The organism is Mangrovibacterium diazotrophicum (genome assembly GCF_003610535.1).
In the GTDB taxonomy this organism is placed as follows: domain Bacteria; phylum Bacteroidota; class Bacteroidia; order Bacteroidales; family Prolixibacteraceae; genus Mangrovibacterium; species Mangrovibacterium diazotrophicum.
Genome location: NZ_RAPN01000001.1, coordinates 634,387 through 865,072 on the forward strand (window position 1 = coordinate 634,387; position 230,686 = coordinate 865,072).

Here is a 230,686-nt window from a genome sequence, read left to right on the forward strand (position 1 = left end):
TTGACGCCGGTGTTACCGATTTCACAAACCAATCGGGAAACTGTTCTTCCAACTGGCGGCACTTCAAAGCTGCTCCCCATTCCAAGTAGGCCTGCCAGGCTTTTTGCACATACATTTTCTGTTGACCAACGAGACTTGCTGTCGCGCACATATTTGCTGCACATTCATAAGTCAATGCGACTACATGTTTCAAATTCTGCTTTTTAGCCGTTGCAACAGCCTTCTCATATTCTTTCAGTGCAGTACCAACATCACCTTTCAAAGCATACCATTCGGCTTGCAAGAGCTGCTGCTGCGCAATAAAATTCTCCCGGCATCCTTCCACCCAATATTTGAAGTTATTGAGATGCGAATTAAACTCCTTCCGATAGTGTTTTTTGTCGCTTTCACTCAGTTCAGCATAACAGGCCGAAATAATTAGCGCGATATAAAGACTGTTCTCCGCAATAAGAATATCGCCAATATTATTTTCAGCATATTCAAGCACGACGCGACTTTGGGCTAAAGCCTCCTGATTTTGTCCCTGATAAAAGAGCAAAAAGCATTTTGCAGACTGATAAAATCCCAACTTCGTGCGATTTCCCTCGTCTAACAGGCCCTGTTCGAATGCCTTCCCATTGAAATTTTCATCATCCCAGGTACCTTCTTTGGTTTGTCCGGCCAGGGCCTTTGCCAACTGGTAAAGCGGATAGAAGAAGTCTCCTCCTCCCCGTTCATTCCGAATCAGTCCCAAATGATCCTGGCTCTCCTCCAACAAGGTTTTCAACTCGTCTCCCAGTGCAAACCGGTAACGAAAAATAAGCGCAACCGTGTAACCTGTAAAAATGTTGTCGCCATTCATCACACAGCCCTTCAGGGTCTCCGGAATGTGCTGCAACATCTCTCGGCGGGGATATCGCCAATGCGCGTAAAAGCAATAAATGGTGTAGGATAAGCGCCACTTTACCACCGGATGCTTCGTGCGTTTGTTCAGTTTCTGCGTAATTTCCCAAATTGAAAAGCCAAGTTTCTGGAGTTTCAAACCTTCCAGTACCACCACTGCAAAACCAGAGAATCCCCAGCCGCAAGCATTGGAGAATCCGTACTTCAGGTAAAGTGTAATTACTTTGAAAACCGACAACATCATCAGGTATCGGTTCTCCTGGTAAGCGCTGGTCGACAGGTCAATCATGAAGGTATTCAATGCGATCATCTCCTCATCGGTCGCTTCGGGCCGTTTGGCTAGTTGATCGCGATCCCGGTATTTCGTATGAATCAGGAAAATGTACTTCAGCAGTGTATACATCGCAGCCAGTTGTCGGCCCAGCTCGCTTTGCGGAAAACGAATCCCGTACAAACGGGCAGCCTCCAGCCCGAGGCGTAGCGACTCGCGCGTATTTCCCATTTTCAGGTAAAGTGACGAATGCATGTAGTACACATTCAGCTTTTCAAAATTCGTTCGGGCATAACCCAAAATCTCTTTAAATAGTTCTTCAGCTTCATCCGGATTTTCATTCAGGTATTCGCACGTTCCCAATTCAAACAGAAGTTGAAAAGTCAGTTCATAATCATTCGCCCAGCTATATTTCCCCAACATACCTCGACCGGCCCGCAAAAAGTTTACCGCCAAACCATAGGACGTTGAATCTTTCGCTTTTCGACCGGCAATCAAACACAACTCCGTTATTCGCTTTTTCTCCTCATCATCCTCCAGCAAGTGCTTGCTGATCACAAAATGGTTGAGTAGCTCGAAAATGTTTTCTTCAATATCGCTATCCGATTTATTTTGCAAGAGCAGACGGCCGATCCGCAAATGAACGCCCGCCATTTCGTCAGCTGCAATCAGGTTATAGGCCGCTTGTTGTACTTTATCGTGACTAAACGAAAAGCTCAGATTTTGGCTAGTCAGTTCCTTTTCCAATTCCGGCGTGTAATGTCGCGCACTGAGAGCCATTAGCCGAAACCGTTTATTGCCTGTCGTTAGAAATCCCTCTTTCACTGCAGGAGTTAAAACCCCGTACACCAGAGATATTGATTTTTCGGTACTGCGAGCTAATTCCGAAAGCGGAAACGTACTTCCCAAAACGGCAGCATATTTCAACACTTCACGTGTTTCATCGGGTAAAGTAGAAAAACCCTCCGTCATCAAATCAACCACATTTTCAGTGTAGCCCAGCTTATCAATTTTCTTCTGACTCCAAACCCAATTATTCGATTCATCCCTGTGAACCAGCTTTTTATCGTAGAGTGTTTTCAAAAAGCTGTGAATAAAGAAAGGATTTCCTTTCGTTTTTTGGTAGACATGGTTTCCAAGCTCCAGAGCCTGATCTTTCTTCATCCCAAACGAATCGGCTATAATCAAACATGTTGTTTCCAGCTTGAGAGGCTGTAAACTGATCTTTTTTATTCGCAAAGCAGAATCCTGCATCTGCCGGAGCGTAATCATCAGCGGGTGTCCTTTGTCGACTTCGTTGTCCCGGTACGCGCCGAGGATTAAAATCTGGTCTTGTCGGGGATTCTGCACAATGCGCCGCATCAGGTTCAGCGAAGGTAAATCAGCCCACTGGAGGTCGTCTAAAAATATCACCAGCGGATGCTCCGTTGTACTGAACGCATAAATAAAGTCGAGCAAAACCATGTTGAACCGATTCTCCTGCTCGGCCGGTTGAAGTTTCTCGACCGGCGGTTGGTAGTCAATAATTTTTGAAAGCAGTGGAACAACTTCGGTTATCAATGCCGCATTTTCACCCAGAACCTGGCTAATTCGTTCTTTCCAAAATTCAATTTTACTCTCCGGCTCCGACAACAGATTCCGAATAAAGTCGCGGATCGCCTCAATAAAGGCAAAATAGGGAATGTCTTTTTTGAACTGATCAAACTTACCACTGACAAATGTCCCCTGACGCTGAATAATCGGAAATTTTATATGACGAATCAAAGCCGATTTCCCCACACCGGAGTAGCCGCCAACCAGCACTAAAATCGATTTCAGCTCATTTAAACTTTCGTAATACTCCACCAGCTCAGCCAATTCAACCTCGCGCCCGTAAAGTTTCTGACTGGGCTTATACTGATCGACAAAATCGTTTTGTCCCGCTGTAAATTCAACTAAAGGTTTTCCATTTAGGTAATGCTTTTTTATCGTTTGCAAATCAGCTTTCAGCGAGGCTGCGTTGTGGTAACGTTCATCCGGATTTTTATCGAGCAATTTGAAAATAACCTGCTCCAAGCCGGTTGGCAAATTCGGCACAACTGAACTGATGGGAAGTGGATTGCGAGACAAATGAAAATGAATGACCTCCAGGGGATCAATTGAATCGAAAGGAGGTTTGCCGGTAAGCAATTCGTACAATAAAATACCACAGGAATAAAAATCGCAACTCTGTGTGATGGCAAATGAAGTCCGGCCGGTTTGTTCGGGAGCAATATAAGCCAATGTTCCCTCAATTTGCTCCAGGCTCAGCAAATCATTGGTCTCAGACTGCAGATTCGAGGAAATCCCAAAATCCAGCAGTTTCAACTGACCGGAATTGTCCAGCATCACATTGCTTGGATTGATATCCTTGTGGATGACTTGATTTTGATGCAGGTAAAGCAGCACCTCGGCCAATTGAATTCCAATATCCAAAACTTCCGCAATAGACATTCTGCGCTCAAAAACCCGTTTGCGCAAATCAATGCCATCGACGTATTCCTGAACGAGGGTCACCGTGTTTCCGCTTGTCAACAGTTCGTGTACTTTGGGAACGGCAGGATGATCCAGACGACGAAGGATTTCGTACTCGTGAGCCAATTTCGACGCTAACAGAATATTTCCATCAAGCAGTTGCGACTGTTTCAAAACAACTTGCACACCGTCAGCTTCCCTGGTCGCCAAAATGATCTGATTTCGATCATTGGCAAACAAGGTGCGAAGTTTCCGGTAATCGTGATCGATAATTCGTGTTTCGGCCACACTCATATTATAATTTTTGGATGGATAATAAACCGTAGAACCAAAGGTTTTTTTCCAATGCTTCGTACTGTCGGATGGACGCGAAATGGTTCCCGTGGTTGACACGATTTCGTAAACCAACAACTTTCAAAAATTGTCCAAAGGTCCACAACTTGCTGGCCATGGAATGCAAATGTCGCAGCGAAGGCCTTGTGTACCGGGTAATATCCTCCATCTGAAACCCGGTAAAACCGCAAGCTTCAACATTCTGTTGATGTTCGGCTTGTGTATCGATATCTTTGATCGACCATCCGTTTAACCAGGCATGCAACAAATCTTCGCCCGCAGGTTCGAGTGGACGGGCTATTCGAAAATAGTCGGCGCAGATCAAGCGACCACCGGGTTTCAGCAGCCGGAATGCTTCCTTGTAAAAGTCTGCTTTGTTAGCCGAGTGGCACATGCTCTCGCACGCCCAAATCACCGAAAAAGACTCATCTTCAAAATTGGTATGGTGATAGTCTTGCTCTGAGAATTTAACCCGGGAAGAAAGCTTTCTTTTTCGAGCTTCTTTTTGTGCAATCTCGACCTGGTGAGGAACCAACGTTATTCCATTCACCTCTACATTGAATCGTTCGGCTAACCAAATCGAGCTGGCTCCCTGACCGCAACCTGCATCCAAAATTCGGTCGCCATCAGCAATATTAACGGCCTGTGCCATTACCTCGTTTAAACGGGTCAGTGCTGTACCGTGGCTCTCTGCTTGCTCATCGTGAAAGCCAAAATGAACAGATCGGGTTTTTTGACGAAACCAAAGAATGCGGTAGTCCAGGCGGGTGTTGTCGTAATAACTGACAATTGATTTTCTGTATTCAAAATCCATTTTTGTGCTCTTTTAGGTTAACCTTTCAATGCCCAATCGTCCAACAAATTCTTTGGAATCCGGAAGCCCGATTCTTTATCTTTCCGAAAGTGTTTATTCAGTATCGCGATCATGATTCCTCCAACAGATTTCATGGCATCATCAATCGCATCCTCCTCCAGTTCCTCGATCGGAAGTTCTGTTCCCGGCACATGAATGGCAAGGTGTAAACCCTTAATATGCAAATCAATCATCTGATCCTGTTTGATATCGCGTCCTAAAAACGAAGCAATCAGCAAAACAATTCGCTCAAACCAACTGGTTTTTGGTTTCGCTGTCTCGTATTGAGATTTCTTCTTTTTGATAACTTCATGATAGTTGTGCAGTTCGTCGTGCAGGTGGTCGTCCAGTTGATCCTCGTGCTCTTCCTTTTTTTCTTCATCGGTGTGCACTTCAAACAGCTCGGGGTATTTTGTTTCGAAAGACGGGCCCAACATGCGATGAAAGCAATCCGGGAACTGCTCATCGGCAAGCATTTTGCGCATCATCAGCAAGGTTAATTTATGGGAGAGGTGAAAATGTACCAGTGTTTCGACCAAAGCTTCTGCTAACGGAATCCCAGCCTCAGTTTTGTCCTTAAACAGATGTGCGTAAACCGCATGCTGAAGGCTCCAGGCCTCTTCCACATTTCCGGCGATCAGTTCTTCTTTGACCCCCATGATTCGACCAATGGTTTTCCAGGTGTGGAACCAGGCACGCTGTTCATCAGCAGTCAGCGGCTCGCCGAGCATTTCCATTCCTTTAAAGAACTCCAGCGAGAAAACCTGGTTTGTCGCAATCAAATCTTCCTGGCTGATCGGCATTCCCCATTTTGCGTCCCATTCCTCACCCATCATATCCGATTTCAGAATAATATGCCGCATCGCTGCGTGCATGATGCGAATTTTCAGAGCGGTGAGAAGTCCTCGTTTTTGGGGCATCCACCACTCTTCGTCCATCACATCGAAAACAAACTGGGCTGTCTCGAATACCCGGCGTTCGGTATGATCTCTCAGCAATTTGGTAATGCGTAAAACATTGGCAGGCTTTTCAGCCATGTAAGTGTAAGGCAGGGCTCTAAAAAACAGGATGAAAACGAAATACATCCCCTTTTTCTTCCAAATCTCGTGCGTTTGTTGAAATAAAGAAATGTCACCTTCCGTGAAGGGATAATCGATTTCCTTTGCCAGGAAATGTTGCATCTCATCCGGCAGTTTCGACGATGAAAAACCATCATTGGTGGCCATTTTCTTTAAAATGTCCCCCAGCACCGTAAAATCAGAGGAATCTTTGTAAACTGCTAAAACTGCCGCATCGGCGGGGTCGTCCATCTCATGGCGTAGTTGTTCCAGGTCTATTCCCTTCCACTCGTACCTCGAATCGTTCTTTTTCATTATTTCGGAGTTTAGTTTTATGCAAAAAAGAGACGACCTGTCAATCTTGAACTTTCACCAATTCGGTCACCGAATCCCACGCTTCATGCGGGTTTCACCAATCTTTTCACCACACAGGACGACTCATAAAATAATACCTGATTAATTACCGAATGCATTAAAAGTGTTACACAGTAATATCTATAGAGATTAAGATACGAAATTCCTCAATTGAGTTCAATAGGCTAGCAAATAAAATTTGAATTATCTCTATGAAAATTAACAGACTAGCCCTCATCCAATAGTATCGAGACAACATGTATTGCAGAGAACCCGGTGTCGAAATTGCGACCAAAAATCCGAAAGAACTACTTTGATCTGGTGTAAACAGCTCTCAGCCTGTTCACTTTTTCAGCATAAAATGAAGGAAACTCGGGAACCGGATCAGTGCAGAAGTAGAGTTTTAAGCCGTTTTCACGGAAATAGGGATTTTGCACTTCACCCAACAATTGAATATTTTGATAAAGAAAGCCGATGTCTCCCCGATCCTGGTCGATGTACAACAGCGATTTTGATCCGACACTATCGGGCGCCCAAAGCAAAAACTCATCATTAAAACAGATGGGGCGCGGGCAACCATACTTCGCCCCATAAAAGTTAACAGCCCCCGCTTGCCCGTAGTTTTGGGCAAAAATGAATGTGTTCGTTTTCACTGAATCAGGTAGCGCCGCCCAACTTTTGCCAACCAATTCACCCAACTCCTTCCAACCGGTCATATCGGCATAATCCTGAGGCAAGGCATAAACGTTCCCATCCTCCCAGCGGTTTGTAAATTCAGCCGTCGGTTTTGAATAAGCCGCCATTCGCTCCATTCCTAGCATCGGCAAACTAAAAGGTAAGAGCGGTAATAAAATCACGAGTGCAAAAGCGAGACAGAAAAGCTGCCAACCCGGTTTGAAGTATCTTTCGAGAGCCACACCACCGAGCGCGAACAAAATAGAATAAAAGCCAAGCGTGTAATAGGCCTTCCCGTGGAGCAGTAAGAGCATTATGACGATCAGCAGAAAGGTGAAAGCCAAAAAACGATATTTCTTTTCCTTCCTGATCAACAGGAAAACACCGAACCCGATCACCCAAATAAAAACGCCAGGCAGGTTCATCAGCAACTGATCAATCAGAAATCCTGTAACCGAAACATTCACGAACTGGGTTCGTTGCAGTTCGCTCATATGGTGAACAAGCGGCCAATTGTGCTGGTATTGCCAATACAGGTTTGGTGAGATTAAGAGAATTGCCAGAAAGCCACCGATGAAAAAATAACCCGAAAACAGAAGGCGTCGGTTCTCACTAAGCACCAGTGCCAACAAGCTGGCAACGATGAAAAAAGCGATGGAATATTTAACCAGAAATGCCAGTGCCCACGCAAAGAAGATCAGCAACCAGTAGCGCGGATTTTCGCTTCGAACCAAACGGATGATCAACAGCCCCGACAACAACCAGAAAAACTGGTTAAACGATACGGGTTGAAACAAGGCGTTTGAACGCAAAAAAGCAGGTGACAGCACAAATGCCAGGCAGGCAATCAAAATAGCACGCGTCCCGCCTTTCAATTCAAGCACAATCTTACCAATCAGGATAACTGAGAAGGATCCAATAAGCGCGGGGACCACTCGTAACGCGAAGGTTGTACTTCCGAAAACAGTCGTAGTTAAAGCGGCAATCAACCCGATACCGGGAGGAACCGAAGCATAGCCCCACTCCAGATCTTGTCCCAATGAAAAATAGAGCAGCGCATCCCGATGCAGTTCATAGTTTGCAAAGGTGAGGAGATGCAGGGCAAGCTTGAAAAAAGCAATCAGTCCGATCAATACCCATTCTTTGGAAACCGATTTAATCATTGGCAATCTAACTTTGAGGTTAACAGGTAAACCAAAATTAAGGATTCTTTTGATTAATCAGAATCACCAAGTTCAGGCTCGAAAGAGCACAGTGAAAGTTCGCTTCGTATCTGTCTGCTTATTTTTTCAGCGGAATCTTAATTTGCTTGGCCGATTCGCGGCGAGTTAGCAACATCGGAGCCGACACCCCCAGCGAAAGCCCCATCAATACAAACAAAGCTTTCAAACCGTTGTCAACTGTGCTATCCATCAAATCCATAAACGTTTTGGGATCAACATCTCCGGTAAGGCGGATAATTCCGAGCATCATCCGGTAGGCAAAAGCCCCGGGAACCATCGGGATTACGGAAGGAATGGCAAAAACGAACGGTGGCGCATGTCGGAAGTGAGCGGCGTAAATACTCAGAAATCCGACGAGCATGGCTCCGAAAAACGATCCTAAAATGATGCCGCCACCAAGCTTTATAGTCAGAAATTTTAAGCTTCCACCAAGTGCTCCGAGCGTAAAGATCACCCACAGCGTGCGAACAGGAACGTTGAACAACACGGCAAATCCCACTGCTGCAAGACCCAGCCAAATCCATTTCTCAAAAAACAGTAACCATTCCATTCGCTTACAGATTATAGATTAGAATTGTGCACAACATACCTAAGGCAATCGAAAATGCGATCATCAGCCCGTTCATTCCCCTCACCAATCCATTCATGATGTTCCCATCGAGCAAATCGGAAAGTGAGTTGATAAGCGGAATACCCGGAATGAGGTACAAGACAGAAGTTGCAAAAGCATGTTCGGGATTCACGCCAATGTGAAATTTAACCGAAGCGCCGGCAATCAGGCATGAAGTAAAGGCTGCAAAAAAGATACACAAATAAGCGTTGAATCCTTTTTTTACGGCCTCCTGCCGCACAAACAAACCGGCAAATGTGGCGATAAAACACGCCAGCATTTCGACAGGGCCACCACCGAACAAACGGCAAAAAGAAGCACCGGCCAAGGCAACTGTTGCTAAAATCACCAGGCGTGGATAGTGTGGCAACGAGCGCAGCCTGTTGAGTTCTGTCCATACTTGTTCGTATGTCCATTTCTCCTCAACGATCCTCCAGCTCATTCGGCTGATTCCACTAACCACCTTAAAATTGGCACCATGCGGTGAAGTCCGTTTTAGGCTACTGTGGAAATAATCAATCTCCTCATCAAATACGGTAAGCATTAAGGCCCGGTGGGTAATCAACAATTCGGCATTGTAACCGTAAGCCTCGGCAATCCGCAGAATCGTCGTCCTGATCCGGGCGGAGTTTGCGCCCGACGCCATCAACATGGCCCCTACTTCGAGTAATATCTTGCTTAATTCCTGAATTCGTTTTATCGCGGCAGTTTCCATAATTAGTTTAATCGATCTGCGAAATAAAGGAAATTTGAACTCTCAGCCCCTAAAAACAAAGCGTCCATTCAGTGGATTTAAACTTATCTTATCGCAAAAAGATTCGTTGCTGATCAATTTTAAAAGTCAACTCACTCTGCGAAAAGCCAATCTGAAATTTAGGAGAGGTTTTCTGAAAAAAACACAGCAATAGCCGAACAATATTGCCATTTCATGTGTAAAATTGTAATCAATACTAGTGTTTTGTTCAGCTAAGAATCATGGTAATCGTAACAATCACTTAATAACAAGTATTCTTTTTGAACATTTGCATCAATCCAAGGTCTCCGAGGTACAAATTCATTATATTTAGCCTTAGACACAAACAAAATGAAGAACTAAAAACCCAATTGCCTAATAATTTGTTATTAGGCAAACACATCTCAAACACAATATGGCAAAAATCAACATTCAGAGTTATGAGACGGAAGGATTCTTTGACGAAACTTTCAATGCGGACAAGACAGTAAAGCCACACTACCACATGTTTGCTGACCGGTTGCAAAAAATGGGCATTAAAAAGCTCAATTTATTGCAACATTCCACCGACCGGGTTCAGCTATCACTGGGAATGACATTCAATGTTTACAGTGACAACCAGGGAATTGAACGAATTTTGCACCTGGACATTATCCCCCGAATTGTATCGGGGACCGAGTGGGACTACCTGGAAAAGGGGCTGAAACAACGAATTTATGCCTTAAATCTTTTTGTTGACGATATTTACAACGATCAAAAGATATTGAAGGACGGGATTATCCCGAAAGAATTAATCCTATCTAGTTCAACTTACCTGAAGCAATGTATTGGGTTGAAGCCGCCGAAAGGTGTTTGGGTTCACATTACCGGGACAGATATTATCCGCGGAGGCGACGGTAATTACTATGTTTTGGAAGATAATCTTCGCTGCCCGTCGGGCGTTTCGTACATGCTGGAAAACCGGGAAATTCTGAAACGCACCTTCCCCGAAGTATTTGAAAAACTGAATGTGCGGCCGGTTGCCAATTACACCCACAGTTTAAGAGACATGCTGGAATCGCTCTCCCCTGTTTCACCCGCTTCAATTGCGGTGTTAACGCCCGGAATTTACAATTCCGCTTATTTCGAGCACGCTTACCTGGCGCAGCAAATGGGTGCCGAATTAGTAGAAGGGCGTGATTTGGTGGTGCAGGACGACTTTGTTTACAAAATTACCACCAAAGGGCTTAAACGTGTGGATGTGATCTACCGCCGCGTGGACGACGATTTTATCGATCCCGAAGTATTCCGCCCCGACTCGATGCTGGGAACACCCGGTTTGTTCAGAGCCTATTTGAAGGGAAATGTTGTTTTAGTGAATGCCCCCGGAACCGGTGTTGCCGACGACAAGGCTGTTTACGCCTATGTACCGGACATTATTAAATATTATATGGGCGAAGAGATGATTCTTCCTAACGTGAAAACGTACATCTGCGATCGCCCGGACGAGCAAAAATATGTGATTGAAAACATTGCCGACCTGGTAGTAAAACAAACGGATGCCTCGGGTGGCTACGGAATGCTGATTGGTCCAAAGTCGACCAAAGAGGAACAGGAAGAATTTGTGAAGAAAATCAAAAAAAATCCCCGAAATTATATCGCTCAACCGACAATCAATTTATCGCGGGTTCCGACCCTAACCGATGAAGGAATTGAAGGTCGCCATGTTGATTTACGTCCCTACATTCTTTACGGGAATGAAATTAAAGTGACTCCGGGAGCCTTAACCCGGGTTGCCCTTAAAAAAGGATCCCTGGTGGTGAACTCATCACAAGGCGGTGGAAGTAAAGATACGTGGGTTGTAGATAATATTTAAAAAGAGGTAAAAATGCTGAGTAGAGTTGCAGATGCCATGTACTGGATGAACCGGTACATCGAAAGGGCTGAAAATTATGCCCGTTTTATGGATGTGAGTTTTAATCTTTCGCTGGAGTTGCCTCCGCATGTTTCCGAGCAATGGCAGCCTCTGATTGTAACCACCGGCGACTGGGAATTGTATCAATTGATGTACAAAACGGTGAACAAGCAAAAGGTCATTTATTTTCTGGCGTTCGATCCCAAGAACCCAAATTCAATTTATAACTGCATTATCAATGCCCGGGAGAATGCCCGTTCAATTCGCCCGGAAATCACCAAGGAACTTTGGGAGCAGATCAACCACCTGTATTATTTTGTGAAAGAAGGTCTTTCAAAGAAAATATGGATGAAAAAGGATCCGCGTATATTCTTTGATGAAATCAAAAAGGGCTGTCAGCTTTTATGGGGAATCGTCGACGCGACGATCTCGAGAACCGAAGGATGGCACTTCGGCCGTATCGGGAAAATGCTGGAACGAGCCGACAAAACATCACGAATTTTGGATGTAAAATACCATCTGTTGCTGCCTTCGCCCGAATACGTTGGTAGTCCTATAGATATCATCCAATGGGCTGCTTTGTTGAAATCAGTGAGCGCCTACGACATGTACCGCAAACTAAACGGGAAACTGACACCATCAGGAATTGCAAACTTCCTGATTCTGGACAAAGAATTCCCGCGGTCGATTTTGTTGTGTTTGGAACATGCTATTATATCGTTGAAGATGATTTCAGGAAATACAAACGGCTTCATCAACCAGGCTGAAAAAGAGGCCGGTTTGTTGACGGCGCAACTGGAATACGCGGATATCAACGACATTATTAAAACCGGCATGCACGAATACCTCGACAATATTCAAATCAAATTGAACAAACTGTCCCAGTCGATTGCTGATATCTTTTTCTCAACAGACGTGAATATTTCAAAAACCTAATCATCAACTCACAAATCGGTTATGGCTTTAAAAGTTGTCATCTCACATAAAACAACGTACAAATATGACAGGATGATCAACCTGTCTCCGCATGTCATTCGGTTACGTCCGGCACCACACAGCCGCACGCCTATCGAGGCTTATTCCATCAAAATCAAGCCTGAAGATAATTTCTTCAACTGGCAACAGGATCCGTTTGGAAACTACCAGGCTCGGTTGGTTTTTCCGGAAAAGACAAAAGAACTGTCGATCGAGGTCGAAATCATTGCTGATTTAAAGACCATCAATCCCTTCGACTTTTTCGTGGAAGAGTACGCTGTCGACTTTCCGTTTCAATATGACGAAACGCTTCAAAAAGAATTAGCGCCTTATCTCGAGATTAACGAAAGTGGCCCCCTTTTGAACGAATGGCTGGGCACGGTTGACCGGGCTGAACGCAAAACAATCGACTTTTTGATCGATCTGAATCAGAAGCTTTACAAGCATCTGAATTACACCATCCGCATGGAGCCCGGTGTTCAAAGCTGCGAAGAAACACTCACGAGAAAATCCGGTTCGTGCCGCGATTTTGCCTGGGTGATGGTTCAGGCCATGCGCCATTTGGGTATCGGAGCCCGATTTGTTTCCGGCTACTTGGTGCAGCTCAAATCCGACGAAAAATCGCTGGACGGGCCATCGGGTCCTGAAGAAGATTTCACCGACCTGCATGCCTGGGCCGAAGCTTACGTTCCCGGTGCCGGATGGATTGGCTTCGACGCCACTTCCGGGCTGCTCGCGGGCGAAGGGCACATCCCGCTGGCTTGTACGCCAAACTACCAAAGTGCAGCCCCTGTTACCGGCTACACCGATGTTTGCGAAACCGAATTCTTTCACTCCAATACCGTAACCCGGATATTCGAATCGCCGCGTGTTACGAAGCCTTATACGGAAGAACAATGGCAGGCAATTTATAACCTTGGTTTCGAAGTTGAGCAAGAACTGCAGGACCAGGATGTGCGGCTGACCATGGGTGGCGAACCAACTTTCGTTTCCATCGACGACATGGAGTCAGAACAATGGAACACCGCTGCCGACGGACCGCACAAGCGTGATCTGGCCTCCGATCTTTCCAAGCGCCTGATCGAGCGATTTGGTAAAGGCGGTGTGCTTCATCATGCGCAAGGCAAATGGTACCCCGGCGAGCCACTGCCCCGCTGGCAAATTGGGTTATTCTGGCGGAAAGACGGGCTACCTGTTTGGAAGAATCCTGAGCTGCTGGCATCCTTTACCCGCGATTACCGGGTTGATACAGGTACACCGGAGCTTTTCCTGAAAACCCTCACCCAATATTTGGGAATGACTGATGAAACTATCATTCCGGCCTACGAAGACGTTTTCTATTTCTTATGGGAAGAAGGCCGTCTGCCGGTTGATGTTGACCCGTTGAAAAGTGATTTAAAAGATCCGCTGGAACGCCAGCGGTTGTCCGAAATATTGAAAACCGGCATGAATACGCCGGTTGGCTTTGTACTTCCGCTGAACCGCTACCGCACACGTTGGGTCAGCAGCCAGTGGGAATTCCGCAAAAAATATTTGTTCCTGACCCCCGGTACATCACCCGTCGGGTTGAGACTTCCGCTAAGTTCACTTTTGGCAAGTCCGAGTTGGGACAGTGAACCGATTTTCGAACCCGATTTGTACTCGCCGGTGGGCCCACTTGGCGAATATCACGAACTGACTCAGAATCGGAAGAAAGCCGGCCCTCCGGTTGAAAATCTGCCACAACCTTTTATCCGCACCGCTATTTGTGCTGAGGTTCGGGAAAACAAGTTGTACATTTTCCTTCCTCCGCTGGACAGTGCTGAAGTATTTTTGGACTTAGCCGCTGCATTGGAAGCAGCAGCGACAGAACTCAAAGTTCCCATTATTTTAGAAGGCTACGAGCCGCCACGCGATAACCGCATGGAACAGATGAAAGTGACTCCCGACCCGGGCGTTATTGAAGTCAACATTCACCCGGCAAACAATTGGAAAGAACTATCGGATAATACCCTGGCCTTGTACGAAGAAGCCCGTCAAGCACGGCTTGGAACTGAGAAGTTTATGCTTGATGGCAAACATACCGGAACCGGTGGTGGTAACCACGTAACGCTTGGCGGAAGCACGCCATCCGACAGTCCGCTGCTGCGAAACCCGAATTTGCTGCGCAGCCTGTTGACTTTCTGGCAACATCACCCGGGTTTGTCATACCTTTTCTCCGGTGCCTTTATCGGGCCAACCAGCCAGGCTCCGCGTGTCGACGAAGGTCGTTACGAAAACCTCTACGAACTGGAAATTGCGTTTGAGCAAATTCCGGAGGGAAAGGAAGTTCCGTACTGGCTGACTGACCGCTTGTTCCGCCACATGCTGACCGATATTACCGGAAACACACACCGTGCAGAATTTTGTATCGATAAATTATATTCACCTGATTCATCTTCCGGCCGCCTTGGAATCCTTGAACTTCGGGCTTTCGACATGCCGCCGCATGCTCAAATGAGCCTAATGCAAATGTTGCTTGTTCGGACACTTGTAGCCTGGTTCTGGCGCGAACCCTACAAACACAAATTGGTGCGCTGGGGTACCGATCTGCACGATCGCTTCCTGATGGAGCACTACGTGAAAGAAGATATTAAAGATGTGGTTGAACAGCTGAATAATGCCGGATATCCGTTCAAACTCGATTGGTTCGACCCCTTCTTCGAATTCCGCTTCCCGCTTTACGGTATGCTGAATATTGAAGGCATTGATATCGATTTGCGCATGGCCATTGAACCCTGGCACGTACTGGGCGAAGAAATGACCGGCCGCGGAACTTCCCGCTACGTGGACTCATCGGTCGAACGCGTTCAGATTAAACTGAACAATTTTGTGGATGAGCGCTATGTACTCACCTGTAACGGATTGAAGGTTCCGTTGAACTACACCGGTAAAAAAGGTGAATACGTTTGCGGCATTCGTTACAAGGCTTGGCAGCCGTGGTCGTCACTTCACCCGACGATCGGTGTGGATACGCCCCTGGTTTTCGATATTGTCGATACCTGGAACAAACGCTCCATTGGCGGATGTACCTATTTTGTTTCGCACCCGGGGGGCCGATCGTACGACACCTACCCGGTAAACAGCTACGAAGCAGAATCGCGCCGTATCAACCGCTTCTGGGATTTTGGCCATACCCAGGGTGAAATTATCGATCCGGAAACGCAGGCGCTGAACCTGGCGCCGGGACGAAAAATACGGCCACATAAAGTGATTAAAACGTTCAATTACAAAGAAATTCCTGTAAGTTTGGAATTCCCGCACACATTGGACCTTCGACACAACTGGAAAATTAACTAAGGCATGCCCGAGACTCAAGACATACCATTCAACGAATACCTGATGCAGTCTTCGAACGACGAAATCGTCGATCGCAACTCGAAGTTGAAACCGCATTGGGATGTTCTTTTCAATAACATTGAGAAAATCGGTTACCAGGAAATGGCTTCCCGGCAATCCGACCTGAACTGGTATCTCTCGGAGAACGGTGTAACCTACAATGTTTATAACGATCCGCAAGGGTTGAACCGCCCGTGGAATTTGAATACGGTCCCTACCCTCATGAATTACAAAGAGTGGCAGGTGATTGAAAAAGGAATTCAGCAGCGGGCCGAGCTCTTCAATCTTATCTTAAAAGACCTCTACGGGAAACGCGAATTGATCAGCAATGGAATCGTTCCCCAGGAGGTTATTTACAGCCACCGCGGGTTCATCAGGCAATGTGATCAGATCGATTACCTGACGAAAAAACAGCTTTTGGTTTATGCGGCCGACATCGCGCGCGGCCCCGACGGCCAAATGTGGATTTGGGGCGACCGCACCCAGGCACCATCCGGTATGGGGTACGCCCTCGAAAACCGGCTAACCATTGGCCGTGTTCTTCCCGAACTTTCAAAGGGGTTAAACGTGAAAAAGCTTTCGGGTTTCTTTCAGCACTTTAACAATTTGCTGGTTGAATCGTCGCCCCGCAAAACGGACGCACCCAATATCGTGGTGCTCACGCCGGGGCCTTTAAATGAAACCTACTTTGAGCACGCATACCTGGCGTCGTACCTTGGCTATCCACTGGTTCAGGGGAACGATTTGGTAGCCCGCGACGGTTACTTGTGGATGAAATCACTAAAGGGACTGAAGCAAATCGATGTGGTTCTTCGCCGTGTGGACGATTTATACGCCGACCCGCTTGAATTGCGCGAAGACTCGCAATTGGGTGTTCCCGGTTTGCTGGAAGTGGTGCGCCAAAAGAATGTGAGCATCATCAACCCAATTGGCTCGAGGGTGCTGGAAAACCCGGGACTGATCCCTTTTATTCCCGGAATTGCCAAATACTTTTTAAACGAAGATCTGATTCTGCCACAGGTTGCATCCTGGTGGTGCGGCCAACCGCGCGAACGTCAATATGTGCTGGATCATTTGTCGGAATTGGTTGTCCGGCGAATTGACCGCCCACACAGCGATAGTGTTTTCATTGGCTACCAAATGAATACTGAAGATTTGGAGATGCTTCGGCATCAAATTTCTGACCGTCCTTATCGGTTTGTAGCGCAGGAACGCATCGGGTTTTCGAGCACTCCTACCTTCATTAACCAAACGCTGGAACCGCGCAACATGGCAATTCGTGCTTTTGGCGTTTATGCCAACAATGGGTACGAAATCATGCCTGGTGGACTGGTTCGAGTAGCTCCGATTGTTGGAAACACAACTATTACCAACCAAACCGGTGGCCTGAGTAAAGACTTTTGGGTAGTTGATGAGAAAGAAGAAAAAAGAAAGCCTCGCGTAACAACGCACAAGACGGTTCAGCCATATGAAAGCGGTCTGAAAGATTTGCCCAGTTTGACAGCTGAAAACCTGTTCTGGGCGGGCCGATACGTTGGGCGGGCTTTGTCAACCGCCCGCTTCCTCAGGATGGTCGTCAAACAAATGAATTTCACCAACTTTAACGAGCGGAAGCCAAATTATCAAAGTCTGGATGCGCTTTTTAAAGCTGTTTCGAACCTCACATGTACCTTCCCCGGTTTTTTCGAAGAAGAAACGATGGAAGATCCGGTTGCCGAGATTTATGCCGTCATTCTGGATCCGAACCGCTCGGGTAGTTTGGCTCACACAATGTCGATGTTTTTCAACGCCTACTACTCCATTCGGAATTTATGGTCATCGGATATGTGGCGGGTGTTCGAACGCATCAATACCATTTGGCGAACTATTCAAAACGATAGTAATGTAAACAACCGCAAAATCGTTCAGGTACTGGATCAGCTGATTACACGGCTGATTGCCTTTATGGGGCTGGTTGAAGAAAGCATTCTGATTGAACAGGGCTTGTTACTTTATTTTATCGGTCTGCAGCTGGAGTTGAGCATGCTGAACATCTCCAAATGCCGGAGCTTACTGGTTGTTAAGCTGGATGAACATATCGAATACGAAGTGCTGGAATCGTTGCTGAACAGCCACGAGAGTTTAAATATTTACAGGCACAGTTTCCGGTCGTACATTAAAATTGAAAATGTGATCGACCTGATTATCCTGGATCAGAAATATCCACGATCTGTTGCTTACCGATTTAACCGGCTCAACAAGGACCTGGCATTATTGCCCCAATCTCAAATTTCGCGCGAGCTGTCTGATTACGAGAAATTTGTTTTCGAAGGCTTTGCAAAACTCCGGCTGGCCAACAGTTCGGACCTTTGCAAAACCGAAGAAGACAACAGCGTCCGCGAAAATCTGGATCATTTATTATCTGAGTTGAGTGACTTGCTGTTTAAAGCCTCTCAAGCAATTACGACGACCTACTTCAGCCACAGCTACCAGCAAAATCAATTAATTCAACAGAGTTTTTCGGAATAAATATGATATTTCAGGTTATCCATAAAACAAGCTACCGTTATGACAATTTCGTCAGCTATTGTCACAACCTGGCGACTTTAAGACCGCGGGATCTGACCGGGCAGAAACTGCTCGACTTCGATCTTCAGATTAAGCCAACACCATCTGAACTAACCGAGCGAACAGACTTTTTCGGGAATAATCTGACCCGCTTTTCAATCCAGGAACCGCACAATGAACTGAAAGTCATTGCGAAGAGCTACATTGATCGCGATTTTCAAGCAATAACAGAAAGGTATGAATCTGACGCTTGCCGCGGTGTAACCATGCAGCAAACCATTAATTGCCTGCAAAAAGTAACGCCCGAGTGTCTGGATGCCAAACAATACATTTTGGAATCGCCCTTAATCCGAAAAATAGCATCTGAAATACGCGCATACGGAGCTGAGTCGTTCCAGCTCAATCGCTCGGTTTTTGAAGCAACCAAAGAACTGATGACACGCATTTACACCGATTTCCAGTTTGTTCCCGGATTCTCGGATGTGGCCACGCCGCTGCATACGGTATTTGCTGAAAAGAAAGGTGTCTGCCAGGATTTCGCTCAAATAGCCATTGCCTGCATGCGGGCTGTTGGCCTACCTGCCAAATACATGAGCGGTTACATTGAAACACTGCCTCCGGAAGGCAAGGAAAAGCTGGTTGGCGCCGATGCGTCGCATGCCTGGTTTTCAACCTTCATCCCCGGATTTGGTTGGGTTGACTTCGATCCGACCAACAACCTGATCCCCGAAAACCAACACCTAGTGGTTGCCTGGGGACGCGACTATTACGATGTGCCACCGCTCAAAGGAGTGATTTACAGCAATGGCAACAACGAGATGAGCGTATCGGTAGATATTCGGGAAGCAGAATTTGAAGTGTCAGAATAATAAATTACAAGCATAAAAATAGGCTGTCTCTGATGAGACAGCCTATTTTTATGCAGCTATAAATTCCGGATTAATATCCCGGATTTTGATCTTCTGAAGTCAAACCTTCGTTGATCTCGATCGCTGACTGGGGAATCGGACGATACAATTTCTCACCAATCGGATCAGATCCTAAGTTACCAGTCAGATAGTCGTAGTTGTAACCATAGAACATGGTTTTCAACATGCCTGTGCGACGCAGTTCGGGCCAGCGGCCACAATATTGACCAGCCAGCTCTTTACCTGATTCTTTCAGATAAGCTTCCAATGCAGCTTCTTGGGTTGTAGGCAGGCTAATTGAAAGTACACCGCCATCTTTTGCGTTACCCGGACGGGCCAGTACTTTGTTGATGTAAGTTTCAGCTTCCGTATAGTTACCTTGTCCAATGCAAGCTTCAGCGTACAATAGCATCGTTTCAGACAAACTTGCCAATACGATATCGCGGTAACTCTGAGTTGTGCTGAAAGTCACCAGTTGTCCCAAATCGAACTTTTTAATACCAGGCTGTGCAAAGTCGTTGTTATATGCCGTTCTCCAATATTTCTCGTTCACCATCGGATCCGATGAGTGTTCAATAAATGGATAGATTCTTAAAATGTTGTTTCCGTTGTCATCAGTTGCATTTACCGGTACAACATCGGCGTAATCAGGGCACCATTTTTCAATGAATTCCAACGCACCGTCAACCAGCTGTTTATTCTCATCATTCATCGTGATGTCCACAAATTCGCCGTCAGATTCACCATCTGTCAACAGCAAATAATCTTCGAACATCTCCTGTGCATTATCCCAGGCACGAGGATAAATTGCCGTAATCGAATTTGTTCCCGGAACATTGTTTCCCTGATAGTAATCGTAGTAATATTCCCAGATTGTCAACATAAAAGTTGCATCGTAACGGGCATCATTCTCACCATACCAAGAGTGCAGGGACCAGGAAGGATACAATGAACCGACCATGTATTTGTGTCCCAACTCGGAACCACCTAAATAAGGTCCGAAGATGGCTTCCTGGTTGTTACCACTTGTCGTTGTTGCGATTGATTTACTGCTATACTGAATGGCGAACAACACTTCGCTGTTATTCTCATTATCCGGGCTCCACAAATCTTCCATTGTGTATTGCAAATCACCTCTGGAATCCAAAACAGCTTTTGCGTAAGTTTTAGCTGTTGCAAAATCTTCGGTATTACCCAAATCCCAGGCACGGGTCAGGTACACTTTTGCCAGGTAGTGATTAACAATGTCCTTACAAATTTCTCCGTCGTTTTCAGTTTGTGGCAGAGAGCTATTCAAAGCTGATTCCAGTTTGCCGATGATATATTCATAGGATTCTGCCAAGGTAGCTCTCGGCATATTCATTCTCGGAGCCTGGGTGTATTCATCGTTAATAACAATGCCTCCAAATTCTTCCAGCAAAATAAAATGCAAGAAACCTTTAAAAAAGTCATATTCACCTTGATACAAGTCTTTGTCATCATCCGAAATATCGGCTGTCGACAAATAATATTCTGCTGTATTTACTGCCTGCAATACCGTGTAGCAGTTGTCGTAAAAATCTGAAACATCATCGTTTGTATCATACAAAGTGGTATAATCGTAAACTCCGTCGTTCGTCATACCACGAGGCATTTGGTACAAATCGGTACCTGCCAGCATCACAAGGGGAGCATCTTCGTAAATTGTGCGCAAACTACTGTAAGCGTTTACCCGCAGTGTCTGATAGCCTTCTTCGGTGGCGTATAATTCATCGTTTGTAATACCAGCCTTATTTTCCTCATCAAGAAAACCACTACAGCTGGAAAGAAGAATAGCGGTGACTAATATGCTAAATATCTTTTTCATCGTTTCAATCATTAAAATTTAAGGTTTAGACCTACTTGATAAGTAACTGTTGAAGGACCGTTACCGTTTTGCAAGGTTGTTGTTGCGTATTCCGGATCCCATCCGACATAATCAGTGAACGTGAATGGGTTCAGGATATTCAAATAGATACGAGCATAAGACAAATGTGCTTTGCTAATCAACGTTTTGTCGAAAGTATAACCGAGAGTAATATTCCGCACTTTCACAAAAGAAGCGTCCTGATAACTACCATTACTTCCGTAGAAATTCCCCGTGTACCCGTACAACGGCATTTTCGCATCCGCATTTTCTTCTGAGGTTGTCCAAGTCATCCAAGGTTGACCAGAATCATCAATATCGAAGGTACTCCAGTCAGCACGAGGAACTCCTCCGGGTACATAGTAATCCATATTTACTTTTGGACGTCCGCGTTGGCTGTTCGCTGATGGTCCGAATTCCTGCAGGAACCGGTCGTTTACAAATACACCCTGCCGAGTGTAAATATTGAATGATAAGTCGAGTTTCTTATAGCTTAAAGTTGAAGTAACACTTCCTGTCCATGACGGGTCAATCGAACCTAAAATTACTTTGTCGTCCGTAGTCATTTCACCATCCTTGTCAGTATCAATAGCTCTGGCATAACCAGGTCTGTCGGCACCCATTGCACTACGTTCGTCGGATGACATCGCAGACCAGTCGGCGTAGTTATATACGCCATTAACTTTATAATCGTAGATAACATTGATTGGCTCATCGATAAAACGAGCTTCATTCACGACGTCTTCTTTTTTACCGTACAAACTGCGAATCGCGTTTCGGTTACTTGCAAAAGTGAAAGACGTTGTCCAGCGCCAGTCAGTATTTTCAATATTGACGGTATTGACCGTGATTTCAATACCTCGGTTATTCACTGACCCGATGTTATCTGTCATGTCGTCAACACCAGACTCGATCGTCAGCGTGCGGCTCATCAACAACCCATCCGATAGTTTGTCGTAAAGATCAACAGCACCGTTCACCTTGTTATTGAACAAACCAAAGTCGAAACCAAAGTTCCATTCGCGGGTTCTCTCCCATGTTAACGCAGTATTCACAGGCGAACCCACTCCAAATCCGCTAACAACAGTTCCATCAAAGTCATAATAAACTGTTGAATCGGTATTCGGAGTCTGCATAGTGCTGTATGCACTAATGTTGTTGTTACCGGAATAACCAAAACTCAAACGCGCTTTTAAGTTTGACAACCATCTAACGTCTTGCATAAATGGCTCTTCAGATACACGCCAGCCCAAGGCTGCAGATGGGAAAGCTGCCCATTTGTCGGCCAACTTTGAACTACCGTCATAACGTACGGTACCGGTAACCATGTATTTACCGGCATAGTCGTAATTAGCACGAGCTGCAAAAGAAAGCATTGATGTTTGGCTATAGCCACTCTCTGAATTTCCTGTTCCGATCGTACCTCCCAGCATGTTATACCAGCCTGAATCGTATGCAAAATCTTCCGCATAAATTGACAGGTATTCGTATCTCGTTTTATATGCCGATTGAATGAACGTGAAATTAAGGTTGTGATCAACATTGAATCGACGATTGTAGTTAACCACATTATCCCACGTCCAGTCAAAAGACTCTTGATTATCGTTTTCCGCCTGGCTTACAGAACGGTTTGAGTTGGCCTCATAGTAATAGCCAATTCGGGTTCTGTTAAAACGGGGCGAGAATGTTGACTTAATGCTCAAACCTTCGATTGGGCGAACTTCAACGAACGCACTACCCAGAATGTCAAAGCGACGAGTTTCATGTGAACCGGATTGAATTTCGATCAATGGGTTTGCTGATGATGTGAAGTTACCGTCACCATTAATAGAAGCTTTAATACCCGGTTGTTCAATCAGATTACCTTCTTCATCATATGCCGGAAGAACAACTGGCATACGCATCAAATCCCGGTATCCATATTGAGAACCAGTATTCACAATTTGGTGAGACATGGTAAAGTTTGCTCCGGTAGAAAAATACTTGCTGGCTTTGTGATTAATCGAGCCTTTGAACACATATTTATCCATCTTCTCTTCCAGAAAGTTACCCTCTTCTTTTTGGTAACCTGCACCAATGTTATAAGAAATATCTTGAGCCATGCCCGAGATGTTCACGTAGTGGTTTTGCTGTGAACCATTTTTAGTTCCCAGGCCCAACCAATCGGTATATTTTTGGTCGTAAAGGGCTTGGTTAACAATCGTTGAATTCTGCGTTACAGCAGTCTTGTTTGAACTGGTTAAGGTATAAGTTTGGTTCGTTTCGTCCCATGTGTAATAGCGAGATGTACGGAAATCAGTCCACTCGCGACCATCCATAAAATCCGGAATACGGGTGATTTCGCGTACGCCATAGTAACCATCATAAGAGATCGATAATTTTGATTTTGCAGCCGAAGCGCCTTTTGTTTGGACAATTACAACCCCGTTTGAACCACGTGAACCGTAGATGGCAGTAGAAGAAGCATCTTTCAGCACATCAATTTTTTCAATATCCGATGGGTTCAGGAAGTCGATGTCGTCGACAATAATACCATCGACCACGTATAGCGGATCGCCGCTGTTGAGCGAGTTTTGACCACGTACCTGGATCGAAAAGCCAGCTCCCGGACGAGTTGAGTTTGTGGTGATATCGACCCCGGCAGATGCTCCCTGCAACGCTCCCATTACTGAGGAGGTACCTACAGAAGCGATACGTTCAGCAGAAACTGAGCTGATTGAACCGGTCAAATCACTTTTTTTCATTGAGCCGTAACCAACAGCAACAACTTCTTCAATGCCGATGGTTTCTTCTTCCAAAACAACTGAAATAGACGATTTTCCGGCAACCGGAACTTCTTGGGTTTGCATCCCCACAAATGAGAATACAAGAATCGCATCTCCGGCAACGTTCGAAAGGGTATAGTTACCATCAAAATCAGTCACCATACCATTAGTCGTTCCTTTTACAACGACAGTTACCCCCGGTAAACCAAGTCCGTTTACATCGGTAACCGTACCTGTAACGGTTAGCACTTGTTGAGAACCTGTTTCGTTATCCTTTGTCAGTACAATTTGGCGGCCCTCGATTTTATAGTTAATATCGGTGCCGTTAAAAAGTTGCTCCAGAACTTGCTGAATATTTGCGTTGTCAACCTTCAGATCAGCTTTTCTGGTAACATCGATAACACTTCTGCTGTACAGAAAGTAGTAGCTTGATTCTTCTTCGATAGTCTGAAAAATATTCTCCATCGTCGTGTTTTTCATGTCGACAGAGATCTGCGTGCCTTGCGCAGCCGTTTTTACGGCGAATGACTGGAATACAGTCAGCAAGACCAAAAGACATGTGAATTTCATAAGTAACAGTGTTTTCCGAATCCAAAGAGGTATCCCTCCCTGGGAAATGGGTTTACATTTTTTTTTCATAAATTTGATCTGTATTATTTTATTTAATAAACACTTGTAGCCTGTTGTGAATGTGCAAGATTCACTGCAGGCTTCTTCTTTATTTCTTCAATAAATGAATTCGTTTTTTGTTGTCGATTTTCTCAACCCGATAACGTATTTGCAAGGCATTCGAAATAAGATTCATACACTGGTCTACTTTCTCGTTTTCCAATGTACAGGTTAACTCATAGTCGCTGATACTTTTGTCATCCATCACAATATCAATGTTGTACCAACGGCTTATCTTTTTCAGAGCCAATTCCAATCGTTCATTCTGAATAATCAAGCGGCCATCAATCCAACCAATTGCACTGCTGCTTTTCACTTCACGTTGGACCATCTTTTTAGCATCAACATTAAATTGCAGTTGTTCACCCGGTAACAACTCTGCGTTTCCTGACTTACTTTCGAGCTGTATTTTTCCCTCCAAAAGTGTAGCTTCAAAAAACTGGTCTTTACTGTAGCCATTCACATTGAAATGGGTACCGGTGACAAGAGTCTTCATCATCGGATTATTCACAACAAACGGGTGTTGCTTATCCGCTTCAACTTCAAAATAGGCTTCACCGTCAACATAAACTTCTCGTTTGGCACCTGTAAATTGTTCAGGATAACGAAACGTCGTCCCATCATTTAACCAAACTCTCGTCCCATCGGCTAATTGAAGACTTGTTCGCGTACCGGGCTTGGTGTAAATTTCCCGAATTCCGAAACCGGCATTTTCGGCAGAAGGAGAGACCGGAACAACCGGCTTTTGGAAATACAAATAAGCTGTAAACAGCATCAATGGTAAGATTAAGACGGCCGCCACCCGATAAAACAGCTGGATAAATCTGTTTACATTCGACCGAGAATGCTTATTAATCTGGTTGATTGAATCGGTTGGAATCCTGAATTTGGTTTTCAGGAGCATCGTGTCGAAGTCTGGCTTCTGCCCTTTTAAATGGATTTCATTATTTGTCCACAGATCACCCAAAATCATTCGGGCGACAGCTTCATTCTGAGGAACCGATAGCCACTGTTTTATTTTATTCGACTCTTCAGGCGTAGTTTTACCTTCTAAAAAGCGTCTTATATCGTTAGGTTCTATATTCATTTGGTCTTTTTACATACCTACTACGAAATGAATAAGCCCCTACCCCTATCCGAACCAAAAAAAAATTACTGACTAATTAAAAAATAGTACAAAATCGAAATAATTTTGTCCTCGCCAAGCTTTTCCCGAATTGTCCTCAACGCAGCAGAAACCTGATTTTCAACTGTTTTAACAGACAACCCTAGTTTTTGCGCAATTTCTTTGTACGAATAGCCTTGTTCCCTGCTCAGTTTAAAAATTTCTTTGCGCTTTTCCGGCAATTCGTCTATGATTCCGTTTGCCAACGACTCGATGTTATTAAATTCAACGGTATGCGTTGTTTCCTCTGACTCAAAGGAACTGTTCTCCCCCCAACGGCTCATTTTACGCTTCTCCGCTGTATCTTTTCGAAGCCAGGAAATGGTCTCGGAATATGTAATCGAAAATAAAAAGGATTTAAAAGAAAGATACTCATTAATTTCCGGGCGTTTTTCCCATACCTTCAGGAATACCTGCTGGGTAATCTCTTCAGCGATATAAGGCTCTTTAGCGATACTAAGAGCAAACGCATAAAGTCGTTCTGAATATTTCTTGAATAATGTGGAAAATGCTGAAATGTCACCTGACTTTAGTAATTCAACATTTTCACGATCTTCATTCCTATCCATCAATCGTCAATTGTTTTCGGCTATTACAAAACTATAAAATTATCGAACTTTTAACGGATAGAGTTTCAAAAATGCATCACAATGTTAAGGGCAAAAAAAACAGGCCCAACACAAATGTTGAACCTGTAACGAAAATTAGATTTGAGATTTTCGCGGATTGGTCTCAATTTAAACTAATTCTCCCAAAAATCTTTAGCCCTATTAAACTTAATGCATATCGTTCTCAATTCTGGACTCTTACTTTTCCAATTTGAAGATTCCGTACGAAACAGCGTCCGCATCCACTTTTAAATCAGTTTTCCCGGCACTGACCACAATGTTTTTAACCAAAACAGGATTAGCGGACGCGAAACCTTCCAGTTGAATATTGCATGATGCAGCCTTGCCCAGCGGGTTCAGAACAACCAGGTAAGTGTCGGTTTCGTTGCTGCGGGTATAAGCCAGCGGATAAGCACATTTTTCAGCATACACAAAGTTGATGTCTCCATCCATGCCCAGCGCATCGGTTGCTTTGCGCAGTCGAATCAGCTCACGGGTAAAGTTCAGCAAGGATGAAGGATCTCCTTCTTCAGAAGCCACATTTGGTCTGAAAGTTGCCGAATCAAGTGGCAGGTAGAAGTCTTTTTCATCGGCTGTTGAAAAACCGGCTCCGGCACTGGTATCCCACTGCATTGGTGTGCGTGTTCCGGCGCGGTTGTATTTATCCTTGAGCAGGCTTCCTTCTTTATTCGGAAGATGATCGATGAACTTCAAACCGATTTCGTCACCATAATACACCAACGGTATACTTTTCAGCGTCATAAAGAAGGTCATGGCCACTTTCAGCTGGTCGACTGTGTTGCGCGAACCGGCTGCCGGGCGCTGAAAATCGTGGTTGGCCGTTGGTACACTTACAAAGCCCTGGTCACCGACCTCCTGCAAATTCTGCATATAAACTTTTACAAAATCGGTTGGTGTGCCTTTTCCATCGAGGCGGAAGTAACAGCTATCGCGTGGATAAGTGCCTTCTTCGTTGAAGAACATAGCACTGTAAGCGTCCGGGCCCAAATGTATCATAAAGTCCATCATGAATCCCGCTTTAATGGCTCGACCAGGATTACCCCATTCCGCAATCAACACACTCTCCGGGTACTTGCTCTGCATGTGATTCCGGATTTCATGCCACAGTTTATTGGTTTCAACCTTATCCGGGTCGTTCTTAATCAAGGACGGAGCCATGTCAACCCGGAAACCATCGGCACCTTTTTCCAACCAAAAATCCATAATCTTCATCAGCTCGGCGCGGGTTTTCATCGGTCCTTCGGCGGTTACCGGCTGTTCCCAAGGGTGACTTGGATCCGGATTGGCGAAACCATAGTTCAAAGCCGGTTGGCATTCGAAGAAGTTGCGGCGGTAATTGCCGTTGCGTCCGAATTTGCCCGAAACATAGCGGTCGGGTTTAATGGTCGAGTCGTTGGTCCAGATGTAGCGGTCGGTATAAGCATTGCGCTTTTTCTTCTGCGACTCAATAAACCAAGGGTGTTTATCCGAAGTGTGGCCGGCTACCAGGTCAAGGCAAACGTGCATGCCGCGTTTATGTGCTTCGGCAAATAAACGATACAGATCTTCGTTTGTGCCATAGCGCGGCGCCACTTTGTAAAAATCCGTCACGTCGTAACCGGCATCCATAAACTCCGATTCAAAGCAGGGATTCAGCCACAGGGCATTCACGCCAAGAGATTGTATGTAGTCGAGTTTTTCAATAATCCCGTTGATATCACCAATTCCATCTCCATCGGTATCCTTAAAACTTTGCGGATAAATCTGGTAGAAATAGGCTTCTTTCATCCAGGCCGGCACAGGCTTAAACCCATTATCCTGCGCCGCCAGAGATGAAACAAACAAAATGAACAGTAAAGTTATAATTTGAAATTTTCGCATGTTTTTCGTTTTGTATTGCCACTTCGGGCAACGATTGTTTCCTATTTTCTGAGCAATAAAAGGTGATGCTGCCCCGACCGTTTAATGGGCCAGGACAGCAATAAAAATGTCAAAAAAAATAAATCAGTTAACTCCTGTAACTCAATAAAAGACTAATTAAAAGCGTCGTATCCCGGGTTCTGGGTAATATTTTTGTCGGCATCATAAGCCGTCAACGGAACCGGGAATAAGATTTTATAGGTGTCAGTAACCTCTTCTTTTTCGTAGCGGGCTTCGCAATATTTGTTGAAGCGAATCATGTCGTTACGACGGGAGTTTTCCCAGTACAGTTCGTAACCACGTTCGTTGTAAATAGCTTCAAGCGACAAATCGCCGGCATTCAAGGTAGTTGCGCCGCGGGTCGAACGCAGGGTATTGATGTCCGTCAACGCACCGCCGGTATCTCCTTTGCGGAACTTGGCTTCGGCACGCATCAGGTAAACATCAGCCAAACGGTAGTAACTCCAGTCGTTTTGGCTTGCACCCGGATAGGAAGTTGCTGCATCCGGAGCATATTTCACTACGCGGACCCCTTCTTCTTCCAACGAGTTTTCAACGCTGAACTCCGGTGTGAAAATCAGCGGACGGCCACCATCTTTAGTCACCAGTGCTTCGCCCGAAGTGCTGTATTGCTGACCAACCAGCAAACCAAGATTGAAACCGGTTACCGACTTCAAACGATCATCGGAGAAACGCGGGTCTGTTTGATCCCAGGTTTCATAGAAGGTTGGCGTTGTACAGCAGCCATTCCACAGGTTCGACGTTGAATAGGTACCAAAAGCCTGGTTATAGTCCAAAGTCATGTTTACCCAAGGAATACCGCCAATACCCAATGAAGAGTCGTAGACAATCGGCAAAATTGTTTCGGTGGAATTCATGTAATCGGCGTTATCGGCCAGGAAAAGCTTCCAGTAGTCGTCAGCGAGCGAATACAAACCAGAGTTGATGATGTCGTCGCAAGTCGAAATTGTTTCGTCCCATTTTGTATCACCATCTGTGAACTCAGGTGCTGTTCCGGTATAAACCTGGTAGTTCAGGTAAATTTTTGCCAACAGTGTTTGCGCTGCACCGCGGGTTACACGACCGTAAGGAACTCCTCCTTTTTCAGCTAACTCGGGAATAATTTCCTCCAACTCGCTGATCATCTTTGCGACGATCTGTGCGCGGGTGTAATATTCCGGATCAGCCGCATAGTCGTACTCCGTATATTCGCGGTAAGGCATTTTGCCAAAACAGTCGTTCATTAAATACATCGACAACACACGCACAAAGCGAACTTCAGCAATATACTCGTTGATCTCGTCGGTTTTTTCCAGCTGATCCATGTAATACAAGGCCACATTACAACGGGCAAAACCAATCAGGTAGCTGTTCCAGGTATTTTTGATGTAGCTGTTCGAGGCATCGTAATCGTGTGTGAACAGGTTGCGGTAAGCTGAGCTGTTCCAGTTGGCACCACGCGTCGGGAAAGCCACTTCATCGGTACAGGTTTCCAGCGCTAACCAGCCCGCACCGCGGCTTTGCAAGTCGCGCAGGAAAGTATAGGCCGGGGCAACCAGCATACCTACATTCTCGGAATCCGCAATAATAGCCGAACCGTTTTGTTCGTCGAGGACTTCTTCTTCCAGATCAGTACAGCTGTAGATTCCGACACTCAAAATCAGGAGGGTTATATAGAATATTTTTTTCATACTGCTATCTTCTTTACGGGTTAAAATTCAACGTTTACACCAACTGTAAAAGTTCTGGCTTTCGGGTAGTTTGTCCACCCGATACCCAAAGCAGGTACTCCGTTTGAAACACGGGTTGTATTCACCTCCGGATCGTATCCGCTGTATTTGGTAATTACAAACAGGTTGTTTCCGGAAGCATAAGCGCGCAAACGGCTGAAATATTTTTGGTTAGGTAATTTGAAGGTATAACCAAGAGTTGCGTTTGACAGGCGCAGGTAAGAACCATCTTCGATGAAACGGCTTGAGTAGTTCAGTACGTTGCTGGTTGATTCACCACGGGTCAGGGCGTCAGGAGTCACATTCCAACCGCTTGAAAACAAGCTCATTTGATCCATGATGTTTGCCAGGTTGTTGTAGATATCGTTGCCATGTACACCGTTGAAATTCAATGTAAAATCAAGTTGTTTCCAAACAACCGAAGTGCTGAAGTTGTAAGTGAAGTCGGGCAAAGCATTACCGATGACTCCTTCAACCTCGTCGCCGTTTTCATCGGTTTCGAAAATGCTTTCGCCATTTTCATCAAATCCAAGGAAAGTCATCCCCCAGAAAGTTCCGAGCGGTTCGTTGTTGATGATGTATTGCGAAGGAGTTCCGGTGATACCGGGGCCGCTTGGGTAACCAGTCGGGATTTTCGACACATCCATGTTTTTCACCATGTTATTGATGGTCGAGAAGTTCACATTAGCCGACCATTTGAAGTCTTTCTTCGAAATGATCACACCATCCAGCGAGATTTCCAAACCTTTGTTGATGATGTTCATGTCCATGTTCGTCCAGTAAGTCGAAGTTGGAGCAGGCATCTTGGTTGAAACCTCCATCTGAACATCGGTTGTGTTTTTATAGTACAAATCAATTGTTCCGCTCAAACGGCCTTTCCACAAACCAAAGTCAAGTCCCCAGTTGTATTGGGTTGTTTTTTCCCATTTCAAGTCGGGGTTCGGTGTACGTGTCAGGGTGTAACCGGGAGTCAAAGTTGAACCGCCGTCCAAAACAGCACCGGTTACCGATCCTAAAGTAGCTTGTGAAATTTTCGAGGTAATTTCCTGGTTACCGGTGATACCCCAGCCCATGCGCATTTTCAAATTTGAAATTGCTTCAATGTTTTTCACAAAACCTTCCTCGCTCATCTGCCATGCAAACGCAGCCGATGGGAAGTAACCGTATTTGTTGTTTTCACCGAACTTGGTCGAACCGTCAGCACGAAAGTTGGCAGTCAGCAAATACTTGTTTTTCAAATTGTAGTTTACACGTCCGAAGAACGATTGTAACTCGTTCACCGTGATATCAGAACCGGTGGTTGCCTGGGTGTATTTTCCCAAAGTCAGGTCGTACAGGTTATCGATATCACTTGTTTCAAAACCCGACTCGCTCATGTAATAGCTGTAGATTCGGAACTTTTGATACGAGAAACCGCCCAGGAAATCAAATTTGTGAATTTCATTCAGATCCATTTTGTACATCAGGTAGTTTTCAATCATGTTCGATGAAAGCTCCACGTTACCGATGGTAGCCGTACCTTCGTCCGACATGTATGAAAGCTGTGCATCCTGTGTTACTTTACGGGTCGCTTTTGTCTGGTCTGTCGACAGATTCACTTTGTATTGCAATCCTTTCAAAATGTCGAGTGTTGCTGAAAGACTTCCCAAAACACGGTCAGTTTGCGTGTTGTCATCAGTCAGGTCAATCATGGCAACCGGGTTGCGAACCTGGTCTGAAAGCTGGTAGTAAGTTCCGTCTTCGTTGAAAACCGGGTAAGTCGGATTCAGTTTGAGGGCCGACAAAAGTAAGTCACCTTCAACCCCTCCGGTTTCGCCAAGCGGCGCACGTTGGTCGTTTACACGAGAAGCAGTCAGGCCGATTTCAATATTCAAACGGTCATTAAAAGTTTTGGCACCAAAAGCCAAACGGCCTGAATATTTTTCCATTCCGGTCTTCTTGATGATACCTTCCTGGTTCAAATAGCCCAAAGAAGCGCGGTAGTTCGAGTTTTCAGAGCCACCGGTCAACGACAGGCTGTGGCTTGATGTAACGGCTGTGCGGAAAATTTCATCCTGCCAGTTGGTGCTCGCACCTTTGTCGTCCGAAGCTAAATCCAGGTCAGCACGGGCAGCATTGTATTCGTCAGCCGAAAGCACATCGTACTGGTGAGGCAAAACCGAAACACCGGTATAACCTGAATAGGTCGCTTTCGCCTGTCCTTTTTTACCTTTTTTCGTTGTTACCAAAACAACACCGTTTGCACCGCGCGAACCATAGATTGCTGTTGCTGAGGCATCTTTCAAAATATCGATGGATTCGATATCGTCCGGGTTCAGGAAGTTCAACGGGTTTTTGGATGCAGCATCACCAACACCGGTTGTTGAAGCGCCTTCGGGCTGTGCATCGGTAATATCCAATGGAATTCCGTCAATTACATACAGCGGTTCCTGGCCTGAACGGATTGAGTTTGCACCGCGAACCTGCACACTTACTCCAGCTCCCGGTTCACCACCATTCGATGTAATGTTCACCCCGGCTACTCGTCCCTGAATCAGGTCGGTCGGAGACACACTCACGCCACGGTTAAAGTCTTCTGCCTTCAGCGAAGACACCGCTCCGGTCACATCTTTCTTTTTAACTGAACCGTAACCAATGGCTACCACCTCGTTAATTCCGAAGGTTTCATCCTGCATCACCACATTCAGCGACTTTTGGCCGGCAACTGCAACTTCCTGTACACGCATACCAATGAAGGAGAACACCAGCGTCACGTCGTCCGGAAGAGCGTCGAAGCTGAACTTTCCTTCAATATCGGTGATGGTACCTGTCGTTGTTCCCTTAATTAAAACAGAAACTCCGGGTAGTCCCTCCCCGCTCGAATCCACGACCGTTCCGCTCACTTTCTGCTGAGCAGGCTGTGATGTTTTCGACTCAACGCGGCTGACAACAATATTCCGGTCAATGATCTGGTAATTGTATTCATTCGGGTCGAGCACTTTCTTCATCAGTTGCTCAATGTTGGCATCCTTCAAATCCAGGTTATAACGTTTGTCCAGGTCTAGCTGGTCCGTTTTAAACAAGAATCCGAACTCGGTAATGCGTTCAATTTCATCGAAAACGTCGATGATCGTGGCATTCTTCATACTCAGGTCAAACGAAGTTTCCTGTGAATAACTCCGCCCGGCAATAGCCATAACCGAGAAAAATAAAAATATCGATGTTAGTTTCATAACAAGAAAAACCTTCCTCATGCCAGACAGAGAGCTGTCTGGTAAATGTTGTTTTTTATTCATAGTTTTGCTTTGTGTTGATGTAACAATGGGTCTTGGTTGCGGCAAACTCCCTTGACCTGTTTAACTCAAAAAAACGCGAACCGGGTTAGTGTCCAGCTTGCCCGGTTTTTTATTTTCATTTCGGAATATTCACATAGGCAATTTCTTTTTTGGGGGATTGAACTTTCATGATTTTGAATTATCAGTAAATAATTACAATGTCTTTCCCACTGGCTGTTTCCTGCACCCGATAGTCAATGTGTGTGCTCTGTTTCAGCATTTTCAGAACCTGGTTGACGGTTGTCGATTTTCGAATAATTCCGGTGTAGCGGAAATCGCGCAATTCCTGATTTTCGAAAACAAAAGTCACATCGTACCAATGACTGAGCTCGTTGAAAATATCTTCCATCCGCTGATCGCGAATAACAAATTTGCCATCCTTCCAAGCCGAAACAATATTTGGGGAAAATCTGCTGACATCCATTTTCCGGCTGTCTCTGTCGAAACGGGCAATCTCCCCAGGCACCAGCGCCACAATCTCTTTCCGCTTGTCCGAGAGAATATCTACTTTTCCTTCCATCAGTGAAGTTTCCACCACATTCGATTCCGGATAAGCCTTAATATTGAAGCTGGTTCCAAGATCCCGAATTACGAGCGAACCGGCAGTCACTTCCATCGGACAATCATCCCGGTGGGTAACTTCAAAAAAGGCCTCCCCTTTCAGGCTGACCAAGCGGCGGTTTGTTTGCTTGTCTTCACTGTAAGTGAGCTCCGAATCCGAGTTCAACCAAATTTTGGTGCTGTCCGGCAACTCAATCACGCTAATGCTTCCCTTGGTTGATCGATAACGCTGCACTTGCGCAATAGCAGTCTCCGAAGTTTGTTTTGAAAGGAAATATCCGGCCACCCCACCCACCAGCAACGTGAGAGCCAACACCGCAGCAACCTGAACAGAACGTAGCCAGAGTGCACGCATATTCTTGCCTTTTTTCCGCTTTTGTTGAAGATCGGACCATTGGGTTGATTGCTTTAACTGATCGTAGCGTTTGAGTTTTTCGTTCCAATCGCTGCCGTTAACAATGCGATCGAACAACTGCTTGTTGGCCTCCGATTCAGCCAGCCACTTTTGTAAGTCGGGCTGCATCTCGCGAGTCGAACTTTGCATGTAGTCCTCAATCAAACGAGCAATTCGAAACGATATCTGGATATTTTCTTTCATTTAGTATTCCTTTTACTTCTGTAAGGAACACTCATCTAAAAAAAGTGGGTGATAGAAAACAAGAAAATTTTAGCCTACACTTATAATTTGAAGGATAAACTGAAGATCCCTTAGCTGATTCCGAAGAACGGAATAGGCTTTTAACTTATGGGTTTTCACTGTATTAACTGAAATTTCGAGCAACTCGGCAATTTCTTTATTATTTTTTCCGGTGAGTGATAATTTCAAAATTTTTTGTGCCTGCTCGGGTAATCCGGCGATTTTTTGGTGAATGGAAGCAGCTATTTCTTCCTCAATAATTGCCTCCAGCAGATAATCTTCAGAGGCCAGTTTTTGAATTTCCTGCTCTGCCTCGGTATCGGTGTTTTTAATCTTTCGCAATTCATTCAGGCACTTGTTGCGAATCGACCGGTAAAAGTAAACTTTCAGCGAAATGGAGTCCGAAAAATCAGCGTGCTTCTCCCAATAGGCAATAAACACATCCTGAACAAGATCGCGGCACACCTCATCAGACTTGATAAAGCCCAAAGCAAACGACTGAAAATAGGCAAAATTAGCTTCATAAAACCGACGAAACTCAGCCTCACTTCCAGTCTGCAATTTATCGATATTGCCAACAAGATTCATTCAACAAACAGATGAGATTAGATAACACACGACTCTCCGACACAGTTGCAAAGATTGCGTGAATATAAAAAAGAAATTACGGAAACGTACCCGCGAGATTAAATTTCTGTAACAGCCATTTCTTAACTTCTGAAACCTACAAAACCCAATAGAACAGCAAACATTTGCCCAACTTTGGGGTTGAATAAGCAAGCTAAAAAAGAATAAATCTTACCATGAAATTCGGACAAGTAGACAATCCCGCTGAAGTTGATTTTAGCCTCCCTGAAGATCACCCGGCAACAACCATCATTTTAGAAAACAACGATCGATCGAAACCATTAAATGTTTATGTAGGTTGTGCCAAGTGGAACAAGACAGACCTGAAAGGATTCTATCCGCGAGGAACAAAAGACGAACTGACATACTATTCCACCCAGTTTAACTCCATTGAGCTAAACGCTACTTTTTATGGCATGCCACCAGCAGAACGGGTAATTAACTGGCGCGATAAAACGCCGGAGGATTTCCGCTTTTTCCCGAAGATTACGCAAAGCATCAGCCACATGCGCCGATTAAACAATGTGGAGCAGCTAACCGATGAATATTGCGATAACATTGCCCATTTCGAGCATAAACTTGGCATGGCTTTTCTGCAACTGCACGATAACTTCGGCTATAAGAATTATGAGCGATTGGTCTCGTTTATCGAGAACTTTCCCAAAGTTATTCCGCTGGCTGTAGAACTGCGCAACACCAGCTGGTTCAACGAACAGCGTATTTCTGAAGAAGTGTATCACCTGTTGGAATCAAACAACATCACCAATATTCTGGTCGATACTGCAGGACGACGAGACCTGCTGCACATGCGCCTGACAACGCCGGTCGCCTTTGTCCGCTATGTTGGCGCCAATGATCCGCAAAGCGACCGAGACCGTTTGGATGAATGGGTCGGCCGCATCAAAAACTGGGTCGATCAGGGGTTGCGTGATGTGTATTTCTTTGTTCACCAAAACATGGAAAAGGAATCGCCATTACTCACAGCACACTTCATCGAGCACCTGAACAAGGCGATTGGAACCAATCTGCACATACCGCAGATGGCGTAAGTCGTAAATTTTATTCAAACAAACAGAATTATAGCCTGTTACTATTTTTTAGATGATTTTCTAAGCAAATAATGTTAGGTTTGCAGCGAATTTAAAATCGGACTCGTTTCCGGGAAAGCAAAAGTGAAGAAGGATGATTTGGACCATTAAAAAGACGTTCGAAATTTCGGCAAGCCACCAGTTGGATTTGCCCTACGAGAGCAAATGCAACAACCTGCACGGCCACAACTGGATTGTGGATATTTACGTGGCCAGCCGCGAACTGGAGAACGGGATGGTTGTGGATTTCAACTACCTGAAAGAGGAAGTCTTCCAGAAACTCGACCACAAACATTTGAATGATATTATCCCGGTTCCGACTGTGGAAAATATGGCGCATTGGATTGCCAACACCATTGGTACCAAAGAAGCCGGAAAACGTTTTTGGTGTACAAAAGTGGTCATTCAGGAAAGCCAGGGAAATGTCTGTGAACTTAACTGTTAACGAAATCTTTTACTCGCTTCAGGGAGAAGGCTCCCGGGCAGGTATTCCAAATATCTTCATTCGCCTGTCGAAGTGTAATTTGAATTGCTGGTTTTGTGATACCGAATTTGAATCGGGCGAAAGCTACTCGCTGGAACAACTGCTGGACGAAATCAGCCAATTTCCGTGTAAAAACATCATCTGGACCGGAGGCGAACCGGCACTGCAATTAACCGAAGAAATTGTTGGTTTCTTCAAGGAGCGTGGCTATTATCAGGCGATCGAGACAAACGGCACCAAGCCACTTCCGTCCAACCTTGATTTTGTTACATGCTCTCCAAAACAAGTTACCGCTGAGCAGTTGAAACGCAATTTTCCCAACGGCGTTTCGGAGATGAAATGCATCTTCAATGAAAACCCGGAATACGCGATCGAGGAACTGCCCGAGGCGCAACACTATTTCCTAAGCCCTGTTTTCCTGGGTAAAGAGAAAGAACGCATGGATATGGACAAAAACATTCTGCAGCGTTGCATCGATTACATACTGGCTAATCCAGGCTGGCAACTTTCCATTCAGCAACACAAGGTTTGGAATATCCGCTAAAGAAAGCTTACCGTGTAAGCTGGTATGCGATTCCCACTTTCAGGAAAAAGCCTTCATCTGCATATTCGAAAAACGGATCTACTTTCGATGGCGTCAGATTGGCTCCTACTTCCCATGTTGCCTGTTCCGGTTTCTGATAAAGCTTCAATTCGCGCTTAAAACTATAGCCGGCTTGGCACGATAGCCACCATTTGCGAATCATCCGGAGATCAGTAAACCAGCTCAAATTTTGCTCGCGAAACCACAGGTAGTCAAAATCGGCATAACCAGACACATGCGAGATCTGCCGGTTGCTAGACGCAACTAGCCCCATTTTCAACCCCCCGGCAACTAACCATTGCACACGAAGCCGCATTGGCAAATCAGCATTCAGCTCAAAATGATCATTAGGGATCCAGTGAAATCCCAGCATCGGAACAATTAAGTTACTCTTAAACCGATTGGCATAAATCACTCCCAACCGATAGCTGAAATGACGATTTTGCAAACGGGTAAAACTCAAACCGGAGGTCCAGACAAAAGAATTCATCGAGAGTTCGTCAGTCGACGAGGAAAAGGCCGGCATAATCAGCGCAACCCAACTCCAACTCTCGTTGATTGTATGCCTCCAAACAGTATTCAGCGACAACTCATAAAACCGCTGCTCCGAAAACGGAAACCCGTCGTCCAGATTTAGGAATTGATATCGTGGAGCAAGCACAAGCTGGTCTGTCTGACGACGGAGCACGGGAAAAGCCAGCTGAATATCGCCACTTGCGCCAATTTCTGACTTTCCCCTGGTCGGAACAAAATCGGCCGAAAAAACCGAAAGAGATTGCGAATAGCCTGCTAACGGGAAAAGCAACAGCAGGCAAACTATTTGAAATAATTGCTTCATGGCTCGAGAATAGAAATTGAATTCAATACAAAATATTACCGTCCGCCATTTCGATCGTCCGATCTGTGTTTCGGGCGAAATCGTTGTCGTGGGTGACACAAATGATGGTTTGCCCAAACTCGCGGGCCAGGTTGCGGAAGATATCCTGCACAACCAGTGAATTTTTGCTATCGAGGTTACCGGTTGGCTCATCCCCCATAATAATCGACGGCTGATTGATCAGTGCACGTGCAATTGCGACACGTTGCTGCTGACCGCCCGAAAGCTTATTGGCTTTCTTCAATGCCTCTTGTTCCAGGTCAAGCAGTTTCAGATTTTCATAAGCCCGATGCTCAATTTCTTCAACCGAGTCCTTCCCCAGTTTCAAAGCAGGAAGCATCACATTCTGCAAAGCCGAGAATTCAGGAAGCAGGTAGTGAAACTGAAAAACGAATCCAATGTGTTCGTTTCGGAATGCTGCCAGCTGATTCTGACTTCGACCGGTCAGTAGTTCACCATTAAACTCAAGCCGCCCTTCGTAGTCCGTATCCATAGTGGAGAGCACGTAGAGCAAGGTGGATTTGCCCGAGCCCGACTTCCCGATAATCGAGAGAAACTCTCCTTTCTGCACGTCGAACGAAACGCCTTTGATCACCTGGAAGGTCTTGGGATCGTGAAAATATTTAATGAGATTTTGCACTCGCAGTGCGCTGGTTGTCTTAGTTGTTTCCATGTTTTATCCTCTGATAATGACCACCGGGTCGATTTTTGAAGCTTTCCGTGCAGGCAAGTAACCGGCAAGCAAGGTTGTTGCAATGCCAAATGCCAGGGCAGCAACAAAATCCTGTAGCTGGTAACTGATTGGCAGTGTTGATAGTCCTGCAATTTTGAATGGGATCCTATGAACTAGCGACGAGATCCCGTATCCCAACCCCACTCCTGTTATTCCACCGACAAAGCCAATAACTGTAGCCTGAGTCAGGAAAATGCGCAGGATATCCTTGCCCGAAAACCCCATCGCTTTCAGAATGGCGATTTCCCGGATCTTCTCATTAATCGTCATGTTCATGATGTTGTAAATACCAAAACCTGCTACAATCAAGATGGTCAGCGACACTGCAATGGCTATGATATTACGCAACTGTGATCCGGCCACCATTTGCTGATTGGCCGTTTGCCACGACTCAACCTGATAAGGAACCAGAGGTTCCAACCTTCGAACAATTTCGGCCGTTCTGTCTTTATCATTCAGGTTTAGCTGAATATCGCTGGAATAATCGAAATTTTCGCCCTGCAACTGCCGGGCTGTGGTGATATTGAGGTAGGCCCGCGATTTGTCGATATCTTTCACCGAGGTTTCGATCAAACCAAGTACCTCGTAGTTCTTCGAGACTCCTTCCGGAGTCATAACATTGACATTATCGCCAACATTCACATTAAGTTTTTGGGCCAGTACTTTACCCAAAATGATTCCGGACTTTCGGGTTTCGAGCTCATTCCAATCGCCTTCGACTACTTTGTCGGCAATTCCAAATAACTCGTTCTCGCCCAACACGTCGACCCCGGAAATACTGCCATTGATTTTCTTCGACCCATTGCGGAAAAACACACTGAAATTTAATTGCGGTGTTACACCGGCCACCTCCGGCTGCTTCTCCACAATTGAAATGATCCGGGATGTATTTTTAATGCCTTCTGTATACTGAATGCTTTTGCGGTTGCGCAAATTAACGAGAGTATTCGCCTCCTGAAAGACATCATTTACCGGATCGTAAGTCCGAACTTCATCGTCGTTGTAAATACGAACGTGTGCCAGAGTACTAAAAGCCAAATCATCCTGGGTCGCATTCACCCCATTCATAAAACTATTCATGAAAATGTACATGGACACGCCAAAAGTGACCCCGAGCACAGCGACAAAAGTCTGCCAGATTTTGGATGTCAGGTGTACGCCTGCAATTTGCCGGTTCACCTTCGAACCTTGTTTTTTTTGTTTGCTCATGATTTCTGTTTTTCGATGACGTCACCTTCATTCAGTCCACCAATAATCTCAACCCACTCGGAGGTTTCAATTCCTGTCATCACTTTAATAGAGCTGTTGTGTTTTTCACTGAAGACTTGTTCTCCGGGCTCCAGGTAGTCGGCAGGTATAACCAGCGCCCCTTTCTTTTCCGCCACCACAATATTCGATTGCAGCTGGGTCCCCGATTTCAGGGAAGGTACTTTCTCGGTGAAAACCGCTTCGGCAATGAAGGATTGCTCATTGGTATCGAAAGCCGGGTAAACCTTCGAGATTCGGGCTGAATAGGCATGATTGCGATTTGTATTCAGTTCGATATAAACCGACTGCCCCACTTCAACGCGATTGATGTCCTCCTCCGCCACCTGCAAACGGGCAATATATTGGCCTGCTCCAATTTCGGCGACCGTTTCACCGCGTTTTACCAGTTCGCCATCTTCTTTGAAACGCTGCAGTAGCAGCCCGTTAACCTGGCTCGTCATCAGAAAATGCTCACTGTTTTCCTGCTGTGCGACCAGATTGGCTTTCGCATTTGCCAAATCAAGTCGAAGAGTCCGTTTGGTATCCTCAATCGTATTCTGAATGGCTTTGTATTCCGATTCGGAGTTCTCACAAGCTAACTTCGACCGGTCGAACTCTGCTTTCGACACGGCATTTGCCTGAATCAAATTCGAATATCGCACAAAGTTCACCGAGTCGTTTTGCCATTGATTCTTCAACTGCATTTCCTGCTGATACAATTTCTGCAAAACCGGCGAACCACTCCGCAAATTGTCCTGCGCTTTCTGATAAGCAATTTCAGCACTTTCCAACTGCGCTTTGGGTGTTTTATCCTGCAACTGGAAAAGCAATTCCCCGTTTTTCACCGAGTCGCCTTCCTCTGCAAACGAATGTTGCAAATATCCCTCCGATAGCGACGTCACCAGGTAACGGTCTTTCGTGACGATATTTCCGCTGGCAAAGACAGCATCAACCAGATCTTTCCGTTGTACGGTCGTCTTTTCCTTCATTTGGCATCCGGTGGCGCCCCACGCCAGAACGGCCACCAGGTATAAAATTGATTTTGAGTTCATTGTTTCTTCTTATTGTTTTCTGGATTCGAAAATGACTTTGTAACTTAAAAATTCAGATAAGGCGTTCAGGTAATTGCTTTCGGCAGCCAGGTAATCGTCAAACACCTTGAGGTAGGCATCCATGCTAATCAATCCCTCGTCGTACTTTAAAGCCGCCAGTTTTAAATTATCGGCTGTTAAACTGAAGGTTGACTCTCCCGACTGTGCAATTTGTCGGTTGCGCTGCATCTGACGGTAGGTCAGCTGATCGTTGATCGCTGATTTCCGGCTTTCGTTGGCATAGTTCTGCCCTGCAATTTCCTGTTTCAACTTCGCCGACCGGTAATTGGATCGATTGGCCATTCCGTTGAAAATCGGAATTGAAACCGATAGGCCGATGTAACTATTGGCATTCCAATCGCCAGACTTGAACGAAAAAGCAAGCTCGTCCTGAAACTGGTTGGCTCCCCAAAAACCATTCAGTTTTAAGTCGGGTAAAAATGCAGCACCAGCTTTCTTCTTCTCCGCAAAAGCATAATCGGTCTGTAACTTGAAGACATTGGTATAAGTGCTGTTGGCTATTAAATCAGGCAAACCATCAGAAGCCATTTGCACGGAAACTGTTTCGTCCAGATGCAGCTCATCAGAACTTTGTAAGCCCAACAAAATTTTCAAGTTGCTCAGGCACTCATCCTGGTATTGCATTGTTGCCTCCAACTGCTGCGCGATTGTATTCCGACTAATTTTCGCCTGGTTCAGTTCCAGCGCATCGATTGTTCCCTGCGCGAAACGATCTTCAGACAGCGACAACAAAGTATCAGCCACCGCCAGATCATGTTCGCCGATTTCGGTCGCTTTTATCGCCGTCAGCGCCGCATAATACAATTGACCCAGTTGCTGCTTCAAATCCTGTTCAAAATAGTCGCGATTGGCCTCCTGCAACTCCAGATTGGTCGTCGCCATTTTCGACTGGTAAATTTTTTGCCAGTTCAATACATTGTAATTGACTGTTACACCGGCTGCATAGTTGTACTTCTTGCCAAATTTCATATTGATGGTTTCGCCCGGCTGCCCCAGCAGTTCGCCAGGTACAGGCGTAACCGAAAGATCAATATTGTCCTGCCCGCTCGCCGCTGCCGATACCGTTGGGAAAAGAAAACTCCGGGCAGCATTCCTATCCTGTCGGGCCTGTTCAACCTGCAACAACCGAACGTTGTAGTCAGCATTCTGCTTCAATGCAAATCGCCAAACCGAGTCGAGTGAGCTGAAGACATATTGAGCATTGGCAACTACAGCTCCCTGAAGCAGAAAAAGCACGATGAGTAAAGATTCCTTTTTCATGATGCTTTACTCCAGATTTTAGTGGAAGTAAACGGTCCTTTCGAAATCTCCAGGTGAAGTTTGCCCTCGCTGATGTAGACACAGCAATTTGCGTAAATACCACGGCCGGGCGCGTAAATTTTACCTTCCGTCCAGGTCTCACCATCAAAATGCAGCCCGGTGATGATCGTCATTCCCAAAACCGGCTGATCCCGCTTTGTTTGGTCCGGATTGTGACGATCCAGTTTGGGGTTTCCCTGGGAATCTGAGGGCTCGGCCATCCAAACAATCCTGGCCGAATAAGCATCTTCTGTTTTCTGAAATTCAATCGTCGATGTTTTTTCCTCATTTGTCCATTTACCCAGCAAATCTTCAGGTCCCGCTTGCGCCGTCAGGCCGAAACTTTCGGCAATACAAATGACGAATAGAATAAATTGTTTCATGTCTCTGTGCATTTAGTTTTCGTGCACAAAGGTGTTGCTCAACGTCTGATTCGGGAAGTAGTTTTGCGATGAACTGAACAAATGCGGCGGTGAATTGAACAGCTACTAAGCCTGTTCAACCCAACTGAGGAATGGCGTCACTTTCAGGCGGCTAACGACGAGCTTTTCCGACAATTTAAGCGGTACCTTTACAACCATCTTTCGGTTGAAATAAGGCTGAATTTCAACAATCGCGTTGCGGTTTAGAAGCACCTGCCGGTTGATTCGATAAAACATGGCCGGGTCGAGCGAGCTTTCCATTTCATCCAAGGTTTTGAAAACGGCGTGCTTTTGGTCATCGAAGCGATAAGCGTAAAGCACTTCATCTTCCAATGCAAACAATGCAATTTGATTGACTGGGACCGGGATGTAACTCTCCCGGTAACGAATCAGCACCGTACTTTTGTAGGATTTCTTCTCGGTAAATAACTGCTGAATGGATTGCATCACCTGCTGATCGTTTTTGAACGCTGACGCCAGTTTATCAAGTTTGTCAAAAGCAGCTTGCACATCTTCTTCGCGCACAGGTTTCAACAGGTATTCAATCCCATTCGATTTAAAAGCCTGCAACGTATATCGATCGTAGGCCGTGCAAAAAATGACCGGACATGCCACTTCAGTCCTCGAAAAAATCTCGAAACTCAAACCATCAGCCAACTGGATGTCCATAAAAATGACATCCGGCTTATTCGTTTGTAAAAAACGAACAGTCTGCTCAATGCTTTCGGTAGTCCCGACGAACTCAGCGCTGGGTTTTATTTCTGTAATTAACTCGGCCAGTAAATCGGCTGTCTGCGGCTCATCTTCAACAATTAAAATCTTCATGGTTCCAGCAAATTTAAGCGTACCCGAAATATTTCCTCATCCTGGTAAATAAACACCGCATCGGGCATGACCAACAACTTGTAGCGCTCAACCAAATTCGCCAGCCCATAGCCTGAATTTTCTTCCTTGGTTATCTTGGGTTGAATTCGGTTTTCCACGGTAACAAAATGGTCGGAAGCAAATATTTTGATTTCAAGCGGCTTTTCCGAAGAAATCATGTTGTGCTTAATGCCGTTTTCCAACAAAAGCTGCAGACTAAAGGTCGGCAGCCGGTGCGCCAAGAATTCCTCAGGAACATCAATTTGTATTTTGAGGTTCTCGCGAAAGCGACTCGACAGCATAAAGCAGTAATCGTGAACAAAATCCAGTTCTTCTTTCAGCGTCACCGTGTCTTTCTCTCGCTTTAAAAGTAGCTGGCGGTAAATTTCAGAAAGCTTCAGAACGAATTCTTCCGAGTTCGCTTCTTTTGAGCGAATCATCGATCGCAATGTCGATAACGAATTAAACAGGAAATGCGGATTAACCTGCTGTCGAAGAATCTCGAACTGCGAACGCAAATTCTCTGTTTTAAGTTGTTCATTCTGCAAAACCATCTGTTGTGTCCGTTGATTGGACCGGATGGCATATTGGATCAAATAAATGAGGCCGATGCTGACGGCTGCTTTCAAACTAACCAACCACAAACTGTAATGATCTCTCGGGTCTTCGAAGGGCGTTACAATTTCGCGCATCAGGTATACCGCCAGAAAAACAAAAACAGCCAATAATATGGCGTTGACAAACAAAACGAAAAGCAGTCTTGCCAATTTTGAAGTCAACTGCTTCCGACGTTCATGGAGCCGTACCAACCAAGCATTCACATACCAACTAATCATCAGGAAACAGAACGTCAGCAAACCGTTAAAAAGAATCTTACCGAAACTCATGTCGAGCCGGTGCTGGCTAACGATGATGATGTTGAACACCGGAAGGAACGCCGAAAATAAGACGGCGATTTTCCAGTCACCTTTGAATATGGCTGATAGTTTTAGCATGCTGACTTTAATCGTGAAGCTAAAGTAAGAATCTTTCGACGAAACAGGAACAAGGTACGCAATTCAAACTGCCTTTCGGAATCAGGTGAATCTAAAACAAAAAAGCCACCAGCTGGCTGAAAGCTGGTGGCTACGGATTCTTAAAAATGTAACTGATGCTATTTGATATTAAAGTATTTCTGTTCGAAGTTGTATCCTTCGACAGCTAACTTCCAGTTGGATGTTGTCGCTTGCGGGCAATCCAGAATAATTGTTTTTTCAGCTCCCGGAACGACAGAGACGTAGTTGTCATCAGCGAAAATTGGCAACACACGTTCGTTGGTTTTCGCATCAACAATCGCCAGGTGGTTGAAGAATGCAACCGGAGCACCGGCTGGGTTTTTCAACACAACTTTCACTTTGTTGTCACCTATTTTTGTGGCTTCTACTTGCAATTTTGAAGCGCCGATTTCCTGCAATCCGCTGTAGTTTCCTTCAGCATTTGGATACCAGTAGAAATTATCTGAGATCAGATTTTGATTGTGATCCAACAATTGTAATTGAAGGAATGCACCGTCTTTCTCCATACCCGCTTTATTCAGGAATGGTTCAACCGACATGATTTTCTTCACCGATGTAGGACCGCTATAAACGAATACTTGTGTAATCGGATACTCTTTACCGGCCATATCGTAAGCTTTCGCTACCAACATCAGGTCGTTTTGAGTATCGAAGCTGTTGTTTACGATCGTCACCATTTTGTCAACCGGGTTGCACATGGCGTGAATCAACTGGCTTCCAACACGTGTACCAAACAAACAAGCGTTTGGATCGAGGTAATAATCGTACATCTGTCCACGTAACGCGGTCCATGGGTTTTGGGTTTTCCAGATGATTGTTCCGGTGTACCAATCCCACATATGCGAGCTGAAACCTTCCATCAAGGCACGGTATTGGTTGTAATTAACCAGCTGAGCAGTTTTGGCAAATTCCTCCATATTGCTGGCACCGCCATAAGGCTCCATTGAGTTTCCATAGCTGATGTACTTGTGGTAAGTCCAAACTTCGTCAGAAACAGCTTCTGTTCCTTTTTTGTCAGTAGGTACAACCAGATTTTCTTCCGGCAGGAAGCGTTTCAAGGAAACCACGTCGCCAACACCAACCGAACCAACTTCTGAGTTAAACGGCCAGGTGCGATATTGCCAGAAAATTGAATCTGGCTGAATTCCATAAGGACCATCTCCGTTTCCACCAATAAAGTTGTAAGACATGCTGTCGGAGTTTGAATACTCAATAAACCAGCGTGTTCCGTCCAATGCGTCCAACGAGTCCTTCAAGGCAGCCAAAATATCCTGCGGAGGAGTGATCTCGTTACCGCCACACCAGATAGCTAAAGATGGATTGTTGCGAATCAGTTTGATCACATCGGCAGCTGATTCAACAAACAAGTTGTGATCATCCGGATACTGACGACGAGTCCATTGATCGTCTTTTTTCATTGGATCGACCCAACGACCGTTACAGTCGCCCGACATCCAGAAATCCTGGATCACCAGCATACCGTACTTGTTACAAGCGTCGTAAAACTCAGGACGCTCAGGTAATGCACCTCCCCAGATCCGAATCAGGTTCAGGTTCATATCACGGTGGTAGCGAATCTCGGCGTCGTAACGTTCAGGGGTCAAACGCAACATCGCATCCGAGATAATCCAGTTACCACCTTTAATAAATATTTTTTGTCCGTTCACCGAAATCTGCATACTACGCGTGTGGTCGTTCCACTTGTGCTGAATTTCGCGGATACCTACAGGAACAGTTTCTTCATCCGAAAGCTGGCCATCCAGATACACTTTTACGCTCATGGTGTACATGTCCTGCGCACCGTAACCGCTAGGCCACCACAGTTTCGGATTAGCCAATTCAATCGTTGGCAACTCAACTTCAACTTTTGCTTTTCCGGCCAACGAAACTTCTTTTTCAACTTTTTGTCCGCCAATCTCAACAACAACTTTACCGGCAACAGTAGCTTCAGTCGCATTTACCAGTTCAGTTGACGTTTCGATAAATGCAGGAGCTTGTTCAGCGCCCGGCTTGCGAACACCTGGCACACGAGTTACGACGTGCGGGTTTTGCAGGTCAACCGCTTTGGTTGTTTCAACGGTTACCTTGTCCCAAATACCGGTGTTACGGTCGCGGATAGGTTGAATCCAGTCCCAACCGGCAACATATTGCAGTGCTACGTTACGGGCAATGGTACCATCGCCACCCTGTCCGCCATTCGGGTTACCCACCACATCAACCGGGTAAACGATCACCGCCAAACGGTTGTTGCCATCGGCAGCCAACAAGTCGGTGATGTTATACTTTGAACGCAGGTACATTCCATGGTGACGTTCTGTATTTACTTTTTTTCCGTTCAGGAACACATCGAAACTGTAATTTACCCCACGGAAGTTCAACCAAACCTGCTCTCCTTTTTTGGCTTTTTGCTGAAAATCGTTGACAAACCAGTAAGTGTAATAATCGCGACCGGTTTCGTAGATGTCTTTGATTTTGTTGTTATTCATTCCGTAGAATGGATCCGGCACTTCGCCCCACTCCAGCATATTGGTTAACACTGTGCCCGGCACAATTGCCGGTTGCCACTTTTTCAGGTTGAAGCCGGTAGCAGAAATCTCTTCTCCCGAAGCTTTCACTTTAGTCATCGGTGCACTCTTCCAGTTTTTGGATAACTCCACCACACCAGCCGAAGCCAGCGACGGAGCCAACACAACTGCCAGAAGCATCAGCACCCCATAAAATTTAAGGGTAAAACGAGTCATTATTTGTCCTTTCTTTAAAATCAATTACAGTCTTGCAAACTCAACATCTACAAGTCTTGGTTTTAATAAAAGCCTTCCGGCTCATTTTATTCAGTTCTAAACCTGCTTTAATACTTCAGGTCTTTCGTGATAAATCTTCACAATCAGCTCGCCGAACAACGTGTTAGCCCAGGCAAACCAGCTACGGGTAAAGTTTGTCGCATCGTCCATGTGGAAGGTTTCGTGCATGAAACCGGTTCCGGCGTGCGTTTTAATCAGCGTTTCCAGGCAATGTTTAATCTCTTCACTGTCTTCTGAAGTCATGGCACGCATTACAATACTCATTGGCCATATCATTTCAGAACCAACGTGCGGCCCACCGATTCCCTCGCCTGCAGTTCCTTTGAAGTACCAGGGATTAGCATCGCTCAAAACAAGCTTACGGGTATTTTGGTACAAAGGATCTTCAATTTTCAAAGCTCCCAGGTAAGGCAGTGCCAACAAGCTCGGGATGTTCGCATCGTCCATGAATAGTTGGTTACCAAAACCATCTACTTCAAACGCCAACACTTTACCCAAACCTTCACGCGTTGCTACTGCGTACTTTTCGATTGCTGCGGCGACTTCTTTCCGTAATGATTCAGCTTCGGCAGCTAAAGCAGCGTCGTTGTAAATTGTGCGCGAAATTTCGGCCATGTAGCCTAAAACCGTCACTGCAAAATAGTTCGACGGGATCAGGAACGGTAAAACTGTCGCATCATCGGAAGGGCGGAATGAGGACACGATGAGGCCCACCGGCTTAACCGGGTTCCCATAGCCGCCACAACACAATGAATCGGTTGGTTTAGGTGTGTTCCGGGTGAAATAATAATCACCTTTATCGTTTTTCCGTTGCTGATCTTTAAAGGTGTCTAAAACAGAACGGAAGACTTTATGCCATTCTTTAGTGAAGCAAGCCGTATTGCCGGTGGTTTTCCAGTAGTGATACAACAAACGAACCGGGTAACACAGGGAATCGATTTCCCATTTGCGTTCGTGCAATTCCGGTTTCATTTCGGTATTATCCGTATCCCACTCGCTTCCGGTAGCTTCTTTATTAAATGCGTTTGCGTAAGGATCAATTAAAATACATTCGGCCTGGCGATTCAGTACTCCCTGGAACAGCTCGTCAAGGTCCTTGTCTTTCGTTACCAAAGGTAGATAAGGCCAAACCTGGGCTGTTGAGTCGCGTAACCACATGGCGTGAATATCACCAGTAATTACGAATGTATCCGGCTTTCCGTCAACAACTGAAAAGTCAACAGTTGTATCCAGTGTATTCGGGAAACAGTTTTCGAACATCCAGGCCAATTCGGGGTTGGCAATTTCCTTTTTCACCTCGGCGATTGTTTTCTCAACTGCTTTGCTGGTAAAATGGCGTTTGCCTACAGGTGGACGCTGGCTCACAAATTCGGCTTTCGCCGCATGTGCCGCGTTCCAAACTGAACCGGTCAAAATGCCGGCCACCGCTAACGAATTGTATCTTAAAAAGTCTCTTCTTTCCATATTCAGTCTGTTTGATTTTAAGTCTTATTGCAATTATATCGGTTGTTTTCAAATTTTCAATTGAATACAGGGGCCGAAGCCCCTGTATAACCCATTCTCACTGATCTAACCCAAACAAAATATATGTAGAACGGATTGTATAAAACATGCTCAGTCAAACCCAAAAAGACGACATGTTTTATGGTTGGCAGCAGCTTTCAGAACCCGCCATCGTCATGGCAGGAATGACTTTCAATAGCTGCTCACCGATTCCGATTTTATAACCGGAGGAGAACAAAAACACTTGGCCGCTGGCGTCAGTTAAAATCACCAACGGCAATTTACTTTTCACATCTTCACCAAAATTCTTCATCAGCGCCTGCAACACATTGTTGTCTTTGTCGAAACCACTGATGTAATTTTTCGGCAGTTGATAGCTGTTCAGCACAGCTCCCAGCTGCGGACGATCTTCGGCGGTTAAAAACACGAACTCACCTGTCCAGGCATTGAAATGTTCGAGATAGTCGCCCAAGTCGTTCAAAATATGTTTTGATGTTTCTTTGTTAGGATCAAGAAGGGCCAGCACCATATTCTTGCCGCCGGCCACTTGATCCAACGAAACAACCATCTTATCGTCTAACTTTGAAATATTCAATTGGCTGAACTCCAATTTCGCAATTGCTTTCGGAGCATCGATTGACTGGCGCAATGTTACTGTCAACGTCTTTGTTTTACCCGCTTCAATCGTAAAGAAGTCGCAGCTGTTCAGCACCGAACCATCTTCCAAACGGTTACCGGTAACCAGGTAGTAATCTCCTGCCTCCAAATCCAATTCACCAAACTCAGTTACCTTCTTGGTGAACGGATATTGAAGGGTGTGGTAATTGCCATCAATCAATTTGCCAATTGTAAAATGTATCATGTACTGCGGCTCAATCGGGTTGTCGCCGTTTACCAGAATCAATTTTCCGGTTTCTGGCACCGCAGGCATATTTTCAGAAAACTCAGCACGGATCCACTCCCCGTCTTTCCAGAACTCAGGCAACTCGGTTGCAGGGTTCAGGCGGGCAGGAATACCCAGTGCACGACATGTGGCAACAAAGAAGAAATTGCGGGACTCGGTATCCGAAACGCGCAGATTGTAAACCGCTGTCGGGCTCAAATCGGTGCGCGAGTGCATGTTTGCCATGTCGTCAATCGTAATATTTTGCTTGATCCATTCAGTCAGTTTTTGCGGATCTTTTACAAATTCATCTTTTTCTGCAGCGAAAGATTCCTGCAGCGACTTGCGCCAGGTGCGCAACATCTCGTTCAACACCCGCGGAGCCAAAACGTAGTCGACAAAAATCTCTTCAGGTAACTTCGTATCGTGAATCGTGTTCTGTAAATGGGCGCTCAGGATTGATGCTTTGGTGTCGCTGAAATCTTTGTCCGAAATTCCTCTCAACAAATCAAGCACATGCGTATCTTTTGTATTCTCACGCAAATAAGCTTCAATTTCCGGCCAGTTTCCGTAGCTCAGGTGAATAGCTTTCACAACCGGATCTTCGTCCAGTCCCAATTCTTTAGCCAAAGCTTTGCTCCAGTCATCAGTTTTAAATGTCTCGATGTAGCAAGCCCGGATTGAATCTTCCAGCGCCAAACGTTTCTCATTCACAGTTTTTTCAGTCGCTGTCAACTGAGTGGTGTCAGTCACAACGTGTGGCGGAACAAAGTCAAAATCGAAATGCTTTCCATTCAATTCTTCATTTGCTAAAACCAGGTTCACGGTGTCAACTTGTGAAATTGAAACGCGTTTGAAATCGATTTTTTTACCTTGGCTGGCCCAAACAATGATATCCCCTAAGCCCATTGAAAGAGAAGTCTCTCCTTCTGCGTTTGTGTATTGTGTGGCGATCGGAAAATATTCAGCGTAATTATACAATTGGTACTCAACTTTTGCATTCTCAGCAGGCGTTCCGTCAGCGTTTTTCACGTCAACATACAATTTTTTAACGCGTGCATAGTTTGAAGTGACATTCAGTTCGGTAAAACGATCTTCGTGGTTGATCACTTCCTCAGGACCAAAATATTTACCGTAGGCACGGGTGTGCATCAAAATAGCTCGGGTTGAAGGCTCGGTAAACCAGCCCATATTCAGGCGAGCATCCGGTTCACAAGCACCAAGGTATTTCCAAACGCCGTCAACCCAAACTTCAACCCAGGCGTGGTTGTCGTCCGAGTGCGCCCAGCGCGGTGTGTAAACCTGGCGGGCAGGAATACCCGCTGTTCGTAAGGCAGCAACCGTAAAGGTTGACATTTCGCCGCAACGGCCAAAAGCTTTGCGAATAGTGCTCAGCGGAGCGCTGGTGCGGATATCCGTCCCACGGTACACCACTTTCTCGTGGCACCAGTGATTGACCTCCAGTGCGGCCTGCTCCATGCTTGTTATATTTTGAACACGTGCTTTGATCTCGTCATACATCGCAATGCGGAACGAATCCAGGTTTTCATTGTTGATACGAACCGGCAATACAAAGTGAAGGAATAAATCTTCAGGAACAGTTTTTCCCCAAGCCATGTCCTCACGAGTTTGCAAGCTTTTACGTGCATTTGTCAGAAAGAAATCGGCTGGTAGATCGCCTAAGTCACTCAAAGGCATATAGGCGTACAAATACTCCATCGCCTGACGTTCATCATCCGTCAACGGCTGATCGAAAACGTCCCACACGTGGATGTTGCTGTTGGCTGTCAGTTTTTTCTGAGCCTCCAACATGTGACTAATATCTTTTAATTGCTCCGGGTTACTGATCAGTTGTTCCTTGTGACTGCAAGAAAATCCAATCAGGGCAACGAGAGCTAATATGATCGAGTTTCGAATATTCATCTTTGGTTTGATTAATGTTTTACGAGTTCCGCAGGTAATTTACTCATTTCACCATCGCCTTGTTTTACTTCAAGGTCGAGGGAGTACCCGCCACCGCCGTCAAAGTAGCCCACATAAATTGGGTAATAGCCTTTTTTCAGTGCAATTTGACCAAACTTGACGGTTGGTCCGTGGTAGCCGTCGTGATCAACAACCAGGCTGTCGGCGATAAATAGCTGGCTTCCGTCATCGGATGACAGCGAGAATGTGTAAACAGTCGTTTCGGAAGCGTAAAAATAGCCAGACAACGACAGTGCGAAAAGACCTTCACGCGCTTCTTTCGGGAATTCAACACCACTCACAACACCTGTGCTCTCTGGTTTCAGTTCTTTCATTTGCCCCACGCGGCTAATCGCTTTTTCGTAATATGCATATTTCAATCCGGGTTCCAATTTCGTTGTATCCACGTCGAACGCATCAATCGGAGCGGCTTTTTCAAACAAAGCTGTTTTAATCGGCCCGTGGCGACCGTCCTTCATGAAAATGGCAGCTTTCAATGTTGTTGTTGTTGAAACGCTGAGCGGTTCGGTATAAATTGGTGATTCAGGAGTTGGCTCGCTGCCATCCAGTGTATAATGCATGGTTGCGAACGGCCATGAATTTGTCAAATCAACTTTGGCCGAATCCATGAAAATCATCTTATTGAAAATACCTTGGGGAGTCGGAATATGGAAATTATACCCGGTATCAGTCAACCAGTCAAGGAACGGTTCCAAACGGTTGATAAAATCAGCCTCATTGCGCGATTCTTTTGGTGACCAGAGCACCTCGCTCAGTGCTGTCATACGTGGCAATGCGCGGTACTCAACCATCTCTCCGGTTGGCATCCACTCCGACCACATGTTACCCTGAGCACCCAGTACATACTTGCTTTCTTCTGCAGTCAATTCTGCCGGAACAGGCTCGTAGTTGTACACTTTGCTCAGCGTAATAAGGCCGTTAAATGCCAATGGTTCTAAATCTTTATCAGGGCTTTGGTAATAATCGAAATAGCAATAATCAACGGGGGTCATAATTACATCGTGTCCCATTTGGGCCGACTTGATCCCTCCGGACTCGCCTCTCCACGACATTACTGTCGCATTTTTGGCCAAGCCACCTTCGAGAATTTCATCCCAGCCAATCATTGCCCGGCCTTTTGAAACCAGGAAATCGTCGAGTTGCTGGATGAAATAACTTTGCAGTCCGTGCTCGTCCTTTAAATCTTTTTCTTTGATACGCTTCTGACACAGCGGGCACTTCTCCCACTCTGCTTTCCACGCTTCATCACCACCAATGTGGATATATTTGGATGGAAACAAGTCCATCACTTCTGTCAATACATTTTTATAAAATTCGATAACCGAATCTTTACCGCCGCAAACAATGCTGATCTCGGCTTTTCCGCCTGAAGCAACGCCGATTTGGGCATCGCGGCACGAAAGTTCCGGGTAAGCCGCAATAGCTGCAGCCGAATGTCCCGGAATATCAATCTCGGGAATTACGGTAATGCCACGCTCTGCGGCGTAGGCAACCACATCTTTAATTTGTTCTTGAGTATAAAAACCACCGTAAGTCGCTTTTTCACCCGGTTTCTGAGCTGGACGCTCATTCCAGGGCAAATCTTCGTGATCTACGCGCCACGCTCCTACTTCGGTTAGTTTGGGGTATTTCTTGATCTCGATCCGCCACCCCTGGTCATCAGACAAGTGCCAGTGGAAGGTGTTCATTTTGTGCATGGCAATCAGGTCGATGTACTTTTTCACAAAATCAACTCCAAAGAAATGACGGCTTACGTCCAGGTGCATTCCCCGGTAGGCAAACCGGGGATAATCATCAATCGATACCGTCGGAATTACCAGACCATTATCGGTCTGGCTACCTTCTTCAAGTATCTGTAATAAACTCTGAATTCCGTGAATAACTCCATTTTTCGTTTTCCCCGCTAAAACAATCTTATCACCAATTGTGAGTTTATAACCTTCTTCCTCAGTGATGGTCTCATCTAATTTTAGTTCTACCTTCACACCCGACTCACTTGGAGCAAGCCAGATTGCAGGTGTTAACTTTTGCATTTGCGCCATCAGGTAGTCTGAAGCGAATGCCAAATCTGAATCAGAAGTTTCAATCCGGACACCTTTGTCGATGACCAAACTCTTTCCGGTCGCTGTTAACGAAACCGGCTTGGGGATAATCTTTATTTCAGTTGGTTTTACTGATGGCTGGCATGCTGCAAAAAGCAGCATGACCACCAGCAAAAAAATGGGGTATATTTTCATTGTTTATTGTTTTGATTGAAAGAACACGTTGGCTTTGAGGGACGACTACTTCAGAAAAGATTCTTCGTCGTCGAACGGATAGCGTACAAACGCTTCAATCGCCTCGTATTCTGTCAGACCCAATTGGTCATAGATCTCCGCCGTTGTACGGTTACGTTCTTCAGCACGTTGCCAGAATTCACGCTTGTCTTCACCCGGGAAAACAGGCTCGTCTTTTTGTGACTGGTGTTTGAAGATCGCTTTGCGTTTGCGGTGTAATTCTCCCGGGCTAATTGGCACAGCCATTTCGATGTCTTCAACATCCCATTCCTGCCATGCACCTCGGTACAACCACATGTAGCAATCGTCCAACCATTTGTCGCCTTCAGCGCGCATTTTACGAATTGCTTTGAAGATAATCTGCAAACAAACCTCGTGAGTTCCGTGCGGGTCCTGCAAGTCACCGGCAGCAAAAATCTGGTGAGGTTGAATTTTACGCAGCAAGTCTACTACAATTTGCACATCAGCATCCGAAGCCGGGCTCTTCTCAACTTGTCCGGTTTCGTAGAAAGGCAAGTTCAGGAAGTGTACATTTTCTTCTTTCACACCACTATAGCGACATCCGGCAGCAGCTTCACCTACGCGAATCAAACCTTTTACAGCCTTCACATACGGCGTATCAATTTGTCCGGGTTGTTTATTTTTCAGGAATTCTCTCAGTTCAGCGTTTGCTTTTGCAATCTCCGGAGAATCTACTTTTTGATTGTCCAACAGGTCAACAACGAATTGAGAAAAACGCAGCGCGTCATCGTCGAAAACGGCAATGTTACCTGAAGTTTGGTAAGCAACGTGCACATCGTGTCCCTGATCAGCCAAACGGATCAGTGTTCCACCCATCGAGATCACGTCGTCGTCCGGGTGCGGGCTGAATACAATTGAGCGTTTGATAGAAGGCTCCGGGCGTTCAGGGCGAGTTTTTTCGTAAGCACCTGGCTTACCACCCGGCCATCCGGTAATTGTATCGCGCAGCTGGCTGAAAATTTTAATATTTAGGTCGTAAGCACCACCGTACTCAACAAGCAAGTCACGCAAACCTGATTTTTTATAATCGTCGTCGGTCAATTTCAAAATTGGTTTGTCCAATTTTTGGCTCAACCAAATCACAGCTCTTTTCACCATTTTCGGTGTCCATTCAACCACACCAACCAACCAAGGAGCTTTTGTGCGGGTGAATTCTGTTGTTGCAGGCGCATCCAAATAAACAGATACGTCTTTGTGCAATTGCAGGAACGATGCAGGAACATCCGGGCTAACCGGGCCTTCGATCATTTCTTTCAGAATTGCTGATTTACCTTTACCCCAACCTGCCAAAACAATTTTCTTAGCTTTCAGGATTGTGCCAACACCCATTGTGATTGCGCGGTGAGGAACCAACTTCTCATCACCAAAATCTTTGATGGCGTCAGAAATTGTGATTGAATCCAGTTTCACCAAACGAGTGGTTGAATTCACAGTAGATCCAGGTTCGTTAAAACCTATGTGGCCCGAACGACCGATACCCAATACCTGGATATCAATACCACCTACTTCGTCAATCTTGTCTTCGTAAGCGTTACAGAATGCAGACACATCCTCAATCTTCAACGAACCGTCAGGAATGTTTACATTCTCCGGCAAAATATCGATGTGATTGAATAAATGTTTGTGCATAAAATACACATAACTTTGTGCATCCTCAGGGCTCATCGGATAATATTCGTCCAAATTGAAAGTGATCACGTTTTTAAAACTTAACCCTTCTTCTTTGTGCAGACGAACGAGCTCCTGGTAAATTTTTATCGGAGAAGAACCGGTAGCCAGACCCAACACAGCCATTTTTCCTTCAGCTTGTTTCTTTTTAATTATATCGGCTATAATTCCGGCCATAATTTTGGCCCCAACCAACTGATTCTCCACCACATTTATCGGGAGCTTTTCAATTGTTTTCTCAATGTAACTTAGGCTGTAATTCATAACTGTCAATATTTTATTCTACTATATCGCGAAGCAATTGTTATTTAGACTTTTTCAAAACTATAGATATTTTTTCCAATAAACCTGCTTTTTTTGAAAAAATGTGTCCGCACACACAAAAATTAACATACGAATAGTGTCCGCACACATCGTGACTTTACTTCTAAAAAACAATCAGGTATTTTATCGGTTCATTTTTAAAAATAAATTGAATACGAGCACCTGAATTAAAAGCCCAAAACGAAATCTGAAATCAACCAGGCAACCGTGCTTTTATTTAAAAGCCACTGCCTAATATATTTACTCGAGGATACAACATGTCTATGACAGCTGCTTCCATCAACTATTAATTATATAACTGAAAATAATGCTATCTGGTTTCATATTAACGCGGTAGCAGAACTGCAATTCACGGTCAAATTTTCAATAACACAACTCAAAAACTTCCATTAAAACAAGGATGCAAGCTGGGTTTTAATTTCTACCTAAGTCTTCCCCACTACAAATACAGGAAAACTCGGGTAACTTATCTTGAAACTGAAGTTTGCCAAAGAAGCGGCCTCATAAAAACCATTCATAAAGATTTAGGCTTATTAACAGTCACTACCCTAATAATGTTAAATAAAACCAGATTATAAAAACGTAAAAACAAACAACTATTTAACATTTAAATATTTTAAAAATGTTATGTTAAAACAATTTTCTACTAAGAAGTTACACTAAAAATCAGCCGCGATTATCCAAAATTTCAATTATCATAACTTTGCACACAATCAAAAGACGATTCCGTATAAATTATTGTTTTTGTGCCAATTAACAGACTTTTATAATGTGAAATTTTTTAATGTTTTCGCACACATTTTTTAAGGATTTTATTGGTGAATTAATATTTGTGTCTACTTTTACCCCACTCCTTAATCAAAAACACACAAAAAATATGGTTCTACCGAATAAATGTCGGTAGTGTTAAAAAGTATTTAATAATCTTAATTTTTATTATCTGTATTTGAAATTTTAGAATAAAATAAAACCTGTCTGAATTATTCAGACTTTAATTCAATCACTTTTTAATTGATAAAAAATGAAGAAGTTACCCATTTTATTTTTAATCTTCTCTCTAATGGCAGCTGCTCCGGCAATTGCTCAGAAAATTACAGGGACTGTTATATCGGGCGGCGACAAAGAGCCGCTACCGGGTGTAACCGTACTTGAAAAAGGGACAACCAATGGGATTACAACCGACTTTGACGGAAACTTTGAGTTTAACCTCAAAGATGCTTCCGATCAGGTGCTGGTTTTTTCTTTTGTTGGTTATCAGACTCAGGAAGTCCCGGTAAACGGACAAACTAAAATTGATGTCGTACTACAAGAAAGCGACATTGCGGTGGATGAAGTAGTTGTCACCGCTCTCGGTATCAAGCGAGACAAAAAAGCGCTGAGCTATTCTTCTCAGACCATTTCTGACGAAGATATCGCTAATACACAAGGCGTTAATTTTGCATCGAGTTTGAGTGGAAAAACAGCCGGTGTTGAACTCAGAGAAAGTAGCGCGGGCGCGGGAGGTTCTACGAAAATTACGCTTCGGGGAACACGAAATATTACCTCCAGCAACCAACCCCTTTTTGTAATTGACGGTATCCCGATGGCTAACTATCAAACGTCGGATGCCAGCGGATTCTATGGTGGACGCGACAGTGGTGATGGTTTGTCAAACATCAACCAGGATGACATCGAGAGCATGACTATTTTGAGAGGCGCCAACGCCGCTGCCCTTTACGGTAGCCAAGGCTCGAACGGTGTGATTTTAATCACCACTAAAAAAGGGAAAAACGGTACAACAAAAGCAACTTTCAGCTCAAATACCAGCATAACACAAGCGTTTGACCTGCCTGATCTTCAATACAAATACGGCCAAACTTCTGAGGGCTCAGAATCAAGTTGGGGCGAAGAAGGCGACTACGACGATTCGTTTGTGAAAGATTTTTTCCAAACAGGTGTAACAACCAAAAACGGTATAACGCTTAGTGGTGGTAACGACAAAACAACGACCTACTTCTCTTACTCAAATGCTTACTCCGAAGGTGTTGTACCAACCAACACATTCAAGAAAAACAACCTGACATTCAAACAGTCTTCGAAATTCTTCGATGATAAATTGACGGTGACTTCGGATGTAATGTTGACACAACAGAAAGTACACAACAAGATTCTGAACGGTTACTACTGGAACCCGTTGCTTGGTTTATACAACTTCCCCCGCAGTTTGGACTTCGACGACTACAAAAACAATTATAAAGTGTGGGATTCGGATCGTAACATGTGGACTCAAAACTGGGCGATATCCGGAAACAGCGAAGGAGAGATGAACCCCTACTGGATTTTGTATAAAGACCAAAATGATGAAAAGACAAACCGTATCATCGGTAACGTTTCTCTTGACTATCAATTGGCCGAAGGGTTAAACCTATCTGCCCGCGGAAGCTACGACTACACCCGTCAAATCTACGAATTGAAAGCGAATGCCGGTTCCAGTTCTGTATTGGTATCCGACAACGGACGCTATATTTACTCTAACCTGGAAAGCTATCAGGCATATGGAGACTTGATGTTGACATACGACCACAGCCTTTCAGATGACCTTGATTTACACGCAGTAATCGGAACAAGTTACCAAAACAAAACAATTGGCGATGGAGTCGCTATTGACAGTGACACATACGGTCTTACCCTGGCCAATGTCTTTACAATTCAAAACATCTCTTCAATTAAAGCTTTCTCTTCAGGAAATGTGATGGATTCCCGCCTGATCAAAGAATCGGCTTTTGCCAATATTTCATTGGGCTACAATAACATGCTTTACCTGGATCTTTCAGGTCGTAATGACTGGTCATCTTCTTTGGCTTACACCGGCAACTTGTCTTATTTCTACCCATCGGTAGGTTTAAGTGCGATTTTGAGCCAAATGATTCAATTGCCCGAAGCAATCAGCTTCGCAAAGGTGCGCGGATCATATGCCCGTGTAAGTAACGAAATCCCTGCTTTCAAAACCAACCCGGTTAATGGTGTAGATGTGGACAACCTGATTTCCCGCAACTCAGTGACGCCGTTTACCGATTTGAAACCAGAGATGCAGGACAGCTACGAATTCGGTTTGGAAATGAGATTCCTGAATAACCGCGTGGGACTTGATGCTTCTGTTTACCAAATTGATACGAAAGACCAATACCTGGAACTGGACGCACCCAGTGGTTCATACTACGACACATACTATGTAAACGCAGGCCACATCCGCAGTAAAGGTTTGGAAATTACATTATCGACAACTCCGGTGAAAGGCAAGAAATTCTCTTGGGATTCAAACGTCAACTTCACGACCAACACCAATAAAATCATGAAATTGAGTGATGACCTGGATGGTTACTACACCATGGGTGGTGGCGGCGAAGGCTACGACATGTACGTTGTTGAAGGCGGAAAAATGGGCGACATCTACGTTTACCAATACGCCCGCGACGATGATGGTAACATTATTTTGGATGACGACACCTATGTTCCAACGAAGAACACAACAAAACGCAAAGTTGGAAACGCTTCTCCAAAATGGATGATGGGCTGGACAAACAGCTTTAGCTACAAAAAATTCAACATGAGTTTTCAGGTTGATGGAAAATTCGGTGGAAATTTTGTTTCAATGACCAATGCTTATTTGGATGCCAATGGTGTATCGCAAGCTACTGCCGACGCTCGCGAAGCAGGAGGTGTAAAAGTAAAAGGTGTTTTATCTGACGGTTCGGCTTACGAAGGTACCGTTGACGCACAAACCTATTACACAAGTACTGCCGGACGTGCAGGTATTATGGAGCAATATGTTTACGGTTCTACAAACGTACGTCTGCGCCAAGTATCACTGGGTTACAACTTCGATCTTCAAAAATACACCAACCTGATAAACAACATTAATTTATCTCTGGTGGGCTCTAATCTTTTCTTCTTCTACAACGAAGCACCAACTGACCCGGATATTACCATCAGTACAGGTAACGGTTCTCAAGGTGTAGAAAACTTTGGCGCACCGACTTCAAGATCTTTAGGGTTCAACCTTCAAGTTAACTTTTAAACTGTCTTAACAATGAGAAATACTTTATATATAAGTGCAATTTTTGCTTTGCTTCTGAACATGGTTGGTTGTACCAGCAATTTCGATTCTGAAAATACCGATCCATATGGTGTAACCGAAGAGCAAGCGGCAATCGATTTCGTAAACATTGGCGGGTACTTAACGACTATGCAAAAGTATATTTACAATGTGACTACCGGCTTGCAAACTGAGCAAAACTTAACGGGAGATGCATTTGCTCAATACATGGTTCCGCCTACCCCATTCCAGTCGAACCGGAATAACGTAACCTATAACTTTGTGTGGTACAGCCAGCAATGGGATATTACCTACAGTAATGAAATGTCGAATCTCTCCTTGATCGTAAACAAGTACAATGTCGACACCGAATACCCGAACTTCTACGCATGGGGACAGGTTTTGAAAATTTTCGCCATGCAACGTGTGACCGACAACTATGGTCCGATTATCTACAGCGATTATGGTGCGGAATCGGCTCCATATAGCTACGACTCACAAAAAGACGTATACTACGCCTTCTTCGACGAATTGGATGCTGCAATTGATACCTTGACAACATATGCCGACGCTGGAAGTACTGCATTCGAAAAATTCGACGCAGCTTACGGCGGTGATGTTGCCGAATGGGTAAAAGCAGCAAACTCACTGCGTCTTCGTTTAGCCATGCGCTTAGCGAATGTTGATCCTACAAAAGCCCAGGAAGAAGCAGAAGCTGCTATAAGTCAGGAATATGGTGTAATGGAAACAAACGACGACAACTTCATGGTTGATTTGGGTAGTTCGGTTCACCCTCTGTGGTATTTCAGTGATAGCTGGAGCGACTGCCGGATGTGTGCTACTGTAGAATCAATCATGGGAGGTTACAGCGATCCACGTTTGCCAATGTACTTTGAAACTGCAACAGACGGTGATTTGGCGGATGGTACCTATAAAGGTATTCGTCAGGGTATCGCTATCGATTCCAAATCAACCTATGTAGACTTCTCAGGTATTAGCTCAACGATAACCGGGTCTACAACCGCTCAAATTATGACAGCAGCTGAAGTGAGTTTCTTGCGCGCTGAAGGCTCATTGCGCGGCTGGAGCATGGGCGACCTGAGTGCAGAAGAATACTACAATCAAGGTATCCAACAGTCCTTCGAACAATATGGACTGAGCAGCTATTCAACCTACGAGGACGACGAAACCAGCACATTTGCAGACTATGTTGATCCAAAAAACTCGGATAACAGCTTCTCTGCGTCAAGCGACATCACCATTAAATGGGATGCTTCTGAAAGCAACGAACGCAACCTGGAGCGTATTATAACTCAAAAATGGATTGCCTTGTTCCCCGACGGACAAGAAGCCTGGTCTGAATTCAGACGCACAGGTTATCCTAAATTATTACCGGTTGTCGTTAACTACAGTAGCGGAAAAATCAGCACCGATGAATTCGTAAGAAGAACTCCGTATCCGGATGCAGAATACACTTCTGATGCAGAAGGTGTGGCAGGTGGTGTAACACTGCTTGGCGGTGTAGACACCGGCGGTACCCGCGTTTGGTGGGATACAGGCACGGGCACAAACTTTTGATTCTGAAAAATCAGAATACCTGAAATGACCCAAGTTCCGGACGATTGTCCGGAACTTTTTTTTTGCCTTCTCCCGGACATAAAATTCCAAATTAGCCAAACCAGAGACAGCCGAAATCGCTACAAAGCAGATTTCGAGGCACTCGTGTTCGCGGCAACAATCTACGCCTTTTTCTATCCCTGTCGCTTTCATCAAATCCATTCCGGCCTACCATCTTGTATCACCCAAAACACCTGTTCGCTTTGCATCGACTAGTCAAACCATCTACGAAAACGCGAAAAACAAAACGGCTCAAAATCCCTTAAACACCTCTCAATAAGCTTCATTGACCAACCTCGCAAATAGAATGTTTTAAGACTCATAAAAGCCATGAGGGTACTTTGGCCATCGGTTATCTTTTCCAATTTAAAATTCGAGTTATAAAGCTTTGTGCAGGGACACAACCGGAAAACGCGACAAAACCGGGACGATATGGCCGCTTAATAATATTATTTTGACAGAAAAACACATTGAAATTTAACAAACTGACAAGTAGCTGTTTTTCAATCCTTTAAAACTATTCAGAAATCAGTATTTTGTTACACAATTTAAATAAATTTCAAATTTCAATCAAAATGTGTGCGCAAACACTATATTTGTAAAAGTATGATTTCGCGTTGAAGGCGATAATCCAAAAAATTAGTTCTCATTTAACGATTAAATCCTATGAAACAATTCATTGTTCTGGCTTCAATTTTACTCGTCTTAGTTTCCGGCCTTAAAGCTCAGGAACTAGGCATCCACCCACAGTCGCACGAATATGAGTGGCCCAAAGATCAAAAAGTATTGGAAAAGCTGGATCAATGGCAAGACCTCAAATTTGGAATGATCATCCACTGGGGCTTGTACGCAGTTCCGGGAATTATCGAATCGTGGGAACTTTGTTCTGAAGACTGGATCAATCGCCCCGACAGCATGACCTACAACGAATTCAAACAGTGGTACTGGGGATTGAAAGATCAGTTCAACCCGGTTAACTTCGACCCGGACCAATGGGCACAAGCTGCTTCCGATGCCGGTATGAAATACCTGGTTTTCACAACGAAGCACCACGACGGATTCAACATGTTCGACACTCAACAAACAGATTATAAAATCACAAATGGTCTGTTTGCCAGCAATCCAAAAGCAAATGTTGCCAAATATGTTTTCGATGCCTTTCGTGCTAAAGGGTTCTGGATTGGTGCTTACTATTCAAAACCAGACTGGCACAACCAGGATTTCTGGTGGGACAAATACGCCACTCCCAACCGTAACGTGAACTATGATATCCGTAAGTTTCCGGAGAAATGGGAAAACTTCAAAACATTTGCCTACAACCAAATTGGCGAGTTGATGCACGATTACGGCAAAGTGGATATTTTGTGGTTAGATGGCGGTTGGGTACGTCCAAAAGAAACCGTTAACGAGGAAGTTCTTTCATGGGGAGCGCCAATCCCTGATTGGGATCAGCAGATTGACATGCCGAAAATCGCAACCATGGCTCGCGAAGCACAACCCGGTTTGCTAATTGTCGACCGTACGGTGCATGGCCCTTACGAGAACTACCAAACTCCGGAGCGCGCCATTCCGGAAAAACAACTTCCCTACCCTTGGGAAAGCTGTATCACACTCGGCAACAACTGGGGCTTTGTTCCAAACGAACATTATAAAACTCCGGCAACCGTGGTTCACGACTTAGCAGAGATTGTTGCAAAAGGCGGTGCCCTGCTTCTTGGCGTTGGCCCAAAACCTGATGGTACCCTCGATCCGGAAGCCGTGAAGCTGATGGAAGAAATCGGGGCCTGGATGGACGCCAACGGTAAAGCAATCTACAACACCCGCATCACTCCGGTTTACGAAGATGGCAACGTCTATTTCACCGCCAGCAAAGACGCGAAAACAACTTACGCGATCGCCTGCCTGGACGAAAAATCAGACGTACCTGCTACCGTGAAATGGAAAGGTAACATTCCGGCGAAAGGAAGCAAAATGACTCTGCTTTCAGCTAATAAAACCGTAAAATGGAAAGTTGTCAACGATGAAGTAGTTGTTTCAATTCCTTCTTCATTCCGTTCAAAAAATTCAAGTTATCCGGCTTTGAGCTTCGAATTCAAATCGGGTAAATAATCAAATTGAAAAACAACAAAAAAGCATGAAACGAGCCATTGACAAAAATCTAAAAAATGCGAAAATGGTTGATGGCGAGTTCCATCCGTTGCGAATCAACATCTGGCATCAGGCTTGATACGCAAGTTGTAAAACGTTCACTAGAAAAAATAAGCAGATGAAAAAAGTAATTCTAAATAGTTTAAGCATTCTATTCCTGGCTTTGAGCATTAGCTCGTGCCAAACAAAAGTTCCTGCACCGGCCGCTGTTGGACCGGTTCCGGATGCGCGTCAACTGGCTTGGCACGACATGGAAATGAATGCCTTCATTCACTTTACAATCAATACATTTACTGATAAAGAGTGGGGTTATGGCGATGAATCTCCTGAGCTTTTCAACCCAACCAACTTCGATGCAGAACAATGGGTTTCTGTCCTGAAAGAGGCCGGTTTCAAAGGGGTGATCCTCACGTGTAAACACCATGACGGGTTCTGTCTTTGGCCATCGGAATACACTGATCACGACATTGCTGAAAGCCCCTTCGAAGAGGGAAAAGGCGATATCGTAAAAGCTGTGTCGGATGCTTGTCACAAATTTGGTTTGGAATTCGGTATTTACATGTCTCCTTGGGACAGAAACCGTGCTGACTACGGCCAACCATCCTACGTGGAATACTACCGCAACCAATTGAAAGAACTGTTCACCAACTACGGACCTGTTTTCGAAATGTGGTTCGACGGTGCAAACGGCGGAGACGGGTATTACGGTGGTGCCAACGAAATGCGCAAAATCGAACGCAGAACATATTACGACTGGCCAACGACATTGTCCATGGTACACGAAATTCAACCTCAAGTTTTGTTTTTCAGCGATGGCGGACCGGATTTGCGTTGGGTTGGTAACGAACAAGGCTACGTAAACGAAACCAACTGGAGCACGATCACGACAGATACCTTGTATGCCGGAAAATCGGGCATTGAAGACTTGCTGGGAACCGGTTCTATTGATGGTAAAGAATGGTGTCCTGCCGAAGTAAACACGTCTATTCGTCCGGGATGGTTCTATCATGCTTCGGAAGACGACAAAGTGAAATCTCCGGAAGTACTGTTCAAATTATACATGGAATCTGTTGGTCGCGGATCAACGATGCTGTTGAATATCCCTCCGGATCGCAGAGGTTTATTCCACGAAAATGATGTTGCTTCCCTACAAGGATTCCACAAATTGCTGGAAGAACGCTTCGGAAACGACCTGGCGAAAAATGCTAAAGTAATTGCTTCGGAAACACGCGGCGATGCCAGCGAATACGGTGCAGCCAATGTAGTCGATGGCAACAAAGAAAGCTATTGGGCAACCAATGACGGTACAACCAGCGGAAGCCTGGAAATCGATCTGGGTTCAGCACAGGAAATTCACTACGTACAATTAGACGAGTACATCCAACTGGGACAACGCGTGAAAAAATTCAAAGTTGAAGCTGAAGTTGACGGTGCCTGGAAAGAAATTGCGAACGGAACAACTGTTGGCTACAAACGTATTTTGGCAGTAGACCCTGTTACTGCTTCTAAAATCAAGATTACGATCGAAGATGCGAAAGCATGCCCTGTAATTTCTACTGTTAGCCTCTACTAATGCCAGACAATTTGAAAACACAGAAAACAAAGACATGAGATTACTTCCAATTATAGTTTTACTGATTAGCATGCTGCCTTCGGGCAGCTTTGCTCAATCAAAAGGATTCTCGATTGAGGACGGAGAATTTCGCCAGAATGGCCAAGTGATCCAGATTCACTCGGGTGAAATACACTATCCCCGCATCCCGAAAGAATACTGGAGACACCGCTTCCAGATGATGAAAGCCATGGGATTGAACACAGTGGCAACTTACGTTTTTTGGAACTACCACGAAACAGCTCCGGGAGTATGGGACTTCAAAACAGGAAACAAAGATTTAGCAGAATACATTAAAACAGCTGGAGAGGAAGGCATGTACGTCATTCTTCGTCCGGGCCCTTACGTTTGTGCCGAATGGGAATTTGGCGGTTATCCCTGGTGGTTGCAAAACAATCCCGAGTTGGAAATCAGGACCAATAACGAAGCATTTCTGGATTCGTGCAAAACTTACCTGCAACACTTGCACACAGCTGTTGACGGGCTTTTCGCCTCTCAAGGCGGGCCAATCATCATGGTTCAGGCTGAAAACGAATTCGGATCTTACGTGGCTCAACGCACCGACATTCCCGCTGAAGAACACCAGGCCTATAAAATGGCCATTTACAACATGCTGAAAGAAACCGGCTTCCCGGAACCATTCTTTACCTCTGATGGTAGCTGGTTGTTCGACGGTGGTGCTATCGATGGTGTGCTGCCAACGGCCAATGGCGAAGGCAATGTAAATAACTTGAAAACTGCGGTTGACAAAGCTCACAATAACCAAGGACCATACATGGTTGCCGAATTTTATCCCGGCTGGTTGGATCACTGGGCTGAGCCATTTGTGACTATCGGCGCTGAAGATATCGCCAAGCAAACAAAAACATACCTGGAGAATGGCGTGAGTTTCAACTTCTACATGGTTCACGGGGGTACAAACTTCGCGTTTACCTCAGGCGCCAACTACAACGAAGAGCACGACATTCAACCCGATATTACCAGTTACGACTACGATGCACCAATCTCAGAAGCAGGATGGGCTACCCCAAAATACATGGCTATTCGCGAGTTGATGCAGGAATACTCGAAAACCAAATTGCCGGAAATCCCGAAACAGATCCCGGTAATGGCCTACCCTGCACAAAAAGTTACCGCAAAAATGGATGTGTTAACCTGGCTGAAAAAAGAAAAGCCGGTTGTAGCCGACAATCCTCAGACTTTCGAGGAACTCGGTCAGGGATATGGTTATGTGCTTTACCGCAAACGTTTCACACAACCGGTTTCAGGAACGTTGAAAATTGATGGTTTACGCGACTACGCCGTGGTTTATGTGAACGGCAAAAAGGTTGGCGAACTTAACCGTGTTTTCAACAACTACGAACTGAACGTGAATATTCCATTCAACAGCATGCTCGAAATTTTAGTTGAGAACATGGGCCGTATCAACTACGGAGCCGAGATTGTCCACAACAAAAAAGGCATCATCTCCCCTGTCCTGCTGAATGACTTCGAAATTACCGGAGGTTGGGAAATGTACAAGATGCCGATGGATGAGTCTCCGGAGGTAAAAGCGGCTTCAGTAAAAGAAGGTCGTCCTGTAATTTACGAATCAACATTCACCCTAAATAAAACCGCCGACACCTTTCTCGACATGAGTAAATGGGGCAAGGGAATCGTATTTGTTAACGGACACAACATTGGCCGGTATTGGAAAGTTGGTCCGCAACAAACCTTGTATGTACCCGGATGCTGGCTGAACAAGGGTGAAAACAAAATTGTGATTTTCGAGCAACTGAACGATCAGGCGCAGACCGAAATTACATTCACTGATAAACCCGTATTGGAAAGCCTGGTGCTGGACTAAAATATTGCCGCTATGAGAAAATTACTTCAATATAGTTTATTTGCCACTGTAGCGTTCCTTTCCGGAAGCTGCAACGCGCAATCGCCATGGACAGCATATGAACACTTGTTTTTGCCGGGAGAGCACTACATTGCCTACCAAGCCGGTGAAAAAATAGATATCGACGGGAGAGCTGATGAAAGCTCATGGAGTAAAGCGGAATGGTCTGATGACTTTGCAGACATTGAAGGAGACACAAAGCCTGCACCGCTTTACCGCACCCGCATGAAAATGTTATGGGATGAAACCAATCTGTACATTTTGACAGAAATGGAAGAACCAGACATTTGGAGTTACTACGACAAACGCGACATGGTAGTCTTCCATGAAAATGATATTGAAGTATTTATTGACCCGGACGGCGACGGTCTGAATTATTTCGAATACGAGGTGAATGCTTTGAACAACCTTTTCGATTTGTTCCTGCCTAAATCATACCGTTCCAGCGGTCAGGCACTCATTAGCTATAACTCGTTGGATTTTCAAAGTGCCGTATCAATCGACGGCACTTTGAATACTCCCGGTGACACCGATAAAAAGTGGACTGTGGAAATGAAAATCCCGTTCAGCGACCTCGTTATGTGGGGCAGCCCAATAACTCCAAACGATGGCGATCAGTGGCGGATCAATTTCTCGCGCGTCAATTGGCAAACAGACGTTAAAGACGGCAAGTACGTCAAAAAAACAAACCCCGAAACCGGCAAACCGCTACCCGAATACAACTGGGTTTGGAGCGCACCGGGAATCATCAGCATGCATGCTCCCGAGCGTTACGGGCTGGTTCAGTTCTCGAACCACAAAGCAGGCGAAGAACCAGTTGCTTTCAACTATCCTGCAGATCAACACCTTCGCGATTGCTGCTGGTTGGTTTTCTACAAACAACAGGCTTATCACTCCAAAAATAAAACATACGCCACCACACTTGATCAGCTTGGCCTAACCGACACGCTCGAGCGCAACGGGCAGACTTTTCAGGTAAAACTAACCGCAACACCATACCAGTATAAGGTATTTGTTACATCACCCGATAACAAAACTTTTTCGGTTAACAACGATGGCTTTATTCAAGCCGTCCTCAAATAGAAACGTATGAATAAAAGAGATTTTTTAAAGACAAGTTTACTGGCCGGCGCAGGTCTGGTTGCAGCGACTAGATGTACGCCTGCACAAAGTGGTAAACCGGAAACCAAATCTGGTTACAAACACTGGGTATGGGAAAATCCCAATCTGGAGGATGACGAAAAATCTCTTCAAGATAAATACGAAAAATTTTACAAAGCCGGCATCCGTGGTATGTTTTTCGAGAACGACAGCGAAAAACACTTCCGAATTGCCAAGAAAGCAGGCTTGGAAACACACCGTTGGATGTGGACGATGAACCGGGGAGAAAAAGAATTGCGCGAAAATCACCCGGATTGGTTTGCGGTTAGCCGCAAAGGCGAATCTTGTGCAACCAACCCACCTTATGTGGGCTATTACCGCTGGTTGTGCCCCTCCAAAACAGAAACTCAAAACTACCTGAAAGAACGGGTAACTGAGATTTTGGAAAAAGATTACGTTGATGGCATTCACCTGGACTATGTACGTTATTGCGACGTGATATTACCACTGGACTTGTGGAAAAACTACAACATCGTTCAGCAACAGGAATTGCCGGAATACGACTTCTGCTACTGCGAAACCTGTCGTCAGAATTTTCAGGCCGAGCATGGCGTTGACCCATTGGAACTGCAATACCCGGACGCAAGTCTGTCATGGCGGAATTACCGCTACGATCGTATCACCAACGTGGTAAACCAACTGGCTGAAATTGCCCACCAGCACAAAAAACAAATCACGGCTGCCGTGTTCCCTACCCCGGAAGTTGCGCGCCGCAATGTGCGCCAGGACTGGACCAACTGGAACCTCGACGGCGTTTGCCCGATGATTTACCATGGCTTTTACCAGGAGCAAGTGAGTTGGATTGGCGATGCCGTAAAAGAAGGTGTTCACTTCTTGTGCGATCGTTTCCCACTGTATTCCGGTCTGTTTCTTCCAAACTTTAAAAATATGGATGAATTGAAATCCGGAATTGAATACGCTCTGAACAATGGCGCCGGCGGCGTTTCATTCTTTGGCGAAGTTAACGATGATGTGCTGTCTGTTATCAGTCAGTTTTAAGAACGAAATACAAACGAAATTCGAGATATAACTATGCAAAACACATTAAAGAACCTCTTTTTAGCTGCTTGTTCCGCTGCCGTTTTGGCGTCGTGCGGCTCGCAACCTCAAAAAGAATCACAGGAGCAAATCTCCCTGACTCAATATGTTGATCCGTACATCGGAACCGGTTTTCACGGACACGTATTTTTGGGTGCTGACGTTCCTTTTGGTGCCGTTCAGTTAGGCCCTTCAAACATTACCCAAGGTTGGGACTGGTGTTCCGGATATCACTATTCTGATTCAACCCTGATTGGCTTTGCCCACACGCACCTCAGCGGAACCGGGATCGGCGATTTGGGCGATATCGTTTTTATGCCGGTAACCGGTGACTACAAAATGGCTTTGGGAACCCCGGAAAAACCGGAAGATGGTTACCTGGCTTTGTACAAACACGAAGACGAGACCGTAAAGCCTGGTTATTATGCAGTTGATATCGACCGTTACAAAGTCAAAGCAGAGCTGACAACAACTGAACGTGTTGGCTACCACCGTTATGCTTTTCAGCCAAACGCTGACGCACACATCATCGTGAACCTGGAACGTGGTATTGGCTGGGATGCTCCGGTTGAAGGTCACCTGGAACAAATAAACGACACCTTGGTTGTTGGTTACCGTTTGTCAAAAGGATGGGCCGTTGATCAACGCATCTATTTTGCAGCCGTGTTCTCGCAACCGCTGAAAGGCTTGAAACTTTACAGCGACTACAAAGAACAAGCTGAAGGAACAGCTGAAAAATTGACTGCTGACCTGGATTTCGGTACCTTGACCGACGGACAGATTCTGGCTAAAGTAGCCATCTCTCCCGTCAGCACAGATAACGCTATTGAAAACATGAAAGCGGAAGCTCAAAGCTGGGATTTTGACCAGGTTGTAGCCGAAGCAGATACAAAATGGAACAACGAGCTGGCAAAAGTAACAGCCAAATCAGCCGATCCTGAAGTACTGACAAAATTCTACACGGCACTTTATCACACCATGATCGCACCTTCTGTATTCCAGGATGTAAATGGCGACTACCGTGGTGCCGATGGTAAAACACATAACGACAAATCGTTCACCAACTACACAACCTTCTCGTTGTGGGATACCTACCGGGCTAATCACCCATTGTCAACCATCATTCACCCCGATCGTGTAAACGACTTTGTGAACACCATGTTGCACATTTACGAGCAACAAGGCGAATTACCTGTTTGGCATTTGATGGGTAACGAAACATACTGTATGGTAGGCTATCCGGCTATCCCGGTAATTGTTGACGCTTACCGCAAAGGTTTCACCGGTTTCGACGCTAACCTGGCCTGGGAAGCCGTGAAGAACACCGCAATGGGCGACGGACGTGGATTGGACCTGTTGAAAAAATACGGTTACATGCCGGCAAACAGCGACGTTGAAACAGTTGCCAAAGGTTTGGAATACGCCGTTGCCGACGGTTCAATCGCCTTGATGGCGGAGGACATGGGCAAAAGCGACGATGCCGAATATTTCAAAAAACGTGGTGAAAACTACAAAAACTACTTCGATACCTCCGTAGGTCACATGCGCGGCCGCGTGTCCGACACCGAATGGCGTACTCCGTTTGACCCGTTCCGTGCCACTCACCGTGCCGATGATTTCTGCGAAGGTAACTCATGGCAATACACCTGGCTGGTACCGCAAGATGTGCCCGGCTTAGTTGAATTGATGGGTGGTAAAGAAAAATTCCTTGAAAAACTGGATGAATTCTTCGTTGCTGAAGGCGATATGGGAGAACACGCTTCAAACGACATCACCGGTTTGATTGGTCAATATGCACACGGCAACGAACCAAGTCATCATATTACTTATCTTTACGCCCTCGAAGGCCAGCCGGAAAAAACGGCAAAGCTGGTGCGCAAAATCATGTCTGAATTCTATACTACTAAACCAGACGGTTTGATCGGCAACGAAGATGTTGGTCAAATGTCAGCTTGGTATGTCTTGTCAGCAATGGGCTTCTACCAGGTTAATCCGGCCGACGGAAAGTATGTATTTGGAAGTCCTGATTTGGATGAAGCAGTGATCAATCTTCCGGAAGGAAAGACATTCACGATTAAAGCCGAGAACAACAGCAAGGACAATATCTACATCAAGTCAAAAACCTTGAATGGTCAAGCCTACGACAAACCGTATATCACTTATGAAGACATCATGGCAGGTGGAGAGCTGGTTCTCGAAATGGCCGCTGAGAATTGAAAATATTATTATACAGAACTAAAGTATTGACGAATGTTGTCAGAGAAAATTGTAGGAATTGATATTGGAGGAACTAAAATCAGCATTGGAATTTTAGTGAACGGAAAGATTGAGCAATTTGTGAAGCTTGAAACCCCTGCCGACGGTACGAAAGAGGAAGTCATGCAACAAATTGTGAAGGGAATCGAAAGCCTCGAAGGATATGAGGATGCAGCCGGAATTGGTATCGGTGCCCCGGGTTTGATCGATGAAAAAGAAGGTGTTATTTTTTCGGTAACGAACATTCCATCGTGGCGTGAGGTTCACCTGAAAAGTTACCTGGAAGATCATTTCAAAAAACCGGTGTACATTACAAACGATGCCAACTGTTTTGCAATTGGCGTGAAAATTTACGGCGAAGGTCAACCCTTTAAAAACGTGATTTGCCTGGCACTGGGAACCGGTGTTGGCGCCGGCGTTGTCATCGACGGATACTTGTATTCAGGTGAAGTTGCCGGAGCCGGCGAAGTAGGCGGACTCCCCTACCTCGACGCTGATTTCGAAACTTACTGTAGTGGTAAGTTCTTCAAGCAAATCAACAAGGTTGACGGTCAAACCGTATTTGAAAAAGCGCAGCAAAACGATCCAGAAGCATTGAAAATGTTCGCCGAATTCGGAAGACACGTAGGAAACCTGATCAAGACAACCATCTTCATGATGGCTCCCGAAGCTGTTATTGTGGGTGGTTCGGTAAGCAACTCTTACGAATTCTGGAAAGACGCCATGATGGAGTCGGTACAGGAATTTCCTTACAAAAAGGTGATCGAAAACTTCCAGGTTTTGAAAACAGAGATGAACGACATCGCTGTGATCGGTGCTGCTGCACTCTTCAAAAACCGTTATGAGCAAGATATGGCGAAAGCTCAGGCGAGCAAAGCCATCTAGATATTTGAAGGCAATAACCTAAGCCATTTTATTCCTAAAATGTGTCTGCCGGCTACTACCGGCGACACATTTTTAATTTCAAGCCAATCTTGTTTTACCCCAAAACGATTCAACGCTCATGAAAAAGCTTCTCCTTTTTTTGATGATTGTATCGGGAGCGTGTTTCTGCACGTCAGAATCATCCGCACAAAAAGCCGATTTCCGGGATACTAAATTGAATATTGACGAACGTGTTGCAGCACTTATTAGCCAACTCTCGCTCGAAGAAAAAATTGAATTGCTGGGCTTCAACAACGACGGAGTTGAACGTCTTGGCATCCACAAATACAACTGGTGGAATGAAGGTTTGCACGGTGTTGCCCGTGCAGGCGAAGCGACAGTTTTCCCGCAAGCCATTGCCATGGCTGCCTCGTTCGATGACGAACTGGTTCACCATGTTGCCGATGTAATTTCGACCGAAGCACGCGCCAAGTACAACCTGGCCGTAGCACGTAACAACCGCGAGCAATACATGGGAATCACCCTTTGGTCGCCCAACATCAACATTTTTCGCGATCCTCGCTGGGGTCGTGGCCAGGAAACCTATGGCGAAGACCCGTACCTGACCTCTCGCATGGGTGTCGCCTTCATTCATGGTATTCAGGGCGATGATCCACATTATTTGAAAGCTTCTGCCTGTGCCAAGCACTTTGTGGCACACAGCGGCCCCGAATACAGCCGTCACACCTTCAACTCGCTGGTCGATGAAAAAGATTTACACGAAACGTACCTGGTTGCTTTTAAAGCAGCTTCCGACGCCGGTGTCGAGTCCATCATGACCGGCTATAACCGACTAAACGGCGAACCGGCTTGTATCAGTCCTTATCTGTTGCAAAAAACATTGAAAGACGATTGGGGTTTTAAAGGCCATGTCGTAACCGACTGCTGGGCTTTGGAAGATATTTGGCTGAGACACAAAGTACGCCCCAACTCGGTTGTGGTAACAGCCGAAGCGATTAAAGAAGGCATCAACCTCGACTGCTCGAACATGCTGCAGGATGACGCCATGAAAGCCATTGAACAGGGATTGATTACTGAAGCGGACATTGACAAAGCGCTCGCTCCTAACCTGAAGACTCAGTTCAAACTGGGGTTTTACGATCCGCAGGAACAGGTTCCTTTTCACACGCTGGGAGTAGCCGATGTGCACTCAAAATCACACGTTGAACTGGCTCGAAAAGCTGCCGAAGAAAGTATGGTGCTGATCCGCAACGACAAGAAATTGCTTCCACTGGACATCAATCAATACAACAGCATTTTGGTTACGGGAGCGAATTCAGGAAGCGTTGATGCACTGGTAGGCAACTACCACGGAATCTCTTCCGAGCTTGTGACCTTTGCTGAAGGGATTACCAAAGCTGCCGGACCAGCGGTGGCGGTGCAGTATGATCTTGGCTGCAACGATACCGACACTGTTCATTTTGGCGGAGTTTGGGCTTCGGGCCTGAGCGACCTGACCATTGTGGTGATCGGCCTGACACCGGTTCGCGAGGGCGAAGAAGGCGATGCTTTTCTGGCCGAGCACGGTGGAGACAAAGCAAATCTCCGAATTCCTGCTGCACACATTGCTTTCCTCAAAAAGCTGCGTGCGTCAAATAATAAGCCGATTATCGCTGTTGTCACTGGTGGTAGTGCCGTCGATTTGTCCGAAATTGAAGACAACTCTGATGCCGTTGTTTTCTCCTGGTACCCCGGCGAACAAGGCGGAGCAGCATTGGCCGATATTCTGTTCGGCAAAGTAGCTCCATCGGGCCGTTTACCGATCACCTTTTATAAGTCGTTCGACCAATTGCCCGACTATGAAAGCTATGCCATGGAAGGCCGCACCTACCGCTATTTCGATGGTGAGGTACAGTATCCCTTTGGTTACGGATTAAGCTATGTCGACTTCGACTACAGCTGGAAACAGGCGCCGAACAAAAAATACAAAACCAGTGATAAAATTGTGTTCTCTGTCGACGTAAAAAACACAGGCGACATGGATGCCAAAGAAGTTGTTCCCGTATTCGTTAGCTACCCGAACGTAGAACGCATGCCAGTGGAAGAATTGAAGCAATTCACCAAAAAAGAAATTACCGCTGGAGGTACGCAAACCATCCAATTCGAAATTCCCATTTGGGATCTGGCCAAGTGGGACGAGCACTGCCAGGATTGGACGGTTTACCCAGGTGAATACGAGATTAAAGTTGGCGGTGATGCCAAAACCGCTCGCCTGAGCGCGAAGTTCACCATCAAATAAAACAGTTGGGATTACGTTTCATTTTATACTTAGATTTCGGCCAGTCAGGAGCACGCTTCAGGCTGGCCTTTTTTTATCGCCTATCTCAGTTCTAATTCAGCCTGATGGAAATAAAAATCATTTTTTCTACTTCAAAATAAAATTTCAAACCTTCAATTTCGTAACTTTTCATAACCAAAAATCTTGACAACTACCTTTCTATTTTTCAACGCTTAGATTGTTCTCAATTCCATTCGGAATCTGCTGTAAACAGGTTGCTAGCTGACTAGTGATTTCAACGAGATAATCGATATACCAATTGACTCCAAAAAACTCAATCATGACACAATTGCGAGGAACAATGCTTCAATCGTTCAACTGGTACACTTCTGACCAGGGAACATTCTGGAACGATTTGGCCGAAAAAGGCAAACAACTTAGCGAAGCCGGCTTTACCGCTCTGTGGCTTCCTCCGGCATCCAAAGGAATGTCAGGCACGACCGACGTCGGCTATGGCGCTTACGACCTATTCGATTTTGGCGAATTCAACCAAATGGGAGCAACACGCACAAAATATGGCACACGACAAGAATATGAAGACTGCATCCATGCACTGCACGTTCATAAACTGCACGTTTACGGTGATGTGGTTTTAAATCACAAAATGGGTGCCGATTCCAAAGAAAACGTCACCGTCATCCAGGTTGACCCGTTCAACCGCAACAATACCTATGGTGACTGGCACAATCGCGACTTATGGACTTGCTTCACCTTTCCCGGACGGGCAAAGAAATATTCGTCGATGGAGTGGCACTGGTGGCACTTCGATGCTGCCAAAGAAGACGGCACCATCTACAAAATGAAAGACAAAACCTTCGAAACCCACGTAGATTCGGAGAATAAAAACTACGACTTTTTGATGGGCTGCGATATCGACTTCAGTGTTGACCAGGTTCGGGGTGAAGTGTACTACTGGGGTAAATGGTACCTGGACAATTTCCCGATCGATGGTTTCCGAATCGACGCCGTCAAACACATCCGTTCCTATTTTTTCAAATTCTGGCTCGACGAGATGCGCGCTCATGTAGCGTCCAGCTCAGGTAAAAGTCTCTTTGCCGTTGGCGAATATTGGTCCTACGACCTATCCCGTCTCCTCCGCTACATCAGCGACAGCGAAGGAAGCATGAGCCTGTTCGACGCACCGCTCCACTATAATTTCTACCAGGCATCAAAAATGGGCGCCGCATACGATATGGGTTCCATTTTAAACGGCACTTTGGTAAAAGAAAATCCGATATTGGCAGTAACTATCGTGGAAAACCACGACACACAGCCTCTGCAAAGTCTCGAGTCCTTAGTCGAGGCCTGGTTTAAACCGCTGGCGTATGCGATCATTCTGCTGCGAGATGAAGGCTATCCGTGCGTGTTCGAGGCTGATTATTTCGGAACACATTACATTGGTAAAAAAAATGATCATGAATATGAAATATGGATGGATTCGCACCGTTGGATAATTGATCTATTTTTGAAATACAGGCAGTCCCACACATTCGGCACCCGCAATGATTATCTGGATCATCACCATACTATCGGGTGGACGTTCGAAGGCGATGCCGAACACGACAGCATGGCAGTTTTAATGACCAATTACGTTAATGATTTTAAGTGGATGAAAACGGGTCGACCAAATACGAGTTACACCGACCAAACAGGACACGTTCCCTACTCTGTAACAACAAATTCTGATGGCTGGGGCCGTTTTGAAACCTTGGGTGGAAAAGTATCGGTGTGGATTGAACAAGCATCTTAAAACATCAAAAAGGAAGGCCATTACCGGGATTTCAAAGAAAGGATCGATTTTTGTTAATGAATTATTCGTTAAATAACGTTTGAGACGCAACCATTCGTAAACCGTCAACGTCATATCAACATTACTAACAATAAAGGTTATGTACCAACTTAGCTATTTCCGACAATTAATGCTTTCTGCACTCCTGGTCTCGGTCGTTGCTTCTGTTTCGTTGTTTGCCTGCGAGAGCAAACCCGCAGCCGATCGTTGCGAAGGAGCAGAAGATGCAATTCTTCGAAATATGGGCGGGCTCGATGGCTGTGGATGGGTTATTCAACTTCCGGACTCGACAAAACTGGAGCCCACAAATTTGAATGTTTTCAATATTGAATTGAAAGACAACAAGCAGGTTTGTGTGCGATACCATGAGTTGGAAGGCGTCGTCAGTACTTGCATGGTTGGCAAGGTTGTCGAAATCGACTACATCGAGTAAACTAGCCTGAGTTCCGATTACTGCACTCTTCGGTGCATACAATGTTCGAGTTTGCACAGTTTACACTGATACCCGTGGAACTCGACATGCGACCCTAAACCAACAATTCCACTAACTGAGTTTACCGGATCCAACGAGGCTGATTTGGTTACATTCACTCCACAATTTTCGTCGCCGAACAGGGCAAACAGTTGATGCTGGTCGGCAATATGCCAATGGCAATATCCCGGGCTGTAGCGATTTGTCACTTTGAAATCCCGTTTGGCAGCGATCTGCTTGACTTTTTCGTGAACCCGATCTGCGACGGCTTCGGCAATAGCAATTCCCACTAAACCCAACACCTTCCCGTAATCGGCATCACCCGATTGACTTTGCCGTTTTGCTTCAGTATCGATTACCGCACCGGCAGTACAAATAAAAAGTGCAGCTTGTTGTGAATTGTGAAGCTCCCGGGCAATCGTTTTTCCAACAGTAAACAGCGCTTCCTCCAGCTGAATCATTCTTTGATTGGGAACTTCCGGATCAACCCGGAGCACCTGCCACGAAGCAGAAATGTCGGTTAAGTTTTCTGCAAATTCCAGGGCACGATCCAGCTTTTTCTGCCAGTTTTCCGGCACCTTAGTACTTGAAAAGCCCAGTTCTCGGGTAATCCAACCAGTGTCTACCGCTAGTTCCCGGAATCGAAAAGTTTGTACTCGAATCATTAAAGGCAATATTGAACAAATAGCAGCCGAAAGTTAGCCTCTTTTTTGAAGTTGCCCAACCCAAAATTTTTCGCCGCCCATTAAATTTGATGATTTTATGAATAAAAAGCCAGCCGAAATTTCAGCTGGCCTTCCTTAACAAAAACTATTTGTAGCAACTTATACTTGTTTCAACATTTATTTTTCTCGCACGAAAAAGACAATTTCTCGTAGCTTGCTGTCACCATCGGCATCGATAACTTTCACCTTAAAGGAAGCCAATCCGCCTGTTTTACAGGTAACGATCGCCTGATCATCTTTCAGTTTCACGCTCAAATTGCTTTGATCGCTAACCGAATAAGCCGGAGAATTCGTGTAACCACGGAAAAAAGAAGCAAGATCCAGTGTGGTTTTTGAGCCCTTCTCTACGAAATAATGGGGCTTGGATAACCACTGCAAATAATCTTCGAGGTTTGTATATCCGTCGCCGTCTTCATCCAGGTTCGCGTCCGAGAAATCACCTTTGGGCGATTCCGGGTTCAAACCTTTTGCTGTCTCCCACCAGTTGGGCAATCCATCTCCATCAGAATCCCACGAAGCATCGCGGTGCACTTCCGGGTAATCTTCCCAGCCGCCGACATCCTGCTCATTGTCAGGCAACCCAGGTTTCCCTGATTTACTTCCTTTGATGGAATAGGTTCCGGTCAACGTTTCATGAATGATGCGCAAATCGTGATCGTCCATTACCGGCGAAGTGCAGCCAACATCAGAAAGCACATCTTTATATGCCGCGGTTGCTGTTTGCGTGTTCACGTAGGGTTTAAAAAAGGGCGCATCAACAAAAGTTTTCCAATCAACAACCGCCTTGTTCGATATGGTAAATTTGCGTCCATCTTCCTCGTTCGATTCATTAAAATATCCAGACATCACATTGCCATCAAAATAGGCACGCTGGCTTCCCAGCCCAACACCTTCGTGCTGCATATTCAGCGCCCACAAGAAATTGGTAGCTGCACCCGGCTTGTAATAATTTCCGACAAAATTGACTTGCATCGCGCCACCATCAGTTGCCCGGTGTCCCCAGTTGTAAACCACATTGTTCCGGATATCCATCCGGCCCGAATAGTAGGCATTTCCGTCGAGACCGCCTGCCAAACTCCAGTTTCTGCCTTCGCAGTGGGCTAACAGGTTATGGTGAAAACTGCCAACATCGCCGCCAATACTTCCGGCATAACCATGTGCCGTACCTTCCGGATAGTTAGGGTGCCCGGCAACGTTTAAAGCTTCCGAGATCATGGTTCGCTGCAAGCTAATATCTTTTGCAGAACGGGAGCTAAATGCTTCATCAATTGTCCAGCTGATGGAACAATGGTCGATGATGCAGTTGTTACTTCCCTGCGCGCCCATACCGTCCAAACCATGGTTGTAATCACCTATAGATCCGCGACGAACGCGAATATTCTGGATAATCACGTCGTTTGCACCACTTAAACCGAAAGGTGCATCGCGCAGGCAAATACCTTTTCCCGGTGCTGTTTGACCAGCAATTGTCACGTAGCTATCCGACAAAACCAAGCGCGATTTCAGGCGAATGATTCCGGAAACATCGAATACCACAGTTCGCGGTCCTTTTTCGTTTTCGACGGCGTAGCGCAAACTACCCTCGCCCTCGTCGTCCAGGTTGGTCACATGGACCACCCGGCCATCGCGTCCCCCACGAGCCAAGCGACCGTAGCCTTCGGCACCCGGGAATGCCAGCTGTGCAATTCGGAACATCCAAACATCGCCTTTGGTCACTGTGCCATCGGCTTTTATTTCGTCAACTCGCCAAAAGTACGAGGCGTGAGTGTTCAAATTTTCGACATAAAAAACTGTATTGGTTTGAATTCCCCTATCCGCCTTTTTATCACCAAGCTTGACCTCATCCTCCTGATCTGAGAAATAAACATGATGCGAAACAGCCTCTTTATTCGCTGTCCAGGATAATTCCAAATTTTTCTCTGGCGACAGAACGTGCTCGTCCCCGTGTTGCGGGAAAGGATTGATAGCCTGCTCCATCACATTGGGCGTATTCAACTCAATTCCGTTGATGATGATATTCTTATCCGACGCATCCGACTCCGCATTCGATTTAAACACGATTTTAGTTTCCTTTCCCTCCGTGACCTGGAAGGTGAAATAAACAATCTTCGCTTCGTAATTGGAGACCGCCCGTATAGACGGCTCTACTGCACTAGCGACAGGCTGACCATTGACCGTGATATCAACCGGCGCAAAGGTATTCGCCTCAGGGCTGTCCACCTGATTCATAAAAACGAGCAACGAATGCTCGCCCGATTCAAGTCCCGCTATTGTTAGGGAGATTTCACCGCCGTTCGCTCCGTCTTCCAACGTGACGCCATCGCTTACCAGCTTGGCGGTTACCATTCCTGCCTTGTACCAATTACTTTTCAATCCGGAACTTCCACCTTCCAGAGTGAATGAAATTCCATCGAATTCTTCCGTTGCTTTCTCGCCGTAGCTCGTCCACGATTGGTAACCAATCTCGTTGACCTGGTTAATATTGCGTCCCGATTGGTTGAAATCAATTTTCACAACCGGATTTCCGGCCCAGACCCCGTAACTAAAAACCAGCGAGAACATCGCTCCCCAAACAGCCTTCCTCGTACTTCGTAAAAACATTTTGATTTGTTTTTTGAACGTTCATATCTGACTAACACAAAATAGAAAAACCTGCTTCTTCAGCCAACAGCCAGAGAAAACAGGTTATTTTTTAAAGGTTACTTAAAGCTCGATACCTTCTTTTTTCAAACGTTCCTGCCAGGCTTTGCTTTCCTTGTTCATATCGTAGCCTTGTTTCGACAGGTAATTGTTGATCCGACCTTTGTATTTACCGAACCAGGCATGCTTTTCTTTACTGGAGCCGGCATCCATTGCTTTTTCGCGGGCTTCGGTTAAGGCGTCCAGTATATATTTTTTCTGCTCTACTGTCAGGTTCGGCAGCATGTCCTGATAAGCCGCATAGGTGTTCGGACAAACACTGTAAGTCATTCCGTTTTTCACCGCTTCAACCTGCTCTGGCGTTAATTCCTTCGACAGTTCTTTCAAGTACGATTTATGCAATTTGTCCAGTTCCTTGTTGCGTTTCGCATTCAGCTTTTCAATTGCTTGATTCTTTTTCGCTTTTTCAAGATCAGATTCTTTTACCTTCTTGATCTCGGCTTCGGTACCGTCATGAATTCCGTTCAAACGGTAGTATTGAGCGGCAATCAGATCCTGAACCTCTTTTTCTTTGGCTTCATCACCCAGCTTCATGGTTTCAACAATCTTGCCCGCTCGGCCCGATACAACTGCCCAATATTCTTTGTCTGCGAACTCGTCTTTCCCATTTTTCTGTGCCAACACGGTCAGGTTTAAACCAAGTAGCACGAACACCATCAGTATGCTTATTCTTTTCATTTTAGTTTGATTTTTTCTCGTTTATTGTTTGTCATTTTAGTCATTCGCTTCGTGTCAACAATGGTCATTTAGTTTATGTCATTTGCTTCAACATTACACACAAACAATGACTCCCCAATGACTACTTAATGACCACTATTGACTACTCAATGACAATCGAATGACCATCTTTTCACTATTGAAATATCGATTTCAGGTAAGCCACGTTGGCTCCAAAATTTCCACGAACATCACGCGGGTTATTGGCATCTCGCGAGCGCTCTACAATTAACCAACCACTCCAGCCCATTTCATCCAGAGTTTGTTTCACCTTTTTCAGGTCGATCTTCGGATCGTTTTGCAGCCATACGCCATCCTTGTCGGTACCATGAATCTGCGCGATATTGTCAGCCCCCAAAATTTTCAGTTCCTCATTCAGGTCACGCCCTTCACTCAACGGAATCGAAAAATTAAAGCTGATCTTGATTGCCGGCGAGCCGACTTCCTTCAGCAGTTCCAAATCGCGTTTGGCATCGAAAGCCGTTTCTATGGCGATTACCACTCCGGCGTCCTCGGCCATTTTACCAACGGTTCTCAGGCGCTCGACAACCGCCTGACGGCGCTCCGGATAACGAAGTAAGTTGCCTTCAACACCCAGTGGCAAAAAGCCGACTTTGGTTCCAACCCGCTTCATGCTCGCGATGCAATCGCCAACAGCCTCGATTGCAGTTTCCTTTTGTGGGAACGACTGGGCATAAAAGCCAGACATCGACAAAGCGCAGATTTCTATTCCATTGTCTTTCGAAGCCTTTTTAAACAGGTTCAACAGCGAATCGTTAGCCAGTTTGTTGTCGAAAGTTGGCCGTTTACCGAGCCCTCCCATATCGACTTCCAAGCCATCGGCACCGATTTCTTTCGCCAGCGGGAAAGCACTCAGTTTTTGCCGCTTCAGAATCATCAGATCCACCACGGCTACTTTATATTGTTGTTCCTTGTTCTCTTGTTTGCTTTTCTTGCCTTTGCCTGACGCTTGCACACTAAATGTGTTCAAACACAGCACAGCAACAAGTAACAGGCATAAGTTTTTACAGTTTGATTTCTTCATGTTCATGTTAGTTTGAAATACAGCTCACTACTTTCGAAGCCAGAAAACCGCTTCCGATTTTCCGCCTGTTTGCAGCTGAATTTGTTTTCCACCCTTCACCCGAACCGCTTTACCGATTTGCTCGCCGGTGGCCGGGTCAATCTCAATCAACTGGTAACTTCCGGCAGCCACTTCTGCAGCATATTCCGGCGAACGATTATCCAAATAGAAGATGCCTGAACCGTTAGCGGCACCCAGTTTGTAAACACCTTCTTTGGTCGTTGCTTCAGCCTGCATGGCAGAAGCCGCATTCAGAAAACCGTCAACTTTCACCGGAGGAATACCAGCTAATGAACCTCCGGCCATAAAAATTGCCCAAGCCAACTTATCCGACTGATCGAACGAATACATCACTGCTTTTGCAGGAAATGCCTTTTTGTAGGTCAGCACATCGTTGTAAACCTGGTCGAAAGAGCGTTTACCTATTTTTTCAAGACGCATGTGTTGGCGAGGTGCTAAATGTTGTCCTCCAAGTGGGGCAAATTGTGTGCCGTCGTCGCGGCTGCTCCAGTAACGAATGTCAATCAGATCAACAATTTTTGAGCGAACCGGATCTGCCAGAATTGAATCCTGAACGTCTTTTGTTGCACTCAGTCCAACCATCACATCGCGACCTGTTTCCTGCTCCCAACCGGCAATCACATCCAGCCAAAACTGCATGAAATGCAAGGGACCGGTAAACTCGGCACTGGTCAGTTGAATAACTCCGTTGTTATCTTTGAAATTCTCCATACACTGGCGGATATATTGACGATGCAGTTCGCGGCGAACCGGGTTGGTTACATCGTAAAAATGTTTGTCCATAAACACCCGTTTGTCGCCCGCAAAAGGCACAGGTTCCGGAAAACCGGTGTTGTTTAAGTTGTTTACCGTGCGCCAGGGCGAATCGACCCAGTGCGCACCGGCCTCGATAATATTGTGCTGAAAATAATCCTGGTGAATCAGCACCAAACCATTTTGGTCGGCCAAATCGGCAAATTGCTTCAGGCGTCCCCAATACCATGGATTGTATTTTGTGAGATCGTACTTGCTGAGTCCATCCCAAGCCAGTTCTTTTCCGGTGCGGGCAAAAGGCAATTCGTAATACGGCGCCCAGGCCTCTCCATCCATGCGGCGGATGCGCTCGTGGTCGTCGCGACGGCGATCGTACCAAAGCGCATAGTGCTGCTCCAGCCCAATCTTATTTTCATCTTTCATCCACTGAATCACATCTGTCAGGCGATCGGTATATCCCAAGCCCTGACGACCGGGTACGTATCGCGTGACTGCCGGCTGTGCCTGTTTCAATTTTCGTGGACGCATGCTGCCGCTCCACCATGGAACAGCGTGACGTTGTCCCGTTAGTACTGCACTTCCTCGCACCAGCCAGCCGTTCACCAACTCCATTGATGGAGCTGCCTCTTCCACCTGCTCTGTTTCTTTTTTAAACTTAATTTGAGAAAAAAGTTTTGCGTCACCTGCCTCCAACGAAATCGGATTTTCCTTCACCTTCTGCTCGATGAACTCAATCAATGTGATCGCAGGATTCTCAGCGTATTCGGTCAACTCAGCAGCCACCTCTACTGTCGGGCTGCTGGTCGCATCGGTTGTGTAATCAATAACCGGGGCTTTAGGCGTGTTGTCCGCACCAATTCGCTCGGCCAGTTGTGCATAAAACAGACTTCTAGGGTTAATGTGTTCATTGGCATTGTTCCAGTAACCGTTACCGGCAAATTGTGCCCAGGCTCCGTACGCCCAGTTGTTTGCTCCCGGAGGACTGTAGCATTCAATGCGTGCTGCAGAACATTGCCAGAACATGGAGTTCGCTGCCGTCCAGCCCGAACCGTAATCATTCATCTCACGATTGCGGAAACTAAGCGCATTACCATCAACATTTACAATGTCGAAAAGCACTCCCGACGCCCAGCTGTCGATCGCTCCGCTGAAACTTGCCGGCAGATGCGATTCACACTGAACAAATGCATTGGGTCCGGCAGTGCAAACTCCGGTTCCAAAATCGTGATAGCCAAATTCAGCATACAAACGAAGGAACAAACACTGCTGACCCGATGTAAAAAAAGTGTAGCGTCGCAAAGCGCCAATTTCCGAAACGGGCTCAAAGGATAGACAGTCTTCAACCGTTACCTTCGAAGCAGTTTCGTAAACAGCCACTGCAGATCCTGCCAGGTGTTTAAATTGGATCTGACGTACCCAGGCGTTTGTTGTATTTTCGAAGCTAATGCCATTCCAGCAATGCTCTTCATCTTTTTTGTTTTCTGAATTGAATTCAGATCGAATGTTTAGGTTTTCAATTCCGATGTTCTGAATTCTTCCGTCTTCCTGGTATTTTTGAACGTAAGCGCCGCCAATTGCTTTATCCAAGGCAGTAGTTAATGGTGCATCAAGCACCAGCGAATCAGCTTTCACGGCGACAACAGTCCGGTCCCATCGCAGATCACGCTCTCCTGCTTTCCACCCCAACCAGGCTGTCTCGCCGCCAAACTCGTTCATGTCGAGCTGGTCAATCCATTCCTGTGTACTCGGTCTTGTAATGGCAATTTGATCTCCTGGCTGAAATTGAGCGGCATTTTCAACCTGAAATTGAAAGGCACCAACGTGAACGTAAGCTTGAGTAATATTCGCCTGCGCTTCGTTCAATTCAACAGGCTTTCCTTCAACACGGATCAGTGTTTCGCGGCTTTTGCCGGCAGCAATCAAAACCGTTCCGTTTTCGCCAAAACCGGAACCACGCAAAACAACACCCGATTGGTTGATCGTCAACCGACCATCAAGTTGATAGTGTCCTGCTTTCAAAAGGATCGCCCCCCGAAATCCAGCCTGATCGACTGGCAAGGTAGAAACATAGTCGAGGGCATTTTGAAGTGTCGCGGTCATATCACCGTCGACAGGTTCAACTACAACTTTAACAGGCACAAAAGGAATTACGTCGGACGAGGCTTTATAGCCGGCGTAGGAAAAATCGGGAATCCGGTTTCCCAGTGAATCCGGTGTATAAACCAGATTCCCGTTTTGAGATTGTTGAAGCGGCGGTGTCGGTTTCTGTTTTTTTTGCGCATTGACGGAGCTGAAAACTCCCAGGGATAGTAGTAGCAAAAAAGCACATTTTGACGCTTTAATCGCGGTATTGCCAAAGCGTTTGAACACCTTCTTCATTTTATAAATCTATTTTAATCGATTAGAAAAGTTTACTGTCTTTTTCTTTCAACGTATCGTAATCATTTTCCTTGTTCGTCCAGTCAATCTTCTTCGTCGGATCAATTCCGTTGATGTATTTTTCGATGTTGGTATAACCATCACCGTTAAGATCTCCATTGGCATCTGACGGATCATTCGGGTTCAATTTATATTTTTTCTCCCAAGCATCCGGCATACCATCGCCGTCTGAGTCTTTGTAAGGTGTTCCTTTGTATTCCGGATAGCCGCCAACTTGTGCAATATCGGTGATGATTCCTTGTTTGTACGAATCTTCCGGCAGACGACGGTACTTGAAATGAGGAACGTGGCTTAAATCAACATTCTTCGGATATTCAACAACACCGGTTTTTACCTGTTTGGTTACACGAACGTCCACAGCATCGCGTTTCGGGAAGGTTGCACCGGCATTATCCAATACAAATTCGAACGCTTCTTTCGCCGGGTAAATCGTCAAGTAAGGCATCGGATGCGGGTTATCCCATTTAATGTAGGGCGTGAATTCACCTGCATCTTCCATATCTTCAATCTGTACACCACCGTCCCAGTTGTCGGCAGTTACTTTATCGTTTCCTTCAACCACGTTTCCGTTTACATAAACCAAACCATAAACTTTGCGGCCATTCATGGTATAGCGTGATTCCGGTTTCAGAATACGATGCCCTACCGGAGTGTCAGTCGGGGTCAATGGACCTGGTTTGAAATAGTTGTTGATGATGTTGTAACGGGCAGTTTGGTCACCACCATCGATAGAACGGTGCACCCAGTTAAACATGACGTTATTTACAAAGTTGAAAACACCATTCCAGCCGATTGACGGGTTACGCCCGGTATTATCAGCCCATAGGTTACGAATGAAAGAACAGTTTTCACCACCAATGGTACTTCCGAAAGCGTGGTTCCAGGTATCCAGTCCTTCCGAGAATATTGAATTCTGGATGGTGATATTCACAGTTCCCAATTTTTCTTCCGGTTTGCGCGGATCTGTCAGGTACATGTGCCGGTAAATCGACATGTTCTCATCCAACCCCCAGCTGGCAGAAATGTGGTCGAGCATGATATTACCAACCGGGTTACCACCGATCGCATCGTCGCGACGACCAACCCAGGTTTCACCTCTGCGGAAACGCATGTGACGGATAATCACGTCATGCGTGTTAATCCAAACACTTTCTCCGGCGATACACACGCCATCACCAGGAGCAGTTTGTCCGGCAATTGTTACATAAGGTGCACGAATAATCAATGGTGATTTAATGCGAATGATCCCTGCAACATTGAAAACAATAATGCGAGCACCACCGGTTTCGCAGGCTTCACGCAAGCTTCCGGGGCCATCATCATTCAGGTTGGTTACAGTAATAACTTGTCCACCACGACCACCAAAAGTGTACATACCACCACCTTCAGCACCCGGGAAAGCCGGAATCGTAGCCTGTGGCAAATCAGTTGGTCTTTTTGCCCATGGAACGTATGGTTTTCCATTGGCTGCATCTTTCTCAATCGCAGGAATTGCTTTTTCCCAAGCCATGTCGGAATGTGCTTCCGCTGCTTTCATCAATTCTTCCGCTGCATGTTTTACTGAATCCGGAATTGTAGGATATTGCGCGCGTACAGCCGTCGCTGTCACGAGCATCAAAGCCATACAAACACCGATAATCTCTTTAAATTTCATATCTTAATATTTGTTAATGGATGGTTTTAAAAAGCGATAGCAGGAAAAACCTGCTATCACCATCATATTTTCAGATTTTATTCTGCTAACGGGTCAAAAGTACCATCGGCACCTCCGTTTGAATAGTCGGCCCACCCAATAGTTTGTTTTAGTTGTGTATTATTCTTTTGCATGTTTTCTTTGAAACCAAGAATATAATACTCAGGCTGGAAATCTATCGTATAGGAAGGATCTCCATCTAAACGTGTCGTTTTACGGGTGAAATTATCCTTATAAAACTGCGCCAAATTATCTATTTCTTCAGAACCTGCAGTTGTTGCATCTGTTGCCAGATCCAACGCATCAGGTCGAACAACATCGGCAGCATCAAGAGGATCACTAGTATATGATTTTGACGCATAACCATAATCATCGTTTACACGAACCTCGACACCAGTCCGGCGGGTACCATTTAACGGAGTAACCCCTAAATAGGCACATGTATTACCTCCAAAACCAGTTAGGCCCCACGAAGCATTCAGTGTTGCTTGGCCGACACCGCCATCCCATAACATCCAACGGCGCATATCGTCGTAACGTTTTCCTTCGTACGCCAATTCAATCTGACGTTCGTATAAAATTGCAGAGAATAGTTTTGCGCGGTCAGAACCTAAATCTTCATCCAATCCGTAGTTATTATCTGCGGTATACCCAACACGAGCGCGAAGTTCCTGTAGCGCAGCAACTGCCTCTGACAAATGGTTTGCTCCACAAGCAGATTCGGCAAAATTCAACAGGATTTCTCCATAGCGCATCTCCATAATTGGAGCAGCTGAACGCTTATATTTATTTGATGAATATTCAAAAATATACAACGGATTACTGTTTACCTGATAGTCATCAGAGCGTTTCCGTATAAATACACTTCTTGTATTATCGCCCAAACCATCAGCGGCAAAGCCCGATTGGTCATCTGCATTTTTAGTATCTTCATCCGGATACCAAACGTAGCTCCATAATTCGTATTTTGAACCACTTGCATAAGGATAGATTAATGGTTGAGCAGTATTTCCAATCGATAAATCCGCGTCGGCAGTCCATTTCACACCAGGAAATGCAAAAGTACGATAGAAACGAGGATCACGATTCATGAAGAAAAGTTCAGGATCGTAAGGATAATCAGATGACTTGGTCAACATCGTATAAGTCGAGGCAGTTGAAGGTAGCTTTCCATCAGCCATCGGGAAGATATCAATCATCTGTGCAGTTGGTGTTTTTCCGCCACCACCATAGATGTTTGCCGGACGAATACTGTTTTCCCAGCCATTCCATTTGGAATAGTCCCCTTCTTCTATGTTATTATACAGTGCCTCAAATACTGCTTCTGAACTCTGAACACTAGAAAACATACCTGCCCATCCTGATCCATTTGTACCAGGATCATCATACGAATATGCCAATGTCTCTTTTGCTGCTTTGTTCGCTTCATAAGCCAAAGTCCAACGATCAGCATCATCTGCCCTATTAAACAAAGGACTTGCGTAAAGTAAACGAGCTCTTCCCTGAAGCGCTTCTGCAGCACCTTTTGTTATCCGGCCGTAATTTGTAGCAGCGTTTTCCCAACCAGCTGGCAGCATAGCAATCGCTTTATCCAAATCACTACAAATAAAATCAATACATTCTTTCGTTGTTGAGCGAGCGACTACCAAGTCTAAACCGCCACTGTCTCCTTGTATCGGATTTTGTACGTAATCGATAATTGGAATACCACCATAGATTTTTACCAAACGATAGTAACACCAGGCGCGAAAGAAATAAACCTGTCCTAACAACTCGTTTTTCTGATCATCGGAAAGTGTCCCTGCTTCGATACCTTCTTTCACCAGGTTACATTCACGAATACGACCAAAGGGGCTTACATTCTTATTTTCACCATAAATATAATCGGTAACAGTTGAATTTGTTAAGATTAAGGTTGGATCTACAAATGAAGAAAAACCTCCATATTCTTCGGTCGACTTTGACCAATCATCAGCATCACCCGTACTATGCCAGGTAAAATTGAAAGTACTTCCCCCGCTATAAGGCAACAAAGCGGCGTACAAGAAATTAACCCTACCAAGTGCCCCTTGGTAATCATTGTAAATTTCGTCGGTATAATTGCCGTAGCTACGCATTTCTTCCAGGTAGTCTGTATTACATCCTGAGAAGAGCGCACTGACTGCTAAAAAAGCAACGACTAAGCTTGATTTATATATCTTTTTCATTATTTGTCTTCGTTTAGAATGATACATTAACCCCTAAAGTAATTCTTCTCAAATTAGGATAAGAGCCATAACTTCCTGATAGCGGATCCATAAATTTGTCCGGGTATGGATTATACAAGCTCAACATATTTTGTCCCGTCAAATTAAATCGACAACTTCCGACGCCAATTTTATCGACAAACACTTTAGGCAATGCATAAGCCAAAGTAATATTGCGAAGTGTTACGCGTGTTCCACTAACTTTCCAGAATGTTGAAGTTTCCTGATTTTCGCTATAACGCATATTCGGATATTTTGCATCACGATTTTCTGTAGCAACAACTTGTCCACTAGCATCCACAACATCCTCATAAACAAACATATCGTTCGCCCAAAAGGAAGGTAGGTTAGTATACTCCATATCGGTGTAGGAACCTCCCGAAGAGATCATGTTTTCGATACCACGAGCTGTTTTAGGTAGGAAGCTGTATCCGCCCCAGCTGGCATTAACTTGTGCACTCAACGACAGGCCTTTCCAGTCTCCTCCAAAGTTGACTGTTAATCCGTAAGGATTGTTTCGGTTCGAAATCTTTACCATATCATCTTCGCTATCGACAACACCATCCGGTCCTGCGTAAGTACCATCTGTATTTTGAGCACCGCGAACATCGTTGTAAATCAACATCCCAGGATGAACATCGTCTTTGGTTTTCCCCAAATAATTGGTGATCTGATATTTATCAAAATATTCTTCTATATCCTGATAGCTGCGGAACATACCGATACATTCCAAACCCCATTGGCCAACATCGGTACGCTGTCCAGGATGGTTATTCCACATCGGAATCGGACTTTCCCAAGCTCTAACCAATACCTTATTGTCGCTATACCCCGTATTCAAACGGATATGGTATTTAAATTCGCTGCCGATTCGATCCTGCCACCCCAGAGATAATTCAAGACCCCAGAGATTCATTTCTCCGAAGTTTTCAGCTGCCGGACGTGTACCTACTGTTGTCGGAAAATCATCGGATCCTTGTCTAGTCATGAACATATCTCTGTCCCATTCATAATAACCATCCAAGTTCACCGACATCCTATCCTTCAATGTGCGCATATCAATACCAAAGTTGGTTTTGTAACTGTTATCCCAGTGCGCATCATAGTTAGGAGCTTCACTACTTGAAATAGCGGAACCTAAAGAAGTACCTGTAGAAGTACCGAAAATTGCTCCCTTATTTGCTCCTACGCCATAAAGTTGTAACCATGCCCACGGCTTCGTATTGTCTTTACCTAAGTGACCAACGGAACCACGGATTTTAAGATAGCTAACTGATTTTTTTAAATTCTCAAACCAACTTTCTTCAGAGATCACCCAACCCGCTGAAAGAGATGGGAAAACTCCCCAGTAATTTTCGGGGGCGAAGTTGGTTGACGCATCACTTCGAATCAAGAATTCCAATAGATATTTATCTTTATACGAGTAGTTAGCGCGGCCAATATAAGACAACGTACCACCGTTACTGCGGCTAAACTGAGTGGTTTGTGTTCCATACGCAGAGTTGGACTGTGCATCTGTGAAACTATAGGGACTCTTAACCATACCGGTAACATACTCGCTTTCACTCTCCGATTTTTCAATTGAGAATAGAGCGCTTAGGTCGTGATCACCAAAAGTTCGGGCGTAGTTTGCATTAAAGTTGAGCTGATAACTATCTCCACGACTCATGTTACGGCTAATGAAACTACCATCTCCGCCGTTAGCTACGGTTATTGCTTCCAAATTTTCAGAAGACAGATCAATATCACTACCAGTGTATAAGTGGCCATATGACTCACTTCCATTCCCACCGGTTCCTCTATTTACCAGACTGTATAAAGTAAATTCTGACCCCATCTGGTTAGTTTTATCGGTAGAAATACGTTTTGCATAACTCACCTTCAATTTCAAGCCTTTAAGAATTCTATTCCAACTAAAGTCATATTCCAAAGCCGTATTGATCATCATATTTTCAGATTGATTATGACTGTAGTTATCTGAATTTTGGATAGCATTAAAATTATAATATTGAACGTCATCGACTAAATTGTTACTTACACCCAAGTTCGCAATATACATACCATCGATACTTTCGGGGATATAACGAGGATGAGTCAACAAGGAATTGTAGTCTGTTTCACCATTACTTCCACCAATTTTATTCAGTGCGGTATTCTTTTTACCGTAGTCTCCGGAAATTTGTAATGAGGCCTTTAACCCTTTTCCGACTTTCGCATCAACACCTGCGCGATAATTCCAACGGTCGTAATCTATTTTACCGATGTTACCACCTTGGGTAAAATAAGACATTCCTGCAAAATAGGTAGCTCGCTCGGTACCACCACTCATATTAACACTGTGCTTTTGTGTTAATGCGGCGCTCCACTCCTGATCCAATAAATCGTAATTCAGTTTCTTCATTGCCTGCAACTCATCGTACTGAAACAAATCCTGTGCAGGGTCAATTGTATTATCTTTAGTATTAGCTGCTGCAACAGCATTCCAAAGCACACCATAATCATACGCATTTAACATTTTGGTCCGTTTTATTTCATCGGTATAACCAAATTGTCCACTATACGAAATTTTGGGAGCGCCGGCTTGTCCTCTTTTTGTTTTTACCAAAACTACCCCCTGAGCAGAACGGGCTCCGTAAATCGCAGCAGCGGCATCTTTCAATACGGTAATATTTTCAATTTCACTGGCATCAAGATTATTGAACATGGACTCATCTTGCGTCACATAATCATCGATTACATATAGAGGTCCATCATAAGGAACATATCCGGAAGTCGCAGAATAAGTATTCGATTCCGAATTCTGGCGAATTGTCAAAGAAGCCTCTTCACCAGGCCGAGAACTACCTCCACTAACGCTCAAACCATTTACAATACCAGATAGAGCCGTTCCCAGGCTACCGACAGAAAGATCGCTAATTTCCTGTGGCGCAACTGTTGCGATAGCCCCTGTTACGTTTTTCATTTTTTGCTGGCCGTAACCAACAACAACCACTTCATCCAAGTTCAACAAGTCTTCTTTCAAAACGACATTGGTTTGACTAAAATCTGAAATTTTTTGGCTTACGTAACCGACAAAAGAAATTTCTACTTCCTTACCTTCTGGTACTGCAATCGAAAATTTACCATCAACATTCGTAATTGCTCCAATCGTGGTACCGACTACTGTTACAGTCGCACCTACAATAGGCTGCCCGTTTTCCTCGAGCACGGTTCCTTCATACATTTTTGATTGTTGAGCATGGACCGGCGTTGCACAGACAAAGGCAAAAATCATACTTAAGAAAAGTAAATATATGGTATGCTTAGCTGTGCGCAAGTTGTTTGCCCAATCCAAAGCCACATTTGGGTTTTGGCCTCGCTTTATACTATTACTCATTTTTTAGATTTAAAATTCGTTCAACTTTTCTGATTTTGTTATTGGGCGGATAACCAGCGAGGATCGCCAATTCCGGCAGCAATGGTATTTGAGTTACCTACAGTAAAGTCTCCGTTGGCAGGGTCTGCGCACATCGGATCCTCATCAAGCGTCGTTCCGCTCTTATCATAAGAGCCATAATTCTCAACAGCGCCTTCCCTCCAATAAGTGTTATTATCAAAAGTGATAGAAGATGAAGAATACACGCGGTTGCCCGGTAGAATGTATCGTGCTGTTTGATCACGTAATTGATCCAGGAACAAGCAATTTTCAACAGTCGTAAAAACCCATCCGTAGGTATATCGGTTCGAGTTATGTAATTTATCGAAACCATAGAACGTGCAATTTGAATAACTGAAGCTGGCCGTTGCCCATCCGAACGATTCAGCCTTTTGGCTGGTGCTAAATTGCATACACAAATCTGTACCAGTATTATTTTTATAGACTGTACTATTTTCGATTTTCAGGTCTTTCAGATAACCGCTTGTTGAAGAGCTACGCAGAAAACGACCATTATCCGTCATTTCTACAACGCAATCTTTAATCAGTAAAGTTTGAACAGCGTAAGTCAGACCATTGTCCCAAAACAACGGAGCAGGCAACTCATTGAATCTACATGACTGGAAAACAATTGGATTAGTCACCATCAACGCATTATTCACCAACTCTGCACCATCGGGAATATCATTAAAACCATAAAACATCCCATCGGTTGGGAGATTCGCACATTCGAAATTGATGAACTTAAATTTAGTGCCACCGCCTTCTGCTTTAAAACCTGCATTCATTGTAACCGTAGGCCGATCAATTTTATCGCCGCGCAGGGTCAAGAAAGCTGTGCCTAAGTCTATCTCACCCGAGACGGTATACATACCTCCGGCTTCCAATTCATAGCCAAGTTCTTCACCAGCATCAACAATCGGGTTTTCTGAAAAATATTCTGTTAAATCCGTACCGCCAGGAATAACGGTAGCTTCTAAAAGCGTAGAAAAGTTAGCTTCAGTCGAAGAAGTTGCTTCGGCGTTGTCGTACTTTTCATTACCCAATGTCTTTAATACGACCAAATATTTCGTATCCTCAGACAAATCACGAGTCGCAGTGCAACCATCAATGATTTCTCCCTCAACGCCCACGACAACGGGGTTCTCAGCATCATCGACAATATACAAAGAGAACTGGTATCCTCCTGCTCCGTATACAACAGGCCACTCAATATCCACGGTCTCACCGTCCGCGCTCGGATTGAATTGAATCGTTTCAGCCGCCGGAGATTCCAGCGTAACGCCTGTTACCCCCGAAGTAAACGTCCAATCGTCATCATATCCCTTAACACAAGAGTTAAGAGACAACAACACAGCTACCAGGTATAAAATACCCATTTTCATTGTCGCGAAGCGGGAACTTCCCGACCAATGAGAAAAAATTAATTTTAAGCTTTTCCTTTTTTCAAAGAAAGGAGACCTAAAACTGTTGTCATTCATAAGTTTCGGTTTTATTAAGTTACTAATTGTTCCCCGTTCAAAGGAGTCGTTTCATTAGGATGTAAACGTTATCATGATGATAATTTACCCGTCAAATGTAATCGTTTACATTTACATACACAACTAATATTAATACTTTTAGATGAAAAAAATCATTGAAATAATGTAATCGTTTTAAATACAAGTGGTTTCATTGATTCCGGGCCTAAAAATCCCGAAATATGCCAATCAATAAACTATTCATTACCAAATTGTTCTACTCTGGATAGTGAACAAAAACTCTGTCGTGTTTACAACAAATTCGTCGTAACGACAATTACTCAAAATTTAGTGGATATTAAAGGGAATGTAGAGTCCAACCATGACGACAATAAACGCCATCCACGGGCATGAAACTGCAAGTACAAGTGTTGTAATTTTTCCGTAATCCAGCTTATTCTCAGTTTTATCCGATTTACGGCAATCAATAAAAAACGCTCAGAACAGATTGAAAAAAACAAAAAATGAAATGAAATCAAGTAAAAGTGCAGTCAGAAATCAAAGTCCTCTTTGGGAAATACCCACAGATAGAACACTCGGGTTGCAAGACTGATAATCTTTTCATCGGACAAAATGAAATTGGCTGCTTTTCGCATGGTTCGCTTCCATAAACGCCGAATAAAAAGCAACCGACTTTGGTGGAGTAATCAAACCATGAATAGCTTTAAAGACATCGAATAAATTCAAGCACTAGCTGCTGTTTATCACCAAGGCAAAAGCAACAGCTATTGCTGCCCCGGGTAGCGCCAATTGCCGACCAATGTAAACGATTTCTCACATCGGCATCGCAACGTTTTTTCTTGAGGTATCCATGGTAACCATGGCACTCATCAAAATCAAAACAAAATCGAAAGTACTCCCCAATGATACATTCTGTGCGGTTCCGTTGAAATTACTGCACTTTCAGGAAATTGAACCACATGGGCCCTTCTTCTTTTAGCTTGATGCTGAGTTTATAAATTCCGGCATTGATGATCGACCCGGTATCTGTTCGCAAGCTGCGCCAGCGATCACCCGACGGATCAAATTCAAGATCAGCCGAACTCATCGGTCGCCCGTCCAAACTTTCAATGCTCAGTTCGGCATGAATCGTGCGGTCAGAAGGATTGGAATAGCGAATTTCCAGCCCGTATTTCGAAGCCAGTCCAACCTGAAAGGTCCACACAATAGCATCACTGTCTCCTTCCACAATTCGGGCAGGTTTGTTCCATTTTTCTTCGGCCTGCCCATTTCCCACATTTTCCGCCTCAGCCGCCTGGTAAGTTACCGAAGGACGTAAATCGCGCGCTGCATCCAATGTTGAGACCGGAACCGCCGCAACCAGAGCCAGCGTATTCTGGCTTTCGAAAGCTGGCAGTTCAACCAACTCACCGGCTTTCACCCGTTTCAGGTAAAGCGGATAATCAAGTCCGTGGAAGGTTCTTTCTTCGTCCCAAAACTCACCGGTTTCGCTATCTCGAACCCGAATTTCTTTTGTGTACTTATCCAACTGAATTTCCAGTTTATTAGCCTTCGTAAATCCTCGTGGTATTTGTGTTGAATCTTTCAGAGCAATATAAATATCGGCTTCCATTGCTGTTTTAAACCGAAGGGATCTCGAATCCGAAATAGCTTTCGGCTGCAGCCATTCAGCTCCGAAAAGCACCGATGCCAGCTCGGAGAATTGAGCAGAACCTGCAGCATCTACTTGATCACCGGTATTTAACCAGCTCTTAGCCGTCCACCCGGTTGCGTTTTCGCCAAGTTGAAGCAGCTTCCCGGAAGCCGGAGCAGCCTTCACATTTTTGTCAACTGTTGAAATCGCAATAGCAGAAATTACCGCTTGCCCCGACTTTACATCCGGGAAAGAAAGATCCAGTTTTCCACCACGAACGGTAACTGGAACGGTCTTTTTCAGCAAACGATCGTGTCCAGCTTCTTTCCAAATATCCAAATCTTTCAGAACTGTTTCGCCATTTACTGCAACATCAAACACGCGCCAATCCTCGCAAACCAGACTTCCGCCGGTTCCATACCAGGGCTCAACGAAATACAATTCAAGCTGATAATCGCCATCAGGCAACGGGAAGTGGTAGCGAAGTTTGTCTTGCCCGTAGCGGAAAGTCTGAATCAGCGGCCAGTCCAAGGTGCCTTCAATCGGATCGCAGGTTTGGCGCTGACTGCCATAAAAGGCCGGCAATCCCGGATAGTCGTCCGTCCACGAGCGGGATCCCCAGCTTTCGCCGCCATCCCAACGCACATCGGCCATCCATAAATTGCCATTCTGATCGGTATAATCGGCCCCACCGCAATTCACGCGATAGAGGTAATTTTCATTTTTATCCTGATTTAAAGGTTGAACGTCACCGGCAAGCTTTTCAATTCCATTCGGTTTGGGCAAGTGATGCAAAACGATCACATCATGGGCCACTTCCTGACCATTTTCGTACCCAACGGCATACAGCACGTTATTTTCGATATCCACATCATTCCAAACAAAGTGCTCTCCTCGGCCGGGATTCTTCTGCCGCCCCAACGATGTTTCTTTCACACCGTTGAACAGTTCTATCTCTTCGCAATTCGAAAATACCCGGATTCCGTCTTTTTTGCCAGGCATCAGCCAGCGATCGGGCCAGGTATGCGAAACGATGTAAACCATGGGCTGTTTTTCGGCCGACACATAATTGGCCCGGTACAGATAATACGCATCAAGCGGTTCTCCCCAGGCCGAAATTATTCCTTTATAGTTGACCGGACCAACACGATCCAGTTCGCGCAATCCTTCACCACCTTGAGTCCGTCCCGGATTCTCATGCGAATTCAGCAGCCAGTGAAACTGACCGCAAACCCGGTCGCCGGCCTTTTCGGCCAAGCGAATTTTTGATTCCATGAGCAAACAAAAGCGATCTTCACTCCAGGCTCCGTCTTGCTCAAACTCACCTTCAGTGTGCAGATCGATACTCCGCCACGCGCCATATTCGCCATTCAGCAGCTGTTTCGTAAGCTCCTGATCATACTCAAACGGCTTTCCGCCATAGGTTCCCGACCAGTTCTGAATCACATTCCAATCAGTTCCGCTACCGCCATTGCAGGTCGTGATCAGCCGCTGCGAACTGGCTGTGGGATCCAGCTTTCGAATCAAGTCTGAACATTCTTTGGCAAAATCTTCAGGAAGCGTGCTTTCGTTCTCCAATCCCCAAAGAATGATGGAAGGACTGTTGCGTCGCTCTCGCATCCAATCCGTCAGCAACTGCTTGAAATTAGCGCGAAAAACGGGATTATCGAACCAAATATGCGCCGCCATCTGAGGCCACCAAAGCAAACCATTTTCGTCCCAGTATTCCTGGTAACGAAGGTTGTGCGGTTGATGTGCATCGCGGAAAGCGTTGTAGCCTGCCACCATGATCTGCTCAGCCCGTGCTTTGATCTGTAGATCGGTAAAGGCGTGGCTACGGCCCATCAGATGCTCGTACTCGGCAGTTCCGTTAATCAGCACCGGTTTTCCATTCAAATAGAAGCGATTGCTGGCGCCGTCATGATGAATGTCCCAGTTTATCCATCGGATTCCGTAGGGTGTATGCAGTTGGTCGAGTAGTTTTTTCCCTTCGTAAACCGATGTTTCAACCGAGTACAAGTACGGATTTTCGAGCGACCAAAGCGTTGGATTTTGAATATCGGGCATTTGCTGCGCGACAGTATCTGTTGCTTTTGGCTGAACGGCAACTTCCGTTTGAATCTCGGCAACAACTACTCCTTCGGCCGACAACAGACGATTGACCACTTTTAGTTTCTTCACTTTGCTGCCATAATTCCGGACTTCAGTCGTTAAATTCAAGCTTGCCTTTTCGGCACTAATATTTTTATCGTTCCAGATGTGAAGGCCAAACGGCTCAACCCGAACATTGTTGGTGACAATAAGGTGCACCGGACGAAAGACGCCAAGTGGCTGACTCCCTTCCGAAAAGCCCCACTCCGAGCTACATCCGCCGCACACCCAGGGCAAATCGCGAATTTCGGCCGGGTGATCGGCACGAACAGCCAACAGGTTATCACCGTCTTTGATGGCTGAAGTCACATTCAGCGTAAAGGACGTGCGCCCTCCCGCCTGGTAGCCAATGGAGTCGCCATTGAGCCAAACAGTCGCGTAAGAGCCGACACCTTCAAACCAAAGGAAATATTGGCTATTTTTTTCAATCTTATCAATTGAAAACTCCTTGCGGTAGAAGGCCGAACCATGTAAATTACCGTGCACCATTCGGCGATAGCCGCCGTAATCGTCCCAGTTATGCGGAATATCGACCTCTTTCCAACCGTTGGTTTTATAATCAGGAGTACTGAAGTCTGCTGAATTCTCATCGCTCAGTAAATGTGTTTGCCAATCGTTATCTAGCAGAATCTGCTTCCGAACTGAACTTTGCTTATCCAAAGGCTGTGCCTGTGTGACAGAAACTGCCCCCAGCAAAATTGCGCACAGGACAATTGCCTTCGATTTTATTGTTTTGCTTATGCTAGTCATGACTTATTGCTTCAATTTAAACGAGTAAAATTTGCCGGCTTCTGTTGGGATATCGTACAGGTAGGTCTTTGCCAGTTTCAGTTTCTTCAACTTCGCTTTCTTCGAAATCAGCGGTTCTTTCACCGGATTGACCGGATAATATTGATTCGGATTGTCTCCTTTTGCTGCGGTTAGCGTTGCACCGTCAACATCGATCAATTGATTGCGAGATCGCAGGCGAAGGTTACCGCCCGCCTTCGATTCAATGGTTACTTCTGCAATTTTGCCATTTTCCCAGCGAATATCGACTACAAAACCACCACGGGCAACCAGACCGGTCACCTCACCCTTTTGCCATTTGGCGGGCAAAGCAGGCAGAAGATCGATGCAGCCATCGTAGCTTTGCAGTAACATCTCCCCGATTCCGGCAGTACATCCGAAGTTTCCATCGATTTGGAAAGGCGGATGTGCGTCGAACAAGTTCGGGTAGGTTCCTCCAGTCTCTTTACCTTTTTCGTTGCGCACCGACGGCGACAACTGATCGCCAATCAACTTCAGTGCATGATCGCCATCGAGGAAGCGAGCCCAAAGATTCACTTTCCAGCCCATTGACCAACCGGTGGATACGTCGCCACGATAGATGAGTGAGTTTTTAGCTGCCTGAAACAACTCCGGCGTGCGGTAAGCCGAAACCTGGTTGCTTGGGAAAACGCCGTATAAATGCGAAACATGGCGATGCGTATCGTCGACGCGGTCCCAATCGTTGATCCACTCCTGCAATTGGCTGTGCTGCCCGATTTGCATTGGCGGCAGGCGATCTTTCGCCGCAGCCAGTGAATCGGCAAAAGCAGCATCGACATTTAGTATTTGGGCTGTGCGAATGACATTCGAAAACAGATCGAAAGCCAGTTGATTATCCATGGTGTTGCCTACGCCAACATTGATTTGGGGCAAGTAAGAATTTTCGGGCGACACCGAAGGACCAACCACCAGCCAGCCGTGCGTGGGTTCCTCAATCAAAATATCCAACAGGAACTCAGCAGCACCTTTCATGGCCGGATAGGCTTCCTGCAGGAAAGCCTCGTCGCCAGTATACAGATAGTGTTCCCAGAGGTGCTGGCTAACCCAAGCTTCGCCGGTTGGCCACAAGCCCGAGCGCGCCCAGTCAACCGGGCCGGTAATGCGCCAAATGTCGGTGTTGTGATGAAGCACCCACCCACGCGCATTGTAAAGTATTTTAGCTGTTTCACGGCCACTTTGCGAAAGCTCTTTCACCATTTTCAGGAAAGGTTCGTGCAGTTCCGAAAGGTTAGTCATCTCGGCGGGCCAGTAATTCATTTCAGCATTAATATTCGTGGTGTACTTACTGTCCCAGGGCGGATCAACGCGGTCGTTCCATTTACCCTGCAGGTTCATGGGCTGACTTCCCGGTTGCGAGCCGGAGATCATCAGGTAGCGGCCAAACTGGAAGTAAAGGCTTACCAACTGCGGATCGTCGCCGTTCTTGAAATCAACCACACGCTGATCGGTCGTTTTTGCAGATGCACCGCTGTCGCCCAAATCGAGGCTCACCCGATCGAAATAATTGCGGTAAATGGCTTCGTGCCTGGCTTTGGCAGTTTTATAATCGCCGACCATCGCTGCTTTTAAAATTGAATCTGCCTTCGCAAAACCGTCGCCGCTAATATCGTGGTAGTTCTTAAAGTTCGAAGCGATGGAAACATAGACCGTTGCCGCATCAGCATTTTTAATCACCAACTCTTTGCCGTCCAGTTCGAGCGCGCCACCTTCAAGCTGAGCTTTGACCAAAGCATTGAAACGAACCTGTCCCAGCTCGCCCTCGTGATCGTCGGTAATTCCGGAAAGGTTGATGGTTGAATCCGCCTCCATCGTGATTTTACTGCGCAGCTCGCAATCGAGCCCGAGCCGACAAGTGATTTTCCCTTTTTCGCTCGCCGTAAATCGCACCATAATGGTTCCGTTGTCCAACGAAGCCAAATACTCGCGGGTATATTCAACGCCGTCCAGTTTATATTTAACGGTTGTAATGGCCTGCTCAATATCCAGTTCGCGGTAATAATCCGTTACCTGTTCGTGCCCGATGAAGGTCACCCAAAGGTTGCCGGCTGGCTGGTATTTCATCCCATTGTTGCGGGCACGTTTTTCGGCGTTGGCCAAATCATCTGCTTCCTGATATTTTCCCTCGAAAAACAGGCGATTAATCTCGGGGAGAATCTTCGTCATCTCCGGATTGGTATTGTTGTTGGGGCCACCCGACCAAATGGTTTCCTCATTCAGCTGAATCTGTTCCGCGCCGGTTGTTCCGTAAATCATCGCGGCCAGACGCCCGTTACCGATGGGCAATGCTTCTGTCCATTTTTCGGCCGGTTTATCGTACCAAAGTTTCAGTTTGCCGCTCTGCGCCTTCAAACTTATTCCGCCCAACACGAGCAGCAAACACCACAAAATTCTTTTCATATCGTTAGTTCTCTGAAATTCTGAAAGCAGAAAGAACAATTGAGTTCCACTACTTTCTGATGTACATCACCTTTCTTATTTTTTGTTCCTCATTCCTTATTTCTTATTCTCCAATTCAAAATATCGAATAAGAAATAAGGAATATCGAAGGACTAAAAATGAAATCAAGTGCATTATTTGGGTTCCTAATACCTTTACAATTCAACTTCGATTCTCCTAATAAAACAGCCAATCCACCGCCGGGCCATTGGGATCGTCGACCATGCCTGCATCGTGAATTTCGATCTCCTGATCAGCATTCATAAAGCCCAAGATCAAGACTCGGCCCTTGCCCAACACCAGCTCCTGTTCACCCGCGTCAAAACGGTAGGTATACACATTTACCGGGTACAAGCCCGGCAGGTCGACGGCATTGGCTATTTTGATATCCGCTTGTCCGCGATCGTTGGCGTTCGCGTTGGTTTCCAATGTTGGAGGCTCCAAAATGGTATAACTGTTTGTATTGAAATAGCCCACGACAACTTTTACCGGCTCATCGGATATAAACTTCAAACCTGTTCCTTCAGCCCGTTGTTCGTTATCTGAAAACTGCACGCCTGACAAGTCTCTTAGCTCATCAGCCACTGCAAGGATCTTCGCTTTATTGTCCGAATAAACCGGAACGCCTTCTTTCAGCGGATAGCGTTTCGCTCCTTTGTTGAGCACCTGCACCTCAACCGATTTCAAAGACGGGTGTTCCTTTTTCACCTGTCCGCCATTGTCCTTCAACATTTGCAGGTTACGCTTGAAATTGTCCAACTCGGTTTGATAGTGCGGCTGTAACTCTGCCCAGGTTTTATTCGTTCCGTTGATTCCAGAGATCGGGATCCGGCGTTGAGCCGTTTGCATGCTGTTCGCGTACAAATAGGTATCCCTGGTCAGATCAACCAGTTTCTGATAATGAGCCAAACTCTTCTCCAAATGCGGCAAAGCAGCCTCCAGATCCTCAATCCTGTTCGAGTATTTGTAGTTGAGTACCAGCATCGCCGCCTTCACCTTTTCAGCAAAACAATCTGCAAAAGCCTGGTAGCAATGCATATCGTTTTGAAGTCTTGCAAACTCCTCTTTATTTTCGGTTATTTGGTTCGAAACAGCATCAATAGCTTCGACCGCTTTGCGTCCGTGCTCTTCCACCTCAGCGGCAATTTGCGGAGGCGTTTCACCCGTATGGGCTTCTCCTTTAAATTCTTTTTCAGCATATACCTGCAATACCTCTTTCAACGGGCCGCTGGATGACCAGAAATTGGCGTAAACATTATATTTCTGCGGATTGACCAGCTGCCCCATAAACATGCCCAAAAGCAAGCTTTGGCGGTTCCCATCCGAAATACCGAACGAACGCAGCAGTTTGGGCGCTATTTCTCCGGATTCTTCGTAGGCTTTCAATATATTTTCACCAGCCGTTTTACTGCCGTAGAATTTATTCAACTGACCGGACCAGTAATTCACTTCATCCAGACTATCGCGTTGGGCTTTCCAGGCATAACGCCCCCAGGCAGCATACCAGATCCAATCGCGATCCATCTCCAACAAACGAGGCCCGGTTTTATCAGCCGTGTAAGGCCAGTCCCAGTACGAAGCCTGTGGATACACGTGCACACCATTTGCTCCCTGATCGCGGTGCATTGCCTGCACGCTCTTCTCAATAAAATCGGGTGAACCGTAGCGGAAAGGCTCCAGGTTGGCCATAATGTGCACGTTGGAAATATGAACCGATCCCAGTTTGCTTAGTTCGGTTGGAATAGACGACCATGAATCGCGCGGATTGTAAGTGGTGAGCGACTCTCCGTTGTATTTAAACATGGTGTAAAGGTTCTTGTAAATCGGCAAAGAAGCGCCCATTACACGGCTGGCATCGGTGTCGTGACCACGCAGCACGATTGGCGGCTCCTGATCGGATCCGATTGCCTTCAAACCATCCTGCACTCCTGGAATGATCGTTTTAGTGAACCAGTCGACATCATCGTCGATGGTATTCATGGCCTCGCCCAAGGTCACCAGTAATCCCACATTGGGGTAATTCTCGATAAAAGCAGCAATGCTCTTCCGGGTATAATCCGAAATGAGCGGCGTAATTCCGCGGCTGCGATCCTGCGTTTTCAGGTGATTGTGCTCAGCAAAGGGCTTCGACAGGATAATATTGTAGAACATTTGAATGACCCAGATTCCGCGTTTGTCGGCCTCTTTAGTCAGGAATGCGAACATTTCCTTGTTCTTTTCAAAAGTCGCATCATCAACTTCTACGGCATAGGGGTAATCTTTCAATTTCACTAAGGAGGCAAAAGGATGGCCATTCCACAGGTAAAGCGAGTTATAACGGTTTTCAACCAAGGTATCGAGGTACTTAATCCAAAGCTCTTTATCGTAAAACCAGGGGAAATTCTCGGGCGTGTAAGGGTACTCGTAAACTCCCCTTCCCGGTAAATAGCTTGTTTTCTGCAGACCAATGCAGGTACCGCGCATGACCATTTCCGGCTGGTCTGTCAGGCTGATATTTTCCGGCAACTTCCCTTTTTCTTTCAGTTGATCAACCAGGTAAAGGCAGCCATACAGGATTCCCGAAGTACCGGTCGCAGAAAGCTGAATGTCTTGACCTTTACTTTCAAGCGCATAGCCCTCTTCCGACAAAGTAGCAGAACTTCCCTTTGCGGCTGTGGAATCCATGGCAACTTGTTGCAAAATGATTTTCGCACCCGCAGCAGAATCAGCCGATGAAACGACTTCAACCTGATAGCCACTTTCCGTCAATTGGGAGGCAAGCCGTTCAACGGCATATTCTTCGCGCGAACTGTGCTGTTCGGATACAATTGCGACCTTTCCTTTTCCGGCACACGACCAGAAGAGGATCGAAATCAGAAGAATGTAAAAGATGTTTTTTCCTAGTTCAAAATTCATTGTTCTGGTTGCTATTTGTTTCCGGTAAATCGTTAATCGTTAATCTTCAATCGTTATTCGTTAATCGTTATTCGTTAATCAATATAAGGCCGATTTCGTCCGACAGAATTTCCAATACTTTGTCGGTAGCTTTCCCGCGAACGATTTTTCTCCTTGATTCTCCTTCCACGGGACGTTGCCCCGGGCTGACTGCAATCAACCCTTCAGGCTGTTTCATTTATAATTCGGTAGCTTCATGCTATTCCTGGTCGTTTGAAGCTTGAAACCAACAACTTATAACTTCTGCTTAATGAAAAACATCGCGTTCTTTAAATCCTTCCGGATGAATCCGTATTTTTTCCGGCTCCGTCTCGGGAATAATATCTTTGTAAGCATCTTCAATTCCGGCTTTCGCTTTAATTTTCAAGGCATCCTCTGAGAATTCTTCATCGCGAAACGAATAGGTTTCCTCAATTGTATTGTTGGTTCCGTTATTCACCAAAAGATTATTGACCACATAATTTTTGCGGGCAACAATATCATGACAGCGCTTATTCCAAATGTGCAACCACATCCATTTATAGCTATTGTTATCGATGACGTTTCCGGTTATGGTCATGTAGGCAGAACCTTCGTCGGGATAGATACATCGCGGCCCGTTGTACAGGTAATTCCCTTCGACCACCGTGCCCGGCTGCTCACCCAGCAAGTAGATGATGCCTCCATCGTCGAGCACTTTGTGGGTATTACCGGCTTTGTTGAAGCTGATGGTATTGTTTTTAGGTACAGTTGAAGGCGGTATTCCTGCATTGCCCCACCACCAACCACAGACTATAGCTCCGTAGGGTGTACCGTCAATATCGTTGTGGACGATCTCCGTATTCGCGACAAAAAACGAGGTAATTCCTTCAACCTGACGAAAGTCGACACTCACATTACGCAAGTAGTTATTGGCAATACGGTTGTTTTCGCAAACGCCTTCAATACCTTTTCCGTAAATAGCACCATCGCCGATGATATAATGTTGCGGATGTCCGACATTCACAGCGTTTCCAAGCAGGTCGTTGAAATAATTTCCTTCGACGGTACTGCTCTTCACATCGTTCACCAGGTTAATGGCAATACCGGAACTAATGTGCTCAAACCGGTTTCTGATAAAACTGATGTTCTCTGCATTTTCAACCTGAATAGCACCACGCGGCACATCGGTGCTGTTGTACTTGGTTTCGTGCCAGTTTCCACCCGGAATATACTTTACGGCCAAACCAAGACTCTGAATTCCGGCAAATCCGTGAGAGCCGGCAACCTCCATCAACGACCAATCGTCATAAGAAAAAGTAATCCCCTCGAATCGGATGTCCTGTACGCGCTCATCATTGGATTCCCCTTTGATATGAATCAGTCCATCAGAACCGGGAGCGATCACTTCGGCCGTTGCCATATCTTCTCCATCATTGTAATAGTAAAGTGTTTTTGTTTTTCGGTTGAAGTAAAACTCGCCCGGAGAATCCAGCAACTCGTAAGCATTTCGGATAACGAAACTCTTCGTGTAGTTTATCTTTCCGGCCCAAGCCATCGTTGTGGCAATTGCGCCGTAGAGTTGTTGCAATTTAATGATTGTTGAGTCCCCGATTTGTTCCATGTCTCTTGCACAGAGAATCTTTTCAGTCCAAATGTTAAATTGAACCATTTCGACATCTTCCGGATTTTGATACGGCTGAATATCTTTCGACGAAAACTTAATTCCGTCGATTGCTGTGCCCGCACCAAAAGCCCAGGGTTCGTCACCTTTTATTTCAAACTTGCCCCAATCGCCCAGTCCGTTCACCGGCACATCGGTCCCGGCCATACGCATCCGCTTGCCGTTTACAAACAAAGTCCGAAGCTTATCCTCGCGATCCAGGCGTGCCTTGTAAAGATACTTACCAACCTGCTGCCAAACTGTTACCTGTTGGCCACCGCTTACAATTACTTTTGCTCCTTTATCTGCCCGAATTGTTGTGTACGAATCGGCGGGCTCCAGCAGCAATGGCTCACTCAGCAAATACGTTCCCGCTTTCAAAATAACTTCAACTGCAGCGTCATTTCGACCATGTAATTCCCGAGCCTTAAGCATAGCCGCAGGAAGTGATTTCATCGGGCTTTGTTCAGAACCTGAATTGTTATCAGAACCTGCGGGCGACACCCAAACATTCGCTCCAAACGCCGAAATACCGACCATTAGCAACATTGCCAGAACGACACTCTTTCTCTTGTTCATTTGTTTCATTATTCGTTGTATTTGCTTATTGATCTGAATTGAAGTTGAACAGCAAAGTCATTTGCTGACTTCGAATTTTCCAATTGTCAAATGGTCCATAATCAAAGAACTTATTTTTTTGTCCGGATGGCCCCATATTCCAGGGATCATTACATTTTGTTCCGATCGGTGGAATGGCTTGCATAAAAGAAATATCTCCCTTCGGGAAAACCGGTGAAACACGCTTGTCATATTGTTCCGAGTCAGCCGGGGTATACAAACGAAGGAAAACATCGTCGGTTGAAGTGGCAACCGTAAACGATTGTTCTTTGGATTGAATACGAGCCCAGTAAAGGTTGGCATGGTAACCTTTAAACTCCGGATAAACCAGAGGACTAACTCCGGTAATTGTGTTGTTGTAATCTTTTTGATAAACGCCGAACTCCGCGCCCTGCAAACGGTTTTTCCAAACCCGGTAAGGGCCATTGCCCATCCATTCAACTCCAGTAACCAACGCTTCCGGGTACGAGAAGTTCACGCCCATATAGTCGAAATCCTTATCGTATTCAGGTGGAAAGTAGTACAGGTGAAGCTTTGCCCAACCATTCGGGTAAAAAGTCCAGATAAATTCCTTCATGCGTGAAGAGTCCGCATTTTCGGTTTGAAAATGACAGGTAATTGCAATGCTATCCTTTCCAAATATTTTGGATTCCAGTCCTTTGAAAGCCGTGACACCGGCACTGATATCAGGCCCATTGGTAAATGGAATAACGCCTTTTTCATTTTCAACATGTTGCAGGAATCCATTTTCCTTGCCAATAGTAAATTGGACATCGCCGGCCCGTATCAAAAGTTTGTCACCTGCATCTGTCAGTTCCAGTTTTCCGGTCTTCGGAGACTGGTGCATTAGTCGATTAGCCATAGAAGAAGCCGTCAAAAGCGGGTAATTCCAGGTGTATAATTCTTTGCCAAAACGATCGGTCGCGGTAATTTCCATCACATCAAAATCAGCCCAGTTGGCAGGCACCGGAATTTCCAGCTGACCTTTCTCTCCCGGAGCCAAATCCGGAGCAGGAATTGTTCCTACTTCAACCGTTTGGATCACCATTTGATTTGGCAGATGTAGCTTCTGAAGTTTGAAGCTGAACTGGCATTCTTGAAGATTGGTGTAGATGTATCTATTCTCAACTCCCAATTTCTGATCCCATCCGGAAGTAATCTCGCGTTCCTCCAATTTCACCGGCGACCAAATTTCTTTGATCGCATTATAGCTGGCTTCTTTTTCCAACTTTGGACCCACAATACCGTCTGCACCGTGGTTTCCATCGGTGTCATAAACCTCGCCATCTTTGTCGGTACGCAAAATGCCCTGATCGAACAGATCCCAAAGGAAACCACCGGCTGCCTTGGGTTTATTCCAAATGTATTCCCAATAATCGTATAAACCGGCACCGTGCCCACCATCATACATACCATGTAAAAATTCGGTAGGCATTGTTATCAGACGGCTGTTCCAAAACGTTCCGGCACCGTAGTTGTACGGGCGATAATGTTGAGTGGCGATTCCGTTGTGCTCCATCCACGGATAAATGACAACGCGTTTCTGAATATCGTATTCATTAAAATAGGCATCGAAATTGGGGTTGTGACCACCTTCATTCCCATTGTCCCACATCACAATGGATGGGTGATTCACATCACGCGTCACCATTTCTCTCACAAGCTTGGGGCCAACAACATTGTCGTAGGTGGCGTGCCAACCGGTTAGCTCATCGAGCACAAACAGGCCCAGCGAATCGCAAACATCCAGAAAGTGCGAATCCGGCGGATAATGCGACATACGAACGGCATTCATGTTCATCGACTTGATCAGCTCAACATCTTCAATACTCAGCGCTTTACTGGATGCACGGCCGTATTCGGCGCGAAAGGTATGGCGGTTGACACCCTTGAATTTTACCTTGACACCATTCACATAAATGCCATCCCGCTGACGAACCTCGATGGTCCTGAAGCCAAAGCGCTTGGTCAGAATATGAACCGGCTGCCCATTCGAAAACAATTCAAATTTCACCTGATACAGGTTTGGATCTTCCGGGTTCCAGCTTTTAATATTTTCTAGTTTGGATTGAAGCGTGACTTTTGCTGCGCCTTTTTCGCCAGGTACCGAAAAAGACTTTCCAACCTCCTCGTTGTCCAATGTCAATACTTGTGCTCGCAGCTCACCGCTTTTCACATTGCCTGCCAGAAAAACATCGGCAGTAAATGTACCGTCACCCTTGGCGTCAATTGCCACCCGTTGAATGTTATTCACCGGTTTAGCTTCCAAAAAGACGGGGCGGAAAATCCCGCCGAAAATCCAGTAGTCGCCGTGGCGCTCTGCTTTGTTAACCGACTCGTTGGCCGATTGCTTGGATACCCTTACTTCGAGCAGGTTTTGCTGCCCGTACTTCAACAATTTACTGATGTTATAACGAAATTCGTAAAATGCTCCCTGGTGAATTGCGCCGGCAGATTTACCGTTAATTTTAACTTCGGTATCAGTCATTGATCCCCGAAAAACAATGTCGACCTGGTTTTTACTCCAGTCGGACGGCACTGAAAACTCGTATTTATACAAGCCTTGCTCTTTGCCTCGAACCGAATCTTTGGCATGGCCATAGTCATACTTGCCAAATCCCTGTTGTTCCCAGCACGAAGGAACTTCAATTTTAGTCCATTTTCCCGAGTTGCGGCCAGCGGTGCAGTAAAACTCCCATTCAACAGGATGATCAACTCCGGTTCCGGAGAGGTACTTTACCTGCGTCGTTTGTGAAAAACCGGGAAAATAAATGTAAACGTTTACAATTAGTAGGAAAGCTATTTTTGCGATTAATTTCATAAGTTAAACAAAAGCCTTGTGATTTATTATTTGACTGGAATGCGCTAATTTAATGATTTATTTGACAATAGACAACTCTAAATAAAAAAAGACAACAGCTTATAGCGCTGTTGTCTTTTTTCCAATAAGTTTTACAAACTATTGTAAACGTTATCAGACCTATTATTGAAGTATTCTTCAGGAAAGTTTAAAAATCCATCCTGGTATGAAGATCATTGACTTCTCTAGAAAATGCTATTGAAACATCGCCTCCAGCTTCTTGAAATCCGTCAACGCATTCACGGGCAGCTTTTCGCCGTTGTCGCCAAACACTTTCAGGTCATTATCTTTTTCAACCGTTATCGTTGATTCATCCAGATTGCCAGCTTTATCGAAGACTTTTGATTCGTCGAGCTTGAGGTATTTCGCCATGAAGTGATACATAGCAATTCGTTTTGAAGGGCCGTAATCGTGTTTTTCATTGGGAAGATGAACATTTTCAACCACTGCATCGGACCCGTAAAAACTGTAGATCCGCTTCAAAAACGGGAATTCGAGTTCGGGAACATTCGCTGTCCAATCGCCACCATCTGAGACAATCAGCTGTGGTTTTGGCGCAAACAAACCGGCAATTTCCACATTGTTGGTTCCGCCGCTGCACAGGTGAATGGGGTTCCCGCTTTCGCATGGGCAGCCGCCATAATGAATGGCTGACATCATCACAACCGGTACGCTCACATTAATCCGGTCGTCGATGGCCGAAATCAGCATGGTATGGCTTCCACCGCCCGAACCTCCGGTAATTCCCACCCGATCCGAATCGACATAATCAAAGCTCAAAAGATAGTCGAGCAAGCGAATGCTGTTCAAAGCCTGTATCGTATTTGCCAATGCTTTGCGATGATATTTCATATCGAATTGCAGCCCGGACTCGCCCCAGCCAAACAGATCATAGCTAATGCTCATAGCTCCCATTCGGGCTAAACCGGCGCAGCGTTTCTGAACGTCCTGGTTATACCGACCGTCGCCAAAATGGCCATTCGGACACAGAACAACCGGAATCTTTCCTTTGATTTTCGCCGGGCGATAAATCGAGCCACAAGCGTAAACACCAGGTAAAATCTCCAGTGCGATGTTCTGAATGGTGTAGCCATCCATCTTGCGAATCTTGGTCAAAATTGGCTTTGTTCCGGGTGAAGCGGGCGCTTTATCCAATCTTACGCCTGATGGCAAACAACTTTTTAGTTCTGCCCGCCGCGCTTCCCATTCTTCTTTATTGGAATACAAACCGGACAGGTAATTCAAAAACTCTTTGGCTTCGGCAACTGTTTTCCGGTGATAACGAAACTCTTCAACCTTGTAGGCACCCGATTTTTCATCCAGATTGGCGACCAAATCGAAAGGAGCCAACACATTGCGAAGCGTTTCTTCCAAATCAGGACGCAAACGCCAATCGGCATAATTGAGCACCAATCCGGCAATGTCTTTCTCCGAAAACCTGATCTGAACATCGTACCGTTGCTCAATCTCCTTCAGCACTTCGTTCAGTGGACGCTGGTATTTGTTATCCGAATTCACCAGCTGGGCATTTGCCCCATAGGCAAACAACAACAGGCCGATAGTTATGAGGAGTATCGTGTTTTTCATTGTTATCTCATTTAATTGTCAATTGGTTGTCATTAATTAGTCATTATTTGTTTAGGCTCGAGTTCGTGCAAAAACGAAATACAATCCCTTCTGTCTTTTGACTTTTCAATTTTACCTTTTGACTTACATCTGCTATTCAGGCCACTGCTCGTAAACAATCTTTTTAGTCTTCAATTTCTTCGGATCAACAACCACGTGCTTGATACGCTCGCGACGCCAAGTGTACACAAAATGCACCAAACCATCCGATGTTTGAATGCCTGCCGGATACGAGTACTGGCTGATCTCTGAGTCCTCCAACACCAATGCCGCCTCCCAGTGTTTGCCATCTTTCGAAACAGCAACGTTCAGCGGAGTACGATGTCCTTTGGGCGCATTCACAGGCGTTTTTACATGGTTGTAAACCACCAGTTGGCGACCGTCTTTCAAACTTACGGCATCGATGCCCGAATTATTATTAGGAAGACCCGAAGGTTGCATCAGTCCCCAACTTTTGCCCTGGTCATTCGACCAACTTGAAGCAATGACAGCATTTCGCGTGCGAACCAGCGTTTGCATCCGTCCATCCGGATAAGTCAAGATCGTCGGTTGGATGGCCATGTACATTTTGCCATCGTTGATGTAGTCACCTTTCTCCCAGGTCTTACCTTCGTCTTTGGTAAACTCGAAATACGAACGCCAGCCGCCATCTCCTTCCACACTGCAAGGAGACATCAAGGTGTTGTCGGACAGCAAAATCGGTTTATTTTTGATTGGCCCGTAAATGCCATCAGGCAAGCGTTCCGCTTGCGACCATGTTTTTCCGTTATCAGAAGAGCGCATCATCATACCCCACCATTCCGACGGGCTGGGCCCGATTTTATAAAACAGCAGCAGATCTCCACCGGGCATTTGAAACAATACCGGGTTCCAGCTTGGATAGCGCAGTGTGTCGTTCTGAACACCGTTTGCCAATTCAACGGATTCGGTCCACTTGCCATTGATGTGGCGGCTCACCCAAATACCAACATCCGGATTGCGTTCCTTGGTTCCACCAAACCAGGCGGCAACCAGCCCTTCCGGCGTCTCCGCAATTGTTGCCGAGTGGCACGACGGATACGGCGCTTCGGTGTAGATAAACTCATCCACCAATATTCCTTTGCGCCAATTCGTTTTTTTCGCTTCAGCCTGAAATTGGAATGCCAAAACCAGCAAAAACGTGAAGGTTATAATTCGTTTCATTTGTGTGTTTTTCTTGTTTTCCCCCTCAAAGTTATTTGAAGATTATTTTAACCACAGAGTACACCGAGTTTCACAGAATAGTCAATCGTAAATTGTAGATCGTAAATTTTGCCTCTTGACTTCAAACTTTTGACTTTACAATTTCCCAGTCAGTTTTCCGAGGTCAGCGCGTCGGGCAACTTCTTTACCATCGACCATTAGGTATAAACCTTTGCCTTTGCCGTACTTTTCACCCGTTTTGTCCCAAACAATGGTAACCATTTTGCCATGATAAAGCACCTTGTCCAAACAGAACCAATCCCACTTTCCGGCCGGAACCAGCGGGTTCACTTCGAGCACTTCATCAGCCCGAGGGCGCAAACCAACCAAGCCGGTAATCATCAAATCGTTAAAGGTTGAGTGGTTGTAGTAGCGGCTGCGTTCCTGGTCTCCCTTCAACCAGTAGCCGGTTACTTCATCCAAATATTCGCCAACATAGGGGCGACCGCGGTGATATTGCGACTCGACATACAATTCCATTTGGCGGAAATAGGTACTGTCGGTCACCACATCCTGCTTGTAATCATTCAGCAGATTCGCCAATCCGGTCAAGGTTTGAGCGGTTGCGAATGGCCAGATGGCACCGTCCCACTCACATTTGCAGCAACCGTTGCTGCGAAAATCCGGATGGCGACGCTCAGCTGTTGTCAAGCCAAAGGGAGCTGAAAAACCATTGTTATCGTTGATCTGCTTCCAGGCAACCGACTGTTCAGTTGTTGGAATATTGAAATACCAGGGGATGAAACCAATTTGCTCGCGAACTTTTGCAAAACCTCCTTTTTCCTTCACCGTTTCAAAAAACTGATCCTCCGGATCCCAAAGATTTGCATCAATCAGTTCCTTCAAAGTATCAGCCTTCGCGGCATACAACTTCGACGTTGCCTGATCACCGTCCAGTTCTGCGATCTCAGCCAGAGCCTCGGCGTTACCAAACATGTAACTGTTAATGGTCGGGCGCTCGTTCCGCTCGTGACGGCCACCGCTGATCTGCTCTTCCATGCCGTCTTTCACGTCATTCTGCCAGAAGAGTCCGTTTGCATTGCGACGCTCTTTCTCCCAAAGTTTGTAATCGGCTGTCAAATCCGGGAACATGTCGACCAAATAATCCTTGTCGCTATTCACATAGTATGCCTGCAACAAAGCGTAAGGTGTCCAGCTGCTGAATTTGTGCAGCTTGTTCATCGGTTTTCCTTCATTACCCCGATACCATACATGCGCATATTGCTGAATGTATTCTGGGTTGTGCAACCAGCGGCCTTCCATGATGTGGTGACCAATGGCACAGGCAATCAGGTTGTATTTATCAGCGTACGGGCGATCAACCAAAAACTCGGTGATTCCCCAACCTTTCGGTGTTTCTTTAATGTGTTTGCGGTAAGTCCACCAGCGGTAATAGTAGATTTCTTCAAAGTTATCCTGCGGACATTCGAACAAGGGGATGTTTGCTTTCATCCAATCCCAGGCTTCTGCATTCGGAATCGCAAACGAAAGATTTTCATCCTCCATGCGGTTGAAATAGTCCACAAAATGCTTGAAATCGTCAACTTTCAGAATACTCTTGTCCTTTTGTTTTCCGGTGGCATAAAGGTTTCCCTGGAACAAACCTGCCAGGGAAACTGCCACAACTATGATGTATGAAAAAACTATTCTTTTCAATTTGAAATTCATCCTTACAATTCTTTAGTCGTTACCGAATAAATTGAATATTTCGCCAACTGCACCGGTTTACCTGTGTCTTTCAGGTCGTAATCCTGGTCGGTTGGTGTGTCCACATCGGGGAAACGGCGAACATCGCCGGTGCGGAAAGTCAAACGCTCAACGGCGTGTACCGGAGCAAAACAAAGCCCGGTCTTTTTCTTTTCTCCATCAACATAAACATCGAAAAAGCGGTTGCCGCAAGTCAATTCAATGCGAATGGTGTATTCCTGCCCGGCATTGTACGGCATGATATTTCCCATACGATACCCGTTTTTCTGCTGCAGATAGCCATCTTTACTAAAAGCCAGACGCATCGCAGCTGTTCCTTTGGCATCCACCAGTTCAACATCCAGCTGTCCATGGTCGTTTTGTGCCGGCTTCACCTTGAACTCGACAGAAACATTGGTTGCACGCGGGAAGAGACGTTCCGCTTTCGCGTAGTCAAATTCATCCTGATCATTGAGCACCAGGCAGCGGGTGCCAATGGCATCTTTCTCAATGTCAACACGAGCCCAAAGCGGGCTGAAAATATTCCATCGGTCCAATTCTTTGCCTTCCGGCATCTGGTTGAAAACGTCGTTTACATCCGAAGTTTCTTTGTCAACAACCGGAACCGGAACTTTTGAAACCCAAATATCTTCTTTGTTCATACTGTAGGTCACCCACAAATTGCCATCCGCCGGATTACCGTTTCCTTCAGCAATTCCCCGAACATATTGCGGTCCGTATGATTTGTAATTGCCGCCATAACGCATTGGCGAAACTTCGCCATTTACCAACAACAGGTTCGTGAAATCCATGCCGTCGGCACTGGTTGAAATGGCCAAAGGCCAACGGAAATCAGAAGGGTTGTAAACCGTCGCATAGTGACCATCAGATGTGCGTTGTCCCCAAATTTTGGCATTGCTGTTTACAAAACCGGGAGCACGGGTTGGCTTCGTCCAGGTCTGACCTTCATCTTCGCTGATTGCCGCCAAAGCATGCTTCCACAAACCGACAACTTTTCCATCCGGCAAATGGTAAAAATTAAATGCTTTGTAATCGCCTTTCAACGAAATCAGCGGATCGTCGCGATCTGCCTCCTCGTTCCATTGCTGCACCATCAGGCGGTTTGCCAGCAACTCGTCACAGGCTTTCACAAAAGCTTTGTCTTTGCTTTTCTTATAGAATGGGAGTGACGTATTTTTCGCATCCCACCCATGATTATATCGAATGAAATAGATTGGCCCATAAGTACCGTCAATTTTTACCTCGCGAACAACGCGGCCAATGCCGTTTCCGTCATTCGGACTGTCTTTTTCGTTCAGCGAAATCGCGATGTACGCCAGCACCAGCAATTTGTTATTCGAGCTCACATAAAAGCCCATTCGCTGGTGGTTTACGGATTGCAGGTTGTGAGCCACTGCGGTATCACCTTCTTTGCTGAATCCTTCCGGAATATCGTAGGGCGGGAAAATTACTTCGGGTTTCGTCCACTCGTTGCCGTCTTTCGAGGTTTGAATCAAAGTTGCACCCGGCGCAATATGCTCGCCAACCGGATCACTCAGATATTCGAGGAAGAAGGTGTTATTCCAGTACGCCAGCATTGGCGCATGGTTATAGGTCCAGCCCAAACCATCGGCCTGTTCCGGAAATTCACGATTTGCCCTGAAAGTTTGAATATTGTGGACTCCCAACGCCGGCGATAACTGGCCGTGATGATAATCGGGATTATTGAGCGTTTCTCCGGTGTAGTGCGGCAATTCCTGAGCCTGCGAAAGCCCGGTTACGGCAGCTGCCAGAAAAAACGTGTTGATTAATTTCTTTCCAAAGTTCATGTTTCTGATTTGATCTGTTTTGAATTGCGTTCTAAAAAAGTGGAATCCGGCGAAGGTCGAAACGGCCAACCGGATTCCGGCTATCTCATATCAACTAAAGTCCTTTATCTATTTTCGATTGTTTCAGCAGCGCATCCACAACCGATTGCTTTACTTTAAAAATCGTGCCATGTTTGTGCCCTTCCGGCAGTGTCACCTGGTCCGAAATGTCTTCAAACGATTTGAAGTCTTTCGTCCGGGCACAGCCGTATCGCATATTCCCGTAGTCGTCGTAATAAATCAGGTAATCCTCGCCCACTTTCACCACTGTCGGTCCTTCGGATTTGAAGCCGGTGAAAGGATCGGAAATATCGTGCCACGGGCCCAGCGGACTTTCGCCAAAGGCCACTTCAATGTCACGCCTTCGGCGCGTATTATCTTTCAACACCAACACATAATCTTTAGCCCCACGTTTTACGATCACACAGTCGATTACACTGAAGCCCGGATCTAGAAACAGTTTTGTTTCTGTAAAGCTTTTTAAATCCTTCGTTGTGGTGTAATACATGCGGTGGTTGTTCTTTTCCTCCTCTTCGCCTTTTTCAAATTTAAAGGGGATGGTAGATGCCCAGATAATGATGAAACGATCCTGCTCATCGTCATAAAAAAGCTCTGGCGCCCAAACGTTTACCGTTGAAGTATCCGTCATCACCGGAAGCAATTGCTCTTCCGACCAGTGAATCAGATCTTTTGAGCTGGCATAGCCAAAGCCTAAATCTCCTCGCCACGATGATGTCCAAACCAGGTGAAAAGTACCGTCGGGCCCTTGAACAACCGATGGATCGCGCATCACTTTTTGTGCGCCCACCTCCGGTGCCAACCAAGGGCCACCCAAATCGTTCCAATGGTAGCCATCTTCACTGTACGCGAAGAACAAACCTTTATCGGCCGGTTCGCGGAAAGTGCTGAACAGGTAAACTTCCTTTTCCTTTGAACAGGAAATCAAAGTTCCGAACAGAGCTACCAACAATACTATTTTATTCTTCATCATCAATCTACTTTACGCTGTCCAAAACCAACACATAGTCGTGTCCGTCGCCGGCATCTCCCGGAGGATCGAACGATTGCACACCGGTATTTTCAAATTCTCCAATTGCAGAGAACTGTCCGTTTCGTGGGTTGAACCAACTGGCAGTTACTTTGTCGCCAGCAATTTTACCCATCTGAACCGGAATATCGCGACCATTATAACTGTAAATGAATGCGTAGTCGTTGCCACGGGTTGCGATCAGGAAATCATACTTTTCGCCATTCTCACCGGCAATCAAACTTTGATCGGGTACCCGTTCAAAATAAGGGCGCGACAGCATCAACTCTTTCACATATTTCATTTGGTTTGCACCCGGATCGTTAATCGCTTTTGTCCAATAATCTTTAGCGCCGTAAGCAGCCGCTTTGTCGCCAGGCTGGTAAAACTGCATCACGGCACTGTGGCCGTAGGTGTAGCCAAAAGCCCCTGCAAATACCGACCAATAAGCGTAGCGACGCACATCAGCATCGTTCCAGAACGGTTGCAAAGTATCGTGTAATCCCTGCGGAATTCCTTCGTAAGAAGGTTCGCCGTCGATTGTTGGGCGAACAGGAGTCAAATCCCAGTCTTCAAAAATGTACTTGTAGTTGTCCTGCGCATAGCCGCGCTCGGTGTCATCCTGATCGTAACGACGGTGACCGGACTGGATCATATTGAAATCCATCCAGGGCTCATCCAAAAACCAGTCGTTCGACTGCATCCGGCCACGCGGGTGGAAGGTAATTAGGTGATTGGGATCGTTATCTCTCAGCGCATTCCCCAAAATATTCCAGGTGGCAGTTGAGTCGCTTCCAAAAGTGTCGCCGCCATTCAACCAAATAATATTTTTGCGGTCCTTGTAGCGGTCGGCAATCCATTTGCCGTAAACAGCAGCTTCGTCGCGCAAAACACCGCCATCTTTCACATTATTGCCCCACACCGGAACCAAGGCCATGTACAAGCCTTTTTCGGCCGCCAAATCGATGGCATAATCCATGTTGTCCCAGTAATCATATTGAATTGAATCGCTGAAGTCATTTCCTTCAGTAACATTCGGCATTGACACATTGTGATCAACCAAAGCTGAATCGCCGTAAACATTCACCGCGCCCAAGCCATGTAACACCATCACCTGGATAACGTTGAAACCTTGCTCTTTTCTAGTTTCCAGGTAGTTTTCAGTCTCTTCGCGATTCAATTTTGTAAAGAGCAACCAGCCGGTATCGCCCAGCCAAAAGAAAGGCTCGCCATCTTCCGTTTCGAAAAAACGATGGTTAGCCGACACTTTTAATAATTCCATTCCTTTGGGTTCTTCCTTTTTTGCCGCTGGCTGACATGCCGCCAACGTCAATACCGACAAACCCGCAACGAGTAGATTTTTCATTTTCATTTGTTTCTGTTTTATGCTTTGTTTAGCTGTTTTTTTCTCTGTTTCCAACCGACCCAGGTCAGCGAAATATCGGTTGCTCCGCCTTTACAACAAAGGCTTCCAACGTAACCGACTACAATCAGCACCACATGGCTGTACACACCAATCATGTATTTATGCTGCGTGTAATTGAAATTTCCCAAATTCAAAAGAATGGTCTTTTTGCCTTCCATTCCAATCGGTGTTGAAGTGAGCAGCGCCCATGCCGTAAAGAGAATGCTGGCTCCGATTCCCCAATACAGACCTTGCTTGTTGGCCCGTGTACTGAAAATTCCCAATAAGAACATACCCGCAATACCGCCCGAGAAAATAGCGTAAAGTGTAAAGATGATTCCAAGAACGCCCTCGCTACCGGCATTCACATAGAACAAGGCCACGCCGATTGCACCCAAACCAGCCAAAACGATGAACAAGCGTCCCATCATCAATTGCTGTTTGTCGGTACTTTTCGGGAAAATGCGTTTGTAATAGTCTTCCATCAAAATCGCCGAAAGGCAGTTCAAATCCGAGTCGAGGCTGGAAATAGCTGCTGCCATCAATGCCGACAAAATCAAGCCAACAATACCAACCGGCAGTTTTGTTAAAATGAAATAAGGGAACACAGCGTCCGCCTCAATATCGGCAGGTAACGGAGCCCCGGTAATTTTATAGTACGAAAACAATGCAGTTCCAATAAACATGAACATGGCCCAAACAGGAACACTCAGCAAAACCCCGATCAATGAGGCTTTGATAGCTGCTTTGTCCGTCTTCGCTGTCAAATAGCGCTGTACGATTGTTTGGTCGGTTCCGTATTTCTGAATGGCGTAAAACACACCATTTAATGCCATTACCCAAAAGGTAAGATGCACAAAATTCCAATCAAACGGGCCAAAGCCAATTCGGTCGCTTGCCATCGCCACGCGCCAAACTTCCATCGGGCCACCTTCCGGCGTAAACAACAAAATGCCAAGAGCTATCACACCTCCGATGATCAGCAAGAAACCCTGGATCACATCCAGCCAGATAACTGCTTCAATTCCGCCTAACATTGTAAGAAGAATTACTGCAGCTCCGATAATCCAAATAATCGTTACAGTATCCAATCCAATCATTTTACTCAACGCCAACGAAATCAGAAAAAACACCGTTCCCATCTTGGAAAAGTGGGTCAGGATGAAGCTTATCGACGTGTAAAAACGGGCAAATTTACCGAAACGTTTTTCAAAGTATTCGTAGGTACTTAGCTGAATGACATGCCGAAATAGAGGCACAACAAATCCCACAATCGCAACAAGAACAATCGGCACCATCAAGCCCTGAACCAGCCGAATCCAGTTTGAAGTATAACCTTCACCGGGATAGGCCAAAAATGTGATACTGCTGATCAGTGTTGCCAAAATCGAAATACCAATCGCCCAGGAAGGAATCGATCCGGCAGCTTTGAAATAGTTGTTGGTATCTTTTTGACGTTTCGAGAACCAAAAGCCGACTCCCAGGGAGACGACCAAGGTCAGAAACATGATAAAGTAGTCGAGGAAATGTATGTTCGGTGTAGGATTCATCGCGTCTAGATCTGATTAGTTTAATTGGTTGGTTTGATATTTTTTTTTTGGCTTCGTTTAATTTAGTTCAGGAATAATACATTCGGGCCAGAGGTAACTGCCCGGTTTGGTGACCAAGCACAAGCCCGGATAATCGTCCACCTCCATTTCAATAATACCGTAATCCAACTCGCCAACCGGCCTCAAACTGGTTATTTTTAGCTTTTGGAAGATCTGGGCCGCTGTTGCACCACCTTCAATGTACAGCTCCTGAATTTTCGTCAACTCAAAAATTTTCTTCACCAACAGCCCGATTTCTTTTCGGATTCGGTCGGGAGAGATTGACGGTACTTTCGAACTTGTAAAGATAGTTGTAATGACGACTTTCCGTTCCTGCCCCAACCAGGATGCCACATTTTCGGCCATTTCCTGAATCGTAGACGGATCTTTATCCGAAAGTTTGAAGTAGTCTTCAGACAAGTTGATAAACATCAAGCCTGCCATTTTCATCTTTTTGAAAAGCTCGAACGTTTTGGGGAAAGTGCTGCCAAAAATAAACAGCGAATGATGTTCCTCGCTACTGTTGAACTCGACGTCTGCTCTTTGCGATTCGTGGTTCTTCATCAGAATTGCCTCGAAGAATCCAGCTCCTCCGCCGTAAACAGTCTGGTCGTCCAATAACTCAGCCCAGCTCGACAGATCTTTTTCCGATTCGACGTTTCCAACAATGAAACCCGCATCCGGTAGCTCCTCGCCTAAATTCAGCGAAGAAATCAATTCCGGATCAGATCCTAAAATATCTTTTACACGGCTCGATTTCAACGGAAACTCCGGGTCGAAAGCAAAGGAAGTTTTTGCAAGTGGAGTCCCGTCGACATAGTACACGCCGTCTTTGACTAATCTTTTAAAATGCGGGTTTGCCGGGATAATCAAAACCCTTGATTTCCCTTCCGTTTTTTGCTGGCTGATCAGTTCTTCGTAGACATTTCCACGCAGAACAGAATCCAGTTTTTTATATATAAAATCCGGTTTCAGCAGCAGAAGTTTTTGAGTAATTTCTTCGATTTTGGCAACCGAATCGTCGGCGGACATCGACCGCGTGTCAGCAGCAATAATCAATAAATCTGCATCTCCTGACCCGGTCACCTCCGTCTCGATCAAGACCTTCAATCCATATTGAAGGCCAATTCCCCCAACTTCGGCAGCTCCCGTGAAATCATCTGCAATAACTGCTATCATCGTCTTTATTTTATTGATTTTGATAGAGCTTAATTGCGTAATCCATCGCAAACACAAGGGCATCAGGGCTGGCAATGCCTTTTCCGGCAATTTCAAACGCTGTTCCGTGATCGACAGATGTACGGATAATTGGCAATCCAAGCGTAATGTTAACACCTTTCACGCTCTTCATGGCTTGCTTTTCTTCGTCCCAAATAAAGCCAACAAGCTTGAATGGGATGTGTCCCTGGTCGTGGTACATGGCCACACAACCATCGAAACTTCCGCCATTGGCCAAGGCGAACAAGGTATCCGGCGGATAAGGGCCGGCAACCTGGATTCCGAGGTGTTTTGCCTCGTTGATGGCCGGCAGTATTTCTTCCGTCTCTTCGCTTCCGAACAAACCTCCGTCGCCCGCATGCGGGTTCAGACCGGCAACACCGATCCGGGGATTTGCAATACCGATTCGCTTTAATGCGTCGTTTGTCAAGCGGATGACATCCAACACACGCTGTTTTTTAACCAAATCGCAGGCCTGGCGCAGCGAAACATGCGTGCTCACATGCGTCACTTTGATTTTCTCATCGGCCAGCAACATGGTGTATTTTTCGGTTCCGGTGAAATGGGCATAAATTTCAGTGTGTCCCGAAAAATGGTGGCCAGCCAGGTTGATCGCTTCTTTGTGAATTGGCCCGGTAACCGTGCCGTCAACATCACCATTCATCGCCAATTCAATGGCTTTGCGAACCGCTCTAAAAGCCAGATCGCCGGCCTCTGCGGTCACTTTCCCGTGTGTAATCTTACTCTTGTCGACCGGAATGTCGTAAATATCGATGGTACCAAAACTCAGTTTGGCTTCTTTTACATCTTTAATCGGGTTGATTTTCAAATCAACTCCTGTCAGCTTAATGGCTTCTTCCATTACTTCAACATTGCCCACCAAAAGCGGAAGGCATTTGTCGAAAACAGTTGGATCAGCAAAAGCTTTTGCAGCGATCTCCGGACCAATCCCTGCCGGATCGCCCATGGTTACTGCTAATATGATTTTATCTTTCATCGTGTTCGTTCTTAAAGATTTAAATTACTCAAGAAGGCTTTCACTTCTTTTCGGTAGTCTGCCTCCACCCCATTTTCCATGCGGTAAATCGGCGGCATAACCTGTGTTCCGCACAACCCTTGTTCGTCCATAATCACTTTCAGGGCAGCCAATGACTCGCCCAGCGTGCGTCCTTTTTGGTACAGTGCTCCCAGGTTGTTCGTTAGTTGTTGTAATTGTTCAACCTGCTCCCAATTGCCGTTTAGCGCATTCGCATACAAATCGGCATACAATTTTGGGGTAAAGTTTCCGGTGCTCGGTACAATGCCGTCCGAACCGTTTTTTAAAGCATAACCGGACATGGCTGCCCAACCAATCAGGTGAACAAAATCTTCGCGGTCGCGCCACAAATCCAAAGCCTGATCCAGACGTTTTTCATCGCGTTCTGAATCTTTCAATCCCACCACGTTCGGGTGATAGCTCAGCTTTTCTATAATATCGAGCGGGATAGAATAGCCGGTAGTAGCAGTAATGTTGTAAAAGATGAGCGGAGCCGGACTGGCGTCGGCCAGTTGCTCGCAAAAGCGGGCAGCCTGTGCATCGGTCAGCGGGTAGTATGAGGGCACGTTTGCCACAACCACATCAGCTCCCATATCGGCAAAACATTTGGCCATTTCAATGGATTCGGGCAGGCAATTCGACGAGATTCCGGCATAAACAACCGCTTTGCCTTTCGCCACTTCAACGGTCGCTTCAACCAAATCTTTCTTCTGCTGAAAAGACAGAGAGCTTGCCTCGCCAGTCGTTCCTGCGATAAACGGCGCAACGTTGTAATTTAAGAAGTTGCCCACAATCCACTTCACCGCTTCCTGGTCAACAGTCAAATCATCCTTCAGCGGCGATATCATCGGCACAATGACTCCTTTATATGGGTTGTTCTTTTTCATCGTTATTTAGTAGTTTCTTTTCGGTTTTTCTTAATTAGTAAGCTTTTCTGTAAATCTCCAATGCGTCATCAAAACTAATTTCGCGCACATTATTTCGCAGCAAGCGCTGTACTTTCAGTGCTGAAGTAGCAATATCTTCCAAAGCGGCTTCCGGTATCTCCAAAGCAGAAAGCTTTAAAGGAATATTCAAATCGACAATCCAGTTTTTGATGGCCTCAATCCCTTTCGCGGCATATTCTTCATCCGAAGAGCAGGCTTCTACTCCAATCGTTTTGGCAATAATGGCAAAACGCTCAGTTGCAGCAGGAAGGTTGTATTCGAGTACATAAGGTAGCATCACGGCGTTCGACAAACCGTGTGCAATTTTGTACTTACTTCCCAGCGGATAAGCCAACGCATGCACCGCAGCCGTATTTACCGGGCCAAGGCACATTCCGCCATAAACACTTCCCAAAGCAACAGCCGCCCGGGCCTCCAAATCGTCTCCCTGATCGTAAGCTTTTTTCAGATTCTTAAAAATCAGCTGCATGCCGTCCAGCGCAAAACGATCGATAACCGGATGTGCGAAACGGTTGATAAATGCTTCGAGGCAGTGCGTAAAAGCGTCAATCCCGGTAAAAGCAGTCACTGCCGGCGGAACACCAACAGTCAGCAACGGATCAATATAAGCAGCATCAGGCATCAAAAACGGGCTGATGACACCTTTCTTTTCATTGTCGGTTGTATCGAGGAAAATGGCATTCGGAGAAACCTCGCTACCTGTTCCGGCAGTTGTTGGCAAGCAGGCCAAATAAGTTGACCGGCCTTTCAGGTTTCCAATACCAATAATTTCGGATGTTGTTTGTGTGTTTTCCAATTGGGCAGCAATGAATTTTGCCGCGTCCAATACGCTCCCTCCGCCAATACCGGCAACAGCGTCGGTTTTAAATTCTCGCGCTTCGGCCAGGATTCCTTCAACTTCTGCGAAACTTGGCTCAGCTGCAATCTGCTCATTCACTTGAACCAGAATACCGGCTTGTCCTAGTTGATCGAAGTAAGCCTGCAAAAGTGGGCGCACCACCGGAATGCTCAACACAAAAAGGCGTTGGTATCCTTTTTTGACAAAATCTTCAAAAAATTGCGCTAAGCTCCCGTCTCCGATAACCAATTGTGAGGGAGTATTTAATTTGATTAGCTCCATTAATTTCTTTCTTATTTGATTCTATAATCTTCGAAGATGTGATTATTCGAACCACCGAAAGGATGTATTGAGGCATAGCACCAACATCATCTTCTAAGACAGGTCGAAGATAATGTAAACGTTTACATTATCCAAATTAAAACAAAAAAATAATGCCGCTTATTTAAAGGACATTATTCAATGTAAACGATTTTCACGCTAGCAGGAATGTCGTACTTTCAATTCCGAATTCAGTGTCATGTGGATACACGGCCGTTTGGGATCTTTGATCCGCTGAATGAGCAACTCACCAGCACGCTTGCCAATTTCGTAGGCTGGTTGGCGCACGGCAGTCAACGGTGGATTCAGGGCATTGGACCAATTCATGTCATCAAAACCGAGCACGGCAATATCTTTTGGTATCTGAAGCTTTCTTCCGTTAATAACTTCCAATGCCCCTAAAGTAATCAGATTGTTACCGGTAAACAGGGCATCCGGCGGGTTCTTCATATTCAACAGCTTTTCGGTAACCTGCATACCACTTGCATAACTTGAGTCGCCTTGAATGATCAGGTTTTCATCCAGTTCCAAACCGTGATCCTGCATGGCATTGCGATAGCCTTCCAAGCGAAGCCGACTTGAAGGAATCGTTGGCAAACCACCAATGTGGGCAATCCGTTTGTAGCCTTTTTCAATCATGAAACTCACAGCCTGGTAGGCACTTTCCAGGTTATTCACCCAAACCACGTCAACGTCCATCCCTTTCAAACCACGGTCGACACAGACTACCGGCAAACCGTTACGAACGATTTTCTTCACCCGCTGGTCATCTTCATGAGCCGGTGCCGCAATCAAACCGTCAATCGCTTCCGATTCCAGGATCTCCAGGTACATTGCTTCTTTCTTTTCGTCCTGGCTGAAATTACACATAATGATCACGTAATTATTTTGGTAGGCGACATCTTCGATTCCACGTAAAACATCAACATAGAACGGGTTCTGAATGTCAGGAATGAGCACACCCAGCAAATTGCCGGCTCCGCTTTTCGAGCGCAAGCGCTTGGCTACCCGACTGGGCTGGTATTTGAGCTCCTTAATGGCTTTCAGAATTTTCATCCGGGTTTCTTCATTCACACTTTCGCTATTATTCAGTACCCGGGAAACAGTAGCTATAGAAACACCCGCCCGCTTGGCGACTTCATTCATACTTGCCATAAGATCAATTCAATTTGAAGTTTAAATACACTTTGATTTTCCTAATGTAGAAAAAATCTTCGCAAATGTAAACGATTTCATGAAGATAGTTGTAATTTTCCTGAGTTTTTCTGAGATGAGCCATTGTTGCTGCCTCTAAAACATAAAACCTGATTTTTCATTATCTATTCAATAAACTAATAAACATGAAGTATTTCGCTTATTTATGCTTACTGACCATCTTCACCGCCTGCTCGTCGGGCAGCAAGCCTAAAGTTGAAGAATCCCCTGAACCCGTAAAATGGAGCATCAAAATGGCCGACGCCGTGATGACCCGCAGTGACAGCCTCGGTTATTACAATGGCCGTACCCGTCGTGGTTGGTCGTACGATGTTGCTCTGCTGGGAATGGCCATCGACAAACTGGGGAACATCGATCCCAAATATTCGGCCTACATGAAAACAGATATCGACGCAATGGTCGACGAAAACGGCAATGTGGCCCGCTACGATTCGACAAAATTCAATATCGACTATGTGAACCCGGCCAAAAACCTCCTGATTTTGTGGGAGAAAACAGGAGACGAAAAATACAAAAAAGCGGTTGGCCAGTTTGTTCGTCAAATGGAAAACCACCCGAAAACAAAAACAGGCGGATACTGGCACAAAAAGATCTACCCCTGGCAAATTTGGTTGGATGGTGTTTACATGGGCATGCCTTTCCTGACTGAATATGCCAAAGATTTTAACGATCCTCGCTGGTTTGATGTGGCTACCCACGAAATCATCCTGGTGCATGAAAAAACCTTAGACCCGACAACAGGCCTTTTATATCATGCCTGGGACGAGAGTAAAGAGCAAAAGTGGGCTAACCCGGAAACCGGCCAGTCGCCGCACTTCTGGAGTCGCGCGATGGGCTGGTATGTAATGGCTATTGTTGATGTACTGGATTATCTGCCGGAAGATCATAAAGACCGGGCTGAGATTATCAAGATACTGCAGGAAACCTGCGATGCACTGCTAAAAGTTCGCGATCCGAAATCGGGCGCCTGGTACCAGGTGTTGGATCAGGGTGGTCGAGAAGGAAACTACCTGGAAGGCTCGGGAACGGCGATGTACATTTACGCTTTTGCCAAAGGTGCAAAGAAAGGCTATCTCGATCCGAAATACAAAGAAATCGCTGCTGATGCTTTCGACGATATGGTGAAAACCTTCATTGTAACCGGCGATGACGGATTACCGAACATGGTGAATATCTGCGGAAGTTGCGGTTTGGGTGGAAGCCCGACCTATCGCGACGGAAGTTACGAATACTACACTACCGAAAAGATCAATACCAACGATACCAAAGGTGTTGCTCCATTTATTTTAGCTGCCATTGAAACGGACAAATAAACCTCGCTGCAAATAATAACGAAGGCTCTGATTTTACCAATCAGGGCCTTTATTTTTTCTCCACAACACGGGCACGCCAGCTGTTCTCATTTAGCACGAGCGACGAATCATTGCAACGAATGGCAGTATTAGCTGGTACACCAAGGGAAATAAAAAAGAGGTTTTGAATGAACGAATTCAACAAAACCTCTCCAAATAATCAATTACCAATTATCATAAAAACAAAAACTATCCTATTTCATCAATGGGATCCAAACGCTCATCTCCCCTTTCCCCCGGTTATCCCAAGCGTAGTAAGGCACAAAACGGAGCGGAATCCGTGTTTCTTTTTCATCCAAATTTACAGGTTGATACAACTTGTTTTTCCAGCTGCTATCGCCAAGTAAAACACCTTCGCCTTTCAACGCGACCAGTCTCGCACCATCAATTTCAATCGCCTCCAAGTTCAGTTCCGAAGCCGCATCAACAGCAACATTGAACACATCAACTCCTACAGGCAAATCAGCTGTTTCCACGCAATACACCACAGGGCCGCGTTGCACCGCTACCAAGCCCCGGTTGGCTTCAACCATCGGGTTGGTTGCCATCAGCTGCACCGGCATCGGCATGTTCAAACTGATTTGATCGCCCTTTTTCCATTTGCGCGTGACAGCCACATAAGTTCCCGGTTGACCGTCGGTTGCCACCGGCTCACCATTCACCTTTAATTCAGTCCCATTGCACCAAGCCGGAATACGCAGGTGAACGCTCATTTCCTTTTTCAATGTTTTTTGAATCGTCAGCACAACCGCTCCATCCCAGGGATAATCTGTTTGTTGGCTGAGTTGGAGAGCGTCGCCGTCTTCCAAAGTGGTGTTCAAATCATTGGCACCGTAGAAATTCACATACAAACCGTCTTTCGACAAACTGTACATGTAATTGCTGATTTCGGCAACCGTACGGGCGGTATTTGGAGGACAGCAGTTGCAGTAGGTGATATACGGCTCGCGATCTTTCGACCAGCGCAAATCATGCGAAACCTCGTCGGCCACGGCCAGCGGGTTGGCGTAGAAATGACGAATACCATCAAGGCTCACCGCTCCCAGCAGACTGTTGTACATCACTTGCTCCATCACATCGGCATATTTGGCGTCAGCTGTAACCTGCAACATGCGCCAGTTCCAAAGCAAGTTGCCAATATTGGCGCACGATTCATTATGCGCCGTCAGGTTCGGCAACTCGTAATCCTCGCCGTAGGCCTGATGAACCTGCTGAATCGACGGTTGATCGTAAGTGGTTCCGTTTGGCGAAACGCCATCGTACAAGGCCCCACAGGCACCGGTGATGTACATTTTATTTTCAACCAGGTCGTGCCAAATCGAATCAAGCGCCGTCATCAATGTCTCGTCCCCGGTTTCGGCATACACATCGGCAGCTCCGGCGTAGAGGTAATTGGCACGAACGGCATGGCCCTGCGCCTTGGTTTGCTCGCGAAAAGGAATGCGATCCTGGTTATGATCATGTCCCTCTTCAACCTGGTCGCGGATATCAATCAGTCCTTTTGCGAGCTCCAGGTAACGCGGGTCACCCAAGGTGCGGTACATTTCCGTTACGCCCATGTAATGTGACGGACAAATAGCATTTTGCGCCAACTCGTAAGCATGATTTTTATAGTAATCGTAAAGGAAATCAGTTGCTTTTATCGCAATGTCGAGCAGGTTGCGTTTTCCCGTCAGGCGATAATGCACACAAGCCGCTGTCATCAGATGCCCCATGTTGTAGGTTTCAAAATCCATCCGCTCGGCAAACTCGGCTCTTTGTTCCGGATGCTCCCGCTCTTTGATCATCACCGGGGTGTGAATATAACCATCGGCACGCTGCGTCATACCAATCACGGCGATGATCGAATCGATCTTTTGATTCAGGGCTTGATCGTTGTTTTCAGCAGCAATCACAATGGCCGCTTCCAGCATTTTGTAAAAGTCGCCATCGTGAAACGGAGGGCCAATATGCTCGCCATCTTTCAGTCCTGCCGCAATCTCAAAGTTGGCAAAACCATGACTGATTGAATCGTTCAGATACATATCGAGCATGTGCGGTATCATACTGTCTTCGCAAACCCGGTACCGATCGGCCCAAAAACCGGTCGTCCAGCGCACATCGGTCAGATTCACCGATTCCAGTTTCGCGAACTTGCTTTTCGAGGTATCTACCAGGCCTTTGTACTGTGCCTGCACAAAGGAAACAGCCAACAGCAGTAAAATTGACGTGATTGAATATTTGAACATGACTTAGTTTGAGTTTTGAATTTGAAATGAATACGTGCCGGAACCAACTTCAACGACCAGATAATCCCCATCGCGTCCGGCAATCGCTATATCTTTTCGGTTTGAAATTGGCTTTCCGTTTTCCGAAACCGAAGTTGCGTCATTGGCCAGCAAGTAAATTTTTGCTGAAGTATTGGCCGGTACCTCCACCGTTTGCACAAAGGCATCTTCTTTTCGCTCCCATCCCGACCGAATTTCTCCATAAATGGACTGATAATTCGCCTTGGCAAATTGTAGCTGTTCCGTTGGCACTGGTTTAACGACGAATTTTTTATAGCCTGCCACAGCAGGATCTTCCTGCAACCCGGCCACCGTTTGATAAAGCCAGTTGCCCACTGCCCCGTAAGCATAGTGGTTGAAGGAGTTCATCCCCACATCCTGGAACGAGCCGTCGGGCTTGATGCAATCCCAGCGCTCCCAAATGGTAGTCGCCCCTTTGGTTACCGGGTACAACCACGACGGATAACGTTTATTGAAAAGCAATTTGTAGGCAACATCCGGATAGCCGTAATCGCTCAGGGCCTGGCACAAAAGAGGTGTTCCAACAAAGCCGGTTGTCAGGTGACCAAAATGATTCACATCGTCGGCCAGGCGTTTGGCCACAACCGGAACTAAGTTTTCCGGAAGCAGTTTAAAGCACAAGGCCAACACGTAGGCAGTCTGTGTGCCCGAAGTCAAGCGACCAGTTTCGGTAACAAACTCCCGGTTAAAAGCTTCTTTTATTTTGGGCAGAATAGCCGCATAACGAGCAGCATCTTCCTTCTTGCCCAGGATTTCAGCAGTCTTTTGCATCAATCCGGTTGTGTGATAGAAATAAGCCGTTGCAATCAGCTCTTTATCTGTATTTGCTCCCGCATAACCATAGTCAGGTGCATTGTAGTAGTACGAATAATACTCGGCAAAAGCCAGCCAGTCGCCAAAGTGGAATCCTGCACTGAACACATAGTTGTCGCCCGATTCGCGAATCATGTATTCTTCCCAGCCTTTCATCGAGGCATACTGCCGTTCCAGAATTCCGGTATCGCCGTATGCCCGGTATACCGTCCACGGAATAATCACCGACGCATCGGCCCAGGCTGTTGCTCCAAAGCCATCCGACCAACCGGTACCGCCGCCGTCTTTCACCACATTAGGCACGACCCAAGGCACACTGCCATTCTCTTTTTGGTCCACCGGAAAATCTTGCATCCACTTGGTGTAAAATGAAGCTGCGTCGACATTGAAACAGGCTGTTGGTGCAAAAACCTGTGCATCGCCGGTCCAACCCAAACGCTCATCACGCTGCGGACAATCGGTTGGCACATCGAGGAAATTACCGCGCAGTCCCCATTGAATATTCTTTTGCAGGCGATTCACCAAAGTATCCGAGCAAACAAAATCGCCGGTTTCCGTCATCGCCGAATGCACCACGCAAGCTTCCAGATCGTCTACCGTCACCTCGCCCGGGTAATCACTGATTTTCACATAGCGAAAACCATGAAAAGTGAAACGCGGTGCATAACTTTCAACACCGTCACCCTTGAAAATATATTCGTCCTCCGCTTTCGCGACACGCAGGTTAGCCGTGTAAAAATTGCCCTCCTGATCCAGCACTTCGGCGTGATTCAGGACAACTTTGTCGCCTTTATTTCCTTTAAGTTTAAAGTGTACCCAGCCCACCAGGTTTTGCCCGAAATCGAATACCAGTTCCCCTTTGGGAGTGATGATTTTTTCAATCGGTTGAATGCGCTGTATCACCTGAACGGGAACGCCATCCGAAGCCACCAGGTTGTCGTAACCATAATCTTTCGTTTCTACGCCATTCCATTCACGGTCATCAAATCCGGCAGTATTCCAGCCAGTTTGTTCCAAACGCGCATCGTAAGTCTCGCCATTGTAGATATCCGATTTCAGGATCGGGCCGGTGCCGGCTTTCCAGTTTTCATCGCTGCAAATCATCTCTGAAGTGCCGTCAGCGTATTCAATTTGAAGTTGAAAAAGCAAAGCCACGTTCTCACCATACGTATTCTTGTTTCCCTGCCAAACCAGAAAACCGCGATACCAACCGTCGCCCAAAACGACGCCAATCGCATTTTCGCCTTTCGCCAATAAACCGGTAACATCGTAAGCCTGGTATTGCAAACGCTCCTGATAACTGGTCCAACCAGGCGTAAACAAATCGTCACTCACTTTCGAGCCGTTCATGCTCAACTCGTACAAACCATGACAAGTCACAAAAGCGGTTGCTTTGCTGATCGGCTTCGGGGCCTGAAACGTTCTTCTCAAATAAGGAGAGGGTGTCGATTTTGACACATCTTCATCCAGCTTCGGCTCAATCCATTGGGCTTTCCAGTCGGCATGACTTAACAAGCCCAGCTCGAAAAATACCGGTTCGCTCCAGGCAGATTCCTTCCCGCGATTGTTGCGAATGCGTACCTGCCAGTAAACCCGTTCGCCGGATGCCAGTTTCTGCCCGGCATAGGCCAGCTGATTAGACTGATCGCTTTCAACCCAATCAGTATTCCACAATAAATCGGCTTTGTTCTTCAATTCGGCTGCCGTAGCAGCACAGCGAATTTGGTACGCTTGCTGCATGCTTCCGCGCTCCGAATCCTGCATTTCCCAGCTCAACCGGGGATTTGCCATCCCCAATCCAATCGGGTTGTGCTTGTATTCTGTTCTCAGATTGACGGCAGCTAATTTTGTCTGATTGCCGCCCATCGCACTTCCATCCACGAAGAGAAAAGTGAACGCGACACACAGCAATGAGCTGGCAATTGTTAGTCGTTTTTTCAATAAGTTGATCATATCCCGTTAATTATTCGTTTATCGTTTTAGGTTTATTTTGAAAGATCTATCGCTTGTTATTGCATTAAATCGTCCAGATTTTGAATATCCGCTTTTCGCGATTCCGGAATTACCGTCAACTGTTTCACCCGGCCATTTTCATAGTTGAGTTCAACGGTGGTTTGCTTCGGCAAATGCAGTTTGAAATGCACGTCGCGATCGCGAGGCCAGGCAGGCAACAAATAAATTTGATCGCCAACGGTTTGAACCAGCATTTCCTGCAAAGCAATCATCCCCGAACCACCCCAATTGTGATCAGGTGTCCAGTCGAAGCCCGGCCCCCAGAATGCAGGGAAGCGCCGACCGGAATCTTTCAGTTTCAGAGTGACCAACGAATCTGCCTCATTGGTCAATCCCAACCGGGCAGCAAAAATCGCATCCTGTTTCCAGCCTTTGTGACTGCGGAATTTCAAGGCATCCGGATCATATTTCCAGGTGTTCAGCGCAACGTCCAAATCGGGCAGGCCAACCCCATACATTCCCCAAGGATAAACCGGGTACAACTGCGGAACTTCATAGTTGTTTATCCGCTCCCACAGCTTTGCCGGAGCAATTGTTTTGTGCCCCTCAATTTGGCGAAAGCTAATCGGCGGAATGCGTTTTGACATTTCCGCGAAAAAATCGTGGTCTATTGCTGAAGCATATTCCACGGGCAAAGCCAGCAGTTCATCCAAAACTGTTTTTAGGGCAGCAATTGTAGAAGTGGCATCGTAGGCCATTTTGTAGGTTTCGCAAGCCGAACCCGGATACAAAACCAGCTGCCCGTCGGCGTTCAACTCTTTCGATCCACGCTCGCGCGCCAGGTAGCGGTAATGCTCATCGAAAAACTTGAGCGAGCTCTCAATCAAAGGCAGATACTTTGAGATATCGGCTCCCGAGTACTGCTGATCCTGCAGGATCATGTGGCAAAACTCCAGAACAGTATCCCACTGGTATTCCAGCCAGGCATTGTATTGTCGGCCCGGATCGTAATCTTCCGGCCGCTTCCAACCGTATTCGCTCGGATTGGGCAAACCAAAGTTTTCCAACTGCTCGGTAAAACAAGCACCGTCGTGTCCCCAATAGGTTTGAGATCGAAGCGTCGCATTTTTCAACGTATTCAAATAGAAATCGAATTGAGACGGCAACATATCGAAGTCGCCGTTTTTCAGCATGGGGAAATACACCAATCGCTGGTTTTGAGCGGTAAATGTTCCGCCTCCCCAGTTCCTGAAATCAGCGGTGAATGCCCGCGTTGAATCCGTAAAAACAGGATCAACCGTAAACAGGCCGCCGTTAAACTTGGTCGGGTACTTGCCGTACGCGTTGCAGGCCAGCATGTAACGAAACAACTGGTAATTCCGTCCTACCTGCCAGCTTACCGACTGTTCGTTTTGGTTATTGGGTTGAATGAAAACGAAACTTCTGTTCCAGAAATCAGCCCACCACTTTTGTGTTTGCTGAAAAGCTTTGGAGCCCTGCTTCAGGCTTTGCGAACGCAGAGCTGAAAGTTCGTCCTTCCAGACTTCCCGACTTTCAGTTTGAGCGGTATGCAGGTAGATTTTCAGTTCTTGTTTCTTTGAAGGTGTCTTACTTTTCAGTTTAAAACCTTTGAACTCAGTATCGACATATTTTCCGGATGTCTCTCCGGAGGGAACCATATTTGTTCCCTGCATCAAACCACCGAAAGTGAGATTTTCGAGCGGGTTGAAAAGTTGATCTTTCACCGCATCCATCTGCTGTTGGTGAACAGTGACGTCGAACACCGTTTCACCGGAGTTTCGGTGGCAGAACAACACACCGCCATCCGAAAACTCAACCTGATCAGCTTTGGTCGTCAAGCCTTCCGGGGCAGCCCATTTGTACGAATTGGCGAAGCTTTCCAGTTTCCGCAACGGACGATCTTCGGTTCTCCAACTCTCGTAAGTCGCTTCTGTTGAAACAGGTTGATTGGCTTCCACTTCAACATGAATCACCGGACGAAAAACATCCACCCAAAGTTTCGCGGTTGCTTTTACCCCTTTGTTTTCACCGTCGATGGTCACAAAACCTTCTTTCAGATGCAATTCCTGCTTGAAATTTTCACCGTCGAACGGATTTGGGGAAAGCTTCACCCGAACACGTCCCAGCTTCAGCATGCAATTATTCTCGTCGAAGGTGCCGCTTTGCGAGACATAGAAAAGCAGGTCGCCTTTTTCAACCCACACATTCAGACCAACATCGCCACCACCGCAAGGCATCGACTCGGATGAGTTTGCACTTTGACTGGCCCAAACCAGGTTGTAGCCGTCAAGCCCGACTGGTTGTGCCGAGAGTTTCACGACTAGCACCAAAAGTATCGCGATCGTTATCTGAATGTGTTTTTTCATTTTTGGTCTTTTGAAGAACGCGAGCGAGTGGCAACAGAATTACACACCCGCCTCACATTCTTTCTTCTAAAACTGTAATCCTCAAATATTCAAATTACCAATCATCACTTCTGAATGATGATACCGGTAAGCCGTTTGTTCCGTAAAGGGTTCCCACGGTGAAGTCATCGAAAGCATAGCGCACAGCTACCGGCTTTTCAACTCTTGGAGAAGACAACACTACTGATTTGCTTCGCAAAAAGACTTCTGCCGGGTAAAAAACTTTGTCGTCGCCTGCTATCTGGAAACCTGTCAGCTCTTTTCCGTAAGTCGTCAAACCGTTGGAGGCGTCGTTGAACGAGACGATCAATTGGCTGCCTTTTATCTCGAAGGTGTTGTAAGAAGGACTTTTATAGGCGAAATCTCTGAATCCGTAGGTCTTTGCCAAGGCCCACAAAGCCAGCCGTTCTCCACCCTCCTGCTTGTGCATGGGATGAATACTGGTTTTCTCGCCAACATCCATCAGCACGGCCATTCCACTGTTCGGGATTTTTGCCTCCGCTTTACGCTGTGCATCGCGCAAATACGCCGAATTGTATTTTTCATGATATTCTTTCGGTGTGAAAACGGAGTAATCGAAAGGCGCAATCTGACAATAATAGAACGGGAAATCGCCGATTCCCCACAGCGAACGCCACTCGGCCACCATGGTCGGGAAGAGTTCTTCGTAACGATCGGGCTCAATGTAGTTGGTTTCGCCCTGGTACCAGATACAACCGGCAATTCCGTAACCAATCACCGGATACAACATCCCGTTGAACAGGACAGTCGGTGTACGGTTCGGCACAGGAATACTGTCTCCCGGTGCAGGCACTTGCTTATCTTCGAATGAAACCGAAGTCTTCGGGCTCATCCAGGCTTGAATACAGGAACCGCCGTAGCTCACCTCGATCAAACCAACCGGAACGCCCAGCATTTCCTGCAACATGCGGCCAAAATAGTAGCCCGTTGCACTGAAATTGCGAACGGCAGCCGGGTCAGCTTCTTTCCACTTGGCATCAAAATTATCCTGAGCCACAGTTTGCGAACTACGAGGAACCGTAATCAAGCGAATTTGGTCATTTGTCGATTTCAGGATATCCATGTTTGAGCCAACCACGGGCTGTCCCGGAAAACCTTTCATCGGCATTTCCATGTTCGACTGGCCGGTGCACAACCAAACTTCACCAATCAAAATATTTTGCAGTACCATCTCGGTCCCGTCACTGATTTTAATTTCGAAAGGACCACCAGCTTCCGGTGTTTCAAGCTGCAACTTCCACTTTCCATCCTTATCCGCCTTGGTCGTGTAGGTTTTGTTGTTCCAGGAAGGAGTCACTTCCACTGTTGCTTTGGCATCAGCCCAGCCCCACATAGCAACTTCACTTTTTTGCTGCAAAATGGCATTATTGGCAAACAAAGCGGGCATTTTCACTTCGGCACGTAGCTGAAATACGCCTGCCAAAAGCAAGATCATCAATACATTTCGTTTCATCAAAAACTTCATCTCGTTTATCTTTCGTTTGTTAATTTTTCAGTTCAATATTCTATCTATTGAGGGCCTTTCCATTTAGGGCTTGACTTAAAGTCAAACCCTAAATAGCAGCTAACTTTTGCTCATTTCACTTTTGCCTTTGCAAGGTTACAGGCCCCAGTAAACCGGCAGGAAGCAACGGTTGCCCTTCCAATCGGTAGGGAGCAGTCGTCCAGGTGATGCGCTGATCTTCCGGCAAACGATGGTCACCAATTAACCGGTTGTTCCAGGTGTTTGCAACTTTAATGGTCAATCTGTTTTCACCTTTTTTCAGACTCGTTGCCGCCAAATGGTAAGGAGCAGTCCAAAGCACAACCGGTTCGCTACCGTTCAAGCTAACTTCGGCCACATCACAAACTTTCCCGAGGTCTAACCACAGGCCGGTGGTATCACCATCCCAATTGAAGGTTGATTTATACACCGCTTCACCCGAGTAGTATTTAATGGCATCATCGGCATTTTTCGACCAATCAGTCAGGCTTTGGAATGTTTGAGCTTTCTCCGATCCTCCAAAATCCGAATCGAAGCTTACTTCCCAAGTCGTGTTAATTGTGTCAACAGACGATGGATTCGCCGATTTCAGTTTTTCACCGGCTGCTCCACCTTTATCTCCAAAGAGTACAAATACCGATTCGTAGGAATGAAAGGAGTATTTTATCATCACCCGCCCGCTTTCGTCCGTTTGATAGGTACATTCAGCGTATTTTCCTGTAGCCGGATTAAAAAGAAACGGAGCCTTGCTATTCGCCCGAAAGGACATGGTTGCAGTTAGGCTTTCAGCGGTTTGATTGGCAATAAAGTAGATATCTCCCTCGTCTGAATTCCGATGATTCCAGGCTAATTTACCCGTTGCATCCGACGTAAAATCAGGATCAACGCCGAGAAGTTCGAGGGTTGAATTTTCAAAAGAACCAAAGATTAATCGTCCTTTTCCTTTTTGAATATATTTCAGCTTTTCACCATTTAGTTCCATGCTTTTCTCTGTACCGGAAAACATTTCATCGAGAATGGCTTTCAAGCGATCACTATCTTCATTCAGGCTGATTGTTTTTGTTGGCGTTTGTTGCATTAAAATAGTCGCGCCGTCATTTAATAACTCGAGTAACTTCCTGGCAACTTCAATACTCATGCGTTCCCCTCCCTGGGGAGCCATCTTGCGATTTCCCGGAATCACCAAAATTGAATACTTCATTCCTGAAGCAAACACAACTTTCCCGTTTTCAACAGTAGCCAGATTCAGTAAAGCATCTTTGTTGAACGAATCGTAGGCGTAGCCCCGCAACGGATCAATCCAATTCTCTGGACGGGCCATATTGGCCTGTGTGCTGACAGTCCGGGGCATTTCGTATTTCGGAAAGCCTTCGTTTTTCAAACGTTCTTTTTCCGACGCAACACGTTGCTTGCCAAACAAGCCAGGCAGAGTATTGACCAGCCGATCCGGCAGTAGGGCACGTCTGGGGATCTCTTCACCTGTAAACACAGCAATATCCACAACCGGCTGCCCTTTTTGCAACAGGCGCTGACTGTTTTCCAAGTAAGTCCAAAATCCATGGCTCATCTCCCACCATGTTTGCCCGCGTTGCAGGAAGGTTCCGACCTTGTCCAATGTCATGCCTGGCTTCCGATCCAGCCACGGGCTGTGGACAAAAACATGGTTGACAATTTTGTTGATCCCCAATGCCAGATTTCTGTCGGCATAGGGTTTAAGCATCGCCGGCGTTTCATTCCAATCCAAACGGATCTCAGTAAAACTTTCTGACTGAATAACCGGTTTGCCATAAATGTGTGCTGCAGAAATTGCATCCAGCACATCATTGGGTTTATCGTGCGACGGGCTCTGGAACCAAAATTCCCCCGCCGGATAATCGACATATTTTTGATGTAACATCCCGTCGACAACTCCTGTTGGAGCGTTACTCTCCTCTACAAATTTCACCCCAAGTTGATGTGCTTCAGCCGCCATTGTACACGAAAATTTGTCCGCAAATAATTCGGTTACCGTTTCCCGAACATCGCGCAAAACGCTTTCCGAAACATCAGCACTTTCCAACGGAACACCAGCCATAACAGGCAAATAAGGCATTAAACTGTACCCCATGCGTTTTTCAAATTCCTCAGGGAATTTGGCGGTCCAGTTCTGACTACCACACTCCCAACTATCGCAAAGCATCCGGGTAAGTGTGCCGTGAGCATCCTCACCAACCTGATTATATATTTCACCGAACCACTTATCAAACTGTAGTTTGACGGCATCTTCGCTGAACTTGTCGCATTCCAAACCACGGGCACCACCGCCAATATAATTTTCGGCTCCGGTTGATGTGTGTCCCATGCGGATGATCTTCCATTTTCCTTCGGGAGCGTTCCAGTTTAAAACACCATCCGCAGACACATATTCAGTCACATTGATCAGCGTATTCAGCGAAACAAATTGTCCATCCTCTGCATATGTTTTTGTTTCGTCGGCAATACGCCAGATCGACGCATTTTTCCCTTCAAACTGGTTGATACGAGCCGACGATAGCAAACGCAAACCCTTCAACTGTAATTTGGGACTCCATTTGGCATCATCCAAATCTTCCGCACCAGGTTCCGAACCATCCTTTTCAAAAACAAAGCGGAAATATTTCGCCGTTACCGGAGTGATTGCCTGGGTATTGGGCTGGTATAAATCCTGCCAGCCACTGCGCGGAGGAACCAAGCGTGTGTGCTCCCGGAAAGTTTCACCATCATTACTTACCTGCACAATCAACCGGTTCGATTGGTAATTGGCCCATCCGGTTGAAATCTGAATCGTCCGGCAAGTAAAAGGTTTATTGAATGCGTATTCAATCCAACCTTCCTTTTTAGATGTGAAAGTTTTATCGTTATTCTTTGTTGCCAAATACTGCAAATCGCCTTCCTGCATATTCGAACTAACCGTAGGCTGGATCACCCACGAATCCTGTTCGTAATCGGCAACCGGATAGGCATAAGTGGCAATGTCTTCGTAATAGCCTTTATAATCCTCTGGCTTCGGCAGCGAGAAATGGAGTTGCGCCCCACCTTCGACAATCGTATCAGCCCAAACTACCTTTTGCATCGATAGGTCCGGAGTAATCCAGGGGCCACCGGCAGTTGTGAATCCATCGCAAGTATTGAAACCCAATGATATCCCCAAACGTTTGGCTTCTTTCACCGTGTATTTCACAACGTCGAACCACTCAGGGCTGTAGGTTACCAATTGATTTTCGTACAAACCGGCCGTATCGCGAATCGCAAAAATATAAGCCCCACCAATCCCCTGTTTTTTCATCGCTTCAAGATCGGCGGTAATCCCCTCTTTACTCACAGCTCCGTGCACCCAGTGCCAAAAGGTCCAAACAGTAGCATCATCAGCCGTTGGCGCTTCAACTTTTGCCTTTGGAGTTTTTTCCTGGACACAAGAAATTCCAAGCACCAACAGGGCAATCGCTAAAAGGATTTGTATCGGTTTGATTCGTTTCATTCGTCAGTTTGGCTTTGAACTAAAACTTGTATTGAAAGATTTGCTTGTTGGTCTCATTCTTTCCGGCAGCAAAAGGTACCAGGTAAAAATGGTAGTGGTAAGTACCCGAAGGAATCTGGTATTGCGGCTCCGGCGCAGCAACAATCGACCAGCTATCGTTACCACCAACTCCCATTTGCTTCAAATCGATATTCAGTGTCAGGTAGCCCGTTTCTTTCAACTCATTCGTATGTTTGGCAGCGTTGATATTCGCTTCGGTCCACGGCCAGGCACTCATGCTCAACAGACTGTCGGCCACGACCAGCAAGCCCTCCGTCTTTTGCTCGTTCGACAAATACATCCAACGAACATCCGTGCGATTACCTGTTTCCTGAGGCATTACATAAGGTTCTATAAATCGATCAATGGGAAGCGAATAAGTTGAAACCTCGAAGCCAAAGCTGCGATCGCAATAGTTTTCAAGAGGTCCCTTTCCGTACCAGCTGATCTGACGATAAGCATCTGCAATACCGCACTGCATACCAACTTTCGGAATATGGGGTAACTCCGGTGAAGCTCTTAGTTCATAGTCAACTTTCAATGCACCATCGCCGCGCAAGCTGTAAACGACCGTGCAAGAAGCGCTATCCGGAACAATCTCGTAATTACTGCGAACTTCGATCGTTCCATCTGCTTTGGTAGCTGTTTCCACCGATTGCAATTTCGGCACGGCATCGTACCATACTTTTAATTTCTTCTGCGGCTTCCATCCTCGCTCGTCATTGTCGGTGAGCGGACGGGTAAAATGCGGCAACAGCGGCGCAAACAACTGCTCCTCGCCTTTCCATTTGTAAGAACTCAGCGCTCCGTTTGTTTTGTCAAATTTCAGATTGAAGTTTTTTCCAGTCAGCACAAAAACCTCTGCTGTTTCCTGCACTTCAATCGCAGGCTGCGATTTTTCGGAAGAAGTTTCCGAACTCAGCCCTGTCAAGGCAAATTGATCAAAAGCCACTTCAAATCCGGCATCTGCCCAGCTTGTCTTATCTGTCAATCGGAAGGAAAGAGTCGCCAAATACTCAGCTCCAGCCTTCATTTTCGGTCGTTCATTTTTAAAACTGATTACTGTATCCTTTCCGGCAGCCAAAGAAATCGGGGCCAACTGAAGCGTTTTGATCACTTTACCATCTTCCTGAAATTTCAGGGTTGGCACATAAACGGAAAGGTTTTGAACAGCATGACGGTTGGTGATTTTCACTTCAAATTCATCAGCATCCACCAGCTCACAACTGGCCGGTTGAAAAACCCATTTGCACTCGTACATGGCAGCCTTTGGCCGTCCGTCGGAAGCCACAATTCCATTTATGCAGAAATTATTGTCGTTTAACAAGGTGTCGCCGAAATCGCCACCATAGCCGTAAAACTCGGTTCCGTTTTCATCCTTTTTCAGTAATCCCTGATCTTTATAATCCCAAATACAGCCACCAATCATGCGAGGCGTTGAACGGATTTGATCCCACCATTCTTTGATGTTTCCGGTAGAATTTCCCATAGAGTGCGAATACTCACACCAGAAGATTGGCCGGTTATCTCCGTTATCCTGATTAACCAAAAGCGGCCCGGTGTAAAGAGCGGGATACATACGGCTGACAATGTCAATATACGATTCGTCGAGCGGAGTTTGAATCCGGTGCGAATGATCCTTCGGGTAATTCGGAGAGCCCGGCGGAATGTAGCCTTTCACCTTTTGGTCGCCCATCGCAGGCTCGTAGTGCACCGGCCGGGTAATGTTGTAATCATGGCAATAAGCCGCCATAATTGCTGTTGCCGGACCACGGCCAGCTTCATTCCCCAAACTCCAAATAACCACCGAGGGATGATTTTTATCGCGTTCAACCATGCGAACCACCCGCTGCAAATGGGCATCCAACCACTTTGGCTGATTGGCTAGCTTTCCTCCCAAACCATGCGTCTCAAAGTTGGCTTCATCGATAACCAGAATTCCATATTGATCGCATAAATCGTAGAAATACGGATCGTTCGGGTAGTGCGAAGTGCGAATGCAGTTGAAGTTGAACTGTTTGATTTGCCGCACATCTTTTAAAATATCCTCGCGGGAAAGTGCCTTACCTTTCACCGGATCGTGATCGTGACGATTGACGCCGTAAATATAGGTCTCCTTACCATTGATCAACAGCTTTGAAGTAACCGGATCAAACTCGATTTTTCGGAATCCGACTTTGCAGCTTTTGGCTTCCGTTACAGCGCCCGTTTTATCCTTCATCGTCAAAACCAGCGTGTATAAATTCGGTTCTTCGTCGCTCCATTTTAGCGGATTCTCCAATTTAGTTTCCAGCAAGCCAAATTTCACATTGTCAAGGCGTGGCCAGGTTTCGTTTAAAATATCCAAAGCACTTTTACGCAGAGGCTCCTTCAATGCTGGCTTTCCGGAAGCATCGTACAACATCGCTTCAAGTTCATAACCTTTTACGCTGTCGCCTGTCAGGTTTTCAATACGCGGGCGAAGGCTGAAGGTCGCGTCCCGATAATCATCGTCCAATTTGGTTTGATAGAAGAAATCGGCAATGCGTATTTTCGGTTCTGCCATCAGGTATACTTCGCGGTGAATGCCGCTCATGTGCCAATGATCCTGGTCTTCCAGGTAAGCCCCGTCGCTCCATCGAATCACCTGAACAGAAACAATATTTTCGCCATCTTTTAAATAAGGAGTCACGTTAAATTCGGAAGGCAGGCAGCTGTCTTCGCCATACCCCAGGAATTTACCGTTCACCCAAACTTTGAACCCGGAACTCACCCCGCCAAAATGCAAGGTGATGTTCATATTTTTCCAATTGGCAGGGATCGTAAATGAACGCTGATACGAACCAACCGGGTTGTAATCCTGCGGCACGTAAGGCGGATTAATCGGGCGAAACGGGTACACAGCACTTTTATAAATCGGCTTGTCGTAGCCTTTCATTTCCCAATTCGACGGCACTTCAATTTTATCCCAGCCACTCACTTTCGACGTGTAAAAGTCTTTGGGAGCATCGGCAGGTTTCATGGCAAAATAGAAATCCCAGTCCCCATTCAAGCTTTCATAACGGCCACTGGTTTCACGATCACCTTTCAGTGCCTCTTCGGTTGTTGCAAACGAATACGCAGTCACGCGCGAGGCATCGCGGTTGATGCCGCTCACTTCCGGGTTTTCCCAGGGCTCAGCCATCTCCGTTGTCTTCAGCGGCGGAATGCCGGCCAAAACACCGGTTTCTCCCTGCGCGATTCCACCGTTTGCAAACAAGAGGCCGGTTACAAAACAGGCAAATGATACTATATTGTTTTTGAAATTCATGCTGATTTAATTAGAAGTAAGCGTCAATGAATTCGATTCTAAACCGTCACTACTGGCCGTGATTTTAATATTTCCGGCATGTTCAGTGCTTTGCACAATTACCAAACACATGCCATTAAATGCTTTCCGGTAGCTGGCTTTAAATGGGTCAGTGCTGGCCTGGTAACCATTGTCAACCCCGGCAACAAAACCTTCTCCGTCAACATTGAAATTGATCAGGTTGGCTGCATCGGGCACCATATTTCCGTCCTTGTCCGTCACTTTCACCGTGATGAAAGAAAGATCACTTCCATCTGCCTTTATGTTGTTGCGATCTGCGATCAATTCGATTTTTGCGGCCTGACCTGCCGTGTGGATTTCCTGTTCAGCCACTTTTTCACCGTTTTTATAACTCACTGCCCGAACACTTCCGGCATGAAACGGCACCCGCCACATCACATGAAACTGATCTTTTTCTTTCGACTTCCGGCCCTGCGAAACGCCATTCACAAACAGTTCCACTTCATCGGCGTTGTTGTAATAAGCCCACAAATCGACGGTTTGTCCTTCGGTCCAATTCCAGTGAGGGAACAGGTGCAACACCGTTTTATCAGTCCATTCACTTTGATACATGTAATACACATCTTTGGGAAAACCGCACAGGTCGATGATTCCCAAATAGCTGCTGCGCGCTGGGTACGGGTACGGCAAAGGCTCGCCGATATAGTCGAAGCCCGACCAAATGAACATGCCGGGGATGAAGTCATTATTCTTCACCACCGCCCAGGTATCTTCGTGCGTGGCTCCCCAATAGGCGATACAGTTGTCGAAGGAAGAAGCCGTCAGATCCGGATTTCCATCAAACGGAGCATTGTAAGCCGGCGGCCAAATGCGCACGCTGTCCGAAGGAAAATCGTAATGCCCGCGGGATGACAAAGCCGACATATTTTCAGACGCCAGCATGCACTCGCCCGGGTAACGATCCGGAAATTTCAAATACTCCTCGTGTTTATAGTTGAAACTCAGTAAATCCAGTGCTCCGGATTTGTAGAGATTATTTTTTTCCGGATCAGTTTCCGTTAAAGCCGCTGTTATTGGTCGAGTCGTGTCCAACGACTTGACGATATCAGCTAACTCGCGGGTAATTCGAATCCCGGTTGTATCGAATTGTTCTGGAATTTCGTTTCCAATGCTCCAAACAAAAATTGAAGGATGATTACGGTCCCGCAAAATCATATCTTCCAAATCGCGCTTGTGCCATTCATCCCAATACAGGTGATAGCCTTTCTTGGCTTTCGTTTTCTTCCATTCGTCGAAAGACTCGTTGATCACCAGGAAGCCCATTTTGTCGCACAAATGCAGCAGTTCGGGAGCCGGAGGATTGTGTGCCATGCGAATGCCGTTTACGCCCATTTCCTTCAGAATTTCTAATTGGCGCTCCATCGCACGCGTATTTACAGCTGCCCCCAAAGCTCCCAGGTCGTGGTGCTGATTGACACCATGTAACTTGTAAGGTTTGCCATTCAGGAAAAAGCCTTTGTCCGGCGTGAATTCGAACCAACGCAAACCAAGTGGCGTGTTGTATTCATCCACAAGCTTTCCCTCTTTGAAAACTTCCGATTTTACCTGGTATAAGTTTGGATTCTCGGGCGACCACAGTGCCGGATTATTCAACTCAAAATTTTGGGTCAAAGATGAAATTCCATTCGTCGCCGTCAATGTCGATTCAGCTTTGGCAAGAACTGTTCCCTGGCTATCCAAAACCGACGATTTCACAAGCACTTCCTGCTCCTGTGTATCTGTATTTTCGAGTTGAATATCCAGATGAACCTTCGCCAGCGTTTCAGAAACTTCGGGAGTGGTTACAAAAGTTCCCCAATGTGCCACATGAACCGGGTTCTTTTCAACCAGCCAAACATGGCGGTAAATGCCGGATCCGGTGTACCATCGTGAAGCAGGCTGAGCCGAATTATCAACCCGAACAGCCAGGATATTTTCGCTTTCACCGTAATTCAAATAGGGCGTCAAGTCGTAACGAAATGAAATATAGCCATAAGGACGCTTGCCTAAAAAATGACCGTTAATCCAGACTTCGCTGTTGCAAAAAACACCATCAAAATCAATGTAGAAGTTTTTATTGCTTGTCGGTTTTTCCAAACGAAAACTCTTGCGGTACCAGCCAATTCCGGTTGGAAGTGCCCCGCCTTCGGTGGTTGATGGCGCATCAGCGCTAAACTCGCCTTCGATACTCCAATCGTGGGGCACATTTAGCTTTCGCCAGCTTCCATCTTCATAACCCGCCTGAAACGCGAGCGAGTCGTCGCCCAGCATAAATTTCCAGTCTTTGTCGAAGTTTTGTCGATCTGCTAATTGTTTAGGTTGACAACTGAAAATGAGTCCTGTTAGTGACAAGAGCATCAACAGACGTATGTTTCGTTTGGTCGATTTATTCATCTTTTTATTTTTAAACACAGAGATCGCTGAGAAAATGCAGAGTTTCACAGAGTCTCTTTTTCTGATTTCTATTGTCTGACTTCCCGCCCCTACTTCACTGTTGATTCTTCCGTTGAATTAAAAGTCATCGGGCTTTTGCCCAAGTCTTTTGAAGTGGCCAAAGCGATTCCGCGATTACCCAGTTTGTCTACTGCATTGTAGTAGTGATAAACCACACCATCAACCTTGATGACGTAGGCTTTGTGAGCAAATAAATCGTCGTAGTTTTCTGAAGGCTCAATCAGGTGCTGGCCATTCCATTCCGTCCAATGCACCAAATCGTATGAAGCAGCAAAGCTGTTGTAAACAACCGTTTGCCCATCGGGCCAGTAGGCACGGAAAAAGAACATCACATACACATCGCCGATTTTCTGAATGACAGCATCGCCGGTAATACCTTTGTGGTGATTCAAAACAGGCTCGTCGCCAAAGCGCTTCCAATTGACCATGTCGTCGGAAACAGCCATGCTGATGCGTTCAGCACCGCGATCCGGATTGATGCTGTCGCCGCGCGCATTGTAGTACATCACAAACGGATGCCCGGTCAGACGTTCTTCATCTTTGATGATAAAATTCTTATAAATTGTACTGTTATCGTACCAACGGGCATCTGCATCTTTCGAAGTCATCACCGGCACTGCCAAACGCTCCCACTGGTGCAAAGTCGCCGGATCTCCTGAGGTATAAGCCATCCCAACCGACAGCAAACCTTTTTCATATCCGGTTGAGTTACCACCAAAGTAGCTCATCCAATATTTCCCGTCGTAGGTGTCGATACCATAATCGCTTCCCCAATCGTAATGAATCAGCGACGGATAACCGGCCTTTTGATTGACATCCCAGTCGGTGGTATCCGAGAACTGCATAATCGCACCTTGCTCCTTCCAGTGGATCAGGTCGTCGCTCAACGCCAGGTGTGTCTCGTAACCACGACCGTCAAAAATAATGTAGGTCATCACCCATTGGTCGTCGTGACGGAAGATCGTCGGGCAATCCATTTTGTACGAATTGCTATCGGGCACCATAACCAGCCCATATTTATAGGGCGTTTTCACCTCGTTATAAATTTCGTCCATCTTCAGCTGAGAGACGGTTGTAGGTAATTCTATCTTTTTAGGTGAGCAAGCAACCATTGAAAGCGCTGCCAGTACTAATGCAAAAAATGTTCTTTTCATGTTTATTCCAAAGCGGTCGTTGACCGGTTTATTGTTTCATTTTGATTTCAAATTCGTAGCTACCCGATTGAATTTCAAAGGCTGACTTACCATTTACTTTCTCCAGCGGCTTAACCAGTTCTGTAGACTTTTCCGCCGATTGTAAAGCCCAGGCCCGCACATCTCCCTCCAGTGGTAGGATTACCTTGGCTGTCGTATTCACCGGAACCTCCACATGCAGCGTAAATGAGTCTTCCTTCTTCGTCCAATTACTGACGATTGTTCCGTATGGAGAATTGAAAGACACATTCGCAAAAGTCAGATCGTCAACGATCTCCGGTTGAATGACGATCGATTTATATGCTACCGAATTGTCTGCTTGCCGGATACCTCCCAAGCCTTGGTAAAACCATTCCATCAGGTGACCCAGCATGAGATGATTTAACGATTTTGAAGGCAAAGCCTGCCACGACTCAGCCAGCGAATTGGCTCCCATTTTCAGCTGATAGCCATAGCCGGGAACATCGTCGCGGTTATTCATTTCGTAAAGCAATTCCGATTTCCCGAAGCGGGTCAGCGCATCCACCAGGTAGTGAAATCCAACATCGCCCGCCGTAATTGCTTTACCATCCGATTCAATTTGTTCGATCAAATTATCCAGAACTATAGGCTCATTTGCCTTGTCAACCAAACCGAGGCTCAGCGGCATTGCCAAAGACGTTTGACTACCTGTTGCATAACTGGCCGAATCTGCTCTGGAAAATTCAAGATTGAACGCCGTTTTAATCTTTTGAGCCAACTCTTCGAAATGGTCAGCCTGATCTTTTTTATCCAGTTTAGCCGCAACTTTAGCCATCAATTGTGCATCGTAGAAATAGGTGGCTGTTGCCACCAGCGGAACCGGTGTCAATTGCGCAAATCCCGGCTCATTCGGCCCAACATCGTACCAATCGCCCAAACCGTGCGAAAGAATATTGTCAGTTGCCTTACTTTCCAGATAACTCATGTAACGCAGCATCATTGGCCAGGCCTGCGTCATCACCTCGGCATCGCCATACCATTTGTAAATCAGCCAGGGTAGGATAATGGACGCGCTGCCCCACTCGGGCGAATCGCGAAAAGCGGCATCGTAATACTCAAAATTGATGTATTCGGGCACAATGCTCGGCACCAAACCTTCATCGGTCTGGGCGTCTTCCATGTCCGCAATCAGCTTTTGGTAAAGCTTATAAATGTCGAAATTGAAGTGTACGCTCGTTCCCATCAACTGGGTTTGCTCAATCCAGCCCAGCTTTTCACGGGTTGGGCAATCGGTCATCACCGACTGCAGATTGCTTTTGATGCCCCAGTTGATCAGCTCAAAAATTTGATTGAAAAGCTCATTGCAACAAGCGAATGTTCCAACCTGAGTAGTCGAGTTTCGGGTATGCAGGGATTGTATTTTCTCCACAGTCGGAAATTGTGAATCAACAGAATCAGGGCATGCTCCTTCAACCTGCACGTACCGAAAACCAACATACGAGAACCGAGGTTTCCAGCCTACTGAGCCTTCTCCTTTCAACGTATATTTAAAGTAATAAGGAGAACCACTGCCTCGCTGACTAACGGAACCATCATCTTTCAAACACTCGCCCGGAGAAAATTTAACGGTTTGGCCTTTTTCTCCTTTTAGTGTTACATCGATAATTCCTGAGGCATTTTGTCCAAAATCGTAAACCCAAACTGAATCATTTATTTGATTGATCGCAACCGGCTCGAAAGTCGACATAACTTTCACCGGATGATTCGGATCCGCTTTTAATTGCCCTGTCGGAGCCTGCACCAATTTCACGGTCTGCCAGGCCTGATCGTCAAAACCAGCTTTGTTCCAGCCCGGTTGTTCCAAGTTCGCATCATAATCCTCCCCGCCATAAATTCCACTGTAGGTTATTGGCGACGGAGACGTTTTCCAGCTGGAATCGGAGACAATTGTTTCCGTGCGACCGTCTGTATATTTTAGTTGCAATTTGCAGATCAATTTTGGAAAACCGTAGGCAATAATCAGTTTCCGGTAGCGCTCGCGGTTGTTGTAATGAAAGGTATTACCAACGATTGCGCCCAGCGTATTATCTCCTTTCTCGAGCAATTCCGTTACATCGTAACTGTTGTACAAAGCTGTTTTATCGTAGTGCGTCCAACCGGGAGCCAGGAAAGCATCACCTACTTTTTGTCCGTTAAGCGATGCTTCATATTGCCCCAAACCACTGATAAAAAGTGTCGCTGAAGCCAGATCACCAGTCACTTCAAACTGCTTACGAAACATGGGAATGACAGCGCGTTCCTCCACCTTGTCTTTCGACGCGTCGCCATAGCCACTAATTCCTTCGACCAGTCTTTTTTCGGCAGGCAGATCTTCGTAACCAATCCACTTTGCACCGTTCCAATCGGCTTCATCCGGCAAGCCAAATTGGAAGGAGTTAACTTCACTCCAACCGGATTCCTTCCCCTTTTCATCCCAAACTTTCACTTTCCAGAAATATTTGGTTCCGGCTTTTAATGACTGACCGGCAAAGGCTGTTAATTGCGATTGTTTTGATTCTACTTTACCCGAATTCCAAACAGGATTTTTTTCGACATCTTTTGAATCCAGCCCAACGACAATTTCATAGGCAGACTGACTATTCCCATCAAGATCAGATTGCATCTTCCAGCTAAAACGAGGATGTTGAGTCTCGATTAATGCCAACGAGGTTGAAAATCCCTCAACCGAGCACTCCGAAATCCGAATATTCATCTTCGGAGCGGAGCAGGCAAAAAGGAGGTTCAGGCTTAAAAAAAGTACAGTCAGTCGTTTCATTCGATTTAGTTTTCCGTTCTGCGAACGATTTTTTAGGTCCGATTCCAGTTCGTTACGCTAATGAAACGTCATTTTTCGCTGCTCCTTCCTGTAAATCTGAAAATTGAACAGCTCTTAACCGAAAGGATAATCTTCTAATTTCTAGAAAATTAATGATAACGTTTACATTTTGTATTTCACTGAATTTGTGAACTTTAATATTAGGTAATTATTTTTTAATTTGAAAACGTTACGAATAATTTTCGACATAAAATTTCGTCATATTTCAGTTTCACTAGTGTGTTAGAAACCAACTACCAATAAACACGAACAGAGACTCGGAAGAATCTCTGTTCGCTTTCATGTTTTTCAGATTTAATAGCCTGGGTTTTGATCCAGATTGGGGTTAGAATTCAGCTGAGGCTGAGGAATTGGATAAATACTGCGTGTTTCAGGCGAGTCACTATCCTTGAAAGTCCAGCGCCCCTGAGTGAAATCGCTAAAACGGACTTGGTCATTTCTTCGCCAGCCTTCGCCAGCAAATTCCCAACCGCGCTCTGCCAACATAGCATCCATGGTTAACGTAGAAGTTGTATACAATTTTCCCGATGGATCTTCGAAAGCTCTCGTTCTCACTTCATTTACCAAATCAACAGCCACATCAGTTGCTGCGCCACCGTTTTTACGCATCACAGCTTCCGCTTTCATCAATAATACATCGGCATAACGAATCACCGCATAATCGCAAGAGACAGTCCAGTTCTTAGCACCAGTGTAATCATACTTAGCTAAACGAGCCCCTTCGTCTTCGTATGATCCTTCAAGAGAAGTCAGGTCTATAGAATATGAAAGAGGCTTACCAGCTAACTCCTGATTACAATAAAGTTGTTCGCCACTGGATGATAATTGAGGGCCAACTAACCAACAATTCCTTCGAATATCATTTTCATCGTAGGAGCGGTAGAACGAGGGCATCGCACAGAAACCATTCCATCCTCCGGCCTCCATGTTAAAGGTTTTGTTGGCTGTAAAATGTAAAGTCCAATATTGAAACTGGTTCATATATCCCCAGGTAGTTGTATAAGTATCGTCGAAAGGAATCACAAAAATATTTTCCGAGGAACCTTCATTCTCAATCGCGAAGTTTGAATAATAATCGCTAGCCAACGAATAACCTCCGTTAGTAATAATATCATCGCAGGCTGAAATACATTCATCCCACATTTCCTCACCAACATACACTTCTGCATTTAGATATAATTTAGCCAGAATAGCTTGTGCAGCATAGTAGTGCATGCGACCGTACGTCGTCATATCCTTGGCTTTACTCAATACATCGAGACTACTTTCCAATTCAGAACGTATAAATTCAAAAACTTCCGCACGCGTGTTGTTCTCCGGAGCATAACCATCCGGAACGTCGAAATCTTCTACGATCGGAATATTTCCAAATGCGTCCATTCCACTGAAATAAGCGAAGGCCCTAACGGCTTTCAGTTCATTCATAATGCTGATCAAGGCATCGCTTTTATCTTCAATAAGATCGAACTGGTATAAAATTCGGTTACAGTTTGAAATGGTGTTGTAAACATACTTCCATGCATCGTTGAAATATCCTTCTTCCGAAGTCCAGGTATGCAAAGCCAAACGGCGATAAATTCCACCGTTATCCCAGTGGATTCCCCGGGTCGGTAATACCGCCTCGTCGGTAGACAGTTCGTTAATGCCCCACATGCCGGACACCTGAACCAAGCCTCTTAATTCGTTATATGCAGGCCCTGCTGCAGCCAGCACCTGTTTTTCAGTCTGATAAAAATCGTCACTCACGATGGTATCGTACACTTCCTCATCCAGGTTTGTACACGACCACATGCTGAACAATGTAAATAGTATTATTAGTTTTTTCATGATTGATCAGGTTTAAAATTTAATATTAATGCCTAGTGTGTACGTACGTGTACTAGGATAATCTCCGCGATCGTCAGAACCTGGCGTCAGACCGCCAATTGCACCTTCCGGATCAATTCCTTTGTACCCTGTAATTACAAGCAGGTTGGTACCTGTAAAAAAGATTCGTCCGGACTTCAACCACTTTTTGCTTTTCAATGGCAACGTATAACCAAGAGTCAGGTTGTCTAACTTTACAAAATCGCCGTTTTCGACATAGTAACTGGAGAAGTTTTGCGTGTCCCAAATTTCTGAATCCATGGCCGATTTCATAATATTCAACGGTAACATGATCGGGTTTTCGTAGAAAATCCTTTTCATATTAATGATCTGGTGACCAAACATTCCCCGGAACATGATTGACATATCCCAGTTTTTGTACTGTAGGGTATTCGTTAAACCAGCATAGAAATCAGGGATACCATTTCCAATGTCGGTGCGGTCTTCAACGGTAATCTCGCCATCACCATTTGTATCCTGGAAGATCCACTCGCCATCTGCAGTCAGACCTTCGTACACGTAACCATGAATATTACCAATTGATCCGCCTTCATAGTAGCGGTGTGTCCAGGCTGATACTCCGGGAGAACCAATCTCGCCAACATTACGATACTCCAACTGGTAGTATTCATTTGACAATGAAAGCAATTTATTTTTTCGCCAATCGCCATTCAGTGAAATATTCCATTTGAAATCTTTCTTATTAATAGCCACCGCGTTCAAGCTAACTTCGATACCTGAATTACGCATTGAACCCACGTTAGCCATGGTTTCTTCATAAAGGTTTGGAGGAACTGGCACATCGTACAAATTCAACAAGTCTTTAGTGTCACGCACATAAAAATCGACTGTACCACTCCAAATTCCATGATTGACAGACCAGTCTACCCCCACGTTATATTCGTGTTTGGTCTCCCATTTCAGGTTTGGATTCGGATTACTCACCGGCCCATATCCAGGAATAAACTCTCCATTGTAAAAGAAAAAGCCAGATTGTCCCATTCTCGACAGCGACAAGTATGGATCGATGCCCTGATTACCTGTTACCCCGTACCCAGCACGAATTTTCAGTTGGTCGAGCGATGAGTTGCCCATAAAGCTTTCCTGAGTTAAATCCCATGCTCCAGAGACAGCAGGGAAAGTACCCCACTTATTATTATCTCCGAACTTTGAAGATCCCTCGCGACGTACACTTGCCGACAGAAAATATTTCCCTTTGTAATTATAGGAAGCCCGAGCAAAGAACCCAACCAGACGGTTCTTGGTTTTATACGAACTCATATCTGCGTTCCCGTCTGTCAACTTTGTACCTGAGCCTAGATCGTTGTACAATAGATCGTCGGAAATGAAGTTGGCATTTTCCGCTTCAAACCCTTCGTTTACAAACTCCTGGAACGAATACCCGGCTGTAGCACTCACAATGTGCTCGCCAAATTCCTTGTTGAAATCGATTGTTGTTTCGAGTGTCTTTGTTTCGCTGGCCGATGCAGTCCGGCTTGCTAATCCTGTTGTACCTGCCGTTTCCTGTGTAAAAGCGTAACTAGGCTCGTAATACCCATCCAATGAACGGTATCTTTGAACACCGCCGACAGCACCTGCTTTTAGCGACTCGGTAAGGTATAACTCTGCTCCAAGATTAGCAAACAAAGAAGAGGAAGTATTATCCCTAGTTCGTTCAAGCAACTGTCCAACCGGGTTTTCGTATTGCCAACCGTCAATCTCGAAAAAGCTTCCATCTTCGTTGTAAACAGGCTCGGTTGGGTTACGCTTGATTGCCTGGCGGAAAGCATCGTAGTTCACAGGATGATCAGTTCGATCAGACAAGCCCAGTTGAACTGTAAACTGCAGCTTATCGTTCAATGCCAATTGACGTAAATTCAGATTCGCGCGATACTCATCCAGTTCCGAAGTCAACATCACCCCTTCCTGTTGCGTGTAGTAAAGCGACATACGATAAGTCGTTTTATTCATGCCTCCGCTAAAAGACAAGTGTTGAACATGACTAAGTGGCGTTCGAACAATTTCATCAAACCAATCTGTATCATAACCATAATCAACCATACCTGCCGCAACCTCTGGATGGGTTGTTTCAAGTTTGGTTTTCATTTGGCGGTACTCATCGGCATTGAGGACTTCTACCCTCTTGAGAATAGACTGTGTAGTGTATTTCGAAGTAAACTCAACCTGCATATTGCCTTGTTTTCCGCGTTTGGTTGTAACCAAAATTACCCCATTGGTACCGCGTGTTCCGTAGATCGCCGCAGCAGAACCATCTTTCAGAATGTCCATCGACTCAATATCTTCAGGAGCAATTGAATTCAGGTCACCACCAGGAATTCCGTCTACGACAACTAATGGTTCCTGATCGGCACTGATTGACGATGAACCACGCAGACGAATTTCAAAACCTTCAGTTGGGTCTCCCCCATTCGTCCTGGTAATGCTCAAACCAGCCACTTTACCTTGTATCAGTTGCATTGGATCGCTGGCTGCAACCTCGTTAAAATCTTCAGCCTTCACCGAAGACACAGAACCGGTCAACTCACGTTTTTTGACGGTACCATACCCAATGGCTACCACCTCTTCCAATCCAATGGTTTCTTCTTCGAGTTGTACGTCGATGGTTTGGCGACCGTCGATGCTCACTTCCTGAGAACGCATCCCGACGAATGAAAATACCAAAACAGCATCTGTCGGAATATCAGTTAAACTATAGTTACCTTCGAAATCGGTGATACCACCAATCGAAGTCCCTTTTACAATTATAGTTGCACCTGGAATAGCGGTACCATCGCTTTGGGTCACCTTCCCTTTTACAGATATGGTCTGTTGCATCTGCAACATGCCAGTCTGAGCATCTTTATCATCAGATATTACAATGTATCGGCCCATAAATTCGTAATGTACCGCCGAATTTTTCAATACAAGATCAAGAACGTCAGCAATGTTCTTATTCTCGATCTTTAAATCCATCCGTTCACTCGTATTTAAATTTTTACTGTTGTACGCAATTTGGTAGTTCGTTTGCGCTTCAATGACATCAAAAATCTCTACAACCGAGGCTTGCTTCAGGTCCATTGATACAGTCGTTAGCTGCGAATAAGAATTCGATGCTAAGGCCATAAACCCGGAAAGGACTAGCATGAAGGTTAGTTTCATAACTCTCATCATTTTTTTGCATAGTGGATACCTCCACCAATGCAGGTCGATTTTACTTTTTTTCATATGTTTGTTTAGTTTTTCGTTAAACGTTTGTTTACGAATTTGGCGGGTAGTGTATGTTGGCGCAGAACTACCCGTTTTTGTTTGGTTACATTAGCTTAAGTTTTGTTTTTTGATTGTGATATTCTTGTTATTTATCTTGTATTCGATGTGCATGATTTTCCCCATGATTTCCATGAGCCGTTCAATACTTTCCTCCTTGTCCAACTCCAGCGTAAGTTGCTCGTTTTCCATTTCAGCGGGATCATATTGAATTTGTACGTTATACCAACGCTCAATTTTGCGCACCACTTCATCAAAACTGTCATCCGCAAAAACCAAATGGTTATCTTTCCATGCAACCACATTGCTTTCGTTAAATCCGCTTTTTTTCAGGCTATTTTGGTCCAGGTTGAAATCAATTTTCTCTCCCGGAAGCATTGCAATTTTTTGACTACGCTCTCCATCCTTCAATAGTAAATTTACCCGGCCACTCAACAGCGAAGTCTCAATTTGCTGCTCATCCGGATATGCTTTTACATTAAAACGGGTTCCTAAGACCTCCACCGTAGCACGTCCCATTAGCACCCGGAATTTTTCGTGTTTGAACTTCGAGACTTCGAAATAAGCTTCACCTTCCAATTGGACCTCACGATCCCTACTTCTCAGAAAATTGGTTGGATATTTTAAGCGTGAATCCGAATTTAACCAAACATGAGTTCCATCAGCCATAACCATTTCCGACTTTTGCCCCCGAGGAACAATAATCTCAGTGTAGTCTGTCGTCAAATCACTGTTAGTTCTGAAAAAGTAGTATGTAAACAAGAGAATTATAGGAAGAATTAAAATTGCGGCAACGCGCTGAAACACCTTTAAGAACTTTATGGAGGAAGAAATTTTTCGGTTTTGTTGTGACTGGTATTCGTAATTGATCTCCTGCACCAGATCGTCAAATTGAAGTGCACTTTCCACTTCGTTACTCATATCCCAGATGCGCTGTACCCAATTATTTAGCAGAATTGTGTTAGCAGGATCGTCAATCCATTTTTTCAGGCTTCTCAGTTCTTCTGCTGTTAGAGGTTCTCGTTGCAGGAAACGATTTAAAAGAAGATCTATTTTAGGGTTCATAGCACGAGCTTTTACTCCTATTACGAACCTGTGTTAGGTTTTCCGTGAAGGCAAAAACAAAAATTATTTGAAAAAAATTGAAAAAAGCATTATCTGCGCCTTGGTGAGTTCTTTACGAATGTAATTCAACGCGTGCCGAATCTGCGAATCAACGGTATTTTCAGAAATCTCCAGTCGACCGGCAATTTGCTTATAGCTCAAACCTTCAAATCGACTCATTCTAAAAATTTGCTTTCGTCTTTCCGGTAAATTTTCAATCAATGCCACGACCTTATCTTCCAGTTCCTTGCGCCAATCCCCTTCCTCCTGGTCCGTAACATGAAGATCAATCATCGCTTCATTTCCTACAAAATAAAGCTTTCGGGTGATGCCCTTTCGCAACTGGTCAACAACCTCGTGCCGGGCAATGGTAAATATGAAAGATACAAAGGCACGATCCGGATTTACTTTTTCGCGCTGAGTCCACAACTTTATAAAAACACGTTGCACCACATCGTCTGCATCCAGCTGGGAGGGAGCAAACTTCAATACAAAACCATTCAGTTTTGATTTGTAACGGTGGAACAAGATCTCAAAAGCCATCTGATCACCTGAGACAAAGCGTTCGACCAACTCTCTTTCAGTATTGAGCTCAAGTTTGGGCAAGTTCTATTCGTTAATTAGGATTTGCTACGAAAGTAAACAGCTTTAAGGAGAAAGCAAAGTTTGCCTCTTCTCCTGGTATATTAATCGACGGATTTAATAGAGGTTAAATGAAATTTATCAAGTCTACAGAAAAAATTAGGACGACTATTTCATCGTTTCTAACTCCAAAACTCCGTCGGATAAGACATTACCTGAAAGCGTTATTTCACTCTCATCCTGCTTCGAAACTCGCACCAATGTTTTTAAACCAGCGCCGCCAATGCTTCCCTTTACTATAAGTTTTTGCACTTGGCTCGCATAAATTCCAGCTTCTGTTTCGGTTTTGAGATTAGTGAGATCAAGGGCATCGAGAACGCAATTGACGGACTTTTCAATAAAAACTGCGGGACGGGCATCTATTTGTTTCGTCACAAAAGCACAGTTATCAAAGCGAATGTTTTCGGCATGGCGCAAATAGAATCCGTAAGCTGGCAGCACGCCGAACATGGTTGCTTCGGGGTAATCTTTGGGCTTGTACTCAACGGGACATTGAAAATCGGCCAAAGTCCCTCCTCCCGCAGATTCGACAATAATATCGTTCAAGCGAACATTACGGACTGGGAATCCCGGCTGTCCGGTGATGGAACAAGCAGTGTTTCCTTCAGTTTTTACCCGAACATGGCTGATGCTCACATCGCTTATTTCACCGACATGATCAATTGTTACCCCCGATTTATGGGACCGGGCACGGTTTCCCAATCGAATAAAGATGGGAGCTTCTGTTCCTTCAACCTGGATGTTGTTGATGCTGATTCCCTCCATTTTTCCGCCATCCACAATCTCGAGCGAAATGGCCGAGCTGCCGGTTGGGGCACCGTAAAAAGTGGGTTCTTTTATGGGCGAGGGCTTAACGACACAGTTCGAAATGGTGATGTTCCGGAAACCGCCGTTCGACTCTGTTCCCATTTTTATCGCATTGCAGCGACTACTGATCACACAATTCGTGATCGCGATATTTTCGCAGGCTCGTGGTGATGTACTTTTTAAGGTCACTCCATCGTCGTCAGAATCGGAAATGAAATCGGAAACCGTCACATCGTGGCATCCGTCCAAATCGAGACCATCGTTGTTGTAATTATTCCGGTTGAAAACCTTCACCCCACGAATCTGCACCTCGTCACAAGCCAGGTAGTGCTGCATCCAGCAACCGGAATTTCGCAAACTGATGTTCTCCACCAACACATTGCGGCAGGTGATAAAACGAAGCAAATGCGGGCGCGTAATCCCCTCATCATTCTTGGTCAGTTTCTTGAAACTGCGGCCCTGCCCGTCGATTGTTCCATAGCCCGTAATACTGACGTTAGTCGCATCTTCTGCATAAATCAACTGGATGGTCGCTTCCTGCGTACGCAGGGAAATATAGCCGGGTTTGATTTTTGTGTAGTCCTTCAAATCCCGGCTTCCGAACAGTACAGCGCCACTTTCGAGGTAAAAATTGACGTTGCTTTTCAAAAAAATGGAACCGGTTTTAAAATGACCGGCCGGAATCACAACGGTTCCTCCTCCGGCTTCCGAACACTGATCAATCGCCTGCTGAATGGCTTGGGTTGAAAGGAAAGCAGTATCAGCTTTCGCGCCAAAATCAAGAATATTATATTCCCGGGCTGATCCGCTGTTTACAACAAACAGCCCGATTAAAGCGAACAAAACGAATAGGTAAGATTTCATTGTTTACTGGTTTCTTGTTAGTTAATTGAATGTATATTGAAAATTATCGAACACCGCCGTCCCGCCTGTTTGATCTTGGTTGAAAGAGAACAAGCCAATTTTGGGGCCTTTCCAGTTTCCGCTCAAAACATGAAAATTAGCTCCCATCGTTTTGAAATTGACCTGATCGGTACTGAAATAAAATTGATTTTGCTTTGGAATAGCACTGATTAAAAGTTTCAGCCAGACAGTTGTCTCCTTGATCTTTTTTTCTTGTTTCATCCCGTTCACCACGGTGAAAATATACAGATCACCCTTCTTCTTTTCTATCCCGACCAAGGCAAATTCCTTCGCCATTAAACAAAGGCCGGCTAACTGTCCATCCTGCAGCTGGCTTCCGTCGAGTTCAACTTGTGCCTGCCCCGAACTTCCGATTACTTTTTGAGTAAGCGTATTTTTCGCTTGCAAAAATCCTGGCGCATAAAGTGCATCCAACGCCAGCTTTCCGGCTTGCCGCGTTAATGACCAAGCCGAATCCACCGGATTGTGATTCCACGACCATTGCAAGCCAAGTTCTGCGGAATCGAAATTATCCGAAGATTGCGGTTTCATAATTTCCGAAGTACCGTTCATCAACGGCTTTTTCCAAACATAAACAGGTTCGCCAATGCCGTTGCGATCCAGATCCACGCCAACCACCGGCCAGCCATCGCTCCAGTAAGCAGGTTGCAAGTGAACCACGCGACCAACGGCCGGAACCGATTGGAAATGCAGAAACCACCATTCGCCATTTGGTGTATCAACCAACGCACCCTGATGTGGACCATTAATCGTTGTTGAACCGGTTTCCAACACCACTTTCTTCTCGTAAGGTCCGTAAATATCTTTCGATCTTAAAACTGTCTGCCAACCTTTTTCTACGCCGCCCTCGGGAATACTCAGATAGTAGTAGCCATCTTTCTTCATGATTTTGGTTCCTTCGGCAACGGGCCCGGTGTAAACCGTCAAACCATCGTCGAGCAACGATTTTCCGTCGGCACTCATTTTATGAATAAGGATCGGTCCCGCACCGACCTTGCTGTGCCCGAGATAAGCCTGGCCGTCCTCATCCCAAAACGGACAAGGGTCTTCCCAACCAGCAATTGCGACGACTTGAGTCAATGGTTCCCAAGGCCCTTCAGGCCTGTCGGCCGACGACATGAAAAGACCTTCTTTGGGAGTACAGAAATAGACCCAGAATTTACCGTTGTGATACCTGATTGCCGGAGCCCAGCTTCCGCCGGCATAGCGATTGTTGGTGTCGTATGCCGGATCGAATTCAAACCGATCATAAACACGTCCAATGATCGTCCAATTGACCAAATCGGTGGAATGCAACACCGGCATTCCCATAAAATGAAATTCGGAACAAACCATGTAGAAATCGGCCCCAACACGAACCACATCGGGATCGGAATAGTCGGCATTCAACACCGGGTTGATGTAGGTTCCGTTTCCCTGATCACCCCAGGAAAGAACCTGTGCGGAAACTGCAAAATTTCCCATCAAAACAAAACTGAGACAAATCAGGATCAACTTTAAATCGTTCATAAATTCAGGTTTTACGTCGTACTCGCAATGCGTTTGATGCCTATTGATAACCGCTCTACAAATTACAAAAAACAGGCTATTTCCGAACCTGCCGATACTTCTTTCGATATTCTGCTGGTGTCAGGTTGTATTTGGCTTTAAAACATTTTCCAAAATATTTCAGATCCGAAAAACCAACCTGGTAGCATGCTTCTTTCACCAACACATTTTCTTCCGCCAAAATCTTTGCAGCCTGGCTGAGTCGAATTTCGCGAATGAATTCGATCGGTGACGAACCCGTTAAACTCTTCAGTTTGTTGAAAAAAGTCGTTTTCGACAAATTGACCTGCTTGCCCAACTCCTCCACCGAAAACTCCGGATCCTCCATGTGATCTATAATATATTTAACAAGCTCTTCCATGAATTCCTGATCCTTGGTCGACAACGGCATTAACTCCTCATCTGTTTCGGGCATGAAATCGGGTTGCTTGTAAAATGCCTGCAATCGTCGGCGTTGCTCCATCAAATTGGCAATTCGCGCTTTAAAATAGCCGACACTGAAGGGTTTAGTCAGGTAATCATCGGCGCCATGAGTCAAGCCCGACAATTTACTCTCGGCATCGGTTTTAGCCGAAAGCAAAACAATGGGAATGTGGCTTGTCGACTCGTCATTGCGCAGGCGTTTTAGCAACTCGATGCCATCCATTTTCGGCATCATAATATCGCTGACAATGAAATCGGGGTTGTGTTGCAAGGCCAACTGCAAACCTTCCTCTCCGTCGCCCGCTTCATAAATTGTGTAATCTTCTTCGTCCAGCAAACTTTTCATGAAGTGCCTCAACTCCGGATCATCTTCTACCAATAATCCAATTGGATTGGCTCTTTTTTCGGCCTTTGCCGGAAGTACCTTTTCCGCCGTCAAATTTTCGTCGACAGCTTGTGCGTTCTCACGTTGCGGAGAAACCAAGTCCACATCCGAGCCAAAATGGCTGTGTCCTTTTTGAAAACTGATGGCAACTTTTGTCCCGTCTCCAACCTTACTATCAAGCTGGATTTTTGCTCCATGCTGATCGGCAAAATCTTTCACCAACGACAGGCCAATTCCGGTGCTGGGATTATCCGGGTTTTCATTGAAATTTGAAAACCGAACAAACAGTTTCTTTTGCTTTTCAACCGAAATTCCAGGTCCATTGTCCTCGATACGAATAATCGCGGAACGGTCGGTTTCTTCTGCCGTTAACTTCACCGCACTTCCGGCAGGACAATACTTCAGCGCGTTGGACACCAAATTAACAAGCATTTTGTCGATCATCTCTTTGTCACCCCAAATCCGAACAGGCGATTCTGATTCGACGATTGTCAGTTTGATCTTTTTACTGATTGCAAGCTCTTCAAATTCAACTGCAACCTGCTTCACAAGTTGATTCAAGTCCAGCTGTTCAACCTGCAACCGATGTGTCTGAAACTTTCGTAAATCCAAAATTTGGTTAATTAATTTCAGCAATCGCTGCGTGCTTTGTTCCACCACCGAAAGCTGCTTACGAATCGGTTCAGGCGTATTCTGATCATTTACCATTTTTTCAACCGGAGCGGCAATCATGGTCAGCGGTGTACGTATTTCGTGCGATATATCAGTAAAAAAGCGCAATTTCAAATCAGCCATTTTCTGCTGCATCGCCATTTCATTTCGCAATTTGAAAATGGTGAGGATCGTTTTCTGAATCAACACAAACAGGCCCAAGAATAAGATAAAGTAAATGGCGTAAGCGAGCTTTGTCTCCCAAACTGACGGTTTTATCTTTATCTGCAAACGCCGCTCATTGTCGACCCAAACACCATTGCCATTCGTGGAGGAAACACGAAACTGATAATCTCCATGCGAGAGGTTTGTATAAGTCGCTGTCCGCTCAGCCCCGGTGTAATTCCAACTCTCTTCAAGACCGTCCAGCTTGTATCGGTATTGAATGTTCTTGCGTGCACTAAAATCGAGCGCTGCAAACTGCAACTTCAAAAAGTTTTGGTTGTGTTTTAACACGATCGTACTCCGATCATCTACGGAATAATCGAGTACTGATAGCCGAGACGAATCGGGAACATTGTTCATCAATTCGAAGCCCGTGAGGGCCAGATAAGGTTTAAAGTCGCTGACACCAACATTATCAGGATTGAGCTGCAGAATACCGTCAGAGAATCCAAACAGCAACTCTCCGTTCCTGAGCTTGCAGACGGCCGATTCTGAAAAGAGATTCTCGCCGACCACCGTTTTTACTTCCGCAAAAGTTTCAAAGCTCTCAGTTTCCGGGTCGTAACGAACCAGATTTCGTTCGGAACAAATCCAAATCCGCCCGCTATCGTCCTCTTGTATGCCTGTAATTCCTCCAATCAGGCTGGTCGTTTGCGCCGAGTAGCTTTCAAATTGGGCAGGGAACCCGTCGACAGTTTGAGCCGATTGTCTGTATAAATTTCCGCCGTAGGTGGCTAAAAACAAATTACCGTTTTCAGCCTCGTATACATACAAAATATCGTGATTCGGGAAATCAGCGTATTGCTTAAATGGAAGATCAGCTGCGGATTTCCCGGTAATTTTCAGGGATACCAAGCCATTTGTTGTCGCAACTTGCAACTCATTATTTTTGGTAAGCGTCATCCATCTCACCCACGAATAATCGTCTTCCGGGTAATTCAAAAGCTCATTGCGAATATTCAGGAAACGGATTTCCCTTCCGTCTTTCTCCAATAAATTCAATCCACCGCCCCAAGTTCCAACCCAAATTCGTCCGCTAGAATCCTGAAGCATACAATACACATCATCGTCGTTCAAACTGTATTGACCGCCCGACTCGCTATCGAACTTTGAAACACGATAAGCTCCCGATTTGGTATCGGGAACGAAATGGTAGATTCCTTCTCCCCGGGTTCCCAGCCAAACGGTTCCGTCTTTATCCTGTAAAATGCAATAAATTGCACTCTTCCAAAGCGAATGTTCCTCATCGACATACTCTCCCTGTGGCGAGAGATAGCCGATTAATTGTTGTTCCGCATCAAAAATCGCCAATCGGGATTCATCCTTGGTGGCAACCCAAATATTTCCGTTGAGGTCTTCAGCCAGAGCGCGCACATTGTTAGCTCCGGTCTGCGAAACAGGCAATTGCAACTTTCGCATTTTTTGGCGGGCAAACGAAAGCTTCTGCAAGCCCTGATTACGACTGCTAAACCACAAATTATCCTGCTGATCCACAAAAAATGTATAGTCCACATTTCGTAGAACTTTATTCCGGGCTATGTCTTCCACCATCTTGTCTGTTGCACGATCGTAGAAATAAAGCCCGCCGTTTTTAGGTTGAATCCATAAATTTCCCTCTTGGTCGTTCAGAACAAGGGGAATCGACCGTTGCGTTTGCACAACGGGCTTATCTTGATTGGCTAAAAAAGCAGTTAGCTTTTCCACTTCAAACTGAAAACGATAGATCCCGGGTTGCGCATTCGAAAACCAAAGTTCTCGGTTCAGGCTATCAACATACAAAACCCGCAATCCGGACATATCCACTTTATTTCTGAACTGCTTGCCAAAATTCTTAAATTCTCCCTTGTTAATATCATAGATGAAGAATCCATTCTCAGACGTAGTAAAAAGAATACAGCCTTGCTGCAACCACCTGGCACCAATTATGGTTGACTGATTCTCGGAATTGATCTTAAAAAATACGCGATCGCGTTTGTCATACCTCCAGATTTGTCCTCCTTCACCGGCAAACCAAATTGACTGTTCGTTCTCCGCAGAACAACGCAATACTGCATTAATCGATTGAACTTGGCCTTTCAATTCGTAGCTGTGAGCAGGTTCACCGACACCATCCCGGTCGATAAACTGCAGGCCCTCATCTGTTAGAAACCAGGTGTTCTGTTGAAAATCTTCACGAATGTCAAAAATCCGTTTCCACTTTAATTTCCCTTCTGCATCACCATAAACTGAAAGGTTGAATAACGAATCACGAATGCAGACAGCTTTTGCGTCTTCTGATAGCAACCAAACTTTTCCCGATGGCATCACCCGGATTTCGGAGACCTGGAAATCAGGCATAGCATCATGCAGAAGCCAGAATTTTTCCAGAGAGGGCTGGTAACAGTATACTTCAGATTGGTTTGACTGCAACCAAAGACGCCCAAATCTATCCTCCTGCAAATTGTTAATCCGATTCGACTTCAATTGGACCGCTTGCGACGACGAGGGCCGAACGGCTTGAAAGCGGTAACCATCGTAACGGATCAATCCATCGAAAGTACCAAGCCAAAGAAAGCCCTTTCGATCCTGAATGATTTTCAAGATAGAAGACTGTTCCAGCCCGTGTTCTTCCGAAAAGTGTTCAACAAATGAATCGGGAAGTGCGACAGCATTCCTGCAGAGCGCAAAAAGAACCAGTAGAAAAAATGAAATTTTATGGTTGATCAAAAGCCTCATAAGCCCAGTTTGGTCAACAAATTTATTGAAAAATCGACAGTTCGGCGATTCGCCGTGTAAGGACGGCAAATACACCTCGAAGTTCAGTCAATTTATACCCTCTCCAACATGGTCACCAACTTTCGATTTCCCGGTTTGTGCGTGAACCCTTAAAAAGTAAGCCGGCATTCGAACTTAACTCTGTCCTCTCAATCGGGCCATCAACTGCTTCACATCTTCATTATCCGGATAAAGCTTCAATATCTCGTCACCCAAAGTCGTTGCTTTTGCCATGTTGCTGTTGGTTAAATAAAACTGCAGTAACTCGAGACGGCTATTCAAATCCTGAACCGCATCAACTTCTTTCAATAAATAAGACTCCGCCTTCGATTTATCTTTCATGAAATCGTAAAGCATCGCAATATTGTGGTTCACGCGAGGATAGTTCGGATCAATTTTGCTCGCTTTCAACAACACTGCCAGCGACTCGTCGTATCGTCCCAGTTCACTCAAAACCAAACCCAATGCATAGGTTGCACCGGCGTCATCGGGCTGATGCTCTAAATAAATCCGGAAATGCTTCTCGGCCAAATCGTTTCTACGTGTCTGGTTATACAGATAGGCCAAATTCAGATTCACAAAATACATCTCGCCATCTTGCTCCAACGCTGCTTTGTAATACTGTTCGGCCTTCGCAAATTGGCTCTGGTGATAATAGAAATTGGCCATGTTGATTTTGCCGGTTGGAAAATCGGCGCTGTACAATAAAACCTCCTTGTATTCTTCCAAAGCCTTGTTGAAAGAACTCTTGTTCTTTTCCGGAACCTGATCGCTGCCGATTCGCAACAAATTAGCAGCGGCTTCCGTCCGAACAGCTTTCGTGTCATCGGTCAGGCCGTCAATCAGGCGGCTTATATTTTCCGGGGTTCCTTGCTGCAAACTCGCCATTGCCACCAGCCGCAGTGAAGGGTCGAGGTTTACCAGGTAATTGTCAACAACACCGGCCATTGTATCAGGATAATACGCCCCCAGGTCTTGCAAAGCCAAACTTCGGATATTTGGCGGATACAAATCGTTTCCGGCAATTTCCTTTAATTCGCTTGCAGCCTCGGTTTTACCGTCTTTTGCGGCAGCAAATGCTTGTGAATAATGGAATCGTCTCCGGCTTCCAAACCATTCTGTAATATACTTATCAGACCATTGATTGGTCTGATCAACGTGACATTGATTACAAGCATTGGGCGTTCCGTTTTTAATCGACAAATCAGGCCGTGGAATACGGAAACTGTGATCGCGCCGGTAATCGACGCCCATATAATAACGACCGTGCATGTGGCAGTTGATACACTCGGTACCCGAACCGACATCGAATTTCACACCCGACTCGGAAATAACCGCTTTCCCCGGCATTCCTGCACTTTTATGGTGATGGTGGCTGTAGGTATCGTAAACATCTTTTTGGTGACATTGCAGGCAAAGCCGGTTGCCATCGAACAAGCGTTCGCCGCTATGCACGTTGTGGCAATCGTTACATTTCACGCCGCGTTGGTACATTTTACTTTGCATGAACGACGCGTACACGTAATCTTCATCCTTGATTTGCCCATCGACATACCACGAAGGTTCATCAGGCAAAACAACCCGACTGTGATCGTAAATACTTTTGGCTGAATAATCCATGTCGCTAAGCGAACTTTTACGCGAATGGCAACGCATGCAAAGATTCACGTATTCCGCGTTATCAATGTTGCTGGTTTTCACCTCCAGCCCGAAATTTTCAAAGCCTTCCCGCGAATAGGCGGGCAACTCAGCCCATTGCACGTGGTTTGAACCAGGTCCGTGACAAGCCTCGCAACTCACATTTATTTCAGACCAAGTGGTGTGATACGAATCTTTTTCAGCATCGTATCCTTTCACCAGATTCGTTGAATGACATTCGGCGCACATGCCGTTCCAGTTCTGCGCCTGGTTGGTCCAGTGCAGCCAGTTGTTGGCATCAATCACCTGGTCTTTGTAAGTTGAATCGGCCATGTGATACCAGACTTTGTCCAGCGTATTCCAGGTAATCGGCAAGGTCTGCAGACGTCCGCGATCAAATTCAACCAGGTACTGCTGCAAAGGCGTATAACCAAATACATACTTCACTTCGTAATCGTGCATTTGCCCATCTTCACCATCACTTAAAACGAAAAACTTTCCTTCTTTGCGAAACATGCGGTAAGTATGCCCTTGAGCTTCGAGTGTTTTGTCGGAAAAATCGCCCAGCACCGTTGAATCATTCGCCACATCCATAGCCCGCTCGTGATGAGAACCTTTCCAATCGTTGTACTCATTCAGGTGACATTCTTTACAATTCTGCGCACCAACAAACCGGGGCGTTGTATCAACGAGCTCCACATCGGGTTTCAACAAAACGAACCTCAATACCATGAGCGCCGGGAAAAGCAAAACAAGGACAAGGGCTAATATGCGGATTAATTTTTTTGTTTGTTTGATATCCATACTCAGGCGTACATTACTTGTGAACGATCGAATTTACTACGCTTTACGGGGTTGGCAGTATCAACCAGTACTTTGTTGCCTTTGAACGCAATTGGATAGTAATCCAAAGCCCGGGCAGCGGGTGACGAAATTACACTCCCATCTTTGTCAAAAGCCGAAGCATGACAAGGACATTCGAAACGATCGTGGTTGGTATTGAATTGAATGACACATCCTAAATGGGTGCATTTTGACGAAACAGCGATGAAACCGCCATCGTCCAGGCGACACAGAAAGAATTCGGCCGACCCGAACGGGTAAACCCGGCCTTTTTCAAAAACGGAAACTTCGCCCGCTTCGTAATAGCTCGTTTCTGCCAGAGCACCTTTTCGATGCCCCAGGAGACGAATGAAAACGTATCCGAATTCAAGCGACGCCAAGCTGTAAAGTATTCCTTTAAAAAATTTCCGTCTACCTATTTTCATCATAATCTAACGATTGTTATTCGACTGAATACCGTTTCATTTCTCTAAAAAATCAGTTGCATTCCCGCTCCACGCAGCAGGCTGCCGGTCAGCATCATCACCAAATATGCAACAAGTATGATTGTTACCGAAACCAGAACAAGCTCCATGGCATCGGCCTTAAATTTCTTTTTCACGAAATATAGGTAAACTCCCACCGGCACAAAATAGATTAGCGCCGGCAGCACGCCCTCGCTAATCAGCACGGGCCAGGACGAAAACCAGTGCCCGAAATCGAGCAGCAAATCATCGATGACGATGATCGCAAAGGTGAAGACCGCTGTAACAATAGCTGAGAGGATAGTTATTTTCTTCCCTTTTTCCGAGTAAAACCAGACGCCTTCGTTCACCTTCCGAAAATGCACAAACGGGATGATGATGAACAGCTCAATGACCAACAGTGGAATTAAAAATGAAGCGAAAGCCGGGTGCATGTGCATGAGCAGTTCCTGGAAACCCATAAAGTACCAGGGCGCTTTACTCGGGTTTGGACTGACCAATGGCTTCGCTTTGTCCAGCAACGGTGCATCAACAAAGAAAGAAAACAGCATTAGCACGATGATCACCACCAACGCTGTTAAGGCTTCCTTATACACCAAATTCGGATGAGTTTCAACTTTTGTAGTTCGTTCCGAATGCGGTATAGCCACCCCTTTTGCCCGGCGTACCAGCCAAAAATGAACAAACATGAAAAAGACAAGCAACAATGGAAGTAAACCGGTGTGAAAATTATAAAAGCGAAGCAGCGTATCGTCATTCACAACATCGCCACCACGAATCATATCGGCCAAAAACTTGCCGACCAGCGGCGTATAATTCAGCATGTTCGTCATAATGGTCACCGCCCAGTACGAGAGCTGATCCCAGGGCAACAGGTAACCTGTGAAGTTGGAACACACAACCAGGAACATTAGCAGCAAACCGTAAAGCCAGTTCTTACGGCGTTCGTGGTAAACGGCTTGCGCATAAAAAACGCGCACTAAATGTAGAAACGAAACCACCACCAAAAGCATGGCACTCCAGTAATGCAGGTTTCGAAGCAACTGTCCAAAAAGGACATCCTTCTGCAGTCTGACAATCGAATCGTAAGCGCCACTACCAGAAGGAACATAAGCAAAACGGAGCAACATACCCGTGATGAAAAGTATGACAAACAGCAGGGCTGCGATTCCTCCAAGCCCAAATGTGCGGTTAAACACAATGGCTCGGGGCTCAACTTTTCGTGGATGAATGTGCAATAGGAAGTCCGAAATGGATCGTTCCGTCGAAGGGTGTTTCATAAGAATGGTTTTTACCGTACTGCTAATATAACACAATGTAAACTAACCTCACCAATAAGAATTCAATTCAAAAAGCTAAATAACAAATACGTGTTGTTCCTCTTGATTACTCATCTCTTGTTTTATGCAAGCAATTTCCCTGGACTTGAATTAAATCATTCATCTGCAACAGATACGCCGGCCAGCAACCGAATTACCGCAGCAAACAGGAAGTTTAATTAGCTCATAAAATACTCATTAACAGCCACTTTATGACAATCCACAACAAATTATCCACAAAGTCTGGCTTACCATGTTGATTTTGATCGGCTTAGGCCTTAATTTTGATTAGAGTAACCCTTCTACCAAACCACCATGAAAAAAATAATCGTTTTCACCGCGATCTTACTTCTGACAACCGGCAGCCTGAAAGCACAGGAATTGTTCATAACACCTTTTGCCGGTTACACCTTTGCCGACGGATTCAATTTTAACCGCGGAAGGGCAAAAATCGGTGACGGTTTCACCTATGGCGGCATCATTTCCTACGTCGTTGACAACCGAATGAGTCTGGAACTGACCTACAGCCGCGAAGATTGCCACGCCATGGCCTATTCCAGTTACTGGGGAATTGATGTGTATGAACCTATCAGCGCCAATTATATCCTGGTTGGCGGAAGCAGGCTGCTCCCTTTCAGTGAAAAGTTCAGTGCCTTTATCGGGCCCAACATCGGTGTGGGTATATACTCCGGTAAATCCGGCGACGTTGGCACAAAAACCAAATTTGCCTTTGCGCTTAACGGTGGTTGCCGGTACATGTTTACCGACCGGGTTGGCTTCCGCATCCAGGCCAACTTGAATATGCCAATTACCGACGTTGGAGGCTCGTTGTGGTGGGACTCAACCTCCGGCACATCCGTGGGAATCTCGAGCCGGGTCCCGTTTGTGCAATTCGGCTTTACCGGCGGCCTGACCTTTAATATTAACTAAACGACGATTGCCGAAACCAGATGATGGCTTCATCCCAATCATTTTGAAAACTAAAACAGAAATAAAATTGCCATGAAATACTTAAATCTCCTTCTCGTCCTGATCTTTTTTGCCGGATCGGTCAATGCAAAATCGGATTATGCAGACTGGCCCAAAACGATAACCAATTCAAAAGGTGTTCTCACCATGTATCAACCGCAACTTGAATCACTTGAGGGAACCACACTCTCCGGAAGAGCTGCGATTTCGGTGAAAGTAAACGACTCGGAACCTGTGTTCGGTGCTGTATGGATTACTACAACACTCGAAACAGACCGGGATTCGAGGATGTCAACGCTGACCAACATCAAAGTACCAAACGTGAAATTTGCAGATGACGTTAGCGAAGCAAACCTGGCTGAAATCAAAACGTTGATTGAAGAAGAAATGCCTAAATGGGAATTGGTTGTTCCGCTTGACGAGATTATTACGACTTTGGAGGCAGAATCGGGAGGAGCAGCAAGCAACTATCAAAATGATCCACCCGAAATCATTGTCGCCTACAAACCTTCCATCCTCGTTTTTATTGATGGAGATCCTATATTGAAGGACATGGAAGGCTATCCATACCAGCAAATTGAAAACTCACCCTTTTTCATTCTTTTCGATAAAAGCAAGAAGACTTATTACCTCTACGGCGAGCAACTATGGTATTCCACCAAAGATCTGAATGGCAACTGGTCGAATGTGAAAAATCCGTCGTCGCAACTATTGGAAATCCAGCAGCAATTGGAGAGCTCGGATGAAACGGAAGAAACAGAAACAACTTCATCTAAAAAAGAAGCGACTGTTGCCGACATCATTGTGCGAAACAAACCAGCCGAGCTAATCCAGATCGACGGGGAGGCCAACTTCGTGCCCGCGAAAGGAACCGACCTCTTGTATGTCAAAAACTCCGACGACAACATCATCCTCGATATCCAAAGTCAGAACTACTACATTTTGGTTTCCGGCAGGTGGTATTCCTCCAAGAGTATGTCGGGGCCGTGGTCGTATGTTGATACCGAAAAATTACCGGAACAGTTTTCGAAAATAGAAGAAGGCAGCGACCTCGATGTTGTGCTGGCAAGCGTGCCCGGCACCAATGCAGCGCGCGAAGCTGTCCTCGACGCCCAGATTCCGCAAACAGCGCAAGTTGAACGCTCAAGTGCATCGGTAGAAGTAAGCTATGATGGAAAGCCGGACTTCCAAAAGGTAGACGGTACAAATATGATGTACGCGGTCAATTCGCCACAAACTGTGCTGAAACTGTCAAACCGTTACTATTGCGTTGACAACGGCGTCTGGTTTGAATCGACAAAACCGGAAGGACCGTGGACGGTGGCCACGGAACGCCCGGAAGAAGTAAAAGACATTGAACCGAGCAGCCCTGTTTACAACGTGAAATACGTGTACATTTACGATGTTACGCCTCAATATGTCTGGGTTGGATACACGCCCGGCTACTACGGCTGTTACGTTTACGGGCCAACCGTTATTTACGGAACCGGTTACTACTACCGCCCCTGGTACGGCGCCTACTACTACCCTCGCCCCTGGACATTCGGCTTCCGCATGACTTACAATCCGTGGACCGGCTGGAGCATGCATGTTGGATTTTCGTACGGAGGATGGTTTTACGCCGGTTTCGGTGGGCCGCACTATGGTCACTACTGGGGTCCACCACGCTACAGGCCCCCCTACTACCATCGCCCACCGAACGGAGGATACTACGGACACCGCCCCAGACCAACACACCCGCAGCGACCTCCGCGCGACAATATCTATTCATCCAGACCCGGCGTGAGACCAACGACCAACCAGCGACCGCCAACAACCTCGGGCAGAACGAGAGACACCAATCGCTCCACCCGGCAAAATAATGTGTACACCGACCGCAACGGTCAGGTTTACCAGAAAACGGACAAGGGATGGCAAACACGCGAAAACAACAGCTGGAAGTCGGTGGACAATAAAGGAAACACCCGCGACAATACCCGACCGGCAACAACACGACCGTCGCAGCCTAGCAATCAACGACCAAGCACCGGAACCACAACGACTCGTCCGACCACCCGACCGGCAACTTCGAACACCGGACGCCCGGCGACAAGTACGCGCAATTCGTCCTATTCGAACCAAATGATGCTCGACCGCGCTAACCAGAGCCGGCAGCGTTCAGTTCAACGAACGAATACCTACAATCGCTCCGTTGCTCCTGCCAGATCCGGCGCAGCAACAAACCGAAGACGATGAAAACAATGCTGATACAGTTAGGAACAAAACCACTATAAACAAAAAAAACTGCGCGAAGCAGTTTTTTTTGTTTGATTCTATTGAATTTCGGTGAATTTCAATCTTCTTAGCGCATTGCTTTGTAAGCGTTGATTAAACCATTTGTTGAGCCATCGTGTGCAGTTACTTTTTCGTCGCCACCCAACTCAGGCAAAATTTGATTGGCCAATTGCTTACCCAATTCAACGCCCCATTGGTCGAAGCTAAAGATATTCCAAATGATACCCTGTACAAAAATCTTGTGCTCGTACATAGCGATTAACGCGCCCAATGTAAACGGAGTCAGTTTTTTGAACAGAATCGAGTTGGTCGGAATATTTCCTTCAAACACTTTGAAAGGAAGCAATGCTGCGATCTCATCGGCCGATTTTCCGGCAGCATTCAATTCTGCCTCAACCTGCGCTGGTGTTTTTCCTACCATCAAAGCTTCTGTTTGTGCGAAGAAGTTCGCCAACAGTTTCGGATGGTGATCGCTCAACGGATTGTGGCTGATTGCCGGTGCCATGAAATCGCAAGGAATCAATTTGGTTCCCTGGTGAATCAGCTGGTAAAATGCGTGCTGACCATTTGTTCCCGGTTCACCCCAAATAATCGGGCCGGTTTGGTAAGTCACTTTTTTACCGCTTCTGTCTACATATTTACCGTTACTTTCCATATTTCCCTGTTGGAAATAGGCAGAGAAACGGTGCATGTACTGGTCGTAAGGCAAAATAGCTTCGGTTTCGGCTCCGTAGAAATTGTTGTACCAAACACCGATCAAGGCTAAAATTACCGGCAGGTTTTCGTCGAAATCAGCTGATTTGAAGTGGTTGTCCATGGCATGCGCTCCTTCGAGCAAAGCCACGTAGTTTTCAAAACCAATCGCGCAGGCAATTGACAAACCAATAGCCGACCACAAGGAATAACGACCACCAACCCAGTCCCAGAAACGGAACATGTTTTTGGTGTCGATACCGAAGGCTGAAACAGCTCCGGCGTTAGTTGAAAGAGCCACGAAATGTTTGGCAACGGCACTTTCGTCTTTTGCGGCTTCCAGGAACCAAGATTTAGCCGAATTAGCGTTGGTCATTGTTTCCTGAGTCGTAAATGTTTTCGAAGCAACGATAAACAGCGTTGTTTCCGGATTTACCTTTTTCAAGGTTTCCGCAATGTGCGTACCGTCAACATTCGATACAAAATGCAGGCTGATATTTTCTTTTTTGTACGGCTTTAACGCTTCAGTCACCATCAGCGGCCCAAGGTCAGAACCACCGATACCAATGTTCACAATGTCGGTAATTGATTTGCCGCTGTAACCTTTCCATTCTCCGGAAATGATACTTTCAGAGAAAGCTTTCATTTGGTCGAGCACTTCATTTACTTCAGGCATTACATCCTTGCCGTCAACTAAAATTGGTGTGTTGCTGCGGTTACGCAGGGCAACGTGCAAAACCGAACGATCTTCAGTTTGATTAATTTTTTCACCTGAAAATTCGCTTTCAATGGCTGATTTCAAGCCACATTCTTCGGCAAGCTGCACCAAAAGTGAGCGAACCTTATCGTCGACAATATTTTTTGAGAAATCGAGTAAAATCTCTTCAAATTGCAGTGAATACTTTTCAAAACGTTTCTCGTCTTTTGCAAAAAGATCTTTGATTTGTGTGCCGTTGAACTCGGCAAAATAGGCTTCCAACGCTCCCCAGGCTTTCGTGGTAGTTGGATTAACAGTTGGCAACATAATATCTGATTTTATTTATTATTTGGTGTATTTAATTTCGAACCAGTCGTTCAGGTATTGAAACGCAAACAAAGATATAATAGATTGCAAATTTAGGGCTATTCAACCGGCCCAAAATCGAAATGTGAACGACAGAATTAACTGTCCGTTTCCCTCTCGACTTGACAAAAAATGTAACTCAACCCGGTTTCTGTCTTCAAACCACGACATTGATTTAATTAAAACCCAACTGTATCACGAATGTTCTTGTGTCGTGAACTATCCGGTCCCCCGGACACGTTCTGTGTTGATAAACTGGAAGTTATCGTTTAACGCTTCGAACCAATAACAAGCGAGACAATCAGCCCAATAACAATGTAAATCAAAAAGGCTCCGGAAGTCAACAGCAGGACAAATCCCATCTCACTTGTTAATTCGCTCCATGCTGTTTTGTAGTGAACAATGCTCCATGCGTTCAGCAAATTAAAGAACACAAAAAGTGCAACCAGAACAATTAAATGGCGCAAAGGCCTGATCTGTATTTTTTTCATTTTAAAAGCTTTTAATCGAACGAACTTAGATTTGATACTGATCGGGCATGATTATCTTTCGCCCTTCATCAATCGCGCTCTCACCAAGCAACGTCCACAAGCTGGTGTAATACGCTTCGGCAACCATCCTTCGCGGAATTTCGCCCTGGCGAATAAAGCTCGCGAAGGCCTCAAACTGCATCTGGCTATCCTCATAAAAATCTGCCTCCATCAACTCGGCTCCCTTATATTCTACCGCTCTTTCCGGCAGCCACGACTCTCCTCCAACAGGAATACTGTCGAATAGATCACGCTCCAAATTGTTGATCAATTGGCGTATTCCGGGCGCTGGCGGAATGACTTCAGTGTAGACTCGGTTAGACTCGAACTCAATCGTTCCTTTGCTTCCCAGTATTTGCTCCTCCAAACCATATTTTTTGTTGCTGGTCATGGAATCGTACACAAATTGAACGCCGTCGGGGAAAGTATAAGTCAGCGAAACGCTGTCGGGAACCGTCCGACTATCTTTCCAGAACACATTGCTCCCGGTTCCGATCACACTGACAGGAACTTTACCCGTCACCCACAAGGCAACCTGCAACTGGTGGGTCATCAATTCCGTCAGCAGGCCAACAGAAAGTTCCTTGTACAAGCGCCAGTTGATTTGTCGTTCCAAATCGAAATTATTGTCGGGTAGTGGTCGGCGCCAGTTGTTATTGCGATGCCAATAAGCACGCATCTGCGTTACCTGGCCGATATCCCCTTCCTGTATGCGTCTCATACCTTCCAGGTAAATTGGGTTGAACATGCGCTGGTGACCGATTTGCAAAATTTTGCCACTTGCCTTGTGTGAATCGTACATGCGTTTAACGTCATCCGGCGTGCGAGCCATTGCTTTTTCGCAGAAGGTGTGAATCCCGGCCGACAAGCAATCGACGGCAATATGAGCGTGTTCGGTCAGCGGAGTTGCAATAACAACACCATCCAACTTCTCCCGATCGATTAATTTCCGGTAATCGGTGTAAGTCGTCACCTCACACATATTTTTCTGACATAAGCCCTGCGCGACGTCCAGGTTTGGTTGATAATTATCGCAAATCGCGACGACCCGGATATTTGCGGTTTCGCGAATTCGCAGCAAAAAATCCAACAAAAGCGTTCCTCTCGATCCTGTTCCAATCACGGCGATACTGAGCTGATCGGACACGCTTTTGGAAACCGGTTTATCGTCTGCAAACGACTTCAACCAGGGAGCCGACAACAAAAACATGGCAGATCCGCCCATGGCCAAATCTTTCAAGAACTCGCGTCTGCTTCTCTCTATTCTAGTTTTCGTGTTCATAAATTCGTCTTCCTTCGTTAGCTGTTGGTTGGTTAAAAACATTGATTTTTTGTGGTTTGAATTGACTGGTAATCTCTTCGAATTCGCTCTTGTTGGCAGCTACCAAAGCCGTCGACAAAACCTCTGCCCGGACAGGACACTCGTCCTGAACTACGGCGAGCCGGCTTCTGATTTCAAACTTTAAGGTATTCGGATTGACGATATGGTAGCACTGCTGCTTTCCCTGTCGGGCTCCGCTGATCGACACAGTATGATCGTTTAAATGAAATACCTGTTGATTTCCCTTGCCATTCCGGAAGGAAACCGGCCAGGCATTTCCGGAAGGATGTTTTCCTTTTGTGAGAATGGAACTTCCCCCAAAACTGACAAAACAGTTTGCAACGCCAAAATCGGCCAAAGTTGATTTTAGCTTTTTAAGCAGAAATCCTTTCCCTATTGCTCCAAAATCGAGCGATGTGAAACGGTTTGCAAAGCGAATACTCCTACCGTTGTGATCATATTCAATTTGCGGCTTCATGTAACCTAGTTCTTCGCCTGTTAGAGACTTCAATGTTGCTCCGGCTTTCCCTTTGAAATGCCCCAAACCAATATTGAAATATCCCAGGGTCTGCTCCTTGAAACGTTCACACTCCTGCAAGATATCCCACAACTCGTCACTCACGCTCGTCCAGCGGTGTTGAGCCGTTTGATTAACAGCAAAAGTCTCCCCTTCCCGATCAAATCGGCTCAACAGCTTTTCAAGCCTAAACACATCTTGTTTCACAGTCCGGCAAATCTCAGTCGCAATTGTTTCCGAAACTTCAATCAAAACCAGGTCGAGAACCGAGTTCATTCCCGCAATAGACTGATGGGTAAATTTCGACATTGATGAAATCAATTTTTCCGTTTTTTATTCAATTTGAATTTCAACTTAAAAACCAGGTAAAGATTGAGCGTTTATAGGCGTGGCTCCCAACCGGGTTCGTATGTACGACTCCACAGTTTCATAGCCTCGCGATCGAAAATCCGACCGGTTTCGGTATCCACGTCAAACGATTTTCCGATTCGCGAAGCAATGTTTGCGTAATGCGTCAGCATTTGACTTTTGGCTCCCATATCAATCGGCGAATTCAGCTGACTGGCTTTCCCCCGAATGACATCGAAAAAATTCACGATATGTGTGTCGGTCATGTCACCGCCTCCGCCCAACGCGGTTCCTGCCTCAACAGTAGCAGACTTACTATCCCGAACTTGCTTTCCGCCCCTGTCGAATAATTTATACCCGTTGCGGTCAACATAAACCGAGCCTTCGCTTCCGTAAATAATGGTTCCCCGATCAGTTCCATAGGTTTTGTAGCCGTTGCGACTCTTGCCGTCCCACACGATGATTTTGTTACCGGGGAAACGAAAACTCGCGTCCATCGTGTCATACATTTCCCAGCCATCGTCGAGAAAATGCCTTTTGGCTGCCTGCACCTCAACATATTCCGGATAATCAACCTGCAGCGCCCAGCGTGCAATATCCAGCTCATGCGTGGCATTATTCCCGGTTTCGGCTGTTCCCCATTTCCAGCCATACCAATGCCAATTGTAGTCCCATGTATCGTGGCGATAATCCTCACGCGGAGCGGGTCCCTGCCACAATTCCCAGTCCAAGCCATCGGGGACAGGTGCTGGCGTTGGCACTGGAACCCGGCCCCGTGTGTTCGAGTAAAAGGCAACTGCCCGGTAAACATCTCCAATTACCCCCTTGTGAATATCGTTGATGATTTCAATAGTTTCTGGTGATGAGCGTTGTTGATTTCCCATCTGAACAATGCGATCGAACTTTTTCTGAAAAGCGACGAGCAACTCCCCCTCTTCAGGACTATGGCTGCAGGGTTTTTCCAGGTACACATGCTTTCCGGCTTCCATAGCCATCCAGGCTCCGGGCGCATGCCAGTGGTCGGGTGTCGCATTGAAAATCACATCAACTTTTTTATCGGCCAACACTTCCCTGATATCGCTGGTTAGCACCGCATGACCGGATACTTTTCGGTTCAGGTCTTGCGCAACGCGTTCGCGCTGTGACTTCATTACATCACAGATATAAGCCAGATCTACGTTGTTATGTCTGTTTTTTACCGCATCATAATAGGCTCCAACACGCCGTCCACAGCCCATAAAAGCCACCGAAATACGATCATTTGCCCCGATAATGCGCGAATAGCTTTTTGCCGACATACCAACCGCAGATCCTCCGACTGCAACTCCGGCCACCCCGACTGCCGCTTTACGTAAAAAATCTCTTCTGCTTGAATTCATTGTTTCAGGTTTATTGGTTTAGTTTTCTGATTTTTATACTTCGAAAATGGACTTCGTTACCGTGATCCTGCAGCAAAAGATGTCCCGACTGCCACGAACCGAATCCTTCCCAAACAGCATATTTACTGCGTGCAACCAACGCATAAAAGGCCTGAGTTCCCCTTTCGTATGTCAGTACTTTGCGGCTGTTCAGCCAATGCTCCACATGAGCTCCCACAAAATCATCCGAAATAATATTGTTGCCTTTCAGCCACTCCTCGTGACGTACCCCGGAAACCACAATCCGCGCATGGTTCCATTCGCCCGGTTTGTTGACGATCTTATTCTTGTGCGCCGGAATCAAATCGTACAGCGACGCAACTGTCCGGTTACCATCACTTCCCAACTTGGCATCGGGATGCCGGTCATCGTCCAAAATCTGGTATTCCAAACCAATTGCCGACTGATCGGAACCGTACTTTTCAGTGATGTAATATTTAATGCCGCTGTTAGCGCCTTTGGTAATATTGAAGTCCAGTTGAAATTCGAAGGTGGAATATTCATCCAGCGTCACAATATCACCACCATTTCCCGATTCGGCGCCGTCAGCCGCCTCCACAACCAGCTCTCCGTTTTCAACATGCCAGCCCCGGCTCGGGAAGCTTTCTTTCCCGGCACCACGCCAGCCATCCGTATTCTCTCCATTGAAAAGCAACACCCAACCTTGCGCAGCTTCCTGCGGCGACAAATAATTTGGAATCATATTAACGACCGGAATGTCCGTCCAAGGGCTTGCCTGAAGATCTTCAGTTTTGATGCGAATATTTTTCCATCGGATTTGCGTGCCTTCCAAGTCCTTCTCTTCAATGCTGTGCACCTGAAGTGCAATAAAACCTTCAGGAGTCATGTCATCAACCAAATCGGCGCATGGAACTCCATTCAACCAGGTACGGATTGAGTTTCCAATGGCTTCAATCCGATAATGGTTCCATTCGCCATTTCGAAAAGCTTTCCTTCCTTCCGGATTTTGCTCAAGCGAATAAAGCCAACCTCTTCGGGCTTCATCGTAAATACCACCACTCCATGCTCTGGCTGACGGATCCACCTCGCACTGGTAACCGTGTACCCGACCGCTTTGATAACTGTTTGTACTCAAGCTTCGAATCTGAATACCTGAGTTCATCTGATCGTCGACCAGGAGGTCAAGCTCCAGTATAAAATCACCATAAGTTTTATCGGTTTTTAAAAAGGAATTTGGGCTGCCAAACACGGTGGTGCCAATAATCTCACCATTGGAAACCTCGTATTTGGCTTTACCGTTGATTTGCTCCCAACCGGAAAGATCTTTTCCGTTAAACAATTCTTGCCATCCTGCCTCCTGTGCGTTCACGGCAAAAGAAAAAATGCAAATGAGACTTAAAAGAAACATTTTCCTTTTCATAAGTGATCAGTTTTAATATGTGTTTAGTTTGTTGATTTAGCGTTAGCTATTTCAAAAATAGGGTCAACGGGTGAAATGCAGGAGACGTTTTTATTTCATTTTTAGGTGATATTATTTCAATATCTTATTTTTACTGAATAACATACCTACATGAACCTAAACCGACAAACCAATCGTTGCCCAAGACTTTTTGTGCTTGTGCTCTGTCTTTTGCTCTGGGCGTTAAACACCCAAAGTTTATTGGCCCAGCACATCCGTTTCGATCATTTTGACACGCGGAAAGGACTTTCTCAAAATAATATTTACAGTCTACTTGTTGATTCCACCGGCTATGTCTGGATCGGAACCCTGGAGGGAATAACCCGGTTTGACGGCAATAAATTTGAAACCTACCGTTCGTTCCCCTCTCAGAGTAACACGTTAAAAGGGAATTTCATCAACAAACTTTCGGCTTGCCCAAACGGCAACATCTGGGTACACATTCGCAGCAAAGGTTTGAACCGATACAACGCTCGCCAGGAAAAATTTGAACTGTTTGGTGACAGCTGCTTTTATCCCTCCAACATCGCTGAACTGACAAGTATGGTTTCTGTATCCGATTCAGTGTTGTGGTTTACCGATAACGCGTCCCTCTTCAGATACGATGAAACTCAAAACCAAACGAAGGTGGTGGAGACTCCCTTTTCAAACGGAAGAGTTGAATACACCGGAAAAGAAAATTTAATGTATTGGGGAAGCGGAGGCCTCTTCCTTACCGGAAGTGATTGGCAAGGCGAATTAATTTCGAGTTCTCCCGTAAGAATGTTGTCGCGGATTTTCAACGATTCAATTTGTGTGGTCTACTCCGATTCATTGCGCTTGCTAAATATGAATACTCGGAGCATCTCACCGTTGAAATCGAACAAGCAACTGGATCAAATTTTGCAATCAAATGCCATTTATTCGGTGGCAGGATACAACAATGAAATCTGGCTCGGACTTAGCGACGGTCTTGTGTTGGTAACTGTTGAAAAGAATCGGGTGACATCCGCTTCCCGCTTCACCTACGACGCCTTCAACAATTATTCTTTTCATGGGAAAGATGCGAGTAATCTCGTGTTTGATCAAAATGGAAACCTATGGATTGGAACATCGAAATATGGGGTAAATCTGTACGATCGAAGAAAGAACCTTTTCAGCCATCACCAAATCTCTGTTTTGTCAAAATCTGACCAGGAGATTGATCCGGTGCGTGCGATCTGCGAAACCACAAACGGCGACACCTGGACGGGATTTGACCGACTAGGACTTGTTAAAATCCAGGCGGGAAACAAACAAGTGCTATATGATGAAATTCATTTCCCCAAAGGAGTGGTGACACCATTGGAAAATATTCGGTCGCTGTATGAAGATTCAGAAGGAAACTTGTGGATTGGCAGCAGCAGGGGCTTATGCATTTACAATGAAAGAACGGACAGAATTGAGTCGATTTCGCTGCCGGGAAGTTATAAAGCAATTTTTGCCAACTGGAACTGGCAGTCGCAATGTTATTTCATCAAGGAATTTACACCGGGAAAAATCACACTCACCAGCCCACAGGGAGTTGGAATATTTGATCTGAAAGATCGCACATTTCAACGTGTACCAATGCCATCAAACTACATCCCCGAGTCCATTCGGTGCCTGGTGCGGGACGTCAGCTCCAATTACTGGTTCATTGCCGACAACCGCGGCTTGTGCAAACTAACACCCGATGGCGTCCTCCAATATTTCACGCACGAAAATGCCGGTTTGACCGACAACAAACTTTATGCGCTTGAATTAATCGACAATATGCTTTGGATTGGTAGCAACAACGGGCTCATGGCTTTCGACCTGAACAATGAAAATGTTATCGCCAGTTTTTTTGAGACAGATGGTCTATCAAACAATCTTGTGTACAGCATCATCGATGATTCGGGGTATTTATGGATGAGCACAAACCGCGGAGTCAGCCGTCTGAGGTTAGCAGATCATTACATCGAAAGCTTTCTGCCGGAGGATCTTTTTATGGACGACGCCTTTTTTAAAGATGAAAAGGGCACGATTTATTTTGGAGGCTATGACGGCTTCATCAGTTTTAATCCCGAAGAAATAGATAACTCACCTGCTTACCCTCAGGTCATCATCAATGAGTTGTATATCAACAACCAAAAAGTAGAAGTCGGGCAAACAGTCGACAATCAACAAATTTTGCCGAAATCGCTTCCATACCTCGACCGGATTCGGATGAGCTACAGCACAAACAGCTTTTCCCTGAATTTTGATGCCTTTCCGTTCAATTTTCCCGACGACACGTATTTCCGTTATCGACTCAAAGGACTGTCATCAAACTGGATTTTGACCTCTAGAAATGAAAATCGGGCCGTTTTCGCAAACCTTGCCCCGGGAGATTATACGTTTGAAGTTGCTGCCAGTCGCGACAAACAAAACTGGAGTGCCGCCAAAGAACTGGCTATTGCGATTGTTCCCCCTTTCTACCTGACGATGTGGTTCAAATTCCTGTTGGCGACAATTCTCGTTGCAATTCTAATCATTGCATTCAAGTTTCGTATTTACACCATCAAAAAGTGGAACCTGCAGCTGGAAACACAAGTCAAGGAACAGACAAGCGCCATCGCGGAGCAAAAGAATAAAATCATTGCTCAGAAAGAAAAAATGGTCGAATTGAGTAATCAACTGCACGAAGCCGATCAAGCCAAGCTGAAATTCTACACGAACATTTCGCACGAATTCCGGACGCCGCTGACCATCATCATGGGTAATATTGAAAGTCTTCGCGAGCAAGGAGTCAACCAGTTTTTGTTGGGAAATATCAAGCGAAGTTCAGACCGCTTATTTCGGTTGGTCAATCAGTTTATCGACCTTCGCAAATACGACCAGGGTGAACTGAAACTGGAAGTCTCTAATTTCGACATTGTGAGTTTTGTCAAAGAGATCGTCAACTCTTTTAAAGAGCTGGCTCTTCGAAAAAACATCGACATCGAATTATTGAATCCTCAGGAAAAGATTTTTGTATGGCTGGATAAAGACAAGACCGACAAAATTATCTACAACCTGTTGTCGAATGCGATAAAATACACGGATGAGGGAGGATCAGTGTTCGTAAGCTTTTCCAAAAGTGGCGGTGAATTGATAATTAAAGTGACTGACAATGGCTGCGGAATATCCGAGACTGAGCGGCAGAATATTTTTAAGCGATTTTACAGAAGTGATAAAGTTTCGACACAAACCGAAGGGCATGGCGTTGGTTTAGCGCTGGTGAACGCTCTGATTGAACTGCAAAAAGGATCGATTGAATGTACCAGCAAGGAAACGGTTGGAACGACCTTTTCACTGAATTTCAAATTGGGAAAATCCCACTTTGACGAGTCTGAATTCCAAAAATCGGAGACTAAAACTTTGGTACATGAGATCATTCGCACACCGCGAGTCAAAACGAATCAATTGCCTCAAAACAGCGAAGAAATTCTGATCGTCGAAGACAATCCGGAACTCTTGGATTACCTGATTTCTCTGATCGGAAGTCATTACAAAATAAAAACGGCCCCGAACGGAAAAGAAGCATTGAAATTAATCCGCGACGGTATTCCTGACCTGATTCTAACCGACCTGATGATGCCCGTTATGGACGGAATGACGCTTTCGAAAACACTCAAAGCAGATACCAATACACGCTTCATCCCGATCATCATTCTCAGTGCCAAAACGGATGAAACCAGTAAAATAGAAGGCTACCAGCTTAATGTGGACGACTACGTCGAGAAACCGTTCAACCCGAATGTGCTTTTATCGAAAATACGGAGCATTTTAAACACCCGAATCGAAATCCGGAAGAACATCGACCAATTTAGCACTGCTCAAAAAACAGGATTAAATCCGAGCGACAAACAGTTCATGGAAAAGATTTTGCTATTGCTGGAAAGCAACTTCGGGAACCCTGATTTCAATGCAGATATTCTCGCTGATCTTCTCAACATGAGCCGGGTTACATTCTATCGAAAAATGAAAAAACTCCATGGCGAAGGACCCGGTGAATTTATCCGAAAATACCGGCTTCAAAAAGCAGCCACGCTCCTGCAAAACGGTACCAAAACAATTTCGGAAGTGAGCACAGAGGTCGGCTTTCAAAGTGTATCCCACTTCCGAAAAAGCTTCAAGGAAGGATATGGCGTGAGCCCGAGTAAATTTTGAAGGGATCGTTCTCCACACAGCTCAAAGCACCATCAGTCAAATCAATCTATTACTACTTTGATTTACTTCAGCGTTTTATTCAAAAAATCAACCATATAATTCACGGCCATATCGGCCCAAGGATGAAATAACCAAAATGGATGCACGTCTACTTTAAATTGATACGCTTCATGGTAAATCCCAAATTCCTGATAGGTGCCGATTAACTCGTCCTTTCCTGCCGTGAAACGCGGGAACCCACTGGTCAGAAAAAGGATTGGAACCGAATTCTCATTGACCCAATAGCCGGAAGATGCCTCTCTCCAAATGCCCGGCACTTCTACAAATGAACCGCCCAACCATTCAATATCCGGAGAGTCTGAACTTCGCTCCAAATTCAATGATTTTGGCGCCATGAAATTGATCACTCCGTCAATATCAACAATCGCCTGAACATCGCTGGAATAACCGTTATTTCCCATTTCGCCTTCGAAACGTTCTATCCCATTCGTCATTCCAACCAATGCAGCCAGATGCCCTCCTGCCGAACACCCGGAAATAGCAATTCTATCCGGATCGATGCTGTATTCTTCAGCATGTGCCCGCATCCAGCGAATAGCTGCCTTGATGTTATGAACTGCTGCCGGGTATTTTGCTTCGAGGGAGAGTTGATATTCAACAGCGATGGTCACATAACCTTTTTCAGCAATCATCTCGGCCATCGGTACCTGCAACGACTTATTACCAGCACGCCAACCACCACCATGTACCATTATCAAAGCCGGGTATTTCCCGGGAGACTCCGGTCGAAACAGGTCCAGGTGAAGATCCCGATCTCCAAAACGAGTATCCGGCAATGTTGTGTAGACTATATTTCTTTCCGCAACAACACCCTTAGGGACACTATCCTCTACCGGAATGATGTAGGGATACGCGTCGATCGTTTGGCGGTAAACGCGGGCTAAATTATAGGTGGTGTCAGCAGGGATGTTCGTTCCCTCCAAAAATTGTGCGTTTGCAACAAATGAAAAAACAGTAGCTACCAATAACAGAAATACCTTGTTGATTTTCATGATGAACTTCTTTTATTAAAAGGCCGCCCAACAGATATTGAGCAGCCTTTCGTTTTCAATCAAATTATTTTCGTCTACCAACCTGTAGTTTGTTCCAAACTTCCGTTATTCTTTTTAATCTCGTCGGTACCAACCGGAAGGAAGTACATTTTTTCGTAAAAGTGACGTTCCAGTAAAAGTACCGGACTGTAGCTTTTCTCACCGGTGTCCACATCCTTGATGATATCCATCCCATAAATCGGATCGTTCTCGGTGTCCAGTGCAACATTCCACCGACGAACATCGAAATAGCGATGCTCTTCGAAAGCAAGCTCCACCCGTCGTTCCTTGTAAAGTCGGGTTCTAAGGTCTTCGCCGGTTACTGATTCCGGAATCTCAGGCATACCAACTCTGGCTCTCACCATCGACATATACTCGCGACAAACATCTTCATGTCCGAGCTCAAACATGGCTTCAGCATAATTCAGGTAGATTTCACCAAGACGGAAAATAATCCACGGGTTTGTATACGGAGTTTGCCAGCTAATTTCTATGTCATCACCTGGCATAAACTTCTTCAGAATATAGTTTCCTCGCGGATTATCACTACTCTGCTTGTACGAATCGTAGCCCCATGAATTGCCATCTGATGCCACCCACATTTCGTGAACTGCACCATGATAAAGCGTACCGTCGTGTATAATTGTCGCATCGAAACGCGGATCGCGATCGGTGTACGGATCTTGAGGATCGTAACCGGAAGCTGTATTCACTGTTTTTACTCCGTCAACCTCCACAAACGCAGGCTCACCGTTCAACATATCGTAATCGTCAACCAGGTTTTGAGACGGACCATTACTGGCCCACCAACCGCCGTAGGCACCCCAGCGACGTCCGAGGTTATTCATCGCTACCGAATGTGAATTGGTTGTGCTGAAGTTACGGGCAAAAATGAGTTCACTGTTTGCCGATCCACTGGGTTGATTGAAGAGTGTTGTATAATCAGAGAACAACGAATAGTTACCATTCAGCAGTGCAGCCGCGGCATCCGCTGCTTTTTGCCATTTTTGCTGGTCGTTGGATGGATTAAACAATGGAGAAGCCATGTACAAATATAACCGAGACAAGAGTGCCTGACATACGTCCTGTGTTGCCCGACCAAAGTTGGAATCGCTGGCAGAATAATGTTCCGGCAAATCTGGAATAGCAGCCGACAAATCATCTTCGATGTACTGAACACATTCATCCATCGTATTGCGCGAGAAGTTGAACTCACTGGTCAACTCATACACGTCATCTACAATTGGAACAGCGTCGAAGCGAACGATCAGCATAAAATAAGCATAGGCTCTCAAAAATCTAGCCTCGGCAATAAGCATGGCCTTATCCTCAAAATCGATTTCGGAAGCAGCCATCTGATCCATGAAAACATTGATCTTCCGGATGTATTCGTAAGCATTGTCCCATACATAGAGGTTACAGCCTCCTCCCCAGGTCGCAAAGAAGTCGTTTACATTGTCGGGAGTTAAAGTTCCTTGTGCAATGGTACCCGGCCCCCAGGACATAGTGGCATAGACTTCGTCGGTTGCTTTGGACTGCATTTGCACGTTAAATCCATGAGGAATCACGTTATACAACTCAGTATGATAGGCTTTTATCAGGTCCTCGTCTGCCCACACTGCATCTTCAGCAATCCTGTCTTTGGGCGAAATGTCCAGGATATCGTCACTACACGATGCAAGGAACAATACAGTGGCAAATAATATAAATATCTTTTTCATTTTCATCCGTTTTAAAATTTCACATTAACACCTAAATTGATAACGCGTAGCTGTGGATAATACAGCGAACTGCCGTTCAACTCGGGGTCGGACCATTTAATATCCTTCGCCCAGGTAAGCAGGTTTAAACCGTTGGCGTATATTCGAATATCGTCCAATCCGATTTTTGCCCCAAGACTCGCTGGTAACGTATAACCAAGCTCCAGGTTTTTCAATCTCACAAAAGTCGCATCGTACAAAAAGAAGGTTGTACTTCCCGGTGAATAGGCATCAGCACGGGGCATGCTACCATTCGGATTGTCAACCGTCCAGCGGTCTTGAGCGCGTTCAACATAGGCATTGTCAAATGCCGATCCGCCCAGTCCTGAAAAAGTTCCGTCGTAGTTGTAGGCATTGGTTTGTCCTTGGAAGAACATGGTCAAATCAAAATTTTTGTAGTCCATACCGATGGTCAGACCAAATACAATTTCCGGTGTTGCCGTTTTATCAAAACGATATTGGTCGTTCGAATCAATCACACCATCATCATTCAAATCCAATACTTTAATGTCACCCAGTTGAGTACCTGTCACATGCGGATAGGCATCCAATTCTGCCTGCGTGTTAAAAATACCGTCGGCCTTATAATACAATTCAGCGCCAATTGGCAAACCTGTTTTATTTTGGTATTCTTCAGATTGAGGCGTTTCGTCCATATAAACAATTTTACTTCGGGCGAATGAAACGTTGCCTTCAACACGGTAATTGAAATCTCCCAACGTTTTCCGGTGGCGAACGATTAACTCATAACCATGATTATCGACTTTGCCAATGTTTTCATCAGGTAGGTCGGAGAACCCTAAAATATTGGGAATAGAAAGATTTCGGGCAGCCAGAATATTGGAGCGGTTTTCTTTCCATAGGGTGAATTCCACGCCTAACAAATTTTGCCAGAATGAAGCTTCAATACCAAAATCGGTTTTCTTACTCACCTCCCAGGTAATATTGGGATTCGGCATCGTATTCGCGTAGATCGCTGCCGCATCACTTGTACCAAACACGTAGTTATTACCAAATGAATAGGACTGCAAGTATTGGTACTGCCCTACCCGGTCGTTACCAATTTGTCCGTGAGAAAATCTCAACTTCAGGTTATTGATGAATGAAACATTCTCTTTCATGAAGTTTTCTTCTGAAACTCTCCACCCCAGTGATACTCCAGGGAAGAATCCGTAACGCTCACCTTCCGGGAAGATTTGAGATCCATCGTAACGGAAGAGGAATTCGGCCAAATATTTCGACTTGTAGTTGTAGTTTAAACGTCCAAAGTAGTTGTTGTAAGCACTTGCTGAAGCAGAACCTCCATTATCCTTGTCTTCAGAGGCGCTACTACCAACATTGATCTGATCAATCGCAGAACTCACGAAATTCTTCCGGTAGGCCATTGCATACGAGTACGAATTTTCCTGTTGTTCCTGACCAACCATAACTGCAAACTGGTGATCATCTATCGTCTTTTCATAAGTAATTCGGTAGTTGAACATTTTCGTTGTCCATTTACTGTAAGTATCCGTCAGTTCGGCCGTTGAAGTCTTGGTCGCTTGCACCTTATCGTACTCTCCGGTGTTTACATTGTACTCGTAATAAGAATAGGGCAAATTGAATTTCTTCTCAAACTGGTTTCTCAAATCATAGTTATACGATGCGTCAATTTTCAATCCTTTCACAAACGGTACTTTATAAGTCGCTGTGAAAGTTGAGAACAATGGTGTATCCTCGTATTTATCGAAACCACGTTGATCGAGCAAAAGTGGGTTTTCACCCAAACGTCCAGGCCCGATCAGTCCGTTGGGGTAACGAGCAACCAGCGTTGGATTGGCTCTGATAATATTGTAGAAATTCGTTTCCGTGTCGACCGAAGCATAATTCTTTTTGTTGATGTTGGCGTTGATGTTGGCACCAACAGTCAGGTTCTCGTTGAGCTCAACATCTACCTTAACGCGCATATTGTATTGTGTATACTTGGTCGGGTTGTTCCGGTAATGTCCATCCTGGTCCATCGCAGCAAACGAGAGCAAATACCGAACAGACTCGGTTCCCCCGTTAGCCTGAAGACTGACGCGTTGTTGAAGCGAATGTGGTTTCAAAACCTCATCACTCCAATTGGTATTGGGATAAAGTATTGGATCAGATCCATCGCGGTACTTCTGGATCGCTGCTTCTGAGTAGAAAGGTGTAAAACCAGTCTCTGGTCTCCCCTGTCGATACCAATATCCCTCGTTGTAAACCTCTGCGAAAGTTGCAGCATCCAAAACATCCGGCACTTTGGTGGGGTGCGAGAAAGCGCTGTTATATGAAAAATTAAAGGTTGGTTTTCCGATCTTCCCCGACTTGGTTGTGATCAAAATAACACCGTTGGCAGCTCGCGCACCATAAATCGCAGCCGAAGCATCTTTCAGTACTGTTACACTTTCAATATCATCCGGATTCAGGCGACTCATCTGATCACGCGGAACACCATCAATAATTACCAGCGGAGAGTTATCGCCGAATGTACCGGAGCCGCGAATCAGAATATCCGGATCATCACGACCTGGTTCTCCGGAGCGCTGGCTGGCAACTAAACCTGGTAAACGTCCTTGCAAGGACGCTGAAACGTTTGAGTTCGGACTTTTCTTTAACTCTTCACCATCCACATTCACAATCGAACCGGTCAACGTTTCTTTCTTTTGCGTTCCGTATCCAACCGCAACAACTTCTTCCAGGCCAATGGCGTCTTCAACCATCGTAACGTCAATCCGCGACTGATTGTCAACTGATACCTCAACCTTTCGCATTCCGACAAACGTGAAAACTAGTGTACTACCTGATGGCACCTTTGAAATGGAGAAAATACCATTAAAATCGGTAATCGTTCCGGTGGATGTACCTTTTACAACTACAGCTACTCCAGGCAAATCATTGCCGGATGAATCGGTAACCTTTCCCGTAATATCCAAGGATTGTTGGGAGTTTACATCCTCAAAGTCAGAATTTTTACTTGTTAAAACAATCTGTCGATTATGAATGGAATACTCGATATCAGTAGATTGAAACAACTGCTTCAGGATCTCATCTACTTTCTGATCCCGAACTTCAATATTTACAATTCTGTTGACATCGATTTGATCTTGGTTATAAAGAAAGTAATAGTCAGTTTGATTTTCGATTTCGTTTAAAACGGTTTCCAATTTTGATTTTTCAAAAGTGAGAGAAACCCTGGTTTGCTGGGAATAACTGTTCGTTGCAAACACCTGGACGATCCCGAGACAAAAGAAGAATAAGCTCCATTTCATCATGCGTAGGCTTTTTTTTAGGGCATGCTGATACCATACCCATCGTTCTGGATTTTTTTTCATAAATTTACGTTTGTGATGTTAACTAAAATGTTTACTCCATTTTGAAAGCATTACTCCTCAGGAAAGTGGTCGCAACACTTTCCTGATTTTGCTTATTAGGTCTATTATTTTTTGCTGATTTTCACAATTTTACTGGTATAACTTCCCTGATCATTCATTTCTCTTTTTTCAATTTTATAAGTAATTGGTGCTGTCAACGAAATCAAACTCAATACCTCATCCAACGGTTCATCCTTGAAAGTAGCGCGATAACGAAAGTCCATGAGTTCGGAGTCTGTAATCTCGAAATCAACATTATACCAACGCCCCAACCTCTTTAGCACCAATGACAACGGCTCGTTACGGAAAACGAGCACCCCGTCTTTCCAGGAAGTGAGGTAACCGGCATCTACTTGCTCTATCTTCCCCTCGCTCTCCTGCTTGTTGAATGTAAAACGTTCATCTGGCTTCATGACCTTTGTAAACGAATGATTTACTCCATCCAATTGCACCTTGCCTTTTTCCAAAACCACGTCTACCTGGTTGTCGGAGTCAAAAGACGAAACCGAGAATTTTGTTCCCAATACGGTAACATCAAACACTTCGGTGTGAACAACAAAAGGAATTTTGGGATTGTGAATGACGTCGAAATAGGCTTGTCCTTCAATTGAGAGGGTACGCTTCTTCGCAAAATCTGTATTGTATTTCAGGTGGGTGCCGCTATTCAGGCAAACCCGCGTTCCATCAGGCAATTCAAAATTGGTGCGTAATCCATAGGGCGATACAACCTCAACCCATTGCTCGGAGTTATTCCCGGTCTGTTTATGTGCAAGGCTATAAGCGAAGTAGACCAACAGAGGTATCAACAAGACAGCCGCTGCCCTATAGTAGAAATTCAGAACACGACGTTTCCGACTGATTATTCGTACCGGGGTTCCAATCTTCTGCTGAATAAAACGATAAGCAGAACTTAAATCAGCTGGTTCCGCATTTTCATCCAGACGAAATGCATTCCAATCTTCCTCAACAGCAATCTTCAAGCCGTCGGCATACTTTTCGTCGCGAAACCATCTGGTCAGCTTTTTTATATCGAGGAAAGTGTGTCTCCCAGATTTGTACCGTTGAATAATTCCCGGATCTATTTTGTCTTTCATACTGATTTTTACTCGGGGTTCATCAGTAATATCAGGCAAACAAAAAAAGTCCTAGTCCAAATTGATATTTTTTTCAGGAAATAAATAAAACATAAAAAAGGAGTGCTGAAAGATCTTCTTCCTCAAAAGACTTCCGAAGTGAGTTCATGCCTTCAGTGATATGATTTTTTACTGTTTTAGGAGAAATGGCCAATAATTCAGCGATCTCGTTGATTGATTTTCCTTCTTTCTTACGTTGGATAAAAATAACTCGTCGCTTCTCCGGGAAATCAGCAATCAGCCTATCCAGCTTTTCAATCAATTTTTCAAATTCAACTTTAACCTCCACGTCCGGTCTGTCATCACTTATCCATTCAATCAGATCATGCTTGTATTTTTCCTCTTGCATTTTCTTGTTGAAGTGCCGTTTGATCCCGTTGAATGCAATCGTAAACAGATATGATTTGAAAGACTTCTCGCTATCAAGCTTGCCGCGGTTTTCCCAAATTTTTATGAACACCTCTTGAATAATTTCCTCCGACTCGCTCGGTGACTTGAGGTAGGAAAGGACAAAGTGATACAATTTCTGGCTGTACCGATCAAACAAATATTTGAAAGCATCAGTAGAACTATTGCTTAATGCAATTACCAATTCCTTGTCTGTTCCGAGTTCAAGATGCTTCACCGTTAGTTTTGTTTAGTCGATTAACCCCAAAAATAGTCGTTTAAATTTATGATAATGCATGTCGACAAAATAAAACACGATTCAACAAAAGATTCGAATATTATGTATCAAGCAGAAGTACGATAAATTTTAAAATCCTAATTACCCCAAAGTATTCTATATTCAGTGTTAGTGTTTATTCACCTATAATTTCTATTCGTTAATCAGCCGGGCACCGCTAAACGTTGTACCAAACTATGATACTTCTGGCTAAACTCCAGCTAATTTTGAGAATTATCATTACCTCTATTTATCTGTCCGAAACGGAATGGCGGGTAGCCCTTCTGGGTTAAAAAGATTGGCGGTATCTGGATTGTCGGCCCAGGCATAGCGCACAGCGACCGGATTTTTTATCTCATCATTCCAAACCACAACCTGGCTTCCTTTAATTTCCGCTTTAGCCCGCTTGAACTGGCCATCCTTTCCGGCTATCGCAAATCCATTCAGTTCTTTTCCCGAACAAACAAGTTGGCTACCAAACAAATTGAAATTCAAAAGCACACGTTTGCCTTTAATTTCCATCGATTGAAATTGCGGTCCGCTGGCAACAAGCTCTGTCTCCCCATACGCCACTTTTTGTGCAGCCAAAGCCAAACGTTTGCCAACATCCTTTTTGTTTTTTGGATGTACGTCATTCCACTCTCCGATGTCGATCGCACAAGCCATACCTGTATTCGGAAGCGCAAGAGTCATGGCCTGGGCTTCGCGCAGTTCTGCCCAATTGCTTTGTTCGGGTTGATCTTTTGTGGCGAGATAGCTAGCCAATTGAACAAACAAAAACGGGAAATCACCCTGCCCCCACTTTTTGCGCCAATCTTGAATCATTGTTGGAAATGTTGTACGATACTCTTCAGCATTCCCTGAATTTGACTCTCCCTGGTACCAAATCGTTCCTTTGATACGATATGGTAACAAAGGCGCAATCATCGCATTGTACAAACCTGTTGGAACATCCGAGAAATCAGTTCCCCATGCAAGTGAAGGCAAACTGGTGCCTATCTTTTCAAGCCACTCTCCTGCCATGGTGAGCGTATCGCCATCAATTGCCATGTAATAAGGTTTGTCTGGAATTAACCCTCCTCTTCGTCCATTATCAGTTATTCGCAGGGTAATGATATTTCGACCAGCCTGCAACAATCCTTGCGGAACCTGGTACTCCGATGGCACATAATGACCATAGGTTGTCCCAATTTTCACCCCATTCAAGTAACATTCGTTGATTCCGACAATGCAGCCCAGCGATAAAAAGGCACTTTGGGAGGACTGATCAGTCGACAATTCGAATTCTTTTTTCAACCAAATAACTCCACTAAAGTCTTCGTCAGCTTTCTCCCAATAACCTGGAAAATTCTGTTTAGTCCAGTTCTTGAATTCAACTTGCTGGCTATACCATGGCAAATTCTTATCAGCAAGTCCCTGATCTTTTTCAACAGATTCGGCATACCAACGATCTCGGACTTGCTGGTCCTTCCTGATCGTTTCTGACAATAAGCTATCATCCATCCATTTTTCAGCAGTTGCCAGGTGACTAGGAAAATCAGCTAAAGCATCTCGACTCATCCAGGCTTCAACCGGGGTTCCACCCCAGCTAGATAGAATTAAGCCAATTGGCACTTCATATTTTTCGTATAACGACTTAGCAAAAAACCAGGCAACTGCTGAAAATCCAAATACATTGGAAGGAGTGGCTTTTTTCCATCCTTCAGAATTCACATCTGTATGCGGAGACTGAAAATCGTAGTCTTTTTCCACTTTAAACTGACGGATATTAGGATTCTCGGAATTGGCAATTTCATCTGCATACTTGCTTTTAATCCGGTCCATCCAAAATTCCATATTCGACTGTCCCGAACACAACCAAACATCGCCAACATATATATCATCAATAACATGGCGACTGCTTTCTCCCTGTACATCCATGGAGAAGGGTCCTCCAGCTTTTTCCTGCTGCATCAAAATCTTCCAATTCCCGGCGGAATCTGCTTGTGTACGATACATCCGCTCATGAAAGAAAACGCTAAGCTCCTCTCCCGGAGAAGCCCAACCCCAAACTGGGATTTCGGCATCTCGCTGAAGAACCATGCCATCAGCAAACAAGCTTGGCATTTTAACTTTTGCCTGCACCGGCTGACAACACGTGACAAACAATAGCACCCAAAAAACTGCAAAGGATATCTTACTTGGTTTTAATTTTTCCATCATTATTGTTTAGTTGGTTTTACTCACGCTAGCGTCCTTCTTCAGAATTAGACTATCCGAGTTTTTGCTATCGTTGGTCAGAAAGGCTCGAATACAATTTGTTTCCAGACAATCAGAATTCGAACTCCATTCACTCATCGATCTTCAGTTACGACCACCGGGTCTGTATTAAAACCTTCCAACTCAACGCGAGAAAGCCCGTTTTCCAGATCATTCAGAGCAAAGTCGATCGTAACTACCTTACTTTCACCGGGTAGCAAGGAAAAGTAATTATCGCTGTAAAAAGCAGGATTGACCAAATTGTCGGTTGTTGTATCCATTACCTTCAATCGGTTGAAAAATGCCAGATGATCTGAATTGTTTTGGATGGTCACAGTATAATATCTTCGTCCGTTTTCGTCACGGGATTGCTGTGTACAGGTTAATTTTGTAGGTTGAAGATCCGCGAACGATTCAAAGCCACCATGCAAAGGTCCGCCAACCGTCCACGGGCCTTTGTATTCATCAGTCGACCTCCAATAGAACGAATCTGAGATAAGGCTATCCAGATTGTTGTAAACTTCAAGTTTGATGAAATGAACAGGCGTTAGCGGTTTATCAGATAAATCCAGTTGAAGCACATCATTTTTGACGGCGTCCTCGCCTAAATCAAAGAGCGCCCCTTCCTCAATAACAGTAGTCATATCAGAATTGATGACCCGACAACGCACTTGCAGATTTCCATATTCCTCGTACAAATCGTTGGTCACCGAAACCGTATTCTTAATAAAGTCGAACTGAGCATGAATAGGCTCTAACGCATCCTGACTAAAATACAAGGCTGCAGTCGGTTCGAGATACCAGTCCCACATGCGCGAACAAACCTGGGGAGCTGGGCTGTTGTGATACCAAAACAGCACCCCCGAAGCAAATCTATCGCCATATTCGTACTTGTTGTAGTTCCAGTTTTCCCAGATGCTGCGGTATGCTACCGCTCCAACGAGTTGCCCTTTTTCGGCATAATCTTCAATATTTTTCGGTTTTCCGTACTGCTCAATTGCCGTTCGGTATTTCGTTGTCATATTGTGAAAACCGTTCCCATCCAGGTAATCCCAGGTTTCCTCGTTGATGGGCCACAAATCTTGTTTGGGCATCATTTTGCGCAGTGATTCTATGACCGGGGTACATGCCGTTCCGTATTCGGGGCAGAAGCCATCAATCCGGCTTCCGCGATCTGAGGCCGTGTTGTCATAATACTGCATCGGGTTCTCATACTTGTACGGACTTCCATCGTGTACACCACAACATTCCGACTGGACCTGGTAACCACGGGTACCGTCCAGGTGAGTTAAAATCGGTTCAATGTCGATGATATTATCCTGCTCATTCGAAGAAACATAGTAGGCTAAACTAGGATGATTCCGAATACGCTTAATGGTTGACCGTACGTTGTTATAATACAAGGTTGTGTCCACCGGAGGCTTGGTATCACCAGTCATCCAGAACTCATGCCACACCAAAATTCCCAGTTCATCGCATAAATCAAAAAAGTAATCGGACTCACTAATACCCCCGCCCCACAAACGTAAAAGATTGATGCCGGCTTGACGGGTATAACGAAGTTCCGCATACATCCGGTCTTTCGATGTTTTTAACATGGCTTCCGGAATCCAATTGGAACCGTGGATAAACAGACGTTTACCGTTCACATAGAAAATCCGGGACCCATCAGGGGTATTGCGATCAGAGCGAATGTCTCGAATACCGAATCGTTGCGAAAGCTCATCCGATATTTTCCCATCTACCTTTACTTTTAAGTTCAGCGTGTACAAATGTTGCTCCCCCTTGTTGACCGGCCACCAAAGCTGCGGATCATCAATGACCAACTCGGCATATTCATCCGGGCTTAAAATAATCTCCCGCTTTTCTCCCGGATTCAACTTTATTTTCTTCGTAATGTGAATTGATGTATCCTCAATGTGTGCCTCGATTACCGCCTCTGTTTCCTTGTGCGAACTATTGACAAGCTGGAATGAAACTGTTTCCCTGGCTGGACAAAGCTCTGGAATTGGCAATTCGCTCTTCACAAAAGGATTTTCCAGCTGAACATCTCCGGAACCGAACACTTTGACATCCCGCCAAATGCCGGTGTTCCGATCCCTGATACCATCGTGAAACGTAAAATCCCAGCCAGCGGTCATCAACATCGTTACATTCTTGCCAATTTCTCCATCGCCACCGTTTCTGTTTTCATTCGCAGCCACATGTTCCTTGGATTTCGATTGGGTTGTTCCGGGGTATTCAACCGGCTCTACCGAAACGGCCAGCACATTTTCTTGCCCCACTTTCGCCAGTTCTGTAATGTCGAATTTCTTTTGCAGAAACATTCCTTTCATATCTCCCAGCGCCTGTCCATTCAGATAAATATGTGCGATGTAATTTATTCCGTCAAACTGCATCCAGATTCGCTTTCCATCCATACTTTCGGGTATCGTGAATGATGTGCGATACCAAAAATGATAGAAATCACGACCAACGTCGGCAATATCCGGAATGATTTTATTCACCCGCATGTTGTTCTGACCGAAATACGGATCCGGAAATTTTCCGTCATTCACCAGGCTGGTTAGCGCTGTTCCCGGAATCACAGCCGGCATCCATCCGTCCGTATTGAAACCAGAGCTGGAAATATCAGCACCTGAAGCGTTCACTTCTCCGGCTCTTTTCATTAGCCAGCTATAGGGCTCCCCCTCCTCCGGGTGAGAACTTAGAATGATCTGTTTCTGCTCAGATTTCTTGCCATTCTGGTTACAGGCAGTGCCTATCAGCAAAACGATGCAGAGATAATAGATTAGTTTGTTCCTCTTTAGTTTTATCATGGTTGTTGGTTTAGTCGTTTAAGCTCAGTACCTGTTTTTTCTGCATTAAATGTTCCCGCATTTCTAGGTAAGAAATATCCTGCACTGCAGACTTGTCATCAATTGCAATCGTAGCAGCAACGGCTGCTGACTGCCCAAGAATCATGAATACCGGTTCCATGCGTATGGAGCCGTATGCGATATGACTGGATGAGACGCAAACCGGGACAAGCAGGTTTTTACATTCTTCTTTTTTAGGGATAATAGAACCGTAAGCGATTTGATATGGGGCATGCGGATGAACCCCAAGATCGCCTTCATTTTGCACATAGCCCTCTTCGGTTACAAAGCGCTGAACGTTGTGCGAATCCATGGTGTAAGAGCCCATTCCAATGGGTTCAGGAACTAAACGTTCACCCAAAATATCTTTCTCTGTGGTTACATATTCGCCAATCATTCGTCGCGCTTCCCGAATGTAAAGTTGGTGTGGCCAATTGCCGTTATCCGTAAATTCGTCTTTCGCCAGTCCCCAGTTTTTCATTTCCTCCCGTATCTTTTCCGGTACCCGCTCATCGTTGGCAACATAGTAAAGTAGTCCCTTTTGATAATTCGCGTGTTCCTGAATAATCTCCTGCCGGCGTTCATACGAAGCTTCCGGATAATCATAGTTCATGCCAATATTGTCGCTACTAAACGGACCGTGATTATTCGTATCCGTCTTACGATTCGGAATCAAATCAAACTTATTGAACCACTCATTCCATCCACTGTCAAACAAGCGCCCGAGCAGCTCAAAGTCGTTCGGATCGTAATTGTCCGGTTTGGTAAACGGCACGCGGTTCTCCGGATGGTTCGACATACACAAACGGAAACAGTAGGCCTGGATCTTGTCATCTCCACTACAATTTGCACCGGGCTTTTCATCCGCTATTTTCGGCAGTAGTCCGCTGGATGGATCGCCCGGAATGACGTATGGGTCAATGGGAACCTGGAAATGATGCGTGTGATGAAATACACCCGCCTGAACGCCGTTCCATTTCTCTCCGTATTCATCACAAGCCTCGCGACCAACATGGTAGGATACTCCCGCAGCGGCCATTAGGTCTCCTTCATAAGTTGCATCTATAAAAACTTTTGCCCGGTACCGTTTCCCGGAAAGCGTTTCAATCGCCACAATTCTTCCATTTTCTTTTTCGACACCTGTTTCGCGATCAAGCCATTCGTCCCGAAAAACAGGGATCTTATTTTCAGCAATTAAATCTTCAAAGACCTGTTCAGCCACATGAGGCTCAAAAATCCACATGGTTCGGCTTTCCCCGTCCATGGCAACCGTTCCCTGTCCCCGATTGCCAAAGTCTGAGTGTTGCTCCCAGTTCCAGGCCAACGAATCGTTATAATGCTGCCATACGCGATGATAGAATTCGCGGGCAAGACCGCCAATGGCTTCCTTATTTCCGGTATCAGAAAATCCCAGTCCATTCGACGACAACCCGCCAATGTGAATATCCGGACTGACAATGACTACCGATTTCCCGGACTGTGCCAGCTCAACCGCAGCAATGACTGCCGACGAAGTTCCGCCGTAAACAACAACATCTACCTGCGTCAATTCGGACTCGGATGTACACGAAAAAAGTCCGGTGATCAGCAGTAACAGGAATAAGCTGGGTATTATTTTTTCGTTTGTCTGGTTCAGTAGATTCATTTGATTTCAATTAATTTCACAAAAGTTTTTCAATAGCTTCCCTGATCATCGGGTTCATAACTTCTTCATATCCGGCCTTCAAAGGATGCACACCATCTTTTGAATATTCAGTTTTCAGTCCTTTTTCGCTGTCAACCATTTTACTATAGAAATCAACATAGGGAATTCCATTTGCTGATGCATAGTTTTCGATAAGAGAATCGAGTTGAATAATCTGATCAGCAGGCTTTAACTCGGGTCTCCATGAAAATCGATTTGCCGGGAGCACGGAACAGAAAATGACTCTAATGTTGTTTGCTCTCGCCAGTTCGGCCATTGAAATCAGGTTGTTCATAATCATCTCATTCGTGGATGGCCCGGTATTGCCTGCAACATCATTTGTACCAGCCATAATAACGACAACTTCGGGCTGAAGATTAATCACATCGGCTCGAAAACGAAGTAACATTTGCGGTGTGGTTTGACCACTGATTCCACGACTGATATACCCATTGTCACTGAAAAATTCAGGGCAATTGCGAATCCAACCTTCGGTAATCGAATTTCCCATAAATACGACGCGGGATTCCCCCTCCGCCGGTTTTGCCAACTGCGTGTTCTGCTCTTCGTAACGTTGAAGATTTGCCCAATCCTGAGCATTAGCCTGAATGGCGAATCCGGCAACCAACAACAAAGCGGCCACTAGTTTTTTGAGAGTGTTTGTTTTCATGTTCAAGTATTTTAATTCGTTTGGGATGTTTTATTTTTTCGAATTCAATTTTCCAAGGTAGCCCAAATGCACCCGCCCAATCCAAGGGAAACTGTCGGATTGGCCAGCTCGTCCGGTAGATATCTTCACATAAGAAGTTCCTTTTGGGAGTACAGAAACAGAGTAGATAAATTTGTCGACTGTATTATCTCTCCAGCCCGAGATCTGACTGGCATAGGCATCACGGTGCGACTTCACCAAAGCTCCATCTGGAATTGGCTGAAAAGTTTTACCATCGTTGCTATATTCCAGGCTTATTTCATCCGTCGACCCGCTATAGACGAAAACCTGAATTGACTTAATTTCATCAGCATTATAAGTGACAAATCCAGAGCTTGAGCCGGCGATCCTTTGAAGCTGGAAAAAATCTTCCTCCGTTTGCCTAAACCGAGGCCAGGTTTCTGTACTAATTTCCATGTTTTCACTGGATGAAGTGATCATTGAAAAATCAGCTAAATTATCCATCACCATTTTCTTTCCAGGGCGAATTGGCCCGACGATATTGGATGGCTCAGATTGACCGGTCTCATTCTTCCCGATGACCCGGTAATAGTAACTTTCTCCGGCCATAACAGAAGAATCACTAAACATGGGATAGTAATACAAACTGTAGCTGATGTCGAATTCGCCGCTCACATCCGTCCACGGTCCTTCCGGAGTCGTCGAGCGTTCAACAAGGTAGTAACGGGCTCCGGAGGCACATCGCCACTTCAATGCAACGGCATCCTTCTCCAGGCTGGGATACAAATAAGGAGCACCAGCGGGGGGCGGCAGGGGTGGTGCCACCTCCCCTCTGATTTTATACCCGTACTCTCTAATCTTCATCAGATTTTCCCGCTCGTTGAAATAGTCACCGCTATCGAAGCCGGGCCAGCGACTTCCTCCCCAGCTGTAAGCATGAAACAAAGCATGCCCGCCAATCCCCCCGTTGTATTGTGGTTTCATCAGGCTCCATAACAAGCCTCCTGAAGTTCCCGTTTCGCAGATCTCGTCAAGTATATCCGTGAAGCCTTCCATTTTTTGGAATTCATCGATCAACAATGGCCTTTTCCCTTCGCAGACTTGCCATAATTCAGTTACCGAATTCTTATAATTGGGATATTGCCGGGTTTTAACCAAGTCGATGTCCTTGCAGTTTCGAACGACATCATTGACAATCGTCTCCATCTCATCAACTCCATTTGCCCTCCGAGGATCGGAGATTAGCTGATTAGGAGCCAGTTTCTTCAGGTATTTAGCCATCTCGTTAATCCACGCACCTTCATGATTTGGCACTTCATTTCCGAATTCCCACGCCATAATCGATTTATCGTCTTTGTAGGGCACACCTGTGTATGAATTCACCCGTTCAGCAAATACCTTCAGCAGATCTTTGAAGCCGTTTTTAACTTCTTCTGATTCGTAGTAATCGCCCCCTCCATACAGTTTACTAAAGGCTTCCGTTCCACCCCAGTATTTATTTTCCTTCACCAAACAAAGGATGACTCTCATCTGGTACTTATTGCAGAGCTCCAGCATTTTGTCAATACGCCGAAAAGCTGTTTCATTGTAGGAATAAGCACCATTAACCAAAGCTTCAAACTCCCCAGATCCGTCTTCAACAGTAATTCCCCACGTGCGGAAAACAGTCACGCCCATTTGCGCCATATCTTCGAAATACGACTCCATCTCGAAGGAAAGTTCAATCGGATCATACAGATATCCCGACTCCGGATTCGTATTCATGTAACCATCATAATGTCCGTTGATGTTAGGGGCATTCACCCCGATAAACCTAAAAACCTGCTTTCCATCCATCAATTGGTCGCCATGTCTCGTGATGAAATTATCGAAAGCAAACAGCTTGGCTCCACCAAACAGAAACATTAAAAACAAGAAGTATATTTTTAGTTGTCGATTTTGTATCATTCGCTGATTCTTTAGTTTGAAATAAATTCTATCTCCTGATCTGATAAAGCCCTGTCGAAAATCGCTACGCCGCCAATCTGCCCACAGAAGAGGTTGCCCATGCCGTGCTCTAACAATACCGCGCCGACTGTAAAATCAGATCCATTATCGCCAATTCCATCGGGGAAATAATACGGATTCTTTGACTGCACCAATCCCTTGCAATCCGCATCAAACTCAGCGGTATGAGCGATCAACTCCGGTTCACGGGCTTCGAAAACACCGTTTAAGTACGACTTAATCCATTGCCCGTCGTAGGTCATGGCAACACAGGCCCATTTGTTGACAGGAACCTCTTGCTTGCTCGCCGAATAGTCGATTGAATACGGGAATGGTGGTGTGGGCTTTCCTGTTCTCGAGATATGCCCGCAGACCTGATTCTCACCATTGTAGTGCGGAAGAGATACAAACAAGCCGTACTGACGTTTTCCACCATCTTTATACTCGTTCCACATACCTGCCACGAACCCGGTATTTCCCTGCCACTTCACCCAGGCAATTACGGTCACACCTTGACTGTCACCTGAAATATTTAATGCGCCAATGTTTACATGCTGTAACTTCAAATAGGCTCCGTCTCCGAACAGGGCGGAATAGCCAGACAATGGTCCTTCATCAATTCGGGAAACCTCCCCATCCACTTCGCATAGCGGGAAGTTTGATACACCATAAGCCACGCGATCGGTTCCCTCAGGCTCTTTGAAGTCCCAAAGTGCTACCAATCCATCCATCTGCATAATTTGCTCAGTTTTTCCTGCAGATTTTCTTTGCTTTTCGTGGGAATAACTATCGGTTATCAGGCAGAAGCAAAAGCCAAATACAATTAATATTTTGAAGGTGAAACTCATTCTGATCGCAGTAGTCTTTTCTTTTGGTTATCTCAACTTAGTCAACTGGTATTGCTTGCCGTCTCTCAACACTTCAAGCACATCCTGCCCCCAAAATGGTGTTGGGGTATAATCCCAGTCTAAAATCAATCGCGGAGTTGAACGAGGATGAAAGCACCAGGCTGTCCAATTGAGCTCATATTTTTGGATGAGCCCCAACATATCAGGTACCCAGGTTTCGGGCATTTCATGTCTTTCCGGTGGAATAAACGGCATGCGCTCCGGCTCAGCTCCCAGCTCACCCAGGAACAACGGATAGGTGTCAATCGCCATCATGAACTTGTTTTTCCAATCGCTTTTCCATGGGTAAACATGTGTTGACAGCATAATACCGTTCCCATTTCGGTCGTCTAGCGCATAACCATCAAAATATCCGCTGAGGTCGTAACTCCAATCCAGGCCGCCAACAATAACAATATTCTGCGCACCGGTCGAACGCACTGCATCAATCAGCGCCTGCATTCCAACCGATTCAAAATCTTCGTATTTTTTATTGTTCTCCGCCAATGCATCGGTCGCCCGTTTTTCATTGGTCACCAAACCTCCATTTTTCCATACCTCCCACGAAATATCATGTGGTTCGTTGAAAAGCTCGAAAAACACTCCGGGATGATTTTTATAAATCGAAGCTACTTCTTTCCAAAAGTCAGCATGAATCTGTTTGGGAGCTTTAAAACGGTGCAAATCAATTACCACATATACTCCCTGCGAAGTCGCTTCTTTTACAAAGTCGTCAAGCAATTTTCGATACGAAGCACCACCATCTGTTTGCTCTTTTCCTTTGCCAAACCAAAAATCCTCATTGACCGGGCAACGCAGGCAATTTACCTTCCAGGTATGAATGGCAACATTTGTTGACTGAAGAATATTCTCGCCATTCGCCAGCCATTCCATACTCGCCAGCGATACCCCTTGTAACCATACTTTTTCTCCTTCCGCATTTACCAAATAGCGACCTTCAACATGAAGCATCGATGGTGTTTTACTATCATCTATAACTTTGGGGTTGACTCCCGCCTGTGTATTCAGCACGCTAAGGCAGGCCGTCAAAAGAAGGAGTACAATTAATCTGATTTCTTTCATTATTTCTGATGTTTTGTTTAGTGGTTTATTAAGGATAAATGTTTTAACCCGCTATTAGGGTTCTCTTCGCATTTTCTTTAAGCGTGAAAGTGCCTCGATGTAGTAATAATCCGCGTAGATGATCGAAGCATCGATTTCTCCACCAGCTGGAAAATGTCCGGTACTGTGCACTAGCATCGCCTTATTTCTATCGCCACTCTGGTAATCTGCCGATGAGAGGCGCGTGAGCAAATCAACTGCAGCATTAAAATACTTTTGCTTTCGCGAATCTTCCCGTTCCAAAGTAGATAACTCTAACAGGGCCGAAGCAGCAATCGTAGCAGCAGAAGCATCCTTAGGTGTCGTTGAAGTTACCGGAGCATCAAAATCCCAAAACGGAATTCCATCAGCGGGTAATCGTTGTAAAAATTTATCAGCCAGCTTTTCTGCTACATTCAGGAACTGTTCGTCACCGGTTTCCCGATAAGCAACGGTATAACCATAAATTCCCCAGGTTTGACCTCTCGCCCACATGGAGCTGTCACTGTATCCCTGGTGCGTAACACCTTTAATAAAATGTCCATCCAACGTATCGAAAACAGCAACATGGAAAGTCGTTGAATCGGGTCGAACCAACGTATTCATGCAGTGCCTGGCATGGCTATCGGCGATCTCGTATAGCTCCTTATTGCCGCCATTTTTAGCGGCCCAAAACAACAGTTCCAGGTTCATCATATTGTCGATAATGGTATTGTGTGGCCAACCCATGGCTTTTACCATGTACGGCCACGACAAAATGGTACCAACCTTGGGATTAAAGAGCTCAGCCAGAGAATCAGCCGCCTGCAACAAAACCTCTTTGTACGTTTTGTCACCCGTCAAGCGATAGCCATTCCCGTAACTGCAATAAAAAATGAAGCCTAAATCATGATCCTTTTGCGGAGCTAGCAAGACCTGACTTACTGATTCCGTATATTTTCGGGCTGTTTCCAGAAGAATTGAATCTCCACTTTCCTCATACGCATACCAGGCAATTCCCGGCCAAAAACCACTTGTCCAATCTTCTGCAGCGGTTGTGTTCCATTGTGTTTCACTATCCAAAATATTTCGGGGGAATTGACTGTAATCATCAAGACTTTTCGCTGTACTCTCTGCCTTTCCTACACAATAGTCCAATTCCTTTTGAACCAAAAATTCTGCCATTTTGGACTCGTGACTGCATGACGATACTAACACTGTTGCCCAAAAGAATGGAATAATTAAGATCTTATTTTTCATTTAAATAGTTCGTTTGGATTGTTCAGTTTTCGCGTTAGTTGTTAGTTATTTCAAATGATCCGGATAGTCTGATATCTTCGGAAGAACTGCCAACCATCACATTGAAAATTCCGGCTTCGACTGTAAACTGTTCATGAATATCCCATAGCCCGAGTTCTTGTTCCCCCAATGTGAACTCAACTTCTTTCTGCTCGCCAGGCTCAAGCGAAAAACGTTCAAAACCTCTTAAGACTTTTGTATAGGTTGTGACACTGCTGAAAGCATCATTCAGGTATAACTGAACGACTTCATCACCTGTTCTGTCGCCGGAATTACGAACTTTGAAACGTACTGTAACTGTTCCTTTTAATCCTTGCGTTTTGGGTGTCACCGACAAATCGCTGTATTCGAAAGTCGTGTAACTCAATCCAAAGCCAAAAGGATAAAGCGCTCCCCAAACTGCTGTTTCAGAATCTTCATTGGAGCCCGGTTTAAATGGAAAGGCGAATGGAATCTGTCCAACTGATTTTGGAAAGGTGACGGCCAGTTTGCCCCCCGGGTTATAGTCGCCGAAAAGCACTTCGGAAACAGCCTGTCCTGTAAATTCGCCGGGAAACCAGGCATGAACAATAGCCGGCAAATTTTTAGCTGCAAAGTTGATTGAAGAAGCACGTCCATCCAGCAATACCAAAACCACCGGTTTGCCTGTTGCGTATATTGCTTCCATCAATTCCTGCTGGTGTCCCGGCAAATCGAGGCTGGTTCGTGAGCGGTCTTCGCGGACAGTCAACTCTGAACCACCAAGTACCAACACCACGGCTTCTGACTGATTGGCCAGATCGACTGCTTCAGAAAGCATCGTCGCTTCATCTGAGCTTTTCGGGAATTTCATAATTTCACTCTCAGGGAAGTGCTCGTCAATGATATCGCAACCTTTGGCATAACTTACGTTTGCATCCGGAAGCATTTCTGAAATTCCCTGAAATACAGTTTTGATAGGTGCATTTGCCGGACCATATCTTGACAAAAGCAACTCGCGTTCATCTGCATTAGGTCCAATTACGGCTACTGACTTCAATGATTTTTTAAGAGGTAGGAAGTTATCTTCATTTTTCAACAAAACAATTGACTTGCGAGCCGCCTCCAAAGCAACTGCCTGATGTTCCTTAGAATGCACAATCTCGTCGGCCAATTTGCTATCGCCCAAATAAGGATTGTCGAACAAGCCGAGATAAAACTTTACCCGCAATACATCGGCAACACGCGAGTCAATCGTTTTCGGAGAGATTTTACCATGAGCAACAGCATCACGCAGCGGTGCAACATATTCCTCAGGCTTCGTAAAATTGGTCCTGATATTTAGCCCTGCATTTATTGCATCAGCTACAGCATCTTCTTCCGACTCGGAGACATGATGCTTTGAATACAAAAATTCGAGCGCACCGCTATCCGACACAACGTAGCCCTTAAAGCCCCATTGCTGACGGAGTAACTCGGTAAGAAAATAGAGACTGCCGGTAATTGGCACACCATCGTAATCATTGTAAGAACTCATCACTCCCATCGCTCCCGCATCTTCAAACGCAACACGGAATGGCTCCAGATAAAGCGTTTTCATTTCCCGGGGTGCAACATGGGGATCAGTTCTGGTTTTTCCATCCCTTCCGCCCACCGGGACACTGTACACGGCAAAGTGTTTAACCGTTGAAACCAAACCGTTGTCCTGCAAACTTTTGATCATCTGTTTGCCCAGCTGGCTGACCAAATACGGATCTTCACCATAACATTCTACGACTCGCCCCCATCGCGGATCCTGCGCCAAATCCAAAATTGGAGAATAAATGTTTGTATACCCAAGCACTTTGGCCTCTTGGGCCTCCACTTCGCCTATACGGGCAATTAAGTCTTTATCCCAAGTCGCACCTTGTCCGCATTGAGCCGGGAAATAGGTTGCACGGTCGTGACAAAGTCCGCGAATACCTTCATTTGTAAAATCAACCGGTATACCTAAGCGGGTATTTTCCACAAACCAAAGCTGGGTTTGGTGAATCGTTTCGACGTGTTTACTAAAAGGAAATGAATATTCACTTTTGAAGGTTCCCAGTCCATTATGCTGTTCGTCAATATTCCCAATTCCGTCTTTCCAAACCCGACTATCCCACTCTGCCGTCGGCAGCGCATCTGTTAAAACCCGACCGGATCCGTATAGCGTTGCCAGCTGGCAGGTTTTCTCGTCCATAGTCATTTGAGTCAACAAGTCCTCAATACGATCTTCCGTTTTTGCAGCTGGATCCTCGTATACGTCCAGCTTTCCGTTTTTGTTGAAATCGATCCACCCCTTGTGATAAATCGTTTTCTTCTGACCATATCCGAATTGAACAAACAGTAATAAAATTAAAATCAGCTTAGTCTTCATAGTTTTCCAATCATTTGAAAGATTTGAGAATTAAGTTTTCGGGGATCACACTCTTATTTTTAACAGGTATCTCTTCGATCGCGGTTATAAAATGAGTACAATACCAACATTGAAAACCCTACCCAAAAACATTGTTATTTGTCGTTTTTTAAATTAATCGATGAAAGATAATCGGTCCTCATTTTACTCGGATCGCCGGTGGCATGCCAACCGATTCTGCATCCAAAATTTGTCCGCTACATTTTAGCATCTCTTGAAGCTCCGGATAGCTGACGTCTTGAACATTGCATTGGCTGTCGATAGCCAACACAGCTGCAGCCCCGCAAGCTTGCCCTAAGGCCATGTAAGTAAATTCTATTCGTATCGCTCCGTAAGCAACATGACTTGCAGAAACACAAGTCGGACTTAGCAAGTTGGTGCTTTCTTCCTTCCTCGGAATCAATGCCTGATACGAAATTCCGAATGGTCGCCAATCATTACCACCAAAAACAAAGCCCTCGTTGTATGCGGCGGCGTCTTTAACAATCCGGCGAACCGAGTGCAGATCAGGTGGCCAATAGGCTACTGCGACCGGGTCACTAACGGGTGTTGGGTTAATACGCTTTGTATGTTGTTCTGTGATTACATAGTCTGAAACCATTCGTCGTGCATCGCGCACGTAAAACTGCCGGGGCCATCCTTCGTTATCTGTAAATTCATCTTTACAAAGCCCCCACTCACTCCAGGTATGTTGTAAAGCGGAGTCCAGAATTCCAACTTCAGGATCATTCGCTAAAAAGTAGAAAAGCCCTTGGGTGAATGTTTTGTGTTGATCGAAAATCATTTCGCGGATTTTAGCATCTCCTGACGGATAAAGCCGGTTCATTCCATACAGGTTGTGCGACAAGTCGTGCCAGGCCCCAAGATCGGTTTTCCCATTGGGCAATTTTCGATATGGCGTGTACAACTTCCCACCTGCTTTCAGGTATCGCAAATATATTTCGTACTGGCTACGGTCATAGTTATCTGGCTTTCTGAACGGTATCCGGTTATCCGCATCATCCGTTAAACACATGCGGAAGCAATACGCCTGGATTGATTTATCGCCATCACAAGGAGTTCCAAACGGCTCGTCTTGGATCGTTGCAATCAATCCGCTTGTCGAATCTCCCGGAATAACATATGGATCAACATTTACCTTAAACTGGGCATGCGTGGTTTCAGCCCGAATTCCATTTTTCGTTTCGCCATAAAGCTGATTACTCTCCCGCCCCCAGGTGGTTGTTATTCCCGCGTAATAAAATAGATCCCCCTCCAGCGTTGCGTCAATAAAAACCTTCCCATAGAAAAGCTTTCCATTCGTGGTTTCGATCGTACGAATGGCTGTCCCTTCTTTTTGAACCGATTTAAAATCCTCCTGAATCTGACTGTCGCAAAAAACGTCAATATCATATTCTCCCAACAAGTCCTGAATAATCTGCTCCGCCACATGTGGCTCAAAACGCCATAGCGTAACATCTCTGTCCCCCGCTTTCAGCTTTTCGTCAAACGCTGCTAATCGTCCGTAGTACTTGGCAACTCTTCTATAAAATTCAAGTGCAATTCCGCCTACTGCTTTGCTATTTTGAAAATCGTGATTATCAATATCCGAGCTCCCCAAACCATTAACGATTATTCCTCCAACCTGCGCTGTAGGCTCAAGCAATGCAACTGTTCTCCCAGATCTAGCCACCTGAATCGCAGCTGCAATTCCTGCAGGAGTTCCTCCATAGACAACCACATCATACCTTTGAACGTTGCCATACTGATAGGCATTAAAAAGAAGAAATGGGAGAAGTAACAGAAAAAATACCCGAAAGATTTTCATCGTTTTTCATTTTTAAGCGAAGGAAAAGGAGGCCGTCATCTATACGGCACTCCATCATCCTGTTTAGTTGGGTTTATAGGTCTGAAAGAAATAAGCAAAACTTATACTCCTTCTCAATCGGGACTTAGTTATTGTGGAAGAGCATCAAGTTCGGTTGCTCTCCCATTGTAAATTCGAGGACAGCACCGTCCATTATTTCAGCGTGTGTGATATAGCTACGATTCAGCTTCTCGCCATTCAGTTTTACTTCCTGTACATATTTATTTTCCGGAGACGCATTCGGTGCGAGAATCGTCAACGTTTTACCGGACAATAGTTTAACTTCTGCTTTTTGAACCAATGGAGATCCCAACTGGTATACCAAATCTGCTGAATGAACCGGGTAAAATCCCAGCACACTCAAAATGTACCAGGCCGACATCTGACCACAATCCTCGTTTCCGATAAGGCCTCCGGGCTGATCGGAATAAAATATGGTTTGAATTTTTCGGTTGAGTTCCTGTGTTTTCCAGTATTTACCAACATAATTGTAAAGAAAACTAATGTGGTGGCTCGGTTCATTTCCATGGGCGTATCCACCAATCAAGCCTGATATATCCAACGATGCATTAATGCCCTTAACGCCGTCTTTTAGCTCAAAAAACTGATCAAGTCGTTCGGCAAAAGTATCCTTCCCTCCAACCAAATCGATCAAGCCATCGACATCCTGCGGAACCAACCACAAATATTGCCAGCCATTCCCTTCGGTGTAGTCCGTTTTTTGATGGTCTGAATAGGTAGGATCGAACGGTGTTGTCCAATTGCCATCGGCCATTTTTCCTCTAAAGAATCCGGTTTGCTCGTCGTAAATGTTCTTGTAGTTTTGAGCACGCTTCCTGAAATATTCAGCATCATCGGCCTTTCCTAGTTTTTCTGCAACCTTTGCTACGCTATAATCGCTGACAGCAATCTCCATCAATTTCGAAACTGACTCTTTTATTTTATCCGCCGGGATAAACCCCAACCGGTCATACTCAGCCATACCATCGCGATCCTGCATTGAACTTTCTTTCATGGCTTGGTAAGCCAGCACGTAATCGAAATCACCAATACCTTTTAGAATGGCTTCCGCAATTACGGTAATGGAATGATTGCCAACCATGCAAAAGGTCTCATTTCCATCGAGTTCCCAAACCGGCAAAATTCCGGTTTGCTCATAATGGTCCAACATCGATTTGATCATGTCATTGACTCTTGGCTGTTCAATCAGCGTAAACAAGGGATGCAGCGAACGATAGGTATCCCAAAGCGAAAATATGGTGTACCGCTTGTAGCCTTTCGCTGTTTTAACCGAACCATCAACACCTTTAAATTCTCCGTTTAAATCGGAAAAGAGAGCGGGTTGAATCATGGTATGGTAAAGCGCTGTGTAAAGTATCTTCCTGACTTCGTTGTCGGTAGCTTCAATTTTTATCTTTTGGAGCTCATTTTCCCAGGCATCCGAAGCTGCCTTTCGGACCCGATCAAAATCCCAATCAACGAGCGTTTGGTCCAGGTTCTTCAGCGCGTTTTCAACACTCACGGATGATAATCCAACTTTAACCAACAGATCCGGGTTTGAAAAGCTCAAAACGCCAACTTTTTCTTCATTACCCGGCACATTTCTAATTTCTGACTGGGTAATCGGTTGCGAGAATCGAGCTGCAAAATACACATGTTGATCGGCAGCCCACCCTGTTGAGAATCGCATCCCGGTCACCAAAGTACTGTCTACGATATTCAAATTTGATTTTGTGGTTTCATCCCAGTTAATTGCAAATCCCAGATTGAGAATCAGGTTTTTAAGGCTGTCTTTTGGAAAGCTATAATGATGAAATCCAACACGCTCAGTAACTGTAAACTCCGCCGAAATGCCCGTATTCTCTAATTTCACGGCATAGTAGCCAGGCGAAGCCGATTCATTTTCATGAGCGTACTTGTCGGCATAGCGATGAATAAAATCTGCATTTTCCTCACGATCTCGAAAAGAAACCTTTTGGGTCGTGGGAAGGAAGGAAATATCCGTTAAATCGCCAATCCCGGTGCCGCTTAAATGCAAATGGCTGAATCCCGAAACGATACTATCAGAATAGTGATATCCCGAGCTCCAGTCCCAGCCTTCGGTTCCATTATCGGGACTTAGTTGAATTTGTCCGAACGGATAGGCAGCACCGGGAAATGTATGACCATTTAGTCCCGTTCCAATAAATGGATCGACAAAATCGGTCAGTCTTTCCGTCGTATCTTCCAAGTCGGTGTTCGGCTTAGTCGGACTGCAGGCAATTGCCCAAATGGCAAGTCCAGCTATTATAATATTTCTCTTTATCATTTTATTTAGCTATTGGTTAGTCTGTTTCGTGTGCTATTGAGCACCTGTGATTTTGACCGGGAAACTGGTTTCTTCGGTGAAATATTCAGGAAGCTGAAAAACAGTTCCATCCATTGTACAGTAATACAAGCTGGAAGTTGAAGGTTTTCGACCATTTCCATCTGCCCAAATGCCGTAAAAATCAGGTTGAGCAAATACCGGGCGACGAACGTAATTGTGATTTTTCACACTGCCGGAAGTCAAAAGCGTTCTGCTCCACTCTTCACTGCCAACACTGCTGCTCCACATGGTTATTTCGCCTCCCGGATTATAAGCCTGAGGGCCTTGCGTGGTTGGCGCAATAATGCGATACACTTCATTGTCTTCCACGTAAATCGAGCCCATATCGTAATTATTATCTGAAGTCGTCACGGCAATTTCTTCCCATCCCTCTTTCCATCTTATTATACGCCAAGTTCGCGGATCATTTTTCGGTCCAGCCTCAAACCCACCGCTTGAAATCACCAATATGACGGGATTTCCGTCGGCATCGTTATTCAGATCTTTTAAGTAGCAATTGAGACCGTCTTTTGCGAAATACCGGATCAACGCGTCATTTTCCGGGTTGGTTAAAGGAAGACTTACTGGCTCTCCTGCAACCGTTGTCCAATGCTTTCCAAAATCAGTTGTTTCCAGGTAATACAAATTTGTTCGATAGTTAAGCCCTTTACCTGCCGGATGATAGTTGAAGGTGATTTCAATTTTCCCATCAACAGCATTGCTTATCGCGTAATGACCAGCTCCGATGTGAGCCAGCTCCTGCCATTCATTCCACTCCACACCATTTTTACTGGTGTTAAAGCCGATGACGTGGTCGCCAGTTGGTCCGTATTTGGTGTACAGCGCTATAAATCCCTTCCGCTTCACATACCAAACCTGGAAGTACGAGAAGTTATCGAAAGGAACCCGTTGTCCATTTTTGATTTCCATTGCGTGAACAAGCTCAAATTCGTCGATTGAAAAAGGCTTCACACTTTTGGTAATATAGGATGGTCGAGAAGTTCCATGGGAAGTCGAGAAAACCCAGATATACCCGTCCTCATCGATTGAGATTACCGGATTATCGTGCGCATCCGTTGTCTTCTTATCTAAAATAATCGTTGGATTGGTAACCTCCCCGGTTGTGTGATCATAATAAGAGACAGCATGATACAAAGTTGAATTTGCTTGATCTGTGGCCCCGTAACAAAAGAAAGTCTTGTTTACCTCTTCTGCATATATCGCTATCGGTTGGTGTTTGGCGGTGTAGGTTGCCATTCCGCCACTGTATTTATACACATACTCATCATTACTGGGTTGGTTCATATACCAAATCCCTCTGAATCCGTTTGCTTTGGTATTTATAATTTCTACGGCTGTCGGTTGATTTAGCTTGTCCACCGCAAACACCGAAGAAGTCGAAAATAAAATACAAAGTAAACAGCTTATACTCCAAGCAAACCACTCTTTGCCAACAGCAGCTTTTATTATATTCAAGTTCATTATCCTGCCCTTTCTTCTTAATTTTATCGTCTTGTTTTGCTCCATTCCAGCAAAGCGGTTGCGCACCACAAATAGGGAGCTTGCCCATGAAAGTCGCCTGTGATTCTGGGCCTGTTTCTGTAATATTCCAAATCATTTTGTTTGTTTGTCCCTACGCAAACCTCTCGCACCTCACCTTTGTCGTTGATGTATTTCGTCATTGCGTTCCAGGCTTTTTCAACTACTTGTCCATATTCTGCTTCATCCAGCCAGCCTCTTTGTAAACCTGTAATTAGTGCATAAGTGAACATGGCTGAACCGGAAGTTTCAGTCCAAAAATCTGGGTGATCAACCAGTTGGTTCCACAAACCGTTCTTTCCTTGGTGTTCTTTCAGACTTTTCATCATTTTTAAATACGCATCAAGGATCACATCACGATTCAGATTGTCTTCCGGTAAAGCTTTTAGCAACTCCGTCATTCCCGCCGCCATCCAGCCATTTCCTCTTGCCCAGTAAAAAGGCACATCTGGCGCATGAAAAAATAATCCGTTGGGCCGCTGAAGCCGATTGAGGTAAAAGGCCATTTCCTGAGCTGCGCGGTCGATATACTTCCGATCTCCGGTTGCCCGATAAGCCTGGCTCTGAATTATTGTAATCATATACATATCGTCAATCCAAAGGCGAGTTTGCCATGAATAACCGTCACTGGCGAATTCTTGTTGTTCGGGGGTTGCATCATTCGGAATCTCCCATTGTGTTATTGCGTAGGGAATACCCATTTCAAAATATTTTCTATCTCCGGTTATTTCGTAAAACTCCAAAGGCAGGCAACCAAACATGTTTAGATCCACATGATTCTTAACCGGTAATAAATCGCTCTCAGAAGTCATCAAAACATCGAATCTCTCTTGTAGTTTCAGCAATAACACGGTGTCTCTAACTGATTGAGCAAATCGTGTAGCTCCCAACCAGGTGCACACCTCTGCATAATGGATCCATTTTCCATTGTGAAGCAAATGTTCTGTGGTTAAGAATTGATTGACCAATTGCTTTCCAACTGATTCTACTTCATTAAATTTTAAAATGCTATCTGATTGTTCGGCATAAATTCTATTCGGAATCTTACGATACAAAATCAAGTTCGTATTATTCGATGAATTGTGTTCACCAATATGAAATGAGTCAAAATAAGCCATTGTCAAACCGATAGTCAGAATGACTGTCAGGCTGAATAGTTTTATCATTTTCTAAGTTTTCTGTTTTCGAAAATCCGAATTCTAAAAGGCAGAGCATTCCTGTAAGACTATGTCAACACGATTGATCTGTCTCAAATTACAGCTACAAATTCAAGCAAATAAGGATCGAAACTAACATCACAAAAGCCTTATGGATGTTAGAAAAGGTAAAAATTAGGAGGGTAGCTCAACACTACCCTCCAATGAATTTCAGTTTCTAATACCCCGGGTTTTGTTCCAGGTTCGGGTTCAACCCAATTTGTGTTTGAGGGATTGGCATTAAATCTTTTCCGGTTGGGATGTCAATACCAAATTTCTCTTTGATATAATCGATGTGTTCACCCGATCTTCTTAGCAAGAACCAAGCAGACATCTCACCGGCAAATTCATGGCGATATTCGTCCAAAATTACTTTCATCAAGTCCGATTCAACGGGTTCTGGCACAACAACGCTGGCATCAGCAAGTTTACCAAAGGCCCGATCTCTCACTTCGTCAACCAATGCCCAGGCCTCTGTTTCGTTTGACAGGTGATATTCGCATTCTGCTTTGCTCAGCAAAACCTGCGCGTATCTCATCATCATGATATTATCTGAACTCATAAACCAACTTGCTCCTTTCGTTCCGCAAGTCTCGGGGTTCCGCCAAAACTTGGTGCCGTAATAGCCGGACCGGGTTCCCTCATTCCAAGGGTTGTCAGCAGTTCCGCAAGTATTCAAAGGATTCCCGTCTTCATCCTGGTAATAGGTAGCCGGAATACTTCCGTTGCCATTTGTCGCAAAACTGATGACTTTCGGATAATCTTCAAAGTTGATTAAATCACTCGGATGCTCATCGCCGGGACCAACAACTGTTGCTGCTTTACGAGTATCGCCGGTTTCAAAAGAATCGTACAACGCTTTATCGGCGTATGCATAACCGAATCCTGAAACTGCCACAGGCATTCCAAATGAAGAAATCCATTGGTTGTGAACACCGTATGCTCCCCAGTTCATTTTACCATAGTCGAGGAACTGAATTTCAAAGATCGATTCTTTTCCATGCCAGTTGTCAATATTATGAATCTCCATAAAATCTTCTTCCAATTCGCATTTACTGGCCAACTGATCAAATTTACTGATCGCTCCGGAATAGTCCTTTTGCCACATCAATGCTTCGCCCCAATAAGCCAATGCTGCCTCTTTGGTTGCGCGACCTGCATCTTCGGCGTCCAAATCAGCAGCCCATGGGAGGTTTTCAAAAGCCAGTTCCATATCGGAAGCTACAGAAGCAAACACTTCATCTTGCGTAGCCCGGGGGTGCAAACCTTCGTCGGTAACAGTTTCAAGCTCGAGCGGAACTCCACCGAAATCAGATGCTAAATAGTAATAGAAGAACCCTCGCAAAAAGTAGCATTCAGAAATTAGCTGGTCAACTTCAGCATCCGTATCAAAAACGCCGTTTGCTTTCATTTTCTCCAAAATAGGAATTGCGGCATTTGCACGTGACACGCCAATGTAACTTGCGATCCAGAACGTGTTCAAAGCGGAGAAATCAGTCGGTACCTCATAGGTATTCCAAAACGTATCTGATCCTTCATTATGAAAATCCTGTGTTAAGAAATTGGCGGTAAACCAAATGCCTTTCAACGTATAATCAACATTGTAATAAAAAGCAGCATACACACTGGTTACCAACGAGTAGCCGTCATCGGGTTCAGTAAAAAGTGTTTCTTCGTTTATACTGGTGGTATTTTTTTGCACCAGAAAATCTTCGGAACATCCCACTATCAGGAATAGCAAGAGAAGTATCGATGTGAAATGCTTCACGAAATATCCTCGGGTTATATTCAATTTATGTTTCATTTCGATTATTTTAAATGGTTTTATCATGGTATCAAGCATCTGTTAAAACTGAACGTTTACACCAAGTGTCATGAACTTTGAATACGGATATTGACCAACATCAACACCTGATGCAGTTACACCACCGGCACCGGACGAGTTACCCACACTTTGTCCGATTTCAGGATCCAGACCGGAATATCCGGTGATGGTAAACAGATTTTGAGCACTCATAAATACTCTCAGTTTAGAGATTGCTAATTTTGACAACACTCGACTCGGAACCGTGTAACCAACCTCGATATTCTTAAATCTCAAATAAGAACCGTCTTCGACGAATACATCCGAAATACGACTGTTTGAGTTTTCATCAGCCCATGTTGCGCGGGCAAACTCGTTACTTGGATTTGATTCTGTCCAACGATTGTTGTAGTACTCTTTGCTGACATTTTCCATACCGACGCTTCCGTTGATATTAATGCTTGTCAGGTTACGTTTCATGTAGTTCAGAATGTCGTTACCTACCGAATAGTTAAAGAATAAGTTGAAATCGAAGTTTTTATATTCACCGTTAAAGGTGATACCACCATAAAAATCAGGAATTGGACTTCCGATTGTCACTTTATCATCGTCAGTAATGACACCATCGCCATTTTGATCGACAAACTTCCGGTCACCAGCTTGGGTTCCGGATGAGATGTACCATACATTGTCGTCTTGTGCTATTGCCTTGGCATTCTCATTCAGCGCATCTATTTCAGCTTGAGTCTGAATAATGCCATCTTCCTGGAATCCGTAGAAATCTCCGATTGATCCGCCTACGTATGACATACTAAATACAGCCCAGGATTCATCACCTGTTGTTGAGAAGTCGAGACTTTGCAGGTTGGCAACCGAATCCTTCCCTTTTGAAAGAGACACAATTTTGTTGTTCACAGTTGTGACATTGAAGTTAACCCCGAATTTGAATGGGTTATCGTAATTTTTGTAGCCCAAACTAAATTCAAAGCCTTTGTTTTCAACACTACCTACGTTGCGGGTTGCACTGGTGTAACCTGTCTGCGCCGGAACCTGAATATTCAACAAGAAATCTTTGGATTTCTTCACGTAGTAGTCGGCAGTCAGAGTCAGCTTATTATTCATCACCCCTAAATCCAAACCAATATCAGTTTGCGTAGAAGTCTCCCATTTCAAATCGGAGTTTGGCAGGTACGATTGTACCAGACCGGTTGCATACACTTTGTTTTCACCAAAAGCGTATCCGTAATTCTTATTTTCCGATCCTGTTGTGTAGGTTGATTCATACTGAAACAGTCCAATTGACTGGTTACCTGCTTCACCATAACTGGCACGAAGTTTCAGGTTACTCAGCCCTTCCACACCTTGCAGGAATGATTCTTCGTTAGCCTTCCATGCACCGGAAACGGACGGGAACACACCGTACTGGTTCCCCTCTGCAAAACGCGAAGAACCATCGCGTCTGACAGTACCAGTTACGATATATTTATCTTTAAACTTGTAGGTTAAACGGCTAAATTCCGAAGCCAGCGACCAGATTTGTTGGTATCCGGTTGAAGTATAGTTATCCAGCAAAGCAATACTTCTCAACTCATCGCTTTCCAAGCCTGTACCGGTTGAGCTGAGTGTACGTGTTGTATTCTCCTGAGCTGAAACCCCCACCATGATATCAAGCTCATGGTTATCCAATTTCAACGAATAACTCACGGTATTTTCCCAAAGCCACTCCATGCTGTTGGTACTGAACTGGCGGTATGAAGCTTCCCTTGGAGAAATCCGGAATTCGTCTGCCGGGCTGAAAGAATAACCTTCGTTTACATCGTAATCGATACCAAAAAGAGTTTTCAGTTTCAGGCCTTTTATTGGTGTAATTTCAAGTGAAGTCGACGCATTTAGTTTATTCGTGATGTCTTTTACATCCCGTTGATCTGCCCATTTGTAAACGTTGTCGCAGTTATAAGTAGCTATGGCGTTTAAATCGTAATAACCGTAGTTACCGTCAGCATCCTTTATCTCATCAGTTTCAGGATTACCGGTCATCGTTGGAATTAATCTTGCCAGTGTTCCAATGCGGCTTTGGCCGGACCCAAAGATGGTTTTGTCATTGACATGCGCAAATTTGACTGATGTTGAGGACTTCAACCATTTCAATGGTGTGTAATCCTGAGCCAATGAAACATTATAGCGTTTGTAATTTGAAAACTCAACAATCCCTTTGTGATCGGTCATTCCTAGTGACAGGGCGGTTTGCGATTTCTCAGAACCTCCGCGTAGACCAACACTGTAGATTTGTTTCAAGCCGGAACGATACATTGCGTCCTGCCAATCCAAAGTACGCAATGAGCTTGGGCTGTACCACTCATCCAAAACGGATGATCCTTCAGCATCTGCAATCTCGGTAGCAATTTGAGCAAACTCCTGTGCATTTAAAACATCATAGGTTTTGGGCATAAACTGGTACGACGAGGTTGCATTAACCGACACTTCCAATCCGTGGCGACTACCTCTTTTGGTCGTGATAATCACAACGCCATTCGCTGCCCGGTTTCCGTAAATTGCAGCAGCAGAAGCATCTTTCAGTACATCTATTGTTTCTATTTCATCAGGATTCAAAGATGTGGATGCTCCTGGATACCCATCAATTACATACAGTGGTGAGTTATTTCCGAACGAGCCAATTCCGCGGATCAACACCTGCACTCCGCCCCCGGGCGTACCATCGTTACTGCTTACCTGAACACCCGACATCTGTCCTTGCAGTGCCTCTCCCACACTGGTTACAGGCACTTTCTTAATCTGTTCTGCCGAAACGGAACTGATTGCTCCTGTTAAATCTGCTCTTTTTACCGTTCCATATCCCACAGCGACAACCTCTTCCAAGCCAATTGTTTCTTCTTCCAAAACAACGTTAACCTGGCTTTTACCACTGACTACGACCTCCTGCAATTTCATTCCAACGAAAGAAAACTGGAGTATCGCATCGGCCGGAACGTTGGTTATTGAATAGCGACCGGAATCGTCCGTTATTGTTCCCTGGGTCGTTCCTTTTACAACAACTGTTACACCCGGCAGAGGAGTGCCCTCGCTGTCGGTGACGCGTCCCGAAACGTTTTGTTGTTGAAGTGATCCGGCGTCTTCCTTCGCGTCGTTATATAAAATAATCATGCGATCATTGATCGTATACTTTACGCTCGTTCCCTGGAAAACTTCTTTTAATATATTGGAAATGGATTCGTTGGAAGATTGAATTGATACTTTGCGATCAAGATCAAGATACTCCGAACTGAATGCGAACCTAAATTCGCTTTGATCTTCGATCGCTCCCAGAATCTCTTTCACCGTAGAATTTTTGTGATTCAAACTCAAAGCTGTGCTTTGGCTAAACACACTCCCCTGAGCAGTGAGAATACTCAAAAGGACAATACACAACGACAGTTTCATAGGAATTAGAATTTTTCGCATCTGGTACCAGATGCCAGGAACCCACAGGTCCCCCATTTTACAATCTTTTTTCATAAATTTGGTGTGTAATTAGATTTATAATTCTCTTCATTTCCAGATGAAGAGTATAGCTACAGGAAAGTGTTCGAGCACTTTCCTGTTCTTTTTCCCTATTTATGCTTCATGTAGACAACGCCAGCTTCCTGCGACACTGTCGCCGGCGTAATCGCTTTCAAAATCTCCATAACCTTGTCAAAATCTTCGTTTTTAATTGAAAAAGTTACTTTGTAGTTTCTTACACTCTCATCAACCTCAATTGGCTGGTTATATCGCCGCTGAAGTTTCAAAGCGACTTCCTCAAGCGGCTGGTCATAAAAATGAATAATCCCGTCTCTCCAAGCCGTATATTTCTGCGCAACAACCTCGTCAATCTTATAAGCCCGCTCGCTTTTGTCGTAAACAGCCAATTCATTGGGTTTCAAATGAGCAAATGTTTTACCACTGGTAGTGGATAATAGATCGATAGCCCCTTCTTCCAAAACGACATTAATGTTGGGATCTTCCTCGTAGGACTCCACTGAAAATCGCGTACCTAAAACTTTGACAGAGATGGCACCACAGTTTAATATGAAAGGAAGATCTTTGTTTTTGGTCACATCCAGGAAAGCCTGACCGGTGAGCTTCACATTCCTGTCCTTAAGCCCGAATTCGTTGCTGTATCGCACCGAAGAACCAGAGTTCAACCAAATTTGAGTGCTGTCCGGCAAAATGACTTTCGACAACTGCCCATCTTCGGCCACAACCTCGTTGTAAATCACTTCCCCTTTATCGAAGAAGAATAGTCCTCCGCCCAGCATAAGAGCAAAAAAGATTACTGCAGCATATTTATAAAAATTCTGGAGGAAGTTTAGTCGCTTGATTTTTGAGGCATTCTCAATCAACATTTTCGACTGGAAACGATCCAGTTCCCGGAGAGTGCTGTCGGGTAGGTTTTCGTTCTTCAAATCTTTCTTCCACTCAAGCTTCATTTGCTTGAATACAGCCTGGTTTCCTTCTTCGTCAAGCCATCCTTTCAGTTGATGAAGCTCCTCGTCCGACGCCTTACCCTCTAAATATTTATTAACTAGTGCTCTCATTTTTGCCGCTTTTCAAAAATGAGTACAACAAATCGCCAAAAACCCTACCGGTTTATGATTATTTTTTTTGACTAGTTTAAAAGGAGATATAAGATAATGGAGAGCGCTGAGAACTGTTTCTCCAGTTTCACTCTTAATTCCAGCTTAGCTTCATGCAGGTGTTTTTCGACGGTTTTGACCGAGATTCCAAGTTCATCAGCAATGTCCTTCTGCTTCATCCCTTTGATCTTACTTTTGATCAAAATTTCCTTTTTCCGCTCAGGAAGTTCTTCAATCGCCTTTTTCAAAGCTTCAACCAGTCGTTCCTCCAACGACAGTTCTTTCCCTTCCAAAAAATCGAGTTGATACAGATATTGGAGTTCATTTAAGACGATGCCGTCCTGAAACGAATCAAAAGAATACTTTGAATTTTCCTTCAGATAATTTAGACAGCGATTGCGAAGCGATACAAACAAAAGGCTTTCGACAGATTTATTTGGGTCTATCTTCTTCCTTGTGAGCCAGAGATTTGAAAAGCATTCCTGTACCAGATCCTCAGCGTCAGTCCTGTTTTTAACAAACAACATGCAGTAACCCATCATTCGAGGATGTGTCTCCTTGAATAATCTGGAAAACGAAATCGGGTCACCTTCCTTCAGTTTAGTTGTTAGTTGGACATCCATGGTTTATCGCAAAGTACAGCGGACTAAAGTACCAAAACAGCTTTGAAAATCACAAAATTTTCTTTGTAGAAAATCTCTAAATAAAGAACGGCTGCCCAAAATTTATATGGACAGCCGCTTTTTCTATATCATTGATCGCTCCTCGAATAGAACGATCTGTCAATTTTCCAATTTTGTGCCTGATGAAATTAGCTTCCGGGAATAGCTCCCATACCGAATACCATCGATAGCAGCGCAACGGTTTCAATCACCCCCATGGCGGCGATGTACATACCGGCTCCTTGCTTGTCGTCAACAGCCAGGTTTGAACAAGCGGCAGCCCCCGCTTTACCCTGCATAACTGCAGATGCAGCAATCGCTAGCCCTACGCAAAAAGCAAAGATCATTTGGTTTAGGTAACTATCCGGGTTCAGGTTTGCGCCCTGCAGTGAGTTCATAAAAATCATCCCGTAAATCACCTGGCTCAATGGCATACCCACCATGGCCAAAGCCAGCGAAGGAAGTTTCTTTTTCTCTTTAATCGATTGTTTCCATAAGCCCATTGCCCCCTGGGCGGCAATACCGGTTCCAATAGCGGAACCAACACCAGCTATACCTAACGCAATGGCATGTCCGCCAAAGCCTGTTACTACTGTAGATAGAATCATTTTTGAAGTTTTAAAAGTTGTCTATTTGTTTATTTTGAAAGGATTGTATTCACTTCCCGAGAATTCAACATCGGCATGGCCTGCATATTCAAGCATGTTGAGACGAACGCCATGAACCAATACCGCCATAGCAGCCAAAGCCATATTTAGTCCGTGCCCCAGAATCAGAATGATGACGGCCCCCAGTCCGGCGAGTACGGTCGTAAGCCCATCGCCAATGGCCATATCATTGAAACTGGACGCCATCAACACGGTTGACAGCCCCACGGCATACAATCTCACATAGGAAATGATATCCGAAAATCCATTGATAATACTTAATGGCAAATTCCCCACCGATGAGAGAATGCCCTTGAAAAAGCTTTTTCCGCTTGACGAAAAGAGTGCTACCAGCAAAGCTCCGCCAACAAAAAGCCAAAGCATGTAATCGGGTGCAGGAATTTGCAGCACCATCTGGTTGACGATAAAATAGAGTCCCCAGGTGATCGAAATCCATCCCAATTGTGCCAGTGCTTTCAAACTGTTGATGTAACGGATGGCCTGTTGCAAATGCCCCACGGTTAAGTGAATCGCTCCAACGAAGAACATAAACCGCTGCACAAAGACGTTGTCGCCGCCGAAACTGGCCAGCTTGTCAACCCGAAGCTTCGCTAAAAACGGAATGTTGGCCACCGTCTCCGAACCGAAGTAGGTTCCGGTGAGCACGCCCCAAAACAGGATGGACACCGAAAGCGTGTACATCAGCTGAAATTCCACTTTCCGCTTAAAGCCGGCTTTTTTATGAGCAAAGAGGGTCAGCAGGAAGAAGACCAGTCCGTAACCCGCATCGCCCACCAATATTCCGGTGAAGAAGGTGAAGAACAGCATGAACACATGCGACACGTCCAGTTCGTTATAGCCGGGCACCAGCCCCATGAAATTCATCACCGGACGAATGCGATCCCCCCAGCGCGACGTATAAATCAAGGTTGGCACCTCGTCCACATCCTCGTCGGTGGTATCTTCAATCACATAGCCCCAACCGTTTTGGTCGGCAGCTTCCGTTAAGGCATCGATTTGCTTTTCGGGAATATATCCCTTCCAGTAATTCACCTGCCCTTCCAGCGACTCGCCACCATACGCTACATGCAGCAAATCCAGCCGTTCGAGCCAGCTTTGCTGTGCGTTCTGCAAACGGGCTTTTTCGGCTGCCAGCCCGGTGAGTTCTCGCTCGGTGTTTTCCAGTTCAGCAACGGTATCGGCCAGTGTATTTTCCAATTCGCTGCGATCCTTTTCCGGGGCTTTCACCTCGTTCAAGGGCAGCGTTTCTTCTGCCTGCTCGGTAATCAGCGCTACTTGTTGTAAGCCATTGGCTTCGCCCAGTACATGCACGTCATCCCGGTCACTCAGCTTTTTCAGCTCCTTCTCGCTCGCTTCGTACAAACGCAGGTACACGCCATGGGCGTTCAGCTCTTGAAAGCTGGAAGGCGCCACGTTGCCCCACTGTTCGTACCACTGGAGCTCGGCTTCCAAATTGCTTTTCGCTTGCAGCAGCTTGGTCCGCTTGTCGTCGGCTTCCAGCACTTGCTTTAGGCATTGCTCGGCATCGTGCTCGGCCTGCGTTCCAACGCTGGTCACCGCAACGGCCTGCTCTTCGGAGACGCGCTCCAAAACCTCCAGGGCTTTGGCGACCTCCTGCAGCTGGCTGCTGATTAACTCAATCGATTGGTCGCGCGGAGGTTGAAAAGGCACAATGTGCAGCAGCCCCAAACGGCCCAGATCGGCGAGTTGTACATCAACCGGCGTACCGGTGTTGGCCATGAACAGGAGCAATTTTTTCATTTTTGCAATCATGCCATCGCCTCCTCTAGTTTAGCCTGATTCACCACCTTGGCGGTAGCAATTGTCAGGCGCTCATCATCCTGCAGTTTCTGCCCGATTTTCCGAATAGCGATTTTTGCGTTCGGAATGCGCCGGTTCTCAAACAGTTTCACCCGGGCACGAACATCGAGCAGTTCTTCCTCGAGCAATTCAATCTGATCCAGCAGGCACTTTATTTCGGCCTCCAGTTGCAGCTGCTCAGCCACCAGCTCAATCGCGTCGTCGACCCAAAGCGGTGTATTGGCCGAGGGTTCTACAATATTGAAATCGACACGTTCGAACTGCTGCACCCGAACACCCGCTACATCCACAGGTTTCGTGATCACTTCATTCACCGAAATAAACTCCGCCAGCGATCCCCAGGAGTCGCCCATCACAGCGAGCCAGGATTTAGAAGCTTCCCGGTTCTTCTCGATGGTTTGCCGAATGTCGTCAATCCGCTCAGCAATGGTGTTAATCGTCGACATCAACGATTTCTCCATCGCTTCAAACAGCGGCAGCATCCGTTGCGAAACCTTCAGAATCTTCTTCTGCTTTGCCCGTTCGGTTTTGGTGTATTTAATTTTTATTCCTGCCATTTTTTAACCTTTCCTTTTGGCATCGTTTATCACCGATTCAAAAACTTGTTTCCCGCTTTCCGCCTCCATCGACTGAAGGCGGTCCAGAATCTGCAGTTTCAGTTTGTAAACGAGTACATTCACCAGGGAAAAAGTTTTCCCGGCTTCCAGATCATCCAGTCTATCCCATTGCCAGCGCATAATTTGCTTTTCGCGTTCCAGCGGATTCCCGTCGGCCAGCGTTTTGGGCAAATGAGCCAGCCGCACCGGACGTTTCTCCGTTTTGGCCGTTCTCAGTTCCGTCATGTCGCCGAGCAAATCCTGGTAGAGCTGGGCAAAGTGTTTCAATTTACCGTGTTCATCGGAGTCCATTTTCCGGAGATCTACCGTTTCCAGCATGCCAAAATCTTTCTTCGACAGCTGTTTTTCTGAATCCTGGTAGAACTCGTCCAGCGAAATGGGTGGCACCTGTGCGAAATTCAATGATGGTAAACTGCAAAGTAGGTATACCATATTCGACATAGGCTAATTCTCCGTGGTTTGAGTAATTCGTTTTACAAGATCCTTGTTAACCAGCGAAAACAGGCCTTTCTCCACATCATCCGAGCTCAGTACAAACTGCAGCCCGTTGTTCCCGGTTGGCTCAATAATGATGGTGGGATGCGATCCTGCCAATGGTTTCAGCTCCACTTCCTTGTTCAGCGACTCGCTGATCAGGAATTCCTGCATATCCTTCATGATTGGCTCGGGCACGGTTACTTTTTTCTGACCGGAAATACTTTCCAAGGTCGTTTTCAGCAGCACCTCCATGTATTCTTTCTGTGTGAACAGGTTTTTACCTTGCTCGCCAAACACCGACTGCAGATGTTTGATAATCGCCACTTTTGTGGCTTCGGTGATATCGCGCGAAGCCTGTGCCAGAGCGGTTCGGGCGTTGTTTTCCAACTGCTCCGTTTTTGCTTTAGCCTCGTCAATAATTTCTTTCGCTTGTTTGCGGGCCTCTGCCAGAAGAACTTCAGCTTGCTTTTTAGCGTCTTCTATAATGCGTTGCTTTTCAGCTTCGCCGGCCTGAATACCGTCCTGCTTCAGCTTCGAAACAATATTCTCCAGGTTTTCTTTATGATTATTCATACCTCTTTGTTTTTAGTTTTGATTGTCCCAATACTCCTCGATCAACTTTTTACTCAACCCGGTTTCGGTTGGTTCGAAATGTCTTTTCAGAATTTCCCAACACCGGTCTAAAGCGGCGTCCAATTCGAGTGGGTCACCAAAGGGCTCTTCCATATTCGCAATAAAATCACTGCGGTAAGCGAGCAACTTTTGCGAGAAGGCATCGTTGGCGGCACCTACTTCGGCGGCTTCGTAGGCTTTCTCTGCATCGGCCAGCAAAGAGGCCATGGCGGTCATAATCGGACGGTGGTCACTACGGGTATTGCCATTCACCTGTTGCTTCAAGCGCGACAGCGAACGGGCCAGCTTCAGTTTTCCGTTTTCCAGGAAGAACTGTCCTTCGGTAATATAACCGGTGTTATCCGGCACAGGATCTTCCAGCGACTCCAGCGTGGTAGCCCCAATAATGGTGATGGAACCGGCGCCTTCAATATCGGCAGCCACCTCGTAGCGGCGGGCCAGCTCCGAGTACAGCGATCCCGGATAACCCTGCAGCGATGGAATCATATCCTGGTAGTTGGCCACATTCCGCAGAATGTTCGACCAGTTGGTCATGTCGGTCAGCAGCACCAGCGCATCTTTTCCCTGGTCGGCAAATTCGCGGGCCACACTCAGGGCCACATCCGGCAACATCAACCCTTTAATCTGCGACTCACCCGCCAGGTGAACAAACATGATGGTTTTATCGATGTTTCCCGATTGCGACAACTGATCTTTGAAGTAGTGATACTCATCAAACTTCAAACCGATTCCGGCAAAGATGATCACGTCGGCCTGTGCTCCCATCGCAATTTGCGATAACAAGCGGTTGTAAGGCTCAGTTGGCGAAGCGAAAATTGGAATCTTCTGCGATTTCACCAGCGTGTTAAACACGTCGATCATCGGAATCCCTGTCCAAAGCGGCTGCTTAGGCACCAAACGTACGGTTGGGTTCAGGGTATCCAAACTGGTTTCCAGTTGTTTTTCGAAAATCACTTCCGGACCATTGTCGGCTACCTGGCCAATACCGTCGAAGGTACGGCCCAGCATGTTGTATGAAAAACCAGCCGTGAGCGGCACTTCGTGCATGCGTAGCTTGGTTTTTGTTGAAAGGCCCCCGGTACCGTTAAATACCTGGAAGCGTGTTGAATTTTCGCTAATGTTAATGGCTTTCGCGAACGAAAGACTTTGGTTGGTATCAGCATCGAGCAACTCGACCACGTGGTTAAGCGCTACGCCGGGATTCCCTTCTACCGAGATCAATGCTTTCCCGACTTCGCTGATTCTGTTTATCTCTTTTTTAATCATAAAACAGGTTCTCCTTCAAATACAAATTGGTCAATATGGCTTGGTAGCGCAGCAATTTGCTCTTCGGTTTCGGCGCTCATGTTCCAGTCGCGCCACCACTGCCGAAGCTCATCGAATTTGGCACGAATCACTTCCTTCAGTTCTTCGTCATCCATACCCGAATCCGGAATAGCGACTTCACTATGGATTAGTTTTTGAACCGCTTCGTTAATCACGGCTAAACGTTCCGGACGCGTACAGGCATCCAGGTCGTGAAAAGCATTTTGCTGCAAGACACAGAAGTCGATGGTTTGTCCTTTTTGGAACAGGATGTATTTTTCTACCGGCACTTTTTTCAAACCGATTGTACTGATTGTTTGATCGATACCATTGGCTTCCTGCAGGGTTGAAAGAATTTGCTCCCGATCTTTCCACGGGATGAAGCTATCGTAAACTGAAGTCGTATACGCCAACGGATCAATTGCCGGGTATTTCTTTGCATCGGCACGATCCTGAGACAAGCCCCAGAAACCACCGGTTGCATCCATGGTTGCCTGTGTTACCGGTTCCTGGAAGTTACCACCTGCAGGGGATACCGTTCCGATAAAAGTGAGTGAACCACCCGAGCCTGTATCAGCACCGGCACGTTGGTACATCCCTTTAATTTGATCCGGAATATCCATTGGGAAGGCTTCCGGTCCGGGAATATCTCCCTGGCGTCCGCTACGTTCGCGGAGCGCTTGTGCCCATCTGGATGTCGAGTCGGCCAACAGAATTACATTGTAACCTTGATAGCGGTAGTACTCGCCAACAGTCAGCGCAATAAACACACTGGCCTCGCGCGCAGCTACCGGCATGGAACTGGTATTTCCGAAAATACACATCCGGTTCATCAAAGATTCTCCGGTTGAAGGATCTTCCAGCTCGGCAAAATCTTTAAAGACCTCAACCGCCTCACCGGCACGCTCGCCACAAGCTGCCATAATAATAACATCGGCAATGGCGTATTTACACAGCGTGTGTTGCATCACTGTTTTTCCGGCTCCGAACGGTCCCGGGTTCCCCACAGTACCACCGTAACTAACCGGAGCCAACAGGTCGATAACCCGAACACCTGTAGAAATCGTTTTTCGTGGGATAGATCGCTCCTTGAATGGAATTGGCTGCTTCACCGGATGGCGGAAAGCCAATTTCAATTCCTGTTTTTGATTATTCTCATCGGTCACAATCGCCACCACGTCAGTGATATTGACTGACTTTTTGCCGATTATTTCGTTGACTGTACATTTCTTAATTCCGAACGGAACCAATATTTTATGCTCGAAGTGTCCTTCTGGAACCGAGCCAATCGTGTCGCCACCTTTAAGCACATCGCCCACCAAAACGCTTGGCGTAAAATCCCACAATTTCTTTTCGTCCAGCGCCGGAGCATGCATACCCGGTCGCAGATACGGATCCTGTGCACTTAGTTCGTACAACGGATTTTGCAGTCCGTCCCAAATACTGGTTAGCAAACCCGGGCCAACCAATACCGACAAAGGTGTACCCTTAAATTCAACTAAATCGCCAATTCTCGCTCCGGTTAAATCTTCAAAAACCTGCATCTCGGCGATCCCGCAGCCCGGATTTTTAAAGTCGGGGCTAATCTGAAGGACTTCACCTTGCAGAAGTTTCCCTTCAACGGAAATCTCGGCGGTCTCTCCCATAATCACATCATCTTTAAAACGGACCTTCACCAATGAGTCCTGGATGCTTATGAGATTTCCTGACCTCTTTTTCGCATTATTCTTCATAAATAGTCATTTTTTTTAGTTTGTTTGGAAAATCTCCAAAGCCCAAAAGCTGTATAACGTTGGAGTTATCAACCGTTGAACAAGCAAATAAAAGGAAAGTGTCGGGCAACTGTAAAATGATCATGCTGTCGCATTTTCACATTACAATTAGCTCCGGTTTTGCTTCGCGTTATTCCAATCGTTCACTCGCAGTTGCCACGCCACGAATCAACTTGAAAGAGGAAGCAAAAACATTATTATTTAGAAGGAGGATCTTGTAGGCTTTTCTCTGCCGCCCGCAAAGCAGCAGTTTCATTCCGCTCGCTTTTCCCGACAATGCCGGACGTTTCAACGAAGCGAAAACAATTTAGGATCTGACGCTTGAATGTCTCGAGAGAACTTGTATTCCCACCATAGGCAGCGTCAACAATTTCTTTTGGGTAATCAACAGTAACATCTGACGAAACACGCCCTAAGTGTTTAGCAGTAAACTGATACGTGTCGGCGGCGAAAACAGCCCCCCTGCACGGCAGAATATCTGTCGTATTCATTAGTTTCTGTGTAATCTGAATCATTTGTTTGGCTTACTTTACTTTGTCAGTTTCGTTTTCGAGTGATCAAAAATAAAATCGACCATCAAAGATGGGCTATTAATTGCAAATATCTTTTTACATATGAGTAAAAACTTCTGTTAAAAATTCTAAATCCGACAATTTGAATGTTTTCAATCGACGGGTATTTCAGCTGACAAGCTGAATCCAAACTAGGGATTCAGCTCGCCAATTGCCTTTAAATACAGGGCTTCGCAAATTTTCACGTTTGCTTTTGCCGAAATGTAATCGGCCTGCGCCCGCTGCCATTGCATTTGGGCATTCAACAAATCAGTAGTCGTGGCAATTTCCTCTTTCAGCCGGTTGTTTTCCAAGGTCAGGTTCTCGTTGGCCTGCTCAAGGGCATCTTCCGTAAAATCCAGTTTCGTGATCGATTCCTTCACCCGGAAAATGGACTGATGCACTTCCAGCGTCAGCATCTCCCTGGTTTGATCCAAATTGTAGGCAGCGCTCTCAATTGCCATTTCAGATATGGTCTTCTTTTGCTTTCGCTCGCCCCAGTGAAAAACCGGAATCGTGACTGACACCCCTGCTGTCCAGCTAAATTCTCCCTCTTTTTGTGCCAGGTGATCCGGGTTTTGGTAGAAGTAATTGGCAAATGAGGCCACTTGCGGCAGATAGTCTGACTGAACAATTGTTTTTTCGGATTGGGCAATCGCCTGCTGGCGGCTTAAAATCGAAATCTCCTGCCGCTTTTCCAGCTGCCCTTCCTGAAAGTCGAAATAATCAAAGTCCCAAGCCACTTCAACGGTTGTATCTGCCGGATTCAACGGTTCATCAATCGGCGCTCCGATCGACTGGTTCATCGCCATTTTCGCCAGCTGAATGTTGTTCGTTATGGTGATTTCATTCAGCTTGGCATTGTTGAGTTCAACCTTGGCTTTCAACACTTCATTTTTAGTGACCACACCGGCCTCGAAGCGATTCTGCATGTCGGTAACCACATCGGCCAAAAACTGAATCGAACTTTGATTCACTTTCTCCGCTTCAATTAACGAAACGAGTGTCCAGTATTGCTGTTCTACATTCAGTAGAACGTCCGTCTGGCTCAACGCCAAATCCGACTGAGCAATGGCATTGGCATGCTCCGCAATTTTGCGCGTTTCGCTTAACTTTCCGCCCAGATAAAGAGGCAAGCTGAAACCTACATTAGCATTGTAGGTATTGTGATACTGCAGGTTCGTTGTGCTTTCCGGCGAATAAACACCGCTGGCTTCACCCGAGGTTGTTGGCAGTTCGAAACCCGGAATATGCATTTGCATCGGATCATTTTGATACAAATAAGTGGCGTCAAAATCAACGGTGGGCAACATGGCACTTTTAGTCAATTTTACTTCCGCTTCGCTCGAATTATAAGCGGCCCGCTTGGCTTTCACGGCCTGGTTATGTTCCAGCGCCTTCAGCTTACATTCCTTTATTGAAATGACATTTTGCGCTTTGGCGTTAGCTGCACCACCTAAAATAGCCACAGCTAACAAGCTTCCTGTTATCAATCTAATCATTGTTTTCGTCTTTCTGTTCCTGATTAATTTTAGTTCGGATACACGAAAGCAAAAACTCGTTTTCCTGCTGAAGCGCTTGCTCAAAGGTATCCATCTTCTTCTGCTCCAATATCTTCACCGCTTCAAACTCGATGTAGTCAAACTGCTGAAGCCTTTCGGCAATTGCCATCACTTCGTCCATCATCGGGCCGGTGCATACAATATCAACCAGCTGCCTGCGATACAATGCTCCGGAACTGATGCTATCGTACAAAAACAACAGCTTAATCGGGTTTCGGAAAGACAACTTCGATTCGTTGTAAATGGCTCCTCCTTTGGGAATATTGAGCATGAATTCATTGTCATTCGTCACATAAAATTGTTCGTGAACTACCCGTAAATCAGCCACCATGCTGAAATTTAAAATCATGACGTTTACCGTTTTCTTCAAAACAGAAACAACCGTTTTCTTCAGCGATTTTAATTTCAGGAAAAGCTCGTTATAGGTGCGAAACACACGCAGAATATTGCTTTCCCAATCGGTAGACTGGCTAAAATGGCCCCACTTTTCCTTAAAACGCTGCAGCGAGAAATCCGGATGATCGTTATTAATTATTAAAACCTTTACGGCTTTGTCTGCAGCAATTTCATCAATTAAACTGATCAGGTTCTCTTTGTGATCATAGGTCTCATTTTCCAGGAAAATCAAATAATTCAGATCCAGCAAGACCACAGAATCCAGAAACTGCACATTGAAATATCTATCTGTTATATTCGTCATTACTTATAAATTAGGCATTCAACTGTTTCGGTGTTTTTACATGAAAGAAGATGGCATAAAGAAGTGGCACACCAATTAGCGTCAGCAAAGTGGCAAAAAGCAACCCGAAAATGATGGTGATCGCCATTGATGAAAACATCGGGTCGGTCACCAGAGGCAACATTCCGAGCATGGTTGTAGCTGCCGCTAAAAACACCGGGCGCATCCGACTGATGGACGCATTAATAATGGCGTTGAACGGAATGACACCTTCTTTTTCCAAATTGATTTTAATCTGATCCATCAGTACAATGGCATTTTTCAGCACCATTCCCATCAGCCCCAAA

At 45.5% G+C, this 230,686-nt stretch carries 137 protein-coding genes (2 of these 137 running past the window's edge); 24 read left to right on the top strand and 113 right to left on the bottom strand.

The window, feature by feature from the left end; genetic code table 11:
• From BC643_RS02765 to BC643_RS02790, 6 genes are all read right to left on the bottom strand, one after another.
• Positions 1-3,940, bottom strand: partial view of a trifunctional serine/threonine-protein kinase/ATP-binding protein/sensor histidine kinase gene (locus BC643_RS02765; protein WP_120271641.1) — the 5' portion only. The gene continues 1,391 nt to the left of window position 1, outside the view; only the first 3,940 of its 5,331 coding nucleotides appear in the window; its start codon is at positions 3,938-3,940; its stop codon lies off the left edge, out of view.
• 1 nt (position 3,941) lies between these two features.
• On the bottom strand, positions 3,942-4,793 hold the full coding sequence (locus tag BC643_RS02770) for an SAM-dependent methyltransferase (RefSeq protein WP_120271642.1): 852 nt from the start codon (positions 4,791-4,793) through the stop codon (positions 3,942-3,944).
• A 17-nt stretch (positions 4,794-4,810) separates the two neighbouring features.
• Positions 4,811-6,205: an oxygenase MpaB family protein gene (locus BC643_RS02775; protein ID WP_120271643.1), complete on the bottom strand. Its 1,395-nt coding sequence runs from the start codon at positions 6,203-6,205 to the stop codon at positions 4,811-4,813.
• A gap of 347 nt (positions 6,206-6,552) precedes the next feature.
• The gene (locus BC643_RS02780; RefSeq protein WP_120271644.1) at positions 6,553-8,082 is read right to left on the bottom strand and encodes a glycosyltransferase family 39 protein; all 1,530 of its coding nucleotides are present in this window, start codon (positions 8,080-8,082) and stop codon (positions 6,553-6,555) included.
• A 118-nt stretch (positions 8,083-8,200) separates the two neighbouring features.
• A complete protein-coding gene (locus BC643_RS02785; protein ID WP_120271645.1) occupies positions 8,201-8,692 on the bottom strand; it encodes a threonine/serine exporter family protein in 492 nt (163 codons plus the stop codon).
• Between the two features lie 4 nt (positions 8,693-8,696).
• The gene (locus tag BC643_RS02790) at positions 8,697-9,467 is read right to left on the bottom strand and encodes a threonine/serine exporter family protein (RefSeq protein ID WP_120271646.1); all 771 of its coding nucleotides are present in this window, start codon (positions 9,465-9,467) and stop codon (positions 8,697-8,699) included.
• Positions 9,468-9,900: 433 nt separating this feature from the next.
• On the opposite strand from BC643_RS02790, the gene BC643_RS02795 reads away from it, so the two are divergent.
• The 5 genes from BC643_RS02795 to BC643_RS02815 are packed head-to-tail and all read left to right on the top strand — an operon-like array spanning position 9,901 to position 19,127.
• The gene (locus BC643_RS02795; protein WP_211337957.1) at positions 9,901-11,340 is read left to right on the top strand and encodes a circularly permuted type 2 ATP-grasp protein; all 1,440 of its coding nucleotides are present in this window, start codon (positions 9,901-9,903) and stop codon (positions 11,338-11,340) included.
• 12 nt (positions 11,341-11,352) lie between these two features.
• Positions 11,353-12,315 (top strand): alpha-E domain-containing protein, encoded by a 963-nt coding sequence (locus BC643_RS02800; RefSeq protein WP_120271647.1) that lies wholly within the window; start codon positions 11,353-11,355, stop codon positions 12,313-12,315.
• A gap of 21 nt (positions 12,316-12,336) precedes the next feature.
• Positions 12,337-15,672, top strand: a complete 3,336-nt coding sequence (locus BC643_RS02805; RefSeq protein ID WP_120271648.1) for a transglutaminase family protein — start codon at positions 12,337-12,339, stop codon at positions 15,670-15,672.
• Between the two features lie 3 nt (positions 15,673-15,675).
• On the top strand, positions 15,676-18,219 hold the full coding sequence (locus BC643_RS02810) for a circularly permuted type 2 ATP-grasp protein (protein WP_120271649.1): 2,544 nt from the start codon (positions 15,676-15,678) through the stop codon (positions 18,217-18,219).
• Between the two features lie 2 nt (positions 18,220-18,221).
• Positions 18,222-19,127, top strand: coding sequence for a transglutaminase family protein (locus BC643_RS02815; protein WP_120271650.1), 906 nt, complete (start codon positions 18,222-18,224; stop codon positions 19,125-19,127).
• Positions 19,128-19,197: 70 nt separating this feature from the next.
• Here BC643_RS02815 and BC643_RS02820 read toward each other — a convergent pair whose 3' ends face one another.
• The 9 genes from BC643_RS02820 to BC643_RS02865 form a co-directional block, all read right to left on the bottom strand.
• On the bottom strand, positions 19,198-21,012 hold the full coding sequence (locus tag BC643_RS02820; protein ID WP_170154433.1) for a RagB/SusD family nutrient uptake outer membrane protein: 1,815 nt from the start codon (positions 21,010-21,012) through the stop codon (positions 19,198-19,200).
• A gap of 11 nt (positions 21,013-21,023) precedes the next feature.
• The gene (locus BC643_RS02825; protein WP_170154434.1) at positions 21,024-24,386 is read right to left on the bottom strand and encodes a TonB-dependent receptor; all 3,363 of its coding nucleotides are present in this window, start codon (positions 24,384-24,386) and stop codon (positions 21,024-21,026) included.
• 148 nt (positions 24,387-24,534) lie between these two features.
• Positions 24,535-25,572: a FecR family protein gene (locus BC643_RS02830; protein ID WP_120271653.1), complete on the bottom strand. Its 1,038-nt coding sequence runs from the start codon at positions 25,570-25,572 to the stop codon at positions 24,535-24,537.
• 65 nt (positions 25,573-25,637) lie between these two features.
• Complete coding sequence (locus tag BC643_RS02835; protein ID WP_120271654.1) at positions 25,638-26,219, bottom strand: RNA polymerase sigma factor; 582 nt, start codon at positions 26,217-26,219, stop codon at positions 25,638-25,640.
• 237 nt (positions 26,220-26,456) lie between these two features.
• Complete coding sequence (locus tag BC643_RS02845) at positions 26,457-28,139, bottom strand: alpha-amylase family glycosyl hydrolase (RefSeq protein WP_120271656.1); 1,683 nt, start codon at positions 28,137-28,139, stop codon at positions 26,457-26,459.
• A gap of 152 nt (positions 28,140-28,291) precedes the next feature.
• The gene (locus BC643_RS02850) at positions 28,292-29,869 is read right to left on the bottom strand and encodes a RagB/SusD family nutrient uptake outer membrane protein (RefSeq protein ID WP_120271657.1); all 1,578 of its coding nucleotides are present in this window, start codon (positions 29,867-29,869) and stop codon (positions 28,292-28,294) included.
• 20 nt (positions 29,870-29,889) lie between these two features.
• Positions 29,890-33,120, bottom strand: coding sequence for a TonB-dependent receptor (locus tag BC643_RS02855; RefSeq protein WP_211337958.1), 3,231 nt, complete (start codon positions 33,118-33,120; stop codon positions 29,890-29,892).
• A 244-nt stretch (positions 33,121-33,364) separates the two neighbouring features.
• Positions 33,365-34,381 (bottom strand): FecR family protein, encoded by a 1,017-nt coding sequence (locus BC643_RS02860; protein ID WP_120271658.1) that lies wholly within the window; start codon positions 34,379-34,381, stop codon positions 33,365-33,367.
• Positions 34,382-34,450: 69 nt separating this feature from the next.
• Complete coding sequence (locus BC643_RS02865; protein ID WP_120271659.1) at positions 34,451-35,008, bottom strand: RNA polymerase sigma-70 factor; 558 nt, start codon at positions 35,006-35,008, stop codon at positions 34,451-34,453.
• Between the two features lie 215 nt (positions 35,009-35,223).
• On the opposite strand from BC643_RS02865, the gene BC643_RS02870 reads away from it, so the two are divergent.
• From BC643_RS02870 to BC643_RS02880, 3 genes are all read left to right on the top strand, one after another.
• Positions 35,224-36,096 carry a DUF72 domain-containing protein gene (locus tag BC643_RS02870; RefSeq protein WP_120271660.1) on the top strand — a complete coding sequence of 291 codons (873 nt, stop codon included), beginning with the start codon at positions 35,224-35,226 and terminating at the stop codon, positions 36,094-36,096.
• Between the two features lie 133 nt (positions 36,097-36,229).
• Positions 36,230-36,580, top strand: coding sequence for a 6-pyruvoyl trahydropterin synthase family protein (locus BC643_RS02875; protein WP_245994850.1), 351 nt, complete (start codon positions 36,230-36,232; stop codon positions 36,578-36,580).
• A complete protein-coding gene (locus BC643_RS02880; protein WP_211337959.1) occupies positions 36,558-37,163 on the top strand; it encodes a 7-carboxy-7-deazaguanine synthase QueE in 606 nt (201 codons plus the stop codon). The genes BC643_RS02875 and BC643_RS02880 overlap by 23 nt, the downstream gene beginning before the upstream one ends.
• 7 nt (positions 37,164-37,170) lie before the next feature.
• Here BC643_RS02880 and BC643_RS02885 read toward each other — a convergent pair whose 3' ends face one another.
• From BC643_RS02885 to nagB, 13 genes are all read right to left on the bottom strand, one after another.
• Positions 37,171-38,040 (bottom strand): DUF6268 family outer membrane beta-barrel protein, encoded by an 870-nt coding sequence (locus BC643_RS02885; RefSeq protein ID WP_120271662.1) that lies wholly within the window; start codon positions 38,038-38,040, stop codon positions 37,171-37,173.
• A gap of 22 nt (positions 38,041-38,062) precedes the next feature.
• Positions 38,063-38,752 carry an ABC transporter ATP-binding protein gene (locus tag BC643_RS02890; RefSeq protein ID WP_120271663.1) on the bottom strand — a complete coding sequence of 230 codons (690 nt, stop codon included), beginning with the start codon at positions 38,750-38,752 and terminating at the stop codon, positions 38,063-38,065.
• A 3-nt stretch (positions 38,753-38,755) separates the two neighbouring features.
• Positions 38,756-40,021 carry an ABC transporter permease gene (locus BC643_RS02895; RefSeq protein WP_120271664.1) on the bottom strand — a complete coding sequence of 422 codons (1,266 nt, stop codon included), beginning with the start codon at positions 40,019-40,021 and terminating at the stop codon, positions 38,756-38,758.
• Entirely contained in the window at positions 40,018-41,112 is a 1,095-nt protein-coding gene (locus BC643_RS02900; protein WP_120271666.1) for an efflux RND transporter periplasmic adaptor subunit, read from the bottom strand. The genes BC643_RS02895 and BC643_RS02900 overlap by 4 nt, the downstream gene beginning before the upstream one ends.
• 9 nt (positions 41,113-41,121) lie before the next feature.
• Positions 41,122-42,432, bottom strand: coding sequence for a TolC family protein (locus tag BC643_RS02905; RefSeq protein ID WP_120271667.1), 1,311 nt, complete (start codon positions 42,430-42,432; stop codon positions 41,122-41,124).
• Positions 42,429-42,854 carry a DUF2147 domain-containing protein gene (locus BC643_RS02910; RefSeq protein ID WP_170154435.1) on the bottom strand — a complete coding sequence of 142 codons (426 nt, stop codon included), beginning with the start codon at positions 42,852-42,854 and terminating at the stop codon, positions 42,429-42,431. Before BC643_RS02910 ends, BC643_RS02905 begins: the two co-directional genes overlap by 4 nt.
• Before the next feature lie 105 nt (positions 42,855-42,959).
• A complete protein-coding gene (locus tag BC643_RS02915) occupies positions 42,960-43,718 on the bottom strand; it encodes a LytR/AlgR family response regulator transcription factor (RefSeq protein WP_120271669.1) in 759 nt (252 codons plus the stop codon).
• Positions 43,715-44,752 carry a sensor histidine kinase gene (locus BC643_RS02920; protein WP_120271671.1) on the bottom strand — a complete coding sequence of 346 codons (1,038 nt, stop codon included), beginning with the start codon at positions 44,750-44,752 and terminating at the stop codon, positions 43,715-43,717. Before BC643_RS02920 ends, BC643_RS02915 begins: the two co-directional genes overlap by 4 nt.
• 158 nt (positions 44,753-44,910) lie before the next feature.
• Positions 44,911-47,553: a glycoside hydrolase family 2 protein gene (locus BC643_RS02925; RefSeq protein ID WP_211337960.1), complete on the bottom strand. Its 2,643-nt coding sequence runs from the start codon at positions 47,551-47,553 to the stop codon at positions 44,911-44,913.
• Positions 47,554-47,649: 96 nt separating this feature from the next.
• Positions 47,650-49,077, bottom strand: coding sequence for a glycoside hydrolase family 125 protein (locus BC643_RS02930; protein ID WP_120271672.1), 1,428 nt, complete (start codon positions 49,075-49,077; stop codon positions 47,650-47,652).
• A 178-nt stretch (positions 49,078-49,255) separates the two neighbouring features.
• Complete coding sequence (locus BC643_RS02935) at positions 49,256-51,922, bottom strand: transglutaminase domain-containing protein (protein WP_120271674.1); 2,667 nt, start codon at positions 51,920-51,922, stop codon at positions 49,256-49,258.
• Between the two features lie 11 nt (positions 51,923-51,933).
• Entirely contained in the window at positions 51,934-54,219 is a 2,286-nt protein-coding gene (locus tag BC643_RS02940; protein WP_120271675.1) for a family 20 glycosylhydrolase, read from the bottom strand.
• 45 nt (positions 54,220-54,264) lie between these two features.
• Positions 54,265-56,211 carry a glucosamine-6-phosphate deaminase gene (gene nagB, locus BC643_RS02945; RefSeq protein WP_120271676.1) on the bottom strand — a complete coding sequence of 649 codons (1,947 nt, stop codon included), beginning with the start codon at positions 56,209-56,211 and terminating at the stop codon, positions 54,265-54,267.
• A 1,081-nt stretch (positions 56,212-57,292) separates the two neighbouring features.
• On the opposite strand from nagB, the gene BC643_RS02950 reads away from it, so the two are divergent.
• The 12 genes from BC643_RS02950 to BC643_RS03005 all read left to right on the top strand — a co-directional run bounded on the left by BC643_RS02950 (position 57,293) and on the right by BC643_RS03005 (position 77,487).
• On the top strand, positions 57,293-60,328 hold the full coding sequence (locus BC643_RS02950) for a SusC/RagA family TonB-linked outer membrane protein (protein WP_120271677.1): 3,036 nt from the start codon (positions 57,293-57,295) through the stop codon (positions 60,326-60,328).
• Positions 60,329-60,340: 12 nt separating this feature from the next.
• A complete protein-coding gene (locus BC643_RS02955; protein WP_120271679.1) occupies positions 60,341-61,924 on the top strand; it encodes a RagB/SusD family nutrient uptake outer membrane protein in 1,584 nt (527 codons plus the stop codon).
• Positions 61,925-62,629: 705 nt separating this feature from the next.
• On the top strand, positions 62,630-64,072 hold the full coding sequence (locus BC643_RS02960) for an alpha-L-fucosidase (protein WP_120271680.1): 1,443 nt from the start codon (positions 62,630-62,632) through the stop codon (positions 64,070-64,072).
• A 157-nt stretch (positions 64,073-64,229) separates the two neighbouring features.
• The gene (locus BC643_RS02965) at positions 64,230-65,684 is read left to right on the top strand and encodes an alpha-L-fucosidase (RefSeq protein WP_120271681.1); all 1,455 of its coding nucleotides are present in this window, start codon (positions 64,230-64,232) and stop codon (positions 65,682-65,684) included.
• Between the two features lie 34 nt (positions 65,685-65,718).
• Complete coding sequence (locus tag BC643_RS02970; protein ID WP_120271683.1) at positions 65,719-67,569, top strand: glycoside hydrolase family 35 protein; 1,851 nt, start codon at positions 65,719-65,721, stop codon at positions 67,567-67,569.
• 12 nt (positions 67,570-67,581) lie between these two features.
• Positions 67,582-68,691: a carbohydrate-binding family 9-like protein gene (locus BC643_RS02975; protein ID WP_120271685.1), complete on the top strand. Its 1,110-nt coding sequence runs from the start codon at positions 67,582-67,584 to the stop codon at positions 68,689-68,691.
• 6 nt (positions 68,692-68,697) lie between these two features.
• On the top strand, positions 68,698-69,768 hold the full coding sequence (locus BC643_RS02980) for a family 10 glycosylhydrolase (protein WP_120271686.1): 1,071 nt from the start codon (positions 68,698-68,700) through the stop codon (positions 69,766-69,768).
• A gap of 33 nt (positions 69,769-69,801) precedes the next feature.
• Positions 69,802-72,024 carry a GH92 family glycosyl hydrolase gene (locus tag BC643_RS02985; RefSeq protein ID WP_120271687.1) on the top strand — a complete coding sequence of 741 codons (2,223 nt, stop codon included), beginning with the start codon at positions 69,802-69,804 and terminating at the stop codon, positions 72,022-72,024.
• A gap of 33 nt (positions 72,025-72,057) precedes the next feature.
• Positions 72,058-72,948, top strand: coding sequence for an ROK family protein (locus BC643_RS02990; protein ID WP_120271689.1), 891 nt, complete (start codon positions 72,058-72,060; stop codon positions 72,946-72,948).
• Between the two features lie 118 nt (positions 72,949-73,066).
• Positions 73,067-75,226 (top strand): glycoside hydrolase family 3 N-terminal domain-containing protein, encoded by a 2,160-nt coding sequence (locus tag BC643_RS02995; protein ID WP_211337961.1) that lies wholly within the window; start codon positions 73,067-73,069, stop codon positions 75,224-75,226.
• 319 nt (positions 75,227-75,545) lie between these two features.
• The gene (locus BC643_RS03000; protein WP_120271691.1) at positions 75,546-77,015 is read left to right on the top strand and encodes an alpha-amylase; all 1,470 of its coding nucleotides are present in this window, start codon (positions 75,546-75,548) and stop codon (positions 77,013-77,015) included.
• 139 nt (positions 77,016-77,154) lie between these two features.
• Positions 77,155-77,487: a hypothetical protein gene (locus tag BC643_RS03005; protein ID WP_147377118.1), complete on the top strand. Its 333-nt coding sequence runs from the start codon at positions 77,155-77,157 to the stop codon at positions 77,485-77,487.
• A 17-nt stretch (positions 77,488-77,504) separates the two neighbouring features.
• Here BC643_RS03005 and BC643_RS03010 read toward each other — a convergent pair whose 3' ends face one another.
• The 27 genes from BC643_RS03010 to BC643_RS03140 all read right to left on the bottom strand — a co-directional run bounded on the left by BC643_RS03010 (position 77,505) and on the right by BC643_RS03140 (position 125,800).
• Positions 77,505-78,191 (bottom strand): vitamin B12 dependent-methionine synthase activation domain-containing protein, encoded by a 687-nt coding sequence (locus BC643_RS03010; protein WP_120271694.1) that lies wholly within the window; start codon positions 78,189-78,191, stop codon positions 77,505-77,507.
• A gap of 177 nt (positions 78,192-78,368) precedes the next feature.
• A complete protein-coding gene (locus tag BC643_RS03015; protein WP_211337962.1) occupies positions 78,369-80,852 on the bottom strand; it encodes a pectate lyase family protein in 2,484 nt (827 codons plus the stop codon).
• A 102-nt stretch (positions 80,853-80,954) separates the two neighbouring features.
• Positions 80,955-81,629, bottom strand: coding sequence for a DUF3826 domain-containing protein (locus BC643_RS03020; protein ID WP_211337963.1), 675 nt, complete (start codon positions 81,627-81,629; stop codon positions 80,955-80,957).
• Between the two features lie 175 nt (positions 81,630-81,804).
• The gene (locus BC643_RS03025; RefSeq protein ID WP_211337964.1) at positions 81,805-82,713 is read right to left on the bottom strand and encodes a sugar phosphate isomerase/epimerase family protein; all 909 of its coding nucleotides are present in this window, start codon (positions 82,711-82,713) and stop codon (positions 81,805-81,807) included.
• A 27-nt stretch (positions 82,714-82,740) separates the two neighbouring features.
• Entirely contained in the window at positions 82,741-85,905 is a 3,165-nt protein-coding gene (locus BC643_RS03030; protein ID WP_211337965.1) for a DUF6298 domain-containing protein, read from the bottom strand.
• 22 nt (positions 85,906-85,927) lie between these two features.
• Positions 85,928-87,619, bottom strand: coding sequence for a polysaccharide lyase (locus BC643_RS03035; protein ID WP_120271698.1), 1,692 nt, complete (start codon positions 87,617-87,619; stop codon positions 85,928-85,930).
• Between the two features lie 77 nt (positions 87,620-87,696).
• Positions 87,697-89,865 carry a RagB/SusD family nutrient uptake outer membrane protein gene (locus tag BC643_RS03040; protein WP_120271699.1) on the bottom strand — a complete coding sequence of 723 codons (2,169 nt, stop codon included), beginning with the start codon at positions 89,863-89,865 and terminating at the stop codon, positions 87,697-87,699.
• A 13-nt stretch (positions 89,866-89,878) separates the two neighbouring features.
• Positions 89,879-93,280: a SusC/RagA family TonB-linked outer membrane protein gene (locus BC643_RS03045; protein WP_211337966.1), complete on the bottom strand. Its 3,402-nt coding sequence runs from the start codon at positions 93,278-93,280 to the stop codon at positions 89,879-89,881.
• 38 nt (positions 93,281-93,318) lie between these two features.
• The gene (locus BC643_RS03050; RefSeq protein WP_120271701.1) at positions 93,319-94,800 is read right to left on the bottom strand and encodes a DUF4992 family lipoprotein; all 1,482 of its coding nucleotides are present in this window, start codon (positions 94,798-94,800) and stop codon (positions 93,319-93,321) included.
• A gap of 931 nt (positions 94,801-95,731) precedes the next feature.
• Positions 95,732-99,334 carry a malectin domain-containing carbohydrate-binding protein gene (locus BC643_RS03060; RefSeq protein WP_120271702.1) on the bottom strand — a complete coding sequence of 1,201 codons (3,603 nt, stop codon included), beginning with the start codon at positions 99,332-99,334 and terminating at the stop codon, positions 95,732-95,734.
• A gap of 3 nt (positions 99,335-99,337) precedes the next feature.
• Complete coding sequence (locus BC643_RS03065) at positions 99,338-101,791, bottom strand: glycoside hydrolase family 95 protein (protein ID WP_120271703.1); 2,454 nt, start codon at positions 101,789-101,791, stop codon at positions 99,338-99,340.
• Between the two features lie 216 nt (positions 101,792-102,007).
• Positions 102,008-104,725 (bottom strand): alpha-d-galacturonidase, encoded by a 2,718-nt coding sequence (locus tag BC643_RS03070; protein WP_120271704.1) that lies wholly within the window; start codon positions 104,723-104,725, stop codon positions 102,008-102,010.
• 67 nt (positions 104,726-104,792) lie between these two features.
• Complete coding sequence (locus BC643_RS23370; protein ID WP_170154436.1) at positions 104,793-104,942, bottom strand: hypothetical protein; 150 nt, start codon at positions 104,940-104,942, stop codon at positions 104,793-104,795.
• Positions 104,943-105,011: 69 nt separating this feature from the next.
• Entirely contained in the window at positions 105,012-106,964 is a 1,953-nt protein-coding gene (locus BC643_RS03075) for a right-handed parallel beta-helix repeat-containing protein (RefSeq protein ID WP_147377119.1), read from the bottom strand.
• Between the two features lie 25 nt (positions 106,965-106,989).
• Positions 106,990-109,824 carry a glycoside hydrolase family 2 protein gene (locus BC643_RS03080; RefSeq protein ID WP_120271706.1) on the bottom strand — a complete coding sequence of 945 codons (2,835 nt, stop codon included), beginning with the start codon at positions 109,822-109,824 and terminating at the stop codon, positions 106,990-106,992.
• A gap of 234 nt (positions 109,825-110,058) precedes the next feature.
• On the bottom strand, positions 110,059-111,450 hold the full coding sequence (locus BC643_RS03085; protein WP_120271707.1) for a prolyl oligopeptidase family serine peptidase: 1,392 nt from the start codon (positions 111,448-111,450) through the stop codon (positions 110,059-110,061).
• 132 nt (positions 111,451-111,582) lie between these two features.
• The gene (locus BC643_RS03090) at positions 111,583-112,671 is read right to left on the bottom strand and encodes a sialidase family protein (protein WP_120271708.1); all 1,089 of its coding nucleotides are present in this window, start codon (positions 112,669-112,671) and stop codon (positions 111,583-111,585) included.
• A 135-nt stretch (positions 112,672-112,806) separates the two neighbouring features.
• The gene (locus BC643_RS03095; RefSeq protein WP_120271709.1) at positions 112,807-114,378 is read right to left on the bottom strand and encodes an MGH1-like glycoside hydrolase domain-containing protein; all 1,572 of its coding nucleotides are present in this window, start codon (positions 114,376-114,378) and stop codon (positions 112,807-112,809) included.
• 2 nt (positions 114,379-114,380) lie between these two features.
• On the bottom strand, positions 114,381-116,225 hold the full coding sequence (locus BC643_RS03100; RefSeq protein WP_120274120.1) for an exo-alpha-sialidase: 1,845 nt from the start codon (positions 116,223-116,225) through the stop codon (positions 114,381-114,383).
• 94 nt (positions 116,226-116,319) lie between these two features.
• Positions 116,320-117,255, bottom strand: a complete 936-nt coding sequence (locus tag BC643_RS03105; protein ID WP_120271710.1) for a glycoside hydrolase family 43 protein — start codon at positions 117,253-117,255, stop codon at positions 116,320-116,322.
• 4 nt (positions 117,256-117,259) lie between these two features.
• Positions 117,260-118,657, bottom strand: coding sequence for a glycoside hydrolase family 140 protein (locus tag BC643_RS03110; protein ID WP_120274121.1), 1,398 nt, complete (start codon positions 118,655-118,657; stop codon positions 117,260-117,262).
• Between the two features lie 17 nt (positions 118,658-118,674).
• Complete coding sequence (locus BC643_RS03115; protein ID WP_120271711.1) at positions 118,675-120,246, bottom strand: sodium:solute symporter; 1,572 nt, start codon at positions 120,244-120,246, stop codon at positions 118,675-118,677.
• A gap of 57 nt (positions 120,247-120,303) precedes the next feature.
• Positions 120,304-121,464: a four-carbon acid sugar kinase family protein gene (locus tag BC643_RS03120; RefSeq protein WP_170154437.1), complete on the bottom strand. Its 1,161-nt coding sequence runs from the start codon at positions 121,462-121,464 to the stop codon at positions 120,304-120,306.
• Positions 121,465-121,474: 10 nt separating this feature from the next.
• On the bottom strand, positions 121,475-122,500 hold the full coding sequence (pdxA, locus tag BC643_RS03125; RefSeq protein WP_120271713.1) for a 4-hydroxythreonine-4-phosphate dehydrogenase PdxA: 1,026 nt from the start codon (positions 122,498-122,500) through the stop codon (positions 121,475-121,477).
• 11 nt (positions 122,501-122,511) lie between these two features.
• On the bottom strand, positions 122,512-123,426 hold the full coding sequence (locus BC643_RS03130) for a dihydrodipicolinate synthase family protein (protein WP_120271714.1): 915 nt from the start codon (positions 123,424-123,426) through the stop codon (positions 122,512-122,514).
• A 34-nt stretch (positions 123,427-123,460) separates the two neighbouring features.
• Complete coding sequence (locus tag BC643_RS03135; RefSeq protein ID WP_120271715.1) at positions 123,461-124,606, bottom strand: iron-containing alcohol dehydrogenase; 1,146 nt, start codon at positions 124,604-124,606, stop codon at positions 123,461-123,463.
• Positions 124,607-124,804: 198 nt separating this feature from the next.
• Positions 124,805-125,800 (bottom strand): LacI family DNA-binding transcriptional regulator, encoded by a 996-nt coding sequence (locus BC643_RS03140; protein ID WP_120271716.1) that lies wholly within the window; start codon positions 125,798-125,800, stop codon positions 124,805-124,807.
• Positions 125,801-125,985: 185 nt separating this feature from the next.
• On the opposite strand from BC643_RS03140, the gene BC643_RS03145 reads away from it, so the two are divergent.
• Positions 125,986-127,173 carry a glycoside hydrolase family 88/105 protein gene (locus BC643_RS03145; protein ID WP_120271717.1) on the top strand — a complete coding sequence of 396 codons (1,188 nt, stop codon included), beginning with the start codon at positions 125,986-125,988 and terminating at the stop codon, positions 127,171-127,173.
• A gap of 233 nt (positions 127,174-127,406) precedes the next feature.
• Here the strand turns inward: BC643_RS03145 and BC643_RS03150 are convergent, their stop codons facing one another.
• The 19 genes from BC643_RS03150 to BC643_RS03240 form a co-directional block, all read right to left on the bottom strand.
• The gene (locus tag BC643_RS03150) at positions 127,407-129,440 is read right to left on the bottom strand and encodes an aceric acid hydrolase (RefSeq protein WP_120271718.1); all 2,034 of its coding nucleotides are present in this window, start codon (positions 129,438-129,440) and stop codon (positions 127,407-127,409) included.
• Between the two features lie 3 nt (positions 129,441-129,443).
• Entirely contained in the window at positions 129,444-132,266 is a 2,823-nt protein-coding gene (locus tag BC643_RS03155) for an alpha-L-rhamnosidase (RefSeq protein WP_120271719.1), read from the bottom strand.
• Between the two features lie 56 nt (positions 132,267-132,322).
• On the bottom strand, positions 132,323-134,653 hold the full coding sequence (locus BC643_RS03160) for a DUF5703 domain-containing protein (RefSeq protein WP_120271720.1): 2,331 nt from the start codon (positions 134,651-134,653) through the stop codon (positions 132,323-132,325).
• A gap of 94 nt (positions 134,654-134,747) precedes the next feature.
• The gene (locus tag BC643_RS03165) at positions 134,748-136,166 is read right to left on the bottom strand and encodes a sialate O-acetylesterase (RefSeq protein WP_120274122.1); all 1,419 of its coding nucleotides are present in this window, start codon (positions 136,164-136,166) and stop codon (positions 134,748-134,750) included.
• 127 nt (positions 136,167-136,293) lie between these two features.
• On the bottom strand, positions 136,294-139,692 hold the full coding sequence (locus tag BC643_RS03170) for a glycosyl hydrolase (RefSeq protein ID WP_120271721.1): 3,399 nt from the start codon (positions 139,690-139,692) through the stop codon (positions 136,294-136,296).
• A gap of 19 nt (positions 139,693-139,711) precedes the next feature.
• Positions 139,712-143,020 carry a glycoside hydrolase family 2 TIM barrel-domain containing protein gene (locus BC643_RS03175; protein ID WP_120271722.1) on the bottom strand — a complete coding sequence of 1,103 codons (3,309 nt, stop codon included), beginning with the start codon at positions 143,018-143,020 and terminating at the stop codon, positions 139,712-139,714.
• A gap of 6 nt (positions 143,021-143,026) precedes the next feature.
• Positions 143,027-145,453, bottom strand: coding sequence for a beta-galactosidase GalB (gene galB, locus BC643_RS03180; RefSeq protein ID WP_211337967.1), 2,427 nt, complete (start codon positions 145,451-145,453; stop codon positions 143,027-143,029).
• Positions 145,454-145,542: 89 nt separating this feature from the next.
• A complete protein-coding gene (locus tag BC643_RS03185) occupies positions 145,543-146,667 on the bottom strand; it encodes a glycoside hydrolase family protein (RefSeq protein WP_120271723.1) in 1,125 nt (374 codons plus the stop codon).
• 28 nt (positions 146,668-146,695) lie between these two features.
• Entirely contained in the window at positions 146,696-149,482 is a 2,787-nt protein-coding gene (locus tag BC643_RS03190) for a family 78 glycoside hydrolase catalytic domain (RefSeq protein ID WP_120271724.1), read from the bottom strand.
• A gap of 354 nt (positions 149,483-149,836) precedes the next feature.
• Entirely contained in the window at positions 149,837-151,369 is a 1,533-nt protein-coding gene (locus BC643_RS03195; RefSeq protein WP_120271725.1) for a RagB/SusD family nutrient uptake outer membrane protein, read from the bottom strand.
• Between the two features lie 12 nt (positions 151,370-151,381).
• Complete coding sequence (locus tag BC643_RS03200; RefSeq protein WP_120271726.1) at positions 151,382-154,633, bottom strand: TonB-dependent receptor; 3,252 nt, start codon at positions 154,631-154,633, stop codon at positions 151,382-151,384.
• Between the two features lie 90 nt (positions 154,634-154,723).
• On the bottom strand, positions 154,724-155,737 hold the full coding sequence (locus tag BC643_RS03205) for a FecR family protein (protein WP_120271727.1): 1,014 nt from the start codon (positions 155,735-155,737) through the stop codon (positions 154,724-154,726).
• Between the two features lie 63 nt (positions 155,738-155,800).
• A complete protein-coding gene (locus tag BC643_RS03210; protein ID WP_147377121.1) occupies positions 155,801-156,382 on the bottom strand; it encodes an RNA polymerase sigma factor in 582 nt (193 codons plus the stop codon).
• 144 nt (positions 156,383-156,526) lie between these two features.
• On the bottom strand, positions 156,527-158,089 hold the full coding sequence (locus BC643_RS03215; RefSeq protein WP_120271729.1) for a glycoside hydrolase family 28 protein: 1,563 nt from the start codon (positions 158,087-158,089) through the stop codon (positions 156,527-156,529).
• A 21-nt stretch (positions 158,090-158,110) separates the two neighbouring features.
• Positions 158,111-159,658, bottom strand: coding sequence for a glycoside hydrolase family 43 protein (locus BC643_RS03220; RefSeq protein ID WP_211337968.1), 1,548 nt, complete (start codon positions 159,656-159,658; stop codon positions 158,111-158,113).
• Between the two features lie 76 nt (positions 159,659-159,734).
• Positions 159,735-164,096 (bottom strand): hybrid sensor histidine kinase/response regulator transcription factor, encoded by a 4,362-nt coding sequence (locus BC643_RS03225; protein WP_120271730.1) that lies wholly within the window; start codon positions 164,094-164,096, stop codon positions 159,735-159,737.
• Positions 164,097-164,270: 174 nt separating this feature from the next.
• Complete coding sequence (locus BC643_RS03230) at positions 164,271-166,577, bottom strand: multiheme c-type cytochrome (RefSeq protein WP_120271731.1); 2,307 nt, start codon at positions 166,575-166,577, stop codon at positions 164,271-164,273.
• A gap of 2 nt (positions 166,578-166,579) precedes the next feature.
• Complete coding sequence (locus tag BC643_RS03235) at positions 166,580-167,044, bottom strand: QcrA and Rieske domain-containing protein (RefSeq protein WP_120271732.1); 465 nt, start codon at positions 167,042-167,044, stop codon at positions 166,580-166,582.
• 41 nt (positions 167,045-167,085) lie between these two features.
• Positions 167,086-168,360, bottom strand: coding sequence for a cytochrome b N-terminal domain-containing protein (locus BC643_RS03240; RefSeq protein ID WP_120271733.1), 1,275 nt, complete (start codon positions 168,358-168,360; stop codon positions 167,086-167,088).
• A 354-nt stretch (positions 168,361-168,714) separates the two neighbouring features.
• On the opposite strand from BC643_RS03240, the gene BC643_RS03245 reads away from it, so the two are divergent.
• Complete coding sequence (locus tag BC643_RS03245) at positions 168,715-169,329, top strand: hypothetical protein (protein ID WP_120271734.1); 615 nt, start codon at positions 168,715-168,717, stop codon at positions 169,327-169,329.
• Between the two features lie 72 nt (positions 169,330-169,401).
• A complete protein-coding gene (locus tag BC643_RS03250; protein WP_120271735.1) occupies positions 169,402-171,603 on the top strand; it encodes a hypothetical protein in 2,202 nt (733 codons plus the stop codon).
• Positions 171,604-171,709: 106 nt separating this feature from the next.
• Here BC643_RS03250 and pgi read toward each other — a convergent pair whose 3' ends face one another.
• The 6 genes from pgi to BC643_RS03280 form a co-directional block, all read right to left on the bottom strand.
• On the bottom strand, positions 171,710-173,359 hold the full coding sequence (pgi, locus tag BC643_RS03255) for a glucose-6-phosphate isomerase (protein WP_120271736.1): 1,650 nt from the start codon (positions 173,357-173,359) through the stop codon (positions 171,710-171,712).
• A gap of 308 nt (positions 173,360-173,667) precedes the next feature.
• Complete coding sequence (locus tag BC643_RS03260; RefSeq protein WP_120271737.1) at positions 173,668-173,889, bottom strand: hypothetical protein; 222 nt, start codon at positions 173,887-173,889, stop codon at positions 173,668-173,670.
• 25 nt (positions 173,890-173,914) lie between these two features.
• A complete protein-coding gene (locus BC643_RS03265) occupies positions 173,915-175,252 on the bottom strand; it encodes a Gfo/Idh/MocA family protein (RefSeq protein ID WP_245994852.1) in 1,338 nt (445 codons plus the stop codon).
• A complete protein-coding gene (locus BC643_RS03270) occupies positions 175,194-176,075 on the bottom strand; it encodes an FAD:protein FMN transferase (protein WP_120271739.1) in 882 nt (293 codons plus the stop codon). The genes BC643_RS03265 and BC643_RS03270 overlap by 59 nt, the downstream gene beginning before the upstream one ends.
• A gap of 71 nt (positions 176,076-176,146) precedes the next feature.
• A complete protein-coding gene (locus tag BC643_RS03275) occupies positions 176,147-177,493 on the bottom strand; it encodes a Gfo/Idh/MocA family protein (protein ID WP_120271740.1) in 1,347 nt (448 codons plus the stop codon).
• 10 nt (positions 177,494-177,503) lie between these two features.
• Positions 177,504-178,913: a 3-keto-disaccharide hydrolase gene (locus BC643_RS03280; RefSeq protein WP_120271741.1), complete on the bottom strand. Its 1,410-nt coding sequence runs from the start codon at positions 178,911-178,913 to the stop codon at positions 177,504-177,506.
• A 150-nt stretch (positions 178,914-179,063) separates the two neighbouring features.
• Here BC643_RS03280 and BC643_RS03285 point away from each other — a divergent pair, with 150 nt between their 5' ends.
• Entirely contained in the window at positions 179,064-183,125 is a 4,062-nt protein-coding gene (locus BC643_RS03285; protein ID WP_120271742.1) for a hybrid sensor histidine kinase/response regulator transcription factor, read from the top strand.
• Between the two features lie 62 nt (positions 183,126-183,187).
• Here the strand turns inward: BC643_RS03285 and BC643_RS03290 are convergent, their stop codons facing one another.
• From BC643_RS03290 to BC643_RS03450, 33 genes are all read right to left on the bottom strand, one after another.
• The gene (locus BC643_RS03290) at positions 183,188-184,177 is read right to left on the bottom strand and encodes an alpha/beta hydrolase (RefSeq protein WP_245994854.1); all 990 of its coding nucleotides are present in this window, start codon (positions 184,175-184,177) and stop codon (positions 183,188-183,190) included.
• A gap of 74 nt (positions 184,178-184,251) precedes the next feature.
• Positions 184,252-185,937 (bottom strand): RagB/SusD family nutrient uptake outer membrane protein, encoded by a 1,686-nt coding sequence (locus BC643_RS03295; RefSeq protein WP_120274126.1) that lies wholly within the window; start codon positions 185,935-185,937, stop codon positions 184,252-184,254.
• Between the two features lie 11 nt (positions 185,938-185,948).
• A complete protein-coding gene (locus BC643_RS03300) occupies positions 185,949-189,314 on the bottom strand; it encodes a TonB-dependent receptor (protein WP_170154438.1) in 3,366 nt (1,121 codons plus the stop codon).
• Positions 189,315-189,418: 104 nt separating this feature from the next.
• Complete coding sequence (locus BC643_RS03305; protein WP_147377122.1) at positions 189,419-190,447, bottom strand: FecR family protein; 1,029 nt, start codon at positions 190,445-190,447, stop codon at positions 189,419-189,421.
• 73 nt (positions 190,448-190,520) lie between these two features.
• The gene (locus BC643_RS03310) at positions 190,521-191,111 is read right to left on the bottom strand and encodes an RNA polymerase sigma factor (protein ID WP_120271744.1); all 591 of its coding nucleotides are present in this window, start codon (positions 191,109-191,111) and stop codon (positions 190,521-190,523) included.
• A 285-nt stretch (positions 191,112-191,396) separates the two neighbouring features.
• Positions 191,397-193,256: a sialate O-acetylesterase gene (locus BC643_RS03315; RefSeq protein WP_211337969.1), complete on the bottom strand. Its 1,860-nt coding sequence runs from the start codon at positions 193,254-193,256 to the stop codon at positions 191,397-191,399.
• Between the two features lie 227 nt (positions 193,257-193,483).
• A complete protein-coding gene (locus BC643_RS03320) occupies positions 193,484-196,207 on the bottom strand; it encodes a glycoside hydrolase family 2 protein (RefSeq protein WP_120271745.1) in 2,724 nt (907 codons plus the stop codon).
• A 10-nt stretch (positions 196,208-196,217) separates the two neighbouring features.
• Complete coding sequence (locus BC643_RS03325) at positions 196,218-197,891, bottom strand: FAD-dependent oxidoreductase (protein WP_120271746.1); 1,674 nt, start codon at positions 197,889-197,891, stop codon at positions 196,218-196,220.
• 16 nt (positions 197,892-197,907) lie between these two features.
• Positions 197,908-198,600 carry an SGNH/GDSL hydrolase family protein gene (locus BC643_RS03330; RefSeq protein ID WP_120271747.1) on the bottom strand — a complete coding sequence of 231 codons (693 nt, stop codon included), beginning with the start codon at positions 198,598-198,600 and terminating at the stop codon, positions 197,908-197,910.
• A gap of 30 nt (positions 198,601-198,630) precedes the next feature.
• Positions 198,631-200,547 carry a glycoside hydrolase 5 family protein gene (locus tag BC643_RS03335; RefSeq protein ID WP_147377123.1) on the bottom strand — a complete coding sequence of 639 codons (1,917 nt, stop codon included), beginning with the start codon at positions 200,545-200,547 and terminating at the stop codon, positions 198,631-198,633.
• A gap of 11 nt (positions 200,548-200,558) precedes the next feature.
• Positions 200,559-201,323 carry a LamG domain-containing protein gene (locus tag BC643_RS03340; protein WP_211337970.1) on the bottom strand — a complete coding sequence of 255 codons (765 nt, stop codon included), beginning with the start codon at positions 201,321-201,323 and terminating at the stop codon, positions 200,559-200,561.
• 138 nt (positions 201,324-201,461) lie between these two features.
• Positions 201,462-202,556: a glycoside hydrolase family 5 protein gene (locus tag BC643_RS03345; RefSeq protein WP_120271750.1), complete on the bottom strand. Its 1,095-nt coding sequence runs from the start codon at positions 202,554-202,556 to the stop codon at positions 201,462-201,464.
• Between the two features lie 54 nt (positions 202,557-202,610).
• Complete coding sequence (locus tag BC643_RS03350) at positions 202,611-203,813, bottom strand: glycoside hydrolase family 88 protein (protein ID WP_120271751.1); 1,203 nt, start codon at positions 203,811-203,813, stop codon at positions 202,611-202,613.
• Positions 203,814-203,847: 34 nt separating this feature from the next.
• Positions 203,848-206,208, bottom strand: coding sequence for a glycoside hydrolase family 3 N-terminal domain-containing protein (locus tag BC643_RS03355; RefSeq protein ID WP_120271752.1), 2,361 nt, complete (start codon positions 206,206-206,208; stop codon positions 203,848-203,850).
• A gap of 178 nt (positions 206,209-206,386) precedes the next feature.
• On the bottom strand, positions 206,387-208,054 hold the full coding sequence (locus BC643_RS03360; protein ID WP_120271753.1) for an FAD-dependent oxidoreductase: 1,668 nt from the start codon (positions 208,052-208,054) through the stop codon (positions 206,387-206,389).
• A gap of 124 nt (positions 208,055-208,178) precedes the next feature.
• Entirely contained in the window at positions 208,179-210,401 is a 2,223-nt protein-coding gene (locus tag BC643_RS03365; RefSeq protein ID WP_120271754.1) for a GH92 family glycosyl hydrolase, read from the bottom strand.
• A gap of 33 nt (positions 210,402-210,434) precedes the next feature.
• A complete protein-coding gene (locus BC643_RS03370) occupies positions 210,435-211,922 on the bottom strand; it encodes a BNR-4 repeat-containing protein (protein WP_120271755.1) in 1,488 nt (495 codons plus the stop codon).
• A 23-nt stretch (positions 211,923-211,945) separates the two neighbouring features.
• Positions 211,946-213,145: a glycoside hydrolase family 88/105 protein gene (locus BC643_RS03375; protein ID WP_211337971.1), complete on the bottom strand. Its 1,200-nt coding sequence runs from the start codon at positions 213,143-213,145 to the stop codon at positions 211,946-211,948.
• Between the two features lie 208 nt (positions 213,146-213,353).
• Positions 213,354-214,979, bottom strand: coding sequence for a RagB/SusD family nutrient uptake outer membrane protein (locus tag BC643_RS03380; RefSeq protein WP_170154439.1), 1,626 nt, complete (start codon positions 214,977-214,979; stop codon positions 213,354-213,356).
• 42 nt (positions 214,980-215,021) lie between these two features.
• Entirely contained in the window at positions 215,022-218,492 is a 3,471-nt protein-coding gene (locus BC643_RS03385; protein ID WP_120271757.1) for a TonB-dependent receptor, read from the bottom strand.
• Between the two features lie 95 nt (positions 218,493-218,587).
• Positions 218,588-219,553, bottom strand: coding sequence for a FecR family protein (locus tag BC643_RS03390; protein WP_120271758.1), 966 nt, complete (start codon positions 219,551-219,553; stop codon positions 218,588-218,590).
• Between the two features lie 71 nt (positions 219,554-219,624).
• Complete coding sequence (locus BC643_RS03395) at positions 219,625-220,215, bottom strand: RNA polymerase sigma-70 factor (RefSeq protein ID WP_120271759.1); 591 nt, start codon at positions 220,213-220,215, stop codon at positions 219,625-219,627.
• A gap of 188 nt (positions 220,216-220,403) precedes the next feature.
• A complete protein-coding gene (locus BC643_RS03400) occupies positions 220,404-220,862 on the bottom strand; it encodes a V-type ATP synthase subunit K (protein WP_120271760.1) in 459 nt (152 codons plus the stop codon).
• 21 nt (positions 220,863-220,883) lie between these two features.
• Complete coding sequence (locus BC643_RS03405) at positions 220,884-222,683, bottom strand: V-type ATP synthase subunit I (RefSeq protein ID WP_147377124.1); 1,800 nt, start codon at positions 222,681-222,683, stop codon at positions 220,884-220,886.
• Positions 222,684-222,691: 8 nt separating this feature from the next.
• Positions 222,692-223,300 (bottom strand): V-type ATP synthase subunit D, encoded by a 609-nt coding sequence (locus BC643_RS03410; protein ID WP_120271762.1) that lies wholly within the window; start codon positions 223,298-223,300, stop codon positions 222,692-222,694.
• Between the two features lie 3 nt (positions 223,301-223,303).
• Positions 223,304-223,792 (bottom strand): DUF2764 family protein, encoded by a 489-nt coding sequence (locus tag BC643_RS03415; RefSeq protein ID WP_170154440.1) that lies wholly within the window; start codon positions 223,790-223,792, stop codon positions 223,304-223,306.
• Positions 223,793-223,804: 12 nt separating this feature from the next.
• A complete protein-coding gene (locus BC643_RS03420) occupies positions 223,805-224,410 on the bottom strand; it encodes a hypothetical protein (protein WP_120271764.1) in 606 nt (201 codons plus the stop codon).
• Positions 224,411-224,422: 12 nt separating this feature from the next.
• The gene (locus tag BC643_RS03425) at positions 224,423-225,736 is read right to left on the bottom strand and encodes a V-type ATP synthase subunit B (protein WP_120271765.1); all 1,314 of its coding nucleotides are present in this window, start codon (positions 225,734-225,736) and stop codon (positions 224,423-224,425) included.
• Complete coding sequence (locus tag BC643_RS03430; protein ID WP_120271766.1) at positions 225,733-227,508, bottom strand: V-type ATP synthase subunit A; 1,776 nt, start codon at positions 227,506-227,508, stop codon at positions 225,733-225,735. Before BC643_RS03430 ends, BC643_RS03425 begins: the two co-directional genes overlap by 4 nt.
• A 236-nt stretch (positions 227,509-227,744) precedes the next feature.
• Positions 227,745-228,062, bottom strand: a complete 318-nt coding sequence (locus BC643_RS03435) for a hypothetical protein (protein WP_120271767.1) — start codon at positions 228,060-228,062, stop codon at positions 227,745-227,747.
• A 188-nt stretch (positions 228,063-228,250) separates the two neighbouring features.
• Positions 228,251-229,600: a TolC family protein gene (locus BC643_RS03440; RefSeq protein WP_120271768.1), complete on the bottom strand. Its 1,350-nt coding sequence runs from the start codon at positions 229,598-229,600 to the stop codon at positions 228,251-228,253.
• Positions 229,593-230,360, bottom strand: a complete 768-nt coding sequence (locus BC643_RS03445) for a hypothetical protein (protein ID WP_120271769.1) — start codon at positions 230,358-230,360, stop codon at positions 229,593-229,595. Before BC643_RS03445 ends, BC643_RS03440 begins: the two co-directional genes overlap by 8 nt.
• 10 nt (positions 230,361-230,370) lie before the next feature.
• Positions 230,371-230,686 carry the end of an efflux RND transporter permease subunit gene (locus BC643_RS03450; RefSeq protein ID WP_120271770.1) on the bottom strand. Its footprint extends 2,741 nt past the window's final position, so only the last 316 of its 3,057 coding nucleotides appear in the window; its start codon lies beyond the right edge, outside the window — the gene reads right to left on this strand; its stop codon occupies positions 230,371-230,373.

Coding starts and splice junctions, on each gene's coding strand:
- BC643_RS02940 (WP_120271675.1), bottom strand. CDS start 54,219: ATGAAAATATACCCCATTTTTTTGCTGGTGGTCATGCTGCTTTTTGCA.
- BC643_RS03355 (WP_120271752.1), bottom strand. CDS start 206,208: ATGAAGACTAAGCTGATTTTAATTTTATTACTGTTTGTTCAATTCGGA.
- BC643_RS03060 (WP_120271702.1), bottom strand. CDS start 99,334: ATGACTAGCATAAGCAAAACAATAAAATCGAAGGCAATTGTCCTGTGC.
- BC643_RS03215 (WP_120271729.1), bottom strand. CDS start 158,089: ATGAAATCTTACCTATTCGTTTTGTTCGCTTTAATCGGGCTGTTTGTT.
- BC643_RS02860 (WP_120271658.1), bottom strand. CDS start 34,381: ATGAAAGAAAATATCCAGATATCGTTTCGAATTGCTCGTTTGATTGAG.
- BC643_RS03195 (WP_120271725.1), bottom strand. CDS start 151,369: ATGAAAAAACTAATAATACTATTTACATTGTTCAGCATGTGGTCGTGT.
- BC643_RS02855 (WP_211337958.1), bottom strand. CDS start 33,120: ATGAAACTAACATCGATATTTTTATTTTTCTCGGTTATGGCTATTGCC.
- BC643_RS03360 (WP_120271753.1), bottom strand. CDS start 208,054: ATGAAAATCTTTCGGGTATTTTTTCTGTTACTTCTCCCATTTCTTCTT.
- BC643_RS03175 (WP_120271722.1), bottom strand. CDS start 143,020: ATGAATTTCAAAAACAATATAGTATCATTTGCCTGTTTTGTAACCGGC.
- BC643_RS03205 (WP_120271727.1), bottom strand. CDS start 155,737: ATGAACCCTAAAATAGATCTTCTTTTAAATCGTTTCCTGCAACGAGAA.
- BC643_RS03130 (WP_120271714.1), bottom strand. CDS start 123,426: ATGAAAAAGAACAACCCATATAAAGGAGTCATTGTGCCGATGATATCG.
- BC643_RS03110 (WP_120274121.1), bottom strand. CDS start 118,657: ATGAAAAATCTACTCGTTGCGGGTTTGTCGGTATTGACGTTGGCGGCA.
- BC643_RS03030 (WP_211337965.1), bottom strand. CDS start 85,905: ATGAAGAAGGTGTTCAAACGCTTTGGCAATACCGCGATTAAAGCGTCA.
- BC643_RS03045 (WP_211337966.1), bottom strand. CDS start 93,280: ATGAGTAATAGTATAAAGCGAGGCCAAAACCCAAATGTGGCTTTGGAT.
- BC643_RS02870 (WP_120271660.1), top strand. CDS start 35,224: ATGAAATTCGGACAAGTAGACAATCCCGCTGAAGTTGATTTTAGCCTC.
- BC643_RS03085 (WP_120271707.1), bottom strand. CDS start 111,450: ATGAAAAACACGATACTCCTCATAACTATCGGCCTGTTGTTGTTTGCC.
- BC643_RS03250 (WP_120271735.1), top strand. CDS start 169,402: ATGAAATACTTAAATCTCCTTCTCGTCCTGATCTTTTTTGCCGGATCG.
- BC643_RS03025 (WP_211337964.1), bottom strand. CDS start 82,713: ATGAAGAAATCAAACTGTAAAAACTTATGCCTGTTACTTGTTGCTGTG.
- galB (WP_211337967.1), bottom strand. CDS start 145,453: ATGAATAAATCGACCAAACGAAACATACGTCTGTTGATGCTCTTGTCA.
- BC643_RS03145 (WP_120271717.1), top strand. CDS start 125,986: ATGAAGTATTTCGCTTATTTATGCTTACTGACCATCTTCACCGCCTGC.
- BC643_RS03325 (WP_120271746.1), bottom strand. CDS start 197,891: ATGAATCTACTGAACCAGACAAACGAAAAAATAATACCCAGCTTATTC.
- BC643_RS02995 (WP_211337961.1), top strand. CDS start 73,067: ATGAAAAAGCTTCTCCTTTTTTTGATGATTGTATCGGGAGCGTGTTTC.
- BC643_RS03080 (WP_120271706.1), bottom strand. CDS start 109,824: ATGAAATTAATCGCAAAAATAGCTTTCCTACTAATTGTAAACGTTTAC.
- BC643_RS02905 (WP_120271667.1), bottom strand. CDS start 42,432: ATGAAAAAGGAATCTTTACTCATCGTGCTTTTTCTGCTTCAGGGAGCT.
- BC643_RS03420 (WP_120271764.1), bottom strand. CDS start 224,410: ATGAATAATCATAAAGAAAACCTGGAGAATATTGTTTCGAAGCTGAAG.
- BC643_RS02985 (WP_120271687.1), top strand. CDS start 69,802: ATGCAAAACACATTAAAGAACCTCTTTTTAGCTGCTTGTTCCGCTGCC.
- pgi (WP_120271736.1), bottom strand. CDS start 173,359: ATGTTGCCAACTGTTAATCCAACTACCACGAAAGCCTGGGGAGCGTTG.
- BC643_RS03050 (WP_120271701.1), bottom strand. CDS start 94,800: ATGAATGACAACAGTTTTAGGTCTCCTTTCTTTGAAAAAAGGAAAAGC.
- pdxA (WP_120271713.1), bottom strand. CDS start 122,500: ATGAAAGATAAAATCATATTAGCAGTAACCATGGGCGATCCGGCAGGG.
- BC643_RS03260 (WP_120271737.1), bottom strand. CDS start 173,889: ATGAAAAAAATACAGATCAGGCCTTTGCGCCATTTAATTGTTCTGGTT.
- BC643_RS02810 (WP_120271649.1), top strand. CDS start 15,676: ATGCCCGAGACTCAAGACATACCATTCAACGAATACCTGATGCAGTCT.
- BC643_RS03345 (WP_120271750.1), bottom strand. CDS start 202,556: ATGAAAGAAATCAGATTAATTGTACTCCTTCTTTTGACGGCCTGCCTT.
- BC643_RS02950 (WP_120271677.1), top strand. CDS start 57,293: ATGAAGAAGTTACCCATTTTATTTTTAATCTTCTCTCTAATGGCAGCT.
- BC643_RS03005 (WP_147377118.1), top strand. CDS start 77,155: ATGTACCAACTTAGCTATTTCCGACAATTAATGCTTTCTGCACTCCTG.
- BC643_RS02935 (WP_120271674.1), bottom strand. CDS start 51,922: ATGAATATTCGAAACTCGATCATATTAGCTCTCGTTGCCCTGATTGGA.
- BC643_RS02835 (WP_120271654.1), bottom strand. CDS start 26,219: ATGGATAGGAATGAAGATCGTGAAAATGTTGAATTACTAAAGTCAGGT.
- BC643_RS03390 (WP_120271758.1), bottom strand. CDS start 219,553: ATGAGAGCACTAGTTAATAAATATTTAGAGGGTAAGGCGTCGGACGAG.
- BC643_RS02875 (WP_245994850.1), top strand. CDS start 36,230: ATGATTTGGACCATTAAAAAGACGTTCGAAATTTCGGCAAGCCACCAG.
- BC643_RS02900 (WP_120271666.1), bottom strand. CDS start 41,112: ATGAACTCAAAATCAATTTTATACCTGGTGGCCGTTCTGGCGTGGGGC.
- BC643_RS03225 (WP_120271730.1), bottom strand. CDS start 164,096: ATGAGGCTTTTGATCAACCATAAAATTTCATTTTTTCTACTGGTTCTT.
- BC643_RS02890 (WP_120271663.1), bottom strand. CDS start 38,752: ATGGAAACAACTAAGACAACCAGCGCACTGCGAGTGCAAAATCTCATT.
- BC643_RS03335 (WP_147377123.1), bottom strand. CDS start 200,547: ATGATACAAAATCGACAACTAAAAATATACTTCTTGTTTTTAATGTTT.
- BC643_RS02970 (WP_120271683.1), top strand. CDS start 65,719: ATGAGATTACTTCCAATTATAGTTTTACTGATTAGCATGCTGCCTTCG.
- BC643_RS03280 (WP_120271741.1), bottom strand. CDS start 178,913: ATGAAAAGGAAAATGTTTCTTTTAAGTCTCATTTGCATTTTTTCTTTT.
- BC643_RS03100 (WP_120274120.1), bottom strand. CDS start 116,225: ATGAACTTTGGAAAGAAATTAATCAACACGTTTTTTCTGGCAGCTGCC.
- BC643_RS02980 (WP_120271686.1), top strand. CDS start 68,698: ATGAATAAAAGAGATTTTTTAAAGACAAGTTTACTGGCCGGCGCAGGT.
- BC643_RS03090 (WP_120271708.1), bottom strand. CDS start 112,671: ATGAAACGAATTATAACCTTCACGTTTTTGCTGGTTTTGGCATTCCAA.
- BC643_RS02965 (WP_120271681.1), top strand. CDS start 64,230: ATGAAAAAAGTAATTCTAAATAGTTTAAGCATTCTATTCCTGGCTTTG.
- BC643_RS03290 (WP_245994854.1), bottom strand. CDS start 184,177: ATGAAAATCAACAAGGTATTTCTGTTATTGGTAGCTACTGTTTTTTCA.
- BC643_RS02820 (WP_170154433.1), bottom strand. CDS start 21,012: ATGAAAAAGATATTTAGCATATTAGTCACCGCTATTCTTCTTTCCAGC.
- BC643_RS03285 (WP_120271742.1), top strand. CDS start 179,064: ATGAACCTAAACCGACAAACCAATCGTTGCCCAAGACTTTTTGTGCTT.
- BC643_RS03040 (WP_120271699.1), bottom strand. CDS start 89,865: ATGAAAAAGATATATAAATCAAGCTTAGTCGTTGCTTTTTTAGCAGTC.
- BC643_RS03150 (WP_120271718.1), bottom strand. CDS start 129,440: ATGTTCAAATATTCAATCACGTCAATTTTACTGCTGTTGGCTGTTTCC.
- BC643_RS03035 (WP_120271698.1), bottom strand. CDS start 87,619: ATGAAATTTAAAGAGATTATCGGTGTTTGTATGGCTTTGATGCTCGTG.
- BC643_RS03160 (WP_120271720.1), bottom strand. CDS start 134,653: ATGAAAAAACACATTCAGATAACGATCGCGATACTTTTGGTGCTAGTC.
- BC643_RS02955 (WP_120271679.1), top strand. CDS start 60,341: ATGAGAAATACTTTATATATAAGTGCAATTTTTGCTTTGCTTCTGAAC.
- BC643_RS03170 (WP_120271721.1), bottom strand. CDS start 139,692: ATGAAACGAATCAAACCGATACAAATCCTTTTAGCGATTGCCCTGTTG.
- BC643_RS03380 (WP_170154439.1), bottom strand. CDS start 214,979: ATGAAACATAAATTGAATATAACCCGAGGATATTTCGTGAAGCATTTC.
- BC643_RS03230 (WP_120271731.1), bottom strand. CDS start 166,577: ATGGATATCAAACAAACAAAAAAATTAATCCGCATATTAGCCCTTGTC.
- BC643_RS03410 (WP_120271762.1), bottom strand. CDS start 223,300: ATGGCAGGAATAAAAATTAAATACACCAAAACCGAACGGGCAAAGCAG.
- BC643_RS02800 (WP_120271647.1), top strand. CDS start 11,353: ATGCTGAGTAGAGTTGCAGATGCCATGTACTGGATGAACCGGTACATC.
- BC643_RS02795 (WP_211337957.1), top strand. CDS start 9,901: ATGGCAAAAATCAACATTCAGAGTTATGAGACGGAAGGATTCTTTGAC.
- BC643_RS03070 (WP_120271704.1), bottom strand. CDS start 104,725: ATGAATTTTGAACTAGGAAAAAACATCTTTTACATTCTTCTGATTTCG.
- BC643_RS03165 (WP_120274122.1), bottom strand. CDS start 136,166: ATGAAACGAAATGTATTGATGATCTTGCTTTTGGCAGGCGTATTTCAG.
- BC643_RS03430 (WP_120271766.1), bottom strand. CDS start 227,508: ATGAAGAATAATGCGAAAAAGAGGTCAGGAAATCTCATAAGCATCCAG.
- BC643_RS02780 (WP_120271644.1), bottom strand. CDS start 8,082: ATGATTAAATCGGTTTCCAAAGAATGGGTATTGATCGGACTGATTGCT.
- BC643_RS02770 (WP_120271642.1), bottom strand. CDS start 4,793: ATGGATTTTGAATACAGAAAATCAATTGTCAGTTATTACGACAACACC.
- BC643_RS03120 (WP_170154437.1), bottom strand. CDS start 121,464: ATGATAGCAGTTATTGCAGATGATTTCACGGGAGCTGCCGAAGTTGGG.
- BC643_RS03275 (WP_120271740.1), bottom strand. CDS start 177,493: ATGAATTCAAGCAGAAGAGATTTTTTACGTAAAGCGGCAGTCGGGGTG.
- BC643_RS03435 (WP_120271767.1), bottom strand. CDS start 228,062: ATGATTCAGATTACACAGAAACTAATGAATACGACAGATATTCTGCCG.
- BC643_RS03265 (WP_245994852.1), bottom strand. CDS start 175,252: ATGTTTTTAACCAACCAACAGCTAACGAAGGAAGACGAATTTATGAAC.
- BC643_RS02915 (WP_120271669.1), bottom strand. CDS start 43,718: ATGAAGATTTTAATTGTTGAAGATGAGCCGCAGACAGCCGATTTACTG.
- BC643_RS02910 (WP_170154435.1), bottom strand. CDS start 42,854: ATGAAACAATTTATTCTATTCGTCATTTGTATTGCCGAAAGTTTCGGC.
- BC643_RS03445 (WP_120271769.1), bottom strand. CDS start 230,360: ATGACGAATATAACAGATAGATATTTCAATGTGCAGTTTCTGGATTCT.
- BC643_RS03065 (WP_120271703.1), bottom strand. CDS start 101,791: ATGAAAAGAATTTTGTGGTGTTTGCTGCTCGTGTTGGGCGGAATAAGT.
- BC643_RS03220 (WP_211337968.1), bottom strand. CDS start 159,658: ATGAACGATTTAAAGTTGATCCTGATTTGTCTCAGTTTTGTTTTGATG.
- BC643_RS02775 (WP_120271643.1), bottom strand. CDS start 6,205: ATGAAAAAGAACGATTCGAGGTACGAGTGGAAGGGAATAGACCTGGAA.
- BC643_RS03305 (WP_147377122.1), bottom strand. CDS start 190,447: ATGAAAGACAAAATAGATCCGGGAATTATTCAACGGTACAAATCTGGG.
- BC643_RS02920 (WP_120271671.1), bottom strand. CDS start 44,752: ATGCTAAAACTATCAGCCATATTCAAAGGTGACTGGAAAATCGCCGTC.
- BC643_RS03365 (WP_120271754.1), bottom strand. CDS start 210,401: ATGATAAAGAGAAATATTATAATAGCTGGACTTGCCATTTGGGCAATT.
- BC643_RS03185 (WP_120271723.1), bottom strand. CDS start 146,667: ATGAAAAGAACATTTTTTGCATTAGTACTGGCAGCGCTTTCAATGGTT.
- BC643_RS03375 (WP_211337971.1), bottom strand. CDS start 213,145: ATGATAAAACTATTCAGCCTGACAGTCATTCTGACTATCGGTTTGACA.
- BC643_RS03020 (WP_211337963.1), bottom strand. CDS start 81,629: ATGAAAAGAATAAGCATACTGATGGTGTTCGTGCTACTTGGTTTAAAC.
- BC643_RS03200 (WP_120271726.1), bottom strand. CDS start 154,633: ATGAAAAAAAGTAAAATCGACCTGCATTGGTGGAGGTATCCACTATGC.
- nagB (WP_120271676.1), bottom strand. CDS start 56,211: ATGAATTACAGCCTAAGTTACATTGAGAAAACAATTGAAAAGCTCCCG.
- BC643_RS03300 (WP_170154438.1), bottom strand. CDS start 189,314: ATGAAAAAAAATCCAGAACGATGGGTATGGTATCAGCATGCCCTAAAA.
- BC643_RS03330 (WP_120271747.1), bottom strand. CDS start 198,600: ATGAAAACAAACACTCTCAAAAAACTAGTGGCCGCTTTGTTGTTGGTT.
- BC643_RS02815 (WP_120271650.1), top strand. CDS start 18,222: ATGATATTTCAGGTTATCCATAAAACAAGCTACCGTTATGACAATTTC.
- BC643_RS03240 (WP_120271733.1), bottom strand. CDS start 168,360: ATGAAACACCCTTCGACGGAACGATCCATTTCGGACTTCCTATTGCAC.
- BC643_RS03095 (WP_120271709.1), bottom strand. CDS start 114,378: ATGAATTTCAAATTGAAAAGAATAGTTTTTTCATACATCATAGTTGTG.
- BC643_RS03075 (WP_147377119.1), bottom strand. CDS start 106,964: ATGAACAAGAGAAAGAGTGTCGTTCTGGCAATGTTGCTAATGGTCGGT.
- BC643_RS03440 (WP_120271768.1), bottom strand. CDS start 229,600: ATGATTAGATTGATAACAGGAAGCTTGTTAGCTGTGGCTATTTTAGGT.
- BC643_RS02990 (WP_120271689.1), top strand. CDS start 72,058: ATGTTGTCAGAGAAAATTGTAGGAATTGATATTGGAGGAACTAAAATC.
- BC643_RS02930 (WP_120271672.1), bottom strand. CDS start 49,077: ATGGAAAGAAGAGACTTTTTAAGATACAATTCGTTAGCGGTGGCCGGC.
- BC643_RS02790 (WP_120271646.1), bottom strand. CDS start 9,467: ATGGAAACTGCCGCGATAAAACGAATTCAGGAATTAAGCAAGATATTA.
- BC643_RS03105 (WP_120271710.1), bottom strand. CDS start 117,255: ATGATGAAGAATAAAATAGTATTGTTGGTAGCTCTGTTCGGAACTTTG.
- BC643_RS03245 (WP_120271734.1), top strand. CDS start 168,715: ATGAAAAAAATAATCGTTTTCACCGCGATCTTACTTCTGACAACCGGC.
- BC643_RS03190 (WP_120271724.1), bottom strand. CDS start 149,482: ATGAAACGACTGACTGTACTTTTTTTAAGCCTGAACCTCCTTTTTGCC.
- BC643_RS02805 (WP_120271648.1), top strand. CDS start 12,337: ATGGCTTTAAAAGTTGTCATCTCACATAAAACAACGTACAAATATGAC.
- BC643_RS03295 (WP_120274126.1), bottom strand. CDS start 185,937: ATGAAAAAGATATTTATATTATTTGCCACTGTATTGTTCCTTGCATCG.
- BC643_RS03015 (WP_211337962.1), bottom strand. CDS start 80,852: ATGTTTTTACGAAGTACGAGGAAGGCTGTTTGGGGAGCGATGTTCTCG.
- BC643_RS03010 (WP_120271694.1), bottom strand. CDS start 78,191: ATGATTCGAGTACAAACTTTTCGATTCCGGGAACTAGCGGTAGACACT.
- BC643_RS02830 (WP_120271653.1), bottom strand. CDS start 25,572: ATGAATATAGAACCTAACGATATAAGACGCTTTTTAGAAGGTAAAACT.
- BC643_RS03370 (WP_120271755.1), bottom strand. CDS start 211,922: ATGAACTTGAATATAATAAAAGCTGCTGTTGGCAAAGAGTGGTTTGCT.
- BC643_RS02845 (WP_120271656.1), bottom strand. CDS start 28,139: ATGCGAAAATTTCAAATTATAACTTTACTGTTCATTTTGTTTGTTTCA.
- BC643_RS03155 (WP_120271719.1), bottom strand. CDS start 132,266: ATGATCAACTTATTGAAAAAACGACTAACAATTGCCAGCTCATTGCTG.
- BC643_RS03395 (WP_120271759.1), bottom strand. CDS start 220,215: ATGGATGTCCAACTAACAACTAAACTGAAGGAAGGTGACCCGATTTCG.
- BC643_RS02785 (WP_120271645.1), bottom strand. CDS start 8,692: ATGGAATGGTTACTGTTTTTTGAGAAATGGATTTGGCTGGGTCTTGCA.
- BC643_RS03315 (WP_211337969.1), bottom strand. CDS start 193,256: ATGCCAAGCTTGTTTGCTGATGGCATGGTTCTTCAGCGAGATGCCGAA.
- BC643_RS03135 (WP_120271715.1), bottom strand. CDS start 124,606: ATGGAGCTAATCAAATTAAATACTCCCTCACAATTGGTTATCGGAGAC.
- BC643_RS03350 (WP_120271751.1), bottom strand. CDS start 203,813: ATGAAAAATAAGATCTTAATTATTCCATTCTTTTGGGCAACAGTGTTA.
- BC643_RS02885 (WP_120271662.1), bottom strand. CDS start 38,040: ATGAAGCAATTATTTCAAATAGTTTGCCTGCTGTTGCTTTTCCCGTTA.
- BC643_RS02975 (WP_120271685.1), top strand. CDS start 67,582: ATGAGAAAATTACTTCAATATAGTTTATTTGCCACTGTAGCGTTCCTT.
- BC643_RS02865 (WP_120271659.1), bottom strand. CDS start 35,008: ATGAATCTTGTTGGCAATATCGATAAATTGCAGACTGGAAGTGAGGCT.
- BC643_RS02960 (WP_120271680.1), top strand. CDS start 62,630: ATGAAACAATTCATTGTTCTGGCTTCAATTTTACTCGTCTTAGTTTCC.
- BC643_RS03400 (WP_120271760.1), bottom strand. CDS start 220,862: ATGATTCTATCTACAGTAGTAACAGGCTTTGGCGGACATGCCATTGCG.
- BC643_RS03270 (WP_120271739.1), bottom strand. CDS start 176,075: ATGTCGAAATTTACCCATCAGTCTATTGCGGGAATGAACTCGGTTCTC.
- BC643_RS02925 (WP_211337960.1), bottom strand. CDS start 47,553: ATGACTCGTTTTACCCTTAAATTTTATGGGGTGCTGATGCTTCTGGCA.
- BC643_RS03385 (WP_120271757.1), bottom strand. CDS start 218,492: ATGAAAAAAGATTGTAAAATGGGGGACCTGTGGGTTCCTGGCATCTGG.
- BC643_RS03340 (WP_211337970.1), bottom strand. CDS start 201,323: ATGCAGATGGATGGATTGGTAGCACTTTGGGACTTCAAAGAGCCTGAG.
- BC643_RS03425 (WP_120271765.1), bottom strand. CDS start 225,736: ATGATTAAAAAAGAGATAAACAGAATCAGCGAAGTCGGGAAAGCATTG.
- BC643_RS03115 (WP_120271711.1), bottom strand. CDS start 120,246: ATGAATCCTACACCGAACATACATTTCCTCGACTACTTTATCATGTTT.
- BC643_RS03320 (WP_120271745.1), bottom strand. CDS start 196,207: ATGATAAAACTAAAGAGGAACAAACTAATCTATTATCTCTGCATCGTT.
- BC643_RS02825 (WP_170154434.1), bottom strand. CDS start 24,386: ATGAAATTCACATGTCTTTTGGTCTTGCTGACTGTATTCCAGTCATTC.
- BC643_RS03000 (WP_120271691.1), top strand. CDS start 75,546: ATGACACAATTGCGAGGAACAATGCTTCAATCGTTCAACTGGTACACT.
- BC643_RS03415 (WP_170154440.1), bottom strand. CDS start 223,792: ATGGTATACCTACTTTGCAGTTTACCATCATTGAATTTCGCACAGGTG.
- BC643_RS02895 (WP_120271664.1), bottom strand. CDS start 40,021: ATGAGCAAACAAAAAAAACAAGGTTCGAAGGTGAACCGGCAAATTGCA.
- BC643_RS03140 (WP_120271716.1), bottom strand. CDS start 125,800: ATGGCAAGTATGAATGAAGTCGCCAAGCGGGCGGGTGTTTCTATAGCT.
- BC643_RS02880 (WP_211337959.1), top strand. CDS start 36,558: ATGTCTGTGAACTTAACTGTTAACGAAATCTTTTACTCGCTTCAGGGA.
- BC643_RS02850 (WP_120271657.1), bottom strand. CDS start 29,869: ATGAAAAAAATATTCTATATAACCCTCCTGATTTTGAGTGTCGGAATC.
- BC643_RS23370 (WP_170154436.1), bottom strand. CDS start 104,942: ATGAAACAGCCTGAAGGGTTGATTGCAGTCAGCCCGGGGCAACGTCCC.
- BC643_RS03235 (WP_120271732.1), bottom strand. CDS start 167,044: ATGATGAAAATAGGTAGACGGAAATTTTTTAAAGGAATACTTTACAGC.
- BC643_RS03405 (WP_147377124.1), bottom strand. CDS start 222,683: ATGAAAAAATTGCTCCTGTTCATGGCCAACACCGGTACGCCGGTTGAT.